The sequence below is a fragment of the Arthrobacter sp. ZGTC212 genome (assembly GCF_002929255.1).
GTDB lineage: Bacteria > Actinomycetota > Actinomycetes > Actinomycetales > Micrococcaceae > Arthrobacter_B > Arthrobacter_B sunyaminii.
This window is the reverse complement of record NZ_PJIJ01000003.1, coordinates 250,042-480,727: the sequence shown is the minus strand read 5'-3', so window position 1 is coordinate 480,727 and position 230,686 is coordinate 250,042. Positions and strand designations below refer to the sequence as shown.

Genomic DNA, 230,686 nt, shown 5'->3' with positions numbered 1-230,686 from the left:
GCAGCTGCTGGATCTCGCCGACCAGCTCGGCCCGGCGTCCTGCCGCGAGTTTGTCGGCAACTACGTGGCCATGTGGGAAGGCCGCTTCGACCGGCTGCGTACGGCCGTCATCGCCGCGGACGACGCCGCCGCCATGGACGTGGTGCTGAGCATCAAAATCGCCAGCGAAATGGCCGGCGCCCAGCGTCTGGCAGCTCTGGCCCGCTGCGCCCAGGAGCGCCTGAAGCAGGTCGGGGCGGCGGACCTGGCTTCCATGCTGGGCGTCATCGCCGTCTGCGGCCAGGAAACCATGCCCTGCCTGCTCGCGTCTCTGGACTAAGCCTCACGCAGCGGGCGAAACCCCACGTCGGAGCCGGGTACGCTGGAAGCCAAGCAGTTCGCTTACCAGGGGGAGAGTTCATCACCATGTCACGGCTCTCCGCACGCATGCTCTCCGCCTTGAGCGCCAACCGCGATTTCCACGAGATGACGCTGTCCCAGCGGGTCCGGATCAGCCACGCCCCGCTGGTCATCACCGTCACCCTGCTCTGCATCATCTTCGCCACACTGCTGCCGGACATCCTGACCCGGCCGCTGTTCCAGACCGGGCTGGCGGTGCTCGCGGCAACCACGGTGCTCACCGCCGTCGTTCCCTGGGACCGGCTCTGGTATCCCTTCTACTGGATCCTGCCGATCCTGGACTTCATCGCCATCGGCTACCTGTACGCCGGCAGCCACGGTTTGGCCATTGGCATCTACCTGCTGGCCATCTTTCCCGTCTTTTGGCTGTCCTGGTCCCGCGTTTCGACCCTCGGCGCCCGCATCCTGAGTTTCCTCGGCCCGCTGGCCATCGTCTGGAATCCGGTGTTCGCCTCCGCGGAACCCATCACCGGGCAGCGGCTCGCCGCACCCATCCTCGGACCGCTGGTCACCCTGGCCGTGGCGGTCACAGTCACCGTGATGCGCAAGGACATGGCCGCCCAGCAGGCTGCACTGCAGGCCAAGGACCAGCAGCTGGAAAACGCCCTGAACCTGAGCACCGAGCGCTCCGAGCTGCTGGACGTTGTGCTGAACGCTATCGACGTCGGCGTACTGGTGGTCAATGCCAACGGCACCGCCGTGCACAAGAACAACTCCATGGAAGCCCTGGACGGCCGGATCCGGCCTGACGGCATGAAGCACACCCAGGAACCGGACCTGCTGTTTTTCGGACTCGACCGCACCACCGCCCTGCCCGCCGACCAGCGTCCCGTGGCCCGCGCCATTAGGGGCGAATCCTTCGAGGACGTGCTTTTGTACGCCGGTCCGCCGGAGGACCAGCTGGCCCTGTCCTGTTCCGCGCGCGTCCTGCGCAACGAGCAGGGATTCAACGGCGCCGTCATCGCCTTCCACAACATCACCCCGCTGGTTGACGCGCTGCGGGCCAAGGATGATTTCGTCTCCAGCGTCTCCCATGAGCTGCGCACTCCCCTGACCTCCATCATGGGCTACCTGGACCTGGCCCAGGAGGAGGCCGAGGACACCGGGCTGACCGGCGCCATTCCGCACGCGGTCTCCGTGGCCCAGCGCAACAGCGAGCGGCTGCTGCGCCTGGTCTCGGACCTGCTCGCCACTGCGTCGGGCAGCGTGTCGGTGGATCCCCGGCCGGTGCCGGTGGCCGAGCTGATCTCCACCTGCCTGCGCGCGGCAGCCCCGCGGGCCGCCGCCGCCGGAGTGGAGCTGGCCGCCAGCTGCGCACCCGCTTTGGCGGTGCAGGCGGACCCGGTGCGGCTGGCCCAGGTGCTGGACAACCTGCTCTCCAATGCCATCAAATACTCGCCCGACGGCGGCACCGTGACGTTGAGTGCCTGGGCCGACGATACCTGCACCTGCTTGGAGGTCCGGGACACCGGCATGGGCATGAGCGAGGAGGACCAGAAGGAGCTGTTCACCAAGTTCTTCCGCACCGGCGCTGTCCGTCAGGCGGGGATTCCCGGCGCCGGGCTCGGCCTGGCCATCTCCAAGAACATTGTGGAGGCCCACGGCGGCACCATTACCCTGGTCAGCCGCCCCGGCGTGGGATCCGCGTTTACGGTGTCCCTGCCGCATTCCTCGTCGCTGGCGGTCAGCGCGCCGTAGAACGCTTCGGTTTTGCCTTTGGGCCTAGTCCTTGGAAGCCTGAGCGTCAGCGGCCGCCCGCACTGTGTCCTGTACCGCGGCCGGGTTTCCGCGCCACGGAGCGCCGTGCCCGGGGAGCACCCAGGCAGCGTTAATGCCGGCCAGCCGGCCGAGGGATTCCAGCGCCTGCGACGGTTCGTCGGTGAAGGGCGAGGGCTGCAGGCCGATGGTTCCGGTGAGCACGCTGCGGGTGGTGAGAGCATCACCCACAAACACGGCATGAGCTGCGGGCACGTGCACGGTGATGCTGCCGGGCGAGTGGCCCGGCATTGAGATGACTCTCGGGGCGCCGGGCAGCGGGAGCGTTTCGCCGTCGGCCACCTCTGTCACCTCGGTGAGATAGCTGGTGCGCCAGGCGCGCTTGCCCAGGGAGTACAGCAGGAACCCGGCCACGGGGCGCAGCCGTGAGGGGCCCATGCTGAGTTTGGGCTTCGTTCCGCCGCGGGCCCGCTCGGCGTCGGCGGCGTGCACGTAGACGGGGACCCCGTGCTCGCGCCGGAGCCGCTCTGCGAAGCCGAGGTGGTCGCTGTCTCCGTGGGTCAGCACCACGCCGCGGATGTCCGCCAGGCTGCGGCCCATGGCGTCCAGCTCCGCCAGCAGTTCCTTCCAGTGTCCGGGCAGCCCGGCGTCGATGACGGTGACTCCTTCGTTGGTCTCCACCAGGTAGGCGGCCACAATGTCATTGCCGATGCGGTGCAGGTGCGGGCCGAGTTTCATGGGAGGACCCCTTCAGGAATCTGGATGTGATAGGAATAGCTACGGTACTTAGCCATCATGGCTAATGTCAATAGCCATTAGAAACGGAGTACATAATGCCGACGCCCGAGCGGACATCGCTGGCCGAGATTGTAGCCGCGGGATCGGAGCTTCTCGAGAGTGAGGGACTCCCCCGTGTCACCATGCAGGCCGTGGCGCAGCGGGTGGGCGTGCGTGCGCCGTCGCTCTACAAGCGGGTGCGGGACCGCAGCGCGCTGATCGATCTGGTGGCGGATGCCGCTGTGGAGGAGCTGGTGCGGCGGCTCGCGGCCACGGACGGAACGCTGCCGGCCATGGCGCGCGCCTACCGGGCCTTTGCGCAGCAGCGGCCGGAGGGATTCCGGCTGCTGCTCTCCGCCGCGGGTGATCCGTCGGCTCCGCAGCGGGTGAGCGCCCCGCTGCTGCGCGCCGCCGAGGAGCTGGTGGGGCCCGAGCAGGCGCTCGACGCCGCGCGCCTTGTCACTGCCTGGGTCACCGGATTCATCAGCATGGAGCTCGCCGGCGCGTTCCGCCTGGAGGGAGACTTGGAGAGGGCCTTTGATTATGGCCTGGAACGCCTGATGGCGGCATTGTCACCGACCGGGTAGCGTCCCGCGAACGCGTTGCAGGGTCAGTCGGGCGCGAGTCCGGTTCCGTGCCGGTGCAGGCCCCGGGCGTCCGCTAGCGGGACGGGGCCAGCCGGTAGCCGACGCCGCGGACCGTTTCCAGCCAGCGCGGGGACCGGGAGTCGTCACCGAGCTTGCGGCGGACGTTGCCCACGTGGACTTCGACGGTGCGTTCGTCGGCTTCGCTGATGAACCCGCCGGCGTCGTATTCATCCCCGCGCAGCCGGCGCACCAGGTCAGTCTTGGTGCGGACCCGCCGCCCACTTTCCAGCACGGCGTGCAGCAGTTCGAACTCGGTGCGTGTCAGTTCCACGGGCTTGCCGTCTATTTCGGTGGTGCGCGTGCAAAAGTCCAGGCTCAGGCCGTTGTGCCGGAAGCGTCCTTCTTCTGTTGCCTCGGCGTCTGAGGTCTGTGTGCCGGTCGGTGTCACGCCGGCCGACGGCGATGCCGCCGCGGGTGCCGATACTTCCGGCCCGAGATCGGAGGCAGCCGGGTCCGACGCCGTGCCTTCGGTGGCGTGGCTGTCCTCGCTGGCGCGGGGGCGGCGCAGCATCGCGGAGATGCGGGCGCGCAGTTCACGCGGGCGGAAGGGCTTGGTGATGTAGTCATCCGCCCCGGCTTCCAGACCCATGAGGGTGTCGAGTTCCTCGGCGCGCGCGGTGAGCATGACGATGTAGGCGTCGGAAAACAGGCGCAGCTGGCGGATGACTTCAAAGCCGTCAATGTCCGGCAGACCCAGGTCCAGGGTGACCACCGTGGGATTGTGCGCGCGGACGGCTTCCACACCCTCGGTGCCGTTGGGAGCGGTGAAAACCTTGAAACCCGACTGCTGCAATACCGCGTTTAAGAGGTCGCGGATATCTTTGTCGTCCTCAATGATGACTGCAACGCGCTGTGTTTCCATATGTGGTGATTTTCCGTCCTGCGAGACCTTCTGATAACCCGCTCCCCTTACTCGAGATACTACAGGCTCCCCCTATAATCGCAGCTATAGCTGTCAAGGATCAGGGGTTCGCTTTTATATGTCCAGTTTCGAGCGCCGGGCCCTGACCCTGCTGGGAATCCGCACTCATTTCCATGAATTCTCGCTTCGCTTAAAGGTGGCCATCACCCAGCTTCCACTGGTGATCTCGGTGTTTATTGCACTGCCCCTCGTAGCTGCAGTGAGTCCGGAAACGTTCGGGGAACCGGCGTTCCGCTTTGGCTTGGGGCTGCTGGCCGTGGCCACTGCCGCCTCCGTTGCCATTCCCTGGGACCGGCTCTTGCGCCGGCGTACTGGCTGATCCCGCTGCTGGATTTCGGGGTGATCTGCCTGTTGTACACGGGTGGCCGGGACTCCGTGACGGGCCTGAGCCTGCTGTGCGTGCTGCCGGTCTTCTGGCTGGCGTGGTCCGGTGCCGCGCGCCGGCTGGCCGGGCTGCTGAGCTTTGCCGGGACCGTTCTGGTGGTGTGGACGCCGTTGATACTTGCCGGCCAGACCGAGTTGCGGGACCTGGCCGCCCCCATGCTGATTCCCTTCATCATGCTGGCGATCTTCGGCACCGTGGCCATTGTGGAGCGGGACACCCTGGAGCAGCAGAAGGAGCTCCGTGCCGCCAAGGTGGAACTGCAGGAGAGCCTGCTGGAGAGCCGGCGCAGTTCCACGCTGCTCAGCGCCGTGCTGGACACCGTGGATGTGGGCGTCCTCGCACTGGACCGGCACGGCGAAATCATCCTGATGAACAACCGGCAGGTGATCAACCACGAGCTCACGCTGCCGGTGGGGACCACCAGCTTTGTGGAGGAGACGCTGGAGATTTTCGGTCTGGACCGAAGGACGCAGCTGCCACCGCACGCCCGTCCGGCCCAGCGGGCCATGCGGGGTGATTCCTTCTCCGACTACGTGGTGTGGGTGGGATCCGGTGAGCGCCAGCGCGCCCTGGCTGTGGCCGCCCGCCCGGTGACCGACGACGACGGCGCCTTCAACGGCTCAGTGCTCGCGCTCTCCGATGTCACGGACATGGTCAATGCACTGCAGAGCAAGGATGACTTTGTAGCCAATGTGTCCCACGAGCTTCGCACTCCCCTGACCTCCATCCTCGGGTATCTGGACCTGACTCCGACTCCCTCCAGCTCATGCTGTCCGAGGAGAAGCTGGGCGAACTGATCGAGATTGCCTTGGACTCCGCTGGCCCGCGTGCCCAGGCAGCCGCGGTGCAGCTGCACCGCGAACTGGCCGGGGACCTGATCCTGCAGGTGGACGCCGGGCGGATGCTCCAGGTGCTGGACAACCTGCTCTCCAACGCCATCAAGTACTCCCCCGACGGCGGCGTGGTGACCGTCCGTGCCTGGGCCAAGGAAGAGTCAGTGATCATGGAAGTGGCGGATACCGGAATGGGCATGAGCGTGCTGGACCAGCTGGAGGTGTTCACCAAGTTCTTCCGCACCGGCTCCGTCCGGAAGGCGGCCATTCCCGGCGTGGGCCTTGGCCTGGTGATCACCAAGTCCATTGTGGTGGCCCACGGCGGACGGATTTCGCTGGAGTCGGAGCTGGGGGTGGGGACTACTTTTCGAGTGGAGTTGCCCTGCGCGGCCAACCGGACTGACACGGTAGCGGCCAGCTAAGCGCTACTCGGCTATGCAGAAGGGCTAGATGACTGGCACAGGTGCCGGCCCGAGTTCGGGTTAAGGCGGTGGTATCAGCGGCCAACGGCGCGTCGCAACCCGCCCCGTCCTAATAATGCTTATTCCGGAGCTTATCCCGTAATGCATAATCGACTACACCCGCCACCTTGCGTTTAGCATAACTCTTAACTCCACCGTATTTTCTGCCTTTCCACGTTCCAGAAATGCCATCCACAACGGGCTGCCCTTCAAATCGAACGAGAGGGATACCCTCCCCCACTGCGCGGCAGACCCTTCTCGCCAAGACATGCTCTACCCGAAAATCATCTTTCTCGTCCACCTCATCACCCATCCCCGTAAACACCTCGCGCCAAGCTCCAGCGGATGCGCCATACAGGCGCGCATCGACATGGTTAAGATCGAGCGCAATTCTAGCCATGACAAGATTCGCAGGTCGTTCCTCGGGCAGGATGTCGGAAAGATTTCTCACGAAAAGTCTTCCCGTAGACTTTATCCAAAGAGTATCGTCTGGATCATTGGTAAATTCCCGCGCGAACAGGTCGAGCATCATCGATTCAGAGGCTCCCTTGCCTCGCTCAATAGCATATTGAGGGGGACGCGGCGCAGATATCACGTCTAAGTGAGACGGCTTATCCCCTATGTGCTGACGAATAAGTTCCTCAACGTCCGCACCGCTATTCTCCACGAATGCGATTCTTGCGTCAGCCACACCATCTGCCCAAGCACACCATTTTCTAAGCGCAGTGCCATACTGTCTAGCCCGCTCATCGGGGTCAGTCAAAAAAAGACGATAATTACTCTGCGGATTAATGGCGGCGGTTAAAACTACTCTAATCACTTATATACTCCATGTCGTTGAACACTCGGCGCCCAAATAGCTCTGCATGATGTGCGCCGCATACCGCTTTAGGACTAACTCGGACGTAACCCGTATCCAACGTCCGATTTCGCCTCCGATTTCGAAAATGCTCCACGCTCTTTCAGGAGCTGAAGTAATAGCCTCGCTGACTCATCAGTCTTCACCAAGCCAATTTTTGCAGCGACGCCGTCTCTCAACTCCTTACCTCGCACGGAGGCGTTAGCAATGTCACGGATAAACTCGCCGATTCCGTCCTCGGTCAATAGGTCCGCGCCAGGCAACCAATTCAAGATGTCTGGCGGATAGACGCCCCGGCCGCGCTCGTAACTCTCTCGATCCGGCAGCATGAAACCCATGGGCTTATCCAAGGTCAAATAGTCTGTCCATACGCTCGAATAATCTGTCACTAAGCCGGATGAGGCACCTAGCAGACTGTAAAGGTCCGTACCTGAGTCCAGCAGGGATTGGTCATCAATACTGATCACACCGGGCAAAGACCTACTTTCCGCATCCAGCGGATGAGGCTTCACAACAAACTGAATGGAAACTTCATTGAGTTTCTCCAGCAAAGAAGCCGCTGCCGTCTGAAAACCCCTTGGATCTGGTGTCTCTACATCACTCCAAGCCTTTGTCGAGCCCACCGACTTGGATTGCCTGAATGTCGGCATCCAAACTACGAACGGACGATCCGTAGAAATGCCAAGCGCCTGCAGCTGAGTTGAACTCACGGGATTCCGCATTAAATCGATACGCGGGTTACCTGCATAAAGGACCGAGTTCGAGGTCATTTTGAAGTCGCGGGCCTTTCGTTGCCCCATCAACTGCGTCCCCGCCACTACGTAAGTTGCTGGCACATGGGGTCGCACGCCTTCCCCTGCCCATGGCTTAACTTTTATTCCATCACCATGCCATAAATTGACTATTACGCTGCGTTTGTTCGGCAATGGATCCCCATATAATCCGTGGGTGAAAAAGATAACCTCAGCGGTCGTATATGCCCAAATTGCCCTAAGCGAGAATCTAGGGACACCGACTAAGCGTTCCTGGTCCGCGAACCTCCCCAAGATTCTTGGTTCAGCATCCAACCAAAAGATGACACCATTATAAGATTGAACCAATTCATTCACTAGCGCAACAACATTTCCCTCTGTCGAAGGATACCCATAGATAACGACGTGGTTCCGCTTCGGCATGAGCCGCGATGTCATTTCAATCACGCGCGCGAATACTGCCCGGAGATTCTTCATAATAGTGTTACTCCTCAAGCAACAGGCGGCCCGCCACTAAGTGATCTACAGGCATAGTTATCTTCAAATTATTCAAGTCTCCCACGACCGTGCGGATACGAATAGAGGGGTTAAAGAAGCGTACAAGCTCATAGACAGTAGTGAACGGGCCGCTACCTCCAAAAGTCTTCTTCTCTTCCGCAAAGGCGGCTCGCAGATCACTCAGCCAAAAGCCTTGAGGAGACTGGCCACGATAAAACGCCGATCTGTCAACAAAACCGACGACCTCGTTTGATACAACTTCAACAATGGGGTCGACCGACGGGATTACCGGGAGAACACATCCCGGACCCCGCATTGCCTGGGCAACATTAGAAATCAGTTCAGGCGACACCAGTGGTCTCACCCCGTCATGAACCAGAATCTTCGCTTCAACGACATCAGACAGTATCTCTACAGCAGCCCGAACGGACGCGTTCCGGTCTCCTCCGCCCCTCACGAACTTATATACTTTATTACGGATGGTCTGTTCGCAAACCTCGACAATCTCGGGCTCCCATTCAGGGTTTCCGGCTACAACTATCTGCGATATATCTAGATCCGGGGAGCAAAATTTTCTGAGCGTGTGCGCCAGGATTGGCTGTCCGGCCAGTGAGACAAGCTGCTTAGGACTCGAGCCTCCAAACCTCGAGCCATTACCGCCTGCTAGAACAACCGCGACTGTTTCCCTCAAGTTCACTTCTTACTCACGCTGCTCTATGCGTATGCGTGGATTGACGGGCCAAAATTGACGCTAAAAATTTCTCGACTTCAGGAACTATCTCGACCACGTCATACCGACTGGCAGTTCTTTTACCGTTCGCAGCAAGTCTGGTGCGTAAACCGGGCGACAAAGATGCAGTTAACATTGCGTCTGCAAGTGCCTGAACATCTCCCGCGGGATAGAGAAGTCCATCAAAGTTATGAGTCAATATTTCAGAGGGACCACCAGCGTCCGCGGCAATTACGGGAACTTGAGCCGCTAATCCCTCAGTTATTACTTGACCGAACGGTTCAGGAACGGTACTCGTATGGAGTAGCACATCGTAATTCCTAAGCTTGGAAGGCGCATTATTCACATGCCCTCGAACATTCACCCAATCGCTCAGTCCATGTTTCGATATGAGCGCTTCTAGATCATTTTGGTAATCCACTTCACCGAATAATGCGCCACCCATAAGGTCTAGTGTGCTCCCATTAGGTATCCGGTCCCTGATCCGGGAAAAGGCTTCAATCGCTAGATGCTGTCCTTTCCACGGCGATATACGGCCGGATACCACAAACCTTACATATTCTTTTTCTGTTGCAACCCGGACCGGGATATCCTCTTCAAGCGCACACGGAATGACAACCACCGGCACGGCAACGGACGTTTGAAGAGTCTGAGCGGTGGATTTCGAATTTGCAATAATTCCGGAGACGAGGAATTTCATAGCGATATTGATTGCCAACATATTAAATTTGGACATCAGGTCGTCCGAAATGCGGTCATGGAGGTGCGCTACGACGGGCCGCCGCATTATTCGACCGGCAATGCCCCCATAAATGTGAGCCTTTGCCGAATTAGTATAGAGCAAGTCGGGTTTATCACGATAGAGTCGGATTCCGAGTCTTAAACCGTGCGCTGCAAGACTAAGTGGTGCCAGAATTTTATTTGTACTGAACCGTGCGCCGGAGGATCTCCACTGCGCTGCCGCCCTAGACAAGGGCACCACAAATACTTTGATGCCTCTATTCCGGAGCGCGCCTACCAGAGGTCCGTCCTCTCCGACGATTACGGTCACGTCGAATTCTTTAAATTTAGCTACAGATCGGAGCAAATTTAGCTCAGCGCCGGAAAGAGCAGCAGAATGTCCGAAGACATAAAGTCGCGGTTTACTAGACGAGAAGTTCGACAGACTCATCGGGCTATTAGGTCCGCACCTGTGGTATGAAAACTCACCCATTTATTGATCTCCGTCACAAACTCTCTCTCCGAAAACATTTGAGCCCGACGACGAGATTCAAATGCCTGGCATGCCATCGCTTTTCCTGCGTTCTTGACTGTCTCTGACATGTCTTCAAATGAGGTCAATGAACCTGTTACCGACTCGAGTACAGATTCGGAGGCGCCCCCAACTCGATTTGCAAGCACCGGCGCACCTGCTGCCATGGCTTCGACGGGCACGATACCAAAGTCCTCCACGGGAGGAAAAACGAAAAGCTGGGTTCGCTCATACAGTGTATACAGGAGGGGGTTGCTGACTCGGCCCAAGAAATAAACAGGAACCTTTGCTTTATCCGCTAAGGCTTGCAGTCGAGATCTTTCCGGACCTTCTCCCACAATGACTACAGGAAGTTTTATTGCGTCTCCAACATTTATGACGTCATCCATTTTCTTGTACGGCACAAGTCGAGATGCTCCCAAGATGAAATCTGAGGGAAGCTGGTGCAGGATTTCAAACTCTTCTTGGGTAAGATTCTGCGACCAGTCGTCTACCGATTGGATCGCTTCTACGTCGACGGGTGGGTAAATTACTTGGGCTTCTCGTTCCCAAGTATTACGTATTCGATTCGCAATAAACTTGCTGTTGGCAGCCACAGACGTCGCTTCTTTAATTCGCGAACGGTCAACCTTTTTTAGGACCGGACTGGCAATCCGAGCGGCAATTGAGTTTCCTCTCCCGTCGAGTTCCGGATTCCAGATGTACCGCGCTGGCGTATGCGCATATACCAACTTAGGGGTGTGTTTCGATGCCCGTGGAAAACTCACATGGTGTGCAAAAAGATGGGAGCTCACCAAGACCCATTCTGGGTCTATGCCGGCACTAGCTCGCCTCCATGTAAAAGGCATGAACGGGAGCGCCGCAGCTTTACTCCGCCGCAAGGCTGTCCTGGCAAGCCAACTCTGTTGAACACGTCCGGGAGCGTAGCGCTCCTGTGCATCGGACCAGAGGCAGAAAATTGGTGCGTCTGGAAAGATCTTACCGAACGAGTCGAGCACTTTCTCAGCGCCACCGGATTCTTCGATCCACTCGTGGACTATAACGCCTGGCAAGGATTCCTCCACTCATTGGAGCCATCGCTCCCGTACGTACGTGCCACTTCCACATCTCTGATATCTAGGATCTGGAGTCTCCCGCGTTCTGGGTTCTGAAACATGGCCAAGTCTTTATACCTAAATATTGGAACCCTGCATATCACCGTTACTGGAAAATACTCAAATTATCACCGGTGAGGTAGCCCGGTTACTCTGTTTCGGCCAGCTCAATCATGGATATCGAGTGTTTTACCGGGTGAGGTCCCTAGCTATACTAAGTCACGTTTCACTTCCATCCGTTAACGAGCCGCTTGGGCGCCAACGAGCCGCTTGGGCGCCCCGGCCGCGCAAAGCGGCCGGCAACACGCAAGTGTGGGCGTGTGGTCGTCTCAGGATTGTTGCCAAGCGCAGTCCCCGACACTGATTTCTTAGACAGCGTGCAGCTCACGGTAGCTCGTGCTAGAAACCTTCTCCTGACTTCAAATGGATTCATCCGATCGGTGTCGCTCTACCGTCCGCTCAGTATGCATCTACACAGACAATGGTCACGTGCCGGCAGAATAGCTGTGGCCGCGTCGATGCTTTTCTCGGGCCTAAGTATCGGTCAGGTGCCCTGTATGCCTCGCTTCATCCAGCGGGCGTAGAGGTACTCAGTGCAGCCTTTCTGAATCAGCAACCGCAAGTGGGACGCGCATCCACTAGCTCGTAGGTCCCAGGACACCGGTACAGCGCATTCTGCGACGACATGTGATCTTTCACATATAACTGCGTGGCAGAAACACTGGCTTGGCGGGCACTGTGCTGGCTTCTATTGGAATCAGAACCGCGCGCGCGGTGCGGACGGGAAGAAGGTCTCAGAGGTAGGCTGCTTCGTTCCGGCTTCATCCTGCGTGAAGATGACCCCAAGGATTCTCGCTCTGAGGACCAGAACATCGGCCAGGTGGACCGATACCAAATCCGGTGGACGGGGTGAACCACGATCAATCTTCGCGATGGATTAGCATGTCAAACCCTGGATGCGCTCAGACCGGACTGGTGCAGGGATCGAACCTTAGCTATATGATCGTATAGAGTAATTCGTGTGCGCCGCCCCGAACACACCAAACCATCTAGCAAGCACGTGCTTCTGACGACCGTAATTGCTTCACTTTCGATGGCGTACATTCCGCTTGAACTGGTTCCTGGACCCGTTGGAACTGCCGATGCATTGGTGGTTGCCATTCTGTACCTGGGCGTCAGATACCGGGTGTTTAACTCAAAGTTCACAGCCATAGAACTGATGGGCTCCGCATTTATCGCCTGGCTCATTGCACGAATGAGCCTGTTGGCAATTCTTGAAGGACATTCATTCGACATCTCCTTCCTCCGCGATGGTGCGGCAGTATTCTCTGCATTGATACTGTTCCGGATTTCGAAAATCGCAGAACTACGAAAGCCGATATTAAATGGATTATTGGCATCTCTGCTCCTAGCAATCATCCTCGAGACCTATCAACTTGTCGTTGGGCATGATGTTCTGAGAGGCATGGGATACCAACCGCCGGATTTCAATTATGACACTTCAGCAGGAACTTACAGGCCGTTTGGAGGGTTCTACACTCCTGTTGTTTTCGGCGCTTACCTAGCACTCATCTTGAGCTTTGCGTCGTTTGCTTTTAAGAGCACAGCTGCCCGCTGCCTAGCTGGAGCCGGAGCTGTGGGGCTAATATTGACTTACACCAGAGGGGCATGGATAGGTTTAATCATTGCCCTCCTGGCTGGTGTTCTACTGCTCTCGCCACGTATACGTTCCCGCTTAGCAGTTTGGCTGATTACGGCTTCTTTCTTCCTCACCTCTACGCTATTGATGTTTCCGGAAATTGTAGCGGCCCCCGTTCAACGGCTCTTGACGATCACCGACGCCGGCTTCAGCTCCAACGCTATTCGTCTCGAACTTTGGGTTGGAACTTTAAAGAAAGTTTCAGAGTCCCCACTTATCGGCTTCGGGCCGAGCGCGTTCAGCGACGTAATGGCCGAGGAAATCGGCGTGTTGGCGCAATTTGGCCATCCCCACAACACCTTCCTATTAGTGTTCTACCGGTACGGCACAGTCGGATTAATCCTTTTACTCTCACTCTTGTTTACGATATGCGCCATGCTAGTTAGAGATAAACGCGCGAAATCGTACGATAAATCGTCGGGTGTAGCAATCCTGATAGCTTTTCTCATATGCTCATTTGTTGAAACCACCTGGGGAAGCACCCACATAATCGCACTTTTGTTTACTGGACTCGGGCTCTCCCTTTCATCCGGGACAGATCCTCAGGTCCAAGTACGAATTACCAGGCCTGCCGCGCCGCGAGCCACCGTAGAAAGACCCACTACGGGTAGTTTATCCCCAAATATTTCGACTGAGCATCTAAGGGGATCGGCTTAGGAAGACTATTTTCTAACATGCAATTGTCCTAAAACCGTCTACCAAAAAAATTAGCTGCTTTGTCCAACCGTCCCATCAACCACCACGTCAGCTATGAGGTGAGCGATGAATCGGAGCACTTCTGCGCTCGCAATTTTTGTTCAACCCTTGACGCCGTTGTCTTTCGGCTATGCCCAAGAGAATACATAGATAGTGTTATCATGGTTCAATGTATTCTGCACAGCAGCTCCATCTTGTTTTGCCATCGAGTGAGCTCTCGGAGAGAAATGGATCCGCCATCCTTCGTGTGGCATCGGAGTTGTCTGCCGCTGCTGAGCGCCGAGGCACAGTTACCACAATAGGTTGTGGCATAAACAAGCTTCGCGACCCTCATCTCGGTGTTGCGATGATAACGCCTCCACCAACTTGGACAAAGACCATCCCTGGCGTATTTCTCGATGCACTCTGGAAGCTAGTCGCCGGACATACCGCGTTCGCACCCAAATACGATGCCACCAAATTGTCGGGAGTTACCGACGTTTTTGTTCACAATCAGCCTTGGCTGGGCAACCATGTTAGACGAGCTTTTCCACACGCTCGAATCCACCTTTATGTGCATAACCGTGTAATGACTAAAGCTAGGCCCTGGGCGATTCGCAACCGTCTAGGTGAATTCGACTCGGTGGTGTGTGTCAGCCAGTTCCTTTTGAACGATCTCTATCGTCGAAGTCGAATCAAGAATCCCGTCGAACGAACAAATCTAAAGCTTGTGCAGAATGGAATCGATGTTGACAAGTTCCGTTCGTTATCTTCTGATAAGAATGAATTTGATATTGTCTATGTTGGCCGCATAGTCCGAGAAAAGGGTGTTCACGTCCTGGCGGATGCGGTACGAAAGATCGCGAGTACTCGCCCTGTCTCAATAAGGCTAGTCGGTGGTAAGGGTTTTCTGCCCACTGACAGTGTGTCTAAATACGAACAAAAGGTCATCTCTGCGCTGACCGGTCCTAATATTCGGCTCGACGTTACGGGCCCCGTACCACCTGGCGAAGTACCCCATCTTGTCAACGGCTGCCGCACGTGGGTGGTTCCTTCAATCTGGCAGGAACCATTCGGTTTAGTTTTGCTGGAGGCCATGGCCAGCCATACTGCGCCCATTGCAACCAGAGTCGGTGGCATGACCGAAGTCGGAACTAGTTCTGGGGTGACGTTTGTAGAGCCAAGCGACTCTCAAGAACTTGCCGACGCAATCCTTGGCTTGTTGGACGATTCCGCCCGCGCAGATACTTCCGTAATAAGCAGCCGCCTGAAGGCTGAACAGCATACGTGGGCTCATGCTTATGGTGAATTAGAAAAGGTTATCAATTGGTCCAGCCGGCTGTAGTTACACCACGCAAACGACGCCTACCTTGGTCCACATTCCGGAGCTGGATAGCTTACGGCGCGGGTCCGCTTGTTGGACTCATAACTGCTCCGATTCTTGCAAGGGCGCTGGGGCCCGAAGGCCGTGGAGCACTCGCCGCAGTACTTCAGCCCCTATCCGTCGCTGACGCCTTCGCTGCTATAGGGATCCCAGCTGCGATTACTTATTTCGTTTCCAGAGGCGTACCATTCCGTGATTTGCGCCGAGTCATCACCGGTGCATTGTCGGTTTCCTGCGCACTTGTAATGATCATCTTGGTCTTATATTCGGGAAAGATCTCTGACGTCACCGGCCTATCTAGAATAGGAATCATCGCTCTCTGGTGCGCCGTAATTGTAGGAACAGTCATTGCCACCAGGCGGGCCTTCTGGCAAGCTCATCAGTCCTATTTGCGCTTAGACATCGAACGTGTGATGGCACCGGTTATACGATGCACGTTCGTAATACTACTTTTCGTGCTGGCTGCATCCTCCCCCCTGCACTATGGCGCGGCATTTTTGCTCGCGGGTATCACTGCATCACTAATTCTGTTTCTCGGTGCGAGACCTCGCGGAGTGATTACAGACCGGCCAGTAAGCGCTGTGAGCAACAAGCAGTTTTTGAGCTACGCCGCGTTGGCCAGCTTTGGAACTATATCTGTAACCCTCAACAACAGACTCGACCAAGCCATATTGCCTGCTGTAATCCCCGCGCACGACTTGGGATTCTATGCGGTGGCCGTAACCGTTTCAGAAATCCCACTGTTCGTATCCGTAGTAATGGTCAGAAATCTTCTGGCGGAGACTAGCGCCGGACAGAGTATTCGGGGCATTCTCAAAACTGCATCCGTAGGTTTAGTAGGGGTGTGCATGGGGTGCTTGTTGTTGGCCGTGGTGAGCCCTTGGTTGATACCATTTGCTTTCGGAGAAGACTTCTCTAGTGCTGTTCCCTTGGCACAAGTTCTGTTACTCGGTAGTTGCATCGCAGCCTTTACAAGCTGCTTTTCCGTTATTCTCACAGGTCGCGGAAGACCTGGATTGGGATCACTTGGTCCGGCGGTGGGGGCCGTAGCAACTATTTTCCTTCTGGCCTTCTTCTGGTCATCTATGACGGTCACCCTGGCAGCGTTCCTTGCAGTGATCGCTCAATCCATTGCTGCTATAACCTCGGGTATCATTCTCGCTACGGTTGCTCGATCACGATCCGGCTCCGTCCGCCCAAAACGATTGTTTACGAATGATTAAGTATTATTGCGGTGCAAATTAGGGGTTTGATTGCGACAGACGGACCGCCCGCTGTTTCAATTCGAAGGCTTCTAGCGAACTGACTATCACACGCCGGCAGTTATCTGAGATGCCCGGATCTCCGAACCCCGCCACAGGCTTTCGGAGCCACTTGGAGTGGATGAAGTACGGATGGGTGAGGTTGAACGGTTGCACCAGCTATAGTTGTCTAGGCTGCCAGTCGAGTAGTTATTGAGCTTTTGCCTTCTGTATGGATAACGACGCAATCTGAAGGCAATGGAAGGACAAACTTGGATCTCAAAGATTTTGGGAGAGCACTTCGCAGGTACTGGCTGACAGTCGTCGTATGCGCTCTTCTTGGATTGGTTGCTGCTTCCTCAGCTTCCTTGCTCGTACGGCCGACCTATAACGGTCAAACGCAGTTATTTGTAGCTATTCAAAGCACAGGCAGCGTTGCAGAACTTCAGCAGGGAAACACCTTTACGCAAGCGAGGGTCCAGTCCTATGTGCAAACTGCTAAAACACCAATCGTGCTTCAGCCTGTTATAGATAGCTTGGGACTAGACATGACACCAGCCAGCTTGGCGGGGAAGGTCAGTGCCAAAGCTGATCCGAGCACCGTTCTAGTGACCATAACCGCGACCGATCCCTCGCCAATGCGGGCAGCAGCTATAGCTCAGGCCATCGCTGACAGTCTGATCAACGTGGTTGATGACCTGGAAAGTCCGGCTTCCGGAGCTGCATCTCCCATCAAGCTCTCAGTTGTCACGCCGGCTACTGCACCCAGCGAGCCTTCGTCTACAGACATCAAATTGAGTCTGGCCATTGGTCTGATAGGCGGTCTCGGAATCGGAATCGTGGTGACTTTGGCGCGCTCAGCCCTCGATACAAAGGTCCGGAGCCGTGAGGATCTCTCCAAAGTGTCGAACACACCACTGCTCGGGGGGATATCGTTCGACTCAGATGCAGTAAAGAAACCACTACTAACTCAGGCAGCGCACCAGAGTCCAAGGGCTGAGTCATTCCGTCAGATACGGACCAACCTGCAGTTCGCCAACGTAAATAACAAGTCGAAAACCATGTTGGTCACTTCCTCTCTGCCTGGAGAAGGCAAGAGCACAACAGCAATTAACCTTGCAATCGCAATGTCTCAAGCAGGGCAGCGTGTGGTTCTGGTGGATGCTGACCTACGGAGGCCAACGGCAGCAAACTATCTTGGACTCGAGAGCAGTGCGGGGCTCACGACGGCCCTGCTTGGAACGGCTAGCGTTGAGGATCTGCTCCAGTCTTGGGGGGATGACCAACTGTATGTACTAGCCTCGGGACAAATCCCTCCGAACCCAAGTGAACTGCTCGGATCAGCACCTATGTCCCGGTTACTGGGCAAGCTAGAAGATGAGTTTGATGTCGTGATAATCGATGCCCCTCCACTCATCCCCGTGACCGATGCCTCTGTTTTAGCGCAGCTTGCCGGCGGGGTTGTCATGGTAGTTGGATCCGGCAAACTGAAGTCACAAGATCTAAAGAAGTCTATGGAATTGCTGGAGCTTGTGGACGCGAAGTTGCTCGGAGTGGTGCTTAATCTGCTTCCGACGCACGGACCCGACGCGTACGCCCAGAGCTATTACTCTTATATTTCGAATACGGAGCAAGGGAGCGGAGAGCAGTCCCTGCTCAAGACGCGGACCATGAATGCCAGCCACATGAAGGTTGGGCGACGCCCACGGTCTCGGTCGGCTTCGGTTCAAAGCCACGTTGCGCCTCGTGGATGACATATAAATGCCGCAATTGGGGGATGCAAACCAAGTGACAACTGACTGGCGGGCTAGATACAAACAGATTTTAGCCCTGGTGGATGCGGCAGTCGTATTGTGGGCTATGGCTGGTGCTCTGATACTTCGATTTGGCGCCACTAACAGCGGTGAACTGACCGTTACAGAGGGTCAGCCGTATATCGCTGTAGCATTGCTTCTCACGGTAGTTTGGTGGGCAATACTGGGGCTTTCAGGTAGTCGTGAGCCAACTGTTTTGGGCTATGGAGTCGAGGAATACAAGCGAATATTCAGTGGTTCATTTTGGCTTTTTGGACTTATCGCGACAGTTTCTTACGTTTTCCAGTTAGATACCGCCCGCGGTTATATTGCATTGGCACTCCCGGTCGGAGTTGCTTCTTTGTTGATTGCTCGGATGCTCATTCGCAGCCTGTTACGAAGCCAGCGACAGGCAGGCCGAAGTAGCTCAAGTGTTTTGCTCATTGGCGGTATCCACGGCGTTGCACATCTTACCCATGCCCTGCAAAGCCAACCGATGGCCGGCTACCGCCCTGTAGCGGCCTATTTGCCTGGTATTAGCTTTGATACAGCAATTGAGCCCGACCTTGATTTGCCCATACTCGGGCGCGATCCGTCCGTTGCCTCCATTGTGCATGCGGTTCACACTGCACGACCAGACGCGGTAGCTTTATCCAGCGGCGTTCCGTTGCCTCCGCGGGTTGTGCGGGAACTCGGCTGGGCACTGGCGGATATGCAGGTCAAAATGATTATGGCGCCAGCTTTGACTGACGTTGCGGGCCCCCGTATTCATACTCAGCCCGTGGCCGGGCTACCCCTGATCCATGTCTCAACGCCAAATCTTGGCAGCGGGCAGCGTATTTTCAAGCGGTTATTTGACATTGTGGGAGCGTCAGCGCTCATCGCCCTGCTCTCCCCTGTTTTGCTGATAGTCGCCGTCGTAGTCCGGCTTGACTCACCAGGACCGGTGTTTTTCAGACAGGAGCGTGTGGGTGCACGCGGTCGGTGCTTCCGTATGTACAAGTTTCGGTCAATGGTGGTCGACGCAGAGGCTCGCCTGGAGTCACTCCGATTGCGGAGCGAAGGTAATGGCGTGATGTTCAAACTCAAAGTGGATCCGCGAATAACCCGTGTTGGAGGATTCCTACGACGCTACAGCCTCGATGAACTACCACAACTCTTTAACGTGCTCAACGGTTCTATGAGCCTTGTCGGCCCACGTCCCCCATTAGCGTCAGAGGTACAGCAGTACCAGAGCCACGTTCATCGTCGACTCATGGTCCGTCCTGGGCTCACAGGTCTGTGGCAGGTCAGCGGCCGCTCCCTGCTTTCATGGGATGACACCGTACGCCTCGACCTCTATTACGTCGAGAATTGGTCAATTGCCGGAGATATCGCCATTCTGCTCAAGACATTCCGTGCCGTCCTCGCCCGACAGGGTGCGTTCTAACCCTTAAGGACCGTGCTTTTCCGCTCGTGAAGGCTGAATCATGACCGCTATGAAAGATGACCGTTCGTCACTTGACCGTCTTATCCCAGAGACACGACGCGTTAGGCGTCGGAACCCACGACAAGGACGCCGTAGATTCCTAGTCCACATCGTTTTGGCATCCGCGACGCTCGTCCTGACCCTTGCCGTATTCTGCGGGTTGATGGCCCATCAAGTTGCGTTTGTCCGGAGTCAGCTGATGCAAACCATGAGCCTAGTCCCGCACCTCCGGTCTGAATTAGACGCTGGGGATCAACAAAAAGTACTTGAGATTTTCGAATCCATGCAGGTAAAGGCAGCTGCTGCAAGGGACACCGCAACAGGCCCGTTGTGGACGGCAGCCACCATAATTCCAGTAGTGGGACCCAATTTAAGGGCGGTAACGGAGGTTGCAGTCTCAGCTGACGATGTAGTTTCACAGGCCGTAGGTCCGTTGCTCGACAAGTATGATTTTCTGAGCGGGGAATCGTATCTGTCCGCAGAGGGGCGCTTTGACCTCGCTCCGCTCCGAGAAGCAGCGCCTAGCATTTCGGCTGCCGAAAACACCGCGAGGCTCTCGTATGAGCGTCTCCAATCGCTTGATTTACGCGCCGTTGTGCCGCAAGTGGCTGATCCTATTCGTTCCGCAACTAAGCAGCTGGAAGTCCTGAGTGATGTGTTGGGTACCGCTTCCTCTGCGGCGCAACTCTTACCGTCCATGCTTGGTGCGGATGGTCCCCGGAACTATTTGGTTCTCGTCCAGAACAGTGCAGAAACCAGGGCAACCGGCGGCATTCCGGGAGCCTTAGCTGTTCTCACCGCTGCTGATGGGAAGCTAACACTAGAAGAGCAGAGTAGCGCCAGCGCGCTCGGAACGTTTAGACCTGCGGTGCCGGTCGAACTTGAGCAGACAGCCCTATATACAGCGCGCTTGGGGACTCAAATGCAAAATGTAAACCTCACACCAGACTTCCCCACAGCCGCTGCTACGGCCAAGAGTATGTGGGAGGTGCGGCATGGTGACCAGACGTTGGATGGGGTCCTCGCACTCGACGCTGTAGTGTTGAGAAACCTGATTGGTGCCACAGGACCCGTGGATGTGACGGATCCCCAAACGCTCAATCTTATTGAGACGACTTCCCTTCCAAACACGCTCACTGAAGACAATGTTGTCTCTACACTGCTCTCGGACGTCTACAGGGAGATACAGGACCCGGCGGTGCAGGACGCATATTTCTCTTCGGTCGCAGGGCAGGTCTTCGCGTCTTTTACCGAGGGCAACGGTGACCACGCCGGGCTGATACGAGCCTTAAGTGCTAGCGCACAGGAGGACCGTCTCTACGTATGGTCTAGCCGTTCGAGTGAGCAGTCGATTATTGCAGCCACTAATCTGGCTGGCTCCGTTCTGGGTATGGCCGGTGATGGAGCATCGTTTGGCGTGTATTTCAACGATGGTACGGGCGCAAAGATGGACTACTACGCCTCACGGACTGCCCAGCTACTTCAGACGTGTCAAGCTGACGGATACAGCCGTTACACGGTTCGAATGACAGTTACCAACAACGCGCCAGCTGATGCTGCGACGTCGCTTCCTACGTATGTGACAGGGCGCGGAGTTTATGGCGTCAAGCCCGGAAGTATCAGGACCAACTACGTGTATTACGGCCCCGCACAAGCCTTTGCAGAAAGGGCGACTGTGAATGGACAACCTGTTCCCATTGGATCGGGAAAACACGGCCAGAGGCCTGTGGGAACGGTCACTCTGGAATTGGCGCCGGGCGAAACAGCGGAGCTGGATGTCGTGTTCTCCCACGTCGTCCAAGACTCAGATCCCAAGCTCAAAGTTACCCCAGGTCTGGAACCGATTGAAAAAGTCATTCTTCCTGCAGAGAGAGCCTCCTGCCGATGAGTTTGTAAACAGCAGATTACGTACCATATCCCGCTTGGAACTCCCCCATAGACCTGTTACCGTAAAAGAGCGTTTCCACTAGATAGAAGTAGTTGGAAAAGCCGGCGTGCGGGGCTGGGGAGGGTTCCGGACGGGCTATAGGTTTCGAAGTTCGAACGGATTCCCGGTTTCAATGCACTGGTGAATCCATACTCAGACAGTCTTTTATCAATTGCATGGGGAGTCTCATATGAAAAAAACCACATCCGCACTCATTTTAGCTGGATCACTGGCGTTCTTAGGCGCTGGCGCCGCTAACGCCGTCGACAGCTACCCCGCACCCGCAACCGGCGGCGTCAACGACACCACAGTGGCGCCGGGGGCCACTGTGACCTTCAGCGGTGCCGGTTTTGCTCCGGGCGAATCAATCCGCGTTGATGTCGACTACTCGAACACACCGGTCACCATACCAGGAACCGGTGTAAACGGCCCGATCATCATGGCGCAGATCGTGAACAGCTTTGAGACCAAGGCTGATGCCAATGGAAGCTTCAGTACGAACGTGACGCTGGGCGAAGCCGGTACGTACACACTCACCGCCACAGGGCTCGAATCCGGGCATGTTGTTACTGCCGAAGTGTTCGTTGATCCGGCCTTCGCGGAGGATGGCGCAGGAAGCACTGGTTCCGGTGAAGGCGACCTTGCCGACACGGGTGCTGATTCCGGACTGCTGCTGTGGGGCGCCGCAGGCGTCCTGGCACTCGGTGCTGGCGTTGGGTCTGTTGCATTGGCGCGCCGGAAGAATGCCTAGTCTGATCAGGTAGTTGTTTTGTCGGAGTGACGAGATGAGGAGGGTTGGAGCCAAAAGGTCTCAACCCTCCTCACATATTTCACCCTTTTCGGCCGTGCCAACACCGCTCCGACTACGTCGGCAGACAGACATCAGCAAGATGAGAAACCGCCTACTGCATTCCGAGTGTTGGTGCCCACCACCCTGCTACGATCGTTTTCGAAGAGCACCCTGTAAACGGGTGTGATTTCGCAACTATTTCACCGTCAAAATTCCTGGGGGAATTTCTTGCTTTCAGCAGTATCATTTTCTGCAATTGCCGCGAGTGCCGGCATGATCATTTGGGCCTCCGTCGGGCTGTTGGGCTTCATCGGCGGGATGGTGTCGGTGGGGGTGGCTCGTCGACACAACCACCCGGCGGAGACGGCCACCGAGACACGACAGTGCTGCACAGTCGTCGCCCCGGTTACAAAGAATGCCCCGGCTGCGGAGGAAACCCCGCTTTCAGCGGACAGCCTCACCCAAGCAGCCTAGCTGCACAGGAGCACCGCTTCACTGGGGTCCTTCTCCGCTACCTACAGTGAGGCCTGGTAGCCGTACACGAGTTCCGGACTTCAAAAGCAACGCCCAGAATGATCTCCGAACGCGTCCACTGCTTGAGGTCGGCTGCGAGCCTTTTTTCAGAGGAGCCGCCAGGAAACTACCGATCCATGGTATGGCTGGGCCCCCTATCCGCATAGTGCCCCTCACTGTAGTCCGTTGTTGACCACAAGGCCCCGGAGGTCCTGAAGTTGGTCGATGACCATTTCCGCTGCCTCCTCGCCTGCACACCTATCGGCTTGGTACGGGCGCCGCGGCAACCGAAGTCTGCTTCGCTGCTGTACAGTTCACGACTTCACCCCTCCACCTTGACGCATAAGGTACTGGTCTAACCGCACGGCTCTCCGGCAATCGTGGACACACCTGCTTCGATTCGCTTCCTCACCCCCGAAGATCACCCAGAAAAGACCCAGTCCTTCCCGTCCTGGACAAACTCAACAGCCATTCCTATAGCTTTTTCACGTTCACAACCATGAACGCGCGCGCCGCGCCCTTGAAGATAAACCCCAGTGCAGGCTTACCAGGCATCACAGGCAGGCGAGCACGGGTACGCGTAGATAGTGTCGATGTCTCCGGAAGGGCCTCTTGCTGCGTTGCCACCCGAAGACTAGGGCGAATAGTGCTGGAAAGCCTACATTGGAAGACCCGTCCTCAGGATCATCACGAACGGGGCGTGATCATCGCGAAGACAACAACAGGAGAAATCCTGTGCGAACTAACGCTGAGCACCTCACCTGACCAGCAACCCATATAAATAAAACACCCCGGTCCGAAGACCGGGGTGTTATCGCTATGTCGAGTTTGCCCGTGAACATGTCCGCCTCATCCGCGCTGAGGGCGGATGGACCTTCAACCCACGGCCACGGATATGGTCCAGAGTGTCCGCTCCGGTCCACGCGGACCCCGCGCAACTCAGCGTGCTCCGCTTGGGGGGGGAACCATTGGCGACTACGCCCGGCCCCAGCACGAGTCCACCTTGTTCTAAAGATTTTGTAATGCATAAAGGATGACTTGGCGGTGCTGTATCTACGATTACCTGCCAATGTAACGCCGTCCCCACTCTCAGCTCTGGGCGGCCGCTCTAAGGCTGGTCTTGACCAAGCAACGCTGGGCCAATGATCGGTGCTAGCTTGACCGAGTATTCCGGCGTGAGATGCCCACCCTCCGCAAAAATCGGCGTGTTGCCGGCAAAGGAAGGGCATTGCGAACTGATCCCACAGAACCATTGCGCCGTTGACACAAAGCGAACCCCTTCAACCCGCGTTGCCGCATCCTGCTCAACGGCAACCGTCTTGAGGAAAGTGTCGCCGTTCGACATGCAATCGCTTGGTTTACTCACCCTTGTAGCGCACTCTTGGAGGTTGTGTCCGCGGGACGCAACTGATAATAAGACTACATCTCCGTCTGTATACCCTTTCAATTCTTCCAATTTGCTCACCGTCGCGTCTCGCCAGCTGCTCATAATGTCCGATTCGCTTTCTGCACTGACCATTCGATCTCGGGTGCCTAAGGCGCTGGAAACAATCACCATATCTGGTCTCATTTGGGCCACTTTCTCTGCCGCCCAACGCTGATGAGCCAAGCACTCTTCCGTGAAACCTGCCTCGTTGTCGTATTGCCTGACTGGTACCTCTATGGCAGGACACTGTTCCCGAGTCAGCAATTGAAGCTTCCACCCCTGCTTGCCCAGGGATTCGCGCAGGCCTGGCATCCAACTGATGGACACTGAATCTCCAAGGACCACCGCGGTCTTCGTCGCAGAAACATCGCCATACGCGCATCTTGCGAAGTTTTCGGCGTCGACGTTGAGGCATTTGTCTTCGATCCACTCCGGAACCAGCTTTAGTTGGTCGACAGAGGGAGTCAGATTCGGCCAAGATGGGGCGGAAATTGCCGTCCCCAGCTCGGCAGCGAGCTTGTCTTGTGCTGTTCTAGGTTCAACAGGAGCGGCTGCCGCCTCGCCGGAGAGGGAAATAGGTGCCGGTTTATAGGAAGCTGCTTCCTCCGCCGACGTCGGTATTGTCAGAGCAAGGATTACCAGCAAAGTGGTGACCATGACGAGTACACCCATTCCTGCTCTGGCGGAGGTGGCACCGAACAGCGATGTTTTGTCTCGCCTAGCTTTGCGGTTCGCCGACTCCAGCCACGAGGACTTTCTAATGGGATCCTCGATGAAATGATAAGACGCAACAGAGAGGGCGATCATTCCGAGAATCATGACCGTCCATGCAATAACGTCCTCTCTGGTGAAGAGCGATCCCATGAGAACTATCACCGGGAAGTGCCACAGGTAGAGCGAATAGGAAATGTTACCGATGTAACCGCTAAGTGGGTTCGTCAGGGGGTACAGGTAACGCTGTTCGCCACCCGTCCCAGCAGCTATGACGAGAGCCGTAGCAATAACGGGCGCAGCAGCCCACGGTCCTGGGAACGACATTTCCGGCGTCACAAACCAAAGGCTCCACGCGATTCCAGCTAAACCAATGTAGCCGAGAATTGTCCGCGCCATGGGTGCGAGGCGAGAAAAGCTGCTTCCAGTAACCGCGAGCAGAGCACCAACTGCCAGTTCCCAAGTGCGCGATATCGTTGAAAAGTATGCCACCGTTGGGCGCGTACTCGTTTCCCACATCGCATAAGCGAAGGTGGTAAGAATGACCAGACCAAAGACACCCGCCAAAACACGGTGCGCCACAGCAGGTTTCGTTGAGGGACGGTGCGCCAGTGCCGCAAAAACCAGAACGATTAGCCAGGGCCACACGACGTAGAATTGCTCTTCTACAGCCAACGACCAGAAATGTTGTAGAGGCGAAACTGGGCCTTCGGCCTGCATATAGTCCGTGCCGATGGCTGCCAGTTGCCAGTTGGCCCCAAAGACAAGGGCGAACAAGCCATCCCAGGTGATGCTCTTCGCTCGGCCAGTCGAGAACAAGGCCCATGACGAAACCACAGTCGTCAGAAGTACGATCCCCGCGACGGGGACGATCCGACGGACTCTGCGCCGATAGAAATCTGCGAAGGAGATGGAGCCCTTCTTTTCCTGCTCTCGCAACAATAGGCCGGTTATGAGGAATCCCGAGATAACGAAGAAGATGTCTACACCCACGAATCCCCCGACTGGGGATCCAGTTAGATGATCCGCGACCACGGCCAGCACGGCGATTGCCCGGAGTCCTTGGATGTCCGTGCGTAAGGATTTCTTCGGTGCTTGTGGAGGTAGGCTTCCACCCTGAATGGACCGTGCGCGCGTGATAGTGCTCTGTGACAATGAATTTCCCGACTTTAGACGTGCGAAAATCTTATCCGCATGCCTGCATCCTGCATAAACGGAGGCCATCTTTCCCTTGGGCTCCATGCGAATTCTCGGCCAGTGGTAATGAGGGTCTGGCTTCCGTCACTGAAGCGACATTTCTGCCTCTCGAACATGGGCGGACGGTTTACTACGGCGGAGCCATCAACGACCTACAGCCTCATGTCGGGGCACCAACGTAACCCGCCGCTCCGTCATCCAAGCAAGAATCTAGTGGCAGCTCGGTTCCCTGAGCAGCGTCGCCGGCAAGAGCACGCTGACGCTGTTGGGACATACGCCACAACGAGTCGAAATAACGACAGACCTGGCCATAAAGGGCATATCCCCCTATAGTCGCAAACCACGTATTAGCGTCTGCACGCGTCTTCGCGCGCTGACTCGAAGACGAGGGACCGCGCTCTTCAGGTCAGGACAAAGGACATGTGCCTTCGGCCACCAACTTGTGGATTTGTGGATTTGCCTGCTGGATGCTGGGCCACCCAGACCTGCCCCGTACTCATCGTTATCTGCTAAATGCCGCAGCCACCGCCACTGCTGCAACAATCATTAGCAATGCCAGTCCGGCATAAGTGATCCAGTCCCTGCGGCTCCGGCGGTAGCGTTTCCGGCGCCATTCCCTCGTGGGAGCAGGTTGGTCCGTACGCTCGCTCACGCGATCCCCCCATAGCCGCGCAGGACGCGGGTGTTGTTTCGGAACCAGTCGACGGTTTCGGCAATACCCTTTTCGAGGGGAATGGATGCGGTCCACCCGGAACGGGTCAGCTTGCTGACGTCCAGGAGCTTCTGCGGGGTTCCATCCGGTTTGGAAGTGTCCCAGGACATGTCCCCTTCGTACCCCACTGCCCCGGCCACCAGTTCGGCGAGCTCGCGAATGGATACGTCGGTTCCGGTGCCGACGTTCACCTGGTCCGGACCGTCATAGTTCTCCAGCAGGTGAAGGCAGGCATCGGCCATGTCGTCCACGTGCAGGAACTCGCGGCGGGGATTTCCTGTCCCCCAGTTGGTGACCGCCGGTGCCCCTGCCGCGGCGGCTTCGTCATACCTGCGGATCATGGCCGGCAACACGTGGGAGCCTTCCGGCGAGAAGTTGTCGCCGGGGCCGTACAGGTTGGTGGGCATGGCCGAGATCCACGGAAGTCCGTACTGCCTGCGAACGGCCTGGACCTGCATGATCCCGGCAATCTTCGCAATGGCGTAGGCATCATTGGTTGGCTCAAGGTGCCCGGTCAGCAGGGAGCTTTCCCTGATGGGCTGCTCCGCGGCCTTGGGATAAATGCAGGATGAGCCGAGGAACAGCAGTCTCTCCACGTTGTGCGCCAGCGCGGCATCCAGAACGTTGACCTGGATCTGAAGATTGTCGCTCAGGAAGTCCACCGGGTAGGTGTTGTTGGCCAGGATGCCGCCAACTTTTGCCGCTGCGAGCACCACGTACTGCGGTTGCTGTTCTTCGAAAAAGGCGAAAACTGCTTGGCGGTCCTTCAGGTCCAGCTCCGCCGACGTCCGCCCCAAGGTGTTCGTAAACCCGGCGCTTTCGAGACGCCGCATGATGGCAGACCCCACCAGTCCGCGGTGGCCTGCTACATAGAATTTGGCGTGCCGGTCCAGTTCATGGGGCGTAAATTCAACATTGTCACCGGCGCTGACTTCACTGGGATTTAGTACGTCCTTCAATTGTCCCAGACCCCCACGCTGACTTTGTCAATCCAATTTGTTCCGCTGCATCCCAAGGCTTCTATGTCCGCATCAACCATAATGCGGGCCAGCTCCGGCGCCTGCACTCTTGCTTTCCACCCAAGGTCAGTGAGAGCTTTCGATGCGTCACCGATGAGGGAATCCACCTCGGTGGGCCGCAGATAGCGGTCATCGAATTGAACGTGGTTTTCCCAATTCAGGCCCGCATGGTCGAAGGCAACCTCAAGGAAGTCGCGGACGGAATAGCCCACACCGGTTGCGAGCACATAGTCGCTCGGGCCCTCGACCAGCCGGCGGCGCGGGCAGGTACTCGACCGTCTCCATGGTCACCTTGGTGATCACGGAGCCGCCGGTCAAAAACGGCGGCTCGCCGGGATCATCGGGCAAACGCCGCCACGACCACCACAGTGGTGGCCATTACAATCAATGCCAGTCCGGCGAGGGTGAGCCAATCTCGGCTCGTGCGCCGGTAGCGCTTCCGGCGCCATTCCCTGGTGGGCTCAAGTGTGTCCATGCGTTCGAACATATGACCCCGCCCTGAACTCCGAAACGGTGGTTGCTACTCGCTTTGACGCCCCGCCCTACGTACACAACAGCCAAGAAGCCGTGTGCGCTGTTCCGGGGCTCCACCCGCCACGGTAGGCTCCTGCCAATCCCCATTCGACGCTGCCCACCGCAGCGCGTGCCGGCAGAAGGGCTGGGCTCCCCATGCGGAATCACGTTCGGATCAGCGTTTGTCTGGCTGCTTACAACGGCTCCGCCTACATCGAGGAGCAGCTCTGCTCCATCCTGCCTGAACTCGGGGACACGGATGAAGTCCTAGTGGTGGACGACTGCTCATCCGACGGCACGGCCACCGTGGTGGCGGCAGTGGCTGATCCTCGTATCCGGTTGCTGCGGAACGAGCAGAATCTCGGTCAGGTGAAGACCTTTGAGCGGGCACTGCGCGAGGCCACCGGCGACTTCCTGTTCCTCTCCGACCAGGACGATATCTGGCTCCCAGGCCGGGTGGACAGAATGCTCAAGGCGCTGCAGGAGGACATGGTGGTGGTGTCCAACTGCCGGCATTTCGGCGCCCCGCCGGGACGGTTTCACCAGATACGACTCCGGGCGTCGGATTCCTCCCGCCATGCGGCCAACGTGCTGGGCATTGTGGTGGGCTACCGGCTGCACTGGGGCTGCGCCATGGCACTGCGGGCCGAGTTCCTGAACCAGGCGCTGCCGTTCCCCGGCTACCTGCGCGAGTCCCACGACCAGTGGCTGGCCATGGCCGGAAACCTTGCCGGCAGCATTCGGTATCTGGAGGAGGACACCGTGCTGCACCGGCTGCACGGCGACAACCTGACCCCGGACAAGGTCCGCGGCCTGCCCGCCATTCTGAAGGCGCGTATAGCTTTCCTGACCAACCTGATGATTCTTCTCGGCCGCACCCGGCTCCGGCGTTCCTAGCTGCGCAGCAAAGCGGCGTTCTGACGGTGCCACTCACTGTCCATGCTTCGACCCTGACTCGGATGCCGGGTTGTGCAGCCGGGTGGGAGGGATGCCGCGGACCCGACGCGCCTCGGCGCTAGTTCGCGGCGAGCAGCGCTTCCTCCAGCGCCACCCAGGCGAGCATGGCGCACTTGACCCGCGCCGGATAGCGGGAGACGCCGGAGAACGCGGCGGCGTCGCCGAGCACCTCTTCATCCGCCTCCACGGTGCCGCGGGAGCGCATGACCTCGCGGAAGTTCTCCACCAGGTCCATCACTTCGTCCCGGGACATGCCGGCGGCCAGATCGGTCAGGACCGAGGCCGACGCCATGGAAATGGAGCACCCCTGCCCTTCCCAGCTGATGCCCTGAACTGCGGAGCCGCCGTCGTTCTCCGCTGCAGCGGCACCCATCACCGCGCGCAGCGTGATCTCATCACCGCAGGTGGGATTGAGCTGGTGGCTCTCCCCCGATTTCAGCCCCGCCGGCACCTCCGCCAGCCCGGCGCCGTGACGAGCCTTGGCATGGTCCAGGATGATCTGCTGGTACAGCTGCTGCAGCTCGGCGCTCATTTACTTCACTCCAAAAAACGGACGCACGCCGGCCACCGCGTTCAGGAACGCGTCGACGTCGTCGGTGGTGTTGTACAGGTAGGTGCTGGCGCGGGTGGTGGAGATCAGGCCCAGCCGGCGGTGCAGCGGCTGCGCGCAGTGGTGGCCCACGCGCACGGCAATGCCCTTGTCGTCCAGGAACTGGCCCACGTCGTGGGAGTGGACGCCGTCGACGTCGAACGCCGCCAGCCCGATCCGCTCCACACCGGCGCGGGGACCGAGCACGCGGATGCCCTCGATGGCTTCCAGGCCGGACACCAGCCGCTGGCCCAGCAAGGCCTCCCATGCGTGGATGCGGTCCATGCCGGTTTCGCGCAGGTAATCCACCGCGGTGCCCAGCGCCATGGCCTGGGAAATGCGCTGCGTGCCGGCCTCGAAACGCTGCGGTGCGGGCAGGTACTCGGCGCGTTCCATGGTCACGGTGGTGATCATGGAGCCGCCGGTCAGGAACGGCGGCATGGCGTTGAGCAGCTCGGCTTTGCCGTAGAGCACGCCGATGCCGGTGGGGCCGAGCATCTTGTGCCCGGAGAACGCGGCGAAATCCACGTCCAGGGCCTTCACGTCCACCGGCAGGTGGGGCACGGACTGGCAGGCGTCGAGGACGACGAGCGCTCCCGCGCTGTGCGCCAGGCTCACCAGGGTTTCCACCGGGTTGATGGTGCCGAGCACGTTGGAGGCGTGCGTGAACGCCACGATTTTGGTGCGCCCGGTGATCAGCCGCTCGGCTTCCTCCAGCCGCAGCGCGCCGTCGTCGTCCACCGGAATGAACTTCAGGGTGGCGCCGGTGCGGGCGGCCAGCTCCTGCCAGGGAATCAGGTTGGCGTGGTGCTCCATTTCGGTGACCACAATGTCGTCGCCCTCGCCCAGCGCGAAGCGGCGGGCGGCCTCTCCCCCGCGGCCGGCGGCGGCGTTGGAGAACGCGTAGGCCACCAGGTTCAGCGCCTCGGTGGCGTTGGAGGTCCAGACAATCTCATTGGGCCGGGCGTTGATGAACGCGGCCACCTTGGCGCGGGCGTCCTCGTACACGTCCGTGGCGGCGACAGCGAGGGTGTGCGCGCCGCGGTGCACGGCGGAGTTGCGCTGTTCGTAGAACTCCTGTTCGGCCTCGATCACGCTGAGCGGGTTCTGCGAGGTGGCGCCGGAGTCCAGGTAGACCAGCGGATGGCCGTTGACCTGCTGGTCCAGGATGGGGAAGTCGTTGCGGATGCGCAGGACCTCGGCGTTGTCCATCAGCTCCGGTGCGGGCTGAAGCGTAGCGGGGGTGGAAACCACAGGCACGGGAAAAACTCCTTGGCTGGCCGTCGGTGTGCGCGGGTAATCTGCATTACGCCACATAAGTCTGTGCTAATCATCCCACTGCACGCCCGCGAGCGCACGTGAGCTGGGCCTTAGTTGGCGGACGGGTGGAGGGCTGAGTGGAGTCCAGCGGAAGACAAGTAACCCCTACTCATGCTCTCCCCCGGGCGCACCAGCTAAAACTTCCTTAGCGGGCGCTCTCTGCATCCGCAGGTGCCGCTGGGGCACACACATGGTGCTGGGGGCACCCAGGCGGGAGATCATGATGCGCAAGAAGATTACAGCTGTTCTGGCCGGCATTCTGCTCGCGGCAGCCTCACTGATTGGTCTGGCCCCGCCGTCGGCCGCCCTGTCACCGGGAGTGGCCTTCTCCGCCACCAACCTGCCCACCTGGCAGACCAACGGCATTGTCTGGGCCATGGCCGAATCCAACGGCGTGGTCTACGTGGGCGGCACCTTCACCGCCATTCGTCCGCCCGGGGTAGCCGCCGGGGGCGCCGGAACCCGAAGCGCGGTGAACTTTGCCGCCTTTGACGCCTACACCGGCAACCCGATCAACTGTTCCCTGTCCGTGACCGGCGGCAGCGCCACGGTGCGGGCCATGGATGTCTCCCCCGACGGCCGCACCCTCTACATCGGCGGGAACTTCAGCACTGTCAACGGCGTCGGCACCAGCCGCATCGCAGCCATCAACCTGCCCGGCTGCACCGTGAACACCAACTTCCGGCCGCCGGGCTTGTCCGCCACCGTCCGGGCCATCGAAGCCACGTCGAGCGCCGTTTACCTGGGCGGCGATTTCAAGACGGCGGGCAGCGCAACGCGCAGCATGCTCGCGGCAGTATCCTCCACCGGAACACTGCTGCCGTGGGCTCCGGCCGCGGACCAGCCGGTGCGGGCGCTGCACGCTCCGGCGGGCCGGGGCACCGTGCTGGCCGGCGGTGATTTCCTCACCATGAACGGCGCCGATTCCAAGGCCCTGGCAGTGCTGGACGGCACCTCCGGCGCCAACGTGCGCACCTACCCCAATTTCTTCATTCCGCGCACTTCCAGCGTCAAGTCCATCGACTCCGACGCCACCAGCTTCTACATCGGCAACGAGGGCACCGGCGGCGGCGTGTTTGACGGCCGCGCCCGGCTGGACCTGACCACCTACAACCAGGTCTGGCGGGACACCTGCCTCGGCGCCACGCAGGCGGTCTCCGTCTACGGGACGACCCTCTATGCAGCGCACCACGCACACGACTGCTCCAGCATGAACTCCTTTCCCGACGGACCGCGGGTGCACCTCAGCGCACAGAGCATCAATAACCCTTCGCCCATGCTGCAGTGGAACCCCGTCACCAATGACGGCCAAGGTGAAGGCATCGGGCCGCGCACTCTGACCCACACCACCGCCGGCAACGGCACGGACATCCTGTGGACCGGAGGAGAATTCACCACCGTCAACGGTGCCGCGCAGCAGAGCCTGACCCGGTTCGGTCCCGGCCCCGGCACCGCCGGCCCCGGAACGCCGCGGTTTGTCAGCGCCGAGTCCCGTGCCTCCGGCCAGAACACCATCCGGTGGCAGTCCACCTCTGACCCCGACGATTCCGAGCTCACCTACCGTATCTACCGCAACGGTTCCGCCACCCCGCTGGCCACTGTGAACTCGTCGTCGCGCTGGTGGGACCTGCCCCAGGCCTCCTTCACCGACACCACAGCGGTGCCGGGCACCACCTACACCTACCGGGTGCAGGCCAGCGATCCCAGCGGCCGCACCGGCCCCCTGTCCGCTCAGGCACAGATCACCACCGCTAGTACGGCTGCCCCCTATCCGGCCATGGTGCGGGCCGACGGCGCCACCACCTACTGGCGGCTGGGCGACTCCCAGGCCGCGGCCGCCGACTCCTCCAACGGAAACAAGATGGGCCTGCCCAACCTCGGTGCCGCCATTGGGGGAACCACCTCGGCGCTGCGCAGCGACAGCAACCGCGCGGCCACCTTTGACGGCGTTGACGACATGATTTACGGCCAGCAGCGCGTCAACGCTCCGACCGTTTTCAGCGCCGAAGCCTGGTTCAAAACCGACACCACCACCGGCGGGAAGATCCTGGGCTTCGGCAACGCACAGCCCCGCCGCAACGGAAACCTCCTTGGCTACAGCAGCGTCTATGACCGCCACGTGTACATGAGCGACACCGGCAAGCTCGTCTTCGGCGTCTGGACCGGCACCCGGGTGGTAGTGACCTCCCCCGCCAGCTACAACGACAACGCGTGGCACCATGTGGTGGCCACCCAGGGTCCGGGCGGCATGGTGCTCTACGTTGACGGCGTGCGGGTTGCCTCCAACACACTCTCGGCGAACACCGTCAGTCTTGGATCCTGGCGGATCGGCGGAGATTCGATTCCGTCCACCTGGCCCAGCGCTCCGACCAGCCGGCACTTCAAGGGCGCCATTGACGAATTCGCGATCTATCCCACCGCTCTGACCCCGGCTCAGGTTGCCAACCACAACCAGCAGGGACGCCGGTAGTTGCCGCCTGAGTCCTGTGCCGGGCACCACTATGGGTAACGGGCACCCCGGCTGGCGCCGCAACGCTCTCCTCGCGGCCGCCGCCGTTGTCCTGGCCGGGATGGGGGCTGTGCTGCTGTGGCCTGCGCCGGTCGACAGAGAGTTATACGGCACCATTCTGCGGCTGATCCGCCGCCTGCAGGGCCACGGACTCCCCGTCTGGGTGGACTATCAGGCAGTGGAATCCTTGGCGAATGTGCTGCTCTACATCCCGCTGGGCATGCTGGCGGCAGCGCTCCTGCCGGTGCGGCGTTGGTGGCTGGCGGTGCTTTTGTGCGCCGCGCTCACTGCCGGGGTGGAGGGGTTCCAGGATCTGTTTCTGCCCGGGAGGCAGGGGGATCCCCGGGACGTGCTGCTGAACTCCTGCGGTGCGTTGCTGGGCGCGACAGCCGCGGCGGCGGCGAGGTGGCTCACCGCCGTCCGGCGCCGACGTCGTGGTGCCTTCACTGCCCGACGGCGGACACGAAGCGTTTCCGGCTGACCCCTGCTGTCCCGGGATGGTTCTAGATGACCTTGATGCCGCGGAACTCCACGGGAGCGTCCTCGGGGTAGTTGCGGCAGAGGCTGAAGTAGCCGCCCCGGTACTTGCGGTCCGATGCAATGCCCGCCCAGCCTGCGCCGTCCAGACGTGAATATCGGACACTGTCCGGAGCAATGTCAATTTTGAAGGACATCCAACTGCCGGCCTGCACCGGGTCCGTCTTCTGGGAGCTGAGGCGCAGGCCACCGGGCTCGCCGGGGCTGCGCAGCAGCAGCGACATTTCGCCGGTGGGCCGGATTACCAGGTGATAGCCGCCCACTTCGCTGGGAATCAGCACCCGGTAGGGGCGGTCATCTTCCTGCCCAAACGCAATTCCGGCATGCAGGGTGGTGTCTGCCGGAAGGTCCGTGGGCCAGCGCATTTCGAAATGGATGCTGTAGACCTCACGCTGAACCGGACTCATGGACCCCATGCGGTAGCTGCTGTTGGCCTGGGCAGCCATCAGCAGCGTTCCTGTGGAAGCGCTCAGCTGCGGCTGCACGTCCCAGCCTGCGCCCACCAGATAGGGCAGGTCTCCGGCTGCGCGCACTCCGTCCGCGAAACTGTCCGCGGTCGCCGCCGGCACATCCGAGGCGAGATACGGAAGGTTGGCTGCCATTTGGCCTGCCACACCAAGTTTTACCAAGCGGTCGCGCAGAACCCGGGTGTGGACTTCCCAGCAGATAACGGGTTTGCCGGTAGCCACTACTGCGGCCACCTCCTCGTCGGAAGCTGAATGGTGCACCCCCAGGAGCGTGAACTGGCCGGCGAGGTCTGGTATGAGCTCCAACTGCTCCGTGGTGAAATATCCCCAGCTCACATAGCCACGCTTGGTAACGGCAGCAATCTGCGCGGCTTCGGCCGACTGCTTCCAGATGAGACGGCTGCGTGACTCCGGATACGAGTCCATGAGGTCCAGCAACGCCCGGGCATTGGTGCCCTGTTTGTCTTCGATGAACAGCACGTGTGTGCCGGCGAACGCATCCAGTACTTCCTTGAGCAGAGGGATCTTCTCCGGCTCTGCCTGCGGTCCCAGCCATGCACGGGCATCCACTCTCAGCTCGGACAGCTGGGCATACGTGGAATCCTTGATGACCAGTTTGGTGCCGGTGGTGCGCTCTGTGTTCAGGTCATGGTGGCAAATGAGCTGGCCGTCCTTCGTGGCACTGACGGAAATCTCCAGGGCCACTGCTCCGGCGTTGACCGATTCCCGGTAGGCCGTCATGGTGTGCTCGGGCCAGTTGTCCCAGGAACCGCGGTGCGCCACCAGGAACGGGGCCGAAGCCAGCATGGATTCGATGGTGTGAACCGGTGCGGGGGCCTCGGCGGGCTGGGTGTCCTGGTCCGCTTCCGCTTCGATGCTACAACCGGCGAGGACCACTCCGGCTGCTCCCAGGGCAAGCAGGTTCCGCCGCGACAATCCGGAAAGGGTTCGAGACGCCATCGGCTCGAAAGGCGGAAGACGCTTCATGCCTTGAGCGCGGTGTCCGGGGCACGCCCGCCGTCAAGCAGGGTCAGGGCACGGCGAAGGACTGTTGACGACGTGCTCACGGTATACGGGAAGTAGACCACTTCCACTCCTATCCGGGCCATATCCTGTTCCAGGCGCTCGCCCTTCTCGGTGCCTTTCCAGTCATCGCCCTTGAAGAAGATGTTGAACCCGACTTCCTGCCAGGTGTCCGCCTTGTTCACATGGGTGTCCACCACCACTGCGTCCACATAGCGCACGCTGCGGACTATCTCCAGCCGCTCCGCGAGCGGAATGACGGGCGTGGTGCCCTTCAGGCGCTGCGTCATCTCAGTGGAAGCCACGCCTGCAATGAGGTAGTCGCACTGACTCCGGGCATGTTTGAGCAGGTTCAGGTGGCCGATATGGAAGAGGTCATAGGCACCCGAGGCATAACCAATCCGTACCGCCATGTTTTTTCAACTCCTGCTTGTCGACCATTCAAATACTTGTCCATCGTGGGTGCAGTCCCGGAGCCAGTAAAGCGATTTGGGCCTATTCAAGTAGCTGCCGGCAGAACATGAGTAGAGAGAAGATACTGGCGGGTAACCGACCGGGGAACTCGAGTAAAGGCCACCGTGGGACGCGCAGCCGGGCGGCGATACGCTTCCATTCAGTTTCGGGCCGCGGGCCTGTCCCCAGTTAATAGGTGGTTTTAGCCGTGCATAAAAAAATTGCGGCGATGTGTTCGGCTGCGGGTCTCGCCGCAGCTGCCCTGATTGCCCTCGCCGCTCCTGCTTCGGCACTGTCGCCGGGCGTAGCCTTTTCCGCCGTTGCGCTTCCCACTTGGCAGACCAACGGCATCGCCTGGGCCATGGCGGAAGCCAACGGCGTCATGTACGTCGGCGGCACCTTCACGCAGGTCCGTCCGCCCGGAACCACCGCAGGCAGCAGCCAATCGCAGGCAGCGGTGAACTTTGCCGCCTTTGACGCCTACACCGGCTCCCCCACCTCCTGCGCCCTGTCCTTCACCGGCGGAACCGGCGCCACCGTGCGTGCCATGGATGTTTCTCCTGACGGCAGCAAGCTGTACGTGGGCGGCAACTTCACCTCGGTGAACGGTGTCACCGCCAACCGCCTGGCCGCCATCAACCTTCCCGGCTGCACGGTGGACACCACCTTCCGCCCCGGCACGGTCAGCAGCACGGTCCGCGCCATCGCCGCCACCGCCGACGCGGTCTACTTCGGCGGTGACTTCAACACTGTCAACGGCACGTCCCGCAGCCGGTTCGCCGCCGTGAACACCGCCGGAACCCTCCTGCCCTGGGCACCGGCGGCCGACGGTGTAGGCCGGGCACTGGACGTGCCGGACGGCCGCAGCGAGGTCCTGCTGGCAGGCGACTTCAGCACGGTCAACGGCACCGAATCACGGGCCATGGCCGTGGTGGACAAAAGTTCCGGCGCCACGATGCGCGCCTACCCCGCCGCCGATTACATCCCCACCTCGGCCGTGGTCAAGGACATCACCAGCGACGGCACCAGCTTCTACGTGGCCGGCGAAGGCATGGGTGGGCGGTCCTTCGACGGCCGGGCCCGGCTGTCCCTGAGCGGCAATTACGAACAGATCTGGAAAGACAGCTGCCAAGGAGCCACCCAGGCGGTGCTGCCATACAAGGATGTGCTCTACTCCGGCCACCACGTGCACGATTGCTCCGGAATGAACGGCTTTGCCGACGGCACCCGCAAGCACCTCTCCGCACAAGACATCGACAATCCCTATCCGTTCCTCGGCTGGAGCCCGGACACCAATGACGGCACCGGCGAGGGTCTGGGCCCGCGCGCCCTGGCCGTCACCGACAAGGGCACCGGCGACGTGCTGTGGGTTGCCGGCGAGTTCACCACCACCAACGGCACTGCGCAGCAGGGGCTGACCCGCTTCGGTCCCGGCCCCGCCTCGGCAGCCCCCGGGACACCGGCAAACGTGAGCGCCGTGAGCCTGGCCGCGGGCCAGAACCAGATCCGCTGGACGCAGGGCGTGGACAATGACGACTCGGGTCTGACCTACAGTGTGTACCGCAACGGCAGCTCCACCGCCCTGGGCACCGTCTCCGGGAACTCCACCTGGTTCGACACCCCCCAGCTCTCCTTCACTGACCGCACAGCATCCCCGGGCACCGCGTACAGCTACCGGGTGCAGGCAAGCGACGGAACCAACACCAGCGCGCTTTCCGGCCAGGTCCACCTCACTACGGCCACCACCACGCAGGCCTATCCGAAGGCCGTCCTCGACGACGGCGCCAGCACCTACTGGCGCCTGGATGACAGCAGGGCCACCGCTCCGGCAGACAGCTCACCGGGCAACAACCGGGGCGTGGCCTTCGGCGGCCCCCTGCTCGCCGGCGCCCCCGGTGCAGTGCAGGGAAGCACCGCGGGCCTGTTTGACGGCGTTGACGACCAGGTTTCCGGACAGCAGCGCTATCCGGCGCCCACCACCTTCAGTGCCGAGGTCTGGTTCAAGACCGACACCGTGAAGGGCGGCCAGATTATGGGCTTCGCTTCCGGCCAGCCCGACCGCAAAGGCACCCGAAACAGCACGGGCACCGTGGACCGCCATTTGTACATGACGACAACGGGCGCCCTCGTCTACGCCGTCCTTGATGACGCCAATGAGCGGGTTGCCGTGACCACCGCCGGGACCTTCAACAACAATGCCTGGCATCACGCCGTCGTAACCCAAACACCGGCAGGGGCCACCCTGTACGTGGACGGCAAGGCTGTGGGGTCCAGCCGGACGGCTGCGGCGCAAACCTATATCGGCTCGTGGCGGGTAGGCGGAGACAGTCTCCCAGCTGTCGCGGCGAACCCGACGATTCCCGGTTTTCCGGCCCGGACCGTCCCCAACTATTTTGCCGGCGCCATAGACGAGTTCTCCGCGTACCCCACGGCCCTCAGCGCCGGACAGGTGGAGCAGCACTTCACGGCCGGCGGCGGAATTCCCGCGCCGGTACCCGTGCCGGACACAGCGGCTCCGGACAAGGTCACCGGTGCGGCGGCTGCTGTCAGCGGGGCAACAACCACGTTGAGCTGGAACGCCTCCGCGGACAACGTTGCCGTGACCGGCTACCGCGTGTACCGGTCCGCTGCTGAAGGCTTCACGCCGTCGGACGCCACCTTGCTGACCACCACCGCTGCTTCCGTCCTCTCCCACAGCGACGCCGATCTGGCGGCGGGCACCTATTACTACCGGGTGGTGGCGATCGATGCTGCAGGCAACGCCGGCACCGCCTCGGACCAGGTGACCGCAACCGTGGCCGGCGCGCCGCCGGCCGAGCCGGTGACGTTGTCCCTGACACCGGATGCTGACACCTACGTAAACCAGGGCGCTCCCAACAGCACTCACGGAAGCGCCGTCTCCATGGCCTCCCGCGGAAGCCTGGCCTACACCTCCTACCTGCGGTTCACCCCGGGCACCGAGGTGCCGGCCGGCATGCGCCTGCTCTCGGCCACTCTGCGCCTGTACACCACCTCGGAGTCCTACGGCGGGTCGGCGGACCAGCACACCGTTCAGGGAGTGACCGGCAGCTGGGCGGAAGCCGGAACCACCTACAACACCCGGCCCGCCCTGGGTTCCGGGGCGCTGGGCACCCTCTCCCCGGTTGCGGCGAACAGTCCGTACACCGTTGACCTGGATCCCGCCGCCGTGTCCGCCATGCTGTCCCAGTCCGTTGACCTGGGCATCACCAGTGTGGGCTCGGACAACGCGTGGTTCTACACCAAAGAAGCCTCCTCCACCCGCCGCCCGGTGCTGACCCTCGTCTTCGGTCCCTAGGCCGGGGCGGGCTGCACCGGCAACACAGCAAAGTTGCACCGCCAACCGTGAATCGCCTGAAGGAGGGGCGCAGTCAATCTCTGAATGTTCCAACGCACAGAAAGCACACGTCATGAAATCTGGTCTCAAAAGAGCGACCCTGGGAATACTGTTGTTGCCGCTGCTGGGTGCGGCAACAAGCTGCAGCTCCCCGGATGCTTCTTCCCCAGCGGCCCCGGACGCCGCGTCACAGTCATCATCCGCCGCAAAACCGTCAACACCGTCCTCCTCGTCATCCGCAGCGGACGGGAACACCGGCTCCGCTTCGGCCCCCTCCGCTGCCGCGCCTGGCCCGGAAGAAAGCCTGCCGGCAGATCCCGGGGCCGTGGTTCAGTCACCGCAGCCCGCCCCGGAACCCACCTTCGACGCCCCCCAGGAACAGTTCCTGGCAGGCAAGGTTCCCGAGGGCACCGATCCCAACGCCGTACTGCAGGTGGGGCAGGAACGCTGTGACCAGCTGACCAGCGCCAACGCCGTGGATGCAGACTCCGTGATCAGTGAACTGATCATGAACCCTGCCCCGGACACCGCCGATGCCATTGCGGCACTGTGCCCCGAGCTCCTGCCTGCTCTCGAGGCGGCCGGCCGGGGCTTCCCGGATGGTGTGTTTTCGGTTGGCGCAGCGGCTCCGCACAGCGACGAGCCCTCAGTGGAACCGGGAACCTACCGGGCTTACGGCGCACCTGCGGACTGCACCATATCGGTGTACGCCGGCGGTGGTGAGCTGATCGGCTCCTACGACGGTTCAGCTCCGGTGGTTATCGACGCGGTGGCGGCCCGAGTGGAATCGGACCAGTGCTACTCGTGGTTCAGGGCATGACGTCCACGCCCGCAAATTCAGTTTTGTACTTCATTTCATTGCACATTCATCTGCCTATCCAAGGGAAGGGGTAACCAATGGATATGCGCGAGCAAATACTCATCCTTCGCCGTAATTGGATGCTCATAGTCTCATTTGCACTCATCGGCGTCATCACCGCGGGCGTTGTGTCCGTTCTGATGCAAAAAACCTATACCGCAACCAGCAGCCTGTTTGTTTCCACGCAGAATGTGGAAACTTCGGCAGAACTCCAGCAGGGCAGCGTTTTTGCCCTCGCCCGGGTGCAGTCCTATGTGGATCTGGTGAGCAAACCGCAGGTCCTGGACCCTGTCATTGAGGCCCTGGACCTGGACATGTCCGCCCAGGAACTCGCCACCAAGGTCAAGGCTTCGACCTCCCGGAACACCGTCATCATTGATATCGAAGCGGTCGATTCCTCGCCCGAGCGGGCGGCTGAGATTGCCAACGGAGTGGTGGCCAACCTTATTTCTTCGGTAGCGGATTTGGAGCGGCCCACTAACGGGCTGCCGTCCCCGGTCCGGCTCAGTTCCGTGGACACGGCGCAGCCCCCCGCGGTACCGTCCAGCCCGCAAACCTCGCTGAACCTGATGCTGGGCCTGCTGTACGGGCTGGCACTTGGTTTGGTCGTGGCCATCCTGCGCCATGTGCTGGACCGGCACGTGCGCAGCGAAGCTGATGTCCGCAAGTCCACGGCGCTGCCGCTGCTGGGCGGGATCGCCGAATCCCAGGGACAGCGGAACACGTCCCGGCCTGTCGTTCTGGGCGGCTCGGGAACGGATGCCTTCCGCCAGCTGCGGACCAATCTTGAGTTTGCCGCCGTCAGCCAGCAGATGAAGTCCCTGGTGGTGACTTCATCGCAGGCCGGCGAAGGCAAGAGCACTGTCGCCCTGAACCTGGCCCTGAGCATTGCGCAGAGCGGGCAGAAGGTGATTCTCGTGGATGCGGACCTGCGGCTTCCCACGGTGGCCTCCGCCACCGGACTTGAGGGCAACGTGGGGTTGACCACCGTCCTGATCGGCCGGTCCACCCTGGCGGATGCCACACAGCACTGGGGATCCGGCAGACTGTCCGTCCTGACTTCCGGGCCGCTGCCGCCCAATCCCACAGAACTGCTCGGCTCACAGGCCATGCAGGATTTGATCACGGCGCTGGAAGGCGAGTACGACACCATCATTTTGGATGCTCCTCCCGTCCTTCCGGTCGCCGACGCCACCATCCTGACGCGCAACACTGACGGCATCCTGTTGGTGGTGGGCGCCACCCGCGTCAGTCAGCACAACCTCTCCAAGGCCGTGGAACAACTGAGCCTGGTAAACGCCAACGTGGTGGGTGTGGTCCTCAACCGCATCCCCCGCACCGGGCCGGACGCCAACTCGGCATATCTGGCGGATTACGGCGTCACTCCCCTGCCCGTCCCGGCGGACATGGACGCCGGGCCGGCATCCCCGGTGGCAGAGGCGGAAGCGGCCATCATCCGGGACAGCGAGGGCACTCGCTGGAACAAGGGACAGCCGATTCGCAGCGGGGCCCACTACAACTAGGACATCGGTTTACGCGAAAACCCTTCGGGAGATGTGCAGCATGACGCACATTCCCCGAAGGGTTTTTCGTGTGCTCAATCCACCGATGCCAGCGCGGCGTCCGCCCTCCGCCCGGAGCGGATGCGGCCCGCCCGGACGGCGAGGAGCCCGCAGACAGCAGCCACAGCCACCGCTGCGGCAAATCCCCAGGCCGAAGCCACCGCAGAACCGGTGAGTGCCAGCCCCAGGGGCAGGGCCAGCGTCAGGGCAGCAAGAATACCGCGCATCAGGGTCGAAAGCCGGTTGGCCTGGGCGGCCCGGAAATACGCCAGCAGAACGGTGTACGGAACCATCGCCAGATACTGCAGGGCATAGGGCCAGCGCAGTTCGGCGGCGTTCCGCCAGGTGTCTCCGAGGACAAACTCACCGGCTGAGGCCGGCAGGAGCAGCACGGCTGTCCCCCAGCTCAGAGACAGCGCCAGCACAATGCCCAGCGTCTCCAACAGCCGCTTTCGGAAGGCTGCAGTCCCGCGGGTGCGGACGAGCTCCGGGATGACGGCGGTCTTGATGGCACTGAACACGGTGTTCAGCGGTGAAAAGAGCAGCTGGGCGGCCCGAAGTGCTCCGACTCCGGCCGCCCCCAGCGGAAACACCAACAGATACAGCACCGCAAAGGTGGAGGCATTCAAGGTGAGAAACTCCGCCAGATAGCGGAAGGCGAAGTCCCGGTTCAGCCATAGCCAGCGTGCCCCCGGAACGACGCCGGGAACGGTCCGTGCCAAGACCAGTCCAAGGAAGAGGGCAACAGCTGCGCCGGCGCCCCACCAGATCAGGACGAGCATTAAATCCCCGCCCGCCCGGGCGGTCAGTATCATCGCGGTGATGGAACCAATCGCCCAGATACTGTCAATCAGCAGGGCCCTGGCCGGGCGTGCCTGGCAAATGAACAGGTAACGGATACTGTCCTGCAGCAGCACAAAAGGTGAAACAGCTGCCATGACCAGCCACAGACCGGCGTCCTCCGGCCCTGCGAGCAGTGCCGCACCCAGCAACAGCAGGGCCGCGGGCACGGCAACCAGGACCGTGGCCCCCAAGCCGGCACCGGCAGTCCGGCGGGTCAGCTCCCCCGTACGCGAGTAGCGAACCAGGAGCGTTTCACCCACCAGCGCCCGCTGCCCGCCCAGGAACAGCAGCAGTCCCGCGTACGCCAGGGAGAATTGGCCGAAGTCATGGGCGGTTGCCACGTTTGCGGCAACCGCCACGGCCACAAAGTTGGAGATGCTCGAGACGCCCTGGTCAGTGAAGGTAACGAGCCGGCGGAAACCGCTCACCTAGCCCAGCGCCAGGAGTTCGGAACGCCACTTGGGCAGGAAGGCCAGACACATCAGTACATGGGCCACAGCCAGGACGGCGTAGGCGGTCAAAAACAGGCCGGGCCAGGGCAGCAGCAGGAACGACAAACAGGTCACCCCGTAGTCCACGGGCAGGGTTACAACGGACCGCCGCAGCATGCGGCGGTTATTGGCCCGATCAGCCGCCTCGGAATCCCCGGACGCCGTCGTCGTTGGTGTTGGTGTTGGTGTGCCGGACGGATCTGGACGGACATTGCGGCGCAGCTGGTCCACCAGCGCTCCGCCGAAGAAGATGGTGGAGCTGGCCAGCAGGAAAATTCCACAGCCCGCCGCGAGGAGTACCGGGTCATAGTCCGTGGTCCGGGAAAGGTAACAGAAGACCGCTACGTGCATCACCGTTATGCGCCCGTTGTCGAGGGCATGGTCCAGCCATTCTCCGAACGCTGAGCTGGAGCCCTGAAGACGGGAAAGCTGCCCGTCGGCTGAATCCAGTACGTAGCCCAGGGCCAGCAGGAGACCCACAAGCGCGGACACCAGGTTTGGCTGGGCAGCGAAAGCCAGCCACAGCAGCGCTCCGTAGGTGAAGACCGCCCCCGTCATCGTGACGTGGTTTGGCGTCAGTCGGGTGTTGCGCAGTGCTGCGGCCACGGCGCGTCCTGCAGGCCTGTTCACGTACAACAGGTACAGGGGAACCCCCTTGCGGGTCTTCTGTGCTTGTTTGAGCTGGTTGAAAGACTCCTGGAAGGTAGCCTGGGAGGACGGCTGAGGCAGGGTCCGACTCATCGTTCCAGCCTTTCTTGACGGTTGGTGACAGCGGTGAGGATAAGGATGGACAGCACTAGGATCATCAGCCGTCCCATGGACTGCAGCAGCGATCCCCGCAGGATGATAAACAGGTAGCCGGCGAAGATGGAGATCCCCAGATACCCTACGGAGCCCTTGCTCAGGATTTCTGCCCGGAACCCCGCGTCCAGCCTGCGGGCCAGCAGGCCCAGAGCCGCAAAGACGAGGATGAGGCCCAGCAGCCCGAAGTTAATCCATGCCTCGGCCCAGAGCGGGGCTGACAGGTTGAGGTTAGTGCTGTTCATCCACATCCCCACTTCAACTCCGGTGTCCAGCGGTTTCTCCGGCCAGGCGACGCGAGGCACCCAGAACAGCAGCGGGCCCAGAGCCTGCATACCCCAGGAAAGGCCGTGATCCATCGTGTAACCCAGGGTGTTGGACAGCATGGTGAACTGGTCATAATCCTTGGTGGCGATGGTGACCCAAATGGAATCTGACCGCACAGGCACGCCGGCACCGGCAGCACGGCGGGTGATGTCGGAGAGCGGGAAGATGACCACGGACGCGATCACTCCACCGGCTACGGCGGCGTTGAACAAAGCCTTTCGGCCGCGGATCAGCGGCAGCAGTACCCCGAAGACGACCGCCAGCGTCCAGTAGCGCGAATTGGAAACCGGGTTGTTGACGATCACGTTCATGATCACCAGGGCGGCGATCAGGAATCCGTCAACGGCCGCCAGCTTTCGGTCTCGGGTGCGCCAGACGTGAATATAGAAAATCAGTGCCGTGAGACAGGCAACCGATCCTGCGGCAGAGACAATGGCGCGCAGTGCCTGTCCGCTGTCCGGGCTGATTGCGTCCAGCGCCTCGCTGGTTTCCTGGCGGCTGAGGAAGAACACGGCCGGCCCGCCCACCTGGACGATATACACCAACGCCGCCACCACTGCACCAACCGAAAAAATACGCAGCACGTCCAAGCTGCGGAGCGTCCTGAACCGCAGCCGCGGACGGATGAGGCCCCGACGCCGCAGCCGCACGTGATAGGCAAGGTCAAAGCACACGCAGCCGACCAGCGTGAGCAGGCTTGCCATGGTCAGCAGGTCCTCCGTCACTTGAATCGCCAAGGCTGTGGACCGGCCGGTAGCGAGCTGGGCCAGCGGAGCCAGACCCATGCCGGTGTAGACAAAGATCCAGAACACGCCCGCCACCGGGCGGATGTCCGTCTGCCACAGCAAAGTGGCCAGCTTGATTGCGGCATACAGCGCCACGGCATATCGGATGAGGAAATTGGTGTCGGTGTAAAAGACGGAGCCTGCACCGCGGATCTGCAGCGGCAGGACCAGGGCGAAGACTAGGAGGGCAACCAGCGCGACGGCGGTGCGGGGACCGGACCGCCGCGAATCTGCGGCTTTCTCAGCACCTGCAGGGCCGGGCCCGCCGGGGGTGATCCTGTGCGGCACGAGTTCAGCGTTCACGGGATGCCTCCAGATAGTGCGCGGTAAGGTTTTCGGCAAGCCGCTCCGTGGACCAGAGCTCTTGGTGCAGCCGGCGCGCATTCGCACCCAAATCTGCCCGGCGCTGGGGATCCGCCGCCAGCTTGAGCATGGCTTCACACAGGGCGCCGGCGGTTGGCTCCGTCAGCACTGCGGCATCCGCTGCACCAAGGGCTCCGGCCAGTCCGCACTCTTCTGTGACGATCAGCGGAGTTCCCGCCGCCGCGGCCTCCAGGACGGACATGGGGTAAGGCTCATTGCGTGCCGGCAGGACGTATGCCGTGCAGTCTGCCATGGCCGCCTGCACCTGCCGGGGGGTCAACTCCCCGGGCAGGTGGAACCGGCCGGAGTGCGCAGAGGCTGCTATTAGATCCCGAACTCGGCTGCCCTCCCCCTGATCGGGACCGGCGAGGACAAACCGGGCGTCCAGCCCGGCGTCGAGCGCAGCAAGGGCTGCCTCAACAAAGACGGCGGGCTGCTTCCGGGCGGAGAGCCGGGCGGCAAACAGAAACACCTGCTGCTCCGGATCAGACCAGGCAAGAGCGGAATCTGCGCTGGCGTTGACCACCCGGCGCATGCGGGCACGGTCCACCCCCAGCTCCCGGAGGCCGCGTTCCTCGTCTTCGGTGAGGGTCAGCCAGAGCCTGGGTATGCGCACCAGCCATCGGGTGATCACGGCGTCGAACAGGCGCACGGACAACGCGGCGGATGGAACCAGCATGCCGTGGGACTGTGCCACCACGGGGGTTTTGGCCCGCCGAAGCATGGCCGTGGAGACGGTGGTGATGAAATCGCGGGAAAGATGAATCTGTACCACGTCCGCGGAAGCGGCGCGCATGGCCACGTAGCGCGGCAGGCTCAGGCTTACCAAGCCGCGGAGCTTGGCTCCGGGAAGCGGCCGCCGCACGCGGAACAGGCGGGCCTGTTCCTGCGCCTCGCTGTCCGCGCATCCGGCCGCTGTGTCAGGGTCTGAGGACACAGCACCGGGAGCACCGGAAGGCAGCGCGCCCAGCCATCCGCCCAGGAGTTCCACCGCCGCACCGCTGCGCCGCAGCGCGGCGCTCTGCATGCCCGCCACGGCCCAGACACCGCCGGCGGCCGCGCCGGGACCGGCCAAACCACCCACTTGGAGGACCTTCAAGCTGCCCGGCTGCCCGGTGTCGCGGGGGCGCGGCACTGAGACCGGTTTCGGAGCCCTAGCCACGGTCTTCGCCCGCTGCCCCGCTGATCTGCACCCGTTGCAGTTCCCTGCTCTTCAGGCCGATCTGCCAGTAGTACGCAGACAGCGCCAGCGCGTAGTCAAAGCCCGCCCTCCCGTCCAGGAACCCTCTGCGCAGCACATAGCTGTAGAGGAAGAACACCAGCGGTTTCAGCGGGACGGCATCGAAGCGCCTGCCCTGACTGCTCTTGGACTCCCGGACGCTGCCGCGGGTTTCCGGATGCGTCCGGATGTACGCCTCCCAATCGGAGTAGCGGTTATGGCGGTCGAACCAGGTCCGCACCGGGTCCATGTCATTGTGAACCAAGAGTGCCGATGTTCGTCCCACGGGACCGGACGGTTCAGGCTGGTAATGTGCCTCCACCTCGCCCATGCCGGGCAGATGGAGCAGGTCGATGTTGCGGAAGGCGTTGCGCCCGCGGCGCAGGAACGAGCGCTTGACCACCCGGTGCCCGTACCTGAGGCCGGTTCCGGCGAAGTGATAGGCCACTGGAAGGTCGAAGGCCACCCGTTCCTCTGCGGAATCCTCCGCAATGCTCCTGAGTTCCCGAACCAACTCCGGAGTGGGAAACTCATCGGCGTCAAGCATGAGCAGCCACTCGTTGCGGGTCTGCACCTGTTCAAGCTGCCATTGCTTCTTCTGCGGGAACTTGCCGTTCCAGGTGAAGTTGATGACCGTGGCACCGGCTTCCCTTGCGAGTTCCGCTGTGCGGTCTGTGCTATTGGAATCAACAACAATTACCTCGTCAAATTCCGTCAAAGCAGCCAGACAGCTGGTAATTCCTTTTTCCTCGTTCTTTGTTTGAATCAACACGGAAACAGGTATTTTGTTCACGTACTTTCCCCCCTGAAGCAGGTAATCTTATTGTTTTGGCAGAGCATTCAATTTGAGACCGCTCGGTTATCCTTTGTTAATGCCCACACATCGCCGCGAAGTTCGCCGCACCTCCCGTTCCCGCCGCAGGTGGCCCACAGTACTGGGTTTTCTTGCCCTGCTTGCCGCAGCCGGCCTGCTCACGGTCTACGCGCTCTCCCAGTCCGCTGAAGCGAACGGATCTCAACGGCCGACCGACACGAACTCGACGGGCGCCACCCTCACCGCAAAGGTTCCGCAGATCGACATCGTGGGAGACTCCTACGTTGCCGGTTCGGCCCAAGGCGGCAAAGGGGCGACCAACTGGACCAAGCTGATTGGCAGCCGTTTCAACGCCCGCGGACAGCAGGTGGACATGAATGTCATGGCCCTCCCGGGCTCGGGCTATCTGGCCCGTGGTTCCACGGATCTGGTCTTCCGTGAAACGGCAACCCTCCGCCTGCGCCCCACGGCTGACGTGGTGGTGGTCTTCGGCAGCCGCAACGACGGTCGGCAGACTGAGGCGGCCATGTACCAGGCTGCCAAGTCGCTGTACTCCGACATCCATAACATCGCCCCGCAGGCTCAGGTAGTGGTGATTGGACCGGTATGGGTGGATGCAGATGTTCCGGATTTCATCGCGGCTAACAACGTGATCATGGCCCGGGCCGCGGAGGAAGAAAACGTGCAGTACATCGACGCCCTTGAGGAAGGCTGGTTTGCCGGACCGGAAGAAGGATTGATCGGCGCTGACGGCATCCATCCGACCGACGCCGGGCACGCGTACCTTGCCGCCAAGCTGCTTCCCATGCTGGATGAGAAGATCAAGGGCCTCACCCCAGCGGGGTAGGCCGGGGCACGGCACCGGATTCATCCCTGCGGCCCGGACCCGTCAGCGCCGGTGCCACCCGTTTCTTCAGTGAACCGCTCCCCCAGCTCCCCGGGCTGCACCGGGTTTCCATACACGCGGTTAGGTTCGATGGTGCCCTTAACAACGGTCATCGGCTGCACCACGGCAGACTCTCCGATCTGCGATCCTCCCAGCACCATGCACCGGGAGGTGAGCCATGCCCCGTCGCCAATCCGGATGGGACTGGTAATCAGGCCCATGTCCGTCCGCACCCGGTGGCTGCCCGTTGTCAGGAAGGTTTCCTGCGAGATCACGACGTCCGCTCCCACATAGACATGGTCCTGGTTGTGGAACCAGACGCCCTCGCCTATCCAGGTGCGCTCACCGATGTGCAGCTTCCACGGCGACTTCACCCGGGTCCGCGGCCGAAAGATGACGCCCTCGGCGATCTCAGCACCGAAGGCACGGAGCACGGACACCCGCAGCCGCGAACTGATCTGCCACGGGTTGGTGACGAACAGGAGTTCGCAGGCTGACCACAGATACACCACGGCGCGCGGCCTGCCCCACGCTTCCCCGGCACCCGGGGCGCGTGACAAGTCGATCACCGGAGGACGACGCCGGCGGGTTGGCTGCGGAACGTCCCCCGGTGAATTGCCGATCTGCTGCTTCCCCGTTCGCGGCGCCGTACTCCGATCGTGCTGCAGCATTAGGAAGCCTTTCCCGGGAAAACGCGGAAGCCGGCAGCGGCGTGCGCCGGCCGTACCCTGGACAGCGCCGAAGGTCCGGGAACCACTTTGCGGAGAACGGTTTCGAAGCGGTCCGCAATGGGTCCGATGCCGAAACGGCTTTCCGCCAGCTTCCGTCCCTGCATTCCCGCAGCCCGTGCGGCTGCAGGGTCGGCATGAAGACGGCGAAGCCAGCCCACCGCTGCCGCTACTCCGAAGTCCGTGGGCGGGCCAACAAACCCTGCAGCAGCCAAGATGTCAGCTGCCGCCGGGTTGTCCTCAGGCATTAGCCCCAGCACCGGACGACCGGCGGCCAGGGAGGAGAGCACCTTGCTGGGGATGGAGAATCGGGAGGCTTCCGGTTCCAAAATGGTCACGAGAACATCAGCCGATCCCAGCATGTCCGGCAGGTCTGCCGCAGCCTGGAACGGCAGCAGAGTGACGGGAAGCTCCGGTTCCCGGGCAAGGTCCTCCCTCAGCATGTCAATGCCCTCGCCCTCGGACGCCACAATGAGCCGTGCCGGCAAGCCTGCTGCAAGCGCTTCCCGCAGGAGCGCGGCCAAGAGCAGCGGATTGTGCTTCCGGCCCAGGGTGCCCGCGTACAGGAGGCGCAGCTCCTCACCGGCCGGCAGGTGCAGGCCTGCCCACTCGTTGTCCCGGGCCCGGGGCGTGATTTCGTCGATGGGAGCCCAGTTGGGAATCACCGTGACGTGATCAGTGGTTAGCCCCCACTCCCGGTAGGCCTGACGGAACTCCTCCCCAATTGCCACGACCTGTCTGGCCCCGATAACGACGCCGGCCTCAATCCTGCGCACGGCGGCACGCCCGACCAGCGCAGCCGGTGCGGGGAGCCTGCGGCCAAGCTCCTCGGAGATGGCGTTGCTGAACAGATCCTGGTGCCAGAGCAGCCAGGGCTGCTTTCGGCGGGCAGCTGCGCGCTTGAAAGCGGCCAAAGCGAAGAGCGGCACGTTGCAGGCGACCACACAATCCGGGGCCGTCTGTTCAGTGTGTTCCAGCCAGGTTGCCGCATAAGCCCGTTCAAAACGGATGCGGCCCGCCGCACTGTACTTTTGGAACGGCCGTCTTGTCGTGAGAGGTGAAAAACCCAGCTGTTCTGGATCCGCCGCCGTACGTTCCAGCAGGCCTTTCCCGCTGCCGTACTGGGTGGAGTACACGTGGTCTACGTTGTGTCCGCGCGCAGCCAGCTCCCGGGAGAGCTCCGCCTGGAACGGATGACCGGAGAAGTCATGAACCTGGATCCGCATGGCTTATGCCCTTTGTGCTTTGACTTGATCCTGAATCCACTCGTAGGTCCGTTCCAGCCCTTCATGCAGGGAAATGGACGGCTCCCATCCGTAGATGGAGTGGAACAGGGTGTTGTCACTGTTGCGGCCGCGGACTCCCTGCGGTGCATCCAGTTTGTACCGGCGGTCAACGACGGTCCCGGAGATCTGTTCCAGCAGGTCCGCCATCTGGTTAATGGAAACCAGTTCCGCCGATCCCAGGTTTACCGGTTCCGACGAGTCGCCATTCATGATTTCTAGGATTCCGCGCACGCAGTCGTCGATGTACATGAAGCTGCGTGTCTGCTCGCCGTCACCCCAAATCTCCAGATCCAAATCACCGGTGAGCGAGGCCATTGCGAACTTCCGGCACAGCGCGGCCGGGGCCTTTTCCCGTCCGCCTTCCCAGGTGCCCTCAGGGCCGTAAACATTGTGGAAGCGAGCCACCCGGGTCTGGAGGCCGTAGTCCTCCTGGAAGTGACGGCACATACGCTCGGTGAAGAGCTTCTCCCAGCCGTAGCCGTCTTCCGGCTGCGCCGGATAGGCGTCTTCTTCCTTGAGCGCCACGACGTCGGCACTTGTCTGGTGGTCCGCTGCGTAGACGCACGCCGAGCTGCTGTAGAAGAAACGTTCCGCCCCGGCATCACGGGCGGCCATCAGCATGTGGGTGCTGGTCAGCACAGTGAGCATGCACAGTGCCTTGTTGTTCTCGATGAACCCCATTCCACCCATGTCTGCTGCCAGGTTGTAGACGTGCTGCATTCCACTCGCTACTTCTCGGGCTGTCTCAAGCAGCGAACAGTCCCCCTGAATGTTCTCGGCACCCTCATGAATCTGGTACCACTCATTCAGCGGCTTGCAGTCGACAGCACGCACCTCGTGACCATCGCTAATCAGTTTGGCTACGAGATGACCGCCAATAAACCCGCCGGCGCCTGTGACTAGAGATTTCATGATTACCGCTTTCTTTAGAGATGAGACCAGCCGAAGCCGGATCGGATTGGATCGGGCTAATATGCGCCCACTGGGCGGCGGAGCATTTGCACCGTGCGCCAGAGAATGATGAGGTCGCCGGCAAGCGACCAGTTTTCGACGTAGTACAGGTCCAGCCGCACTCCGTCCTTCCAGTCGAGTTCCGACCGTCCGTTGATCTGCCACATGCCGGTCAGGCCGGGCTTGATGTAGAGCCGCCGGCGGACGGCGCCGTCGTACTGGGCCACTTCACGCGGGAGCGGCGGCCGGGGACCGACCAGGGACATGTGTCCCAGGAAGACGTTCCACAGCTGCGGCAGCTCATCGAGGGAGTACTTCCTCATCCACCGCCCAACGTTGGTGACTCGTGGATCGTGCTGCATTTTGAAGAGCAGGCCGGCGCCTTCGTTGCGGTCCAGGAGTCCGGCCAGGTCATCCTCGGCTGTCTGCACCATGGACCGGAACTTGAGCATTTCGAACGGTTCGCCGCCGCGGCCCACCCGCTCCTGCCGAAAAATCACGGGCCCGGGGCTGTCCCTGTGGATGAGCAGGGCCAACACCGCGAAGACCGGAATCAGCACCAGCAGCGCGGCACCGGAAAGCAGCATGTCCAGTCCGCGCTTGAGGACATGCTTTCCGCCGGCGTACTGCGGCAGTTCCACATGCATCAGGGGGAGGCCTTCAACGGGGCGGGTATGGATTCGCGGACCCGCCACGTTGGTCAGGCCGGTAGTGAGAATCAGCTGGGTGGCCGATTCCTCCAGCTGCCAGCCCAGTTCCTGCACGTAGGCGCTGTGGCCCTTCATACGGCCTGCCACAATGACGGCGTCCGCCCGCAGGCGCCGCACGGCGTCCACTACGGTGTTCCGGTCGGCGATCACGGGGATCTGGTTGCCGCTGCCTCCCACCTCGCAGTGCCCGGGACTGGTTAGCGCTGCACCGATGACCCGGTATCCCGATCCTTTCTGGCGTTGAATCTGTGCTGCCACATATCTGACGTCCTTGGGCCGTCCCAGAATGATGACTGTGGACAGGTACCGGCCTTTGGCCCGCTGGTCTGCCAGCCACAGCCGGAGGATGAATCGACAAAGGATCAGGCCGCCCAAACCAATAGGAAAGGCGAGCGCGAAGTACCCGCGGGAGATGTCCACCTGGAACACGAGGCAGAACACCGCAATCAGCCCCATCAGGATGACCGTGGAGTTGATGACACGCTTGTACTCGTCCACCCCGGTTCCGAGTATCCGCGGGTCACGGGTCCGGTAGACCGCCAGGGCCAGCAGCCAGGCCGCCCAGATGCCGGCGGACACGGCGACGTAGGAGATGTTGACGCTGGGGCCGCCGCCGGACATGAATTCCGGTGCCACCCCGAACCGCGCCAGGTGGGCCACTGCCACGGCCAGCGTTACAGCCGCCAGGTCAAAGGCCAAGAGGATTCTGCGGTACCTGCTAACCCAGCGGGCTCTGTCACCGGTGGCCAGGGCCGTGGCGCCGGAGCTCTTGTAACTGGGGAAGGTGAAGGGTGCAGGCGGGGCCTGGATCGGTCTCGGCCCAGCAACTTTGACATCTGTCATCCGAGACTCTCCTAGACGCTGCGAAATCTTCCGAAAGGGCCGACGGCGGCTGGGGGGAAGCCTTGGTCTCAAGAGGCTTCGACGCCGTCGGCCCCGCTCGGGGGCCGGCGCCTGGGGCGCCGGATGATTGGTTCAAGACGGGCCTGGAGGTGGGCAGTATCCGCTGGGAATATCCGCACTACCTGCGCTGAGAGAGGCGCAGCCGGTAACAACAACCAATCAACAAAACCAAGACTAGGAGCGGCTCAAAAGGCGGGCACGAGTAATGCCTACTCGAGTCCGCAGCGCGACTTCGCCCTCTGCGGGAGCTTTACCTAGCACTACTTGGAGGGACGCCCGGGGATGGTTCCGGGGACGCAGAAAACCGGCCCCGGTAGTGCGAATCCGGGGCCGGCAGGATGTCCGTCTGTCTGCGACTGCAGCTATTCGTGTGCCGCCGAACTCGTTCCCGGCTCCAGTGCACGGTAGGCGGCTTCAAGATCTGCGCGGCGGCTGATACCCAGCTTCACGTAGATGCGGTACACATGGCCTTCGACCGTTCGCTGCGAGAGAGTGAAGTGTGCCGCCACGTCCCGGGTGCTGGCCCCGGCGAGCAGCAAATCGACAATTTCATGCTCGCGGCGGGTCAGCCGGACCAGGTGCAGGGACGGGCTCAGGTAGGACACGGTCACGCCCGCCAGCTCCCCGCGCCGCCTTCTCAGTTGCTGGATCAGGGCCCGTTGCCGGCGCAGGTTGCCGTGCGTGCCGTAGAACCTGATGGCGTGCCCGATGCTCTCCACGGCAAGGAGGTATTTGCGGTGGCGCACTGCTTCATCCGCTGCCGCAACCATGAGATCCGGGTTGCCGGAAGCCACCGCACCGGCATAGGCGTTCAATGCCTGCGCCTCACCGCCTTCAAAGGCCGCACTGACCTCCTGCAGCCGGGATGCCTGGGACAGGTCCCCCACGGCGAGGCACAGTGCCAGGATGTCCTTTTCCGCCGCCAGCAGACCCTCAGTCCGGGCCTGTTCAGCGATTTCCGCCAGTGTTGCCGGAACGCGGGCATCCGGTTCGGATGACGCCAAGGCCGCAGCCGCATATGCCTGGCTCACCAGCCACAGCGGCCGGGACCCGGTGCTGGCAAGGCTGCTAAGTTCCTTGGCATACCGGGCTGTCTGGTCCTGGTCCCCCACCACGGTGGAGGCATAGCCCGCAAGCCCCAGGGCATAGGGCAGGAGTTTTTCCGGGTCGGAAATCCGCAGGGCTTCCACTGCCGGATGCAGGCTTTGAAGCCCTTCCCGCAACCGGCCCTGGTGGATCTCCAACGCTCCCTCAAAGACGCCCAGGGTGCCGCCGTGAGCGATCAGGTGCTTGGTGGTGCCCTCCAGCTTGGCCGCCAGAACGCGTTCGAGTTCACTGAAGCGTCCTCCGTGCAGCAGTGCCTGGGCGTGACGCACCAGCATGGCACCGCAGTATGCCTGCAGCAGACCACCCAGGCGTTTGATCAGATCCAGCGCCGTGCCCGAGTGCACCAGCGCGCTGCTGATCCGCCCTTCCGACACCAGGAGTTCCGCCAGCAGCCCGTGGGAGACCGCGGCCACCAGTGCCGGCAGCCCGGAGGCCTGAGGCTGCGGAGCTTTCGTTAGTTCGGTGAGCCGGTCCCGTGCCTCGGGATAGTTCCCCGCCGCCATGAGCGCCAGAACGCGAAGCACCTCAGCCCCGGCCTCAACCGAAGCCGGCGGCTTCCCGGTACCGCCGAGCCTGGCTGACAATTCGCCGGCGGCCGCAACCCAGGTGGAAGCAAGAGCCACCAGCTCCCCTTCATTCAGCCCGGACCGGTTGTCCAGACGGACGGTGGCCAGCACCGCACGGGTGAGGGTTTCTTCATCCTGGGCCAGGGTTGGTTGTCCCGGTTCCAGCATGCCTTCCAGCAGGTCACCGGCCCGGGCGAAGCCCCCGGTTTCCATCAACGCAGCTGCGGTTTCCACCCGTGCCGCCGCGAGGCAGGAGCCGTCGCGGACGGCGGAGCCGAAGCGGACCGCCAAAGGCCACTGGCCGTCGTCGTTCGCTGCCCGTGCCGCCTGCAGCAGCTCCGCGTCGGGGATCCCCTCACCGCAGTCAAGTGCCCATTCCAGCCGGCGCAGCCAGGCCGTCTTTACGGACGGATCACCGGCTTCTGCCCCCTCGCGGTCCGGCAGGCAGTCCAGCACCTTGGTACGAATTGCCGCACTGCGCACAGCCGGCACCAGGGACCGGATCACGTCAGCGTGAAGGGGCTGGGCCAGCCGGAGCATTTCAGCCGGCCCCTGCACGGCGCACAGAATCCCGTCAGCCAGCAGGGCGTGGACCGGGGCCGGGCCGCAGACTGCCGCCAGCACCGAACGCTGCAGGGGCTGGGCCAGGGCAAGGGTCTCCAGGGTGTCGCGCTCTTCAGGACTCCGGGTAAGCAGCTGGCTCTTCACCCGGTCAATCACGGCGGAGTCCAGTCCGTCCGGTTCGCGGCGCAGGAACCATGCGCCGTTGCCTTCGGCGAGATGGCCGAGCCGGCGTGACTGGGCGAGCAACGCCTTGAGATAGAGGGGATTACCGCCGGATAACGTTGCCAGCACGGCGCTGGAGGCCCGGAGCACGGGTCCGTCAAGGACACCTTCACAGACTTCGTGGACCGCGTCCCGGGACAGTGCCCCCAGGTCAATGCGCGCCAGCAGCCCGTCCCGGGCCAGGGACAGCAGTTCATGGATGTGTCGGGCACGCGGCTGCGCAAGGATCAGGAGCCTCAGCTCCCCGGACATGGCCAGCTGCGTCACCACGTGGGCGCTGGCTTCATCGAGGAACTGGGCGTCGTCGATGACCAGCAGCGGCTGCCCGCTTCCCACCTCGCTGAGCTTGCGGAAATGGCGGCGGATGGTCCGAAGCACTGCAAGCGGTGACTCCATATCCTCCGGTCCGGCGGTTTCGAGATACGCGGAGAGCACCCCGTAGGGCAACCGGGACAAAACGGGGCTGCCGTGGATGAAGGACGGCGTGACGATTCCGTTCAACCGTTCCAGGACCTGATCTGCCAGTGCAGACTTTCCCATTCCCCCTTCTCCAATAACCACGGCGCCGCGCAGCCCCGGCTCGAGCAGCCGGGAAGTGATTTCCGCAAGCTCGCGGTCCCTGCCGAACAGCGCCGGTGCCCGCCCTGGTCCGGGAATCGCTCCGGGGATCATGGCCGTACCGCCGATTTTTCAGCGATGACTTTGGCCAGTTCACGCCTGCTGCCGACGTGGAGCTTGGAATAGACCTGGTACAAGTGACCCTCCACGGTTCGCACCGAGATGTTCAAATCAGCGGCAATGGCTTTATTGCTCGTTCCCGCGGCGGCCATCCGGGCGATCGACCGTTCCCTGAAGGTCAGGGCGCTGAGGTACTCGTCGGCGGAGTCGGAACCTTCAAAGGCGGCGACGTCGGGCCCGCGGCGGCTGCGGTGAATCAGCCTCACCGTTGCACGGTCTCCCGCTCCCGACGCCACGGCGAGCGCACGTTCCGACGCCTCGGAGGCGAAGAGCACATGCCCGGCGGCCTTCCCCAGCTCACTGGCCTGGATCAGCAGCTGAGCGTCGAAACTACCCACGCCTTTGGCATAGACCTCGCACATCCGGGGAAACGAACCCTGCTGATGTGCGGCAACGGTCAGAATCCGGTCAAGGTTCTCCAGATCCCCCAGCCGGGCGGCGTTGAGCAGCGACAGCAGCTCGTATGAGTACGCTCCCCTTCGATGGTCGTGGCCGGCCAGCTCAAGGAACCGGCCGGCAGCCTGCGGGGAGCCAAGCGCACCGTTGGCGAGGGCAGCGAAATGACGTGCGGCGCGGCGCAAGCTCCAGGGACCGCCGTCGCCCGCCTTGGCTCGGAGCTGCAGGTAGGCCTCGGCATTCTCGCGGTCCTTTTGCAGGGCAAGGCAATAGGCGGCTGCGGACGTGGCCAGCGGCAGCAGGGATGCCGGTCCGCTCAGCCGCAGCTGCGCGACGGCGGGGACCAGACAGCGCAGCGCGGGCGCCGGCTCTCCGGCATAGGCGTGCAGTATGCCCTCGGAAATTTCGCCGAGCAGCCCCGGGAACAGCTCTGCCTGGCCGTTCGCGGACGGCTGCTGCAGCAGGCGGCGGGCGCTGTCCAACGCTCCAATGGCCAGGTGGACGTGGACAATCCGGGCGAAGGCACGGGTACGGTGGGCCATGCTGATTCCGGAATCGCCCAGCAGCCGCTCCACCTCCCGGGAGACTTCGGCTGCCTCATCCTGCCGGTTTGTCATCCCCAGCGCCTCGCAGAGCCAGGAGCCTGTGAGGACGCGGTAGGTCTTGTCCTGGGAAGCTGCCTCAGCCTGCAGCGGTGCGAGGAAGGCGGCGTTTTCGAGGAACCGCCCGTGTGTGGAGTTGCACTCGGCCCGGGCCAGGACCAGCCTGCGCTTCAGCTCTGCGGCCTCGCTGCGGCTGACGGTTCCGGCACTGCTGATCGCGGCCACCCGCTGTTCGGCTTTGGCCAGCAGTTCTTCGTGTTTCTTGGCAGCCCCGGAAGGAAGCACTGCTGCGGACACCGTGGCGGACAACGCGCCGGTGGCAGCCATGCAGAGTACCCTGTTCTCCGCAATCAGCAGCAGCACCTCTTCCCGCGGTGCCGCGCCGCCGCTGCGGGCCCGGCAGGCACCCAATACTGCGACCGCCGCAGCGTAGTCTTCCAGTGCCATGTGGGCAGACACCAGCTCAAGGACGGCTCCCGGGCTGTTCGCGTAATTCTCACAGGTGGTGATGATGCGGATGGCGCCCCGGAAGTCCCCCGCGGCGTTGGCACTTTGTGCCGCCTCCACAGCGGACTCCAGGTCGGGGGACTCTCCGGCGTCGAGCCGCCACGATGCCAGCCGTGCAGGGTCCAGAACCGCCGCCAGCGGGTCCGTACCGGCGGCCGGGGTTTCGCCGGCCGGCACCGCAGCCGCGGCAACGTCCCGCAACTGATGCAGCAGTTTCGCCCGTGTGGCTGTGTCCGCTGAAGAGCGCAGGGCGGAGACCAGTACCTTGTCGGAGATCATGATCCGCGGGATGCTCCCCTGTTCGAGGGCAAGAATTCCCCGTTCCTGCAGGGTGTCCACTTCATCGGACGCGACGCTGTGCAGTGCTGCTGCCAGGGGCAGGGACCCTGCCAGCGCGACCGTTTGCACCAGTGCCAGCTGGCTGTCCGTCAGCGTGCCCAGCTGGTTGAGCACTGTTTCAGCCACACGGCCCGCGGGTGCCGCCTTGGCGCGGTCAAGAACCCAGACGCTTCCGCTGAGGCGGAGCTTGCCCGAGTCACGGTAGTCCTCGCAGCCCAGCTGGAGCAGATGGGGGTTGCCGCCGGTGGAACGGTGCAGGTGGGCGACGGCGGAACCCGAGACGGGGCCGTCCAGTGCAGCCGACATCAGTTCCGCCGTCTCCGCCAAATTCAGGGGGTCCAGATCGACCCGTGACAGGATGCCCTCGCGCCAGAGCCCGGCGAATTCGGCCGGTGCCCGGCTGAAGTCGCGGAAACAGGCCAGGAGTCCTGCCGTGCGGCTAAGGACCATTTGGCTAAGTGCCATGGCGGAGAACTCATCCAGGTCTTCCCCGTTGTCCACGGCCAGCAGGACGGCACGTCCCTGAGCACGTTCCTGGATCAACCGGGTGAGTCCGCGAAGGATCAGTACCGGGTGCGTGGCAATCTCCGGTTCCAGGTCCGAGAGGAGGAAGGTGAGGGCGCCGAAGGGGGTCCGGCCGGAGAAGGCCGATCCGCGGACATGGACCACATACGTGTCTGGGCTGCACTGGCGCAGTACGTGGTGGATCAGTGCGGTCTTGCCGCTTCCTGCTTCCCCCACCAAGATGCATCCTGCTCCTCCGCCGGATGCCAGGCGGCCGAGAATGGTGCGGGTGACGTTGCTGCGGCCCACAAAGTAGGATGGCGTCCGCTCTTCAGGGCCAGCGGTATCCGGCCTGGGAGCGCTGGCGAGGGATGCGACAGGACTCAGGGAGTTCGGCCCGGGAGCTGACTGGGGACGCACATAGGACTGGGAGAGACTGTTTTGCACGGTGAGACCCGATTCTTCCGATTGCCTGCACCCGACGGCGTTCGAGGGACACAGGCTGCGTTCTATACCTGCGGCCAGACTAGAAGCCGGAGAAAGTACAAACACGAGTACCGTTCACCAGTCACGCGCGCCAACTACTCAGGTTCGTCCCGCATCCGGCCCGGACACCACTTGGTTTGAGGGTAAGTTGCGGCGTGTGTCTACGTAGTTTTCCCGCTGAGAGCCGCTCGAAGGTCGCTTCTCCCCGAGACACTCAACCGGGCGAAAATGCGGCCCAGATGCCAGTCAACAGTCCGGGCTGAGAGATGGAACCGTTCCCCAAGCCGGGCGCTGGTCTCCCCTGCGGCGGCAAGCAGGGCAAGCTCCCGCTCAAAGTGTCCCAGCCGGGACAGGCCGTGCTCAATACTGTTGGCCGGCGACAGTTCACGGAAGGTCACGTGCTCCAGCTGCCGGGCCCGCCGCGACAAGGCGCGGCCGCCGCCGTCGGCCGCGAAACTGCGGGCAGCACCGGCAGCTTCATAGGCCAGCAGGGTGTTTGACTGCCCCAGAGCCGTTTCCCCGGCCCGGATCAGCGTTGCCGCGTCCTTCTCCAGGAGTCCGTCAGCCAGATTGCGGTAAAGGAGCCCGGGGATGCCGTTGGCCGATGACGCCGCAGCGGAAAGGTCCGCTGCCGCCGCCCGGCTGCCCCGCAGCGCTGCCGCACCGTAGCAGAGGAGGGCATCCGGAAGGTTTCCCTCAGCGCGGGCATGTCCGGCACGGGTATGAAGCTGCTCCGCCGTACGGCCGGTGCCGGCAGGGGTACTCAGGATCCGAAAGTACCGCACCGCTGTTTCAAGATATGGATCCGTGCGGTACCCGGATTCGGCGTATGCTTCCCGGTCCGGCTGCCGTCCGGGTTCCGGACCGAGGAAGTCCGAGTAGGCAGCTGCCGCGGATGCCAGCGGCAGCATGTTGTCCGGGTCGCGCGATTCCAGCTGTGCCAGGGCTGGATTCAGGAAATCCATGGCGGTGTCGCCGCGGCCGGCATACGCATGGACCAGGCCGGCGGGCAATTCGGTCCCTGCGGCGGCCCGCAGCCCTGTTCCATTTCCCGGGCGGGCAACCAGTTCGGTCATTGCCAGCGCCTGGCCCAGCTCGCCGCAGCGGATCAATAGGAAGAACAGATGGTGGAAGAGCTGTTCCCGGGTGCGGACGTCTGCCGAGATGCCTCCTGCCAGACGGGACCGAATCAGCGCCACAAGTTCCAGTGCTTCGTCAAAACGGCCGGCAGCTGCATCCTGTTGTCCCCGGCGGATACCGGCCATCAGCCTAAGGTCGGACGGAGCAGCGGGGTCGGCAAAGTCGTCCCCCAGGGACGCCGGCAAGTCCCCGAGCCTGCCGTCCAGCGAAAGGATCTCCGCCCGTGCCAGTGTTAGCCTCAGGCCGGGCCCGGGATTGGCGCCTTCGTCTTTGGGGAGCAGCCGTTCGGCCTGCTGCAGCAGGGCCGGCGGATCATCAGTTGAGTCCAGGATCCGGGCCGCTGCCAGCGCACGCTGGGTCAGGAGGCTGATGTGCCGGTCATGCGATGCCTCGCTGCCGGTTTGTGCCGCTGCAAGACACCGGTGCGCCTGCGCATGGTTTCCGATGGACCGCAGTGCGGCCGCTTCTTCCAGCACCAGAGGCAGCGGCCGCGGGGACGGAACCGCACGGGAATACCGCAGGGCGGCGTCAACGTCCCCGGTTTCGTTGGACCAGCGTGCGGCTGCCAGAGCTTCATCCGGGTCGAGGGAAACGCCCACCGAGAGGGACCAGGCGGCCATGCCGGCAGCAGCGTCTCCGCTCAACAGTTGCGGATTCACGACCCGGGTTACTTCGGTCCAGAGATCCCGGCTGCGGCCGAAGGGGATTCTCGCTGCAATGGTTGCCGGCTGCAGGTTCCAGGCCAGGCGCACCGGCTGGCCCGGTCCGCCGCCAATGGTCACCAGCGATCCCTCCTCCAGTGCGTCCACGGTGTGGGCCGGCATCAGCTGCAGGAGAGTCTCCAGCGGCAGCCCGCCGCAGAGCGCAAGAATTTCCACGGCGTGCCGTTCACCGGGGGTGAAGCGGCGCAGTACTGTTTCCACGCGGTCCGGAAGCTCACCGGAATGAACCAGCGGACCGGTCCACGTCCAGTAGCCGCGTCGAAGCACCAGCGCCTTGGCCGCTTTGTGGTCCCTGCACAACAGGGCCGCCAGAAGCGGATTCCCCCTGCTTTGCTGCCACAGCTTCTCCTGCGCCAGCGTGGTCAGCGGGCCTCCGGCGGCGGTGGCGAGCAGTTCCGCGGTTTCCGGCAGGTCCATCGGTGCCAGGTCAATCCGTTTCAGGGTTCCGTCAGTCCACAGCCGCACGTAGTCCTGGTGGCAGCCGAGCAGGTCACCGCAGATGAGCAGCAGTGCCACGGTCCCCCGGCGGCACAGTTCCGACGTCACGAGGACGCCCAGATCATCAATTCCCTCGGCGTTGTCGATCACCAGGATAATTCTCCGGCCGCCGGCCAGCCGGATCAGCAGTGATTCCAACGCCCGCAGGACCTGAACCGGATTGACGAGATCCTGTGGGGGCAAATCGCTGAGCAGCCAGGCCATGGCTCCGTAGGGGGTCTGTGCTGACAGGGGGCTGCCGCGAAGGTGCACCCGAAACCCGTCCTCGCAGAGGTCCACCGCCTCCCGTGCCAGCGTGGTTTTTCCGATGCCCGGGGGGCCCAGGATAACTGCACCGGATCCATCCAAGGCGTCCCGCACAGCCATGCGGGCGCTCCCCCGGGCGTCGGCGGATCGAGACGGGACGGGTGTGCGGTGGTACGGGGTACCGGCCGGGGACAGGGATCCAGGCACCCGGCCGTCCGGGGTCGCGGGGTCGCCGGGCGGACCGGACTGCAGGAGCGTGCTCATCAGGGACCTCTAAACAAGTGCGGAGTGCGGCTGGTGGGGGACCGCCGAATTTTCCGGGGGCCTCATTGCCCCCGGACAACAATTGCTCACCAAGGATCACGGCCAGATTAAGTCACGGGGCTGAACCCTGCACGGGTAAGGCATACCCGAATAGCGGTCCCTGACCGCTTGGATTTACTGCCAGGCCACATACGGAGTACTGGGTCAGGCCGAGCCGTCCCGGGCCAGAAGCTCCTGTTTCAACTCTTCCCGCTTGCTGATTCCGAGTTTTTCGAAGGTCCGGTAGATGTGTCCTTCAACTGTTCGCACGGAAAGGAAAAGCCGCTCGGCTATTTCCGCGTTACGGTAGCCCTGCATCACCAGCGCTGCGACGTCGCGTTCCCGGCGGGTCAGCAGTGGAATCCCGGCCTTGGTCCTTGACCCCGTCCCCCCACGCTGCTTGCTGAGGACCCGCTGGACGCGCTGGAGCAGAGCGTGGTCTCCTCTGGCCTTGGCAATCCGGTGCGCTGCGGCGGTGCATTGACCGGCCAGACGCTCCCAGCCCGGTTCCACGGGATCGGATCCCATCAAGAGCAGCTCATCGGCGTCGTCGTCCAGGATTGCCCGGGCGAAACGGCCCAGGACCGATGCCTGCGGTCCCTCAAAATCCTCTGCGATTTTCTGCAAACGGTTGAGCCCCTCCATGTCGCCGAGGGACAGGGACAGGAACCGCAGTTCCAGCTCAACGGAAACAAACCCGGCGTTCTCCGCCTCATCGGCGAGCTCGCTGAGCGTCTTCGCCGCCTGCCGCTCCGGCGACAGGATCGAGCGGGCTGCCGTCTCGTAGCCCTTCGCCAGTAAACGGTACGTTGCGGCTCCCCGGGGTTTACGGGAATCAGCGTCGGCAAGCAGTTCTTCAGCGAGGATCGGCTGCGCGCTCGAGGCTGCGACGAAGGCGCCAAGCCCCAGGGCGAGAGTCAGCAGTCCTTCCGAATCGCTGGTGCGCAGCCCCTCGACGGCGGCGGAGAGACGAACCATCGCCTCCTTAGTGTCGTTTGTCCGCAGGTGCGTGACGGCTTTGGTCAAATCCACGACACCGGCAACGTGGACCAGCGCGCCGAAGACCCCTGAGACGCCGATTTGGATGGTGGAGTGGATTTCATCCCACTTCCCCAGCCAGAGGAGCACCGTCAAATGGCGGTACAGGACAAACTGGTAGTAGGCCATGAAGCGGTGCCCGCCCAGGTCCAGCATCGTGACCGCATCCTGCGAAAGACTGTAGGCGGCCTGAAGCCGGCCGGTTTCGGTCAGGATCTCGGCAAGGAGGGTCTTTGCGATGAGGACCGCTTCGTCGTCGTGCGCCCGCAGCCCTGCAGCGAGGATGGTGCGGAGCTCCTCCTCGGCGGATCCGAACCTGCCCTCGAGTATCCTTCCCGTCAGATCCAGCAGCCGTCCGCCGCGGCGTGATGACAGGATGTCCGCCGCCAGCTCGCTGCCCGCGTTTTCTCCCGCGGACTCTTCGATCCGATCCACGCCGGCAAGCCAATCCGCAGCTATGGCGGACAGCCCGCCGTCGTCCGTCTGCTGCAACCGAAAAAGTTCCACCCGGATCAGTATTGCCATCTTGAGCGTGGTGAGGTCCGCAGCGGCGGCACTCACTCCGTCAATCAGTTCACGGGCCGCCTCCGGTTTACCGTCCTGGAAACGGGCGCGGGCGGCCTGAACCCGCGCGGCCATGGCATACGCCGGATCCTTGACGGCGGAAGCCAGCCGAAACGCTGACGAACTGTCGAAGAGGTTGTTGGCACGGTACGCGGCTGCAACCAGACTCGAATCCGGCACATCCGCTCCACAGTCAAGGGACCATGACACCCACCGCAGCAGGTTCTCTCCCGCGTCAGCCCCGGGATCGGAGACAGTGAGCAGCCGCCGGCGCAGGCGCGCACTGCGGGCGGCGGGGACGAGCCGGCGAACAACGTCACCGTACAGCGGATGTTTCAGCTGCAGAAGCCGAACCGGATCCCCGGAAAGGACCACAAGCTTGGCTTCGGTCAGCGAATCCACCGCGCGGTGCAGGCCCAGGCTGAACGCTGCGGCGGCCGGCAGCGGCTCCGCCAGCGCGATGATCTCCAGCGCGTCCCGTTCCTCGGTGGACAATCCTGACATCTGTGCCCGGAGCAGGTCACCCAGCCGCCCCTCCGGCGGAAGCATCTGTTCATGCAGCAGCCAGACGCCGTGCCGGAACACCAGGCTTTCGGCCCTCACAGTCTCGGCGAGAAGCGCCAGGACCAGCATGGGATTACCGCCGCTAACCCGGGCGAGGTCGGTGCTGGTGCTGGTCAGAACCGGTCCGTCAAGGACCTGGACGCAGAGCTCATGAACCTGGGCCTCGGTCAGCGGGGGCAGGTCGTGCCGGGACAGTACACCCTCCCACACCAAGTTGGACAGCCCGGCGGGAAGACCGGCGATCCGCCGGGTGAGCAGCAGGACACGTATGCGGCCGGAGGCCACCAGCTGCATCACGAGGTCCCCGGACGCCTCATCCAGCGAGTCGGCATCATCCACGATCAGCAGGGGTGCGGTGGCAGGTTCGTAGCGGGCATCCGGGAACAACCGGCCCATTAGCGACCGCATCACAGCGAGCGGAGAATCGGTCTCGCGTGGATCCAAATCGGAAATGAGCGGTGCCAGTGCACCGTAGGGAACGGTGGAAAGGGAAGAACTCGTGTGGATGCGATGCACCTCCACCCGGCCCTTCAGTTTTCCGGCAACGGCCGTTGCCAGCGAACTCTTGCCTGTGCCCGCGTCAGCCACCACCACCGCTCCGTGCCCGCCCGGCCGGCGGAGACTCTCCATCACAGCCTCAAGGACCGCATCCCGGCCCACCGGCGGCCGCACGTTAAAGCCCTGTCGCACCAGTCACCCCCTGACTTCCGTACCTGTTCAGCGCTGCCCCAGAACCTCGCCAAGTTCCGAGCGCCCCGAAACGTGCAGCTTGTCGAAGATCTTACCCAGGTGCCAGTCAATGGTGCGCGGTGACAGTTTCAACGCGCCGCTAATCTCCGCCCGCGTGGCCTCTCCTGCCGCACGAAGGGCAATTTCAGCTTCAAACGGCGTCAGGGTCTTCATCCGTTCCGTGATGGTGTTGGATGCGCGGAGTTCGCGGAAGCTCAGATGTTCGAGCCTGAGCGCGTCCCGGGCATGGACCCGGTCTGCGGAGTCCGAACGGCCGTCCAGAAGCCGGAGTGCAGCACGCGCCGCTGTGTTGGCCAGAAGGACGTTGCCCAGTTCAAGGGCGGTCTCCGCCGCTTCCACCAGGAGGGCGGGGTCATTGCCGTCCATGCCGGCACCAAAGCAGTACAACGCCCGGGCCCAGCGGCCGCTGGCTTGGGCAGCAGCCTCGGCCAACTCGATTGCTGCTTTTGCATCCCCGTACCGCGTTGCCGCGGCCAGGCATTCCAGGGCCGGTGCCACCATTGCCTGGTCCAGGCAACGGCGCGCCATGGAACGCAGTTCGACGCAAAGCCGCTGCGGTTCACCGGCCAGCACCACCTGTACCCGCAGCAGCTGTGCCACTGATTCCAGCTGGGCAGTAGGCCGCCACCGATATCCGGCACTGTTTTCGGACAGACGCGCGGCCTCATCCGTGTTTTCCAGCAGAAGGTGTGCGTAGGCAGCCAGTGACTGCGCCGTCGGCAGCAGATCGATGGAATCACGCAGCTGCAGTTGGCTCATGGCCGAAGCCAGCGACCTGAGCGCCTTGTCAGCTCTTCCCGAGAGGGCATGCACCATCCCGGAAGCGATTTCACCCGAGTTGCAGCAGAAAGCACGCGGGCTCCTGCCGTCCACCAGTTCATTTGTCAGCGCCGCGGCACGCGCATACTCGCCGGCCGCGGTGAGGGCCTGAAAAACCCGGACATGCACAGTGTCCAGGATGCTTGGAATGGACACGCCGCGGACATCCTCCATCACGGCATCGAGCAGTGTCATCGCCTGGCCGGCCCGGCCGGAGAGCGCCAGGAACTGTGCCTGCAGGGCACCCGCACCGGCACGGACTACGGGCGGGAGCGCCGGATCCGACCTGATGCCCGCGAGCTCCGGCGGCACATCGGCCAGGCACCCGGAGTCAATGGCCAGGGCGCCGCGCACCATCAGCAGCAGGGCCTCTCTCTTCCGGCGAACAGGTTCCGGTTCATCCGGCAGGACCGCCGCCCGGGCCTTCTCCAGCACTTCCACCGGGTTTCCGCGTCCGAGGAGTCTCAGCAGGAGGACCTGATGGCGGAGAAGATCCGCCCACAAGTCCACGTCCGCGGGGCCTTCCGCCCCAACCAACCTCTGAAGTGACTCCAGTGCATCGCTGTACTCGCCCTGCGCCGTGAGCGCGCGCACCTCCTCCACCACCATGGCCTGGGTACGCTGCCCGGCCTCAACGGACTGGACAAATTGCAGGGCCTGGCCAAAATTCCCCGACGCCGTGGCCAGGCTGGCTGCACGCTGTGCGCTTTGAGGGTCCAAGGTGCCGTCGCATGCCAGGGTCCAGCGGCAAAAACCCGGAAGCGCCGAAGACGGCAGCAGCGCCGGATCCAGGATGGCGGACACTTCCTCCCAGAGCTCGCGGCTTCTTCCCGGGGGTATGCTTGCGGCGATTGCCTCCGCGGAGGTCTCCGGTCCAAGACAGATGGTCCCGGAGGCGGTCACTTCCAGCAGCCGCTCCTCTTCCAGCGTATCCACGGTTTCCGCGGGAACCAGCTGCAGGACAACGGACAACGGCAGCTCACCGGAGAGGGCAAGCAGTTGAATGACGGAGCGCTCCGCCGGGGGACGCCGTTTCAGCCGAACGGTCATCACTTCGGCAACCTGACCCGAAGACACCAGCGGTTCGGCCAGCACCCACACACCGTTCTGCTCCTTCAGGACTCCTTCGTCCGTCTGTTCCCTGGTGAGGAGCGTGATTAGGTGGGGGTTCCCGCCGGTATGCCGCTGTAAGGCACGGGCCGCGGCCGAGGACACCGGCCCCCGCAGGATAGCCTGCATGAGTTCACGGGTGTCGTCCAGGTCAAAGGGAGCCAGGTCCACTCGGAGAAGCAGCCCTTCAGTCCAGAGTGCCTGAAACTCGGCAGCTGACCGAAACAGGCTTTCGGCCGTGGCCAGCACAGTGACAACGGAGCGCCGTACCAGTTGGGAGACCACCATGGCGGTCAGTTCGTCCAGGTGCTCCACGCCGTCCAGCAGCAGCAGAATGCGTTTTCCTGCAGCCCGTTTCAGCAACAGCTGTTCAAGTTCCTGCAGCAGGTGGGCGGGACGGGATCCCAGCCCGTCGGGAAGGTCCGAGATCAGCCAGGCCAGAGCGCCGAAAGGCGTCTTGCCGGATTCGCGGCTGCCGCGGATGGTAACCGAATAAAAAGCCGGATCGGCCGCCGCGGCATGAACCAGGACAGTCTTGCCAATGCCCACCGGCCCCACCACAACGGCACCGCCGTGGCCGGCCTGCAGCGCCTCAGCCAGCACTTCAAGCTCTCTTGCCCTGCCAATTAGCGCGCAGTGCGCTACGCCAGTATCCTCAAGCAACATATTATTGTCCACGCCCCCGCGGCCCCCCACGACTATTGCAACCGCACACACCGAGTCCGGCGGCAACTAGACTGCCGGCGCCTGAATTTTCAGATCGCTGCGGAAAAAGCGGCGGTTACTGGAGCGACAGTACGCGACATGCCCTGGTTTCGTCTACATACAAAGGCATGAGTTTTGGGCGTGGCGGTTTTATTGGATCGAGACAATCTGCAAAACGGCGGACAACCCTTAAACGCAAAAACCCGGGCGCCCGGCAGAAAAACTGCCGAACACCCGGATATTCTGTCAAAGGGACCGGCGCCGGGATGGGGGTGGCCCAGTCTCGGAGGCCTCCCGACGCCGGCCCCAGCTAATAGTGCCCGAAGGCATGATTCGATTCTAGGCCCGGGGTATGCCCCCAACAATGGGTGCCGGCCTGTTTGCCCTGACGGGATCAGTACCCGTTTTTGCTGGCCAACTACCTGCTTGGCCGCCCCGCACGTGCGAACATGTGCAAAGAAGACCGAACGCCCGCCGGGATCAGGCCGCTGAGTGGAATTTCTGCTGCGCCGCCGTAAGGCCCTCCGTCAGCAGCAGCTCCACGGCATCCGCCGCGTCGCCAATGAGGAACGGCAGTTCCTTGGCTTCGACTGAGGGAAAATCCTTGAGGACGTAATCCGCGGTGTCCATGCGTCCGGGCGGCCGCCCCACACCTACGCGGACCCGGTAGTAGTCCTTTGTGCCCAGGGCGCGGCTCATGTCGCGGAGCCCGTTGTGGCCGCCTTCGCCGCCGCCGGACTTCAGTTTGATGGTGTTGAAGGGGATGTCGATCTCGTCGTGCACGGCCACTACGTGGTCTGCCGGAATATCGAAGAACTTGGCCAGCGCCGATACGGGGCCGCCGGAGAGGTTCATGTAGGTCTGGGGTTTTGCCAGGATGACGCGCGGTCCCCCAATGCCCAGCCGGCCCTCCAGGATCTGCGCCCGGGATTTGTGGGACTTGAAGTTCCCGCCCACGCGGGAGGCCAGGTCATCCAGGACCATCTGGCCAATATTGTGCCGGTTGCGGCTGTAGCCGGGCCCGGGGTTCCCGAGCCCGACTACAAGCCAGGTGTTGCTGTTCACTGCGGGTACTGCTCCTTCGACAAGAACCGGACGGCTCCGTTGCGGGGAGCGGACCCCGGAGATGAATTAGACCTCTGCGTCAACTTCGGCAGCTGCAACGGCGATCTGCTCATCCGACGGCGCGCCCAGGTCCTGGACGACGGCTTCGGAGATGTTGATGATCATGGTTTCGGGATCCAGCAGCAGCTCAACGCCGGCCGGCAGTTCCAGATCCTTGGCGTAGATGTGCTCGCCGGCGACGCGGCCTTCGATGCTGACCACGATGGTTTCCGGCAGGTTGGTGGCGTCGGCCGAAACCAGAACCGTGTTGGCTTCCTGGTTGTAGACGTCGGTGCCCGGAGCCAGTTCGCCGTCAACGTGGACGCTGACCTCAACCTCAACCTTTTCGCCCTTGCGGACGGTCAGCAGGTCGATGTGCTCGATGATCTGCTTGATCGGGTCGCGCTGGATGTCCTTGGCCAGGGCCAGGTGGGATTCGCCGTCGACGTCGATTTCCAGCAGGGCGTTGGCCGTGCGGACTGCCAGGGTGGTTGCCTTGGCGGGCAGCAGGATGTGCATGACATCTTCGCCGTGGCCGTAGATGACGGCGGGGATCTGGTTGGCAACGCGTGCCTTGCGGGCCGCGCCCTTGCCGAATTCGGTGCGGACGGTTCCTGCGAGCTTCTGCTCAGACATTTCAAACTCCTGATAATGGATGTTCCGTGGTTGCCGGGACGAAGGCGCCGGTATGGGAACAGCGCTGCATCCCGCGGATCAAACGTCCGCGGATGCAGTCAGAAGTTGCCAGCCACCGTCGATAACGGAGTATTGCCCGAATGTATCCGGGCCTCTCCCTCGCCTAGGCATCGCAGACCATCCTACCAGCAGCACGCTGCCCGTCCGAACCGCGGCCCCAAGGGAGCCGAAGGTTGAACGGGCAGCGCGGATGTTGCAGTGATTAATTTATGAAGCCGCTGTCGCGGAAGGAACTAGGCCTTGCCGTCGAAGAGGCTGGTGACGGAGCCGTCTTCGAAAACTTCCTTGATCGCCCGGGCAATCAGCGGAGCGATCGAGAGGACGGTCAGCTGGTCGAAGCGCTTGGCGGCCGGAATCGGAAGCGTGTTGGTGACCACCACTTCGCGGGCACCGGACTCGGCCAGCGTGCGGGCCGCCGGGTCGGAGAACACGGCGTGCGTCGCAGCGATGATGACGTCCTTTGCACCGGCTTCCTTCAGCACACGCACGGCGCCTGCGATGGTTCCGCCGGTGTCGATCATGTCATCGATGAGCACGCAGGTGCGGCCTTCAACCTGGCCCACAACCTGCTTGGACACAGCCTGGTTGGGCACTGTGAGGTCACGGCTCTTGTGCACGAACGCCAGCGGGGAGCCGCCCAGACGTTCGGCCCACTGTTCGGCGACGCGGACGCGGCCTGTGTCCGGAGACACCACGGTGACGTTGGAAACATCCACTCGGGTGCGGATGTAATCGGCAAGCAGCGGAATGGCCATCAGGTGGTCCACGGGGCCGTCAAAGAAGCCCTGGATCTGCGAGGTGTGCAGATCAACGCTCATGATGCGGTCCGCGCCGGCGGTCTTGTACAGATCAGCCACCAGGCGTGCCGAAATCGGTTCGCGGCCGCGGCCCTTCTTGTCCTGGCGGGCGTACGGGTAGAACGGGGACACGACGGTGATGCGCTTGGCGGAGGCGCGCTTCAGGGCGTCAACCGTGATCAGCTGTTCCATCAGCCAGTTGTTCATGGGCGCCGGGTGGGCCTGGATGACGAAGGCATCAGTGCCGCGGACGCTTTCGCCGGGACGGACATAGATCTCGCCGTTGGCGAAGTCATAGGAAGCCAGCGGCAGCAGGTCCGTGTCGAGACAGCGTGCGATTTCCTCGGCCAGTTCCGGGTGTGCACGGCCGGTGGCAAGGACAAGCTTCTTTTCACCTTGGGCGGTGATCTCGCTGCTCATTAATGATCGCTTTCTCGCGTGGGGGAATCAGTTGTTGAGGAAGAGGCTGTGGAAGCGGTGTCTGCAGCGGCGGCTGCCGCATTGGCTGCGGCGGTGCCCGGACGGTTGGTCAGCACCCAGCCGTCGAGGTTGCGCTGAGGCGCCACATTGATGGCCAGGGAGCCGGCCGGAACGTCCTTGCGGACCACGGTTCCAGCTCCACTGTACGCGCCGTCGCCCACCGTGACGGGGGCCACATACATATTGTCGCTGCCCATCCGCACGTGTGAACCGATGGTCGTGTGGTGCTTGTTGACGCCGTCGTAGTTCACGAAAACCGAGGCGGCGCCGATGTTGGACTGCTCACCGATGGTGGCGTCCCCCACATAGGAAAGGTGGGGAACCTTGGACCCGGCACCGATGTCCGCGTTCTTGGTTTCCACGAAGGTGCCGATCTTGCCCTTGGCGCCCAGGACGGTGCCCGGTCGCAGGTAGGCGAAGGGTCCGACGTCGGCACCGGCTCCCAGGCGGGCCTCGGAACCGTGGGTGCGGACCACCTTGGCACCCTCCCCCACCACCACGTTGGTGAGGGTGGTGTCCGGGCCGACGACGGCGTCGCGCTCCACCACGGTGGAGCCGTGCAGCTGGGTGCCGGGCAGGATGGTGACGTCCTCGGCGAGCGTGACGCCGGCGTCGATCCACGTGGTGGCGGGGTCAACGACGGTGACGCCGGCCCGCATCCAGCGAACGAGGTTGCGGCGGTTGTGCTCGGCGTTCAGAGCTGCCAGCTGGACGCGGTCATTGGCGCCCTCCACCTGCCAGAAGTCATCGGTGACGACGGCGGCAACGCGGCCGCCGTTCGCCCGGGCCAGGCCGAGTACGTCAGTGAGGTACATCTCACCCTGGGAGTTGTCCGAGGTGACCTCGGCCAGGGCGCTGCGCAGGACGGCGGCGTCGAACGCGTAGATGCCGGAGTTGATTTCGGTGATGGCGCGCTGGGCGTCGTCGGCGTCCTTGTGCTCCACGATGGCGGTGACGGTGCCGTCTTCAGCGCGCAGGATCCGGCCGTAGCCGGTGGGATCATCGAGCCGGGCGGTGAGCACGGTGACGGCGTTGGCGTCGATTTGGTGCACGGCCACCAGTTGCCGCAGCGTATCCGCTTCCAGCAGCGGCACGTCTCCGTAGGTCACGACGACGGTGCCCTCCAGCGGTGCGAAGGTGTCCAGTGCGTCCAGCGCCACCTGCACGGCGCGTCCGGTGCCGGGAATGTCATCCTGATCCACGATCACGGCCTGCGGGGCGGCGGCGGCAACGTGCTCTGCCACCCGGTCCCGCTCATGCCGGACCACCACGGCCAGGGCGCGGGGCGCCAGTGCCTGTGCGGCCGCCAGGGCATGGCCCACCATGGACGTTCCGCCAACGGGATGCAGGATTTTGGGTGTCCGGGACTTCATCCGGGTGCCGGCTCCGGCAGCGAGAACGATGACAGCCGCGGGTCCGCCGGTCTCGGCGCTTTCGGTGGATTTTGCATCCTGCATGGTCACGAAGTAGCGCTCCTGGGGGTGGTACGGCCTCGGGGTTTGGAGGGGCGGGCCACCGGACTTGGCCGGTGCTCCTACCGTTCCGCCCATAGGATTCGAACCTATACTCCACGGCTCCAAAGGCCGGGGTGCTGCCATTACACCAGGGCGGAAAATGTACAGGTTGCCCCGCACACAAGAGTTTAGTTTGCCATGTCTGCCGATGTCGGCGCGACTTGGGGCGGCGGAGTGTCACGCAGCGCCGCTTCCGGACACATCCGAACGCGGCCCGGAGACAAGGCTTAGACTGTGGTGGTGGCAAGAAATCCGGCTGGCGGCGCCCGCCTGCGCATGACCGGCGTGCAGCGGCGCGCACAGCTTATTGAGGTGGCCCGGGGGCTGTTTGCCCTGCGGGGGCTCGACGGAGCAACCATCGAGGACATTGCCGCTGCGGCCGGTGTCTCCAAACCGGTGGTGTATGAACACTTCGGGTCCAAAGAGGCGCTCTACACCGAGGTGGTTGAAGCAGAGTTCAACCGGCTGCTCGCCGTTATCACCGAAGCACTGGGCGCCGACGCCGGTCCGCGGATCCTGATTGAACGCGTTGCCTATGCGCTGCTGGACTATATCGAAAATCACACCGACGGTTTCCGCATCCTGGTCCGGGACGCCCCGCCGTCGCAGCCCGAAGGCACCTTTGCCACCCTGCTCTCCCGGGTCACCAGCCACGTGGAGCACATCCTCTCCAAGGAGTTCAGCAACCGCGGCCTCAGCGCCGAGGTGGGCGGCATGTACGCGCAGATGCTGGTGGGCATGGTGGCCATGACCGGCCAGTGGTGGCTGGATGCCCGCACCCCGGACAAGGCAACGGTGGCGGCGCATCTGGTCAACCTGTCCTGGAACGGCCTGACCGGGCTGCAGAAGGATCCCGAACTCCGCCACATGCGCACGGACGACCCGGTGGTCCTCACCCTCTCCGCCGTCCTCGTCCGCGACGCCGCCGGACGGATCCTGCTGGTCCGCAAGCGCGGAACCAGCAAGTTCATGCAGCCCGGCGGCAAGCTGGAGCCCGGCGAATCATTCAGCGCTGCGGCGGCCCGGGAGATGCAGGAGGAACTGGGCCTCTCTGTCGCGGAATCCGAGCTGGAAGTCCTGGGCGACTGGTACGGCCCCGCCGCGAACGAGGAAAACACCTTCATTGATGCCGGGCTGTTCGCGTACACGCTGCCGGCGTCCAACGGTGATCCCTCCCGGGAACCCGCAGCCGCTGCCGAAATCGAGGAACTGCTGTGGATGGATCCGGCGCAGGCGCTGGAACGCGAGGACATTTCCCCGCTGCTGCGAGAGCACATCCTGCCGCACATGCTTGCCGGCGCCTGACCGCCGTTTTGAGCATTCCCCTCCGTTTTGGGAACTTACTGCTGGTACGCCCCGGCAGCAGATTCCCAAAACGGTTGCCTTTTTAGCCCTTTTGTCGCCCTGAAGGCTAGTCGAGCTTTTCCGACGCCTCGAGCCACTGCATTTCCAGGTCCTCCTGGTCCGCTGCCAGTGACTGCAGCTTCTTGTTCAGCTCGGCCAGCTGTTCAAAGTCCGCTCCGCCGGATTTCTCCGTGGCGGCCGTCATCTGCGCGTTGACCTTTTCCACCTGCTGCTTCAGCTTGGTCATCTGCCGGTCGATGCGGGTCAGGTCTTTCTTGGCGATCCGCTTCTCCGCCTCGGATGAACCGGAGGCCACCGCCGTCGCAACTCCGCCGCCGGAACCGGGCCGGGTGGACCCGGCCGCTGCGGCACGCGCCGCCTGCGAGGATCCGCGGGCCGCCGTCGACGCCGAAGAGTTCGCCACCAGAGCCGCGTTGCGCAGCTCAAGGTACTGGTCCACCCCGCCGGGCAGTCCGCGCAGCTTGCCGTCGCCCAGCAGTGCCATCTGGTGGTCGGTGACGCGCTCCAGCAGGTACCGGTCGTGTGAGACCACCACGAGCGTGCCGGGCCAGCCGTCAAGGACGTCTTCCACGGCAGCCAGGGTGTCGGTGTCCAGATCGTTGGTGGGCTCATCGAGCATCAGCACGTTCGGTTCTCCCACCAGCAGGCGCAGCAGCTGCAACCGGCGGCGCTCACCACCCGACAGTTCCTTCACCGGAGTCCACTGGCGCTGGGCGTTGAAGCCCAGCTGCTCCACCAGCTGGCCGGCGGAGAGTTCGCGGCCGCCCACGCTGAAGACCCGCTTCTCGTTTTCAATAACCTCGATGACGCGCATGTCCGCCACCTCGTCGAGTTCCTTGACTTCCTGCGTCAGCACGGCCGTCTGCACTGTGGTGCCGCGCTTCAGCCGGCCCTTCGTCGGTTCGATTTCGCCGTTGAGCAAACGCAGCAGCGTGGTCTTGCCGGCGCCGTTGACGCCCACCAGGCCGAGCCGCTCCCCCGGGGCCAGGCGCAGGGTGACGTTCTTGAACAATTCAGTGTCACCCAGGGTCAGCGACACGTCCTCAAGGTCCAGCACGTCCTTGCCCAGACGGGCGGTGGCCATCTTATTCAGGGACAGGGTGTCGCGGGGTTCGGGCACATCGGCAATGAGGTTGTTGGCCGCCTCGATGCGGAACTTGGGCTTGGCGGTGCGGGCCGGCGCGCCGCGGCGCAGCCAGGCCAGTTCCTTCTTGACCAGCTGCTGGCGCTTGCCCTCCACCACGTTGGCCATGCGGTCACGCTCGGCGCGGGCCAGCACATAGGCTGCGTAACCGCCGTCGAACGGATCAATGACGGCGTCGTGCACTTCCCAGGTGCGGGTGCAGATTTCGTCCAGGAACCACCGGTCGTGGGTGACCACCAGCAGGCCGCCGGCATCGGTGCGCCAGCGGTTCTTCAGGTGCTGGGCCAGCCACGCCACGCCTTCCACATCCAGGTGGTTGGTGGGCTCGTCCAGCATGACGACGTCGTCGTCCCCGGTCAGCAGCTTGGCCAGCGCCACGCGGCGCTTTTGCCCGCCGGACAGCGAGGAGACGGAGGCGTTCCAATCCACTTCCTGGATCAGGCCGCTCATGACGTCGCGGATGCGGGCGTTGGAGGCCCACTCGTAGTCAGCGGCGTCACCCACGATGGCCTGGCCAACGGTGAGGTCGCCGTCGAGCACGTCGGACTGGTCCAGATAGCCCACGGTGACGTCGCGGCGGCGGGTGACGCGGCCTTCGTCGGGGGTCTGCCGCTCGGCCAGCAGGCGCATCAGGGTGGACTTGCCGTCACCGTTGCGCCCGACGACGCCAATGCGGTCCCCCTCTTCCAGGCCCAGGGAAACCCCGTCCAGGATGGTGCGGGTGCCAAAGGAAATGCTGAGGTTCTCAGCACCAAGCAGGTGTGCCAATCGGTACTACTTTCTTCTGATGTTCAAAAATCTGATGTTCAAAAATGGTTCGAAGATGGAAAAGTCAGCCGGCGGCGGCGGACGCCAGCCGGGCTCCGTGGACCGGCCCCTCGACCGCGAGGGCACGGTGCCCTTCGGCGCGCAGGGCCGCCGCAAGCTCCGCAGCCGCGGGCGCGTTCTGAGCCAAAAAGGCTACGGTGGGCCCGGAGCCGGAAACCATGCCGGCCAGTGCGCCCAGCCGCTCGCCGGCGCTCAGGACGTCCGCCAGGCCCGGCGCCAGCCGCAGCGCGGCCGCCTGCAGGTCATTGGACATAACGGATGCCAGGTCCTGAGCATTCCCGGAGCGCATGGCGGCAAGGATTGCCGGGTCAACTTCCTCCGGTTCCTGGGCCTGCAGCTGGCCCTCCTCGCGGAGGGAATCCAGGGCACCGTAGACGCCCGGGGTGGACAGCCCGAAGTCGGAGGCGACGAGCACCCAGTGCAGGGGCGTCTTGGATATGGCCGGGGTCAGCCGGTCCCCCACTCCCAGGCCGACGGCGGTGCCGCCGAGCAGCGAAAAGGGAACGTCAGCGCCGAGCCCGGCAGCGATGCCGGCCAGCTCTTCACGGGAAAGATGCGTGTTCCACAGGGCGTCACAGGCGACCAGCGCCGCCGCGGCATCGGCTGAGCCTCCGCCCATGCCGCCGGCAACCGGCACCCGCTTAGTGATGTGCAGGTGCACCCCGGTGGGGTTCTCCGCGAAGGCCGCCAGTGCCTGGGCCGCGCGGACCGCGAGGTTATCCGGCCCGAGGGGAATGTCCTTCACGGGGACCTGCAGGGCACCGTCGCTGTCCACGGTGACGGTGATTCCGGGTCCCTCGGTAACCGTGGCCCGGACTTCTTCGAACAGCGAAACGGCCAGATACACGCTGGCGACGCTGTGGTAGCCGTCGGGCCGGAGCGGGCCGACGCGCAGGGATACGTTGATCTTCCCGGGGGCGCGGACGCACACGGACGCCGGGGCTGCCGTGGGGGGCTGTGCGGGTGAAAACTTCGCTGCGCTCATATCTTCCAACTTAGAGGAAGGGCGGGCCGCGCCGTTAATGCGCCCGCCGGAGCCAGCGTTAGGACGCTTCGCCGTCGGGCAGTGCTTCGGTCTCCGGTCCGGACGGATCCCCGGCGTTCGCCGGCGCCTGCGCACCCTTGGCCTCCGCAATCCGGGCAAAGGCGGCAATGTCGATGACTTCGCCCCGGGCGCGCGGGTCCACCCCGGCCGCAACAAGCGCGTTTTCGGCCTGGGCCGGGCTCCCTGCCCAACCGGACAGAGCAGCGCGCAGCGTCTTGCGGCGCTGGGCAAAGGCGGCGTCGATGACGGCGAAGACCTCTTCACGGGTGGCAGTGGTGGGCAGCGGATCGTGGCGGGTGAAGCCCACCAGCCCGGAAGCGATCTTGGGCGCGGGCCAGAACACGTTCATGCCGATCACGCCGGCCTTGCGCATGGTGGTGTACCAGGCGGCCTTCACTGACGGCACGCCGTAAACCTTGGATCCGGGGACCGCAGCCAGCCGGTCCGCAACTTCGTCCTGAACCATGACCAGACCGTGCTGCAGGGACGGGAAGCGCTCCAGCAGATGCAGCACCACGGGAACGGCCACGTTGTACGGAAGATTGGCCACCAGTGCCGTGGGCTCAACGGGAAGCTCGGTGATCCGCATGGCATCGCCGAGGACCACGTGCAGCTGGTCCGCCTTCTCGGGCCGCCATGCCTTCACCGTTGCGGGCAGCCGTCCGGCAAGCACAGGATCAATTTCGACGGCGACCACGGCCTTCGCTGCATCCAGCAGTCCCAGCGTGAGGGATCCCAGGCCGGGCCCCACCTCCAGCACGGTTTCTTCCGGTCCGACGCCGGCGGCGGCGACGATGCGCCGGATGGTGTTGCCGTCAATGACGAAGTTCTGGCCCAGGGTCTTGGTGGGGCGCACGCCCAGCTCGTCGGCCAGGGCGCGGATGTCAGTGGCACCCAGCAGCGGTTTGACCGGAGGACGGGAAGCGGAGGCGGATTCAGTCACCTAGCAATACTAGCCGAGCACCGTGTTCCTACCGATGGGGCGCTAGTCAGGCCAGTTACCCACCGCGGCGCCTGCCCGCAGGCGGAATTCATTCCTCTTCATCGTGTTTCCTTCCAGAATGGGGCACCACCCTGCCCCCGCCAAAAATCGGTCGGTAGCATTCCAGCCGAGGCACTCTTCCAGTGTCCCCCAGCCCCGGAACGGCGGTAATGACATATGGGCAAAACCTTCGGAAACCGACTTCAATTGGCGCGCACGGAACGCCTGCTGACCCAGGAAGAGTTGAGCGGCGACGTGTTCCTGGCACGCGATGTGTCGATGCTTGAAAAGGGCCGGCGGGAGCCGTCCGGCGGGGCCATCCGGTTTCTGGCGGAACGGTTGACCGCGGTGCCGGGCTATCCGCACCCGAGGGCAGGCGGCGACAGCCGCCTCTTCCTGGAGTTCTCTGCAGCACAGGCGTGGGATGAGCGGAATTACCAGGCCGCACGAAGGTTGTCCCAACTGGCGGCGGATGCGGCGCTGGTGGAGCAGGACCCTACCGGATGGTGGGAACTGTCCTTTATGGCGGCTGCGTGCCTGCGCCGGCTGCACGACTACCCGGCCTGCATCGCAGAGGCGGAACGGCTGGCACAACACCCCCTGGCAGCGGAGGGGCAACCGCTGCGCCCGCAGGCTGAGGCCTTGCTGGCAACGGCCTGCCAGGGAGCCGGACGGCTGCCCGAGGCTGTCAGCCATGCCAGACGCGCACTGGACATTGGCGTGCTGCTGCGGTTGAACGCTGATCAGCTCATCGAGGTATATCAGGCACTCATCGCTGCCCTTTCCGAAAGCGGTCTGCAGGAGGAAGCGTGGGGCCACTGCCAGGCATTGCTGCTTCCGCTGCTGGAAGCAGCGTCGGATGCCCAGACGGCGGGAAAGGGATTTTGGGCGGTGGGCAACGTCGCGTTCCGCCGGGGCGATACAGCCGCCGGCCTCCGTTACCATGCCAGAGCCGGTTTCCTCCTCAATCCCGACACGGATCTGGAAGCCTGGGCAGCATTTAACCGCTCTTCGGCAGCCATGCGTCTTGCCGAGGGACTGCACGACGCCGCTACCAGCCGGCTCATGGACCATGCCGAGACTGCCCTCTCAGTGCTGGGCGGCACCGAGGAAGACCTTCTGGAGAACCTGCACAGCAGGGGCCGGTGGCATCAGCTCTCCGGCAACCATCAATCAGCCGTGCAGATCCTTACCGATGTGTACGCCCGGCGGGCGGCGCTCTCCCCCCAGGGTGCCGCCGAGGTGGCCCTGCACCTGGGCTTGAGCCGGGCTGCCCTCGGAGAAACGAGCACCGCGGTGCAAATGCTGGAGGACAGCGCGAAGGCCTTTTTCAACGCCGGAGCCCTGGACCGGGCGGACCATGCAGCCCGGTTGGCGAGCCAGGCGCGGGCCGGAGCCCCTGTCGGGTTAACCGCGAGGACCGGAACCTGATAACAGGTTCCGGTCCTCGGGGAACTGGTAGCGCTCTGCGCCCTTAGCCCGGGCGGGCGCAACAGACGGGGTAACTCCCGCCCGGTTAGAGCAGGCCCAGCTTCGCGGCACAGGACGGCCAGTGGCCCCAGCCGCCGTTGGCGCGAAGCTTTTCTGCTACGGCAATCTGCTGATCCGGGGTGGCCCCGGCGGCGATGGGCGCGTACTGGCCGCCACCGGCACCAAGCCAGCTGGAGACACTGAACTGCAGGCCGCCGGAATAACCGTTGCCGGTGTTGATGTGCCAGTCTCCGCCGGATTCACACTGGGCCAGAGCCGCCCAGGTTCCGCCGGAGGGAGCGGCGCCGCCCGGAGAGGCAGCCGGGGCCGGTGCCTCGGCCGCGGGTGCCGGTGCGGGCGGGGCTTCCTTCTTCTTGGTACCGACGGCGATCTTCGCGTCAACCGGCTGCACGGAGACGGTTTCACTCACCAGGGTCCGGCTGACCTCACGGCCGTCAACGAGTTTGATCGCGAAAACTGCGGCCTTCTCGCCCGGCGTTCCCTTGACCGTCACCTTTTCTTCGCCCTCGTAAAGGTTGGGGTCCGGCACTTCAGCGGTTTCAAACGGCAGGGCTTCGGTGACTGTGACCTTTTCGCCGGCCGTGACGCGGGTAATCTTCAACGCCATGCCGTCCACCAGTGCGGCGGACTCAGGAGCCGAGAGGCGGTCCGTTGCCGCGAGTTCAATGCCCGCTTCGTCCAGCAGCTCCTCCACCGTCTCCGCCGTGGTGGGGCGGTTGTAGGACTTGCCGTCCATCACCATGGTGACTGTCTTCGGAGTGGAGATCGACAGCGGATCCTGAAGCCCGGAGAGGGCCGTGTCCAGGGAGGCGGACACTGCAGAGTTGGAAGCTACCCGAAGTTCCGACACCAGATCCGCAACGGTCTGGCCGGTGGTGCTTACTGTGTGGCCCTGGCCGTCCAGGGTTACATCCACGGACTTGGCCTTGGAGACTTCGATCCGGGTTCCGTCGCTGACCTCGCTGGCCAGGTCGGGGCTCACCCGGTCTGCCTCGGTGACCTGGACATCTGCTTTTTGGAGAACTTCAGCGACGGTGCCGCCGAACGTCTTGACGTCGCTGGTCTGGCCGTCGACGCTTAGTACCACTGACTTGTTGGTGCCTACAAAGGCCACCAGTCCCAGAATGAGGGCGACCATAACAACGGCCTGCCCGGTTAGTTTTACCCCACGCCTCACGAGTGCATGTGCCACGGAATCCCAAACGTTCATAGTTTCCGGGCACGGGGATCAGGGCGCGTGGCAGCCGATGTCCCCGGGTCTCACGGGGCGACTCTGTGCGCAGGCAAGGAACCTCTGCCGCAACCAGGCACAGATGTGGCGCGGCGCTTCGGCTGAAGTGTGCGCACACCTGGTCACAGGACGGTGTGTGGTTCGATATCAGTTCCGGCGCCTTCCCCGACCCCGGCTAATAGGTCCCCACCGTAACCGAACCGTGACCTGAGGGCAAACCGAAGTTTTGGCCGGTCCAAGTGATACCTGTGCCGTACGTGGAAACTTCCCTACCGGGGCTAGGCCCATGAACCGTAGGTACGGACCGTGTTTTCCACCAGCTGCGTTCCCAGCTCAGCCAGGTCCGCTCCGAGTTCTGCGGCCATGAAACGGACGGTGTAGGGCACCATGTAGCTGGCATTGGGCCGGCCGCGGAAGGGGTGCGGCGTCAGGAAGGGGGAATCGGTTTCCACGAGCAGCAGCCTCCGGTCGGCCACGGCGAGCGCCTCCCGGAGATTCCCCGCGTTCTTAAAGGTGACTGTGCCGGCAAAGGACATGCTCCAGCCATGCTCATTGCAGGTCCTGGCCAGATCCGCATCACCGGAAAAGCAGTGGAAGACCACCTTCTCCGGGGCTCCCTCTTCCAACAGCACACGGACAACGTCCGCGTGTGCGTCGCGGTCATGGATCTGCAGGGCCAGCCCCAACCGCTTGGCAATGTCGATGTGCCGGCGGAAGGAATACTGCTGCCGCTCAACGCCGTCCGGGCCGGTGCGGAAGTAATCCAGTCCGGTTTCGCCGATGCCCCGGACCCGGGGATGGCCGGCCAGTGCTTCAATTTCCTCGAGCGCCGCGTCCAGGGTCCCCTCCCCCGCCAGTACGGGGGCATCGTTGGGGTGAATGGCCACCGCTCCCAGCAGCCGCGGTTCCTCATCCAGGATCCGGACAGTGAACCGCGAAGATTCCAGATCCGTGCCTACCTGAACAGCACCCCGGACTCCCGCCGCGGCGGCGGCGTCCATGGCCGCCCCCACTTCCGCGGTGCCGGCCCCGCCGGGGGCAAAGTCCAAATGGGTATGGTTGTCAATCACGGGCACCGGCAGGGGCTCCGGCCCGGGAGGATAAGGTTTCCCGGTGCCGGACGCGAAGTCCAGATAGGCCGCAGGGATTTCGCCCGGAACATAACCACTGTCATTGCACATGTCTTTAACCCTAAGTGAGCTTGTAACCTGTATTCACATGAGGCCGCTGCCGAACCGGCGGAGGGCCTGTAGCGTCGCACACCGGATCCCCTAGTCAGGGCACCGGAGTGCGATTTCCCGAGGCTTGGAAGGTATCCATGGACGCTCGAACTCCAGCTGCAGCCGCCGCTCCCTTTGCCGGTGATTCACCGGGAACGGAGGTTCCCGGGCCTATGGCTGGATGGAACCGGGCCGCAGGAGCGGGATACAGTGCCGACGCATTTCACACCGCGGCGTCCAACATCCTCGCCGCAGTCAATACTGTCATTGACGGCAAGAAGGAAGCAGCCTCACTGGTCCTGACCGTGCTGCTGGCCCAGGGCCATGTCCTGCTGGAGGACGTGCCCGGCGTCGGAAAAACGCTCCTGGCCAAGACGCTCGCCCGGACCATTGACTGTTCGGTGACGCGGATCCAGTTCACCCCGGACCTGCTGCCGTCCGACGTCACCGGCGTGTCCATCTACAACCAGGACGCCCACCGGTTCGAGTTCCGCCAGGGCCCCATCTTCGCCAACATCGTGATCGGAGACGAGATCAACCGCGCTTCCGCGAAGACCCAGTCCGCGCTGCTGGAGTGCATGGAGGAGCGGCAGGTGACCGTCGACGGCGGGACCTACCGGCTGGCCGAGCCCTTCATGGTGGTGGCCACCCAGAACCCGATCGAAATGGAAGGGACCTATCCCCTGCCCGAAGCCCAGCGGGACCGGTTCATGGCCCGCATTTCCATGGGTTACCCGGACACCCGGTCCGAAATTGAGATGCTCGAAAGCCACCAGTCCACCTCTCCCCTGGACGCTGTTTCCGCCGTCGTCGACGTCGGTGAAATTGCGGCCATGACGGCCCGGGTGCGGGACATCTTTGTCTCCTCCGCCGTAAAGGAGTACACGGTTGCCATTGGCCAGGCGACCCGGGAGCATCCCCATCTGCGCCTCGGTGCCAGTCCCCGCGCCCTGCTGCAGCTGCTGCGCGCCGCCAAGGCCCACGCCGCGCTGGCGGGGCGTGACTTTGTCCTGCCCGATGACATTTCCCGCCTCGCTGATCCCGTGCTGGCCCACCGCATCATCCTGGACCGCAAAGCCACCAGTTCCGGCGATACGCCGTCGGGCCTGCTCTCACACCTGCTCGCACGCGTTCCCGTTCCGCGCAGTCCCGCCGGCGAGCGCCTGAGGCGGTAGGGGCGCGGCGGGACGGCTGAGGCAGCACCACCGGTACACCACCAGCGGGAAGGCTCCATGGACTTTGCAAGCGCAGCACGGCTGCTGACGGCGCGCGGCTGGGGTCTTGTCGCGGCCGGGGCCGCCGCCCTCCTGACCGCCCACATTATGGGCCGCCGGGACGCACTCATCCTGGGCCTGTTCCTGCTCGCCCTGCCGCTGCTTTCGGCGCTGGCGCTGCGGCTGGTCAAGCCGGTGTTCCTGGTTGAACGCACCTTCAGTCCGGCCACCGTGGAGACCGGTGTCCCCGCCCGGGTGATGCTCTCGCTGCGCACTCCCCGCCCGGTCCGGCAGAGCGCCTCCATGCGCGAAGGCCTCCCGCTGCGCTTCGGACAGAGTCCGGTGTTCCGTTTTCCGGCCCGTTTTCCGGATGCCGACGGCGCCAGCACCTACGAGTACCAGCTGCGCTCCGCCCGGCGCGGCATGTTTCCGATCGGACCGGTGACGGCGGAGTTCACCGACCTATTTGGCCTCTCCCGGAGGCTGCACACCCTCGGTGCCACAGATCCGCTGGTGGTGTCCCCGGCGCCTCAGGAGCTGCCGGCCGCGTCGCTGGGCGGCCCCCGGGGGACGGAGGGATCCGTTTCCAATCCCCGCCGCGGCAGCCCCAGCGAAGATGACGTCTCCACCCGCGAATACCGCGCGGGCGATCCCATGCGGCGGGTCCACTGGGCGGCGACTGCCCGTCACGGCGAACTGATGGTCCGGCAGGAGGAACCCGTCACCTCCCCCAGCGCCACGCTGCTTCTCGATTCGCGGCAGTCCTGCTTTGCGGGCGGCCTTGGAACGCCGCTGTGGACGGACCCCGCCACCGGAAACGGGCTGTCCACCTCCGAGTCCTTTGAATGGGCGGTCACAGCATCCGTTTCAGCTGCCGCTTTCCTGCTCGACAACGGCTACTCGCTGCATCTGCTGGATGCGTACGCGCGGCCCGGTCTCGGCCGTTCCCCTTCCACCCCCGATCCCCTGCAGTGCGATTTCAGCGGCGCCGCAGGGCTGCAGGACATCGCAGAGGGCCTGGCGGCGCTGGAACTTGAGGCGCGGCCGTTTGAACGGCAGGCGGACACGGGTAAGGCGGCGGTCCCCGGGCCCGTGCCTGCAGCCCGGTTCCGGGGAATTCGCGCGGTCCGCGGCGCCCACAGCGCCGGCACGGCCAGCCCAAAGGGAGCGGACCCGTCACCGGCCGAAAACCGCCGCGCCTTCGGTTCCGGACTGGCGGACACTTTGGCCCAGCGCCGACGCGGCCCCCTCGTTGCGGTTCTGGGCAGGCTCACGGCCGACGACGCCGCCCGGCTGGCTCCGGCGGCAGACTATGCCACCCTGGCCTGCGCCATCCTGGTCACGGACCGGCTCCAGGAGGCGGGGCCGGCACTGGCCGTCCTGCACGCCGCCGGCTGGCAAGCCGTTGCTGCTACCCCCGAATCCGATCTCGCGCGCTGCTGGGCGGCCTTCGCTTCCGCCGCCCAGCCGGTAACTTCATCCCCCGGTCGGGAGGACCGCCCATGACTGATGTGCTGTCCCGCCCCGCGGCCAACGCCCCGGCCGGGCCTCCCCCGCCGCCGCGGGCCAAGATCCGGCCGCCGTGGGAGTGGACCGCCGCCGGAGCAAGCGCCGCAGCCGTCCTGCTCTGCAGCCTCAGTCTGCAGGGAGTCCTGGACGGCTGGAGCTGGTTGCCGCCGCTGACCCTCACCACGGCCGCGGTGATCGCCGCCATGGCTGCGGCACGCAGGTTCCGGTTTCCCACCGCACTGGTGCCGGCGGCAGGTCTGGCAGCGCTCGCCGTCGTCCTGACCTGGTTGTTTGCCGCCTCGACGGCGCTGCTCGGGCTGCTGCCCACCGGGGCGACGCTGGGGCGGGGCAGACAGCTGCTCACCGAAGCCCAAGCGACCATCATGAACCAGGTTCCGCCGGTGCTCGCCGACTCCGGGATCGTTTTCATTGCCTGTTTGGGCACCGGACTGATTGCGCTGCTGGTGGACACACTGGCCACTACCCTGCGCATGCCTGCAGCCAGCGGCCTGGGGCTGCTGTCCCTGCTGATCGTGCCGGCCGTCCTGAAGCCGGAGAGCATCGGCGCGCTCCCCTTCATCCTTGCCGCAGCCGGATACCTGCTCATCCTGGCCACCGGGGCCTGGCAGGAGCGGCCGCACCGGCCGGGGGACGCCATGCGGCGCCCGCCGCGCAGCCAGGTGGGCACGGCGGCCGGCATCGGCGCCGGTGCCATGATCCTCGCCCTGTGCCTGCCCGCAGCGCTTCCGGGCTTTAACCAGGGCACGTTTCCGCAGGGCTCACGACTGAACATCTGGACCGGCCAATCCGGCCTCAACCCGGTGGTGGCGCTGGGCAATGACCTGCGACAGCCCTCAGCCTCCGGCCGGATCCGGTATGCCACGGATTCTCCTACTTCGCTCTATCTGCGATCTACCACTTTGGAGGACTTCTCGGGCCGGCGCTGGGCACCGGATCTTCGGGAGGACACCCGACGGCGGGGCCTGCAGGACATGTCACCGGCCGAGGTGAACGATCGGGCGCCCAGCATGTCAGTGGTGACCACACGGGTCAGGTCCGAGACATATGTCAGTCCCTGGCTGCTCGCCCCCTACGCTCCCCAGCGCGTGTCCGGAGCCCTCGGACCGTTCAGCTGGGATCCCAAAACCATGACCGTCATCTCCGGGGACAACACGGGGCGCGGGAAGTTGGACTATGAGGTCCAAAGCTTGGCGCCCAACTTGTCCCAGGCTGACCTGCAGGGCCTGGCTCCGGCATCCAAAGACGCCGTGGACCCCGTTTTCACCTCGCTGCCCGAGGACCTGCCCGCAAGTATCCGGGACGCCGCGGCGGCTGCCACGGAGGGAACCTCCGGACCCTATGAACAGGCCATGGCCATCCAGGCCTACCTCCGCGGGCCGGCGTTCAGCTATTCGCTCGATGCTCCGGTTGAGGGCGGATACGACGGGAACGGTATTGATGTCCTTGACCGGTTCCTGCAGGAAAAATCCGGCTACTGCACTCATTTTGCCGCTGCCATGGCCGTCATGGCCAGAGAGGCCGGCATTCCCAGCCGCATGGCGCTGGGCTTCGCTCCGGGGCGGTCCACCGGTAATTCCTTCCCGGGCAACGACGGCCAGGAGCTTCGGGAGTTCGAAGTGGATTCCCGCGATGCGCACGCGTGGCCGGAACTGTATTTCGAAGGGCTGGGCTGGGTGCGGTTTGAGCCGACCCCGTCCCGGGGATCAGTGCCTGCCTACGCGGTGGAGCCCCGCTCGAACCCCACCCAGGTCCGCGACGACGAGCGGGACCTGGAGGCGGGAAACCCGGTGCTTCCCGAGCCCCTTCCCGAAACCTCAACCAGTGAGGCCGCCCCTGAGGCTGCCGCCCCGCCGCAGCCGGAAGAGACCCATGCCGGGAGGTTCGCCGGAGTTGGATTTGGCCTGGCGGCAGCCGCCGGTGCACTGCTGAGCCCCTGGCTGCTGCGCCGGCGCAGGCGCAGCATCCGCCGGCGCCTCCTCGGACCCGGACAACCGGCACGCGGCCGCGCGGGTGCTTCCGGAGCCGGCGGGGCGGGGCACGGGCACAGCCTCACCGGGCCCGCAACCCTGGCCTGGGAAGAAGCGGCGGACACCGGAGTGGACTACGGCCATGTCCCGCAGAAGGCCGAATCTCCCCGCGCCTACGCCCTGCGGCTGGCGCACGAGGCCGGACTGGCGGACAACTCCGCGGCAGCGCTGGAGCGGCTTCGGGCCGCTTATGAACACGAAGTGTATGCCGCACCGGCTACACGGCCGCAGGGCGCGTCCGGAGCAGCCCGAGACCTGCCGCCGGACCCCGGAGCAGGGCTTTGGTCCGATGTCACCGCTGTCCGGCAGGGGCTTCAGGAATCCGCCACTTGGGGCGCAAAACTGCGGGCCCGCTTCTTCCCGGCCTCCCTGGCCTCCCGGTTCCAGCGCTGACGGACAGGCTGCACTGACCGGCAGTACGGTACGGGAGACCGGGAGCCCGGACAGTCCGGGCTAGACCGCGGTGGGGTCAGCGATGCCGATGTACTGCGTGTACAGGTACTCTTCGATGCCCTCGGCGCCGCCTTCACGGCCGAGCCCGGACTGCTTTACCCCGCCAAAGGGAGCGGCGGCGTTGGAGACCACGCCCGCGTTGAGTCCGAGCATCCCGGTTTCCAGCTTCTCCCCGATCCGCAGCCCGCGGTTCAGATCCTCGGTGAAGACGTAGGCCACCAGGCCGTACTCCGTGTTGTTGGCGAGTGCCACGGCTTCATCCTCAGTGGAGAAGGTGACGATGGGGGCCACCGGACCGAAGATTTCTTCCCGCAGGATGCGCGCATCAGGAGCCACGTTCTTCAGCACGGTCGGCTGGTAGAAGTAACCCGGGCCGTCCACCGGTGCGCCGCCCACTACGGCGGAGGCGCCGCCGTCGACCGCGTCCGACACCAGGGCGTGGACCTTGTCGCGGGACTTGGCATCAATCAGCGGGCCGACCTTGGACTCGTCCTCGGTACCGCGGGCAGTAGTCATGGCGCCCACCTTCGCCGCGAACTTCTCCGCGAACTCGTCGGCAACGGACTCGTGCACAATGAAGCGGTTCGCCGCTGTGCAGGCCTCGCCCATGTTGCGCAGCTTGGCAGCCATGGCGCCGGCCACGGCCTTCTCCATGTCCGCATCCTCGAAGACCACAAACGGGGCGTTGCCGCCGAGCTCCATGGAGGTCCGCAGCACCCGGTCCGCGGCGTCGCGGATCAGGCCCTGGCCCACGGGGGTGGAGCCGGTGAAGGAGACCTTGCGCAGCCGCTCGTCCTTCATGATCGGGCCGGTGACGTCGCCTGCGGACGTAGTGGAGACCACGTTGAGGACGCCGGCCGGCAGCCCTGCCTCCATCATCACCGCGGCAAAGAGCTGGGAGGTCAGCGGGGTGAGCTTGGCGGGCTTGAGCACCATGGTGCAGCCTGCGGCAACGGCGGGGGCGATCTTGCGGGTGGCCATGGCCAGCGGGAAGTTCCACGGGGTGATCAGCAGGCACGGTCCCACGGGTTTCTTGTTCACCATCAGGCGGGACTTGCCGTCCGGGGAGGTCCCGTAGCGGCCCGAGATGCGGACGGCTTCCTCGGAGAACCAGCGCAGGAACTCGGCGCCGTAGGTGACCTCCCCCCGGGCTTCGGCCAGCGGCTTGCCCATTTCCAGAGTCATCAGCAGGGCAAAGTCCTCAGCCCGCTCGGTTACCAGTTCAAAGGCGCGGCGCAGGATTTCCCCGCGTTCCCGCGGTGCGGTTTTGGCCCAGGAGTCCTGCGCGGCAGCGGCGGCGTCCATGGCGAGGGCGCCGTCCCCGGCACTGGCGTCGGCGATGCTCAGCAGCACCTTCCCGGTGGCCGGATCCTCGACATCGAAGGTCCTGCCGCCCTCGGCATCCCTCCACTCGCCGTTGATCAACAGGCCGGTGGGGACCTGAGCCAGCAGTTCGGCTTCGCGGTCAGCAGTAATACCCATGGAATGCCTCCAAGATTCGACGTCGTTGCCCGGGCCGGAAGACCCGTCATCTGTGTTCACCGTATGCGGGTGCCGTTGCGGCTGTAAATGCGGAAGTGCACCATGGAGTTACCGTGACGCTGTGCACTTGGCCAAAGACCGGACGGCTGCAGTCCTAGCCGCGGGCGGCCAGCACCGCCGAGTACAGCTCCCGCTTGCTGATCCGGGCGTCCTCCGCGACGGTGGCCACGGCGTCCTTCAGGCGTGCGCCCTGGGCCACCAGGCCGTTGACCGCCGCAACGTGGTCTTCGGGCAGCTCCGGGGCAGCCTCGCCGGCTCCGGCGACGACGACGGCGATCTCCCCGCGCACCTCGGAGGCCTCAGCCCATTCCAGCAGTTCACGCAGCGGGGCACGGAGCACCTGCTCGTGCAGTTTGGTCAGCTCGCGGGCGACGGCGGCCCGCCGGTCTCCACCGAACGCTGCGTCCAGCGCGCGGAGCATCGGTTCCAGACGGTGCGGCGCCTCAAAGAACACCATGGTGCGCCGTTCTCCTGCCAGCTCGGCCAGCCGTGCACTGCGTTCGCCGGCCTTGCGGGGCAGGAACCCTTCGAAACAGAACCGGTCGGTCGGCAGGCCGGAAAGCGCCAGGGCGGTCAGGACCGCGGACGGACCGGGAGCTGCGGTGACGGTGAGGCCCTCGCGGGCTGCGGCCTCCACCAGCCGGAACCCCGGATCGGAGACCGCGGGCATGCCGGCGTCGGTCACCATCAGCAGGGTGGCGCCGCCTCGCACCATCTCCAGCAGGTCCGCCGTGCGGGTGGCCTCGTTGTGCTCGTGGTAGCTGATGATCCGGCCGCTGGTGGTGATCTTCAGGGCGGACACCAGCCGGTGCAGGCGGCGGGTGTCTTCCGCGGCGATGACATCGGCGGTCTCCAGCAGCCCGATGAGCCGGTTCGTGGCGTCTCCCATATTGCCGATGGGAGTGGCGGCCAAAACAATCTGCCCGCCGCCGGTGCGGGCGGCAGCGGCGGCCGAACCGCCGTCGTTCTGCGTGTTTTGGGAGGTGCCGGGGCCGGTGGTCTGCTTGCTGGAATTCACCATCTAACCCTACGCGAGTTGGGAACATTGGACGCCCCCTGCACCTATAGAGTGGTGCGGGTGAGCCCGACCGTGATCGAGACCCCAGCCCCCGGAGCAGCACCGCTGGTGCAGGATCCCCGCCGCGCGTACAGCGGTACCCAGCTGCGGAACCGGCTGCTGGGCTGGGCGCCGGGCACCTCCTTCACCCTGGGCGTCTGGGGCTGGATCCTGCCCCTGGTGTCCACGGTGATCGGGGCGGTGCTGCGTTTTGTCCGGCTGGACGAACCGCATTCGCTGGTATTCGACGAGACCTATTACGTCAAAGACGCTTATTCGTACCTGATCTCGGGTTATGAACGGCAGTGGCCCGAAGACGCGAACGCGTCCTTCAACGCGGGCATCCCAGGCGTGCTGCTCGCCGACCCGGAATACGTGGTGCATCCGCCCGTGGGGAAATGGATGATCGCTGCCGGGATGGCGCTTTTCGGTGCGGACAACAGTTTTGGCTGGCGTTTCGGCGCCGCGCTGACCGGCACGCTCACCGTGCTGCTGGTGGGACTCATTGCCGTCCGGCTGTTCCGCTCCCCGCTGCTGGGCGGCATCGCGGGGCTGCTGCTGGCCGTTGACGGTCACCACTTGGTGATGTCCCGCACCTCGCTGCTGGATGTTTTCCTGACGTTCTGGGTGGTGGCGGCTTTCGGCGCCCTGCTGCTGGACCGCGACGACGGGCGGCGGCGCCTGGCCCGCCGGCTGTCGGCGGCGGCCGGCGGCAGTGCACCCCCGGCATCCGCCCTGCTGTACGGCCCGTGGCTGCTGTGGCGGCCCTGGCGACTGGCCGCCGGCGTCTGCCTCGGGTTGGCGGTGGGCACCAAGTGGTCTGCGCTGGCCTTTGTCGCCGTTTTTGGCCTGATGACCGTGCTGTGGGATGTCAACGCGCGCCGCGTCGCCGGCATCCGTGCCTGGCCAGCGGCGGGACTGCTCAAGGACGGCGTGCCGGCGTTCTTCACCGTCATCCCGGCGGCGGCCCTCACCTATCTGGCCTCATGGACGGGCTGGCTGCGCTCGGCGAATGCCTACGACCGCAACTGGGCGCAGGACAACCCCTCCGAAACGTGGGGCTGGCTGCCGGACTGGCTGCGGTCGCTGGCGGAATACCACCGCAGCGCATACGCCTTCCATAACAATCTCAGCTCGGAACATGCGTACGAATCCAGTGCCTGGACCTGGCTGTTCATGGGCCGGCCCACATCCTTTTTCTACGAATCATCAACCCTGGGAGCCGGCGGCTGCACCGCGGACAGCTGCTCCACGGCCATCTCCTCCGTCGGCAACCCGGTGATCTGGTGGTCCGCTGCACTGTCCCTGCTGGTCCTGCTCTTTTGCTGGCTCGGCCGCCGGGATTGGCGCGCCGGCGCCATCCTGGCCGGAGTTGCCGCGGGCTATCTGCCCTGGTTCGCCTATCCGGAGCGCACCACGTTCTTCTTCTATTCGGTGTCCTTTGAGCCGTTCCTGATCCTGGCGCTGACCTACGTGCTGGGCCTGGCCCTGGGCCGGAGTGCTGATCCGCCGGCGCGCAGGAGGACAGCCGGTTTGGCGGTGGCCGTGTTCCTTCTCGCCGCGGTTCTGGTCTCCGCGTTCTTCCTGCCGGTCTGGACGGCCGAAACTATCCCGTATTCTGACTGGCGGCTGCGTATGTGGATGCCCAGCTGGATTTAGTCTCATTTACCCATGTGCGCAGCACAGAAAGAGAGGCCAACGGTGCGCGAATCCGCCACTGATTTACTGGTCCATCTCCCCGAGAAGTCGAACATCACCGACATCCTGGTGGGACTCCATGCGAAGACCCCCAACCACCCCTTGTTTTCGCTGAAGAACGGCACCGGCTGGAAGAACGTCACTGCCGACGAATTCCTGACGCAGGTCAGTGAACTGGCCAAGGGGCTGATCGGCCTCGGTGTGCGCCCCGGCGACAGCGTGGCCGTCATGTCCAAGACCTGCTACGAGTGGACCCTGGTTGACCTCGCTGTGTGGTTTGCCGGCGCGGTCACGGTGCCCATTTACGAAACGTCCTCCCCCTCCCAGGTGGAGTGGATCATCCAGGATTCCGGCGCCGCACACGTCTTCGTCGAAGATGCGCGGAAAGCGGCGGTGGTATCCGCCGCAGTGGCCTCGGGAGACCTCGACATTGCGCTGTGGCAGATGAAGGCCGACGGCGGCGAGGGAACGTTTGAGGAGCTCATCGCCGCGGGCGCTTCGGTGGACGATGACCGGCTGGAAACCGCCCGGACCACCGCAAACCTGGAATCCGTGGCCTCCATGGTTTACACCTCCGGCACCACCGGCCGTCCCAAGGGCTGCGAAATCACGCACGGCAACTTTGCGCTGTTCGGCGTCAACATTGTGGAGTTCCTGCCGGAAATGCTCAAGCACAAGGACGTCAGCACGCTGATGTTCCTGCCGCTGGCCCATGTACTGGCACGTGCCGTGCAGGTGGGGTGCCTTGCCGCCGGGGTGCGCGTAGGCCACTCCGGCAGCGCCGCGGACCTTATGGGCGACCTGAAGTCCTTCCAGCCGACCTTCCTGCTCGCCGTGCCCCGGATCTTCGAAAAGATCTATGCCGGAGCGCAGCAGTCCGCGGAGGCCGCCGGCAAGGGCAAGCTGTTCACCGCCGCGGCGGACACCGCCGTCGCCTATTCCACCGCACTGGATGCCGCAGCCCGCGGCGGCAAGGGACCCTCCCTTGCGCTGAAGGCACGCCACAAGTTCTTCGACAAGACCCTCTACCCGAAGGTCCGCAACGTCTTTGGCGGCAAGCTGACCCACGCCATCAGCGGTGCGTCCGCGCTGAGCCCGCAGCTGGCTCACTTCTTCCGCGGTGCCGGGGTCATGGTCCTCGAGGGCTACGGCCTGACGGAAACGACGGCTCCGGCCACCGTGAACACCGTCCCGCTGGCCCGGGTCGGTTCGGTGGGCCTGGCGCTGCCGGGCAGCAGGATCCGGATTGCGGACGACGGCGAGGTCCTGATCGCCGGGGCCGGCGTCTTCAAGGGCTACCACAACAACCCCGAGGCCAACGCTGCCGCCTTCAGCGGCGAATGGTTCCATTCCGGGGACACGGGTTCCCTGGACGACGACGGTTTCCTGACCATCACCGGCCGGAAAAAGGACATCCTCGTAACCGCCGGCGGCAAGAACATTGCCCCCGGACCGATGGAGGAGAAAATCCGTGAGCACCGTTTGGTGTCACAGGCAATCGTGGTGGGCGAAGGCCGGCCGTTTGTGTCAGCGCTGCTGACCCTGGACGACGAGGCACTGGCGGCCTGGGGCCGCGAGAACGGCGTGTCGGCGGTTGCCGCTACGGCTGCCGATGACCCCCGGGTCCGCGCCTCGCTGCAGGAAGCCGTGGATGCGGCCAACGCAACGGTTTCCCAGGCCGAGCAGATCCGCAAGTTCACCGTTTTGCCGCAGGACTTCTCGCTTGAGTCCGGTCACCTGACCGCAACCCTGAAACTGCGGCGCAATGCCGTGATTGCGGATTACTCTGCCGAGGTGGAGAAGCTTTACCAGAAGTAAGCCTGCACGCCGCTCACCAAAAAAGCTGCACGCCTCCGGAAGGAGACGTGCAGCTTTTTTATTCGGTGTCCGAAGTACCGCCGGTCCGCTAAACCGCTTCCAGCGACTCGAGGTAGCGGCGGCGGGCCTCTTCCTGCTTGCGGCGGGAGCGTTCCCGGCGGGCCTTGGTGGGCCAGGCCGCGATCAGCACCACGATGCAGGTCAGCAGCACCAGTCCGGCAATGGCGATGCCGGCGTCCATCCAGAACTGGGCGGGGAAGAGGCGGATCAGGGTGTCATCCATGCGGAACGTCCAGTTGCCGTTGGCAAAGAAGATGGTGTGCACCTGGGTGAAGAAGCTTTCCCAGCCCAGCACGGCCGTCACAATCAGCGCGCCGACCAGGACCAGCGTCACCACTGAACCGGAGAACAGTGCACGCCGGATTCCGCCGGGGCTGCGCTTCGCCAGGTAGATGCAGGCCAGAAGACTCAGCACCGCCATGGCGAGGGCGGTCACGAAGGCAACGGTCAACACGGTTTTGACGTCCGCCATATGGCTGACTTCGCTTTCCAGATACAGCGGTTCGCCGCTGGCCATCACCAGGTCACCCAGATAGCGGGCGCCGGAGAAGTTCAGCAGATAGTCCACGGCATAGGAGCCGTATGTCATGCGGTCATCCGTGGAGAAACCGTAGCTGTCGGCGGGGAACCCCGGCCGGTGGTACTCGACCCAGAGGAACAGCGGGGTGGCCACCGCCCGGATGGCTGCCGCCAGCAGCATCACCGGGAAGAACACCGCAATCATGACCTGCAGGATGCGGGCCAGCACGGGCTTGGCCGCTCCGGCACGTTCGCGTTCCTCGGCCCGGCGCCGGATTTCCTCTTCGGAGATCTCGTCTTCGACCGGACGGTCCGCCTGTGCGGCAGTGTTGTTGCTGTCAGCACTGTTGCTTTCCCCGCTGCCGGTCCCGGCAGCGGCAGCTCCCGCAACAGGAATGGCGGCTGTGGCAGTGGTAAAGGCGGTGCTTCCCGACGCAGTCTCCTGATCCGGCGCAGTATCCGAAACCGGTTCTGTCGCCGATTCCTTTGCTGCGGCGCTGTCATCGAGGTGCGGGGCCGAAGCACCGGTGCTGACGGGGGTGGTCTCCGGCGACTCGTCCGGGTCCGTGTCACTGGCCGGAGCGTGGGAGCTGTCCTGCGCCGTGTTGTTCCCGGCGGAGGGCACCTCGGCGTCGATGCGGCCCGCCTGTTCCCGCTCCTCATCGCTGAGGTCCCCGTAGCCGCTGACGTTGGGCATGGTGCTTGCCCGCCGCATCGGCAGGGTGCTGCGCTGGGCGAGGGAAGGATGGCCGCCCGGGACAACGTTGGCGCTGGAAGTTCCTGCCGCCTCGGCAAAGGCAGCTTCCCAGTCATCATGATCGAGTCCGGCATCGTGCTGTTCCGGTTCGGAATCCCGGGATGCGGGAGAACCTGCGGCGTCAGCGGCACCCGTTGCACCGCCGTCGGCCGCAGCGTCTGCATCCGTACCGGCCGCGTGGTCGCCGCTCACGATGGTCTCGCTGGCGTCACTGAGCCGGCTGCTCTCCTCGGCGGCCTGATCAGTGTGGTGCTTCTCGGGTTCGGCGGAGCCTCCGGGCGTGGGGTGTTGCTGGGGGGTATCGTCCTGGCTTGCCACTACTTCCTCTTTCACTTCCCTGGCCTGTTGGTTCTGGCCTGTTTGCGGATACCGATGGACTTTTGCGGTTCCATTCTTCTTCGACCCTACCGGGCAGGCACGGCAGGAACGGCGCCGCCACCCCGGGTTCAGGGAGACTCAATCCGACTGTTACCTTCGGACCGCCGGAGCGCAGGACCCGGTCAGGCGGTCCGTAGTACGTCACCGCTGTCGCGCCGGGACAAATCGCCGCGGTGACCCGCTCGGTAGGCCCGGCCGCCCAATACCAGCGTGTACGCCCAGTAGGCGCAGAACAGGACAGCTCCGATACCGATCCGCAGCCAGGCGGGCAGCGGCGACGCCGTCACGAAGCCCTCGACCAAACCGGAAAGGAACAACACGATGACCAGGCCCAGGGCCACGGTGAACAGCGAGCGCCCTTCCGCCGCCACGGACACCGCGCGGGTGCGCCGTCCCGGAGCAACCCAGGCCCAGAAAATCCTCAGTCCCGCGGCCACCGCGATGAAAACGGCCGTCAGCTCCATGAGTCCGTGGGGCAGGATGTAGCTGAAAAAGACGTCCAGTTTCCCGTACGCGGCCATAGTCCCTGCGGCTATGCCCACGTTCAGGGCATTTTGGTACAGGATGAACGGTCCCCAAATGCCGGTGATGCCGAACGCGACCGACTGCAGGGCAATCCAGGCGTTGTTGGTCCAGACCTGTCCCGCGAAGGAGGCAGCCGGGTTCTCCGAGTAGTATCCGGCGAAGTCCTCTTCAACGTAGCGCCGAACTTCCGCATCAGAGCCCAGGGCCGCGGCAATGACTCCGGGGGTGTTCGCTGCCCAGATTCCAAAAAGCCAGGACACTGCAATGAACGCCGCTCCCACGGCAACGGTCAGCCAGCGGACACGGTAAAAGCCGGCCGGCAGGGCAACCACGAAAAAGTACGCCAGGTCCTCGGCAACGTTGGACCGTGCGCCGGTGAAACGGGTTCGTGCCCGGGACAGGCGCATGGACAGCGCAGCAGAGAGCGCGCCTTCCGGAGCCACCGAGCGGACCATGGACAGGTGTGCCGAGGCCCGCTGGTAGAGGCGCAGCAGCTCATCGGCTTCCTCCCCGCTGAGCCGGCGCCGGGCGGCAAGCTCATCCAGCCGCAACCAGTCAGGGGCATGCACTGCGCTGAAAGCTTCCATATCCACGGTTACACCCTAGCGCTGGGTACAGTGGAGTACCCAGCACCAGTATTCGGACGAGAGGACCGCCCGTGAGCTCCATCGTCACCGGAGAGGCCGTTGTCCTGGAACTGCGTCCGGCATCCTTCGCGGCACGAGCCCTGAGCTCCATCATCGATGTGACGGCCCAGTTCGTTGTCCTTCTCGGGCTGCTGCTGCTCTTCGGCCAAACCCTGGGCGAGTCCGTTGATCCCGCTCTGGGACAGGCACTGATCCTGGCGATCGTGGTCCTGGTCCTGATCGGCGTGCCCGTGACGGTGGAAACACTGACCCGCGGCAAGTCGCTGGGACGCCTGGCCATGGGACTGCGCATAGTGCGCGACGACGGCGGGGCGGTGCGCTTCCGCCACTGCTTCATCCGCGGCATGGCTGCGGTCCTGGAAATCTACATGTCCGCGGGATCGGTGGCGTTCATCGCGGCCATGTTCAACGAGAGGTCCAAACGGCTCGGGGACATGATGGCCGGAACGTACGCGATGAGGGAACGTGTCACCGCTCCCCCGCCAGCTCAGGTTCAGATGCCGCCGTGGCTGCGCGGCTGGGCGCATCTGGCGGACATGGGACGTTTTCCCGACGCCCTGTCGCGCAGGGTGTCCCGCTTCTTGTCCCAGGCCTCCCGGCTCTCAGCCCCGGCACGCGCCGCCCGCGCCGCAGAACTGGCCGACGAGGTCTCGGCCTTCGTTTCCCCCCAGCCCCCGCCCGGCACCCGGGCCGAGGACTTCCTCAGCGCCGTGACGGCTGAGCGCCGGGACCGCGATTATGCCCGGATGTCCAGGCAGCGCGAACAGACCGAACGGGTGGCCCGGCGGCTGCACCGGCTGCCGTTCGAGCAGTAGGATTCTTCCGGCATCCTGCCGGCAGAGTGCTCCGCCGGGCAGGTTGGGTTACTGCTTGGGCTGGCTGACCCACTCGGCCCACGGCAGGTTCCAGTCCCCAAACCCGTCCCACACGAACATGGGTCCGTAGCCGGTGTTCAGCACCTGGACCACGTCACCGGCGTCGAAATTGTCGTAGATGTATTTGGCGCCCTCGGGACTCATGCCGATGCAGCCGTGCGAAACATTGGACACGCCCAGCACCGGCTGGGCGGACGGCAGGGCTTCGTGGATGAAAGCGCCGCCGTTGGAGATGCGGGAGGCGTTGTGGGCGGTGACCGGCTCGTAATAGTGCTCGTCGCCGGGCTTCAAACCAATGGATTCCGCGCGGAACGGGATGGACTCATGCTGGTCCATGATCACGTGGTAGCCGATAGTGGATGGCCAGTCCTCGGTGCCCAGCGTAACCGGGAAGGTCCTGGTGAGCTGCCCGTCGATGTACACACGCATCATCTTGTCCGCGTTGTCCACCACGGCCAGCCGGTTGTTGTGGGTGCTGAAGCTGGCGGTCTCATTGAAGTTGCCGATCATGCCGTTGCCGAAATCCACGCCGAGCAGCTTCATGTCCACGGTGATGGTGCTCTGCGGCGCCCAAAATTCTTCGGCCCGGTAACGGACTTTGGTGTCGCTGATCCAGTAGAAGGCCCCTACCTGGCCCGAGGTGGAGGTGACCGTGATGGCCTTTTCCACGGCCTGCTTGTTCAGGACCGGTTCGCTGAAGCTGAGCTCCAGCGGCTGGCCGGTGCCCACCACTGATCCGGACTGCGGGTACATGACCGCGTTGGCCTCATTGGCGGTGGAGACGGTGGTGAACTTCCGGGTTTGGGTACTGGTGTCGCCGTTGGCATCGGCGAGGGTGAAGGTCAGGGCATAGGGCGTGTTGAAGGCCAGGGTCCCCGTGGCAGTCCACGTGGTTCCGTCGGCGCTGAGTTCGCCGGGGACGGGTTCGCCGCCGGAAACCGGAGCCAGCTTTGCTGATTCCACGGTCCCCTGCTCCACGGTAATGGCCGGCACGGAGATCGGGTTCACTTCCACCGCGTCCGCCTCCGGAGTGACAACGGCCACCGGCTCGGGAACGGCAGGCTTGGATTCCGCGGCCTTTGAGGCCTGCCCGGATGCTCCCGACCCGCTGCTTTGGATGTCTTCAGCGACGAACGAACACGACGTGAGCGCACCGCCTCCGCCCAGAAGGAGCGTCCCTGCGAGCAAGGGACCGATGATCCAGCTCCTGCGCTTTGTTGTGCCCTGTGCCATAACTGCTAACCAATGCTTCCCGGTGCTCTTGACAGATGTTGGAGCGACCATAGCTCCCCCTGCGTCATTTTACGGTAAGGGTGGCGTTAACGGTGCCACATCGTTGCCTGTCCTGACCCGGCGCGGCACCGGAGCCTAGTAGCGGTAATGGTCGGACTTAAACGGTCCCGCTACATCCACGCCCAGGTATTCCGCCTGGCTCTTGCTCAATTCAGTGAGTTCGACGCCGAGAGCATCCAGATGCAGGCGCGCAACCTTTTCGTCCAGCACCTTGGGCAGCACGTACACCTGGTTGGCGTAGCCGCCGTCCCGGGGTGACTTGCCGTGCTTGGTGAACAACTCGATCTGCGCGATGGTCTGGTTGGCGAAGGAATTGCTCATAACAAAGGAGGGGTGGCCGGTGGCATTGCCCAGATTCAGCAGGCGGCCCTCGGAAAGCACAATGATGCTGCGCTGCTCGTCGGTGCCCCCGTCAAACACCCATTCGTGCACCTGAGGCTTGATTTCCACCTTGCGGATCCCGGGGGTCCTGGCCAGGCCTGCCATGTCAATCTCATTGTCGAAGTGGCCCACGTTGCCCACGATCGCCTGGTGCTTCATCTTGGCCATGTGGGAGGCCATGATGATGTCCTTGTTGCCCGTGGCGGTGATGAAGATATCGCCCTGGTCCAGGACGGATTCCAGCTTCGCCACCTGGTAGCCGTCCATAGCGGCCTGCAGCGCGCAGATCGGGTCGATCTCCGTCACGATCACGCGCGCGCCCTGCCCGCGCAGGGCCTCGGCGGCACCCTTGCCGACGTCGCCGTAGCCGCAGATCACGGCCGCCTTCCCGCCGATCAGGGTGTCGGTGGCGCGGTTCAGTCCGTCCGGCAGCGAGTGCCGGATGCCGTACTTGTTGTCGAACTTGGATTTGGTGACCGAGTCATTGACGTTGATGGCCGGGAACAACAGCTTGTCTTCAGCGGCCAGCTGGTACAGGCGCAGGACGCCGGTGGTGGTTTCCTCCGTCACGCCGCGGATACCCTTGGCGATTTCGGTCCATTTGCCCGGATCCTCGGCCAGGGAGCGGCGGAGCACGTCAAGGATGACCGTGTACTCATAGGAGTAGTCGGCGTCGCCCTCCCGGGGGCTCTCCGGCACCGCACCGGCGGCCTCGAACTCCACGCCCTTATGCAGCAGCAGCGTGGCATCGCCGCCGTCGTCCAGGATCATGTTGGGTCCGCCGGAACCCTCCGGCCAGGTGAGGATCTGCTGCGCGGTCCACCAGTACTCTTCCAGGGACTCGTTCTTCCACGCGAAAACGGGAACACCTGCCGGGTCCTGGGGGGTGCCGTTTCCCACCACGACTGCCGCGGCCGCTTCATCCTGGGTGGAGAAAATGTTGCAGGAAGCCCAGCGGACCTCCGCGCCCAGCGCGGTGAGCGTTTCGATCAGTACTGCTGTCTGCACCGTCATGTGCAGGGAACCGGCAATGCGGGCGCCTGCCAGCGGCTGGCTGGGGCCGTATTCACGGCGCAGGGCCATCAGTCCGGGCATTTCGTGTTCGGCCAGGCGAATCTGGTGGCGGCCGGCTTCAGCGAGGGACAGGTCGGCGACTCTAAACTCGATGCTCACGCGGTGGAATCCTCACTCTGAAGTGTCGGAAGCTTAGCCGTCCCGCACTGCCGAGGGGGCCAGTAATACGGGGATGCCTTCCTCCAGGACGTAATGGACGAGATTACCGCTGGCATCCGGGGCAGTCGAGACCAGTCCCGTGTCATCCTGCTCCAGTGCGGAGCCGGTCACGGGACAGCGCAAAACCGCCATCAGATCGGCAGTGAGTTTAACCATGGATTGCAGCACTTCCTTGGGATACGTCGATGCCGTGCCTGAGAGTAAGAACGCGGCGCTGGCCCCCAGACTATCCCTTTAGGATGCGGCAGTGCAGATGTCAGACCTCTTCGCGCAGGACCCGCAGGTGGGAGCGCCGGGCGCCGGGGGTCTCTGCCGGGGGTTCCAGGGCGTGCTTGCCGGCGCGCTTGGGTGCCTCCGCTGCAGGCTTTTCGGCGGCTTCCCGCACGGCATCCACGAGTGCGGACAGATCGTCGCGGCTGGGAGTGCGCGGCTGTCCGGCGAGATCCAGGCGGACCACTTCCCATCCCAGCGGCACCGTCAGCCGGGCGGCGTGAGCGTTGCACAAATCGTAACAATGGGGTTCGGCGTACGTTGCCAGCGGTCCCAGCACCGCGGTGGAATCGGCGTACACATACGTCAGGGTGGCAACAGCTGCCTCTCGGCACGCTGATCTTGAGCACAGTCGTAAGGATTCCACGGAGGATCACTTTACCTGCCGGAGGCACCCGCAGCGGGCAGGCTCGCCGGGAAGACGAGGTCCCATTAACAGTGCCTCCCGGCGGGTACAGCCGTTACAGTACTTGTATGTCCACCGGACCAACTCTCAGGGTGTATCTCGGCCCCGGCGAAGAGCCGTCCGGAAACGGGCCGGCTGATGCCGTTTCCTCCGGGGCGGCTAACCCGCGCCCATTTCGGAGCCGACGCCGAAACCGGCATGGACGCGGCCTGCGCGGTGAGCTTATTCCGGCGCATTTGGCCGGTTTCCGCTCCCGTTCGGAGCGCTTCGACACCTGGGTTCTGGAGTCCGCGCAGCGCCTGGAACGGCTGTGGGGCGAGAGCATCCAGTCCTATCAGTTTGTGGTGCAGGACATCCCCCCGGGACTCGAAGAACTGGCAGCTACCCGCGGGAACATCCCGTTCGGTGCAGGCACGCCCGCAGCGGGACCAAAGCCGGCTGTCATCACGGTCTACCGGCATCCGATCGAATCCGCCGCCCGGGGCCTGGTGCCGGTCAGCGAACTGATCCACGACGTCGTGGTGGAACAGCTGGCCACACTCATTGGCATGGATCCCGAAACCGTGGACCCCACCTACGGCCGTTTCCGTCCGCTGTAGCCGGCACCGGGCGCCCGCAGGGCACCGGCCAGGCTTAGTAGCCCAGGCTCACCGGAACCGAGGTGCCGCCGATGTTCCCCTTGGGCAGCGGCAGCACCGAAACGCCGTCGTCCTTACCCGTGAGGACCTGGGCACCGTACACCGGCTCGCCGGTGGTGCTGATCAGCACTGCCGCAAGACCTGACCCGACGCTCTGCGCCGGGATGGTGACCGTGGACCCCTCCGGCACCGAGACAATCTGCTCCTCGGTGAGGCTGCCGTCCCTCGCGACGCCGGTCAGCCGCACTTCCGCCGCACCGGCCGGGGCAGCAAAACTCAGCACGGATGTGATGTCCGCGGGCAGTACCGCCAAATGTTCATTGCCCAGGCGCTCTCCCGACGGCGCGACGGCCAGGTCCACCGGTGCGTCGGGCTTGCTGCCCCGGCTGGACACGGTGCCGGCAACCACCGACACATCGGCTGTGACCTCCACCGAGTATGTCCCTTCGGGCAGCGAGTCCAGGGGAAGCTGCCCCACGCTGCCGGCAGGAACGGTGAAGACTCCCCCGCCCGGCAGGGAAACGTCTCCGTCCTTGCCCAGGATCCGCACCGACACCACGCCGTTGGTGCTGCCGGGAACGGCCACCTGGAGCACCGGGGCCGCTGATTCATACCCGCGCTTGGCGGTCAGCGCCTTGGTGGCTGCGGGGCTCTGGATGCGGACGCCGCTGATGACCTGCTGCGGCGACGCCGCGGCTGACGGCTGGATGAGTTCCACGCCTCCGGGTGTCAGTCCCCGCAGGAGGCTCTGCTGCACCATTGCCGTGACCGGTCCGCCGGAGCTGCGCACCCGGACCGCCAATCCGGGGTCATTCGCCGCCAGGCCGGCCAGGACAATTGCTTTGGTTGCGCCGGGCGGCACCAGGATCCCGCGCGTGCCGGTCCCTTCCACCCGCCCCTTGGAACCGTAAAGCTCCAGGTCCACCGTGGCTGCGCTTTCCGACGGATTGGTGAGGCGCAGCACCGCTGTGGCACCCACCGTGGTTCGTGCTCCCAGAATCCACATGTCGTTGCCCGGAGCCTGGCAGTTTGCCGCGGCGAGACCGGCAAGGTCACCGTCCTCGGCGGAGAAGCCCACCACGGCATTGGCCGTGGCCTGCAGGGTGCCCGAGGGCTCGGCGCTGAGGACCGTGGCCTCAGTGACGTTCTCGTTGGTTAGCACGCCCGCGCTCCTCACGCCGGCCAGTGGCTGCTCTTTCGGAGCACCGTCTGCAATGGCTTTCAGCACGCTCATCCCGTCAGCCTTCAGCAGCGACGACGCCGGAACGGGGTTCCCCGCCCCGCTCAGCACCACCGCGCTGAGGTTGGTCGTGGCGGATTCGGATACCGGGCTGAACTGGGGATCGGTTCCCGCAACGGCACCGGACAGCAGCCGCAGCGGCTCCGGGCAGACAGCGGTAAGCGGTCCTGCCGGTACGTCAGCCGCGGCAATCTCCACGGATCTTCCCGCATTGCCGGATTCAACGGCCTCGGAACCTGCCACCACGGCCGTTGCCGCAGCAAGGATCAGCACGGCAGACCCCGCCGTGACAGCCTGGCGGCGGCGCCGCTGCCGCCGCACCCGGACCTCGGCCCGGCCAGCCGGAAGCGGGCCGGACTTTGACGGCTCCGCACCGGCAGCAACCGGCGAACCAGCCTCGGCGCCAGCATCCCCGGCTGCCCGCTTCCGCGCCCGGCGGTCCGGGGATTCCTTCTTGCCGCTCATCAGCGCTGCCCTTCCGTTGCGCCGGATTTCCCCGAGGCATTGAGTTCCTCTGTCCGCACCGGCGCACCGGCGCCGACCGTTGCGGTCCTGGACGGTTCCGCCGGCACCGCAGCGGCACCGGAATCTGCAGTTGCGCTGCCTCCGGCAGTACTGCCCCCGTCCGCCGGATCAGCCGGTCCGCTACGCCGCGGAAGCTGCCGGCCGGGCAGCCGGACCGCGCCCCTGCGGGAGCGCGTGGGCAGGGCCAGCAGCACCGTCAGCGCAATAACCAGGACTTGAGCTGCCCCAAGCCAGGGTTCCCACACCGTGTCATACCGGATTTCCAGGTCCCCGCCGTCGGCAGGGAGCGTCCAGGCCTGTGCCCAGCTGTCCGCTGTTGCTGCCAGCGGCACACCGTTCAGGGTTGCCTGCCAGCCCGGGTCCGAGCGTTCAGCCAGGACAAGAGTGCGGCCTTGCGCTCCTGCGGGGATGGCGGTACGAACGTCTGTCGCCCCGGACTGAACCACGGATTCCACGGAGCCGTCGCCGGCCAGGATGCGGACCCGGGCGGTGTCCTCGGAAAGCTCCTCGGTCCCCTGCTCATCAAGCTGGCCGACAACCCGCCACAGCCAGCCCGAACCGGTCTGCCCCACCGCCGCGAGTCCCGGAACGGAATCCATCTTCCCCGCCAGCAGCTCCGCGGACGTGTCAGATTGTTGAAGGACCACGTAGCCAACCCCAAGCCGGGCCAGCTCCGCACGCGGATCCACTCCGGTCCCGACGGTAATGATGGCCACGGCACGGCGCACGTCTGCCGCGGCGTCGTCGTCGGCCGCAAGTTCCTCGGCATTGACCGCACCCGTGATCGTGCGGGCTGCGTAAATGGCGGACATGCCGTCCATGGTGGTGCCGCCGTGGCGCATTAGTGCCGCGGTGACGTCGTCGTTGGCGTCTGTGCGCAGCACCAGGGTGCGGGTGCGCTCGTCGCTGCTGCCCTTGTCCGCTGCGGTGGCGGGCAGCGTGCGTTCTGCTGCCGGGGCTACCAGGGGCTGCGCTCCGTGCACGCCGTTGGCGCCTTCGGCGGTGGTGGAGCCCGTGGCCAGGGGAATGCTCCACAGGGCCAGGCCCGCCGCAGGCCCCAGGGCAAGGAGGATTCCCAGCAGGACGGCTACCGGACGGCCGGTCTGCCGGGGACGTCCGCCCGCGGCATGGTCCGGGGTTGCCCGGCGGTTGAGCAGGGTGTTTCCCGCCAGCAGCGCCGCACACAGCTGCAGGAAGACTGCGGCTGAAACCAGTGGACCGGGGAACGGCGTCACGAGTCCGCCCGGAGCTGCACCCGTGGCGACGAATGCCGAGAGCCAGCTAAGGACAAGCGCGGCGAGGCTCAGGATCCAGGCCAGACGGGCCAGCGCGGTGCGGGGACCGGCGAAAAGAGCGGCAACGGACAGCAGCAGCACCGGGCCGCCAATAACCAGGGCCAACACCAGCGGCCAGGGACCGGCCGGCAGGAAGTCCAGCAGGGGAAGTCCCCCGTTGACGTCAAAAGTGAGGGGGAATCCGAGCAGCTGCTGCCACAGTGCGGCCGGATCGAAGCCCAGCGGAACCCCGGGGTCCGCGGCAAGCGCGCGCGGACGGTCCAGGGTGGAGACCACCACCGGCAGGAGCAGCGCAGCCGCCGGGATCAGGGACCACCACAGCGTGCGGGCACGGCGGCCCACCCGCAGGGAGACCAGCAGCACCGCAAACGCGGCCAGCACAAACAGCGTGGGCGCGGACGCCGTGACAACGGCCAGCAGCAGCCCGGCGGCACCGGCAGCGGCCCAGCTGGATTCCTTGCCGGTCCATTGCACCGGCGTGCCCTGAAGAATCAGCCGGTCGTTGACGTTGCGCGGCGCCGTTCCCACGGCCCGCAGCATGGCCAGCACCAGCAGCGGCAGCAGGATGTGCGCAATCAGCGCTCCGAGCCGGCCCTCACCCAGCGCCACCTGGAGCGCGGGTGTGCTGCCCCAGAATAGTGCGGCCCAAAAACGCAGGCCCCGGTGACGGGTCAGTGCACCGGCGGCGAACCAGGCACTGAGCCCGGCGAGCGGCATGGCCGTCAGCACCAGGGTGACGACGGCGATGTTGGTGTTTCCGAGTCCGGCGGCACCGAGCAGCCAGAGGACATAGTCGAAGGGGTCGCCGTGGCCCGGGTAACCGGAGCCCAGATCGATCCACCAGGACGAAGCATTGGACCAAATCTCACCCAGGCTTCCGGAGAGCGGCAGCAGGGACCCGCCGGCCAGCGCGGACGCTCCGATGAAGCGGTGAAGCCCGGCCAGTGAAGCGACGAGCAGCAGCAGCGCTGCCGCGACGGCTCCCGCCCCCACCCAGGCACGGGACGGGGCAGCGAGGGCGGCGAAGTCATGGTTGGAATCACCGCTGGGTTCCAGGGAGCCGGCTTCCTGCGCCGTTCCGGCCAGTGCCGCCGACCCGTGTGTCTGGGTTCCGTGCGTCTGGGTTCCGTGAATAGGCGCGTCGTCGACGAAGAGCGCCGGTTCCGCCTCAAAGAGTGACCTGCGGTGTTCGCGTACTTCCCGCCGTCGGGTGCGCAGGGCACGGACCGCGCTGCGCGGCCGGGTCCGGGTGGCTGCGGCGGCGCGGCGGGACCGGTACAGGTCCACCGGACGCAGGACAGCGCCGATGCTGGCCGCGAGCGAGCTAAAAGCATAGCCGGGGTCTTTCGCAAGCATCCCCAGGATCAGCCGGCCGAAACCGCCCAGGACTGCACCAACGGCCAGGAACGGAACCTGCCACAGCGGCGCGTGTTTGAGCCGCAGGTAGATTTCGGCCCGGCGGGAGGCCGCGGCGGTGGCTGCGGTGTTGGGCCGGCGTCCCGCGTGGCGCATCTTGGCTGCGGGGACAACGACGACGCGGTGGCCGGCCAGGCGGTTGCGCCAGCACAGGTCAACGTCGTCACCGGTGCCCGGCAGTGCCGGGTCGAAGCCGCCCAGGGCTTCCCAGACATCGCGCCGCACCAGCATGCCGGCGGAGTTCACGGCAAAAAAGTCGCTTCGCGCGTTGTACTGGCCCTGGTCCAGCTCATCGGCGTCGATCAGCGTGAGGCGTTCCGCCCACCGGCTGATCGAGACGCCAACATCCACCAGCAGCCGCTGGTTGTACCAGTCGACCTGTTTGGCGCCGGCAATAGTGACCGAGGGCGCCCGTTCAACGGCCAAAAGAAGTTCTTCAAGGGCTTCCGGGGCAGGCGCCGAATCATCATGGAGCAGCCACAGCCAGTCCACGGTTTCGCCGGGAGAAACAGGTGCTGAGAGTGCGCTCAACCCCGCCTGCACGGCAGCACCGAAACCGGATTTGGCCGGAGCCTCGGCAATGGTGGCTCCGGCCGGGAGGCCGCTGCGCAAAAGAGAAAGGGAATTATCGGTGGATCCGGTGTCAACGCCGACGAATTGGTCAGCCGGCCGGGTTTGCCCGGTCAGCGCGGTAAGTGTTTCGGGGAGGTACTGTGCGCCGTTGTGGGAAACAACAACGGCACAAACGCGAACGTGCGAAGGAATTAGACTGCCTGCTTCCGGAGCCGGCGGCGTTCGCGCTCGGACAGGCCGCCCCAGATGCCGAACCTCTCATCGTTGGCCAGTGCGTATTCCAGGCACTGGGACCTTACGTTGCAGGCAGCGCAGACTTTCTTGGCGTCCCGCGTGGAACCGCCTTTTTCCGGAAAGAAGGCTTCCGGGTCCGTCTGTGCGCAGAGGGCGTCGGACTGCCAGCCGAGTTCGCTGTCGTCGTAGTCGCCAAGGCCGGGCAGGCCAATCCAGACCGGCCGGGTGTCTTTCTCCGCGGGGGGAGAAAACAACGCGACGGGCGGGTCCAGGAGCTCTGTTTCCTCAGTGTCCGGGGCGAGGGCTTCGTGGGCGGCCAGGAAGGCCGTTGCCTGGTCCTCCAGGCCTGCGGTGTCCTGGCGGTAGCGCTCAGCTGCTCCCGGGTCCGCAGGGTCCACGTACCAGTCCACGGGTACGCCCCGAGCGCCGTAGCTAGCTGATGCCTGCGCGGCAATGGACTGGTCGTGCGTGTATTCTGCCTGCCCCATGGAGGTCCTCCCGGTGTTATTGTCCCTGCAACGGATCTTTGAGCCCTGCGTGGCACAATCAGCCTGCTTGGAATGCATCTTGGTGGTGGATTGCTGGAACAAATCCGATACCTAATTACACGCGTGTAATACGAAGACGTCAAGCTGTTTCGGCATCCTATAGAGTCAACTCCTCAGAACCCGTGCACGCCACGCCCGGATTTTCGGCCTCATCGTCGGCGCGTCGCAGTTGCGCTGTCCCGCCTGGAATCATCTTCCATCCACCTTCGGGCGGAGAACTGCCCGGGGCAGGCGCACGCTGTCCCCGTACTCCACAGAAAAGAGCTCCCCATGCCCGACCAGATCTCCGTTCCCGCCATACTGTCCACGCTGCGCACGCGTCAGGCGACCTCCCCCGCACTGACCTGGTACGGCCCGGACTCGGAACGGATTGAACTTTCCGGCAAAGTGCTGGACAACTGGGTCGCTAAAACCTCCAACCTGCTGGTGGACGAACTCGACGCCGAACCCGGGATCCGTCTTCTGCTGGACCTTCCGGTGCACTGGAAAACCCTGGTGTGGGCACTGGCAGCGTGGCAGACCGGATGCACGGTGATTTTGGGCAATAACCCGTCCAATTCCGCGGCTGCGCCGGATATTACGGTCACCGCGTCGCAGGAGTCGCTGGACACGGTGGAAGGAACAGTCGTGGCGGTGGACCTGGGAGCGTTGGCGCTGCGTTTCTCGGGTACCCTCCCCGCTGCCGCGGTGGACTACGCGGCGGAAGTCCGCAGCTACGCGGACACGTACATGGCGGGCGATGAAGCCGGCGAGGATTTCACGGCACTGCACAGTTCACTGGGAGCCGGGCTGACGCTGACTTACGGGCAGCTCGCGGAAGCAGCCGACGGCGGCTCCGCGCAGACACTGCTGATTCCGGCGTCGGCGGATCTTCCGTCCGTCCTGGCGGCCTCACTCCGCACATGGGCCGCCGGCGGCAGCGTGGTCCTTGCTGCTGCGGAAGTGGAGATCACCGAGCGGCTGCTCGCTGCCGAGAAAATTACGGGGCGGCTGGAGGCGTAGGCTCCGCGGCCAGGCGCGAGTTGCCTGCCTCATTGCCGGGCTTGTTGGCGGGCACACCGGAGGCGGGGGCGGGCTTCTTGGTGCCGTCGTCGAGCAGCTCATGGTCGTCTTGGAACCCGGGCTCTTCGTCCAGGGCCGCGTTGAAGACCCAGAACCGGTAGGCGAAGAACCGGAGAATGGTGGCTACGCCAATGCCGACGATTCCGGCAAAGCCAAGCCACTTGGCATCCGTGATGCCCATCGGATACTGGGCAACCCAGGTGAAACCGCTGGAGATGACAATGCCCACGCCGTTGATGATGAGGAACAGAACCAGCTCGCGGGTCACATTGTTCTGGCGGCGGCGCCGAAAGGTCCAGAACCGGTTGGCCACCCAGGAGAACAGGGTTGCCGCAGAGGCACTGATGAGCCTTGCCTTGGTGGCGCTTCCCTCCAGGACACCGTGGTAGAGCAACCACCACAGGCCGTTGTCCACAACAAAGGCGAATGCGCCCACAGTGCCGAACTTCGCTACTTCCCGCCAGAACAACGAGGCCAGGCCTCTGATGCGCGCAGACAGTGATGAAAACATGTTCCTCCGAGGCCGTTGGTGCGCCGCCGGCCGGGATTGCCGAAGCTGGACACAGTAACCCGCCGCACGTGGAAAGGCAGACGGTAAGACACAATATTACCCCCGTAGTGTGGGAGTTCCCTGAGGGCGCAGCCGCTGGACCGTCCTGCGAAAAGGATTTGCGGTCTCTTTTCGGTAACCTAATGTCGTGAGCTTTCCTATAATTGGCGTTGTCGGCGGTGGCCAGCTGGCCCGGATGATGGCCCCCGCAGCAGTGGCCCTTGGTTTCGAACTCCGCGTTCTGGCTGAAGGGCCCGATGTTTCCGCCGTACCCGCCGTTGTCCGTTCAACGGTCGGGGACTACACCGATCTGGAAACGCTGAGCGTGTTCGCCTCCGGGGTGGACGTACTGACCTTTGACCATGAACACGTCCCCGGAGAGCACCTGCACGCCCTTGCCGCCGCGGGCGTCAACGTGCAGCCCTCCCCCGAAGCCCTCATCCATGCCCAGGACAAGCTGGTGATGCGGGCGGCCATTGACCGGCTGGGCCTGCCCAACCCGCGCTGGGCGCCCGTGTCCGGCGTCGCGGATCTGGTGGATTTCGGAAAGGCCGCAGGCTGGCCCGTGGTCCTGAAGACCCCGCGCGGAGGTTATGACGGCAAGGGCGTACGGATCATCAATGATGCCGAAGAGGCGGCCGCAGCTGCAGACTGGTTCACCGGCGAACCGCTGCTGGCCGAGGAGAAGGTCCCCTTCAGCCGCGAACTTTCCGCCCTGGTGGCCCGGACCCCGCAGGGCAGGTCCCTGCCCTGGCCCGTGGTGCACTCCATCCAGGTGGACGGCGTCTGCGACGAAGTCATTGCCCCGGCCCAGGACCTGGACCCCCGGGTCGCAGCGGCCGCACAGGAGGCCGCGCTGCGGATCGCCGATGAACTGGGCGTCACCGGCGTGATGGCCGTGGAGCTGTTCGAAACACCCGGACACGGCGCCGGCTTCCTCATCAACGAACTGGCAATGCGCCCCCACAATTCCGGGCACTGGACCATGGACGGCTCCGTCACCGGACAGTTCGAGCAGCACTTGCGGGCCGTCCTGGACCTCCCGCTGGGCGCCACGGATGTCCTGGGCGGCGTCGTCGTCATGAAGAACTACCTTGGCGGTGCCAACCTGGATCTGTTCAGCAGCTATGCTCAGGCACTGGCTGCCGAACCGGCGGCCAAAATCCACAACTACGGCAAGTCGGTCCGGCCGGGCCGCAAGATCGGGCATGTCAACGTAGTGGGCCGCAGGGCTGCGGACCTGCCCCAGGTGCGCCGCAGCGCTGAACATGCTGCGGCCATCCTCCGTGACGGCACCGATTCCTTGAAGGAGAACTAAATGAGCAGCCGCGACACCCCCCTGGTAGGACTCGTCATGGGCTCTGACTCCGACTGGCCCGTCATGGACGCAGCAGCGGCAGCCCTCGCCGAGTTCGGAATTCCGTATGAGGCCGACGTCGTATCCGCCCACCGGATGCCCACGGAAATGATCGAGTACGGCCAGCAGGCACACCGCCGCGGGCTGCGGGTCATTATCGCCGGAGCCGGCGGCGCAGCCCACCTGCCGGGCATGCTCGCTGCCGTTACCCCCCTTCCGGTCATCGGTGTTCCGGTTCCGCTGAAATACCTCGACGGCATGGATTCCCTGCTGTCCATCGTGCAGATGCCCGCCGGTGTGCCGGTGGCAACCGTGTCCATCGGCGGAGCCCGGAACGCCGGACTGCTGGCTGTGCGGATGCTGGCGGCCGGCACGGATCCCCTGGCAGCCAAGCTGCAGCAGCAGCTGCTGGAGTTCGCGTCCGGACTGCGCCAGACCGCCCTGGCCAAGGGCGCCAATCTGCGCACCTCAGTCACCGGCAGCGACTAGGACCCGCGCATGGATCCGAGGAACAGAGAGAATGACGGCGCCGGCCTGCTGACGGATCCCGTGCGGAATCCGCAGTCGGCACCGCCGCACACCCGCACCAAACGGGCGTTCATCCTGCTGCTGCTCACGCTGGTGCTGCCCGGATCCGCCCAGGTTGTGGCCGGAAACCGCCGGCTGGGCAGGCGGGCCCTGCAGGTGACGTTCACGGTCTGGGCCCTGGTCATCGCCGCACTGGTGCTGGCGATGACCAACCGGATCATGCTGGTGAACCTTGTCACCAACGGCTGGACGTCTTTTGCCCTGATGGTGCTCCTGGGCCTGCTGGCCGTGGGCTGGGCCCTGCTGTTCCTGAACACGCTGCGCATCATCCGTCCGCCCCTGCTGGAGAGGCGGATGCGTCCTGTGATTGCCGGACTGCTGGCCCTCCTGGTGGTCGGCACCAGCGGCGGGCTGGCTTACAGTGCCTACATGCTCAACGTCGGCCGCCACGCTGTGGGCAGCATCTTCGCCTCCGGCCCGTCGCTGGATCCGGTGGACGGCCGCTACAACTTCATGCTGATGGGCGGCGACGCCGGTGAGGACCGGACGGGCCTGCGCCCGGACAGCATGTCCGTGATCAGCGTGGATGCCAAGACCGGCAAGTCCATCACTTTCAGTCTTCCCCGCAACTTCCAGAACGCGCCGTTCCCGGCTGATTCGCCGCTGGCCGAGGTGTATCCGGACGGCTACAACTGCGGTGACGAGTGCATCCTCAACAGCCTCTACCAGACGGTCATGGAAAACTATCCGGACCTCTATCCGGGCTCTGCCGACCCGGGTGCCGAAGCCATGATGGATGCAGCTTCCGGCATCCTGGACCTGGAGGTCCAGGCCTACGTCATCGTGGATATGGAAGGCTTCTCCAAGCTCATTGACGCCATGGGTGGCATCACCATCGACGTCGGAGGCTGGGTTCCGATCACCGCCGGGGAAATCCCCGGCACCAACCGGCACTATCCCCCCGACGGCTGGATTGCTCCGGGCACCCAGAAAATGGACGGCTACACGGCGCTTTGGTACGCCCGGTCGCGGGAATTTGTCACCGACTACCACCGGATTGCCCGGCAGCAGTGCGTACAGCAGGCCATGGTGGCCCAACTGGACCCCGCCACGCTTCTGACCCGCTTCCAGGCCATCGCCTCCGCCGGAGAGCAGATCGTGAAGACGGACCTTCCGCAGGATCAGCTCGGCAGTTTCCTTGACCTGGCCCTCAAGGCCAAGGGCCAGCCGATGGAGCGTCTCACCATCGGCCCGCCCGACTTCGGCACCGCTGCGGACAACTTTGTCACCTACCCGGACTTTGACCAGATCCATGCCCGTGTGGCCGGGATGATCTCCGGCCAGGCTGCGGAGCCGGAACCGGCTGCACCCGCCGAGGCTCCTGCGGAGGAAGCACCTGCTGAGGAAGCACCCGCCGATGACAGCGGTGCCCCCGCACCGGAGACCGGCACAGACACCGGTGCCGATATTGGCACGGAAACCGGTGAGCTGGCGGATCCGGGGGCCGGTGCAGCCGAGCAGCCCGAAATCACCCAGGAGTATCTGCAGTACCTGGCTGAAATCCAGGATGATGCCACTCTGGGAACCCTGCTCAGCAACAATGGGAACTGCAGCCCGGGATAGCACTGCCACACCTGATGACCGCCGAAAAGAGAGCCATGTATCTGCTGAACAACACCCTCCGGCCCTACGCCTGGGGATCGGTAACCGCCATGGCGGAACTTTTTGGCCGGGAGCCCTCCGGCGAGCCGGAAGCTGAACTGTGGATCGGCGCCCACCCGGGTGCGCCGTCGGCCCTGGTGCCGCCGGTGCCGGACGCACAGACCCTGGACGAGCTGATCGCGGCGGATCCGCAGCAGATGCTCGGCCGGGAAACGGCGGCCGCCTTCGGCGGAGTCCTGCCCTTCCTTGCCAAGGTCCTGGCCGCGGGATCGCCGCTGTCCCTGCAGGTTCACCCCACCCGGGAGCAGGCGCAGGCCGGTTTTGCCGCCGAGGAGGCCGCGGGTCTGGACCGCGGTGCCTCGGACCGCAACTATAAGGACGAGAACCACAAGCCGGAAATGATCTTCGCGCTGACGCCGTTCGAAGCACTCTGCGGCTTCCGCGAGCCGGATGAGGCGGCGGAGATCTTCCGGACCGTGGTCCGCGCAGTTTCCACGCAGAACAGCGGGGTTCCGGAGCTGCTGACCTGGGCGGTAAATGAGCTTTCCAGCGGCCATCCCGCACCGGACCGTCTGCAGCGTGTCTTCCGTGCCCTGATCGAAGGCGGCGAAGAGGTGCGGGAAGCTGTCCGTTTGGCCGCCGCCGCCCTCGATGCCGCCGGCACCGGTGACAGTGCAGCCGCCTCCGCCGCCGCCGCCGACGGAGAGCCCGCGCCGTATGCGAAGGAACTGGCCACAGCCGTGGAGCTGAACGCCTACTACCCCGGCGATCCCGGGGTGCTGCTGTCCCTGCTGCTGAACCGCGCGTCCCTGCAGCCCGGCGAGGCCGTCTATCTGCCAGCGGGCAACGTCCACGCCTACCTCAGCGGCCTGGGCATTGAGGTGATGGCATCCTCGGACAATGTGCTGCGCGGCGGACTGACCCCCAAGCACGTGGACGTCCCGGAACTGCTCAAAACGGTGGATTTCCGGCCTCTGGGCATCCCCGCGCTGAAACCGGTGTTCACCCAGATGGGACAGGAGCTCTACCGTCCCCCGTTCGCGGAGTTCATGCTGCAGCGGATCGAACTGGAACAACGGGCACAGGACACTGGCGAGGGATACTCCCCCGCGGCGTCCATGTCCGGCTCCGATGTGTCGGTGCTGCAAAACGGGCCAACCGTGGTGATCGTGGTGCGGGGCACCGTGGTCCTGGATTCCCCCAAGGGCGACCTCGTGCTGGAGACCGGCCAAAGCGCGTTCATCCCGGCCGCCGAAGCGCCGGTCATCGCCAAGCTGTCAGCACATTCGGCCCAGCATGACGACGGCGCCCTCGCCTTCGCCGTGACTGTGGGCTCCACGGACGCGGACCTGCCCGACCCCGCGGCCCCGCGCCTGGACATCTAGCTCGGCTCCGTCCCGCGCAAAGAGCACATGCTAGACACCCGACGGGCGAGGAAACCCTACCGGCGGATCTTGGCCTTGGCTGCTCCGGCCAGTCCGCGCAGCTTCCGCAACCCGTTCTTGGCCAGCGGCAGGGCCGTGGTGAAGACCGGGTACAGCGGAGAGAGCGGCTTGTCCCAGGTCCCGGCCAGCTGGTTCTCGTGCTTGGCCCAGCCCATCTTGAACTTGGACACGCCGTCATTGAGCAGTCCGTTGAAGTCGTAGCGGATAATGCCGCGTTCCTTCATGTCCCGGATAGCGTGCCACTTCAGCGCATAGTTGGCGCGCAGATGCTCGCCCTCTTCGGTCATACCGCCGTAAAGCTCAAACGAGGTGTAATCGCTGGTGGACAGCCACAGGAAGGCGACGACGTCGTTCCCGCTGAACGCCGCGTACACCGGCGAATCCTCGCCCAGGTTGTCGAAGATGTCCAGGTAGTAGCCGTCTTCGTGGATGCCGAACCCGGCGCGCTCGGCCGTCTGCTTGTACACGGCCAGGCACTTGGAAATCTCGTCCCGCGTCACGCGGCGGTACTCCAGCGCCTCGCGCCCGGACTTGCGGATGTACTGGCGGTGTTTCTTGGACATGTCCGCAAGCAGTTCGTCCTCGGTCCGGGAAAGATCCAGGATCAGGGTGCGGCCAATCAGGATGGTATTGGGGGAAGCCTTGAACCCGGCGCCGGGCAGACCGGCGGCGATCTCGCCGTCGGCGTCCCAGTCAGGCTCAATGCTCAGCGCCACCGGACCGTGGGCTTTCTTGACATAGTCGCTGACCGAACCGAGGACCTCGAGCTCACGGCCGGGAACTGACTGCGGGCCGCGCGGGATGTAGGCGAGCGCCTTGAACGGGAACGGCAGCCGGCGCAGCAGCACCTGCGCGGCGCCCACCACCTTGCCGCCGTCGTCCTCGATCAGCAGCCGGTCCACGCTCCAGTTGTGTTCAGCCTTGGTCTTGCCCCAGCCCCACAACTGCTGCGGATGTCCGTTGAAGCTGTTGACGGCTTCGTTCCAGCGGGCGGAATCGGAACAGGGTGTAACGCGCAGTGTCATGCTTTCCAGCCTACCGGGGGTTGCCGAAGCTCCCGGCGCGCCTCCCCTGTGGTCCCGGCCACTTGTTACGCTCGACTATGACTACTTCAACCCCAGGCACCCGTTCCCCGGCCTCGCGAGGAAATGATCTTGCCCGGCAGCTAACGGTCACGGTCTGCTACGTCATCTGCATAGTCGGTTCCGTCATCGGCGTGGGCGTGTTTGGCGGCACGCCCATCGCCGAGGCGGCCGGCGGCGCACTGAACGCTGACGCCACCTATCTGGCCCCGGCCAGCGGTGCCTTCTCCATTTGGTCCGTGATTTACACCGGCCTGGGCGTGTACACAATCTGGCAGTGGCTGCCGTCCCAGCGGTCCTCCGAACGCCAGCGTTCCCTGGGCTGGCTGGTCGCCGCTTCGCTGGTCCTGAACGCCGCGTGGATCCTGACGGTCCAGGCCGGCTGGGTGGCCGTGAGCGTGCTGGTCATCGTGGCCCTGCTCGCGGTCCTCGCGGTCTGCTTCGCCCGCTACTCCCGGACGCCGGCGGCCAACTGGATTGAGGCCATTGCCGTGGACGGAACCCTGGGCCTGTATCTGGGCTGGGTGGCGGTGGCCACCTGCGCCAACACTGCCGCAGCCCTGACCGACGCCGGTTTCGACGGCTTTGGTCTCGCCCCGGAAGTCTGGTCCGTCGGTATCCTGGCCGTCGTCGCGGCCATTGGCGTGGCCCTGGCAGCCTTCGGCCGCGGACGGCTGGCCCCTGCAGCTGCGCTGTCCTGGGGCCTGTCGTGGATTGCCGTGTCCCGCCTCAACGGCGAACTGCTCTCCACCGGAACAGCCATTGCCGCGATTGCCGCGGCCGCCGTCGTCGCCCTTGCCGCTATTGTGTACCGGGTCATTGGCCGCAACCGGATTCCCGCCGCCGCCGCGGTATCCGCCGCACACCGGTAACCTCCCGCCGGGCAGCAAAAAGCCCCGGAATAGATTCCGGGGCTTCGTCTCGCTGGTGGGCTGCTGCCTACTTCAGGCGGGCGTAGGACTCCCACTTGTGTGACTGGTGCTCGCCGTCCACCACTCGGATGGTTCCGGACTTGGAACGCATCACGATGGACTGCGTGAGCACACGGTCCTTGCTGTAGCGCACGCCGCGGACCAGATCGCCGTCGGTGATGCCGGTGGCCGCGAAGTAGCAGTTGTCGCTGGTGACCAGGTCATTGGTGGTCATGACGCGGTCCAGGTCGTGGCCGGCGTCGATCGCCTTCTGCTTCTCCTCATCCGAGGTGGGCCACAGCCGGCCCTGGATGACGCCGCCGAGGGTCTTGATGGCGCAGGCCGTGATGATGCCTTCGGGGGTGCCGCCGATACCCATCAGGGCATCGACGTCGGTGCCCTCACGGGCCGCTGCGATGCCGCCGGCAACGTCGCCGTCCATCAGCATCCGGGTGCGGGCACCGGCGTCGCGGATTTCCTGCACCAGGGGCTTGTGCCGGTCCCGGTCCAGGATCATCACGTTCAACTGGTTGATCTTCTTGCCCTTGGCCTTGGCGATCAGGTGCAGGTTCTGCTTGACCGGCAGGCGCAGGTCCACCATGTCGGCGGCTTCGGGGCCGGTGATCAGTTTTTCCATGTAGAACACGGCGGAGGGGTCAAACATGGTGCCGCGCTCGGCCACGGCCAGCACGGCCACGGCGTTGTTGAGGCCCAGCGCCGTCAGGCGGGTACCGTCGATCGGGTCCACGGCGACATCGCACAGGGCGCCGGTGCCGTCACCCACGTGTTCGCCGTTGTACAGCATGGGGGCTTCGTCTTTTTCGCCTTCACCAATCACCACAACACCGTTGAAGTGCACGGTGGAAATCAGGGAACGCATGGCGTCGACGGCAGCGCCGTCCGCCGCGTTCTTGTCGCCGAAGCCCACCCAGTGGCCGCCGGCGATGGCGGCTGCCTCGGTGACCCGGACCAGTTCCAGGGCCAGGTTCCGGTCCGGCTCGTCGTCGCCTACTGCCAGGGCGGGGGAAAGTGTGGAGTACTGAGCGCCTTTGGACACGTCTAACCTCATCTTCGAAATTTCGATGCGAACCGCTTGGCGATTAACCAAAAACGGATGATCCTTGCTCCGATCATAGTCGGTGTGGCCTGCACCACCGCCAACCGCGCCACATTTGGCCTGTTGCGTTGACCGGCCCGACTAGGAGTTGCAGGCCCGGATAAGCGATCATGGAAAGGTGAGTGAGCAGCAGCAGGACCAAGAGACGCCCGTAACCCCGGTACTGACCCAGAAGCAGGCCAAGCGTGCCAATGCCACGGTGATCGGCATGTTGATCGCGACCGGCATTACGGTGCTGCTGGTCCTGATTCCGGTGCTGCTGAACCCCGCCCCCAAGATGCAGGTCCGCAGTGTCGACGTGAAGGCAACCGCGTCGCAGGCGGCCGGAGATGCCGGGTACGCCCCCCTTGCGCCGGATCTGCCCGAGGGCTGGAGCGCCAATTACGCCCGCTGGGAAGCGACCGGCAGTGCCGGCGTTCCCGTTTGGGAAGTGGGTTACGTCACCCCGGGCATGGAATTTATCCGCCTTTCCGAGACCGGTGCCGGCAACCCCACCTGGATTGCCCAGACCTCCGGCGATGCGAAGGTTGCCGGAGAGCGCACTGCCGGCGGACAGACCTGGGAGCTGCGGGACTCAGCGGACGGCAAGGCCAGCATGGTGCTGGAGTTGAACGGCTTGACCGTGGTCCTCACGGGCGAAGCAGATCTTGCCGAGTTTGATGTCCTCGCAGAAGCGGTAGTCAGCGACCTTAGTAACGATTAACTGCCCGGTGCGGTGCCGGGGTTACGCTAAGACCTGTGAATGAACCCACCGCTTCAGCAATAACACCCGCCCAGGCCTGGCAGACGCTGCGGGAAGGCAATGCCCGCTTTGTCGCCGGTCAGTCCTCACATCCGAACCAGGACGCCAGCAGGCGCAGCTCCCTCGTCCACGAACAAAACCCCTTTGCCGTCATCTTCGGCTGTTCCGACTCCCGACTCGCCGCCGAGATCATCTTCGACCTTGGCCTCGGCGACGCCTTCGTGATCCGCACCGCCGGTCAGGTGATCGACGACGCCGTCCTCGGCTCCCTGGAGTACAGCGTCGCCAAGCTCGGCGTGCCGCTCATTCTGGTGCTGGGCCATGACAGCTGCGGCGCGGTGACCGAAGCCAAGCGCACGGTGGACACGGGCGAGATGCCCGGCGGGCACCTGCGCAACCTCGTGGAACGGATCACACCCTCCGTCCTCGCTGCCCAGCGCAACGGACTCACCGAGGTCAACGACATGGTGGTGGAGCACACCAAGCAGACCGCCGCCCGTCTGGTCGAAAGTTCCTCCATCATTTCCGCAGCCGTCGAGGAAGGCCGGACCGCAGTCATCGGTGTCTCCTACCGGCTGGCCGAAGGCGCAGCAGACCTGGTCTCCGGGTACGGCGCCCTCACCCACCCCGCCGTCGTGCGTTCCCCCGCTTCCTGACCCGAGCAACCCCCGACCGTGGCGCCGGGGACGGAACATGAGCGGCGTCACCGGACGACCGCGCGTTTCTGCCCCGGTGCCCTCGGATACTAGGCTTGGGACCATGACTTCTGACACTCCTGAATACCGCATCGAACATGACACCATGGGCGAGGTCCGGGTCCCGGTCAACGCCCTGTACCGCGCACAGACCCAGCGCGCCGTCGAGAACTTCCCCATCTCGGGCAAGCCGCTGGACGACGCACACATCGAGGCACTGGCCCGCATCAAGAAGGCGGCCGCCACCGCCAACGCCGAACTGGGAGTGCTCGACGACGAGCGCGCCAAGGCAATTGCCGCTGCTGCCGATGAGGTTGCCGCAGGCCAGCACTATGCCCAGTTCCCGATCGACGTGTTCCAGACCGGTTCCGGCACGTCCTCGAACATGAACACCAACGAGGTCCTCGCCGAACTCGCCAGCCGCGCGCTCAAGGCCGCCGGCAGCGAGACCACGGTTCACCCGAACGACCACGTCAACGCCTCGCAGTCCTCCAACGACGTCTTCCCCACCTCCGTACACGTGGCCGCCACCTCGGCCCTGATCAACAACCTGATCCCGGCCCTGGAACACCTGGCCGCTTCCCTGGAGCGCAAGGCTGAAGAGTTCAAGGACGTCGTCAAGTCCGGCCGCACCCACCTCATGGACGCCACCCCGGTGACCCTGGGCCAGGAATTCGGCGGTTACGCCGCCCAGGTCCGCTACGGCATCGAGCGCGTTCAGGCCTCCCTCCCCCGCGTTGCCGAAGTTCCGCTGGGCGGCACCGCCGTCGGCACCGGCATCAACACCCCGGCCGGTTTCCCGCAGCGCGTGATCGAACTGCTGGCTGCCGACACCGGCCTGCCGCTGACCGAAGCCCGGGACCACTTTGAGTCCCAGGCCAACCGCGACGCCCTCGTGGAGGTCTCCGGCATGCTGCGCACCATCGCAGTGTCCTTCTCCAAGATCGCCAACGACCTGCGCTGGATGGGCTCCGGCCCCAACACCGGCCTGGGCGAAATCGCCATCCCCGACCTGCAGCCGGGCTCCTCGATCATGCCGGGCAAGGTCAACCCCGTCATTTCCGAGGCCGTCATGCAGGTGGCCGCACAGGTGGTGGGCAACGACGCCGCCATCGCCTGGGCAGGCACCTTCGGCTACTTCGAGCTCAACGTCGGCATCCCCGTCATCGCCTCGAACCTGCTGGAATCCATCCGCCTGCTGGCCAACTCCTCTGTCATCATGGCGGACAAGATGATCGACGGCATCGAAGCCAACGTGGAGCGCGCCCGCTACCTGGCCGAGGCGTCCCCGTCCATCGTGACGCCGCTGAACAAGTACATCGGCTACGAGAACGCTGCCAAGATCGCCAAGTTCGCGGTCAAGGAAGGCAAGACCATCCGCCAGTCCGTTGTCGAACTCGGTTTCGTCGAGCGCGGCGAGGTCACCGAGGAACAGCTTGACGCCGCCCTTGACGTCCTCTCCATGACGAAGCCGCCGCAGGCCTAGTCCGGCAGCTTTCCCCCAGTAACACCGCAGGTCCGCCGCCCTCAAGCGGCCGACGGCGACAGCAGGGCATCCGGCCGGTTGGCCGGGTGCCCTGCTGTGTACCGGCGTCATCCATTTTGTGAGGCCCTGCTTTTGAATTGCACTCTGCGCCATAGGGTGCAAAACTTTACTTTGTGACTGATAGTGCATTGACTGGTGCATCCCCCGACGGCGGCGGCCTCCGCGAACGCAAACGCATCGCGACCAAGCTCGCCATCATTACCGCGGCCCGCATCCTGACGGCAGAGCGCGGCTTTTCGGGGTACACGGTGGAGGAACTCTGCGAGGAAGTCGGCATTTCCCGGCGTACGTTCTTCAATTACTTCCCGGCCAAGGAAGATGCCGTCCTCGGCTCACCGGCAGACGAGATTCCCGCTGACCTGGCCGAGGAGTTTATTGCCCGGGGAGCCGGTTCCAATCCGGGAGCGGTATCTTCCTCGCTGCTGGCCGACTTCGTGGACTTTGCCGCGGCGGTGATGGACCGGATGGTTATGTCCCGGGACCAGATGGCCTCGCTCAAGCTGGCCGTCGCCGCCGAGCCGCGGCTCCTGGAACGAGTCCTGTACGGATCCCGGGAAGCCGAGGCCGCCTTCGCGGTCATCCTCTCCGCACGTGAAGGCCTGGCAGTCGCCGACCCGAGGATCCAAGCCGCCCTGGCGGTTTTCACCGCTTTGACGCAGCGCGCCGGAGCGGCGTTTTTCGATCCCGGAAACACCCGCCCCTACCGTTCCATCCTCACCGAGGCCGTCAACGCCGTGCACGAAGTGGTTGCCTCTTCCACTCCCCTGACCGATCCCTCTTCCAAGGACCCTTCATGACCGCCACCGACACGCAGGGCTCCGCGCCGCTGCTGTTGACCCAGAAACGCATCTGGATCATTTTCTCCGCCCTGATCGCAGGCATGCTGCTTTCCAGCCTCGACCAGACCATCGTGTCCACCGCCATGCCCACCATCGTGGGTGAGCTGGGCGGCGTCGAGCACCAGACCTGGATCACCACCGCCTATCTGCTGGCGACCACCATCGTGATGCCGATCTACGGCAAATTCGGTGACGTGCTGGGGCGGCGCAATCTCTTCCTTTTCGCCATTGCCCTGTTTACGCTGGCGTCCGTCGGCTGTGCCTTTGCCACTGATTTCTGGGGCTTCGTGATCTTCCGCGCCATCCAGGGCCTGGGCGGCGGCGGTTTGATGATCCTGTCCCAGGCCATCATCGCGGACATTGTGCCGGCCAACGAGCGCGGCAAGTACCTCGGCCCGCTCGGCGGCATCTTTGGCCTCTCCGCCGTCGCCGGTCCCCTGCTCGGCGGGTTCTTCGTGGACCACATGACCTGGGAATGGGCGTTCTACATCAACATCCCCATTGGCATCATCGCCTTCCTGGTTGCCTTCTTCACCCTCACCCTGCCGAACAAAAAGGCCACCAAGCGCATCGACATCGGCGGCGTCGTGTTCCTGTCCATCGCCACCACGTGCCTGATCTTCTTCACTGATTTCGGCGGCCGCGACGATCACGGCTGGACGGATCCGCTGACCGTCGCCTTCGGCGCCGGCATGCTGGCCGCTGCATTCATCTTCGTGATGATTGAGCGCCGGGTCGAGGATCCGATCATTCCGCTGAGCCTGTTCAAGAACCCGATCTTCGTGAACGCCACTGCCATTGGTTTCACCCTGGGCATGGGCATGTTTGCCGCCCTGGCCTTCGTGCCGACGTTCCTGCAAATGTCCACCGGTACCTCCGCCGCAGTATCCGGCCTGCTGATGCTTCCCATGATGGTGGGCCTGATGGGCACCTCCATCTACTCGGGGCTGGCCATCACCAAGACCGGCACATACAAGAAGTACCCCATCATGGGCGCCGCGCTCGTGATCGCTGCAATGCTGTGGATGACCTCGTTGTCCGCAGACACCCCGGTCTGGGTCATTTGTGCACAGCTGTTCGTTTTTGGTGCCGGCCTGGGCTACATCATGCAGGTGGTGGTCCTGGTGGTGCAGAACTCCGTGCCCGTGGACCAGATCGGTACGGCAACCTCCAGCAACAACTACTTCCGCGAGGTCGGCGCCTCACTGGGTGTGGCAATCTTCGGCGCCATGTTCACCTCCCGGCTGGCGGAGAACCTGCATGAGGTCTTCACCGCTGCCGGACTGGACCCAAGTGCGGCAGGAGAAGCCACAGCCACCCTGCAGCCTGCGGTGCTCGAGACACTGCCCGAACCGCTGCGCGAGGGCATTGTCACCGCCTACGCCGATTCTCTGGCACCGGTGTTCTGGTACCTCATTCCGTTCCTGGTGATCGCCCTGGTCCTGGCACTGTTCCTGAAGCAGATTCCGCTCTCCGACGTGGCCGGCATGGTGGCCCGCGGTGAAGCCGTGGGCGGGGCCGACGCAGACCGCCTCGAAGCCGAGCGATTGGCCGCCCTGCAGGGCGGAAAGCCCGGAACCGGGAAGGCATCCGCTGCTACTGACACCGGTTCAGGGCTCCCGTCCGATTCCGGCGCCGCCTCCACTTCCGGCTCCACCCCAGGCTCCGGTCGCCCTGACGCGGACTAGTGCCGCATTCGGCCGTTTCAGGGCCGGAGGCTGCCCCGGGCAAAAGCGGCCGGTTTGGGCTAAAGCAACCGGTTTGGGAATGTGCTGCCGCGGCGCACCGGCAGCGCATTCCCAAAACGGTCGCGGAATCCCAGAGTGGGTATGAAAATCCCGGCACCGACGGCGTCTAAGCCCCCGTCTTGACCTGTCGAAGCGGCGCTCAGCGCTCAAACGCGGGGACGCCGTCGGCCTCCAACGCCAGGTCCAGCAGCATCAGGTGCCGCTCACTGAGCTCGGGCAGGTTATCCAGGTCAAACCAGCCGACGTCGGTGGATTCGTCATCATTCACCCTTGCCTGGCCGCTCACATAGCGGCAGCGGAACCCCACGTTCAGGAAGGTGCACTGATCTCCGTTGGGAAACGTAATGGGACCGTGCGAGCCAACGTGGATGAGGTGCTCGATTTCCGCTGTGACGCCTGTTTCCTCGTGGACTTCCCGGAGGGTGCCGGCCGCAGGTTCCTCCCCCGGCTCCAGCATTCCGGTGACCAGGGTCCAGCGGCCGTTGTCGGTCCGGCGGACCAGCAGCACCTGGCGGTCCTCGTTCAGGACAACACCGGTGATCCCGGGCAGCCACAGGAGTTCGTGGCCGATTTTTTCGCGCAGGGACAGGACAAAATCTGGCGTAGGCATTGTTCTACTGTAGGCCAGGCAGTGCCATGGCGAGCGCGGCGCCGGCCAGCATGAACGGCCCGAAAGCGATGGAGGTTTTCGCCGTTCCCCGCTTGGACAGGATCAGCCACATCCCCCACAGCCCGCCCAGGAGGAAGGCGGCGAAGGTGCCCGCCAGCACGTGCCCCCAGCTGAAAAAGCCCAGCCAGAGCCCCAGGACACCGGCCAGCTTCACATCCCCGAAGCCCAGCCCGGAGGGACTGGCGAACCGCAGCAGGAAGTAGGCGCTCCACAGCACGGCGCCGGCAAGCACCATCCCGGGGATGCGGGATGCTTCGCCGGCGGCCAGGGCAGCTGCACCCAGCAGGACCGCTGACACGGGATAGGCCGGCAGCACGATCCGGTTGGGCAGCCGGTGGGTGGCTGCATCCACCGCGGCAAGCCGCACCGCCAGCACCACAAAGTACACAGCCGCTGCGCACAGCACCCAGAAGGCAGCTCCGCCCATGGACCGGTATTCCCCCATAATCCCCACCATGGGCTCACGGTACGCCATCACCGCCGCCTCCGGCCGGGGCGGTCCCGTCCTGTGGACAAGACCGCGGCGGGTCAGCCGATCTGCCCCTCCTCCAGCAGTTCCGTCACCAGCGCGGCAATCGGGGAGCGCTCGGAGCGCGTCAGAGTGATGTGCCCAAACAGCGGATGGCCCTTCAGCGTCTCAACGACGGCGGCCACCCCGTCATGGCGCCCCACCCGCAGGTTGTCGCGCTGCGCGACGTCGTGGGTGAGGACCACGCGGGAGTTCTGGCCGATCCGGGACAGCACGGTCAGGAGCACATTCTTTTCCAGTGACTGTGCCTCATCCACGATGACAAAGGAATCGTGCAGGGACCGGCCCCGGATATGGGTCAGTGGAAGGACCTCCAGCATGTCCCGGTCCAGGACCTCCTCCAGCACCTCCTTGGACACCAGCGCCTCGAGTGTGTCGAACACAGCCTGTCCCCACGGCCCCATTTTGTCGGCCTCCGTGCCGGGCAGGTAGCCCAGCTCCTGTCCGCCGACGGCGTACAGCGGGCGGAAGACCACCACCTTGCGGTGTTCCCGGCGCTCCAGCACGGCTTCCAGCCCGGCGCACAGTGCCAAGGCAGACTTGCCGGTGCCTGCGCGGCCGCCGAGGGACACAATTCCCACCTCCGAGTCCATCAGCAGGTCGATCGCCAGCCGCTGCTCCGCCGAACGGCCGTGCAGGCCAAACACATCACGGTCCCCACGGACCAGCCGCACCTGCTTATCAGCGCCCACCCGTCCCAGTGCGGAGCCCCTGCCGGAGAGCAGCACCACCCCGGTGTTCACCGGCAGTTCGGCCGCTGCCGGAATGAACACGGGACGGTGTTCATACAGGCCGTCCACGTCGGCTTCGGCAACATCCAATTCAACGACGCCGGTCCAGCCCGTGTCACGGACAAGATCGCTGCGGTACTCGTCGGTTTTCAGTCCCACGGCGGAGGCCTTGACCCGCATGGGCAGGTCCTTGGAGACGACTGTGATGTTGCGTCCCTCGTCGGCCAGGTTCCGGGCCACGGCGAGGATGCGGCTGTCATTGTCGGTTCCGCGGATGCCTGCCGGAAGGACATCCACCGACACATGGTTCAGTTCCACGCGCAGGGTGCCCCCGGAATCGCCCAGCGGGATGGGCTCGCTCAGCCCCCCGTGCTCAATCCGCAGGTCATCCAACAGGCGCAGGGCAGCCCGGGCAAAATAGCCCAATTCGGGATCATGGCGCTTTTTCTCCAATTCAGTAATGACGACCAGCGGAACAATCACTTCATGTTCGGCGAAACGCAGGATGGCCCTGGGGTCCGAGAGCAGGACCGAGGTGTCCAGCACATAGCCGGCCTGGTCGACGTCGGGAGCGGTTCGCGGGGAAGAAGAAAGGGCCACGGAGACTCCAGTCAGGGGCAAGCGCCCCGGATAGCTGGGCGGGGAGGTCCGCAGACCGGGAAAGGCCGGGCTGGGGCCTTTCTGCAACACTCTGCTGAGCATCCGGCCTCCGGTTCCATCAGCGGGTCGCTGATCAATAGCACCAAGGTACGCCGCAGGTGCCCCGGGCCGCAGCAGGACACGGCCCGGTTTTTATCTGCCTGCCCGGAGTTAATCTGCCGTTCACACGGCGGCGGTCCGGAGGTCCGCAACCGGGAAAGGGTCCTTAAGAACCGAAGCGGCGCTGCCGGTTGGCGTAGTCACGCAGGGCACGCAGGAAATCCACCCGGCGGAAGTCCGGCCACAGTGCTTCACAAAAATAGAACTCGCTGTACGCGCTTTGCCACATCAGGAACCCGGAGAGCCGCTGCTCGCCCGAGGTGCGGATGACCAGTTCCGGGTCCGGCTGGCCGCGTGTGTAGAGATACTCCGAAATCTGCGTATCGCACAGTTCCCCGGTGATCTCCTCGATCGACTTACCGTGGGCGGCGGCGTCATGCAGCAGTTCTTTGACCGCGTCCACAATCTCCCGGCGGCCGCCGTAACCAATAGCGACATTGACGTGCAGCCCGTCGGCACCGCTCGTGCTGGCGCCCAGTGCGTTGAGCTTTTCGGCGAGGTTGGCGGGCAGAATGTCCAGGGCTCCGACGGCGTTGACCCGCAGGTCGCCCTTCTCCCCCAGCCGGTCCAGGGTGTTGCCAATGATGTCCAGGAGCGGATCGAGTTCATCCGGGTTCCGGTTCAGGTTATCGGTGGAGAGCATATACAGCGTCACCCGGCGCACACCGAGTTCCTGGCACCAGCCCAGGAACTCCAGGATCTTGTCCGCGCCGGCCTGATGGCCGTCCGCCGTGGGGGCACCTGCCAGTTTCGCCCAGCGCCGGTTGCCGTCCACCATGACGCCAATATGCTCGGGAATGCGGTCCGGGCTGAGACTTCGGCGCAGCTTGCGTTCATAGAAGGCATACACAACGCCCGGGAACCTCATGCGGAGCTGCACCTGCCTGTCCTGTCCTGCGGGAAGAAAAACGTCTCCGCGGATGTGGGAGGCGCACTAAAAAGTGTATTCCTAAAAAACCGCGAACAGTTTCGGCGGCTCGTCCGGACCGGCAGATTCCCCGCTCCCACCGGTCCGGCGAGCGGTCCGCGCTCCTCCCGGGAGGTGCCCGATGAACCTCCCGCCAACCCGTAACCTACCGGATCGTAGGCTAGGATTTTCTCCATGACATCTTCATCGTCGTCCGCTCCGCCGGAGCACAATCCCAGCTCGCGAAAGGCTCCCGGTCCGGTTGAATCCGCCGTGGAACGAGCCGCGGACATCTTGGAGATCAAACCAAAGCTCCGGGGCTGGCTTCATGCCGGAGCCACACCATTTGTCCTGGCCGCCGGCATCATCCTGATCTGCCTGGCACCCACCAACGGAACCCGGATCGCCTCCGCGGTGTACGCGCTGACCGGGGTGCTGCTGTTTGGCGTTTCCGCCGTGTACCACCGCGGCAACTGGTCGCCCAGGGTCAAAATCATTCTCAAGCGGCTGGACCACACCAACATCATGCTGGTCATCGCCGGGTCCTACACGCCCCTTGCCTGGTCCCTGCTCCCGCCGGAAAAGGCCAAGGTCCTGCTGTGGTTCATCTGGTGCGGAGCTTTGGCGGGGGTATTGTTCCGGCTGCTCTGGCTGCACGCGCCGCGCTGGGTTTACACCCCGGCCTACATTGTCCTGGGTCTGGCGGCACTGATCTACATTCCGGATTTCTTCAGGATCAATCCCGCAGCAGCCGTACTGGTGCTGGTGGGCGGGGCCATGTACATTGCCGGCGCCGTCATTTACGCCCTGAAGAAACCCAACCCCTCACTGGACTGGTTCGGTTTCCACGAAATTTTCCATGCCTTCACACTGGTGGGGTTCGCGTGCCACTACGCCGCCATTCTGATGGCAGTGCTCTCAGTCGGCGCTTCGGGCTGATCCGCCTAGTCCCCGGTTATTCCCCCGTGATCAGTGCCTGCAGTTCGGCGGCTGAGCTGACCGGCCGGCGGCAGACCATCCCCCGGCACAGGTAAGCCACCGCAGGCGCGCCGCCCGGGTCCCGTCCCTCAAGCAGCGGCACCCGGGTTTCAAACACAGCACCCGCAGACCCGGGCGCCGCAATCCGTGAGGCGATCACCAGACCCTGCCCGCCGGCGTCGCGCGCTGCCCGCAGCAGTTCCGCAACGGCCGCAGCATCCGTACCGGCGACCGCCAGTTCCCGGGGACCGTCCAGCAGGAACTGCAGCACCGACATGGCCCAGCCGGCTGCCTGCGGCGCCTGGGCACCCACCACTTCAACGTGCTTCAGGAGCGACTGCGCGAGCGCCCGGTGACGCAGCGATCCCGAATACGCGGAGTACGTGAGCAGGACCCCCGCGAAGAGCGCAGCACCGCTGGGCGTGGGTCCGTCCAGCGGATCGGCGGCGGCCTGCGTTCCCTGGGCATTGACCAGCTCGTTGGGCCGGACCGCGGTGTCCTGCAGCCCGCCCGCCGTGAGGAAACGGTTTTCCGCGGCCAGCACCAGGGACTCCGCCTCGGTGTACCAGTGCTCATCACCGGTGGCGGCGTAGAGCGTGAACAGCCCCTCGGCCACTCCGGCGTAGTCCTCCAGCAGCCCCTCAATGCCCTGTGCGCGCCCGTCGTGGGAGACCCTCCGCAGCGTGGGGCCGGTTCGGTGCACGCGCAGCAGGTAGGACGCAGCGTCCCCGGCGGCACGGAGGATACGCCCGGCTTCCCCGGCCTCCCCTGCATCAGAAAGGACGACGGCGGCGGAGGCCAGCGCTGCAACGGCCAGCCCGTTCCACCCGGCCACCACTTTGTCATCGCGTTCCGGCTGCGGACGGAGGTTCCGCGCGGCCGCCAGGGACGGCCGGTGCCGAAGCCACAGCTCCTCGTCGGCAGCGCTCAGCACCCGGCCGAAATGCAGGGTGCTGCCGGTGCCGCCATGGGCTGCCATGTTCCCGGATTCCAGGTCCAGCAGGCCCAACACGGCGTCCGCATGCTCCGGATCCAGGACCTCCCTCATCTGCTCCGGCGTCCATACGTAGGTGCCGCCCTCTACACGGTGTCCCTGGATAAGGGTGTCCGCGTCCAGGGAGGAAGCAAAGCCGCCTTCCTCCACACGCAGCCGGCGGATCATCCAGTCAGCAGTTTCGCGTGTCACCCGCAGTGCCAGCCGGCGGTCCCCGGCACCGAGGGCTGTCCGGGCCCACTGCGCATACAGCGAAAGAAGCTGCACATTGTCGTAGAGCATTTTTTCGAAGTGCGGCACCGCCCAGCGGCGATCCACCGTGTAGCGGGCGAATCCGCCCTCCAGCTGGTCATACAGTGCGCTCCGGGCCATCGCTCCCAGAGTCCGGTCCGCGAGTGCACCGGCTTCGGCTGCCGTGGAGCCTCCGGCAGCGGCGTGAGCCAGCAGGAAGCGCAAAACGGTGGAGGGCGGAAATTTGGGCGCTCCGCCAAAGCCGCCGAACTGCCGGTCCTCAAGACCTGCCAGCGTCTCTACGGCGGCGGACAGAACGTGCTGCGCCGCCGTCGCGTCCGCTGCAGCGTCTCCTGGGTCCAGATCCGTGTCCAGGCCGGTATCCAGGACCGGGCCGAGCAGCCGCCGGTTCCCCTGCTGGGCCGAGGCCAGGTGTGCCGCCAGCTGGGCAGCGCTTTCCCGGACCTCGCCGGGACGGTCCTTCCACGCGGAGGCTACGGCTTCCAGGACGTCCCGGAAGGACGGCATTCCCTGGACGGGCCGGGGCGGGAAGTAGGTTCCGGCATAAAAGGTCCGGCCGTCGGGAAGGGTGAAGACGCTCATGGGCCATCCGCCCTGGCCGGTCATGGCCTGGGTGGCTGCCATGTAGACGGCGTCCACATCGGGGCGCTCCTCGCGGTCCACCTTGATGGAAACGAAGTTCTCATTCAGGTAGGCGGCGGTAACGGGATCCTCGAAGGATTCATGTGCCATCACATGGCACCAGTGGCAGGCGGCGTACCCCACCGAGATGAAGACAGGCACGTTCCGGCGCCGTGCCTCGGAAAAGGCTTCGTCCCCGAACGGCCACCAATCCACGGGGTTGCCGGCATGCTGGCGCAAATAGGCCGAAGCCTCTCCCTGCAGTCTGCCGGCCATGGGTTGCTCCTAGCCGCGCTTGTAGTAACCCGGGGTGGTGTCTGACCCGTCGGCTGCGGTGGTTGAAGCGGACACTCCGCCGGATTCGGCGGCCTTGCCGGCCTCGGCAGCCTTCACATCTTCGGTGCTGGGAATGAAAACGTCGGTGCCAACACCGGTAAGGGCCTGCTCGCGGTAGCGGACCCGGCGGATGCGCTTCACCATGTCACGGATGAGGAACACCACTGCCAGCACCAGGAAGAGGGTCGCCAGGAAGCCGAGCAGGCCGGGGGTAACATCGGCAATGCTCAGTCCGGTTTTCAGCTCGCCGTCCTCGGGGCCGGGGGGAACGGTCAGGGGCAGGCTGTACAGGAAGTTCACGGTGATTCTCTCTCTTGGCAGCGGACGGCTGTGCGCCGTCCCTGCCCTCTATCGTAGGCCAGCGAACAGATCCGTTTCAGGAAGTTTGGTGTCCACTCTGGACATGATCAGCGAATAATCTTCCCAGGGCCAGATCTTGCGCTGGGTTTCGGCGTCAACGGCGAAGAAGAATCCGTTGGGGTCCACCTGGGTGCGGTGGCTCTTAAGTGCCCGGTCCCGGGTTTCAAAATAGTCTCCGCACGGGATCTGCGTGGTGGTCGGGTGGGTTGGGGCCGGCAGCCGGTGGCCCTCGGCGTCGGCTTCCTGCCAGGCGGCAATGCGCTCGGCGTAGGGAGAGTCCACGCCTGCTTCCACGAGGGCATTATGCAGAGCGGTGAACCGCTCCGGATTGAAGGCGCGGTCGTAGTACAGCTTCAGCGGCTCCCAGGGCGAGCCCGTGCCCGGGTACCGCTTCGGATCCCCGGCAGCGTTGAAGGCCTCCACGGCCACCTTGTGCGCCATGATGTGGTCCGGGTGCGGGTAGCCGCCGTTCTCGTCGTAGCTGATGATGACGTGCGGGCGGAACTCCCGCACCAGCTTGACCAGGGGTGCCGCGGCCCGCTCGAGCGGCTCCAGCGCGAAGCATCCAAAGGGCAGGTCAGGCAGCGGATCCCCTTCCGGAAGGCCGGAGTCCATGAATCCCAGCCAGCGGTGCTGCACGTTCAGCTCACGCTGCGCATTGGCCATTTCGGTTCGGCGAAGACCGGCCAGGTCCCGCTTCGCTGCAGCGTTGTCCTCGAGTGCGGGATTCAGCACACTGCCGCGCTCACCGCCGGTGCAGGTGGCGACCATAACGTCCACGCCCCGGGCGGCGTAGAAAGCCATCATGGCCGCGCCTTTGCTGGCTTCGTCGTCGGGATGAGCATGCACGGCCAGCAGCCGCAGCGGTTCCTGGCGGCTGGAATTATCAAGCGGGGCGGTCGGCACGAAGCAGCTCCTGAGAAGGTTGGCGAAAATCGGACGGGCAAACTCGGATAAAATGAAGCAGTGAGCACTGAGGAAGGTCCTGTTAAGCAGCCCGCCCCCGAGCAGACCCCGGATGATTTTCCGTCCGCATCAAGATTAGCCAATCGTTACGGCGCACCCAAGCCGGGCTGGTCCCGGCGGGCCAAGACCATTGCCGGCAGCGCTGCCGTCCTGCTGGCCTGCGGAGCGGCCGCTCTCATGGCGATGCCTTCCCCGCGCGGCGAAGTGAGTTTCAAGGATGTGGGCTTCAGCATTGCCGATGCCACACATGCCAGCGTGGACTTCCAAGTCACCAAAGATCCTGAAGACAGCGCGTCCTGCGCCGTTCAGGTCCTCAGCTCGAGCTACGCCGTGGTGGGGTGGAAGCAGGTCACCATCGGCCCGTCTGAGGAAGCAACCACCGGGCACCGGCTGGACATCCGTACCGATTCCCTGGGCGTTACCGGCGGAGTGAACGCCTGCTGGCTCCTTGACGACTAGCGCTGAAAACACGCTCTAGGCTTAACTTCACGGGCGTGTTCTTCCGGTTCAGCGGCGCGGCCGGGGTGCAGGATTGGCCCGTTCCGTCAAATCCGGCGGGTTCTTGGGTAATTCGCTTTGGCTGACTAGTATGGAGCCTACGTTATGCCCCGCCAGGTGATCATCCCAGTGAACGGTCACCGCCCGGCGGGGTCTTTGCTTGTCAGGCCGTTCCGGCCCCGAAGCAATTTCAGCCTGCCGAACCAGATTCAGTGGTTTGGTCGTCACTTAAAAGGAGAGACCCGTGTCTACCAACAGCGCACCTGCCGCTTGGCTCACTCAGGAGTCTTATGACCGCCTGAAGGCGGAATTGGATCACCTGTCCGGCCCCGGCCGCACGGAAATCGTTGCCCGCATTGAGCAGGCACGTTCCGAGGGCGATTTGAAGGAAAACGGCGGGTACCACGCAGCTAAGGAAGAGCAGGGCAAGGCTGAGGCCCGCATCCGCCAGCTGACGCAGCTCCTGGAAACCGCCCACGTGGGCGAAGCTCCGGCAGATGACGGCGTCGTTGAACCCGGCATGCTGGTGGAAGCCAAGGTTGCCGGCGACGTGGAGACCTTCCTGCTGGGAAGCCGTGAAATCGCCGGCGACTCGGACATCGACGTGTACAGCGAAAAGTCTCCTCTGGGCGCCGCAATCCAGGGCATGAAGGCAGGAGACAGCGTCACTTACAAGGCACCGAACGGCAAGGAGATCTCGGTGGAGATCATCTCGGCCAAGCCTTACGCCGGCTAGTTTTCCGCACTGCCTGATTTTGTGCGCTAGAGCGGGTCTTCCCAACGGGAGGGCCCGCTTTTGCTTGTGCGCCTGTTCTGCCGGTTGCGGCTCAGCAGCACCGCGGCCAGCACACCGCCGGCGGCACCGAAGAGGTGCGCCTGCCAGGACACGCCGATGTTCACCGGCAGTACGCCCCACAGCAGTGACCCGTAGATGAGGAAAAGCACTCCGGCCAGCAGCAGCTGCAGGATGTCCCGGTTGTAGATTCCGCGGACCATCAGGTACGCAAACAATCCGAAGACAACCCCTGATATCCCCACGGTCAGCCCGCCGCCGAAGAGCCAGACACCGAGTCCGGACGCCAGCCAGGACGAGGCGATCACCACGGCATACCGCCGCACCCCTTCCAGCAACGTCAGGAAGGAAAAGACCACCAGCGGCAGGGTGTTTCCGAGCAGGTGGTTGATGCCGGCGTGCAGCAGCGGGCCAAACAGGATCCCGTCCAGCCCTTCGAGCCGCCGGGGCAGAACTCCGAACTCCCGCAGGGATGACGGGCCTATGAGCAGGGCAACGAAATAGCACGCCCAAATGAGTGCGGCCAGGCCGAGGGATATGTACAGGGCCGTCCTGGCCCGCTTGGCGAGCATCGCCTACCCGTGCAGCACTATGGGTTGGAAGCCGGAGGCGCGGAGGTTGTTCAACACCAGTTCGCAGTGCTCGTGCCCCTTGGTTTCCATGTTGATGGTGATGGCCACATCCCCCATGCTGATGGAGCCGCCCACCCGGGTGTGGTCGACGCCGGTGACGTTGGCATCGGATTCGGCGATGATCCGGGAAATGGTGGCCAGCGAACCGGGACGGTCATCGAGCAGGATCCGCACCACCAGGTACCGGCCAGCGGCGGCCAGACCGCGCTGGATCACTTTGAGCATCAGCATCGGGTCAATGTTGCCGCCGGAGAGAATCACCGCGGTGTTCCCCGGGTTTTCAATCTTGCCGTCCATGAGCGCAGCCACGCCCACAGCTCCGGCCGGTTCCACCACCATCTTGGCGCGTTCCAGCAGGAAAATCAGTGCCCGTGCCAGCGAGTCCTCGCTGACGGTCACCACGTCATCCACCAGTTCCCTGATGATGGAGAAGGGCAGCTGGCCCGGGCGCCCGACGGCGATGCCGTCGGCGATCGTGGACACCTTGGTCAGCGGGACGAGGGCATCGGCGGCAAGTGAGGGCGGATAAGCAGCAGCGTTCTCGGCCTGGACACCGATGATGCGCACCTCCCGGCCCAGTTCCTTTGCCCTCGCCTTGATGGCCACCGCGACGCCGGCCAGCAGCCCGCCGCCGCCCACACCCATCAAGACGGTGTCCAGGTCAGGGATCTGGTCGAGCAGCTCCAGACCGATGGTCCCCTGCCCGGCCACTACGTCCACGTTGTCGAACGGGTGCACAAACACGGCACCGGTCTCGTCCGAATACCGCTTGGCTTCCGCCAGCGCTTCATCCACGTTGTGGCCGTGCAGCACTACCTCGGCGCCGTGGCTCTGCGTGGCTGCCAGCTTCGGCAGTGCCACGCCCAGCGGCATGAAGATCCGGGCTTTGATGCCCAGCCGCGCAGCCGCAACCGCCACGCCCTGCGCGTGGTTTCCGGCGGAGGCCGCCACCACGCCCCGGTCCCGGTCGGACGGTGAAAGCTTGGCCATCCGGACATAGGCCCCGCGGACCTTGAATGACCCGGCCCGCTGCAGGTTTTCACACTTGAAGTAGACATTGGAACCGGTTTGGCGGCCCAGTGCCCGGGAAACCTCAATGGGGGTACGGGCAACCACACCGTCCAGCAGTTTGGCGGCCGCCTCGATGTCGTCCAGTGTCACGGGCAGGTCGGACAGATCGGTCACGGTTGTTTCTCTTCTTCTGCGTTGTCATCCAACGCCTCAATGGATTCATTTGTCCTCGGCACCGGTCCGCCCGCAGCTCCAAAGACGGGGTCTGCGTCCAGCGCCGGGTCCTGTTCCCATCCCCGGGAGGCGATGTAACGCACCACGGTATTCAGGATGGCCAGCAGCGGTACGGAGAACAGGGCTCCGGGGATTCCGGCGGCCAGGGTGCCGCCGGTGACGGCAAGGATTACGGCCAGGGGATGCAGGGCGACGGCGCGGCCCATGATCAGCGGTTGCAGGATGTGGGACTCGAGCTGCTGGACGAGCAGCACAATGCCCAGCATGATCAGCGCATTGACCCAGCCGTTGGCGACGAGGGCAAGCAGCACAGCTACGAATCCGGTGACGAAGGCGCCCAGCAGCGGCACGAAGGAGCCCAGGAACACCAGGACCGAAAGCGGCAGCGCCAGCGGCACTCCGATGATGGCGGCGCCGGCTCCAATTCCGACGGCGTCAATGAACGCTACGAGCAGCTGCACCCGGACGTAGTTGACCATGGATTCCCAGCCGTGGAGTCCGGCTCCGTAACCAGCCGGGCGGGCGCGCCGCGGCAGGAGCCCTGTCACGAAGCGCCAGATGCGCCGGCCGTCCAGCAGGAAGAAGACCAGGGCGAAAAGTGTCAGCAGCACGCCCGCGGCGAAGTGCCCGGCTCCGGTACCCACCGACAACGCCCCGGAAACGATGTTTGCAGAGTTCGACTGGATCGCGTTGGTGGCTCCGCCCAGCAGGGAATCCATCTGGGTTGTGGTGATCTTCAGCGGCCCGTCTGCCAGCCATTCCTGAACCTGGTCCACGCCGGCAAGGGTCTCATCCCAGAGGTCACGGAACCCCAGCGCCAGCTGCCGGCCCACCAGAGTCAGGGCGGCCACGATCAAGCCCAGGAAGGTGACAATGGTGACGGCCACGGCCAGACCGCCGGGCACCTTGTTGCGCCGCAGCCACTCGGTCACCGGAGAGAGCAGGCCGGCCAGCAGTCCGGCGATCATCAGGGGAATGAGCAGCAGGGAGAAATCACGCAGGACCCAGATGAGCCCGGCCGCGACAATCAGCACCACACCCAGGCGCCAGGCCCAGGCTGCGCTGACGCGCAGAGCATACGGGACGTCGTCGTTGCCCCGGCTGGAGCGGACAGCCGCAGCCTGCACCGCTTTGGGCGCGGCAATGCTGCGTGCGTGAGGTCTCATGGGGTCATCTTTCCACACTCGATGGCTGTTGTTCCCACCTTTACGTCCGCCTCTCAGCCGTCCAGGCCAGGCCGGATCCCCCACTCTGCTGCGAAGGAGTTTCCCGGGTCCAGCCAGCGCAGTCCCTCACCGGAATTCAGGGCATTGGCCGGAGCAGTCATGGGTTCCAGGGCAACGGCCCGGCTCCGTCCGGGAAGCTGGTCTGTGAGGAAAACATGGACGTAACCAAACTCGGGAGCGCTCCACAGCGTGACGCTTCTGCCGTCCGGTGCGGCCAGGCGGTGCCGGTGCTGTCCTTCCGCCAGCTCCAGTCCGGTGAAGGCGCTGTCCAGCGCCTGGTCTCCGATCCGGCGGCCGGCCCGAAAGTCATAGTCCCCGGCAACCGGCTCCCGCCCTACGGGGATCAGACGCTCGTCAGCCGTTATCCGGGTTTCCGCGGCCACGGTAAGCGTCAGGTCTTCCACCGGTACCGAACCGATCCGCAGGAACGGATGCGCGCCGAGGGCAAACGGCGCCCGGTCCTCCCCCACGTTGGTGAGGCTTTGGCGCACCCGCAAGCCGGCGTCGTCGTCCAGGCTGTAAGTGACCTGGTGGATGAGGTGGAACGGATAGCCGTGCTGGGGGAAGATTTCGGCCTGCAGGGTCAGGCTGTCCTGCCCTGCCGTGTCGCCGGCGGGCCGGTAGCCGGTGTTGCGAAGGAGCCCGTGGCTGGCGTTCCCCCGGGAAGGTTCGGTGATATCCAGCTGCTGGACCTTGCCGTCCAGGGTCCATTGGCCGCCGGCCACGCGGTTTGGCCAGGGTGCCAGCAGGATGCCGCAGGCCGACGGCGGCAGCGAGGTGTCCGGGTAGGTCTCGACGTACCCGGTGCCGGCCACGCTGTAGCTGCGCAGCCCTCCCGCAAGCGCCGCAATTCGGGCTTCGGCCCGGCCGCCGGGAGTCTGGCGTGTGATCTGGTACTGGGTGCCGGTGGCAGGACTTGGAACTGCGCCCGAGGCTGGGAAGCTCATCGTTCCAGCGTACCAACCGCTTACTCTTCGAAGTGGGTGCTCACCCGGTCTGAAACCACCGCGACGACACCGGCCGCGATGTCCCGGACCTTGACGTTGCGGCTGTTGGACACGCTGCGCAGAATGTCCACGGCGCTCTGCTGGCTGCAGTTGTTCTGGGCCATGATGATGCCGGCGGCGAGATCCACCACCGTCCTGGACTCCAGCGCCGCCTGCAGGTTCTCCGCGCGGTGTGTCTGGGCGTCCAGGCGCAGAGCCAGCGCCACTGCGGTTGCCGCCTCCGCGGCGGCACGCTCGACTGCCTGCACGGCCTCCGGCCCGAAAGCCCCCGGATGCTCCGAATACACGGTGAGCACCGCTCCCCCGGCCCCGGCGAGGGGAACCGGCAATCCTGTCGTTAGGACGCCGGACGCGGGATCTGCAGCGGACTGTCCATGGGCCGAAACTCCGGGACCGCTGCCCGCGTGGACCGTCTGCCGCCGGGGCCGCACAACGGTGATGGCGGCGTCGGACACGTCCCATTCCGCCAGATGGCCGGCAAGGTCACAGGCCAGCGCGGTCAGGAAACCGTCGAGTGCAGGATGCTCCAGCAGCAGTTCCTGAAGACGCACCGGAGACAGTTCGGTTGTGGCGGGCTCTGGCACGGCGGCCCCTCCCCTCAGCACCTGGATCTCGAGACGTGCCAGAGCCTACGGTCCCGGGAGAGTGGTGCACAGGGTGATGGCCGACTTTTCTCCGGGAACGGCGGATTCACTACTCCCGGGCTTAAACGGCAGAGGCCGGCAGGTCAATGCCTGCCGGCCTCTGTCGTCTACCCGCATACCTCCGGACCAGCCGGAGAGCAGCGTTAGTCGTCGCCGCGGAGAATGGCGAGGATACGGATGATTTCCACGTACAGCCAGACCAGCGTGACGGTCAGGCCAAACGCTGCGGTCCAGGAATAACGCACCGGAGCGCCGGCCTGCACACCCTGCTCGATGGAGGTGAAGTCCATGATGAGGGAGAACGCGGCCAGGCCAACGGCGAACAGGCCGATGATGATGCCCAGCGGGATGCCGGCGATAGTGAAACCGCGCACGCCCCACGGGTCATCCACGGCACCGAAGATCATCAGGCCAACGTTGACCAGAGAGAACACTGCGTAGCCGATCATGGCGATCATGAAGAAGCGCATGGCCTTGGGGGTGGCGCGGACCTTGCCGCTCTTGAACAGCACCAGGGTCACGGCGAAGACGGAGAGCGTACCGAGGACGGCCTGCAGGCCGATGCCCGGGAACATGTTGTCCAGCACCAGGGTCAGGCCACCAAGGAACAGACCCTCAAGCGCTGCATACGCCAGGATCAGCGCCGGAGCGGGTTCCCGCTTGAAGGAGTTCACCAGACCCAGGACGAAGCCGCCCAGGGCGCCCACGATCATGAGCGGTGCAGCCGCACCGGGGAGCACCAGCATCGGAATGGCAGCGCCCACCAGCACCACGGCCAGGCAGGCGAGAGTCTTCATGATCACGTCGTCGTAGGTCATCCGGCCCGTCTGGGCGGGACCTGCGGAGGGAGCGGTGTAGAGCTCCTGCAACTGCTGCGGTGTCATCTGTCCATGGGGCTGGGTGGCCAGGGAACCCTGGTTCATCCTGCCGCCGCGAACCTGGGAATTGAAATTCTTTCCGTTAAAAACCGGATTACCGCCAAGTGCCATGAAATGTCCTCCATCTGGGGGGCTGTTTACCTAGAGCCTACCAATGTCAACGGGTGCGGGGCACTGAAGATTCCCCGCGGCAGGTGAGCCGGGATAACAGTTCCGCATACCCGGCCACTTCCGAAGCCCCGGCACTGGCGTTCCACGGCTTCACGATAAGTCGTTACCCGATCGCGACATTCGAGCCGGGCCAAACGTCACTGCCTGAAACATTTCGTGGGTAGCATGTTCCCCAGTCCGTGACAGACGTCACAAACAGATCCGCCTAAGTGCCGATTTCCTCGGTGCGCACGGCCTTGGCGTGGAGGTTTTCGAATTTGCTAAGAACATCGGCGCTGACCAGGTATCTGGGGATGCTGGCGGCGGTGGCGGCGATGTTCGCCGCCCTGCTGTTCTCCGCTCCTGCCGTCCACGCAACAACAGCCACCCCGGCGCCGTCGCCGTCGGAGAGCACATCCGCAACTGCTGAAGGCCAAGATCCTGATGCTCCAACGGACGGTTCTGAATACAGCGACCGAATCAGCGGAGTGCTCCGCAACGCGGGCGTTCCCCTCGAGGGAGTAAAGATCACCGCCACCGGCAACGGCTATGAAGGCGAAACACTGACCGCAGCGAACGGTTCCTGGTCCATCGGCGTTCCCGAACAGGGTGCGTTTGAAGTGGAACTGGACGAATCAACGCTTCCGGAGGATGTGGCGCTGGCGGAGAACCAGCAGAACCCGCGCACCGTCACCTTTGCCGGCACCTCCAACATCACCACGCTGTTTCTGCTCGGCGAGGGCATTGTCCTGCAGCAGGACAGCTTCCTTTCCACTCTGACTGAGCGTGCCGTGGCCGGTTTGAGCTTCGGAATGCTGCTGGCGCTGAGCGCAGTGGGTCTCTCCCTGATCTTCGGCACCACCGGCCTGACCAACTTTTCGCACGGCGAGATGGTCACCCTGGGCGCAGTCCTGGCCTTCGGGTTCTCAGCTCTGGGCCTTTCCGCCTGGTTGGCACTGCCGCTCGCCGTCCTTGGCGGGGCGGCGTTCGGGTATCTGCAGGACGGGGTGCTGTGGAAACCGCTGCGGCGGCGCGGCACCGGCCTGGTGCCGATGATGATCGTCAGCATTGGTTTGGCGGTGGCCGTCCGCTACACCGTCCTCTTCTTCTTCGGCGGTGCCATGCAGCAGCTGCCCGGAGCGCAGAGCCCCACCCTCGAACTCGGGCCCGTATCCATACCCCGGAACACCCTGATTTCCCTGTTTGTCTCGCTCGCGGTCATCCTGGTCATCGCCGTTCTCCTGCTGCGCACCCGGATCGGCAAGGCCACCCGGGCGGTCGCGGACAACCCGTCCCTGGCCGCGGCCTCCGGCATCGATGTGGACCGCGTGATCCGTCTGGTCTGGGTAACCGGCGGCGCCCTGGCAGCCATGGGCGGCATCCTGTGGGCCTATTACCGGCCCGGAGTTTCCTTCAACATGGGTCAGCAGATTTTGCTGCTGATTTTTGCCGGCGTGACGCTCGGCGGACTCGGCACGGTCTTCGGAGCGTTGATCGGCTCCATCATTGTTGGGCTCTTCGTGGAGATCTCCACTATCTGGCTGGACGCGGACCTCAAATATGTGGGTGCCCTGGTCATCATGATTCTTGTCCTCCTCGTCCGGCCGCAGGGAATCCTCGGCCGCCGCGAGCGCATAGGTTAGGGGCTTAGCAGCGATGGACTTTGCAAATATCTTTCTGGGGGCTCTCAACGAGATCATCAGCCCCACGACGGCCGCCTACGCACTGGCAGCCCTCGGCCTCGCGGTGCATTTCGGCTACACGGGGCTGCTGAACTTCGGGCAGGCCGGCTTCATGGCCGTCGGGGCCTACGGTTTCGCCGTTCCCATCCTCTCTTTCAACGCCCCGCTGCCGGTTGCGGTGCTGATCGCGCTGGCGGCATCCGCCGTCTTTGCCGTCATCCTGGGCATACCCACCCTGCGCCTGCGGGCCGATTATCTGGCCATCGTGACGATCGCCGCCGCGGAAATCATCCGTTACATCGTCACCACCAACAGCATGACGGCAGTCACCGGGTCAGCCAACGGACTGTCCGCCTTCACCGGAGACTTCTATGCGCTGAACCCCATTCCCCCGGGAAGCTACAACCTGGGACCGTTCGGCATGAATGAACGCGATGTGTGGGTTCGCATCGTCGCCTGGACCCTGGTCATCATTGCCTGCCTGCTGGTGTGGATGCTGATCCGCAGCCCGTGGGGCCGGGTGGTGAAAGGCATCCGCGAGGATGAGAACGCCGTCCGGGCCCTGGGCAAGAACGTCTATGCCTACAAGATGCAGGCCCTGATCCTCGGCGGCCTGCTGGGCTCCATCGCTGGCATCGTCTTCACCCTCCCCCGCGATGCGGTACAACCGGCAAACTACGGCACCGAGCTGACCTTCTACCTCTATACCGCTCTGTTGCTGGGCGGCATGTCCACAGTGCTGGGCCCCGTGATCGGCGCCATGCTCTTCTGGGTCCTGCTGTCGCTGACCCAGGGTCTCCTCTACGGAGCCATTGAAGCCGGCTACATCACGTTCATTGACACTTCCCAGGCAGGGCAGGTTCGCTACATCCTTGTGGGTGTGGCACTGATGCTGCTGATGATCTTCAGGCCCCAGGGCATCCTGGGCAATAAGAAGGAGCTGGCGTTCGCATGAGTTCCCAGGCAAACGAACCGCAGCGCGCAGGGCGTCCCCGCGGCGCGCACGCTGCTGAACCGGCAGAGGTTTCCCGCGTCGGGGTCAGTGATGCCGGCGCCCCTGAGGTGCCAGCAGACCCGCTGGCGGACAACGAGTACATGGCGGACAGCCGTCCCATCGCCGAGGGCGCCGTGGAACCGGGGTGCCGCAAGCGCGATCCCATCCTGGTGGCACGCAACGTCACGCGGACCTACGGCGGAATCAATGCCGTGGACGTGGCGCATGTGGAGATTCCGCGGCACAAGATCACCGCCCTGATCGGTCCCAATGGTGCGGGAAAGACGACGCTGTTCAACCTGCTCACCGGGTTCGATACTCCGCAGTCCGGCGACTGGCAGTTCGAGGGCCGGGACCTGGCCGGAGTCTCCGCCTATAAGGTGGCACGGCTGGGGATGGTCCGCACCTTCCAGCTGACCAAGGTCATGGGCAAGCTCACCGTTATTGAGAACATGCGCCTGGGCGCCGCATCCCAGCCGGGCGAGTCGCTCTGGCGGGCGTTCCTGCCGCCGTTGTGGCGCGGCCGTGAACGGGAGATCACCCAGCAGGCCGATGTCCTGCTGGCCAAGTTCAAGCTGGACGCCAAGCGCAGCGACTATGCCGCCTCCCTCTCCGGCGGCCAGCGGAAACTGCTGGAAATGGCCCGGGCCCTGATGGTCAAACCAAAACTGGTCATGCTGGACGAGCCCATGGCCGGCGTGAACCCCGCGCTCACGCAGTCTCTGCTGGACCACATCAAGAACCTCAAGGCCGAGGGCATGACCGTTCTCTTCGTGGAACATGACATGCATATGGTGCGCCATATTGCCGACTGGGTCATCGTCATGGCTGAAGGAAAAGTGGTTGCCGAGGGTCCGCCGGATGTGGTCATGAAGGACCAGGCCGTTATCGACGCTTATCTGGGGGCACACCATGACGTGGACCTGGGTGATTCCGAGGGCTTTGAAAAGCTGGAAGCCGAACTGGAGCATGACCCCGAATCTTCAGTGGGAACCGAGCCTGACGGCGTTGTCGGCAGGCGTATTGATGAACGGAAGGGACAGGCATGAGCGCCGATGAATTCGACGGCGATTCCGTCGTCAAGGTAACCGATCTGGTGGCCGGCTACATCCCGGGCGTGAATATCCTGAACGGATGCAGCATCGAGGCCCGCCGCGGCGAGCTGATCGGCATCATCGGGCCCAACGGTGCCGGCAAGTCAACCCTGCTCAAGGCCATGTTCGGCCTGGTCAAGGTGCACTCGGGAACGGTTGTGGTCCGCGGTCAGGACATCACCGGGCTGAAGGCCAACAAGCTGGTCAGCCGGGGCGTGGGCTTCGTGCCGCAGAACAACAACGTCTTCCCGTCCCTGACCATTGAAGAGAATCTGCAGATGGGCCTGTACCAGGCACCGAAACGCTTCGCAGAGCGGTTTGATTTTGTCTCGACGCTGTTCCCGGAACTGCGTCAGCGGCGGGCGCAGCGCGCGGGCTCGCTCTCCGGCGGTGAACGCCAGATGGTGGCCATGGGCCGGGCGCTGATGATGGAGCCGGCCGTGCTGCTGCTGGATGAACCCTCCGCGGGTTTGTCCCCCGTCAAGCAGGACGAAGCGTTTTTGCGGGTTCATGAAATCAACCGCGCCGGCGTTTCGGTGATCATGGTGGAACAGAACGCACGCCGGTGCCTGCAGATCTGCGACCGCGCCTACGTCCTGGACCAGGGCAAGGACGCCTACACGGGGACCGGCCGGGAGCTCATGAAGGATCCCAAGGTCATCCAGCTTTACCTCGGAACCCTCGCCGACACCGCCTGAGCTCGGCGCCACCCCGCCGCCTCCCCGGCGCTTCCCCCGCCAAACAAAAGCAACCCCCGCCGGTACCGACCGGCGGGGGTTGCTTTGTGCGGTGCTGAAGAGGTTCTTAGAGCTTGCCCTCTTCTGAACGGCTCGGCACCGGCTTGTTGTCGGCGTCGAACTGGTAGATACCGATGAACGCTTCGGTCGGGTCACCATTCTCATCGAAGGTCACCGGTCCGGAGTAGCCGTCGTAGTCGATGTCGCCGCCGCCCCGCAGGATGGTGACGCAACCGGCGTAGTCGAAGCACTTCTCGCCTTCGGCGGAGACGCCCTGCAGCTCGGCTGCAATGGCAGCGCCGTCGGTGCTGCCCGCAGCTTCTGCGGCCAGTGCCGTCATGGTGACGGCGTCGTAGCTCTCGCCGGCGTAGGACCAGTCCTTCAGGCTCGGATCAATCGCCAGCAGGGATTCCTTGAAGTTGTCCGAGGCGAACGGCCCCGGAATGGTTCCCTGGGCGCCTTCGAGGGTTCCCGCATCGAGGTCATCGCTGAAGTCCGAGGTGTTGCCGTCCACGAAAAACAGCTGCGTGGGGTCAACGCCCTTGGCCGTCAGGAGGGGAACGATGCTCGTTGCCTGCTGGAAGCTGATGACCACGATGGCGTCCGGATCAGAGGCAGCGACGGCGTCAACCTGGCTGCTGAACTGAGAGTCACCTTCGTTGAACATCTCTTCGGCGATGATCTGGCCACCCGCGGACTCCACCGAGCTGCGGATGTTGCTGGCCAGCCCGGTGCCGTACGCATCATTGAGGACAATCATGCCCACCGTCTGCGCACCGCAGCTCATGATGTAGTTGCCGAGGGTGCGCCCCTGCAGGACGTCCGAGGGCGCGGTGCGCCAGTACAGGCCGTTGTCATCCCAGGTCGTGAAATCAGGGGACGTATTGGCCGGCGAGAACTGAATGACGCCGGCGCCGGTGATCTGGCCGATGACGGTCTTGGACACCCCGGAGGACGCAGCACCGATGATCGCGCTGACGCCCTGGCTGAGCAGGTTGGTCACGGACTGGGTCGCAATGTCGGTCTGGGTGTCGCCGGAGTCGCGGTGAATGATTTCCACCGGCTTGCCGAGGACGCCTCCTGCCGCATTGATCTCCTCGACGGCAAGGTTGGTGCCCGCTATCTCGGGCGGACCGAGGAACGCAAGCTCACCGGTGGTGGGCAGCAGGGTGCCGATTTTCAGCGGGACGTCGGTGGTGCCGGTGCTGGCCGGAACCGCGGTGGGATCGCCCTTCTCCCCCGGATCCGTGCCCTTGCCGCCTTCGTTTTCCGGGCAGGTCACGGCTCCTGCCGCCGCGGCGTCAGCGGAAGAGGACGACGGCGCTGCCGATTCATTCGACTCGGTCCCCGAGTCTCCCCCGCTGCAGCCGGAAGCGAACAGCGCAAAACCGAGCCCCAGCGCCGCGATCTTGGCCGCCCGGCTGTAACCTTCCAGGCCGGGGCGGCCCGTGGTGCGTAGTGCAGTCATAGATAATCTCCCAGATCGAAAGGCGGAGGCCTTTGATGCCCTTGTCAGGTGTTCCTGATCTAGGAGAAAAGCTAGTTGAATAATGAGTCAAAAATAAGAGTTTAGGGTTACGTCCTTGTAACACTCGTCACAGGGAGCGCTCCAACCACTTGCTTCACGGGGGTCACCCGGCTAGAACGTGACCCCGCTGCGCAGCATGACGTTGGCGAAGGCAGGACCGCCACCACCAGGATCCCGGTTTTTTCATGGAACGAATCAGCCGCGTTCCCGGTGTTCACGGTGATGACCGGAACCCATCCCTACACCGGGCGGCTCCGAATAACCTGCATGATCGAGCAGCGCGGCAGCAGCCACAGGGATCCCCCGCTCCGGGAATGGTCCGGCACCTACGGCGGGTTCTACCTGCTTCCCGACGATGCGTGGGGCGTCTCGGTGGCAGAGGACGGCTCCCCGCACGCGCGGTGCTGTTCCTGCAGCTGGGAATATGACGTGGACACGGAGGAAGAGGCAGTCCGCAAGATCACGGCACACCTGCGGGTGGCACATCCGGACGAGACGGGGGTGGTGGATCCGGGCGGCCGCACGGGGCCGACGTCGTAGGCCCTGCAGTACCCCAGGTCGGACTCGAACCGACAACACGCAGATTTTAAGTCTGTTGCCTCTGCCATTGGGCTACTGGGGCTGAAGCAAAAGCTTCTGCTCAAGCCTACTGGATGGACGCTGCACCCCGGAAACAACGACGGCGGCCCCTCCGCCAAGGAGGAACCGCCGTCGTACGCGTTGCTGGAGGCTCAGGCCTACTTGCCGGCCATTTCCTTCTTCTTCGGCGGCGTAGCGGCAGCCTTGAAGGTGGAACGCGGGTTCTTCAGATTGCGCAGATCGGTGAGGTCGCGGCGGAACGCTACATTCAGCACCCAACCGGAGATGACGCGGAACTTGCGCTCGAACATGGGCATGGCCATGCCGTGGTAGCCGCGGTGTGCCAGCCAGGCCGGGAAGCCCTTCATGCCGAAGCCCATGATGTTGGCGACGCCCTTGTACTGGCCCAGGCCTGCAACGGCGCCGAGGCTCTTGTGGTTGTACTCTTCGATGCTGCCCTCGCCGTAGCGTGCGGCCACGATGTTCTTGGCAAGCAGCTTGGCCTGACGCACCGCGTGCTGGGCGTTCGGAACGCAGAAGCCGCCCACGCCGCCGCCGGAGAGGTCCGGAACAGCGGAGACGTCGCCGGCAGCCCAGGCACCTTCAAGGGGGCCGTCGTCGCCGGTGATGCGCAGTTCAGCGTTGGCACGGACGCGGCCGCGCTCGTCGATCGGGAAGTCGGTGGCGCGGACCATCGGGTTGGCCTGCACGCCGGCGGTCCAGATCAGGGTGTCGGTACCGAATTCACCGGCCGGGGACTTGTCCGCCATGTTGATGAGCTTCAGGACGCCGTCCTCGGCGGAGGCCAGCGAGGTGTTCAGCAGCACCTCGATGCCGCGCTCGCGCATGCTGGAGACAACCCACTCAGCCTGGTCGGGCTTGACCTCGGGCATGACGCGGCCCATGGCTTCGATCAGCACAAAGCGGAGGTCTTCACGCTTCAGCCGGTCATTGAGCCGTGCGGCGTCGCGGGCCATGTCCTCAAGTTCGGTGAGGGTTTCGATGCCGGCAAAGCCGCCGCCGACGACGACGAACGTCAGGGCGCGCTCGCGCTCCGGTCCGGCGGGCATCAGGGAAGCGGTTTCGATCCGCTCCAGCACATGGTTGCGGGTGGCGACGGCTTCTTCAATGCTCTTCATGCCGATGCCGGCCTCGGCGAGGCCCGGAATCGGGAAGGTGCGGGTGATCGAGCCTGCGGCCAGGACAACGTCCTGGTAGGGAAGCTCGAACGGCTCTCCGCCGTCAGCCGGCTCAACCATGGCCGTGCGGGCGGCGTGGTTGATGGAAATAACCTTGCCGGTGATCAGTTCGGTGTTCTTCAGGTGCATGCGGTGGGATACAACAGCGTCGCGGGCCTCAATGGTGCCAGCTGCAACCTCGGGGAGGAACGGCTGGTACGTCATGTACGGCAGCGGGTCCACAACGGTGACGATGCCACCCTCAGCCTTGACCTTATTCTGGAGGTTCTTGGCTACATAGAGACCTACGTAGCCACCGCCTACCACCAGGACGCGCGGACGGTCTGAAAACTGTGTTGTAGATGCCATATCCTCATGGTACCCGAGTTTGTGAAAACCTTCACGAGAGTTTGGAAGACTCCAGCTCCCCGGTGTCCATGTCCTCCGAAGCGGGGCATTCCGCCTCCCGGCGACGTGCCCGGACAACGGCCACCGTGCCCGCCGCCGCCACGGCCAGCGTTAGTCCAGCGAAGCCCAGGACAAGGGTTCCGGGCAGTAAATCGGTCTTCGTTCCGGGCGCCAGAGCTTCCGGCACGGTGGGTTCGGGCAGGTTCGGTGCCGTCGGTTCCACGGCAACCGGAGCGTCCACTGCCGGAGCCGTGGAAGCGTCCCGGCGATGAATGCGGATCCAGTCAGCGATGTTGCCCAGCGGGTTGGCGGTGACGGACGGAACATCGGAGGTCAGCGCCGCCCCTGCATCCAGGATGCCGTAGCCGTACAGGGTGTCCTGTCCCGGGGCCCCGGCGTCACGTGCTGTGCTGATGATGCGGTTGATGACCTCTGCCGCACTCAGTTCGGGGTACGCGGAACGGATCAGCGCCGCGGTGCCCGCCACGAGAGGCGCCGCACCGGAGGTTCCGCTCCAGCCCGCATACCGGGCAGGACCGCCCGGCAGGCCGCCCACCAGGTTCTCCGCCGGAGCCGCAACCCCGATGCTGATCCCCTCGGAGGACGAATCCCAGCTTGCCTCACCGTTGCGGTCCACCCCGGCCACTGTCAGCACACCGGGGATGGTGGCGGGAGCGCCCACCTGGACTATGCCCACACCGCGGTTGCCGGCGGCGACAACCACCACCACGTCCTGCTGCTCGGCGTAGAGGAAGGCGTCGTCCCAGCTTTCCGGCCAGGAGGTGGAGCTGCTGCCCAGGGACATGTTGATGACTTTTGCGCCGTTGTCCACGGACCACCGGATGGCGGCCGGAATCTGGTCCTCAATAGGAATTCCGGCCGGATTGTCCGGTCCGATCCAGGCCGATACCGCCAGCAGCTCAGCCTTGGGCGCCACGCCGATGATGCCTTCGGAGTTCTTCTTCTCCTTGGCGGGCGCCGGCTCCTTCTTCTCGTCCTTGTCCCCGTCCTTCTTCGGTGCGGAGGTTGCCGGCGGCTCGTCGGGAGCATGGCCCCGTCCGGCCAGCAGTGTTGCCACCAGCGTCCCGTGCGAGGGATTGTCGCCCAGCCCGCTGCTTCCTGACGGATCTCCGGCACCGGAAACGTCGGTTCCCCCGGTAACTGCACCAATAAGGTCCGGGTGGGTGGGATCAATTCCGGTGTCGATGACCGCCACCTTCACGCCCTCGCCCTGGCTCACGGCCCAGGCGTCGTCGAAGCCATAGTCCGCCAGCCAGTACTGTTTGTCCCGCCATTCGTCAGCAGAGGCCGGGGCAGCCGGAACGAGGGTCAGCGCCAGCAGCGCCGCCACCAGGATTCCACCCCGCCCCTTCCGCTGCCGCAGTCCCAAAACCGCCGACGCTGTGGTCACCGCGCGGCGCTCAGGGCTATGCCGTCAAGGATGTCGTGCTCGCTGGTGATCGCCGAGGAGACCTTTCCGTCCGTCAGTTCCGACACGCGGTCCACAATGGTCTGCCAGATCAGTGCACCGGCACCGATCACGTCCACCCGGCCCGGGTGCATGTACGGCAGCGCCGCCCGTGCTTCCCGGTCCATGTGCAGCAGCTCCCGGGCAGCCTGGTCGATGCGGGAAATGTCCAGTTCGGTGCCGTGAATCGCCTCGGCGGAGTATTCCGGCAGGCGGAGGGCGTGCGCTGTCACCGTGGTGATGGTGCCGGCAACACCCACCAGCCGGTCGGCCTCGGCCAGCGGAACAGTGGAGAGCACCTGGGCAATCATGTCCAGGACGTCTCCGCGCGCCAGCGCAATCTGGGCGTCGGTGGGCGGATTGGAGGTGAGATGGCGTTCGGTGAACCGCACGCATCCCATGTCGGTGCTCTTAGCCGCCAGCACACGGTCCGAGGTGCCGAGGACAAATTCGGTGCTGCCGCCGCCGAGGTCCACCACCAGCGTTTTGGCACCATTGCCGGCGCCCAGGACACTGGTGGCCCCGGCGAAGGAAAGTGCGGCCTCTTCGTCTCCGCTGATGACCTCGGGCTCCACACCCAGCCGTTCGCGGATTCCCGCCACGAATTCCTCGCGGTTCTCTGCGTCGCGGCTGGCGGAGGTGGCCACGAACCTGACCCGTTCGGCACCGTGCTCGCGGATGAGGGCAGCGTATTCATCCGCTGCCTCGAAGGTGCGCTGCAGTGCATCAGGCGCCAGCCGTCCGGTGGCGTCCACGCCCTGTCCCAGGCGGTTGACCCGCATCAGGCGGACGACGTCGGTCAGCTTGGTTGCGCCTTCGTCCTGAGTCACGTCGGCGATCAGCAGGCGGATGGAGTTTGTTCCGCAGTCAACGGCGGCAACCCTCACGGCCGGCCGCACGGTGTCCGCTGCGCCGGCTTCGGTGTCCGGCTGCTGTGGTGCGCTGCTTTGTTCCTGCACGGCATCCCCCTGATGTTCGGCGTTGGCTGCGGCCTCGACGGCCTCGCGTCGGGCGGCACGCTTAGCATCCAGCTCCTGAGGGGACAGCCCCTGGGTTTTGGTGTGCCGGCTCAGGTCACGGCTGGGCGCCGCACCCGTGGTGTCCCACGCGCCCTCACAATAGCAGCGATCCGCGGTCCACCATTCAGAGATGCGCTCCAGCGCTTCGTCGCCCAGCGGGTTCACCCCGGGGCCTGCGGCCAGCGAGTGGCCCACCAGCACATGCAGGCATTTAACCCGGGTGGGCATGCCGCCGGCGGAGACGCCGTCGATCTCGGGAACGGGACCAACGCCGGTGCGGGCACCAATTTCGTTGCGCACCTGAAGATACGCCTCATGCGCCTTCCGGTAGCGGGCTGCGAGCTCCGGATCCTGTTCCAGCCGCTCGGTCATTTCGGTCATGAGACCGGAGGCTTCAAGCCGGGAAACGGCTGCCGTGATGACCGGGTGCGCCAAGTAGTAGGTAGTGGGGAAAGGAATGCCGTTGCTCAGGCGCGGAGCCGTGGTGGCAACGAGGGGATTCCCGCAGACACAGCGGGCACCGATTTCGACGACGTCGCGTGCCGGCCTGCCGAGCTGCCGGCTCAGGGTCTCCAAGTCTTCGGAGGTGGGGGTGAGCTGCTCCTGGGTCATGCCGGAGGTTCCTTCCTGAGGGCCTGGACGAGGCCCGGGCTATTGATAACTGCGCTTCTAAGATTACTGTGCGCAGAAAGCCGCGGCGTCCGGACCGCCGGAACGGCCGGAGCGGCGGCATGCTTAGGGCGCGTTGGCTGCTCTCTTGACGGAGTCCCACAGTGCATCAACCCACCGCAGGTCCTCAACTTGTTCCTGGGCTTCCTGCTCCACGTCCTCCACGCCCTGCTCGCCCTTGACCAGATACCGGGTCTCCCCCGGCATGACCAGGAAAATCCGTTCCCGGGCCTGCTGCTTGATGTAGCTGGGGTCCTCCCAGCGCTGTAGCTGGGCTTGAAGGGCGCCGGAGGTTTCCTTCTGCTCGGCGATCTCGGCTTCCAGGGCTGCGATGTCCGAACGCTGGTGCAGGTAGGTGTTCACCGACGGCGCCAGCAGGACCGTGACCACCAGCGTGACCATGGCCAGGACCAGCAGCCGGCCGGAGAAGGCCTTCGCCGGAACCGGACGCAGCTCATCCGAGGACTCCGCCGGGGCTCCTGTGGTGCCGCTGTCTTCGGACAGGATCCGGGAACGCCGCCGCAGCCTGCCGGCAGCGGCAGCCGCTTTGCCGGGCGCCGCTGCATCGTCGACGGAACGCGCAGTTCCCGGACCGGTTGGCTGCTTGGCGGTTCCACCCCGGGATTTGGTGTTTTTCGGAGCTGAGATTTTAGCGGACGCGGCTTTGGCGGACGGGGCTTTGGCGGACGCTTTGGATGACGGCGCTGATTCCGCCCGAGACCGGGACACCCCTATGCCGGCGTCCGAGGCACCCTCCACCGGTTTTGTGGCGCTGATGATGTCCGGATCCGCAGCGGCGTTCCGCTTACGGGCTGGCTTTTGTGCACTTCGGCTGGTGCGCCCCCCGGTGCTGGAGCCGTCCCCGCCGGATGCCTTGGGGACTTTCGGACGTCGGGTGGGCATGGAACTCCTTGATAATGCGGACTGGCCTGAAGCGCAGCTATTTCGATAACACAGGGCTTAAACACAACTGGCGGGCACCCTCGTTAACGAGGGTACCCACCAGCAGCAGGCTTACTCTGCCGTGAAACGCGGGAACGCGCTGCGTCCTGCGTAACGGGCGGCGTCGTCGAGCTCTTCTTCGATGCGCAGCAGCTGGTTGTACTTGGCTACGCGCTCGGAACGGGCGGGGGCGCCCGTCTTGATCTGGCCTGCGTTGGTGGCCACGCAGATGTCAGCGATGGTGGTGTCCTCGGTTTCGCCGGAGCGGTGCGAGGTGATGGTGGTGTAACCGGCACGCTGGGCCATGGTGATGGCGTCCAGGGTTTCGGTGAGGGTACCGATCTGGTTGACCTTGACCAGCAGGGAGTTGGCGGCGTTCATCTTGATGCCGGTCTCCAGGCGGGTGGGGTTGGTGACGAAGAGGTCGTCGCCAACCAGCTGCACCTTGTCGCCCAGGCGCGCGGTCAGGGCAACCCAGCCATCCCAGTCGTTTTCGTCCAGCGGATCTTCGATGGAAACCAGCGGGTAGTCGCGGACCAGTTCCTCGTAGTACGCGGACATTTCCTCGGCGCTGCGGTTCTGTCCCTCGAAGAGGTACGCGCCGTCCTTGAAGAACTCCGAGGAGGCAACATCCAGGGCCAGGGCGATGTCCGTGCCCGGCGTGTAGCCGGCGCGGGTGATGGCCTCGAGGATCAGATCCAGGGCTGCACGGTTGGAGGGCAGGTTCGGAGCGAAGCCGCCTTCGTCACCCAGACCGGTGGAAAGGTTCTTTTCCTTCAGCACGGACTTGAGGTTGTGGTAGACCTCAACACCCCAGCGCAGGCCCTCGGAGTAGGTCTGGGCGCCCAGGGGAACAATCATGAATTCCTGGATGTCGACGTCGGAGTCCGCGTGCGAGCCGCCGTTGAGGATGTTCATCAGCGGCACGGGCAGGATGTGCGCGTTGGGTCCGCCGAGGTAGCGGTACAGGGGCAGGGCGGCGGATTCGGCTGCGGCACGGGCCACGGCCAGGGAAACGCCGAGGATGGCGTTGGCGCCCAGGCCGGACTTGTTCTCGGTGCCGTCCAGGTCAATCATGGCCTGGTCGATGGCGCGCTGGTCGGCGGCGTCGAAGCCCAGCAGTGCGGGCTGGATCTGCTCGATGACCGCTTCAACGGCCTGCAGGACACCCTTGCCCTGGTAACGGGTCTTTTCGCCGTCGCGGCGCTCATTGGCTTCGAAGGCTCCGGTGGAAGCTCCGGAGGGAACCGCTGCGCGGCCAAACGTGTCATCATCCAGCAGAACCTCTACCTCAACGGTGGGGTTTCCGCGGGAATCCAGGATTTCGCGGGCGTGAATGGCATCAATGATTGCCATGGGAATGCTCCTGTTCGTTGGAACCTAGGGGTAACTTGAGCCCGGCCTATGAAACGGGCCACGCTGTCTGCTTCCAGCCTAGTTGAAACCAGCGCCGTAGTAAGGCCCTTGGGCGCCAATCCGACTTATACCCGGTTGCACTCAAACGCTGAGCCGCCTATTGCCCGGCCGTAAAGCGGCGCACTGCGGCGCGCAGAGCGGCTTCCGCGTCCAGGCCCTGCGCCTGTGCCTGGCGCACGACGTCGAACAGGTGGTCTCCCAGCTCCTCCGAACCCCGCCAGATACGCTTCGGGGCTGGGTCGGGGGCGGCAGGCAGGGCATCCTGCCCGGCACGCCGGGCCCGGTCCAGGGTTTTGGCGGCCAGCAGGAGTGCCGGGAGTCCTGCCGGAATGCCGTCGAACGGCGAGGTCCGGCCGGGTTTCTCCTGTTTTTTGACCTCGTCCCAGGCTCGTTCGATTTCCCCGGGATCGTCCGTGGTTTCCGTTCGGACGGAACCGTCGGGGGCAAACACGTGCGGATTGCGGCGGATCATTTTGGCGGTCAGCGAATCCACCACGTCCCCGATCCCAAAATGGCCGGATTCTTCCTGCAGGCGGGCGTGCAGCAGTACCTGGAACAGGACATCGCCCAGCTCTCCGGCGAGCTCACCGGCATCCTGCGGACCTGTGTGGCCTGCTTCCACTGCCTCGACAACCTCGTAGGCTTCTTCGACGAGGTACTCCAGCAGGGACTCGTGCGTCAACGCGGCCGTCCACGGGCAGCGTTCCCGCAGGACAGCGATGATCCCGGCCAGGCGGGTGAACCGCCGGCCCAGGTCATCGCCGTCGCTGTTTGGCGCTGAATCAGCCACGGGCCTGATTGAAGCCTTCCGTCACGTAGGCGGCCAGCGCGTCGCGTTCTTCCAGCGGAAGGAACGCGGCATCCACGGCATTCATGGTGAGTTCCAGGATGTCGTCCAGGTCATAGTCGAAGGCCTCGGCCAGCAGCTCGAACTCGCCGGTCAGCGTGACACCGCTCATCAGCCGGTTGTCGGTGTTCACCGTGACCTGGAAACCCGTCTGGTACAGCAGGTCGATCGGGTGGGATTCGATGTCCTCACCGAAGGAGGCAATGGCACCGGTCTGCAGATTTGAGGAGGGGCAGATTTCCAGCGGAATGCCGCGGTCCCGCACCCAGCCGGCCACCTGTCCAATGGTCACCATGCCCACCGCAGTGTCGTCTCCGAGGCCGTCTGCCGCGCTTCCGGCGTCTTCGGCGTCGTCGTCGAAGTCAACCTCGATGTCCTCGGCGATCCGCACACCGTGCCCCAGGCGCAGCGCGCGCCCGTGCACCAGGGCGTCCTTGATGCTCTGGACCCCGGCAGCCTCGCCGGCATGAACGGTAACGGGGAACTGGTTCTCCGCGAGGTACGTGAAAGCATCCGCGAAGCGGGAGGCCGGAAATCCGTCCTCGGCTCCCGCGATATCAAAGCCCACGGTTCCGTTGTGGCGGTGCCGGACGGCCAGTTCGGCAATCTCCATGCCGCGGTCGCCATGGCGCATGGCGGTGAGGAGCTGGCCCACCTGGATCAGGCGCCCCTGCGCTTCCACTGCTTCCACTCCCGCGTCCAGCCCATCCTGGACCGCTTCCACAACCTCGTCCAGGCTCAGTCCGCCCTTGAGGTGCTGCTCCGGTGCCCAGCGGATTTCGGCGTAGATCACGCCGTCGTCGGCGAGGTCCTCAACGAATTCACGGGCCACCCGCCCCAGGCCCTCACGGGTCTGCATGACGGCAATCGTGTGGTCAAACGTTTCCAGATACCGGACCAGGGAGCCCGAGTCCGCAGACTCGCGGAACCACTCCCCCAGCGCCACGGGATCGGTGGAGGGCAGTTCGTGTCCGGCCTGTGCAGCCAGCTCGATGATCGTTGCGGGACGCAGCCCGCCGTCAAGATGGTCGTGCAGCGAAACCTTGGGCAGGTTGAGGATGTCGAGGGTCGGGTCAGAGGCGGGAAGAAGAATAGGCTCAGTCACGGTTCCAACTCTACGTGAGCTGCGGCACTGTTCCGGGCGGGCCGGTTCAGGGTGTTTCGGCCCGGTTTTCAATGTCCTGCCTGGTGTCATCGGCATGCCTGGCACCGTCGGTGCCGCCGTCGGTGCCGCCGTCGGTGTCGCCGTCGGTCCGGCGGGCACTGGAAGACTGGGATGCGCTTGCCGACTGGGCTGCCCGCGCCGCTTCGACACGCAACCGGGCCGCGTCCCGGGTGGTCTGCAGGGGTGTGGGGCCGCGGAGCTTGGTGATGACCCGGTCGATGATGAGGCCCAGGACCATGGCCACTGCAATGGCCACCACTACGCCCAGCAGGTGGTTGTCCTTGAACCAGGTGCCGGCCACTGCTCCAACGGCAACACTGTATGCCGCCCACAACACTGCGGACATCGCGGTCAGGCCCACAAAGAGCCGCCGCGGGAAACCGGTCGCTCCGGCGGTGAGGTTGACGACCACACGACCGATGGGAATGAAGCGGGCCACCAGGATCAGGGAGACAGCACGCTTGTCCAGCTCCTTGCGGGCCCAGACGAATCCGCGCTGCATCCGGGGTCCGCGCATCCACCGGAACCGGTCAATGCCGATCCCCCGCCCCATCAGGTACGCCAGGTTGTCCCCCAGGAATGCGCCGCCCGCCGCAGCGGCCATCAGCAGCCAGGGATTGGGGCCGGCACCGGTGGCCACCAGCGCGGCCAGCCCCACCACAATGGATTCGCTCGGCACGGGGGGAAAGAACCCGTCGATCAGACAGAAGGTAAACAGAACCAGGTAGACCCACCAAGCGTCAGCGGAGGTCAGGATGAAGTTGTTAATACTGTCCATTGCGGCGCTCAGCACGGGCAGGCTGCTCTCCTCGGAATCGGTCTCTGGTACCTACAACGATGCCATCAGTGCATTGGTGCCCGCCAACCCCGGAGCCCGGCGGACAGTGCGGGGATGGCGGGCGGATAGCCGGAGTCAGCTGATGCGGTCGATGATCAGCTTCTGCGCGGGGCGGGATCCTTCGGGACCAATGACAACGGCGTCGGCCAGGGCTTCTTTGGCACGCTCAAATTTCTCCGGCGTATCCGTCAACAGCGTCATGAGCGGCTGGCCTGCCCGGATTTGGGCGCCGGGCTTGGCGTGCATGCGGACACCGGCACCAGCCTGGACTGCGTCTTCCTTCCGCGCCCGTCCTGCTCCGAGCCGCCATGCAGCGACACCAACGGACAGGGCATCCAGTTCCAGCAGCACACCGTCAGCAGGTGCGTAGATGGTCTCCGATTCGCGTGCCTGCGGCAGCGCGGCGTCTGGGTCGCCGCCCTGCGCGGAGATCATGCGCTTCCACACATCCATGGCACGGCCGTCCTTCAGCGCTGCTGCCGGGTCGGCGTCGGGCAGGCCGGCGGCGGCCAACATTTCTTCGGCCAGCCGCACGGTCAGTTCCACCACGTCCTCGGGGCCGCCGCCGGCCAGGACGTCGACGGATTCCTGCACCTCAATGGCGTTTCCGGCGGTGAGGCCCAGCGGCGTGGCCATGTTGGTCAGCAGTGCCACTGTGTTGACGCCGGCGTCCTTGCCCAGCGCCACCATGGTTTCGGCCAGCTCGCGGGCGTTCGCTTCGTCCTTCATGAACGCTCCGGAGCCCACCTTCACGTCCAGGATGAGTGAGCCGGTGCCCTCGGCGATCTTCTTGCTCATGATCGAGGAGGCGATCAGCGGGATGGCTTCCACTGTTCCGGTGACGTCGCGCAGGGCATAGAGCTTCTTGTCCGCCGGAGCCAGGCCTGCGCCGGCGGCGCAGATGACAGCGCCGACGTCGGCCAGCTGCTTCATCAAATCCTCATTGGACAGATCGGCACGCCAGCCGGGAATGGCTTCGAGCTTGTCCAGGGTTCCGCCGGTGTGCCCCAGGCCGCGGCCGGAGAGCTGCGGAACGGCGACGCCGAACACGGCAACCAGGGGTGCCAGCGGCAGGGTGATCTTGTCCCCCACGCCGCCGGTGGAATGCTTGTCGGTGGTCGGCTTGCCCAGGGAGGAGAAGTCCATCCGCTCCCCGGAGGCAATCATGGCTGCGGTCCACCGGGAGATCTCGGAGCGGGTCATGCCGTTGAGCAGGATGGCCATGTTCAGTGCGGCCATCTGTTCATCGGCGATGGCCCCGCGGGTGTAGGCATCGATGGTCCAGTCAATTTGTTCCGGTGACAAAACGCCCCGGTCCCGCTTGATTCCAATAATGTCCACGGCGTCAAACTTCTCAGCACTCATGGTGGTTATCCTTCCAGATGTTGGGGGCCGAAGGCGTCAGGCAGGACCTGATCCATGGTCTTGATGCCGCTGACGGTCAGCAGCTGCATGCCCGGTGCCCGGAATTCGTACAGCAGCTGCCGGCACCGGCCGCAGGGCATCAGGATTTCCCCGGCCCCGTCCACGCAGACAAACGCCGCCAGGCGACCTCCCCCGGTCATGTGCAGGGAGCTGACCAGCGCGCATTCGGCGCAGAGGGTCAGCCCGTAGGAGGCGTTTTCCACGTTGCAGCCGGAGATGATCCGGCCGTCATCCGTCAGGGCCGCTGCGCCTACCGGGTACTTCGAATACGGGACGTAGGCGTGTGCCAGCGCCGCACGGGCCGTGTCCGTGAGGGCGGCCCAGTCAACGGGTGCGGGAGTTTCGGTGTTCTCAGTCATTGTTTCCTCGCTTCAAGCAGTTTTGCCGGTTCAGGCCGGCGGCCTGTGGTTGTGCGGATTAACCGAAGGCGCCCCTCCCGGCAGCAATAGCCGGAAAGGGCGCCTTCGCGCCGCTAGCCCTTGATGTACGGTATGCCGCCCGCGGCGGGGCCGCGCGACTTCCCCACCACGCCGGCGACGGCGAAGATGGTCACCACATAAGGCAGCATGGCCAGGAACTGGTTCGGAACCGGGGTGCCGAGCAGGCTCAGCACCGACTGCAGGTTGGAGGCAAAGCCGAAGAGCAGCGCTGCGAACAGCGCCCCGATCGGGTTCCACCGCCCGAGGATGAGCGCCGCCAGGGCAATGTACCCCTGGCCGGAGGTCATGTCCCGGTTGAAGGAGGAGACAGCCACCAGGGTGAAGAACGCGCCTCCCACGCCGGCGACGGCACCGGCGAGCAGAACGTTCATGAACCGGGTGCGGTTGACGTTCACGCCGAGGGTGTCAGCTGCCTTGGGGTGCTCGCCGACGGCGCGCGTGCGCAGGCCCCATTTGGTGTGGAACAGGCCAAAGTAGATGGCTGCCACGGCAACGTACATCAGGTACCCGATCACGGACTGGTTGAACAGGATCGGGCCGATGATGGGGATATCCGCCAGCAGCGGGATCCGGATGGACGGCAGGCGCGGCGGGGAATTCCACTTGGCCGCGTCCGTAGCCAGGACCGTGGAGAACAGGAAGCCCGTGAGGCCGGAGACCAGCACGTTCAGGACGACGCCGACAATCACCTGGTTCACGATGTACTTGATGCTGAAGACGGCCAGCACCAGGGACACCAGCACACCGGCAACGGCTGCGGCGAAGAGTCCCACAAAGGCATTGCCGGACAGCGAACCTGCCACGGCGGCAGCAAAAGCTCCGAAGAGCAGCTGTCCCTCAATGGCAATGTTCACCACGCCGGAGCGTTCGCAGAGCACCCCGGAGAGTGAACCGAAGATCAGCGGGAAGGCCAGGGTGAAGGACCCCGCCAGCAACCCGTAAAGGGCAACGCTGGGGCTGCGGGCGCTGCCAATGGACCAGGTCAGGAAGGCTGCGATGAAGAACACCGCAAACACGGCAATGAGCCAGGCGGGAATGCGCTGGTACCGGCTGACCAAAATGGCTGCGTAAGCCGCCGAGGCCAGCAGAACCACCGAGGCGATCCAGCCCAGGACGGGCGCCGAGACCACGATGTTGGGCAGCTGGATGGCTGCGTTGTCCTCGGTAAGCCGGAAAGTGACGTCGGAAGACGGTGCTTCCAGCCCGAAGAGGATGAAGCCGAGGATTGCCAGGACGCCCAGAATAATGGGTGTCTTCCAGCTGCGGATCGCCTCGGATGCGGCCGGACGGCCGGTGGAGGCGGGTGCGGTTGCGGTGCTCATGCTGCTCCTCCGGCTGCGTTGACTTTCTTGGTGCTGCGTTTGCCGGCCGTCTTGAAGGCACCGGGCGGCGGAATCCGGAAGATGGAACGGACCAGCGGCGGTGCAGCAATGAACAGGACGATCAGCGACTGGACCACCAGCACAATGTCGATGTTGGTACCGGTGCTGGTCTGCATGGTGACACCGCCGGCGCGGAAGGCGCCGAACAGCAGGCCTGCGGCGAACGTTCCCCACGGGGAGGAGCGGCCGAGCAGCGCCACGGTGATGGCATCGAAGCCGAAGCTTGCGGCCACCCCGGAGGTCAGCACCTTTTCGGTGCCGGAGACCTGCGCGACGCCGGCGAGACCGGCCAGTGCACCGGCAATGAGCATGACGATGACGTAGCCCTTGGTGGTGCTGATGCCGGCGTTCCGCGCAGCCGCAGGGTTGGCGCCCACTGCGCGCAGTTCAAAGCCAACGGTTGATCGGTTCAACAGCCACCAGATGAAGACGGTGGCTGCGATAGCCATGATGAAACCCCAGTGCAGGCGGAAGCCGCTGCCCAGCAGCGGCGGGAACATGGCGGTGTCGTCAAGCTGCGGGCTGATCGGGTTGGTGGATCCCGGGCGCTGGAAACCCGGAGTGGTCAGCAGGAAGAGCACCAGCTGGATCGCGATGTAGTTGAGCATGATGGTCACGATGACCTCGTGCGCGCCGGTGCGTGCCTTGAGCAGGCCGGCAATGCCGCCCCAGACTGCGCCGCCGATGGCTCCGGCGAGGATGACCACAATCAGGTGCAGGCCAACCGGCAGGTGCCAGCTGAAGCCAACCCATGCGGCCAGAGTGGCGCCAATGATGATCTGGCCCTGCGCACCGATGTTGAACAGACCGGCCCGGAAGGCCAGGGCCACGCCGAGTCCGGCACAGATCAGCGGTGTTGCAACCGTCAGGGTCTGGGTCAGCGGATAGATCATCCGGGAGAAGGAATCGGCTTTAAAGTTGAAGATTGATCCCTGGAACAGGGCGGCATAGGCGCCGGAGGCAGCCGACCAGGCAGCACCCAGCAGGTCCCCCGGCCGTGAGAAGAAGTACCCCGCTGATTCGGCAACGTCCTCGTCAGTGAGCGCGATGAGCAGCCCGCCGACGATCAGCGCCATCACCACTGCCAGCACTGAAACCAGTGCGTCGCCCGTGACGATGCGGTGCAGGACCGATGCCTGCTTCTCTTCCGGATGCAACTCTGTTTCGGGGACCGGAACGGGCGGCGGCGGCAGCGCCCCGCCTGCGGTTTCGGCAGCGGTCAGCAGCCGCATTTCTTCTGCCTCTGCTTCCTCTTTCCGGTGGGCTGGTTCGCCCGGCTGCCTGTTTTTCTCCTCCGGGCTCACTGCGCCCCTCCCTTAGTCTCGCGTTCGTGCGAAAGTGCTTCGTCAGCGCGCATCCCGGCCATCATGAGGCCCAGGACATCGCGTGAAGTGTTGCCCGGGACAATTCCCATGACTTTTCCGCCGTACAGCACGGCGATGCGGTCGGCCAGTTCCAGAACCTCGTCAAGCTCGGTGGACACGATCAGAACCGGGGTCCCGCCGTCGCGCTCCGCCACGATCCGCTTGTGCAGGAACTCGATGGACCCGACGTCGACGCCGCGGGTCGGCTGGGAGGCAATGAACAGCGACAGCGGACGCGAGAGCTCACGCGCCATGACCACCTTTTGCTGGTTGCCGCCCGAGAGTGTTCCCGCCGCAGCCTCGGCGGACTGGGTCCGGATATCGAACTCCTCGATCTTTTCGCCGGCGTTGGCTGCCACAACCGCCGGCCGCATGGACAGCCCGCGTGCAAACGGGGCCTTGTTGTAGCGGTTGAGGATCAGGTTCTCAGCGACGGTGAAGGTGCCAACGAGCCCGTCAACGCTGCGGTCTTCGGGCACAAAGCCCACGCCGGCGTCGATAACCTGCTCAACCCGGCGTCCCACCAGTTCATTGCCGTCCAGCAGAATGGAGCCGGTGACGTGGTTCTGCAGGCCCATAATGGCTTCGGTCAGTTCAGTCTGCCCGTTGCCCTGGACACCGGCGACGGCGAGGATCTCGCCCTTGGCAATGTCAAAGCTCACGTGGTCGACGACGGCCTGTCCGGTGTCGGAGCGCACCACCAGATCACGGATGGAGAAGGTATTGGCGCCGGGATCCGCAGGGGCCTTATTGAGGTTCAGGCTGACGGAGCGGCCCACCATCATCGAGGCCAGCTCGGTGGTCGAAGCGCTGGGCGGCGCATCACCCACCACCTTGCCGCGCCGGATCACGGTAATGACGTCGGAAACCGCCTTGACCTCACGCAGCTTGTGCGAGATGAAGACCACCGATTTTCCGTCGTCGCACAGCTGCCGCATGATGGCCAGCAGTTCATCGGTTTCACGCGGAGTGAGCACTGCAGTGGGCTCGTCGAGGATCAGGACTTCGGCGTCACGAATTAGCGCCTTGATGATCTCCACGCGCTGCTGCACGCCCACCGGCAGGTCCTCCACCACGGCATCGGGATCGACGTCGAACCCGTACTGGTCAGAAATCTGCCGGATACGTGTGCGGGTGGCTTCAAGATTCAGCGTGCCGGCAAACTTGGTGCTTTCATGTCCCAGCGCCACGTTTTCCGCGACGGTGAAGACCGGCACCAGCATGAAGTGCTGATGGACCATGCCGATTCCGGCCGCCATGGCGTCCCCGGGACCGGAGAAGACAACGGGTTTGCCGTTGATCAGGATCTGGCCTTCGGTGGGTTCGTAAAGGCCGTAGAGGACATTCATGAGCGTGGATTTGCCCGCGCCGTTCTCCCCGAGGAGGCTGTGGACCTGACCCGGTTCGATGACCAGGTCTATGTGGTCGTTGGCAACCAGGGTGCCGAAGCGCTTGGTGATGCCCTTGAGTTCGAGTTTCACAACCCCAACCAATCTGTTTGTGTCTGAGTGTGTGGGCTTCTCTCTATGGAGAGTACCCGGAACAGAATGAACCGCCGTCCCCCCGCTGCAACGCAGCCGGACGAACGGCGGTTCAGGTGCCGCTTACCCCTGCTTACTGGGGGCTGGCGGCAGATTCCACGGTGATCTCACCGGAGATGATCTTGGCCTTGATCTCGTCCACAGCTGACTTGACGTCGGCCGGAACGGCATCTTCCTGGTCGTGGTACGGGGCCAGGGCCACGCCGCCGTTTTCCAGGGTGCCGATGTACGGAGCGGCGTCGAAGCTGCCCTCGACGTCGGTGGAGATGACCTCTTCAACGGCTTCGCCCATGAGCTTCATGACCGAGGTCAGGATGTACTCGGTGCCCTTGTCGTTGGTCAGGAAACCGTCGGAGTCGACCCAGATAACCTTGTTGCTGCCGCCATTTGCGTTGGCTTCGACAACGGCGTCCAGCGTGCCGTCGCCAACCGGGCCGGCAACCGGCATGATGATGTCGGCGCCTTCGTTGAGGAAGCTCTGAGTGGTGGTCTTGCCGGCCACTGTGTCCGTGAAGTTACCCACGAAGGATCCGGTCTGGTCGGCCTTGTTCCATCCGAGCAGCGCTACATCGGCGTCATTCTGTTCGTTGTAGTACTCCACGCCGTCCGCAAAACCGTCCATGAAGATGGTCACGGTGGGGATGTTGATGCCGCCGTAGGTGGCCACCTTGCCGGTTTCGGAGGTGCCTGCCGCTACGTAGCCTGCCAGGAAGGCTGCCTCGGCCGTGTCGTAGATGATCGGCTTGACGTTGTCCAGATCGATGCTGTTGTCATCGACGATGGCGAAGTTGCGGTCCGGGTTGGCCTCTGCCACGGACTTGGTGGCGTCTGCCAGCAGGTAGCCGACCGTCACCGTGAGGTTGCAGCCTTCGCTGATCATGGAGTCCAGGTTCGGAAGGAAGTCAGTCTCGGACTGGGACTGGGCTTCGCGGACCGTGACGCCCAGATCCTTCTCTGCAGCTTTCAGACCCTCATAGCTGGACTGGTTGAACGAGCGGTCATCGAAGCCGCCCTCATCGGAAACGATGCAGGCGGTGAAGTCGCTGTTCGCGCTGCCCGCGGCCTCGGAGGAGCTGTCCTCTTCTTCGGGGGCGGCGCCGCAGCCGGAGAGCAGGAGCGCCGAAACGCCCAGCATGGCGGCGGAAACGCCGGCGTTGCGCTTGAAGCTGCGCGGGAAGTTCTTCAATGTTCCTCCAGGAAAGAAAATGGGGTCCACACGCAGAGTCACTCTGTTCCTGCCCGCTCCGGAGAGAAGCGGGGCATCGCGTGGCGCAGCGCTCCGTCCATCGGTGGATCGCGGCAAGGCCATCCTATGTCCTGCAACACACACCGTGATGCAAATAACGCTCAGGGGATGAATTTGTTTACATGTTGTTATTATTTGCAAGCAAATGACGCGATACGTCTGCCGGTGAGGTGCAACAAGGGGGGGCAGGCCTTGGGGCTAGTGCCGCAATCTCCGCGCGGCCCGGACCGCGGCCGCTGCCATCACGCTGACGCCGGTGCTGATTGCCAGCTCATCAGGGTCATAGTCGCCGCGGTGCAGGTCATAGGTTTCGCCGCCGGGCGTGCGCGTCCCCAGCCGCATCAGAGCACCGGGCACGGCCTGCGTCATCCAGGCGAAGTCCTCGCCGCCCATGGACTGCGGAGCCAGGACGATGGAGTCCTCCCCCAATTCGGCGCGTGCTGCGACCTCGATCAGGCTCGTCTCCGCGTCAGTATTAATGACCGGCGGAACGCCCCGGGTGTGTTCCAGCGTGACATCCACACCGAAGGGCGCAGCTATCTGGCGGACGACGTCGTCCAGCAGTTCCCCGGCTGCGTACCAGGCTTCAGCGTCCAGGCAGCGCATGGTTCCTGCCATAAAGCCGTGCGCGGGAATTGCGTTGGGTGCGGAACCGGCGTGCATTTGGCCCCAAACAACCGACACGCCGCTGCGCACGTCGATGCGGCGGGACAGTACGGCAGGGACGCTGACGGCGATCTCCGCCAGCGCAAAGACGAGGTCCTCGGTGAGATGCGGCCGGGAGGTGTGGCCGCCGCGGCCGGTCAGTTCAATGCGGATGGTGTCCGATGCCGAGGTAATGGCCCCAATCCGGGTGCCCACCTGCCCAACGTCGATCCGCGGATCGCAGTGCAGCGCGAGAATCCTCGGCATGCCTTCCAGGACACCCTGGTTGATGACGCCCAGCGCACCGCCGGGCATGACCTCTTCAGCGGGCTGAAAAACAATCCGGACCCGTCCGCCGAGGGCGCCGGCAGCATTGAGCTTGGCGAGGATCGATGCCACGCCCACCATGACCGTTGTGTGAATGTCGTGGCCGCAGGCGTGGGTGATGCCGGTGTTCACGGAGGCATACGGCAGTCCGGTTTCCTCGAGCACCGGCAGCGCATCGATGTCGGCGCGCAGGCCAATCATCAGCGGACCGTCCCCGATGTCAACGTAGGCGCCCGTGCCCTCCAGCCGGACCGGGTGCAGGCCTGCCGCTTCCAGGGCCTCAACGATGCGGTCCGTAGTGCGAAATTCCTTCGTCGACAGTTCCGGGTGCTGGTGGAGGTCCCTGCGGAACGTGATTAGCTCGCCCAGAATCGGTGCGACGCTCCCCCGCATAGACGGAACCGATGAACTGTGCAATGGAATGGTAGACACATTTTCTAGGGTAGTCACTGAGGCTCCCGTTACGGGAACCGTGTGACGATGTTCTGTGTTACGCGTCCAAATGAAGCCCGTTACAGGACGTCGGTGTCCCCGCTGGCCTTCAGGTGTTCCACCGCCTTTTTCACTTCCTGGGCGTGCTCCTTCGTGGTCACGAGCAGTGCATCCAGGGTGTCGACGATGACAACGTCCTCAATGCCGATCAGGGCGATCACCCGCTTGGTGTCGGAGACCACAATCCCGGATGCGTTTTCCGAGTACACGCGCGCACCCTCACCCATCACCTTGAGGTCACTGTTCTCTGCAGCGGGATTGAGCCGTCCGATGGCAGCGAAGTCCCCGACGTCGTCCCAGTTGAAGATGCCCGGGATCATGGCTACGTCCCCGGCCGCCGCTGCCGGTTCCGCCACGGCATAGTCAATTGCCGTCTTGGGCAGGGTGGGCCACACCCGGCGCACCACTTCGCGCCGCTTCGGTGTATCCCAGGCCTCCGCGATCTCCGTCAGACCGGCATACAGTTCCGGCTCGTTCGCTTCCAGATGCTTGAGCATGAGGTCCACCGGAGCCACGAACATTCCGGCGTTCCAGCTGTAATGCCCGTTTTTCAGGTAGGTGCGGGCTACCTCTTCCGAGGGCTTTTCCACGAATTCGACGACGGCGTGCGCGCTCGGGGCACCGGCAATCTCCAGCGGATCTCCCGCACGGATGTACCCGAAACCGGTGGCGGCATGGGTGGGGTGGATACCGATGGTGACGATGTATCCCTGTGCTGCCGTGTGGATCGCTTCCCGCACCGCGTCCTGGAAGACGTCCACCGGGGCAATAACCTGGTCCGCGGCAAAGGAACCCATGATGATGTGCGGATCCCTTTTAAAGAGGATCGCTGCCGCGAGCCCGATGGCAGCAGCGGAGTCCTTGGGTTCCAGCTCCAGCACCAGGTTCTCACTGGAGATTTCAGGCAGCTGCTTGCGCACGGCCTGGCGGTGCAGCGTACCGGTCACCACCATGACGCGGTCACCGCTGAGCGGACGCAGCCGGTCATAGGTGGCCCGGATCAGCGTGGAGCCTGACCCGGTCAGGTCATGGAGGAACTTGGGGGCTGCGGCCCGGGACAGCGGCCACAGGCGCGTACCTACGCCGCCGGCGGGAATCACGCCGTAAAAGCGGTCGAAGTCCGCGGCGGAAGTGTCAGGGTCAGTCGGTTCTGTATTCATCAGAGCCAAGATTAGCCGACGGCGGCCGCCGCAGCCCGGAGGAACACTGGATTGATCAGCCACGCGTTGCACAGCCGCGTCACGCAGTGTAACGAGGGTCACATGATAGGGCCACCTAAATTGAAAGCGCTCAGCCGGGGACCTAGATTATGCTTGAGCTTATATTGCTGTCGCACCGGCGTCATCACTGCGTGGAAGACACGCCAGCGCCGCTGCGTTGCAGGGAGGAAAATTCAGTGTCGAAGTTACCAGCAGGCACTCTCTACCGCGGCCGTGAAGGCCAGTGGTCGTGGGTTGCCCACCGCATTACCGGCGTGGTGATTTTCTTCTTCCTGTTGGTCCACGTTTTGGATACCTCACTGGTGCGCGTTTCACCTGAGGCCTACAACGTCGTGATCGGCGCGTACAAGAACCCCGTCATGGGCCTCGGCGAGCTCGGGCTCGTCGGCGCCATTGTGTTCCACGCCTTCAACGGCGTGCGCGTGATCCTGATCGATTTTTGGAAGAAGGGCCCCAAGTACCAGCGCCAGATGCTGTGGAGCGTCGTCGGCCTTTGGGTGATTACCATGATCGGTTTCTCCATTCGCCACCTTCCCATCGTTTTCGGGGGTCACTAAGCCATGAGTACATCAACCAACGAGGCCGTCTCCGTCGAGGCTCCGCGCTCCGGCCGCATCTCCCCCAAGTACGCCCGCACCGCAGGCGGCAAAGGCAACTTCGAGATGCTCGCGTGGCTATTCATGCGCGTCTCCGGTGCCATCCTGATCGTGCTGATCTTCACCCACCTGTTCGTCAACCTCATGGTGGGCGACGGAATCCATGCCGTTGACTTCGGTTTTGTGGCCGGCAAGTGGGCCAGCCCCCTGTGGCAGGTCTGGGACCTGGTCATGCTCTGGCTGGCTATGCTGCACGGCACCAACGGTGTCCGCGTCATCATCAACGACTACGCCGACAAGAACACCACCCGGATGACGCTGAAGAGCATTCTCTACATTGCCTCCGTGGTCATCATCGTTCTTGGCACCCTGGTGATCTTCACCTTTGATCCGTGCCCGGCCGGTGCCCCCGCAGACATGATCGCGGACTTCTGCAAGGCATAGCCGCAGGGTCCGCGCCCTGCGGGCCACCCCACAGTTTTTCAAGTTTCAACAGAAAGAGCATCTGGTATGCAGGTCCATAAGTACGACGTCGTAATTGTCGGCGCCGGCGGCGCCGGTATGCGTGCCGCCATCGAATCCGGCCAGCGCGCACGTACGGCGGTACTGACCAAGCTGTACCCCACGCGTTCGCACACCGGTGCGGCACAGGGCGGCATGTGCGCAGCACTGGCCAACGTCGAAGAAGACAACTGGGAATGGCACACCTTTGACACCGTCAAGGGCGGCGACTACCTGGTGGACCAGGACGCAGCGGAGGTCATGGCCAAGGAAGCCATCGACGCCGTGCTCGACCTGGAAAAGATGGGCCTGCCGTTCAACCGCACGCCCGAAGGCCGTATTGACCAGCGCCGTTTCGGCGGTCACACCCGCGACCACGGCAAGGCCCCGGTCCGCCGTGCCTGCTATGCCGCTGACCGCACCGGCCACATGATCCTCCAGACGCTCTACCAAAACTGCGTCAAGCACAACGTGGAGTTCTACAACGAGTACTACGTCCTGGACCTGCTGACGGTCGAGGACAGCTTCGGCCAGAAGCGCGTTGCCGGCGTCGTGTCCTACGACCTGGCCAGCGGCGAACTGCACGTCTTCCAGGCCAAGTCCGTGGTGTTCGCCTCCGGCGGCGCGGGCAAGGTTTTCAAGACCACGTCCAATGCACACACCCTGACCGGTGACGGCATGGGCATCGCGTTCCGCCGCGGCATCCCCCTGGAAGACATGGAGTTCTTCCAGTTCCATCCGACAGGCCTTGCCGGCCTGGGCATCCTGCTTTCCGAAGCAGCACGCGGCGAAGGCGCCATCCTGCGCAACTCGGAGGGTGAGCGCTTCATGGAGCGTTACGCTCCCACCATCAAGGACCTTGCTCCCCGTGACATCGTGGCCCGTTCCATGGCCAACGAGGTCCGTGAAGGCCGCGGCTGCGGCCCGAACAAGGACTACGTCCTGCTGGACCTGACGCACCTGGAGCCGGCGCACATTGACGCCAAGCTCCCGGACATCACGGAGTTCGCCCGCACCTACCTCGGCGTGGAGCCGTACACGGAGCCGGTGCCGGTCTTCCCGACCGCGCACTACGCGATGGGCGGCATCCCGACCAACATCAAGGCCGAAGTCCTCCAGGACAACGACACCGTGATCCCGGGCCTGTACGCAGCCGGTGAAGTGGCTTGTGTCTCCGTGCACGGCTCCAACCGCTTGGGCACCAACTCCCTGCTGGACATCAACGTTTTCGGCAAGCGCGCCGGCATTTACGCCGCCGAGTATGCCCTGAGCGCTGATTTCGTGGACCTGCCGGAAAACCCGGAAGCCACCACGATCGAGCTGCTGGACATGGTCCGCAACTCCGAGGGAACCGAGCGGGTTGCGGAAATCCGCCGGGACCTGCAGAACACCATGGATGCCAACATGCAGGTGTTCCGCACCGCAGACACGCTGAACCAGGTGCTGACCGACATTGCCTCGCTCGAAGAGCGGTACAAGAAGATCAGCGTCCAGGACAAGGGCAAGCGCTTCAATCTGGACCTGCTGGAAGCCGTGGAACTGGGCTTCCTGCTGGAACTCGCCAAGGTCATGACCGTGGCGGCGCTGCACCGCGAGGAATCACGCGGCGGACACTTCCGTGAGGACTTCCCCGAGCGTGACGACGAGAATTTCATGAAGCATTCGATGGCGTACAAGGTTGATGAAGCCGCCAATGACGAGCACACCGCCGGCATTCGGCTGGACACCAAGCCGGTCGTCTTCACGCGCTACGAGCCGATGGTGAGGAAGTACTAATGACAACGGAAATCGCGGAGCCTGCCTCCAAGATCGAACTCCCGGAATCTGTGGGCGGGGACATCCCCTCGTTCGAGATCACGCTCAAGGTCCGCCGCTACAACCCCGAGGTATCTGACGAAGGATACTGGGATGAGTGGAAGCTGACCATGTACGGCACGGACCGCGTGCTGGACGCCCTGCACAAGGTCAAGTGGGAGCATGACGGCTCGGTCTCGTTCCGCCGCTCCTGCGCCCACGGCGTGTGCGGCTCCGATGCCATGCGCATCAACGGCCGCAACCGGCTGGCCTGCAAGACCCTGCTGAAGGACCTGGACACATCCAAGCCCATCCTCGTGGAGCCCATCAAGGGCCTCCCCGTGGAGAAGGACCTGATTGTGGACATGGAACCGTTCTTCCAGTCCTACCGCGAGATCATGCCGTTCCTGGTCACCAAGGGTCACGAGCCCACGAAGGAACGCCTGCAGTCCGCAGAGGACCGCGAACGGTTCGACGACACCACCAAGTGCATCCTGTGTGCTGCGTGCACGTCCTCCTGCCCGGTGTTCTGGACCGACGGCCAGTACTTCGGCCCGGCCGCCATTGTGAATGCCCACCGCTTCATCTTCGACTCGCGCGACGACGCCGGAGACATGCGCCTGGAAATCCTCAATGACAAGGAAGGCGTGTGGCGCTGCCGCACCACCTTCAACTGCTCCGAAGCTTGCCCCCGCGGCATTCAGGTGACCAAGGCAATTGCCGAGGTCAAGCAGGCTATCCTGAGCCGCTCCGTCTAGCAGTTCCGTTTCGCCGCCGGAGGCGGCGTCTGGCAGCCCGAAAGGGCAGCCGGACGCCGCCTCCGGCCATTTCATGTATAGGTTGTTTCCATGCCCGTCTTCGAGTCCGTGTCTTTCCCCGGCGTCAACAACACCACCCTTGCCGGCACCATTGATGTGCCCGACGGCGATGTCAGGGCCTGGGCGGTGTTCTGCCACGGCTTCACGCTGGGCAAGAACAGCGCGGCTGCCTCCCGCATCTCCAAGGCCCTGGCCGGACACGGCATCGGGGTCCTGCGCTACGACGCGGCCGGGTTGGGCGGATCCAGCGGTGCGTGGGAGGACGGCACATTCAGCACCAAGGTGGCCGACGTCCGCAGCGCCGTTGAGTTCATGCGCGGGCAGGGGCATGAAGTGTCACTGCTGATCGGCCATTCCCTTGGCGGAGCAGCCGTCCTGGCGGCGGCGGGGAGCCTTCCGGACATCGACGCCGTGGTCACGATCGCCGCTCCGTTCCGGCCGTCCCATGTGGTTCATCTGTTCGAGGATGAGAGGGACACCATCCTGCAGGAAGGTTCGGCGAAGGTGGACCTGGGCGGACGCAAAATGGAGATCAGGGAAGAGCTGATGAGCGACCTTGAATCCCATGACCTCACCGGGTGCATCAGGGAACTGCACCGTCCCCTGCTCGTCATGCACTCCCCCACCGACAACACCGTGGGCATCGACAATGCCAGCGAGATTTTCTCCACGGCGCGCCATCCGCGAAACTTCATTTCCCTGGAGGGCAGCGATCATTTGATGGTGGACCGTGCCCAAACCAGCCGGGCTGCGGACATCATCGCCGCTTGGTCCGCCGTGTATCTGTCTTCGGGAGCGGACAAGGCCGCCGCCGGGAGCTAGCCCCGGAGCTCAACCTCTTCGCGCATCTTCCACAGTCCGCTCACATCATGCTCGTACAGGCCGACGGTACGGACAGTGAACCGCGCCTCGTAGTTCCGCAGCGAGTGCATGGCCCGGTCCATGCCGGCGTCGCTGACGTCGTGTGCCACGGTGACGTGGGGATGGTAGGGAAAGGGCAGATCCCGTGCCAGCGGCCCGCTCTGCATTTCCTTGTGCAGGGCTGTGCACTCTTCGTAGCCTTCGTCCAGCTGGACGTAGACCACCGGGGACACCGGACGGAACGTGGCAGTCCCCCGCAGGGTCACATCAAAAGCTTCATGACCTTGGGCCACCCTGCGCACGTGCGCTGCCATCGTCTCCCAGTCATCGGTTTCCGTGGTGGTGACCAGCGTGATGTGGGCCGGAATGACAGCGGCCATGGGGTCCCCGAATGATGCCCTGGCCCGCCGCAGTTCCGTGGCCATGGGCTCCGGCACCCCGATGACAATCCCGACGCCGGTGCACTCAGGCACGTCCATTACCCCGCCGTCACCAGGGACGGCGGCTTCTTGGATCATCGGATTCCGGATTCTCATCGGTCAGACCGCGGAAGAGCCTAGGGGCAGGAAACCCACTTTGCTGTACACATCGGCCAGTGTAGCTGACGCGGTTTCCCGTGCCTTTGCGGCGCCGACGGCGAGGAGCCGGTCCAATTCGGCCGGATCTTCCAGCAGGTACAGTGCCCTCTCCCGGATGGGACGGACGTGTTCAGTGACTACCTCGGCCAGATCCACCTTGAGGTGTCCGTACATCTTGCCCTCATATTCCTTCACCAGCGTGTCGACACTGCGGCCGGAAATCAGCGAGTAAATGGACAACAGGTTGGAGACGCCGGGCTTGGCCTCCCGGTCAAAGCGGATTTCCGTGCCGTCGTCCGTCACTGCGGACTTGATGCGCTTTGCGATGACCTTGTCCGGGTCCAGCAGATTGATCAGTCCGGCGGGGGAGGCTGCCGACTTGGACATTTTGGCGGTGGGGTTCTGCAGATCGTAGATCTTCGCCGCTTCCTTCTGCACAAAGACCTCGGGAATGACGAAGGTCTCGCCGAAGCGTGAGTTGAACCGCTTGGCCAGATCCCGGCTGAGCTCCACATGCTGGCGCTGGTCCTCCCCCACCGGAACGCCGTGCGGGTTGTAGAGGAGGATATCCGCGACCTGCAGGATCGGATAGGTGAAGAGTCCCACGGAGGCGGCGTCCGCACCGAACCGCTGCTGCTTGTCCTTAAACTGCGTCATGCGGGAAGCCTCGCCGAAGCCGGTCAGGCAGTTCAGGACCCAGGCCAGCTGTGCGTGCTCGGGGACCTGCGACTGGACAAACAGCGTTGCCTTATCCACGTCCACACCGCCGGCAATGTACTGCGCTGCGGTGACCCGGGTGCGCTGGCGCAGGTCAGCGGGATCCTGCGGCACGGTGATGGCGTGCAGATCAGGGATGAAGAAGTAGGCGTCGTACTGGTCCTGCAGCCGGACCCAGTTCACAAGCGCGCCAAGATAGTTGCCCAGGTGCAGGGAATCCGCGGAGGGCTGCATCCCGGAAAGGATGCGCTGGCGGCCGGAGGGAGTGGAGGTACTCATGGTTTTCAACCCTTAGAACTGGTAGTCGACCACTACGGGAGCGTGGTCTGAGAAGCGGCTGTCATAGGTGGGCGCGCGGTCGACGACGGCGGTAACGGCGCGTTCGGCCAGCTCGGGAGTGGCCAGGTGGTAGTCAATGCGCCAACCGCTGTCATTGTCGAAGGCCTGGCCGCGCCAGGACCACCAGGTGTACGGGCCCGGCACGTCGCCGGCCAGCTTGCGGGCCACGTCGGTGTAGCCGATCTCATCGCTGAAGAAGCGGTCAAAGTAGGCGCGCTCGTCCGGCAGGAATCCTGCCCGCTTGACGTTGCCCTTCCAGTTCTTGATGTCCAGGGTCGTGTGGCCCACGTTGAGGTCACCCACCACCAGGACAAAGTCGCTCTGCTGCTTCAAAGCGGGCAGGCGTTCGGTCATCACGTCCAGGAAACGGTACTTGTCAGCCTGCTTGGGGGTGTCCACTTCACCGGAATGAACGTAGGCACTGACCACCGTGAGCAGCTTCTCCGCACCGTCTTCGGTCACCTTGAAGTCCGCTTCCACCCAGCGGCCGGACAACGCAAAGTAGTCATCGCCGATGTGCTCACGCGTGGCAACCGGCTCAAGCCGGGACGCGATGGCCACGCCGGCCCGGCCCTTGGCTTCCGCTTCGGCGTGCAGGATGTGCCATTCCTCACCGAGGAGTTCACGGACCACCGCATCGGGCGCTCGAACTTCCTGCAGGCAGAGGATGTCAACGTCCCGTTCCGCCAGCCACTGCGCCATTCCGCGCTTGTAGGCGGCACGGATGCCGTTCACGTTCACTGTCGCAATGCGCAGCGCCTTTGCCGAAACGGCTGATTCTCCTGCTGATGCCAAACTCACGCGAATAACCATACTCCTCAGTAGCATGCGGTTCATCTTGGAGCGCGGGGCGCGTTGCGTCCGCGCAGCGGTTCCGGTTCCCCGGGCCCGGGGCGTCAGTCCACCAGGGTGCCTTCCACCGGACCGCTGTCGTCCTTCTTGATCATGGAACGGGCGTTGTGGGAGGTGATTTCGATGGTCTCCAGGGCGCGGCTCACCTGGTCCTCATCTTTGCCCAGGTTCTCGCGGATGACGCGGGCCTGCACCTGGACAATCTTGAAGCTGTGGTCCAGTTTCTGGTCCCGGACGGTGGTGGCCTCGTCAATGACCTGCACACTCGGCGTTCCGCCGGCGGCCCGGTTGAGCGTGTCCTGTGCCTCGGCCAGCTTCGCGCCGGCCTTGCGGGCGGCTCCGCGGACGCTGAAGACCACAACCGTGAACAGGCACAGCCAGAACAGCGAGATGATGGCCACAATCCAGCCAACGACGTCGTTCTCATTGGCCGCAAACAAGACGGCAACCAGGAAGACGAACAGCATCAGGGTCATGCCGTAGGATGCCATTTTCTGGCTCACCCCGCGGCGGGGCTTGGACGAGGGCTGCGGCTTGTTGCCGTGAGGGAGCGACTGCATGGCTTCATTGTCTCAAACTCGGGACCGAAGCCGTTAAACCGTCCTCCTCCGGCGAAACCGGCAGCGGACCCGGTTACCAGGCCACGAGGCAGAACGGATGACCGGCGGGGTCGAGAAACACCCGGAAGGATGCGCTCCCGCTGTCCATGCTGGTTGCCCCCAGCGCCAGGACCTGGGCTTCGGCGAGATCCAGGTCAGGCACCCGGACGTCCAGGTGCAGCTGCTGGGGATTGTCCTGCCCCGGCCACTGCGGCGGGGTATAACCGGAGACCTGCTGGAAGGCGAGCGCCGGGCGGTCCGGGGCATCCCCGATGGTCACCCATGAGCCGTCATCTTCATGTTCTACGCGGATCATGCCCAGAAGGGATTCGTAAAAGGAGGCCAGCGAATCAGGGTTGGGGCAGTCAATCACCGTCGCGTGCCATGAACCGATCATTGCGTTCCTTCCTATTGGGTGGTGTACGCGCCGTCCACGGCGTACTGGGCGCCCGTCACAAAGGCTGCCTTGTCTGAGAGCAGGAAAAGGACCACCTGCGCCACCTCCTCGGCAGTGCCGAGCCTGCCCGCCGGATGCAGCCCCACCAGCGAGGCGTAGACCTCCTCAGGCAGGTTTGCCAGGAGCGGAGTGTCAATGTAGCCCGGATGCACCGAGTTCACCCGGATGCCCTGGTTGGCGTATCCCAGGGCTGCCGCCCGGGTCATGCCGGTCACGCCGTGCTTAGCCGTCACATAGGGAACGGCGGTGGCTGAACCAACCACACCCAGGATGGAGGACATGTTCACGATGGCGCCTCCCCCGGCCTTTTGCATTTCCGGGATTTGGTAATACATCCCGTAGAACACGGAGTTGAGGTTCACATCGATGACCCGGCGGTAGCCCTCCAGGTCAATATCGGTCAGCAGTCCCAGCGGCCCGCTGATACCGGCGTTGTTGAAGGCCAGGTGCAAGCCGCCGAACTCGCTGACCGCAGTTTCCACGGCGCCCTTGACGTCTTCGGCGGATCCAACATCGCCAACCGAGGGGACGGCGGTGCCGCCGGTTTCCAGAATCGAGTTCACCACGTCCTGCGCCGCTTCCAGGTCCAGGTCATTGACGACGACGTTGGCGCCTTCCGCCGCGAGCGCCACGGCCGCTGCCCGCCCGATTCCCGAACCCGCCCCTGTCACCAGGGCCGTCCTTCCCTCAAACTGATCAGCCATTGGAACTCCTCCCGTTGTTCCCGGCGCCGCCGGGCCTCACGCTGGTGTGGATCCGGTTGCCCCTGATCCCGATCCGTCCTTCGGTTCCATGATCCTGTCCCGCCTGCCGATGCGGAAGGTCCCGGAGGGGGCAGAGCATCTGTTCCCGGCGAACTGGCGGGAGGGCGGGCGCAGTGCCAGACTGACCGCATGCAGATCACTATCTCCACCGGAGACATCACGGACAGCACGGCAGACGCCATCGTGAATGCGGCCAATTCCTCCCTGCTGGGCGGCGGGGGCGTGGACGGCGCCATCCACCGTGCTGCGGGACCGGGCCTGCTGGCGGCCTGCCGGGAGCTGCGGTCCGAGGCCTATGCGCAGGGGCTTCCCGCCGGAGACGCCGTGGCCACCCCCGGCTTTGATCTGCCGTCCCGCTGGGTCATCCATACCGTGGGACCTAATGCCCGTGCGGGACAGACCGACCCCGCGCTGCTGGCATCCTGCTTCCGGCGCTCCCTCGAAGTCGCCGAGGAACTCGGGGCTGAAACCGTGGCCTTTCCCGCGGTCAGCGCCGGAGTGTACGGCTGGGATGCTGCCGTCGTAGCGGACATCGGCCTCCGAACCGTCCGGGACTTTCCGGCCAGGTCCGTGCAGGCGGTGGAATTTGTGCTCTTTGACCGCAGCACCGAACGGATCTTCCGGTCCGCGTGGCAGGATCTGGAGAGGTCTCCCGGTGGAGCTACTTCAGGAACAGGGCCCGAAGACGCCCGGTAGTCACCACCAGTCCCAGCGCGATCATCACGATGAAGTACAGCAGGTGGCCCGCGGTGGCCCAGGTCAGCATGCCAACGCTGATCTGCCGCATCATTTCCACTCCGTGCCATAGCGGCATCGCCTGGATGACCCACTGGAGGCCCTGCGGGTACACGCTCAGCGGATAAAACGTTGCGGAGAACAGGAACATGGGCAGCATGACAAAGTTCACCCACTCCAGCTGCTGGAAGGTCTTCATGCAGCTGGTGATCGCCATGCCGAAGGAGGCAAAGCCGAAGGCCACCACCACTGCGGCGGGAATCATGAGCAGCGCCCAGGGAGAGGTCACCAGCCCCATGGCCGCCATCACCGCCGTGAAGCCGGTGGCATACATGGCTCCGCGCAGCAGCGCCAGCAGGATTTCTCCCAGTGCCACGTCCAGCGGACCCAGCGAGGTGGCCAGCATGCCTTCGTAGAGCTTGGCGTAGTTCAGCTTGAAGAACACGTTCATGGTGGAGTCGTACACCGCGCCGTTCATGGCGGAGACGGCCAGCAGCGCCGGGGCAATGTAATTGGCATAACCAATCTGTTCGCCGCCGGGTCCGGCCACGGTGCCAATCAGGGAGCCGAGTCCGATGCCCATCGCCACCAGGTAGAGCACCGGTTCCACGAATCCGCTGATCATGATGGCCCAGTTGCTGCCCCACGTGGCTTTCAGCCCGCGGGCGAACACTGAACGGATATTGCGGGCATAGAGGGACCCCAGGAAACGGCCCTTCGGGGCCAGCTGGGCGGGTGCCAGGCGCGGTGGCGCCGTCGTGTGTTCTACGGTCATTTTCCCAGCCTCCGGGTGAAGTTCCGGCGTGCCAGGACCCAGCCGACAAAGCCGAGAAGCAGCAGATACGCCACATGGACCGCGGTGAGTGCCGGGGCCTCGGCGTAGCCGTAGCTGAGGATCCGGCCCAGCTCGGTGGAGTGCCACAGCGGAGAAATCCAGCCGATCCATCGGATGGCCCCGGGCAGGGAATCCAGGGGAAAGAAGGTGCCGGAGAACAGGAACAGCGGCATCACAATGAAGCGCTGCACCATGGCGAACTGCCCCTTGTCTTCCTCCAGCGAAGCACTGTAGGCCAACAGCGGCAGGCCGAAGGCCACGCCGCCAAGAACCGCGGTGAAAATCATTAGCCAGGCAGTGCCCGGCTGCTCCACTGCGCCAAAGAGCAGCAGGAAGACAAAGTACGGGGCGGTGGTGATCAGCATCCGGACCGAAAACCCGATCAGGTGCCCGTCCACCAGCTGGCTGCTGGAAAGCGGCGACGCGTTGGGACCGTAGTACGTGCGCTGCCATTTGAAGCCGCCCATCACCATGTAGGTGTTTTCTTCGGTCGCCACCATGATGGCTGCGGTGGCCAACAGAGCCGGAGCCACGAAGACGAGGTAGGAGACCGTGGTCCCGTTGCCGGCGTCGAAGCTGGCGTCGCCGGTGTCCACCAGCGACGCCAGCCCCACGCCCATACCGAAGAGATACACCAGCGGGGTGCCCACCGCCGTCATGAGCACGGTCCACCGGTAGCCTCGCATGCGCCGGATCCAGTGCTCGGCGTAGTAGATGGCGCCGAAGCGCCGTGCCCGGGATGCGGTCTGCTCCGGTGTCAGCGGAGAGCGCAGCCCCAGCACAGCATGCTGGTCCGCTCCCGCTTTCCCCACCGGTGCCCCTGATAGCTGCTGATCAGTCAATGAGGCTCCTGCCGGTAAGCCGGAGGAACACGTCTTCCAGCGAAGAGCGGCGCACCAGCGAAGTGATGGGTTGCAGCCCGCGGGCGCTGACCGCTTCCAGAGCGGCCTCGCCGTCGTCGGCGTAAATCAGGACGCGGTCCGGGAGGGTTTCGATCCGGCTGCCGATTCCCTGCAGTTCTCCTGCCACCGTGGTGTTGCGTTCGGAGCCAAAGCGCAGTTCCAGTACTTCCCTCGTGGAGTGCTCTCGGATCAGGGCAGCAGGAGATCCTTCCGCCATGATTTTCCCCTTGTCCACCACCACCAGGCGGTCGCAGAGCTGTTCCGCTTCGTCCATGTAGTGAGTGGTCAGGATCAGCGTGACCCCTGCTTCCTTGAGTCGGAACAGCCGGTCCCAGAGGATATGGCGCGCCTGCGGGTCAAGCCCGGTGGTGGGCTCATCCAGCAGGAGGATCTTGGGGTCATTGATCAGGGACCGGGCGATGGTCAGCCGCCGCTTCATTCCACCGGAGAGGGATTCCACCCGGCCCTTGGCCTTGTCCGTCAACTGGGCGAATTCCAGCAGTTCGTCCGCCTTGGGCCCCAGATAGCTCTTGGGCAGGCCGAAATAGCGGCCGTAGGCCAGGAGGTTTTCCCGCACGCGCAGGTCTTCGTCGAGGTTGTCCTGCTGCGGCACCACCCCCAGGTGGGCGCGCACTTCGGGTCCGAACCGGTCCGGGTCCAGCCCCATGACGGTGAGGTCCCCGGAGGTGCGCGATGACACCCCGCCGATCATTTTCATGGTGGTGGACTTGCCGGCGCCGTTGGGGCCAAGAAGTCCAAAGGACTCCCCCGCCGGGACGTCAAAGCTAATGCCGTCCACGGCATTGAAATCGCCGTAGGTCTTACGTAGGTTCCGGGCCGAAATGACGGTGGCGGAGGCGGTCTTGGGGACGGTCGGGACTGATGTGATCTGCGGCACTGCAACAGCCTAGTGCACCAGCCCCGACCTGAGGAACAGTTAGGCGAGAATGCCTGCTGCGCGCTCCGCCGCCTCCACCACGTTGGACAGCAGCATCGCGCGGGTCATCGGCCCCACGCCCCCGGGATTCGGAGAAATCCAGGATGCGACGTCGGCGGCCGCCTTCTCCACGTCACCGGTGAGGGTGGTCTTGCCGGTGTCCGGGTCGGTGACCCGGGTGACCCCAACGTCCAGCACAATGGCGCCGGGCTTAAGGTCCTCGGCCTTGATCATTTCCGGGAACCCGGCGGCTGCCACCACCACGTCGGCCTCGCGCAGGTGCTCGAACAGATCCAATGTTCCGGTGTGCGCCAGGGTTACCGTGGCGTTGATCGGGCGGCGCGTGAGCAGCAGCCCCAGCGGGCGGCCCACGGTGACGCCGCGGCCCACGACCAGGACCTTCTTGCCGGTCAGGGAAATTCCGTTGCGCACCAGCAGCTGCACAATTCCGTGCGGAGTGCAGGGCAGCGGCGACGTCATCGGTTCGCTCACGTTCAGGACCAGCCGGCCGAGGTTCACCGGGTGCAAGCCGTCAGCGTCCTTTTCCGGACTGATGCGTTCCAGGATGGCGTTCGTGTCGATGTGTGCCGGCAGCGGCAGCTGCACGATGTAGCCGGTGGTGGCCGGGTCCTCGTTCAGTTCGTCGATGACCTTTTCCAGGTCCGCCTGGCTGATGTCGGCGGGCAGGTCGCGGCGGATGGAGTTGATGCCCACCTGGGCACAGTCCTTGTGCTTGCCGCCCACATAGGAGTGGCTCGCCGGGTCATCGCCCACCAGCACAGTTCCGAGCCCGGGGGTGATCCCGTGCTCATCCTTGAGTACCTGCACGCGCTGCGCGAGTTCGTCCTTGATCTCCCGGGCGGCTTTGCGCCCGTCGAGGATCTTGGCGGCCACCGGGGTGCCGAATTCGGTTCGCTCCTTCTTCTCCCATCCCAGGTTGACGCTGTCATTCTCGGGGGTTTCCGTGACGGAACCTTCCATGTTGTTACCCTTCTCCATGTTCGTTACCACTCTTCCTGTCCGGGATACAGCGGGAAATTTTCGGCGAGCGCGGTAACCCGTGCCCGCAGCGCTTCGACCTCCGGGGCCGGTTTCAGTGCAGCGGCAATAATTTCTCCCACCTCAGTGAACTCCTTGGCGCCAAAGCCGCGGGTGGCCAGCGCCGGCGTGCCGATCCGCAGGCCGGAGGTGACCATGGGCGGGCGGGGATCGAACGGCACGGAGTTGCGGTTCACTGTGATGCCCACCGAGTGCAGGAGGTCCTCCGCCTGCTTGCCGTCCAGCGCCGAGTGGCGCAGATCCACCAGAATCAAATGCACATCGGTGCCGCCGGTGAGCACCGAGACTCCGTGCTCCGCGACGTCGGGTGCGTTCAGCCGCTCGGCAATGATCCGGGCTCCTTCCAGCACGCGCTCCTGGCGTTCGCGGAATTCCTCGGAACCGGCGATCCGAAACGCCACGGCCTTGGCGGCGATGACGTGCATCAGCGGTCCGCCCTGCTGGCCCGGGAACACACTGGAGTTCAGCTTCTTGCCGTACTGCTCCTTGGCCAGGATCATCCCCGAGCGCGGGCCGGCGAGGGTCTTGTGCACAGTGGAGGTCACGACGTCGGACGCCGGCACCGGATTCGGGTGCAGGCCCGCGGCCACCAGGCCGGCGAAGTGCGCCATATCGGTCCACAGGTAGGCGCCCACTTCATCGGCAATGGAGCGGAAGGCATCGAAGTCCAGCTGGCGCGGGTACGCAGACCAACCGGCAATAAGGACCTGCGGCCGTTCGGCCAGAGCCTGTTCACGGACCTTGTCCATGTCCACCCGGTAGGTTTGTTCATCCACTCCGTATGCTGCCACTTCATAGAGCTTGCCCGAGAAGTTCAGTTTCATGCCGTGGGTCAGGTGTCCGCCGTGGGCCAGGTTCAGGCCCATGAGCTTGTCACCTGGCTGAAGGAGCGCAGCAAGCGCCGCAGCGTTGGCCTGCGCACCGGAATGCGGCTGGACGTTGGCGAACTCGGCACCGAACAGGGTCTTTACCCGCTCGATGGCCAGGTTTTCCGCCACGTCCACATGTTCACACCCGCCGTAGTAACGGCGGCCGGGGTATCCCTCGGCGTACTTGTTGGTCAGGACAGACCCCTGGGCCTCGAGGACGGACCGCGGAGCAAAGTTCTCCGAGGCGATCATTTCCAGGGTGTTGCGCTGACGTGCCAGTTCATCGTTGAGGACGGCGGCGATTTCCGGATCGACGTCGGACAGTTTGGCGTCCGTGACGGGCTGGGTGGATAGTCTCACAAGGATCTCCTGGGGAAGGGGTTCTATGGGTCAGGCTATCTGCCGGGCACCCCCGGCCTCTGTTCGGAAAAACAGTTCGGGCATGACAACAGATGAAGGCTTGACCTTCGGCCCAGGCGTGCGATCCGTGGTCTGTGCTGCTGTGCCGCTCCCTGGTGGTGACCCACCTAACGCCAGTTGCGACCTAACCATCGTAGCGGACCCTGCTCCTGCGCGGCCGAATGTTTCCTCGGTATCGGCGGCGGCTCGGCGGCTGAGGAATAGCACCGGCAAGGAAGCGGTTGGAGGTAGAAACATGCAGGGTTTTCCCTTCAGGAGGGGATGTGATGGTGGCGGACCGCGAAGTTGACGTGGCGGTGATCGGTGCCGGGCAGGCTGGCCTGAGCGCAGCGTATTACCTTGCACGCCGGGGCCTTATCCCGGAATCCGGCTTTGTGGTGCTGGACGCCAATGAAGGACCCGGCGGCGCATGGCGGCACCGCTGGGATTCGCTCACACTGGGTTCCGCCCACGGCATCCATGACCTGCCGAACTTTCCCCTGGGCGCCCCCGATCCCCGGGAGCCGGCGTCGTCCGTGGTAAGCCGGTATTACGGCGCCTACGAAACCGAATTTGGGCTCCGCGTGCAGCGGCCGGTGCGGGTCCGGAAGATTTCCCGTACGGCCGGGAACCGGCTGAGGATAACCACGGACAGCGGCGTGTGGCTGGCCCGGTTTGTCATCAACGCCACCGGAACCTGGGACAAACCGTATTGGCCCGCCTATCCCGGGCAGCAGGACTTCCGCGGGATTCAGCTGCACACCCGCGACTTTCGCAGCGCAGCGGACTTCGCCGGCCGGCGCGTCCTGGTGGTCGGCGGCGGCACCTCTGCCCTGCAGTTCCTTCTCCAGCTCCATGAGGCCGGCGCCCAAACGGCATGGTCCACGCGCCGGCCGCCCGAATTCACGCGCCGCCCCTTCGACGCCGAGTGGGGACGCGGCGTCGAGCGTGCCGTCAGCGAGCGCACCCGCGCCGGGCTGCCCCCGCTCAGCGTGGTGGCCGCAACCGGGCTGCCGCTCACGGCCCAGTACCAAAAGGGAATTGACGACGGAGTCCTGATCTCACGGGGCCCCCTGGCCCGGCTCACCCCGGCGGGCGCCGTATTTGAGGACGGCAGCACCGCGGCTGCGGATGTGATCCTCTGGGCCACCGGGTTCCGCGCGTCCCTGGGCCATCTGGCGTCCCTGCATCTGCGCGAACCGGGCGGCGGCATCCGCATGGATGGTCCCCGAGTGGTGCTACTCCCCCAGTTGTTCCTGGTCGGTTACGGGGAGTCTGCCTCGACGCTCGGTGCCACCCGGGCCGGGCGGGCAGCGGCGCTCGCTGCGCTGGCCGCCCTTCAGGGCTGGTCCACGTCCTCCCAGACGAACTCCGTCATGGTTCCCCGCTCCCAGTCACGGCGCAGCACCGCATAGGTGACGGAAGCGACCCACTGCCCGTCATCCAGCGGCCAGTCCTCCCGGTAGTGGGCTTCCTTAAGGAACCCGGAGCGGAGGAAGGTCTTGCGCATGGCTATATTGTCTTCGCGCGTCCGCCCCGCAAAACGGTGGGAGCCGGGCCTGTCCGTAAAAACCAGATCAGTCAGGGCCTGCAGCACGGGAACGCCGCTGCCCTGTCCCCGGGCTTCTTCCACCAGGCGAAGGTCGAAGGTGGGACACTGGCTTTCCAGCCGCTCCAGAATGACCAGTCCGAGGCGCTGGTTGTCTCCAAATACCCAATAGGTGCAGACGCCGTCGGCATCGAACCGACCCTCCAGGATCAGCTGCCGGACCAGTTCCTCGGATGGTGCAGTAATGCGGTGATAGGGAAAGCTGTTGGTGGTCAGGAATTTGACCAGCTCCTCAGCGTCCTTGTCGGAGAGCGGCATGAAGGTTACGTCCATTTCCTTAGCCTAAGCGAGCCCTCCCCGGACGGGTAACCTTGATTCCGTGACTGATTCTTCCGCCGCCCCCGCCGCTGACATGATTCCCGGCGCGTCCGCGTTTACCCTCACCCTGTCCTGCCCCGACCAGCCAGGCATTGTCCATGCCGTCTCCGGCGGCCTGGTGGCTGCCGGCGGAAACATTACGGAATCCCAGCAGTACGGCAGCCCGGAAACAGGCTCTTTCTTCATGCGAGTGGACTTCACGGCCCCCGGAACCGAGGCGCAGGTTCAGGAAGCACTTGCCCCGGTGGCCGCCGCGTTTGGGATGGACTGGCAGCTGCATCCCGCCGGCGCACCTGTACGTACGCTCATCATGGTGTCCAAGTCCGGCCATTGCCTCAACGACCTCCTCTTCCGGCAGCGCGCCGGCACGCTGAACATCGACGTCCCGGCCATTGTCTCCAACCACAGGGACCTGGCGGAGCTCGCAGCGTTCTACGGCATCCCCTTCCACCACATTCCGGTAACGCCGGACACCAAGGAGGACGCGGAGCACCAGCTGCGTACGCTGATACAGGATCTCGACATTGAACTGGTGGTACTTGCCCGTTACATGCAGATCCTCAGCAATGAGCTGTGCCGTGACCTGTCCGGACGCGCCATCAACATCCACCATTCCTTCCTCCCCTCCTTCAAGGGCGCCCGGCCCTATCACCAGGCCCACGCCCGCGGCGTGAAGCTCATCGGAGCAACGGCCCACTACGTCACGTCCGACCTCGATGAAGGCCCCATCATCGAACAGGAAGTCATCCGCGTGGACCATTCCCGGTCCGCTCCGCAGCTGGCCGCACTGGGCAGCGACGTCGAAGGCAGGACCCTTTCCAAGGCTGTGCAGTGGCATGCCGAGCACCGGGTGCTGCTGGACGGAAAGCGCACGATCGTCTTCAACTGAGGACTTTCCCCGGCTCCGCCGCCGCGACCGGTCGTTTGAGTACGGCTAGGCTGGCCCAATGGCACACGTAATCACATTCCGGGGCAAGACCCCGCAGGCAGATCCGTCCGTTTTCCTCGCCCCCACGGCCTCGCTCATCGGCGACGTTGTCATGGAGCCGGAGTCCAGCGCTTTCTACGGCGTGTGTGTCCGTGGGGATTCCAACGCCATCCGGGTAGGCGCCGGGACCAACCTGCAGGACAACGTGGTGCTGCACGCGGATCCGGGGTTCCCCACCACCGTGGGTCAGCGTGTCAGCGTTGGCCACAGTGCCGTAGTTCACGGCTGCACCATCGAGGACGACTGTCTGATCGGCATGAGCGCCACGATCATGAACGGTGCCGTAGTAGGCGCCGGGTCGCTGGTGGCGGCCGGCGCGGTGGTTCTGGAAGGAACCCTCATTCCGCCCCGGTCCCTGGTGGCCGGCGTCCCGGCCAAAGTCCGCAGGCAGCTGAACGATGAGGAGTACGACGGCGTCCGCCAAAATGCGGCTCGTTATGTGGAGACAGCAGCCGCGCACCGCGAGGCAGTGCACTCCGGCTGACCGCAGCTGGAAGCGGAGCGGCCGGTCCTCGCCGGCCGCTCTTTTTCCCTCGAGACGGCTGCATGGCAGCTGTCCCCTAGATTGATGCACTGTCTGTGATTACAGTGGGTGATCTTCGGAAAAGAGGACCATGGATTCCCCGTACATTCCCACGCCGCCGTGTGTTTTCCAGGGGGCTCCCAGCCCGGTTCAGAAAACCGGCCGCGTGCTCCGATGGGGCGTGGTTGCCACAGGAAACATCTCTGCGAAGGTCACTGAAGACATCGCGAGGCTTGAAGATGCGGTGCTGCACGCCGTAAGTTCACGCAACCCGGACTCCGCGGAGGAGTTTGCCGACCGTTTCGGATTCACCCGCTCCTACTTCGACGATGACCGGGGCAGGGGTTACCACCACCTGATCGATGATCCGGAGGTCGATGTCGTTTATGTTGCGGCCCCGCACGCCCAGCACTACGAGATCTCCCGCGCCGCGCTGCTCGGCGGAAAGCATGTGCTCTGCGAAAAGTCCCTCACCATCAATGCGCGCGAAGCCGAAGACCTCATAGCGTTGGCTTCCTCCCGTGGACTGTTCCTGATGGAGGCGGTCTGGACGCGGTTTCTGCCGTGCGTCAACCGCATCTGGGAGGTCCTGGTCAGCGGCGAGCTGGGGGAAGTGCGCTGGGTGCAGGCGGATCTGGGGTTCCCCTCGCCGCCTGACCCGGCAAGCCGGCTTTGGAACCCCGAGTCCGGCGGCGGAGCTCTGCTGGACCTGAGCGTGTATCCCCTGACGCTGGCAGTGGGAGCGCTGGGCTATCCGGATGGTGTTACGGCCGTCGGCGCCGTAAACGGTGACGGCATTGATACTCAGAACGCCCTGCTCCTGAACTATCGGTCAGGAGCCTCGGCCCAGTTGATGTCTTCCCTGGTGGCCGCGCACACCCGCACCGGCACCATCGCGGGGAGCAAAGGCTGGCTGCGGACGGGCGCACCGCTGCACAACCCGGTGGAACTGACCATCCAGCCCCATCTGGGTGAGCGCAGGGTGGAAAGATTCCGCCAAGTGGGCAACGGGTACACCTACGAATTGCGGGAAGTCACCCGCTGCATCCAGTCCGGCCTGCTGGAATCCCCGACCATGAGCTGGGAGCATTCGCTGGCTTCCATGCGCCTGTTCGACGAAGCCCGGAGCCAGATGGGTGTGCGCTACGCGAACGATTTTCCGGCCAGGACCCTCTAGCCGGTCACAGGAAAACGCCCGCACAGAACAGCGGCCCCGCAAATATGCGGGGCCGCTGTGTGCGTCTGCTTCAGTCCAGTGCACTGCGCACCGGTTGAGGGATTAGGCGCCGCGAACGTTGTCCTTCGCATCCGCTGCCTTGTTTTTTACGTCGCCGGCAGCACTCTGGCCCTCTTGCTGCACGTTCTGCGCCGCTTCGGTGGCCGTTGCCTTCACGTTTTCCATGGCTTCCTGCGCCGGCTCCTTGAGTCCCTGGGCAACGTTCTTGGCCGCGTCGGCAACCTGGTTGGTCAGGGGCTCCGCCGCTGTCTTCAGGTTGTCCGCAGCGACGCGTTCCTTCTCGCTGGCAGGAATAAGGGAGGCTGCCAGCAGTCCGGCGCCGAAGGCAATGAGCCCTGCCGCCATCGGGTTGCCCTGGGCTTTGCCTGCAAGCTTGTGCGGGGCATCGCCCACTGCGGAGCCTGCGCGGCTCATGCCGTCCGATGCCGTACCTGTACCGGACTGTACTTTGTCAGTCATCTGATCTGCTGCTCCCATCACTTTGTCCTTCACACCGAACACCGCGTCCTTCACCTTGTCAGTCTGTCGCTGGACAATGTGGGACGGGGTCACCTTATCGGCCACGGCATCCACGTTGCTTCCGAGCCGGCGGCGGGTTTCTTCAATGTCTGCGCGTATTGCGTCGGGATTTTCGCTCATCGTGCGTCCTCATTCGGTTTCAGGGTTCCGGGAATTTCCTGCAGCGTCTCCGAGGTCTGCGGCATGCCTTTGATCTTCCGCATTTCCGTGCGGCCGCGCATGGCCAGAATGGCTGCGACGATTGCCCAGATCACGGCAACGACGAGCGCCGACCAGCCAAGGCCGATCAGGTCGCCGAGCGCCTGCCAGAGGGTGATCGACAGAAACAGCAGGACGAAATATCCGGCGAGTGCGGCGCCGGCGAACATGCCTGCTCCCTTGCCTGCCTTGGTGGCTGACTGCTTCAGTTCAACCTTGGCCAGCTCAACTTCCTGGCGCATGAGGGTCGACATATCAGCGGTCACCTGGCCAAGGAGGTCACCCAGGGAGGTGGTTTCGGCTTTGGTGGGGGGCGGTTCGGGGATTTCGGTACTCATCAGTGCCGACCACCGCTAAACGGATCATTGGCCTGGGTTCCGCGGGTTCCGGCACCGGGCAGCTGATCATCGGATACCGGGGGCAATCCTGCCGGAACGGTGGGTTCCGTGGTGAAAGGATCATCGACAACACCGCCGGGATTTACGTCGCCGGTGCCTGCCGCGTAAGTGGGCTGCACGGGGGGCTCGGGCGGGTAGATCGTTTCCGGGGTACTGACGGTTCCGGCGGGACGGGTCCCTGCAGCCGGGTGTGCTGCGGCTGAATCCGGCACTCCGGCACTCAGTCCCTTGTTTATGCGGCCCGCAAGGAAACCGGCGCCCGCGGCAAGGGCAAGGAAGGCAACCGGACGCTGCCGCGCGAAGCCCTTGACCTCGTCAACCAGCGAGCCGGGAGTGCGGTTGTCCAGCCAGGAGGCGACTGATGATGAACGGTCCGCCGCCTGACGGACCAGATCAGTGGCCACGCCGGACTGGTCGGAGTTGTCTGCCATGGACTGCAATTCGCCCGCCATGGTGCGCAGACCTTCGGCTACCTTCTGCTGCTGGGCGCCGGCCTGCTCCGTGAGGTCGCTGCGCGCCTGATTCAGAAGGTCCTTGGCGCTTGCTGCTGCTTCAGAAGCAACTCCGGCAGCTTCCGACTTAGCGGTTTCTGCTACATGCTGAGCGCTGCCGGCAGCATCCCGGGCAACTCCGGCAGCCTCGTCTTTGGCCGCTCCCGCTTTCGCGGACTTGGTGTCAGCCGATCCGCCCTGCATGGGGCTGGCGGCGTGGCTTCCTTCTTTGGGCCATACGTTGTCTGTCATCGTCACTCTTTCTCCTGAATCGCTATGGATGAAGAATCAGAATCCTGTAGAAGAGGATCTTCTCTACTGGCTGCCCCAATCATAAGCACACTTAGTATGGGCAAGTAAAGTGGAACTAAGCCGCCTTAGTACCGTTTGATGCGGTTGCCCTTGTGCTTGTTCATGACTGCATGATTCGCTGGCCGGACGGCTGCCGCCCGCCCAACCCCTGGGCGGCAACTGCTTCGAGCCGACAGGTTCGACCGTGCGAAATCCGACATCAAAGGGAGATTCCAGTGGCAGGAAATTTGTTTGCCCGGTCCGTGCATGACCTCACGGCAGGCGCCTGGTTCGGCGGTTCGCTGATGGGGGCAGTCGGCCTCAACGGCGCCGCAGCAGAAGCCAAGGACCCCGCGGAGCGCACCCGGCTTTCCAGCCTGGGATGGAAAAAATGGGCTCCGCTGCAGTCGGCCGCCATCATTGGCCACTTTTTGGCTGGGTTGGCCATCATCGGAGAGAACAAGGGCCGCGTTGCCAAGCAGGACGGCGTGGGTGCCCTCACCGTTTATAAGACCGCCGTGACCGTTGTCGGGGCACTGGCAACCTTCTACGCCGGGTTGCTGGGGCGGAAGGTTGACAAGTACTCCGAAGAAGGCGCTGCCGGTGCCACCGAGCCAAACCCCGGCACCTCCAAGGAACTGCAGTCAGCCCAGCGGCAGCTGAAAGTAGTCCAGTGGTGCATTCCCGTCTTTTCGGGAGCTGTCATTGTGATGGGCGCTCAGCACGGCGAAATGCAGCGTACCTCCAACGTCCTGAAGGGCCTGCTGCAGTCCTGACCCCAAGGGGATGCCGTTTGGCGGGCCGCGCCAATTCGTCTCATCTCTCGGCCCACGCTATACATCCTTCGGCGCCCATGGTTATCTTCAGACGATGGGCGCCGAAGTCAACAATAAAACGTACAGCAGGGAGCAGCGGACGAGGTACCGCCAGCGGCTCCTTGAAAACCTCGACCGATTTGCCGGATACCTCTCAACGGCGTCGTTCGCTGATACCGCCAGCATCGGTCTCGAGCTGGAGTTGAACCTGACAAACCAGGATTTCTCCCCCGCGCTGCGCAATGCAGCCGTGCTGGAACAGATTGCCGATCCCGCGTTCCAGACCGAAATCGGTGCCTTCAACATCGAAATGAACCATCCGGCGCTGGCCGTTGGCGGTTCCGGCCTGAGGGAGCTTGAGGACAGCCTGCGGATGCAGCTCAACCGGGCTGATGCCAGGGCGGCGGAGGTCAAAACCGAAATCCTCATGACCGGCATTCTGCCGACGCTGCGCCCCAATCTGCTGGAGAACAAGGAATGGCTAAGCGCCGGCAAGCGCTACGCCGCGCTGAACACTTCGGTGCTTCAGGCCCGCGGTGAAGACGTGCATATTGATCTCCGCGGGGAGGAATCGCTGGCCTTCTACGCCAAGAACATTGCTCCTGAAGCAGCGTGCACCTCGGTGCAGCTGCATCTGGAAGTGAGCCCGGAGGACTTCGCCCCCGCTTGGAACGCCGCCCAGATCATTGCTGCACCGCAAATTGCCCTTGCGGCCAACTCCCCCATCTTTATGGAACACATCCTGTGGCATGAGACCCGCGTGGAACTCTTCAAGCAGGCCATCGATACCCGCCCGCCGGAGATGCGCAATCAGGGCGTCCGCCCCCGGGTTTGGTTTGGGGAACGGTGGATCACCTCAATCTTTGATCTCTTCGAAGAGAACGTGCGGTATTTTCCCGCACTGCTTCCGGAACTCTCACGCAGCAGCGGAGGCTCCACCCCGGCCGGCGCGCCGCTTCTCCCGGAGCTTCGCCTGCACAACGGCACGGTCTACAGGTGGAACCGGCCGATTTATGACCCCGGCGAGCACACGCCCAATCTCCGCTTGGAAAACCGGGTCCTCCCCGCCGGTCCCACGGTCCTTGATGTGGTGGCCAACGCCGCCTTCTTTTACGGCATGGTCCAGCATCTGCGCACGGCCGAACGGCCGTTGTGGACCAGGCTCGCCTTCAAGAGCGCCGCAGACAACTTTTTGTCCTGCGCCCGCAATGGTTTGGAAGCAACGGTCTATTGGCCCGGCATCGGCGAAATTCCCGTCGCTGAACTGGTCATCAGGCATCTGGTTCCTCAGGCTGCCCTGGGACTCCGCGAACTGGGGGTGGATCAGGACCTGATCGAGCGCTATCTGGATGTTATCCGCGAACGCGCCCGCACCGAGCAGAACGGGGCCTCCTGGCAGATCTCGTATCTTCGCCGGCTGGAGAGCGAGGGACTGGAACGCAGGGCCGCGCTGGCTGAGCTCACCCGGAAATACTGGGAGAACATGCATTCCAATGCTCCTGTCCACGAATGGCCGGTCGATTAACGGGCCGCACAGGCCTCCATCACCAATTCCGGGCCGCTCGCGACATTTTTCGTGTTTGGTTCTGGCACTCATTAAGGGTGAGTGCTAACCTAATTTCATCCTTGAGTCGAGGTGACTCAAGTTATCGACCCTTCTGAAGTTCCGAAAAATGATTCGCCTGCCCAGCAGGTGGGCGTAAAAGGAGTTGATGATAATGGCCATGAAGTTCGATCCGTTTCGCGAGCTTGACCGGATGGCAGGAGCCCTGCTGGATCCCCGGCAGCGGCTGCGGCTGATGCCCATCGATCTTTACCGCGAGGGCGACCACTACATCCTGAATGCCGATCTTCCGGGCATCGATCCGGGCTCGGTTGACGTGGATGTGGATGGCCAGCTGCTGACCATCCGGGCAGAGCGCACCATCCAGGCTCCCGACACCGTCACCTGGCTGACCCGGGAACGGGAATCCGGCACCTTCCTGCGCCAGCTCAACCTTGGGCAGGGAATCGATATTGACGGCATCTCCGCCAAGTACGAGAACGGTGTGCTCAGCGTCCTGATTCCGGTCAGCGAGCGGGCCAAACCGCGCAAGATTGAGGTGTCCTCCTCCTACAAGGACGCGAACACCATCAGCGGCCAGTCCAGCTCTGAGTCGGTGACCTCGTCAACCTCGAGCAGCTCCGGGTCCGTGGGCTCGGGATCGTCCGGCGGCTCCATGGGCTCCGGCTCCATGGGCTCCGGTTCCTCGGGCTCCGGCTCCTCGGGCGACCAGGGCTCCGGCATTTAGCGAAGCCCTGACCTGAACGACGACGGCGCCCCACCTGCGAAAGGTGGGGCGCCGTCGTCGTTCTGCGCTGAAAATGCTGAGTATTAGCCCAGGCGGGTCTTCAGGTTGGCATCCAGCTCAGCGAGGAATTCCTCGGTGGTCAGGTATGCCTGGTCCGGGCCAACCAGTGCAGCCAGGTCCTTGGTCATCTTGCCGGACTCGACCGTCTTGATGACAACGTCTTCAAGGGTCTCGGCGAAGTTGATGACCTCGGGGGTGTTGTCCAGCTTGCCGCGGTGCATCAGGCCACGGGTCCACGCGAAGATCGAGGCGATCGGGTTCGTGGAGGTGGGCTTGCCCTGCTGGTGCTGGCGGTAGTGACGGGTCACCGTGCCGTGTGCAGCTTCGGCCTCAACGGTCTTGCCGTCCGGGGTCATCAGCACGGAGGTCATCAGGCCCAGCGAGCCGAAGCCCTGTGCAACGGTGTCGGACTGGACGTCGCCGTCGTAGTTCTTGCAGGCCCAGACGTAGCCGCCTTCCCACTTCATCGCGGAGGCAACCATGTCATCGATCAGGCGGTGCTCGTAGGTGAGGCCGGCTGCTTCGAACTGGTCCTTGAACTCGGCGTCGAAGACTTCCTGGAACAGGTCCTTGAACTGGCCGTCGTAGGCCTTCAGGATGGTGTTCTTCGTGGAGAGGTACACCGGGTAGTTGCGCTGCAGGCCGTAGGCGAAGGAAGCGCGGGCGAAGTCCTTGATGGAATCGTTGAAGTTGTACATACCCATGGCGACGCCGCCATCTTCGTTGTACGTAACAACCTGCTGCTTGATTTCTTCGCTGCCGTCGGCCGGCGTGTAGGTCAGCGTCAGGGTACCGGCACCGGGAACCTTGAAGTTCGTGGCCTTGTACTGGTCGCCGTGGGCGTGGCGGCCGATGATGATCGGCTTGTTCCAGCCCGGGACCAGGCGCGGGATGTTGGAGATGATGATCGGTTCGCGGAAGACCACGCCGCCCAGGATGTTGCGGATGGTTCCGTTCGGGGAGACCCACATCTTCTTCAGGCCGAATTCCTCGACGCGTGCTTCGTCGGGGGTGATGGTGGCGCACTTGACGCCTACGCCGTGTTCCTTGATGGCGTTGGCAGCGTCAATGGTGACCTGGTCATCGGTTGCATCGCGGTTCTGAATGGAGAGGTCGTAGTACTTCAGGTCTACGTCCAGGTACGGGTTGATCAGGCGATCCTTGATGAACTGCCAGATGATGCGGGTCATCTCGTCGCCGTCGAGTTCTACTACAGAACCCACAACCTTGATTTTCTCAGCCACACGGTCTCCTTGTGTGTTGGTGGGCGCCGGACATGTCTTGTGGCATGACGGAACCCGTCTTTTTGGCTTGTATTTGAGTCCCACTATGCCACAGCGCACTATCTGCGCCCTAAACTGCGGGACGGCGCATTACCTGCACCGTCCCGCGTTTCAGCGCCCGCTAATGGCAGTGCCGGCGCAGTGCTTAATGGAAGAAGTGGCGTGCCCCGGTGAAGTACATGGTGACGCCGGCAGCGTTTGCTGCTTCGATGACCTCGTTGTCGCGGATGGATCCGCCGGGCTGGACCACGGCGCGGACGCCGGCGTCAATCAGGATCTGCAGGCCGTCGGCGAACGGGAAGAACGCATCCGAGGCCGCCACGGAACCGCGGGCCCGCTCCTCCCCGGGTCCACCCAGGGTGTTGGCCCGCTCCACGGCGAGCCGGCAGGAATCCACCCGGTTGACCTGGCCCATGCCCACTCCCACTGAGGCACCGTTGTCCGCCAGCAGGATGGCGTTGGACTTCGCGGCACGCACGGCAGTCCAGGCAAAGGCAAGGTCTGCCAGCGTGGCATCATCGGCAGCCGGGCCTGAAACCAGCGTCCAGTTCTCCGGGCTGTCCCCTTCTGCCTGCATCTTGTCCGACTTCTGGATCAGCATGCCGCCGGAGACCTGCCGGAATTCGGCAGCACTGCGGCCGTAACCGTCCGGCAGGGTCAGCAGGCGGATGTTCTTCTTGGCGGAGAGGATCTCCACGGCTTCAGCGTCGAAGTCCGGTGCGATGACCACCTCGGTGAAGATGTCCTTGACCGTGTTGGCCATGCCGGCGGTGACGGTGCGGTTGGCCGCGATCACGCCGCCGAAGGCCGAAACCGGGTCGCAGGCATGTGCCTTGGCATGGGCATCGGCAATGGGGTCGGCGGCGTCCCCCGAGGCCACTGCCACGCCGCAAGGGTTCGCATGCTTGACGACGGCGACGGCTGGCTCGTCAAAGTCGAACGCGGCGCGCAGTGCGGCATCGGCGTCGACGTAATTGTTGTAGGACATGGCCTTGCCGTGCAGCTGGTCCGCCTGGGCCACGCCCGGCTGTGCACTCTTGTCCGCGTAGAGGGCAGCGGCCTGGTGCGGATTTTCGCCGTAGCGCAGCACCTCGGACCGCTCCAGTGCCAGACCCGTGTAGGCGGGCCAGGTGGCGCCTTCCTCGGTTCCGTCACCAAACTGCTCGGCGGTCCAGGCCGCCACGGCGGTGTCATAGGCGGCGGTGGAGGCGAAGGCTTCCGCTGCAAGGCGGCGGCGCTGGTCCAGGTCAAAGCCGCCTTCGGCAGCCGCGGTGACCACGTCGCTGTACTTGGCCGGGTCCACGACGACGGCTACGGACGGGTGGTTTTTGGCGGCGGCACGGACCATGGACGGTCCTCCGATGTCGATCTGTTCCACAACCTCATCCTGGCTGGCGCCGGACTTCACGGTCTCCACGAAGGGGTAGAGGTTCACCACCACCAGGTCGAAGGGTTCAATTTCCATTTCCTCGAGCTGCGCCACGTGGTCCTCCCGGCGGCGGTCAGCCAGGATGCCGGCGTGGACGCGGGGATGCAGTGTCTTGACCCGCCCGTCCAGGCATTCTGCAAAGCCGGTGACCTCGGAGACTTCAGTGACGGGAACGCCCGCAGCAGCAATCTGCTTGGCAGTTGAACCGGTGGACACAATGGCCACCCCGGCGGCGGAAAGGCCCTGAGCCAATTCCGTCAAGCCGGTCTTGTCATAGACCGAGATCAGGGCCCGGCGGATTGGTACACGGTTCAGCGGCTGAGAGCTCACGCAATATCTCCAAAGTAAGAGTGTGTCGGTGGCTACAGTTTAGGTCACGGCGTCCTGCCGGGCAGAGTGTGAAGCCAAGACTGGCTTAACACGGCTGGGGTCTGCCGGATCATGACACTGCACCTGTCGTGCCGGGAAGCGGCGGTGCGGTGGATCGGTACATGTGGCCCGTTGGCGTGGCGATCGTGACGCTGTGCCGGCCCGTCCCGTTGTTGTCGGCGAGCGCTCCGGGTGCTCCGGGTGCTCCGTGCGCTCCTTCGCACCGGGCTGTCCAACCTGGTGCTTCTTTGGCCTGGTTGCAGGCCTCGCATAGCCCCTGAATGTTTTCTGCGCTGGTGGGACCTCCCTCGCGGAAGGGTTTGATGTGGTCATAATGCCGGATCGGCGCCCCGCACCACGGCGTCCGGCAGATCTGATCGCGTGCAGCGATCAGCCGCGCCAAACCGTCCGGAACCAGCCGGGCACGGGAGTCCATGGCAGTGAGGCGGCCGGTGTCCGGTGCCGCGTAGAGCCGGCGAAGCCACACCTCCGTGCGTGGTGCTCTTCGGCTAGGCCGGAGCCGTTGCGGGGCTGCACTGCTGCCGTCCCTTCGGATCAGATCCCGCGCCCACTGTGCGGGGACAATTCCGTACCCGGTCAGCACGGCAGGTTCCGCACCGTCAGGAACGAAGGACTGAGCCGATCCACCCGGCCGGCCACGGACTGTCCTGGGTGAATCACCGGAATGATCGGCATCGCTGTCTCCGGTACCACTGTGACGGGAGACGACGGGCGGAAGGACGCCATGCAGCAGAGTCCTGTCCGTCATGATCAGCTGCACTTCCACCCGCAGATCCTCAGCCCGTTCCTGGCCGGTCAGCAGTTCGACGAAGGTGTCGGCCATAACCTGACCCTTTGAGCGGGGATCTCCGGCGGCACGGGCCCGATCGGCCGTGCGCATCAACGCGGCCATCACTCCCACACCCTGGGCTACCGGCAGCAGCGCGGTCACGTACGCCATGGTGTCCGGTGCCGGGCGGCATGAAACAAACCGATCCGAAGCAGCCTTTGCGGCACGGTTGACCACGCTGTGCGGATCCAATCCGTAGGACACGGACTTGATCGCGGCAATCAGTTTGCGGTCTCCAAGCTGCGCCAGCCGCTCCTGGTCCCCGGCGACCAGCTCGTCCACCTTCTGCCGATCAACCAGTCTCAGGCACGCGGTCTCCCGCACCAGAATGGTGGCCCGCCATTCGCTGATGGCACCGCGGCTCAACGCACGCAGGGTATGCGGCATCTCCGTGCTGAGGATTCGCGCCAGCCCAAGCAACCGGGCGCCCTTGTTCGGGGATTCGCGCCGGGCCAGCGCAACCTGCGCCGCGACACCCCGGCCAAGTTGATCCCTTTTCACTCCCGCACGAGACTGGCTGCGCCTGGATGATTCGTCAAAAACGGCGGCCGCACGAGCCTGCGCAGCACAGATACTCCCCTTAAGTTCCTCCAACGCCCGGATGTGATCGATCAGCTGCACTCTGAGCGCAGATTCAGCCGCGTCCACTTCAGCCACGTCCACTGCGGCGGCCTCCAGCCCGGCCGCGTCCACTTCCCCAGTCTCCGGGTCCAGCTCAGCGGCCGAGCCCAATGTGTCTGACGGACCGCAGCGTTTACCGACCGCCACGGAGGCTAAACCCGGATTGGTGCTGCCCCGATCGGGAGCGGATAAGTAGTACATGTCTTCTAGTTTAGTGATTCATGTCACTTAATGGGGCGCTTCGGATACGGGAGAATAAACAAGAAACACTCGAATGTGTTGGCCCAATTACCTGCCCCGAAGCGGATTTCACCGGAAGCCGCTGGGCCCGGAAATTAGCTGCCCTGTGATCTCCGCTGTTGCACCCCGCAAGCCGGCAGCTGGGTTCACTTGCGGTTTCCCACATCGTCCAGCCCGCGATGTACAGTTCTTTCGGACCTGCCGCGAGGCCCGGCCACTCCCCGCATCCGCCGCCTGGAAGGCCATTCCCATGACAACAACGAACACCCTGCCCACGGGTGACCAGGTGGTTCAGGATCTGCCCTGGAAATGGAAGGTCCAGGGACGGATCTTCATTATCGGTGGCCTGGGCTTCATGTTCGATGCCTGGGACGTGACGCTGAACGGCGTCCTGATTCCTCTTCTGTCCAGCCACTGGGATCTCGAACCGGCGCAGGCAGCCTGGATCGGCACTGCCAATCTGCTGGGCATGGCCATCGGCGCATTTGTGTGGGGTTCCATCGCCGACGCCATTGGACGCAAAAAGGCCTTCACCGCCACTCTGCTCGTCTTTTCCCTCTTTACCGTCCTGGGCGCGTTCTCTCCGGACATCATCTGGTTCTGCATCTTCCGGTTCATGGCGGGCTTTGGCCTGGGCGGCTGCGTTCCCGTGGATTACGCGCTGGTGGGCGAGTTCACACCGCGCAAACAACGCGGCAGGGTGCTGACGGCGATGGACGGCTGGTGGCCGGTAGGGGCTGCGCTCTGCGGGGCCACCTCAGCACTGATTATGGCCACGCTGGCCGACTGGCGCTTCACTATGCTCATCATGGTGCTGCCGGCTCTGCTGGTCTTCTGGGTCCGGCGCTCCGTTCCGGAATCCCCGTTGTTCCTGGTCCGCAAGGGACGCACCGCGGAAGCGGAAACCGTCATCAACGAGCTCATTCAGAGCACCGGTTCCACCGTGACCAACTGGCGGCTTCCGGAACCCGAGGAGCCGGCCAAACTGTCGCTGCACGCCGTCGGAACCCAGCTGAGCGATCTCTGGCGGTACAGCTGGAAGATCACGGTGTCCGCCTGGTCGCTGTTCTTCACCATCCTCCTGGTGTACTACCTGGCGCTGACCTGGATGCCAAAAATCCTCGTGGATTCCGGCTTCAAGGAGTATGCGGCGTTCCTAACCACCTCGGGAATGGCCGCCGTCGGGCTCCTGGGAGTCATCGCGGCCGCGCTGCTCGTGGAACGGGTGGGACGCAAATGGATCCTGGCGGTCACCGGTCCGCTGTCAGCGCTGATCCTGATCATTGTTGCCCTGGTACTGGACGTGCCGGCGGCCGCCACCGGCTGGCTGCTGGCCTACGGGTTTGTGGTGCAGGTGGCCATTCCGGTGCTCTATGCGTACGTGTCCGAGCTGTACCCCACGGAACTGCGCGGCAGCGGATTTGGGTGGGCCTCCACCGTGAGCCGGGTTGGTGCCGGTTTCGGGCCGCTGATCTTCGTTTCCATCGCGTGGCCGTATCTGGGCCTGCCCCTGTCCTTCGGGCTGGCCGGAGTCCTGGTGGTGCTGGCAATCGCGTGGATGATGCGGTTCGCGCCGGAAACCCGGGGCGCTGCCCTGGACTAGGCCTAGAGCGCAGGCAGCCCGTGTGCGCTGATCCGGGCAAGGGTTTCGATCAGCAGCCGGCGTTCCTGGACCTTGATCCGCTCGTGCAGGCTTTCCTCGGTGTCGTCGTCCAGTACTTCCACGGCGGCTTGTGCGAGGATCGGCCCGGTGTCCACGCCGGCGTCGGCGATGTGGACGGTGCAGCCGGTGACCTTTACCCCGTAGGCCAGCGCGTCCCGCACGCCGTGCGCCCCAGGGAACGAGGGCAGCAGTGCCGGGTGCGTGTTGAGGTAGCGCCCCTCGAAGGTATTAATGAAGTGCTCATCCACGATCCGCATGAAACCGGAGGACAGCACGATGTCCGGGGAATAGGACGCCACCTTCTCCGTCAGGGCCGCGTTCCACTCGGAGCGGACGGCATAGTCGCGGAAGTTCACCACAAAGGTGGGATACCCCGCATCGGCCGCCCGCTGGACCCCCTGGGTGCCGGGACGGTCCGCGCCGACGGCGGCGATTTCGACGTCGAGCTTCCCTTCCGCCACTGCGTCCAGGACGGCCTGAAGATTGGATCCGGTGCCGGACACGAGAACAACGATGCGCATGCGTCAACCTTAGGCTTCACCGTCGCCTAGGGTTAAACCATGAACAACGACGGCAGTGCCCCTCATCAGACTCCCCCGCCGTTGCAGCAGTCACCCGAAAAGACCGCTGCCACCGACGAGCAGAAGCGAAGCGTCCGCGGATATCTGCGGATTTTCGTGGCTTTGGTTGCTGCCGTGCTGCTTACCTCGGGGCTTGCGCTGCCGTGGAAGCTGGTGCCGTTGGCGCTGGGAGTTGCCGCCATCGCCGTCGGCATTGTGACGCTGGTGAAGGTGGTGCGCTACAACACCGGGCCAGCGCAGGTGTTTGTGACCTCCCTGGGCCTGGTCGCATCCGTGGTGATGACTCTGGGTCTGGGACTGGCAGTTGCCACTTGGGACAGCACGGAGAAACTTGAAAGCTGCCTAGCCAACGCGCTGACCATTTCGGCTCAGGACGAGTGCCGGGACCAGTTCACCACCGGGCTGCTGCCGCGCTGAAAAGGCGCCCCGGGCTCATTCCGCTGATCGGGAAGCCGGCCGCAGCCTGCATCCTGGTCACGCTGGTGGGGCTGGCGGCCGGACCTCACATATCTGCCGGCCGGCAGCGCACCCGGATCATTTCCGGTCACTCACCGGCTGGCCGGTTTCACCTCCGGCCCGGACGGGTCACAGCAGCTGGTACTTCACGGCGATGCCAATTCGCTGGCCGATCCTGCCGTTCCCGCCTCCGCCCTGCAGGGGCGGGTGGCAGCAACGATCCCCTACCTGGGCTATCCGGACCTGCTGTCGCAACGCTGGCAGCAGGGCTGGATCCGACCGCTGCTCGGCACTGCATTGTTCGGTTATGCCGCGCTGCTGTTCTTCCAGCACTTCCGTCAGGCGCGTTCCTCGCGCTCCAGCCAGGGCCCGACGGCGTAACCCACCACCACGCCCACGGCCACTTCGGCCGCAATCCAAAGACCCGTCCACAGCGGATCCGCTCCCACTTCCACGAACCGGCCGATGCCTGCTGATCCACTCGAGATCAGGACCGCGGCGGCCGCCAGGATTCCGGACACCAGGCCCACAAAAACGCCCAGCAGCACGGTGGAGACCGGGGCCGTGAACCAGCGGGCACGGATCTTCAGGGACAACCACTCGTCGAAATGGTTCTCTCCTTCGCGCAGGAACCACCAGCCCGCCAGGAACCCGGCGGCCACAGGCAGCGCGAGGGCGGCTACGGCGTACTCGGAGCCGCCGGCCGGCAGTGCAGCAAACACGGGAACAGCGGGCAGCGGGCCCACCGTGGTTTCCAACGGACTGATCAAGCTGCCCGTTCCGAGGGAAAAACCCGCCCCCGAGGTCCAGCCCAGTGCCCAGCCCATAAAGTTGGGCATCATCCCCAGCTCGACGACGGTCAGCACCACGCCTCCGATAATTCCGGCATCCAGATGCTGGTAAACGGCCACAATCTCAGCCCAGCTCATGGCCAGGGCCGCGGTCACCAGCAGGGCCGAGAAGCCCAGCGCCGCGGTAATACCCACCACCCCGGCCCGGATCACGGCCCAGACGTAGGATCCGGCCCAGCGGGAGTGCTGGCTGGTGCGGGAAATCCAGTCCGTTAAATCCACGCCGATCAGCCGCACCCAGGACCCCGCCTCGCGCCGGGCACCGATAAAGAGTCCCAGGCCCGCCGAGATCAGCGGAATCAACGCGCCTGCGGTCACGGAAATGGAAACGTCTTCATTTCCGGAGAAATGGGCGGCGGCCGCGCCGAGAAGGGCGTAGGTTCCCAGCGCCCCCAGCAGCGCCTGCCACAGCTGGTCCGTGTAGGAAGCCTTGGCCAGCCTGCGCCCGGCGCGCCAGGACAGGAAGAACGGGATGAGCGTCAGACCCAGTGGAAACAGGGACAGAAGCCCGGACGTAGCGCCGCTGGCCAGCGTTCCGGCGGGGAAGGTCAGGGTCAGCGGGACACCGTGGATCAGGAGCCACCCCTGCCCGCCCAGCCGGGCCAGCGACGCGAAGTTTCGGTCGGTGAAGCCGTCGGCGAACCAGACGCCAATGAGGGGCAGGAATACCAGCAGGGCGGAAAGGACTGCAGCCTGGCCGAGTTCGACCACTCCCTGCAGCCACAGGGGCATCGGTAGGACGCCCGGGGTTTTGGGGCGGGTAAAGAGTTTCATCGCTTCTATCGTCCCATCCGGTGCGCGGCGGACGGTTCAGGAGGTGCCGTGAGTCGGATGCGGCGGTTGGTGCGGACGGGTGGTTCCTGCTGATGGCAGGGACTGGTGGTGCGGGCGGGCGGCTCAGGCTGCGAGGTCGAAAATGCCCTTCGCCAGCGCAGCCGCGGCACCGAAAAAGGCTATGACTACTACGGCTGCACGGGCCTGCTCATCGCGGATGAAGCGCTGCAGCTTCTCGCCGGTGTAAATACCGCCAATGATCATCAGCGCAATGAGCGCCCATGCCCACGGCTGGAACGGCGGCATCTGCCCCGGGTCCAGGGACAGCTTGGCGGTCAGGGTGACGATGGCAATGGTGACGAAGAACGGCTGAAGGGTCGCGGCGAAGGGCCGCTGCGGCCAGCGTGCCATCAGCGCGTAGGCGCTGACCGACGGTCCACCCACGCCGGCCACCGCGTTGGTCACCCCGGAGAGGAAACCCGCGACCACCTTGGGCCCGTTGCCGGTCACGGTCACCGCCGTACGCTGCATGACCAGCGACGCGGTCAGGGCCACCAGAACGACGGCGCCCACCACCACCGCCATGGGAGCCGCGGGCAGGTATACGGCCGCAACCGATGCGGGGATGCTGCCGCAGACGGCCGGGACGGCCAGCCAGCGGTACATGCTCCAGTCAATGTCTTTCCGGACCCGCGTCATGATCAGCGCCGAGGACACCAGGCCGCAGACGTTCACCATCAGCACTCCCCCGTGGGAACCCAGCAGGATCACCAGGAACGGAGAAATGAGCAGGGCAAAACCGAGGCCGGCAATCCGTTGCGCGATGGCGCCGATAAAGATTGCCACGAGTACAACGATGAGCAGTCCGGTAGTCACTCGAACACACTACGCTGAACAAATGATCTCCCCCGTCACGGTCCTGCAGACAGCGGATTGGCGCCAGCGCGTCTTCGGGCTCTACGCCCAAGTGCGCCTTACCGCCCAGGAGGTGTCGCCGTCGTACGCCCACGATCTGTGGCGTGCGGAGCGGGACCGGCTCTTCGCCGAGCATCCCGCGTCGCCGTTGAAGCCCCGCGCCCGGGAACGCTTCCGCGGACTGGACGTGGCCGCCTACAACCCTGAGCTGCGCTGCGACGCACTGATCGAAGACGACGGCGCCGGCCAGCGGATGGACGTGCCCACCGGCACGGACGGTGTGGTTCCGTTTGTGCGGCTGGGCACCGTGGCGGCCGACGGCGTGGGCCGGCTGGCGGTGTGGCGGCTGGCGTCCTACGGGGGCGGGATCTTCCTGCCCGTGCGGGACGCGCTGTCCGGAGCCGACAGCGGAAGCTACGGCGGCGGCCGGTATCTGCTGGACACGATCAAGGGGGCGGACTTCGGGCAGGGTGCGGCTCCGGGCAGCCTGGTCCTGGACTTCAATTTTCTGTACAACCCGTCGTGCGCCTACGACGAGGCGTGGGCCTGCCCGCTGCCCGGGCCGGATAACCGGACGGATGCGGCTCTGCGGGTGGGGGAAATGTACGCGGAGTACTGACTCCGGGATCCTTTTGTCGCCAGCGCATGAGGAGCTGCCGGGCATCCTTCGTGCACATACCGGGCCCAAACCCGCATCCATCCAATCCTTCGTGCACATACCGGGCCCAAACTCGCCAAAAAAGTCCATTTAAGCCCGTGATGTGCACGAAGGATATTCGCAAAGCCCAAGATCTGCACGAAGGACTGCGCTTTCTCGTGCCTAAGCTGGATTCGTGACCGTTTCCGTTACTTCAGCAGCTCCCGCCCACGCCCCGGAGCTGGCAGCTCTCGCTGCACTGACCTTCCCCCTCGCCTGTCCGCCGCAGGTGACCGCAGCCGACAGCGCAGCGTTCGTTGCCGAGCACCTGTCCGAAGATGCTTTCGCGCAGTATCTTGCCGACGACTCGAAACAGATCCTGGCCGCCAGACAGGACGGCAACCTGATTGGCTACGCGCTGCTGGTGTTCTCTTCACCCAGTGACCCGGAGGTTGCCGAAGCCCTGCGGCATCTGCCCGCTCCGGCTGCGGAGCTGTCCAAGTGCTACGTTCATCCCGCCGCCCACGGCACCGGGGCTGCTGCCGCGCTGATGCAGGCAGCCGTGGACACCGCCGTCGTGTCCGGGTGCCGGGTCTTGTGGCTGGGTGTGAATGACCTCAACCTGCGTGCCCAGGCGTTTTACCGCAAATCGGGGTTCAGCGAGGTTGGCCGACGGAACTTTACGGTCGGCGGACACGTGTTCCGCGACTTCATCCTTGCCCTGCCCCTCTCCCCCAACGACGGATGACACACTGAGTCCGTGCAGACGTTTCTTCCCTATGACAGCTTCAGCCGCAGCGCCGCGGTCCTTGACCAGGCGCGCCTGGGCAAACAGCGCGTGGAAACTCTGCAGGTCCTGCGCGCCCTCGTCATTCCGGACTACGGCTGGCAGAGTCATCCGGCCATGCGGATGTGGATGGGCCACATACCGGCGCTGACCGCCTATGGGCTGGCGATGACCAAGGAGTGGACGTCGCGGGGGCATGCCGACACTGTCTACCCGCAGCTGCTGGAGTTCGCGCCGGAAGCTGCGGATGAGGACGTCGTGCTTCCTCCCTGGTTTGGGGACGCCGCCCTGCACGAGAGCCACCGCTCCAACCTGATTACGAAATCTCCCGACTTCTACGCACCGGTCTTCCCTGAAACGCAGGGAGGGCTGCCCTACGTCTGGCCCGAGCCCGAGCACCCTGCGCTTCCGTCCGAACCTGCCGGCGACGCTGTGTGGGTTGCCCGACCCTCAGTGGACAAGGCGAGTGGAGATCCGGTGATCGAGCTGCCGATGCTGAATGGAAAAGGCGCACCAATCACGGGAAAACGAGGGCGCGAGCTGGTTCGGTTTCTGGAGGACATGGACGACGGCGACGACGTTGTCCTGCTCGGTGCCGACCGTGCTGTCCTGAGTGTCGGCACGGTAGAGCCGGTGTCCCTGACCAACGACACCGCGAAGCGGACCGTTTCGCTTGCCGGGACCATTCCCCGTGCAGCTTTTGCCTACCCGGCGCTGCTGCAGGATCCTCGAACGTTATTCAGGGTTCCTCGCCCTGCTGCTCTTGGCTAGCCGGTGTTCCCCAGAACAGGAGCCTCGGAGCCGGCAGCCTTAAACCAAACCACATCCTGGGCAGTCCATTTGCCGTCAGCGTAGGACGCTTCGAGCATATGTGTGTCTGTCCACCCCTCTTCTATTTCGTATAGATGGTTGTCCGGTCCGCGATATTGGATGTGAAACTGACTAACAATGGCCAGAACCTGGTAGACATCTTTGCTGGTTATTACATATGCAGTCTGTTTCGAACCCACCGTGAAGTTACCGCCAACAATCCAATCCTGGTCCTCATAACCCAGCTCAACCATCTCGTAAAGTCGGGAACAGATTGCGCAGTCCGGACCGCTCACTTCCTGCAGCGGCGAAAGGTCACCTGTTTCGAATGCATAGGTCGCCAAGGCATACCAGTATTCGGTAAACGCCAGCAGGCCTTCCTTTGACTGCTGTTCGGCTAGTTCCGGTAGTACCGGCAGAGGAACGTTCTCGGATGGCCGTGCCGATGTGGCGGCTCCTGAGATCGCGGGAGTTGGGGTGGGGGATGATTCAGCCGTGCTCCAGTTGCTCGCACTCGCGCTACTGCTCGGTGCGCCGAGGCTTGAGTCAGAGCCTGAACAGCCGCTAACGAAAAGGAGAACAACCAGGCCGAATGCTGCTAATCGGGCGGGTGACACAGACAAGTGCAGTTTGGTGAGAAACATACGATTACCCTCAGAGGATTCTTTCGCAGGGAAGAAATGGTGCCGGGCTGGACGTGATGCCCACAGTACGTGGCTCACCCACAGCGTAGGGACTTATCCACAACACATTTGCGCAAATCAAAGCTACTATCGGGCTTTCCATCACTCAGGTCGCTTCAGGGTCACAGCATCGTTTGCAAACCATTCACCTTCGGCATAAGTGGCTTCTATCATCTGTACAGTGCCGGACTTCAAACCCTCTTCAGCTAGGTACCGGTGCATGTTGGGTCTCCTAAACTCATAAGCGTCCTGCCTGATGTTGATAAGGACTTGATAGAAGCCTCCCCTTGGTACGGAATATTCGGAATGTGCCTGCACAACCTCCACTTTTCCGCCAACGATCCAATCTTGATCTGCATAACCATTCCCCAAAATGCTGTTCACCTTTGCGCAGACGACGCAATTTGTTCCACTAATCGCGCGCCCATCTACCTGCTGTTGGACAGAGGCTAGCAGCCGAAACCGGCGGGATTTACGAGGCAATCGTCAGCAACGTTCTGTGACTCAGATTTCCAAACACGCAGCGTTTGAGAATTACTCTCCACCTCAGCCCGTCCATCTATTGGAATCATGGGACCACCGTTGATGGAATAGGTCCCCGAATAGTAAACGATTACACTAATTTGGTAGTCTCCTGGATCTGAATAAGCATGGCTCGTGGCCGTCGGTTCGCCTAGCCTCTCTGGCGGGAGAGGGGTACCGCTGAATGAGACCGGACCATATGAGGTGCCATCGCCATATCGCCATTCGAATTCAGTAGGCGTGGCAACTATACGAATATCTTGCTCCAGAAGCGTCATATCGAAGGTCTGCTCCTCAGCATTGAGATACATGTTGTTTTCCATGCCGACTAAGCTGTGAGGGTTTGGCTGAGTTTCAAACACGCTCGAAGCAATGGGTCGCTCCTGAAATTCAGTTGCAATCCTTCCCTCGATTTCTTCTATGACGTATGGATTAACAGAATATACACACCATGGCCCGCCATCCAGACGTTGCCAATCGGTCATTGGCGTTCCAAGAAGTCCTGAATACCACCAAACCGAGCGCCCATCTGGACCGAGAGTACATTTGCCCTCCAGACCCGGGAGGCAGTCGATATATCCGATGCCCTCATCAAAACATTCCAGCTCAAAATAGTACCCATTTATGTCCGCAGCAAGCCCGACCTCTGCCGACGTCCAAACACCACTATCCTCATGCTTGGTCCAGGTACCTGTAACTCCTCCTTTTCCCATGTTTCCCTTGCCGGATTCAGCCAAGGTTGGAGAGCTCCAACAAATGAGAAAAACGAAACAAAGCACCGCAATACATGCACGTCTGAGCATGCTAGATAGTGAGTTCATTTCAAATGTTTTCGACTCGCACAGCACGCCAAGATGTACCGTCATATGATGCTTCAATCAGTTGCGCTATAGGCGATTGGAGACCATCCATCGGTCCATAATCAACCCCGTTAGGTCCGTAATACTCTAGGTCCTTTTGAGTTATTTGTATTAGAACTTGATAGTAACCCTCGGGTGTCAGGATAAAATCTGAATGGACATCTCTTACCTTGACCAAGGAGCCCGCCATCCAATCTTGGTTTTTGAACCCTAGATCCACGGTCTCGTAGTACACATCGCAGACCGAACAAGGAGATGAACTTATTGCTCGTACCGGCTCGGCGTCACCGGTTTCGTAACCGTAATTAATCAGTGAGTACCAGTACTCGGCGAAAGCCTCAAGGCCTTCCTTGGACTTCTCCTTCGCCAACTCCGGCATCACGGGCAACGGCACATTCTCCGCAGGTCCCTCAGCGGTCGCTGGCTTGTAAGCGGCAGTAGGCGTTGGTGTCGGCGTCGCCGTCTGAGTGGCGGTCTCGCTCGCACTGGCGCTCCCGCTCGGCGAAGCGCTGGAAGAGCGATTCTCCGCAGCTTCAGCCTCAGGCTCCCCGGAACCGGAACAGCCGCCCAACACCAGGACAGCTGCCACCGCGGCAGCACTCATACGGGCAGAAATGGGTATGGCAGAAAGCGCGCGAGTGCGGAACATCGAAAATACCCCCAGGGCAGAAATGGTGCGGGACTGGACGTGACGCCAAGAGTACGTGGCTGCGCCACAGCATACGGAGTTATCCACAGCACGCCAGAGAAAACCGAAAACCGCCTATTCCAGTCCCGGTCGGCCGAAGATCAGTCCTTGTCCCGCAACGACACCAGCATCCGCTTCACATCACGGAATTCAGCACTGTCTTCATAGGCGGCCGCACCGTCCAAATAAGACTGGCCGGGCACCGTATCCTCCCCCGAATATCTGCCGGCAAAACGGCCGCCGCTGGATTCCGTAAAGGTAAAGAAATCGAAAAGCCCGCACTGGCCGCGGTCACCGAGTTCGCTGATTACCGCATAGGTCGCCACCGGCTCACCCCGCTCCGGAGTGGAGAAGGCCACCGAGCGATAAACAAACCGCTGATCGGTGCCCTGAGCCGAATCCAGCTCGGGCATCGGCTCGGAGTCATATTCCACGTACTGCGCGGCCTCATCGGGATCGTCGCACACCAAACCGGTGATAATCCCGGTGTCCAGCTGGGCGATAAGGTCTCCCCCGGCGTCGTTCACTTGGACCGAAACGCCGCCGGCCGGATCATTGGCCAGCGACTGAACTTCTTCCACCGTCCAGTCGGGGCGGTGCTCAAAGGAGAGCGACCCGTCCGGCAGGGTGTAAGAGGGCCAGGTGCCCGCGGCGCCCGAAGGCTCCCCGGTGTCCGTGGAAGGGGCACAGGATGACATACTGAGCACAAGCAGCGTTGCCGCCGCCAGCGTGGTGTTACGGTATCTCACATCAGCTCCCGAGATGTCCGCGCTAGCACTCAATGCTACTCAGCAGCGGCACCCGCGCCCAGAGCATCAGGCCTATTCGGGACGCGTCCGGCTTATCCGGTGCGCGCCCGCAAGCCAGCAGTACACCTAAGTGCAGAGCCGCACGAGCCGCGCCCGCACATTCGCCGCGGCCTCCGACCCCGCACTCGAAACTTATTGGAGGTTCCGATTACAGACATAGCAGCAGAACACGATGTGTATTTCGGCACCCCCGAACCCGAGCATGAGAGCGAGGATCTCCAAACCGCGTCCCTCGCTGTTGTTCAGCGGGTGGAACATCGGACCGACGTCGCCGAGGTCAAGGGCCGCCTCACCCTGATGGACACCGGGCTGACACCCAATCAGGCCATGGTTGAGGACCTGTTGTTTGTCCGCAAGGTCCTGGAGAACGCCGGCATCGCGTACCTGCTGGTGCGCGGGAACGACGAGCGCCCGGTCATTGCCGTGGATCTGGCTCACCGGGATCAGCTGCGCCGCGCCATGGTGGAAGCCTGCCGGGAAGAACCCTTCTATTCCCGCAGCGTGGACACCAAAAAGACCCGCACCCTGCTGATTGCCGACGGCGAGCTCTCACCTTCGGACAAGTCCCGGATTATCCGGGTCTACCGGCCCCGGGCCGTCAGCGGCACCAACCTTACCTTTGGCCCCTCGGCCGGCGTGCAGCTGGAACTTTGGGACCTCACCGGTCCGGAAATCACGCTCCCGGTGGAAAATTCCCTGACCCGCCGCACTCTCCCGGCCAATGAGGTGGTCCGCGGCACGGTGGAAAAGCACGGATTGACCTGGCCGACCATCGAGAACATGTTTGCGGACCACGCCACGGACATCGATTTCGATGTGGATCTTGTTTTCTCCTGGGTGGACGGCAGCTCCCCCGAATATCAGGCTGCCCGTGCCGCCCGGATGAAGGACGCCGTGGTCGGCGAAGGCGATGACCATGAGGCCCGTTTCCGCCAGATCAACGAACTCAAGTACGCTCTGCGTTCGGTCTACATGTTCGCCCCGTGGATCCGCCGCATCTTTATCGCCACGGACTCGGAACGGCCGGATTGGCTGGCCGACCATCCGTCGGTGACCTTTGTCCGCGCAGAGGAGCACTTCAAGGATCCCTCCGTCCTGCCGACCCACAACTCGCAGGCGGTTGAATCCCAGCTCCAGCACATTCCCGGTCTGGCCGAGCACTTCCTGTATTCCAACGACGACATGTTCTTCGGCCGCCCGGTGGGACCTGACCTGTTCTTCTCCCCCGGCGGCATCACCAAGTTCATCGAGGCCAGCACCCGCATTGGCCTGGGCGCCAATGACCCCGAGCGCAGCGGCTTTGAGAACGCGGCCCGGGTTAACCGACGGCTGCTCTGGGAGCGGTTTGGCCGGATCACCACCCGGCACCTGGAACACACCGCCGCACCCCTGCGCAAGAGCGTGCTGCTGGAGATGGAAGCTGAATTCCCGAACGAGTTCGCGGCCACGGCGGCGAGCACGTTCCGGGCGAAGGACAACATTTCGGTCACCAACTCGCTGTACCACTATTACGCTCTGCTCACCGGGCGGGCCGTCACGCAGGAAACCGCCAAGGTGAAGTACGTGGACACCACGTCCTACGCGGGCCTGAAAATAATGGACAAGCTGCTGGCGAAGCGGAACATGGATTTGTTCTGTCTCAATGACGGCAGCTTCCCGGAGGTTCCGGCGCAGGAGCGCACGGAACGGGTCACGGACTTCCTCGAGAAGTTCTTCCCGATCAAGGCGCCCTGGGAAAAGTAGGCGTCACAACAAACAACGACGGCGGACCCCGCCTGAGGTGGGTTCCGCCGTCGTCGTTTTGTTTTAGGCTGTGCAGCGCGAACTGTTAGCGGCTGACGACCACGTGCTCATTGGGCACGCAGTGGGTCATGGTGAGGCCTTCCACGTTGCGGGGGCCGTTGTGGCCCAGATTCTTCATCCGGTTGGTTTCTTCCTCGTTGAGGGTCTGGGTGGCCAGCGGGCCGAGATCCTTGACCTCGTCCAGGCTGATGCCAAGTCCCTCGCCGACCCGTGCGCCCAGCTCGTCATCGCACATGTAGAAGTGCCAGAGCATGCGCTCCTGCACCGGGCGGATCGCTTCGCCGATGTTGGCCACGAAGTTGGCCACCAGGTCATCCTTCTCCCACTGCTCCATCAGCTGGTAGCGCTGCCCGGCCTGCATGTAGTCATTGGTGCGCGGCAGGCGGGCGCGGATCAGACGGCCTTCAAGCTCCGGACCCAGCTCGGACGGCGCGGTCTTCGGTGCTTCCTGCAGCCCGCCGGTGATGTTCGGCTCGTAGTTCACGTGCGGGTTCTGGCCCGGCGCGAGGTCGGTACCGAAGGACATCTGGCCGCCGCGCTGGTTGGTGGCAACCGGTGCGTTCTTCGCGGAGTTCACCGGAAGCTGCAGATAGTTCGGGCCCACGCGGTAGCGCTGGGTGTCCGAGTAGCTGAAGGTACGGCCCACCAGCATCTTGTCGTCGGAGAACTCCAGGCCGTCCACCAGCACGCCGGTGCCGAAGGCGATCTGCTCGTTTTCGTTGTGGTGGTCGGTGACGTTGCGGTTCAGGGTCATGGTGCCCACGTACTTGGGCTCAAAGTCCTGCTCCGGCCAGGTCTTGGTGTCATCCAGCGGGTCGAAGTCCAGCTCCGGATGGTCATTGTCATCCATCAGCTGCACATACAGATCCCACTTGGGGTAGTCCCCGCGTTCAATGGCCTCGTACAGGTCCTTGGACGCGTGGCCCAGATCGTTGGCCTGGATGTTCGCGGCGTCTTCCTCAGTCAGGGACTTCACGCCCTGCTGCGGCAGCCAGTGGTACTTGACCAGCTTGGACTCGCCCTGCGCGTTGACCCAGCGGTAGGTGTTCACGCCGAATCCCTGCATGTGGCGGTAGTCCGCGGGGATGCCGCGCGGGCTGAAGAGGTTCACCAGCATGTGCATGGACTCCGGTGTCTGCGACATAAAGTCGAAGATCCGGGCCGGTTCCTGACGGAAGGTGACGGGGTCCGGCTTGAGGGAGTGGATCACGTCCGGGAACTTGATGGCGTCGCGGATGAAGAAGACGCCCAGGTTGTTGCCGACCAGGTCCCAGTTGCCGTCTTCGGTGTAGAACTTGATCGCAAAGCCGCGCGGGTCGCGTGCAGCCTCGGAGGAGTCACGGCCGCCGATCACCGAGGAGAACCGGATGGCGACGTCGGTCTTCTTGCCCGGCTCGGAGAAAAGCTTGGCGCGGGTGTACTTGGCAATGGGCTCGTCGCCCCATTTGCCCGACGCCTCGAATTCACCGTAGGCCACGAAACCGCGGGCGTGCACCACGCGTTCGGGGATCCGCTCACGGTCAAAGTGGCTGATCTTTTCCAGGAGCTGGTAGTTCTCCAGCGTGGCCGGACCGCGGGCGCCCACGGTGCGGGTGTTCTGGTTGTCGTAGACCGGATGTCCCTGGCGGGTGGTCAGGTGCTGCTGCACGGCGTCGCTGCCTTTGCTGCCGGCGGGAGTGGGGTTCGCTGCGTCTGTCATCACGTTCTCTCTGTGTGGAGGTCTGTGGGTCGAGGTCAGATCCTGCATGACCAGGGTAAATGGTTCCCACCTCCACTCTTATTGTGTGCCGCTTCACGCGTCAAGCTCGGTTCGGAGGCGACGCAGTGGCGGCAACGGGCCTCCCCTTGGCAGACTGGGGCCATGACTAGCGAAGAACGGCCCCCCATTGTCGAGTTGAGTCCCGAGCAGTGCTGGAAATATCTGGAGAAAACCTTCCACGGACGCCTGGCGGTGAGTGTGGCCAACCGGCCCAGCATCTATCCGCTGAACTACTACGCTCACGACGGCGTCATCCTGTTCCGTACCAGCCCCGGCACCAAGCTGGCCGAGCTGGCCGTGAACGACCATGTGGCGTTCGAGGCCGACGGGATCCTCAGCGACCAGGCCTGGTCCGTGGTGGTCCAGGGCACCACGCGCCTTCTCGAGACGCAGAGCGAGATTGAAGCAGCGGACAATCTTCCGCTGCAGCCGTGGGTGCGGACCCTGAAGTACCGCTACGTGGAAATTCAGCCGGAAACCATTACGGGCAGGTTCTTCAACCTGGGTCCGGAACCGGAACGGTACCCCGAGGAAATGTGACGTCCCGCCGGAAGTCTTAGGCGGAAGTCAGCTGCTGGGCGTCCAGGATCCGGACGCCCGCGGCTGTCAGGCGGCGGCGGGTTTCGGCCTCGTCCACACGCTCACCCACGGTGCGGTCCTCGTCCAGCGGGACCACTGAATGCACCACGGAGTCCTCATAGACATGCACCATGTTGTACGCCTGTCCGGCGTCCTGGCCCCGCGTTCCAGGCGTGGTCAGGTCCTGGGTGTAACAGGTTGCCGAGGCCACGGAGACCGGGATGCCGGCAAAGGTGGCGAAGGTTGAATAATGCAGGTGTCCGGCGATGATGGACCGGACATCGGTCCCGGCCAGCGCCGCCGCGAAGTCCCGTTGATGGCGAAGCTCCACCAGCACGGTCAGGTCCTGGACGCTGGGAACCGGCGGATGATGCAGGGCCAGAATCGTGCCGTCCGGGGCGGGAGTTTTCAGCACGTTCCGCAGCCAGTCCAGCTGGGTGCCGGTCAACTCGCCGTAATGGTGGCCCGGCACGGTGGAGTCCAGGGTGATGATCCGCAGTCCGTTGACCATGTAGACACGGTCCACCGGCGCCATGTCCGGCGCTTCGTCCAGCAATGCGGTTTTCAGGTTTTCGCGGTTGTCGTGATTCCCCATCGCCCAGATGAGCCGGGCTCCCATCCGCTCGGCAACGGGTGCCACGATGCCGCGGAGTTTTGCGTACGCTTGCGGTTCGCCCTTGTCTGCCAGGTCACCGGTAAAGACAATGGCCTCCGGTTTTTGTCCGGACGCCTCCAGCCTGGCGAAAAGTTCTGCCAGCCTGGCTTGGCTGTCCACGGCCCCGTACAGCGGGCCGGGGCCGGCAACCAGGTGCGTGTCGCTGAGATGAAGAATGAAATGTCGCGGCCGGGGGTGTTCGGCCGGGAGGAAATCCATGAGGACCTTCTTTGTCGACAGCAGTTACTGCGTTCCTTCCTTTCCATCAAACCAGAGTTTCCGGTTGAGGGTGAACCTTCCGCGGCGTGTTCCCCGCTTACACGGTGCAGGTAACCGGCGGCCGCCGGCAGGTCACCCGGCAGGCCTGTTCCGCGGCAGGAGTTGGTTTGCCTGCTCTGGCGCACTGCCGCCGGCGCCCGTAGGCTCGGGGATGTCAGCGACTTCACGGGAGGACCCCTCATGAGAATCAGCCACATTCCGTTGCGCCTAACCACGGGCGCGTACATCCTGAACTCCGGCCTGGGCAAGCGCAACCTGGACGAGGAAAGCGCAGCAGGCCTGCAGCAGATGGCCGCCAACGCGTTTCCGCAGGTCATGGATCTTGACGCGGCCAGGTTCGGCAAACTGCTGAGCGCAGCGGAGATCGCCGTGGGCCTGACCCTGCTGACACCGTTTGTTCCCAGCAGGCTGGCCGGTCTGGTCCTCGGAGCCTTCTCCGGCGGCATGGTGACCATGTACCTGAAGACCCCCGGCTTGACGGAAGAAGACGGGATCCGCCCCACCGCACAGGGCACGCCGCTGGCCAAGGATGTTTGGATGGCGGGAATTGCCGCGTCCCTGCTGCTGGACCGCAAAAACCGGACCAAGATCAAGGAAGTCACCAAGGTCAAGGAAGTGAAGGTTCCGGCTCCGGTCAAAGCAGGGGCGGCTGCCGTGGCCGTCAAAGCAGCCAAAGACATCAAGCACCATAAGGATAAGGACCACAAGGGCAGCAAGAAGTCGAAGTAGTGCCGTTGTGCCCGGCCCGTCATCCAGTTACCGGTGTGCCGGGCACAACCTGCAGGTAATACGTAATACGCAACACAGCGGAAACATGGCGGTGGCACACTCGGCACATGTTTCTCACTCCCTCGGATACGGAAAAGCTCCTGCTGAGCGTTGCCGGCATGGTGGCGCGTGACCGCCGTTCGCGCGGTGTCCTCCTCAACTATCCCGAAGCCGTCGCCCTGATCTCCTGCTGGGTGATGGAACGTGCACGCGAGGGCGGGCTCGTGGCTGACCTGATGAGCGAGGGACGCAGCGTCCTGACGCGCGGGGACGTGATGGAGGGTGTGCCGGAGATGATTCCGGACCTGCAGATCGAAGCCACCTTTCCCGACGGCCGCAAGCTCGTCACCATCACGGATCCCATTTCATGAGCGGCCTGATACCCGGTGAGGTGCGCACCGCCGCGGGCGGTCATGAACTCAACGCAGGCCGTGAGACGCGTGTCCTCGTCGTCACCAACGACGGCGACCGTCCCGTCCAGATTGGCTCCCACTTCCACTTCGCGGAAGTGAACAGTGCGCTGACCTTTGACCGGACGGCGGCTGCCGGCTTCCGGCTGGGTGTACCCGCCGGCACCGCCGTACGCTTTGAACCGGGTGCTTCCCGCGAAGTGACGCTGGTTCGGCTGGCCGGCAGCGGCACCGTGCCCGGCCTTCAAATCCGCGACGGCGGCTCCCCCTCCGCGCCTGTCTCCGGATCGGAGTCCTGAAGATGCAGATCAGCCGGCACGACTATGCACACCTGTACGGGCCAACCGTGGGAGACTCCGTCCGGCTCGGTGACACCGATCTGTGGATCAGCCCGGAAAGGGACTACACCTTCGGCGGCGATGAATCGGTGTTCGGCGGGGGGAAGAACATCCGCGAATCGATGGCCCAGTCCACCCGCACCTCCGCTGAGGGCGCCCCGGACCTGATCATTACCAACGTGCTCATCGTGGACCACTGGGGCATTGTCCGGGCCGACGTCGGCGTTAAGGACGGACGCATTGCCGGCATCGGCAAGGCCGGCAACCCGGACATCATGGACAACATCGATCCGGTACTGGTGATCGGTCCCGGCACCGAGGTCATCGCCGGCGAGGGAAAGATCCTGACCGCCGGCGGAATCGACACGCATGTGCACCTGCTTGGCACTGACGCTCTACGGGAAGCGCTGGCCGCCGGCATCACCACCGTGGGCGGCGGCGGCACCGGACCCGCCGAGGGTTCCAAGGCCACCACCGTCACCCCCGGAGCCTGGAACCTGCAGGTGATGCACCGCGCGCTGGACACCCTGCCGATGAATTTCCTGCTCTACGGCAAGGGCAACACGGTCAGCCAGGCCGGCCTGGCGGAACAGGCCCTCGCCGGCGCGGCCGGCTACAAGGTCCACGAAGACTGGGGCTCCACCCCGGCGGCCATTGATGCGGCGCTGACCGCGGCGGACCGTTGGGGTGTGCAGGTGGCGCTGCATGCCGACTCGTTGAACGAGGCCGGCTACGTGCAGGACACCCTGGCCGCCATCAAGGGCCGCGGCATCCATATCTTCCACGCCGAGGGAGCCGGCGGCGGACACGCCCCGGACATCATCACCGTGGCTTCCGCCGCCAACGTGCTGCCGGCGTCGACCAATCCCACGCTGCCGTTTACGGTCAACACCGTAGCCGAGCACCTGGACATGCTGATGGTCTGCCATCACCTGAATCCGCGCATCCCCGAGGACCTGGCCTTCGCCGAGTCACGGATCCGCGCCAACACCATGATGGCCGAGGACGTGCTGCAGGATCTGGGTGCCATGTCCATCACGTCCTCCGACGCGCAGGCAATGGGCCGGATCGGCGAGACCATCACCCGCACCTGGCAGGTGGCACACGTGATGAAGGACTACATGGGGGCCTCGGAATCTGCCCTGCCGGCGGATAACGAACGCGTTCGCCGGTACATCGCCAAATACACCATCTGCCCGGCGGTGGCCCACGGCATTGATCATGAAGTCGGCTCCATTGAGCCGGGCAAGATGGCGGACCTTGTGCTGTGGAACCCCGCATTCTTTGGCGTCCGGCCGTCCCTGGTGATCAAGGGCGGTGCCATTGTGGCGGGCCAGATGGGTGATCCCAACGCCTCGCTGCCCACGCCTCAGCCGGTCTGGATGCGGGAAGCGCTGGCCGGCAGGGCTTCGTCCGCTCCGCATCTGTCCACCTCCTTTGTGGCGCAGGCTGCACTGGATGACGGGCTGGCGGACCGGCTGGGCCTGGTGCGGAAGCTGACCGCCATCCGCTCCACCCGGGACGTGACCAAAGCTTCGCTGCCCAACAACACCGCGCTTCCGGACATCCGGGTGAACCCCGAAACGTTCATGGTCAGCATCGACGGACAGGTCATTGAACCCGCGCCGGTTGCCGATCTGCCGCTGACCCAGCGCTACACGCTCTTTTGAGGCGGGAAGCATGACATCTTCCCTGCCTCACGGCGGAAGTACCGGCGAATCCGCTGTCGCCGCGTTCCTGCTGGCCGACTCGCGTCTGCCGTCGGGCGCGTACTCGCATTCCGCTGGTCTTGAACCTGCGGTGATGGCCGGGCTGCAGGTGGAGGGCGTCTACCCCTATCTGATCTCCCGGCTGCAGACCGTGGGCCGGATGGAAACCGTTGCAGCTGTGCTGGCGCACCGCCGGGCGCTGGAACTCTGCACGGCGGCCGGTGGAGGGGACGACGGCGGTACCCCCGATTTTGCCGCCCTGGAGGCGGCGCTTGACGCCCGGACGCCGTCGGCCGCCCAGCGGGATGCTTCCCGCCGGCTCGGCCGCGGGATGCTGCGGCTGGCGGCCACGCTCAAACCCGGGGATCCCGCCGTCGCCGCCCTGAAACGGGAAGCGCCGCGCCCAACCCGCCCGGTTGCCCTTGGCGTGGCCGCCCGTGCCTTGGGCGTAGGCGAAGCGGCGCTCGCCCGGCTGTGCTGCTATGACGATGCGCAGTCCGTGGTTGCCGCTGCTTTGAAACTGCTGCCCATCGATCCCATGACCGCCACCGCGTGGATTTTGGCCGCCGAGCCGCAGATCAACGCCGTCGCTGATGACGCCCTGCAGGCCCGGGACCTTGACGACCTACCCGCGCTCAGCGCTCCCCTGATGGAGCACTGGGCCGAAGACCATACCGAAAGAACAAGGAGACTGTTCGTTGCCTGAGAACACCGCATTCACCGATAAAGCCACCGCGTCACCCCTGTCCGATCCGAACCGTTCGCTGCGCCTGGGCGTTGCCGGGCCCGTGGGGACCGGAAAGAGCTCGCTGATCGCGACCATCTGCCGTGCCATGTCCGAGGAGCTGTCCATCGGCGTCATCACCAATGACATCTACACGGATGAGGACGCCCGGTTCCTGCGTTCGGCCGGGGTGCTGCCCGCCGAGCGCATCCGCGCCGTGGAAACCGGAGCCTGCCCGCACACCGCCATCCGTGACGACGTCACCACCAACCTGCTGGCCGTGGAGGACCTGGAAGCTGACTTCGCCCCGCTGGATCTGGTCCTGGTGGAAAGCGGCGGCGACAACCTCACCGCCACCTTCTCCCCCGCCCTGGTGGACGCGCAGATCTTTGTCCTGGACGTGGCAGGCGGCGGGGATGTGGCCCGCAAGGGCGGCCCCGGCATCGCCCGGGCGGACCTGCTGGTTATCAACAAGATCGACCTGGCTCCGCATGTGGACGTGGATGTGGACCTGATGGTCGCCGACGCCACCGCAGCCCGCGAGGGCGGGCCGGTGTTGGCCCTGTCCCGCAAGCAGCAGCACACCATTGATGAACTCAGCGCGTGGGTGCGCTCCATGGTGGCCCTGCACCGCGCAGGCTCCCACACTCCGCAGGACCCCGGGCCCATGGCACCGCACTTCCACGCAGACGAAGACGGCGACGGCGGCTTCTTCCACACCCATGACGAGGAGCCGGACGCTGTCCCCCACCGCCACTAACTCCGTTACCGGGTACCCCGCTGCCGCGGCAGCTCCACGGCCTCGGCCCACCCGCATTTCCGTGGAGCGCGCCGGGGACCGGGCACGGTTTTCGGTGCTGGATCAGGGGTTGTACCTGGCACCCCGGCCCGTGAACGGCACCGCGGATCCGCTGCACCTGCGGGTGGCCCTGATTGGCATCCACATGATGCTGCTGGGCGGCGACGACGTGCGGATTGAGGTTTCCGTGGACCCCGGAGTGACTCTGGAAGTGGTGGAGCCCGCGGGCATGGTGGCGTACGACGCCGATTTGGTCCCGTCCCGCTGGTCCCTGGACGCGGAGCTGGGCGAGGACGCTGCACTGATTTGGGACGGCGCGTCCTTCGTGGCAGCCGCCGGGTCCAATGTCCGCCGGCAAACCCGGCTGCAGCTGGCTTCCGGGGCGCGGGCGCTGGTCCGGGAGACGCTGGTGCTGGGACGCAGCGGCGAGCACGGCGGCCGCTTGCGCAGCATCACCCGTGCCGCCGGACCCGGCGGGGATTTGCTCTACGAGGATCTGGACCTCACCGGGCCGCGGCACCGCGCCGTCGGAATCCTGGGAGATGCCAAAGTCGTGGCCACCGCGACGGCGGTTGGCTGGCGTCCGGGTGCCCTGCCCGAACCCGCTGCAGGCGCCGCACCCGATGGCGCCCGTGAACCGGGCCGGACACGGCGGTTCGACCTGGCGGCTCCCGGCGCAGTGGCCCGCAGCCTCAGCGTTCAGGCGCACACTGCGGACCGGGAAGCGGGAGCCGTGTTTGAGGCCTGGCGGGCGGAGCTGACAACCTGAACCCGTCCCGCCGCGCGGGGTTGGCGGAAGAAGGCACGGGGTGGTTGGCTGGTGCAAGCTCCGCACCCGCGTGCCTGCACGAGAGGAAAGCACCATGACTGAAGGCCTGCCCGGCTTTGCCCGTTTTGAACAATTTGCCGTGGAGGTCAACGGCATCACCGTTACCGGACGCGTCTCACGCGCCGATGCGGCGGGCACCGGAGGCGGCAGTTCCAAGCCGGCGCTGCTCCTGCTGCACGGGCATCCGGAAACGCATGTGATGTGGCACAAGGTGGCCGACGCACTGGCGGAGCACTTCACCGTGGTGGCACCGGACCTGCGCGGCTACGGCGGCTCTTCAAAGCCGGCCGGAGAGCCCGACCACTCCACGTACAGCAAACGGGAAATGGCAAAGGATGCCGTCGCGGTCATGGAGCATTTTGGCGCCGTTCGGGGCTTTGACCGGTTTGCCCTGTGTGCCCATGACCGCGGAGCCCGCGTGGGGCACCGGATGCTGGCCGATTTTCCGGAGCGTGTCACGCGGGCCATGTTCCTGGACATTGCTCCCACCCTCGACATGTACGCGGCTACGGACCGGGCCTTCGCCGAGGCCTACTTTCACTGGTTCTTCCTGATCCAGCCGGCGCCGCTGCCCGAGGCCCTGATCGAAGCCAATCCGCGGGCCTACGTGGAGAACATCATGGGCAGCCGCTATGCCGGACTGGAGCCGTTTCCCGCACCGGTGCTTGAAGCCTACGTGGCAGCGCTCTCCTCCCCCGGCGCGGTTCACGCCATGTGCGAGGATTACCGCGCCTCAGCCACCATCGACCTGGAACACGACCGGGCGGACCGCGAGGCCGGGCTCACCCCCGAGGTGCCGCTGCGCGTGCTGTGGGGAGCCCACGGGGTCATCGAGTCGCAGTTCGAACCGCTGGCGCTCTGGGGCAAAGCAGTGCCCGGCGCCACCGGCAAAGCGGTGGACGCCGGGCACTATCTTCCCGAGGAAGCCCCGGCGGAAGTTCTCGCCGAGATTCTCGCCTTCTTCGTCTAGTACACGATCCCGAACACCCAGACGGCCAGGGTGAACGTCACCAGGGTGGTCAGCACCAGCGCGATGAGGTTCAGCCAGATCCCGGCTTTCACCATGTCTGCGATCTGGACGTGACCGGAGGAGAACGCGATGGCGTTGGGCGGGGTGGCCACCGGCAGCATAAACGCGCAGGTTGCCGCAATGGCCACCGGAATGACCAGCAGCATCGGATCGATGCCGAGGCCAATTGCCACCCCGCCGATCAGCGGCAGGAACGTCGCCGCCGTCGCTGTATTGCTGGTGAGTTCCGTCAGGCCCAGGACCAGGGCCGCGACCGCCACAACGATCAGGATCAGCGGCAGTGTTTCCAGCGCGGATACCTGCGTGCCGATCCATTCGCTGAGGCCGCTGGCGGTGAAGCGGGCGGACAGGGCGAGTCCGCCGCCGAAGAGGATCAGGATGTCCCAGGGCAGCTCCTTGGCACTGGACCAGTCCAGCAGCGGCACGCCTTTCTTGATGCTGGCCGGGATGACAAAGAGCAGGACGGCCACGCCCATGGCGATCACGGCGTCCGCGATGTTGGAATCCGGCCAAACCAGCGGCACCGTGATCCATGATGCGGCTGCCAGGACAAAGATGGCCAGCACCTGCTTTTCGCCCAGGGACATTCGGCCGAGCCGCTTGTACTCACGCTGGATCATTTCCTTGCCGCCCGGAATCTCCGTTATTTCCGGTTTGAAGATCACGCAGGTCAGCAGGTACCAGGCGAGCGCCATGAAGATGACGGCCAGCGGGACTCCGACCAGCATCCACTGGCCAAAGCCGATGTTCACGTCATGGGCTTCCGCCATGTATCCAACCATCAGGGCGTTGGGCGGTGTGCCGATGATGGTGCCCAGAGACCCGATCGACGCCGAGTAGGCGATGCCAAGCATAAGCGCGATGCTGAAGTTCCGGGGAGCCTTCTTCTCTTCATTCAGGTTGGCCACCAGGGTCAGCACGGAGATGCCGATGGGCAGCATCATTACCGCTGTTGCCGTGTTGGACACCCACATGCTCAGGAAGCCCGTGGCCACCATGAAACCGGCAATCAACTGCTTGGGTTTGGTCCCCACCAGAAGCACGGTGGCCAGTGCTATGCGGCGGTGAAGGTTCCAGCGCTGCAGCGCCAGGGCGAGGAAAAAGCCGCCCATGAACAGGAAAATGATGGGATCAGCGTAGGGCGGTGCCGTTTCCTTGATGGTGGATACGCCCAGCGCCGGAAACAGCAGGAGCGGAAGAAGCGCCGTCGCGGCGAGCGGAATTGCCTCCGTCATCCACCACACCGCCATCAGGACGGCAACGGCTGCAGTTGCGCGGGCGGGCTGCGCGAGGTCCTGCGGCATGATCAGGTAGACCACCGCACCAAACACAACACCGAACAACAATCCAAGGCGCTTGCGCAGCAGCACCCGTTTGTCTTCGGCAGGGGCAAGCATCCCCGGCGCGGTCTGTTTGTCAGTCTCTGTACTTGGTGCGGTACTGGGCAGTGTCACAGTGCAGTCCTCCAGATGAGTGGGCGGGCGTCCCCTCATCCAACCCCAGCTCTGCCGTTGAACGCAAAGAAAGCCAGGTCACAAAACCGCACCGAAACTGCGCTACTGCGCGGGACTTACCAATCCCTCCGCCACCATCCAGTCATAGGCCACCTGCTCCGGTTCCTCGCCCTGGACATCCACTTTGCGGTTCAATGACCGCATGGTTTCGTCGTTCAGCTTCGCGGCCACCTGTTCCAAAACCGCTTCCAGTTCCGGATACTCCTGCAGGGTCTTGGTGTAGATCACCGGTGCGGCGTTGTAGGCCGGAAAGAAGCTGCGGTCATCTTCCAGCACCACCAGGTCCAGGGCGTCAATCCGTCCGTCCGTCGCGAAGACTTCCCCAACCGTGCACTCCCCCTGGTCCACCGCTCCGTAGATCGCGCCGGTGTCATACAGGCCCACGTTCCCTTCCGGAACCACGCTGCCGCGGTCCAATCCGTAGAGCTGAAGCATCGGGGTGAACCCATCCTGCCGGGAGTTGAATTCTGCCTCCACGCAAAAGGTCAGATCCTGCACCGGCAGTGCCGCCAGGTCGGAGATGCTGCTGACGCCCAGCGCTTCGGCCCGCTCCCGGCTCATCGCCAGCGCGTACGTGTTGTTCAACTCCGCGGGGGCTCCCCACGTCAGCCCGTTGGCGATATCGGCGTCGTACACCGCCTGCCACTGCTCCTGCTGGTCGGGGATCCCCTGCTCCTCGCCCAGATACGTAAGCCACGCAGTTCCCGTATATTCCCACATGATGTCCGCCTGCCCGCTGCGCAGCAGTTCCCGGGCAGGGGTGCTGCCCGGCACGTTGCTCAGGTCCGTGACTTCGAACCCGGCAGCTTTGGCGGCCAGGACGCTCATCTTGCCCAGAATGAGCTGTTCCGTGAAGTTCTTCGAGGTCACGGTGACGGACGCCCCCTCGGGCAGGCCTTCAATCGGTTCAATGCTCCCCGGCTCCACCGGCGGGACGTAGGAACCGGCCGGCTGCAGCCCGCAGCCTGACAGCAACAGGGCGACGACGGCGAGCGCTGCTGCGAGCGCTGCAGCAGTCCGGGTACGCGGTGCCCGGCGTGTCTGCGGTGCCGTACTCATTCAAAGACCTTTCGGGCGGGCAACGTACTCCACCACACGGCCGATCCAGTCCACCATCAGGGCCAGCAGGGCTACCATGACGGCACCGCTGATCAGCACCCTGGGCAGGTTCAGGTTCACGCCGGTGGTAATCAGGACGCCCAGCCCGCCTCCGTTGATGAACGTGGCGAGCGCTCCGGTTCCCACCAGCAGCACCAGGGCGGTGCGGATCCCGGCCAGCATGAGCGGGACGGCCAGGGGCAGCTCCACCCGGAACAGCACCCGTGCGGCGCTCATGCCCATCCCGCGCCCGGCTTCCACCAGCCGGGAATCTACGTTGTCCAGACCCAGCATGGTGTTGCGCAGCACGGGCAGCAGGGCATAAAGCACCAGAGACACGACCGCCGTCCGGAAACCGAACCCCAGCCAGAAAGCCAGCAGAACCACCAGCCCGATGGCCGGTGCCGCCTGGCCGATGTTAACCACGGCCAGCACCGGCCCGGTCAAAAAGCGCAGCGGCCTGCGGGTGAGGAGCACCCCCAGCGGAAGAGCGATGAGCAGCACGATGACGGCTGAAAGCGCCGTCAACCTCAGGTGTTCCAGCGTGTAGACCCAAAGGGTGGCCGGATCCAGGGTGGTCAGTTCGGTCTGGCTCAGGTCTGCTGTCGAGAGCCAGAACAGCAGAATCCCGAGGACCGCAATGATCCCCGCCAGCTGCCAGATGAGCCCCCGCGGGGAGTTTCCCCGGAGTTCTGAAGCGGCTTCGGCATCGGTGAGCCGCTGTTCCCGTTCCGCCGGTTTCGGTACGGCGACAACTCCTGCCGCACTGTTGGTGCTCATGGCTGCCCCGCTTCCGTGGAACCCGCCGCTGCCGGGCGTCCCCTGGGAGCCCGCTTCCGCTCCCGTTCCTGTCGGGCGTTGGATACCCACTGCCGCGTGCGCACTGTCTGCAGAATGAGCGGAGCGTCAATCACGCCCTGGAGATGTCCCTGCGCATCCGTGACGAGCACCCCGTCACGACTGGACACCAGCACCAGGCTCAAGGCGTCGGCAAGGTTGTCGCCGGGGCCCACCACGGGAAGTTGCGGCTGCCGGTCTGCGGGCAGCACCTGCATCTGCTCCAGTTCCGCCACGGAGAACCAGGCAACGGGGCTGCCGGTTTCGTCAACAACCACCGCTGATTGCTGGCCCGCTGCCAGGGCACGGGCCAGGAGTTTCTGCGGTCCTTCTCCGGCGGTTCCGCTGACCACAGGAAGGGCGGGGACACTGCTGATCCGGGCCAGGGCCAACTGTTTGAGGCCGGCTTCGGCGCCGGTGAACTGCCGCACAAAGTCATTGGCCGGTTCCGCCAGGATCCTCTCCGGGGAGTCGTACTGGACCAGGTGCCCGCCTTCGGCGAAAACAGCGATGCGGTCCCCCAGCTTGAGGGCCTCATCAAAATCATGGGTCACGAACACCACGGTTTTCTCCAGATCCGCGTGGATGCGCAGCAATTCGTCCTGCAGCCGTTCCCGGGTGATCGGATCCACTGCGCCAAACGGTTCATCCATGAGCAGCACCGGCGGGTCCGCGGCCAGTGCCCGCGCCACTCCCACCCGCTGCTGCTGTCCGCCGGAGAGCTCCTTGGGGTACCGGTTCCGGTAGCGCGCCGGGTCCAGAGAAACGAGGTCCAGCAGTTCATCGACCCGGCGGGCGGTGCGTGCCTTGTCCCACCCCAGCATGGCGGGAACGACGCCGATGTTCGCCGCCACTGTCATGTGCGGGAAGAGACCCCCGGCCTGGATCACGTAGCCGATGCCGCGGCGCAGCTGATCTCCATCGGCGGCGGAGATGTCCTGGCCGCCCAACAGGATCTGCCCGGAGGACGGTTCAATGAGGCGGTTGATCATTTTCAGCGTGGTGGTCTTTCCGCAGCCTGAAGGTCCCACCAGCATGACCATGTCTCCGGAGGAGATCTCCATGTTCAGGTTGTCCACGGCCGCGCGGTCCTGGCCGGGGAACCGTTTGGACACGTCCCGGAGCAGGATTCCGGCAGACGACCGGGCAGAAGGAGAATTCGTTTCAGACACGGATGCCTCTCGGTATGGTCAGCCGGCCGAGGCCCACCAGCAGAAGGTCCAGGATGAGTGCCAGCAGCACCACCCCCACGACGCCGGTCACCACGGATTCCAGGGAATTGGCACCGCCCAGCCGGGACAGGCCTGAAAAGATGAAGCCGCCCAAGCCCGGGCCAAGGGCGTAGGCTGCAACCGCCGCTATCCCCATCACCATTTGGCCGGAGACCCGGATGCCGGAGAGGATGACCGGCCACGCCAGCGGAAGTTCGATCCGGAAGAACAGCCGCAGCCGTCCCATCCCCAGTCCCCGGGCGGCTTCCACCGTGTTCCGGGGCACACCGGACAGGCCAACAATGCCATTGCGAAGGATGGGCAGCAGGGCGTAAAAGCCCACCACGATGACGGCCGGAAGCACGCCGAATCCCAGCGGGGCAATAAGGAGGCCGATGAGGGCAAAGGACGGAATGGTCAAACCCACGGCACTGATGCTGTCCGCCGCAGACCGCAGGGACGACCGCCGATAAGCCAAAGCCGCGATCAGCACGCCCACGACTGCGGCGACAATGAGGCACTGCACCACCAGCGAAAAATGCTGCCAGCTGGAAAAGAGGATGTCATTCCAGCGCTGCGCAATGAAGTCTGTCACGCCAAACCCACTTTGTCGGTTGGGTGGGATCTGCTTTCATTCCAGCGTAAACCGGCCCTGTGCCGGTGTGCAGTGGCTAGGGCGTCAACAGCCACGCAGACGTATTAGTTGCCAGTGCATTCCGGATGCCGGGCTCACTGGCCCCGTGTGCGGGCGCCGTCGTTATTTCTTCTCCCTTAGGGGATCAGCACCAGACGGATGGGATTGCCCTCTTTGGTGTCCAGCGCCTTCACCGCCTGCGCGGCTTCGCTCAGCGGAATGCGGCCGCTGACGGATTTTGCGAAGTCCAGCCGGCCCAGCCTGGTGAGGTTCACCAGCTGCGGCACGTGGTGGGCTTCGGACCCGTAGTGACCCAGGATCTGCTTGCGCGCAAAGGAGAATCCGGTGCTGTCAGCGATGGTGATGGGGGTGCCGCTCAGGCCCACCAGGACCAGCCGCCCGTGCCGGCCCAGGCATTTGATGGCCTGCGCACGCACGGCGTCCACGCCGGCAAAGTCCAGCGCCACGTCCAGCCCCTTGCCCGCGGTGGCAGCTTTCATGGCGTCCGGGAAGTCTTCGGCCATCGGATCCAGCGCATAATCCGCACCGAATTCCAGGGCGCGTTCTCGGGCCTCGGCAATCGGGTCCACGGCAATGATGGGGGCGGCGCCAATCAGGCGCAGCAGCTGGACGCCGTGCGCGCCCAGTCCGCCAATACCCCAGACGCCCACGGCTTCCCCGGCACGCACATCGGCGGTGGAGGAAATGGCGCCCCAGGGAGTGGAGACGGCATCCGGAATAATTGAGGCCTGATCAAAGGGAATGTCGTCTCCCAGCGGCACCAGGACACCGGCCGGCACGACGACGTACTCGGCCCAGCCGCCGTCGTAGTCCACGCCCATCGTGAGGGTGGCGCCGTTGTACTCGTAGCCGGCCTGGATGACCACGCGGTCCCCCGGCTTCGCCGAGGTCACGCCCGGGCCGGGCAGGTCCACGGTGCCCGCGACCTCATGACCGAGGGTCACTTCGTTGCCCTGAAGGAACTGGGGACGCAGCAGGCCCTGAATCAAATGAACATCGGAGAGGCAGACGCCGGCCGCTCCCACTTTGACGCGGACAAAGCCCGGCCCGGGCTCCGGAATGGGAACTTCCTGAAGCGCAAATTCCTTCGTCTCAACGTTGAGACGTCCTGCAAGCATGGTGCCGGCTGACATGGCAAACCCTTCTCTCGAAAACCGCGGCAGCTATAAAAAGCGCCGCCCCCATTATCTTCCTCCGCCGGGCGGGCAGCAAAAAGCCGCAGGCCGCCGGGGAACGGCGGCCTGCGGCCTGGTGGGATCTGTTTAGGCCTGCAGGATCACTTTCAGTGCGTCCGTTTCCGCCGCACGGGAAAAGGTGTCATAGGCGGTGAGGATGTCATCGAGCGGATAGCGGTGGCTGATGAACTCCTCGGCCGGGAGCTTTCCCTCGGCAACCAGTTTCAGGAGCATGGGCAGGGTATTGGTGTTCACGAGCCCCATGCTGATGTTGATGTTCTCGATCCAGAGGCGGTCCAGTTCAAGGCTCACAGGCTTGCCGTGCACCCCCACGTTGGCAACGTTCCCGCCGGGGCGGACAATGTTCGTGCACATCTCGAAGGTGGCCGGTATGCCCACCGCCTCCACGGCAACGTCCACTCCCCATCCGTCCGTCTGGGCCATGATCTGCTCGCGCCAGTCCGCATCGCCGGAATTCACCCCGTGCGTGGCACCGAACTTGTGTGCCTGCTCCACCCGGTTCGCGTCCAAATCCACGGCGATGACTTTCGCCGCCCCGTAAAGCTTCGCTGTGGCGATGACGGCCAGGCCAACCGGTCCGGCACCAATCACGGCCACGACGTCACCGGGCTTCGTCTGCCCGTACTGCACTCCCATTTCAAAGCCCGTGGGGAAGATGTCGCTGAGCAGCACACCGTGTTCAGGGGAGACCTCCTCCGGCAGGTGGTACAGCGACGTGTCGGCATACGGAGCCCGCACGTATTCGGCCTGGGTGCCGTCGATCAGGTGGCCGAATATCCAGCCGATGCCGGAGCTGCCCTCCTCGCCGACGCAGTGCGAGTACAGGCCGTCGCGGCAGAAGGTGCAGGAACCGTCGGCGGACACGCAGGACAGGATGACTTTGTCTCCCACCTTAAAGTTGCTTACGCCGCTGCCGACTTCGGTGATGGTGCCCACCCCTTCGTGACCCAGGATCCGGCCCGGCGTCACCGCCGGGACGTCGCCCTTGAGGATGTGCAGATCTGTGCCGCAGATGGTGGTGGCGTCTATCTTGACGATGGCGTCGCGCGATTCCTGAATTTGCGGGTTCGGAACGTCCTTCCACGATTTTTGTCCTGGACCCTCATAGACAAGTGCTTTCATGGTGTCCTCGTCTGCTCGGACCGATCGTTGACAGGCCGCTACAGCAACCTGGTCCGGCGGTTTCCGGAACACGGGGCGGCAGGCGCCGCCTGGTCGGTCTGTTCCAGCCTAGGAGCCGGGCGCGAGGTAGTGGAAGACCTGCGGGCTATTCACCGTCCACATAGAGCCAGACTCCGTTGGCGCGGACAAAGCGGCTGGTTTCCTCCTGGATCCCGCGGGCGGCTCCGTCCCGGTAATGGGCCCTGAACCGGACCACCCCGTGATCGTCGAGCGGACCTCCGGCGGACGTTTCCACAATATCCAGCCGCCGCCACTGCAGTCCGCGGTCGAGTTCCAGAACGGCCGGGCGGGTGGACGGGTGCCAGGTCTTCAACAGATAGGGCTGGTCGCCGACGGCGAAGGCAGAGTACCGCGAACGCATCAGTGCCTCGGCGGTGGGAGCGTCTTGTGCACCGGAATGGTACTTCCCGCAGCAGCCGGCGTAGGTTTCCCCGCTGAGGCAGGGGCACCGGTCATCCGCGGCGGGAGAGGCGGGTGCGCTGCCGGAGTCGGCTGCGGAGACAGAATGGGAGGCACGCTCGGCTGAAGTCATGAACCCATTATCTCCGGTGCCGTCCTCCGTTCGGGCAGGTCATTTCTGCAGGGCGATCTCCGCTTCCAGGCTCAGTCGCACGGCGTCGATGGCCGCGCTGATCCGTTCCTCACGGGTCTGGGACACGTCCCCCTCTTCGGCAGCAGTCTCCAGCCGCTCGGCCAGGTTGTCCAGATCCCGGAGTGCCTCCTGATACCGGCCGGAATGTGCTGCCTCCGTTACGGAAGCCACCTCCTTCCGGAGTTCCTCCGCAGCGCCCGGCTCAAGTGCGGCAAACCCGCAGCCGCTCAATGCAGTGCCGGCCAGCAGAACTCCTGCCACGGAAAGCGTTCTCCGGCGCCTCACGGCGCGACGCTTTCCTGCAGCTGGCGAAGGCTCTCCCCCAGCTGGCCGGGAACTGCCGGATACCCCTGGTCCTGGGGAAAGATGCCCAACCGGTCGGCCACCATCATCACGGCCATGGCCAGGACCGCCACGGCCACGAATCCCAGCAGGGTCCGTCCCGCCAGCGCCAGCTTTGTCGGCCGTACCGGGACCGCCTGCAGCGCTGCCCCCGCGGATGCCGGCTGCCTCTTGCCGGAACCGATCCGAGGCGGCTTCCGCGGCGGAGCGGGCGTTGAGGAACCTGTGACGCTTGCGGTCGCCGGCGCCGGCAGCACGCCCCGTTCCGACGGTGCAGGCTCGGTTTCCGGCACCGTTTCATCTTCCCGGCCGGACCCGCCTCCCGGTCCCTGCTCCTGTTGGCTTCCCTCGCCGGCGGTTTGGATCACGACGTCGGCGGTGGGAGGCCCGCCGTCGTCCGCTTCCCATTCGGTCTCCCGGTTGCGCGGCTCCGCCACCGGCTCGGCGTGCCCGGACCACCGGTACTCGAGCAGCGCGGCCGATACTTCCGCTGCGGTTGGCCGCTGGTCGGGGTCTCGGGAGGTCATGGACCTGAGCAGCGAACACCAATAGCTTCCCAGTGCATCCGGCACCTCGGGATTACGGCTCAGCCGGGCAATGGCTGCCTCCACCGCGCTGCCGCCGAACTCGATGCGGCCCGTTACCGCTTCGAGAAGCACCAGACCCAGAGAATAGATGTCGCTGGAGAATCCCACGTCACGGGAGCTGGCCTGCTCCGGGCTCAGATAGTTGGCGGTGCCGAGCGTGGCATTCGCGGCCGTGATCCGGGCGCCGTCCAACATGCGTGCTATGCCGAAATCGGTGAGTTTGGCCCGCGGGAGGGTCCCCGAAATGGCCGGGGGAAGCAGAATGTTGGCCGGCTTTACATCCCGGTGGATCACCCCCCGCCCGTGGATGTACGCCAGCGCTCCGGCAAGTTCCGCCCCAATGTAAGCGACGTCCGGCGGGCTCAGAGGCTCGGCGTCGCGGAGCCGCTTGCGCAGGTCCGGGCCGTCCACAAGCTCCATGACAAGGAAGGCCCGCGGTTCGCCGGCCTCGCCGTCGTCGCGTCCGGCATCGTCCTTGCCGGCGTCGAATAGGGTTACCAGGCCCGGATGGGAGAGGGACGCCAGTAACCGCATTTCGGTTTCCTGGCGGCCAACGTCGTCTGGGGCGACGGCGCTGGCCCGGAAGAGCTTCACGGCGATGTCTCGGCCGAGAGCCTCGTCCTGTCCACGATAGACGGTGGCCATGCCACCGTGGCCTATGGGTTCGATGAGTCGGTATCGCCCTGAAATGAGCCTGTGGGGGCCATCTGCTGCGAAACTTTCCATGCTGCAACCTCTTCTCGCCTTTCCAGCGTAGCCGAGGGAAATCATGGCGTGGATGGCCCGGGACGAGTTTTTTTACCCTCTGCGGGGGCCCTCGCAGAAGTGTCTGCGTTGCGCTAAACTGCCCTGCCGCGAAAGCCGCGGCAGGGCAGTTTTGCACTGAGGTTTCAGCTGTCTGAAAAAGGTCAGAACGCCTTGACGATGGCGTCGATCACCTGCTGTACGCCGAGCGCGATGAACAGCAGGGCGGTGATGCCCAGAGCAATGTTGGTGTGCAGCTTGTTGGCCCAGGCCTTCGGCACGCGGTGGCCGTTGAGCAGCCCCAGCAGCGTAACCGCGAGGAAGGGCATGAACAGTGAACCCAGGACACCGTAGGCCAGGATCAGACCGATCGGCTTGCCCAGGATGAACAGCAGCATCGGCGGGAAGGTCAGCCAGAGCAGGTAGAACTTGAAGTACTTTCCGCCCACCCGGGTGTCTTCGTGGCCGGATTCCTTGCCGCGCATGTTGCCCCAGAAGTCAGCGAACATCAGCGAGACGCCGTTCCAGACACCGATGATCGAGGAGAAGGATGCGGCCCAGAACCCCACCAGGAAGCCGGTGCCCACAAAATCGCCGTACTCGGCCTTGAGCACGTCGTACAGGTCCAGCAGGCCTTCGTCGCCTGAGCTAAGGGAGATCCCTGCGGCCCGGACAACTTCCGCACCGACGATCAGCATGGCGACCACAAAGATGCCGGTCATCACGTACGCCATGGAGTTGTCGATCCGCATGACGCGCATCCACTTGGGCGTGTACCAGCCCTTTTCCCGCAGCCAGTAACCGTAGGCCGCCAGGGTGATGGTTCCGCCCACGCCGCCGGCAAGTGCCAGCGTGTACACGACGCCGCCTTCGGGAATCATGGGTACAAGTCCGGACATCATTTCCGGAATGTTGGGCGCGGCAATAACGGCCAGCCCCACCACGGTGACGAACATAATGCCCACCAGTGCCGCAGTGATCTTTTCGAAGGTCGCATACCGCCCGAACCACACCATGGCGAAACCGGCCAGGCCCATGAGGATGGCAAAGACCCACAGATCAACCGCGGGGAACAGCGCCGCCAGCGGAAGCGCGGCGGAGGACATAGCCGTGGCCCCGTAGACGAAGCCCCAGATCATAATGTAGGGACCGAAGTACCAGGTGGTCCATTTGCCGAGTGAGCGCCACCCTTCAAAAATGGTCTTTCCCGTGGCCAGGGTGTAACGGCCGGCACCTTCAACCAGAATGATCTTCAGGATGACACCAAGGATGACCGCCCAGAGCAGACCGTACCCGTAGCGGGATCCGGCGACGAGCGTAGCCACCATGTCCGCAGCGCCAACGCCGGTGGCCGCCACCACGAGTCCGGGACCGACAACCTTCCATTTGGCAGGGGCACCGCCGTCATCATCTATCCGGTCCGCGTGCGCGACCCGCGACGGGGGAACAGTGCTTTCATCGGCCATGGCCAGCACTCCTAACTCTAGTTTTTGGGCAGCCGAAAGCAGGTGTGCTGACGGTCACTGGGATGTATGTATTCTCCCACAACCCTTGACTATTCCCTGAATGAGGACTATGCGGTTACACCGGTTCCTGCGTCGGTACCCTCACCCTGGGGCGGATGCGCAGGCGGCACCGGTGCAGGGTGCCACGGGTCAACTGCGGCGGCTCCCAACCGGCGGAAATCCTCCGGCCGGTCGGTCACCACTGTCAGGTCATGGTGCAGGGCGGTCGCAGCCACCACCACGGTGAGAGTGCCGGTGTCGTGGTCCAGTCCTGTGGACGCCAGTGCCACCCCGGGGTCCACCGGCAGAATATGGCAGCCGAAGCGGCCGGTGAGCTCCTGCAGCCAGGCGCGGTCCGGCTTCGGCAGGTCGCCCAGGGTCAGCGCCGAGATGAAGATCCGCAGGCTGCTGCGGCACCGCAGAAAATCCCGCAGAGCCGCGCTGGGATCAGGGCTTCGGATGTCAGCCAGAACGGCGGTGTCCAGCAGGAGCCCGGACTGCCCGTTCATGCCGGATGCTCGGCACGGGCCAGCAGGAAGTCCAGAAACTCCTGGCGGGCCGCCGTGATAACCCGGTAATCCGAAAGGGAAACTCCCCGGGGTTCTGCTGCGCGGCGGGGATCAGCGGTGCCAGCAGGCCTGCCTGCGGCAGGGCGGTCAGCGGCATAAACGGAATTGTCCATGAGAATACGGCGACGTGCGCCGGTCCTTTCGGCGTGCTCTTGCCCGCACCGGTTGCCCGAGGGCGAGTGCAGGCCACTTCTTCATCCGAACCACCCAACGAGCGTGGGGTTGGTATGCGGCCAAGTCGGAGCTTGGCGGCCGCAGTTCTTGAAGCTGCTTGGAAGTATAGCCAGTTTTGCCGCTGTGCCGGCCGTATTGCCTTCTGTGTCTTGTGCCCGACGTGTGGAGTTTCGTGCCCGAGGTGTGGACTAGGTCCGCGCCGGAGAGCCGGCATGCAGGGACAGCGACGAGGCCACGAGCCGTTGAGTGTACTCGTGCTCCGGAGCGGCATAAACCTGTCCGGTTGGACCGGACTCCACGATCCGCCCCTGATGCATGACGGCCACCGTGTCGCACAGGTGTTTCACGACGCCCAGGTCGTGGGAAACGAACACGAGCGTGAGCCGATATTTGTCCACCAAATCAGAGAGCAGGTTCAACACCTGCGCCCGCACTGAAACGTCCAGGGCGCTGACCGGCTCATCGGCAACCAGGATGCGGGGCTCGCAGATCAGGGCACGCGCTATGGCGATCCGCTGGCGCTGACCGCCGGAGAACTGGTGCGGAAAACGCTCCGCGGCATCCGAAGGCAGGCCCACCGCGTTCAACATTTCCGCTACCTTGCCGGCATGGTGCCGGGCAGCCACCGGCTCGCCGGGCAGCAGCAGCGGTTCAGCAACCAGATCCCGCACGCGCATGCGGGGATTGAGGGATCCCATCGGATCCTGGAAGACAATCTGCAGCTGCCGGCGCAGTTCCAGCAGCTGGTTCTCTTTCGCACCGCCCACTTCATTGCCGGCCACCTGCACGGAGCCCGACGTCGGCTGGTCCAGACCTGCGAGGATCCGCAGCAGGGTGGACTTGCCGGACCCGGACTCCCCTACGATGCCAAAGCGCTGACCGGCGGCAACCTGGAAGGACACGTCCCGCAGGGCGGCCACCTCCGCAGGAGCGCGGAACAGGGAACTGCGCCCGCGGCGGTAGGTGCGGTTGAGCCCGTTCACCCGGATCAACGGCTCTGCGCCCTCAGAGTCCGAGGGCGCTGTGACCGCCGGCGCTGCAGGTGCCTGCTCCCGCGCAGCCCCCGGAACGTACCCGGCCGCAGATGAAACCGTGAACAACCGTCCGGAACTGTCCGTGGCCTCCAGATCCGAAGCTGCCAGCAACCCGCGGGTGTATTCGTGCTGCGGCCGGACAAACACGTCCGCAGTGGGTCCCTGTTCCACCAGCACGCCGTCGCGCATCACCAGAATGCGGTCACAGATGCTGGCCGCCACGGCCAGGTCATGGGTGATGAACAGCAGCCCGCTCCCGCGCCGGGCGACACCCTCTGAGATCAGCTGCAGCATTTGGCGCTGCACGCTTACGTCCAGCGCGGTGGTCGGTTCATCACAGATCAGCAGGTCCGGGTCATTGGCCAGCGCCATGGCCAGCATGACGCGCTGGCGCTGCCCGCCCGAAAGCTGGTGCGGATAGGCGCGGGCAGCCTCGGCCGGATCCGGCAACTGTACGGACGCCAGCAGCTCAACACTGCGCGCCACGGCGGCCTGGCCGCGGAGGGTTCCGTGCCGGGTCAGCGCCTCAGCCACCTGACGGCCCACCCGCATCAGCGGGTTCAGGGCACTCAGCGGCTCCTGAAACACCATTCCCGTCCGCCGGCCGCGGATGCGGCTCATCTGGCGGTCGGAAGCTCCCACCAGATTGTGTGGAACGCCGTCCAGCCGGACCGATCCGCTGGTCCGGAGCTCGTCCGGTAACAGTCCCATGAGAGCGGCCGCTGTCACGGATTTTCCCGACCCGGACTCTCCAATCAGGCCCACGCGTTCACCGCGGGACAGGGAAAGGGCAAAATCCTTCACCAGCACCCGGCTTCCGGCGCTGACCAACAGGCCTGCGACCTCCAACAGGGGCACAGATGCCGCATGCGGTGCTGACATCAGCGTTCTCCGTTCAGTTTGGGATCAAACCGGTCCCGCAGGCCGTCGCCCAGCAGATTGAAGCCCAGCACCGCCACGGCAATGGCCGCTCCGGGCCAGATCGCCAGCGACGGATAGGTGCCCAGAAACTGCTGGGACTCCTGCAGCATCCGGCCCCAGGACGGCACCGGCGGCGGCGTTCCCAGGCCCAGGAAGGACAGCGCAGCCTCTGCCAGGACGGCCAGGCCAAAGGTGACGGAGCACTGCACCACCACCATCCCGGCAATATTGGGCAGGACGTGCCGGCGGGCGATGCGCAGCGCCGGCTGGCTGGCTGCCCGGGCCGCCAGCACGTATTCGGTGCTCATGACCTGCAGGGTGCCGGACCGGGCAACGCGGGCGAAGCCGGGAATGGAGCCAATCCCGATAGCGACCATCGCCGTCGTCGTTCCCCCGCCGAACACCGCGCCGAACATGATCGCCAGCAACAGGGCGGGGAAGGCCAGCAGGATGTCCGCGCCGCGCATCGCCACTTCGTCCACCGCGCCCCGGCGCATGCCGGCCAGGATACCGATGGGGGTGCCGATGAGGGCGGCGATGCCCACGGCGACCAGCCCCACCGACAGCGTGATGCGGGCTCCATAGAGGATGCCGGAGAAAACGTCCCGCCCGTAGCGGTCCGTGCCCATCAGGTGATCGGGGGTGGAGCCCTGCAGCCGGTCGGCGGGAAATGCACGGACCGGATCGTAGGGCGTCCAGAAAAAGGACACCAGTGCCGCCAGCAGCACCACCGTGACCAGCACGGCTCCGACCAGCAGCGTGGGAGAGATCCTGCGGGCGGTCCTCATGAGCGTTTCCTCAGCCGGGGATCGATGATCGTATACAGGACGTCAACGGCCAGGTTGATGATCAGGGTGAGGGCCACCAGGACCATCACCACCGACTGGAC

The 230,686-nt window shown here is 64.2% G+C and carries 202 protein-coding genes, 2 tRNA genes, 5 pseudogenes and 1 riboswitch (2 of these 210 running past the window's edge); of the genes and pseudogenes, 79 read left to right on the top strand and 130 right to left on the bottom strand.

The annotated features are described in order from the left end of the window. Together CXQ89_RS18410 and CXQ89_RS14400 are read left to right on the top strand one after the other, a co-directional pair. Positions 1–319, top strand: partial view of a hypothetical protein gene (locus CXQ89_RS18410; protein WP_181032369.1) — the 3' portion only. It extends 44 nt beyond the left edge of the window; the window shows 319 of its 363 coding nt (coding positions 45–363); the start codon falls outside the window, past its left edge; it ends in the stop codon at positions 317–319. 86 nt (positions 320–405) lie between these two features. After that, complete coding sequence (locus tag CXQ89_RS14400; protein ID WP_181032368.1) at positions 406–2,097, top strand: cell wall metabolism sensor histidine kinase WalK; 1,692 nt, start codon at positions 406–408, stop codon at positions 2,095–2,097. A gap of 24 nt (positions 2,098–2,121) precedes the next feature. On the opposite strand, the gene CXQ89_RS14395 is transcribed toward CXQ89_RS14400, so the two are convergent. Further along, positions 2,122–2,853 carry an MBL fold metallo-hydrolase gene (locus CXQ89_RS14395; RefSeq protein ID WP_104161741.1) on the bottom strand — a complete coding sequence of 244 codons (732 nt, stop codon included), beginning with the start codon at positions 2,851–2,853 and terminating at the stop codon, positions 2,122–2,124. A gap of 95 nt (positions 2,854–2,948) precedes the next feature. Between CXQ89_RS14395 and CXQ89_RS14390 the strand changes: the two genes are divergently transcribed. Then, positions 2,949–3,479, top strand: coding sequence for a TetR/AcrR family transcriptional regulator (locus CXQ89_RS14390; RefSeq protein WP_104161740.1), 531 nt, complete (start codon positions 2,949–2,951; stop codon positions 3,477–3,479). Positions 3,480–3,552: 73 nt separating this feature from the next. Here CXQ89_RS14390 and CXQ89_RS14385 read toward each other — a convergent pair whose 3' ends face one another. Continuing rightward, a complete protein-coding gene (locus CXQ89_RS14385) occupies positions 3,553–4,401 on the bottom strand; it encodes a response regulator transcription factor (RefSeq protein WP_104161739.1) in 849 nt (282 codons plus the stop codon). A 118-nt stretch (positions 4,402–4,519) separates the two neighbouring features. On the opposite strand from CXQ89_RS14385, the gene CXQ89_RS14380 reads away from it, so the two are divergent. From CXQ89_RS14380 to CXQ89_RS14370, 3 genes are read left to right on the top strand one after another with little or no spacing between them, the layout of a single operon-like run. Beyond that, positions 4,520–4,780: a hypothetical protein gene (locus CXQ89_RS14380; RefSeq protein WP_104161738.1), complete on the top strand. Its 261-nt coding sequence runs from the start codon at positions 4,520–4,522 to the stop codon at positions 4,778–4,780. Between the two features lie 20 nt (positions 4,781–4,800). Next, positions 4,801–5,643: a histidine kinase dimerization/phospho-acceptor domain-containing protein gene (locus CXQ89_RS14375; RefSeq protein WP_104161737.1), complete on the top strand. Its 843-nt coding sequence runs from the start codon at positions 4,801–4,803 to the stop codon at positions 5,641–5,643. Beyond that, positions 5,613–6,101 carry a cell wall metabolism sensor histidine kinase WalK gene (locus CXQ89_RS14370; protein WP_104161736.1) on the top strand — a complete coding sequence of 163 codons (489 nt, stop codon included), beginning with the start codon at positions 5,613–5,615 and terminating at the stop codon, positions 6,099–6,101. Before CXQ89_RS14375 ends, CXQ89_RS14370 begins: the two co-directional genes overlap by 31 nt. A gap of 109 nt (positions 6,102–6,210) precedes the next feature. Here CXQ89_RS14370 and CXQ89_RS18215 read toward each other — a convergent pair whose 3' ends face one another. The 5 genes from CXQ89_RS18215 to CXQ89_RS18405 form a co-directional block, all read right to left on the bottom strand. Further along, positions 6,211–6,960, bottom strand: coding sequence for a hypothetical protein (locus CXQ89_RS18215; protein ID WP_146067272.1), 750 nt, complete (start codon positions 6,958–6,960; stop codon positions 6,211–6,213). A 74-nt stretch (positions 6,961–7,034) separates the two neighbouring features. Then, complete coding sequence (locus CXQ89_RS14360; protein ID WP_258060148.1) at positions 7,035–8,189, bottom strand: CDP-glycerol glycerophosphotransferase family protein; 1,155 nt, start codon at positions 8,187–8,189, stop codon at positions 7,035–7,037. A gap of 46 nt (positions 8,190–8,235) precedes the next feature. Then, positions 8,236–8,940 carry a 2-C-methyl-D-erythritol 4-phosphate cytidylyltransferase gene (locus CXQ89_RS14355; protein ID WP_181032366.1) on the bottom strand — a complete coding sequence of 235 codons (705 nt, stop codon included), beginning with the start codon at positions 8,938–8,940 and terminating at the stop codon, positions 8,236–8,238. A gap of 13 nt (positions 8,941–8,953) precedes the next feature. Then, positions 8,954–10,150 (bottom strand): glycosyltransferase, encoded by a 1,197-nt coding sequence (locus CXQ89_RS14350; protein WP_258060109.1) that lies wholly within the window; start codon positions 10,148–10,150, stop codon positions 8,954–8,956. After that, on the bottom strand, positions 10,147–10,827 hold the full coding sequence (locus CXQ89_RS18405) for a glycosyltransferase (RefSeq protein ID WP_181032364.1): 681 nt from the start codon (positions 10,825–10,827) through the stop codon (positions 10,147–10,149). The genes CXQ89_RS14350 and CXQ89_RS18405 overlap by 4 nt, the downstream gene beginning before the upstream one ends. A gap of 1,558 nt (positions 10,828–12,385) precedes the next feature. Here CXQ89_RS18405 and CXQ89_RS14340 point away from each other — a divergent pair. The 8 genes from CXQ89_RS14340 (at position 12,386) to CXQ89_RS18210 (ending at position 22,776) form a co-directional block, all read left to right on the top strand. Continuing rightward, a complete protein-coding gene (locus CXQ89_RS14340; protein WP_104161730.1) occupies positions 12,386–13,681 on the top strand; it encodes an O-antigen ligase in 1,296 nt (431 codons plus the stop codon). A 208-nt stretch (positions 13,682–13,889) separates the two neighbouring features. Beyond that, positions 13,890–15,044 (top strand): glycosyltransferase family 4 protein, encoded by a 1,155-nt coding sequence (locus CXQ89_RS14335; protein ID WP_104161729.1) that lies wholly within the window; start codon positions 13,890–13,892, stop codon positions 15,042–15,044. After that, entirely contained in the window at positions 15,026–16,306 is a 1,281-nt protein-coding gene (locus tag CXQ89_RS14330) for an oligosaccharide flippase family protein (protein ID WP_181032363.1), read from the top strand. The genes CXQ89_RS14335 and CXQ89_RS14330 overlap by 19 nt, the downstream gene beginning before the upstream one ends. 290 nt (positions 16,307–16,596) lie before the next feature. After that, positions 16,597–18,078: a polysaccharide biosynthesis tyrosine autokinase gene (locus tag CXQ89_RS14325; protein WP_104161727.1), complete on the top strand. Its 1,482-nt coding sequence runs from the start codon at positions 16,597–16,599 to the stop codon at positions 18,076–18,078. Positions 18,079–18,112: 34 nt separating this feature from the next. Next, the gene (locus CXQ89_RS14320) at positions 18,113–19,546 is read left to right on the top strand and encodes a sugar transferase (RefSeq protein ID WP_258060108.1); all 1,434 of its coding nucleotides are present in this window, start codon (positions 18,113–18,115) and stop codon (positions 19,544–19,546) included. Positions 19,547–19,793: 247 nt separating this feature from the next. After that, positions 19,794–21,473, top strand: a complete 1,680-nt coding sequence (locus CXQ89_RS14315) for a DUF4012 domain-containing protein (protein ID WP_258060107.1) — start codon at positions 19,794–19,796, stop codon at positions 21,471–21,473. Positions 21,474–21,702: 229 nt separating this feature from the next. Then, the gene (locus CXQ89_RS14310; protein ID WP_104161725.1) at positions 21,703–22,263 is read left to right on the top strand and encodes a peptidase; all 561 of its coding nucleotides are present in this window, start codon (positions 21,703–21,705) and stop codon (positions 22,261–22,263) included. A 312-nt stretch (positions 22,264–22,575) separates the two neighbouring features. Next, complete coding sequence (locus CXQ89_RS18210) at positions 22,576–22,776, top strand: hypothetical protein (protein ID WP_146067270.1); 201 nt, start codon at positions 22,576–22,578, stop codon at positions 22,774–22,776. 1,147 nt (positions 22,777–23,923) lie between these two features. On the opposite strand, the gene CXQ89_RS14305 is transcribed toward CXQ89_RS18210, so the two are convergent. From CXQ89_RS14305 to CXQ89_RS18400, 4 genes are all read right to left on the bottom strand, one after another. After that, positions 23,924–26,176: an acyltransferase family protein gene (locus CXQ89_RS14305; protein WP_258060147.1), complete on the bottom strand. Its 2,253-nt coding sequence runs from the start codon at positions 26,174–26,176 to the stop codon at positions 23,924–23,926. A gap of 621 nt (positions 26,177–26,797) precedes the next feature. After that, positions 26,798–27,820 carry a GDP-L-fucose synthase gene (locus CXQ89_RS14300; RefSeq protein WP_104161723.1) on the bottom strand — a complete coding sequence of 341 codons (1,023 nt, stop codon included), beginning with the start codon at positions 27,818–27,820 and terminating at the stop codon, positions 26,798–26,800. Continuing rightward, a complete protein-coding gene (locus CXQ89_RS14295; RefSeq protein ID WP_219815623.1) occupies positions 27,817–28,131 on the bottom strand; it encodes a GDP-mannose 4,6-dehydratase in 315 nt (104 codons plus the stop codon). Before CXQ89_RS14295 ends, CXQ89_RS14300 begins: the two co-directional genes overlap by 4 nt. 86 nt (positions 28,132–28,217) lie before the next feature. Beyond that, positions 28,218–28,355 (bottom strand): hypothetical protein, encoded by a 138-nt coding sequence (locus CXQ89_RS18400; protein ID WP_181032361.1) that lies wholly within the window; start codon positions 28,353–28,355, stop codon positions 28,218–28,220. Between the two features lie 194 nt (positions 28,356–28,549). Between CXQ89_RS18400 and CXQ89_RS14290 the strand changes: the two genes are divergently transcribed. After that, positions 28,550–29,290: a glycosyltransferase gene (locus CXQ89_RS14290; RefSeq protein ID WP_104161722.1), complete on the top strand. Its 741-nt coding sequence runs from the start codon at positions 28,550–28,552 to the stop codon at positions 29,288–29,290. Between the two features lie 118 nt (positions 29,291–29,408). Here the strand turns inward: CXQ89_RS14290 and sufU are convergent, their stop codons facing one another. After that, positions 29,409–29,882: a Fe-S cluster assembly sulfur transfer protein SufU gene (gene sufU, locus CXQ89_RS14285; RefSeq protein ID WP_104161721.1), complete on the bottom strand. Its 474-nt coding sequence runs from the start codon at positions 29,880–29,882 to the stop codon at positions 29,409–29,411. Continuing rightward, entirely contained in the window at positions 29,883–31,199 is a 1,317-nt protein-coding gene (locus CXQ89_RS14280; protein WP_104161720.1) for a cysteine desulfurase, read from the bottom strand. 283 nt (positions 31,200–31,482) lie between these two features. On the opposite strand from CXQ89_RS14280, the gene CXQ89_RS14275 reads away from it, so the two are divergent. Further along, on the top strand, positions 31,483–33,729 hold the full coding sequence (locus tag CXQ89_RS14275) for a LamG-like jellyroll fold domain-containing protein (RefSeq protein WP_104161922.1): 2,247 nt from the start codon (positions 31,483–31,485) through the stop codon (positions 33,727–33,729). A gap of 16 nt (positions 33,730–33,745) precedes the next feature. Then, complete coding sequence (locus CXQ89_RS14270; RefSeq protein ID WP_146067269.1) at positions 33,746–34,249, top strand: VanZ family protein; 504 nt, start codon at positions 33,746–33,748, stop codon at positions 34,247–34,249. A gap of 22 nt (positions 34,250–34,271) precedes the next feature. Here the strand turns inward: CXQ89_RS14270 and CXQ89_RS14265 are convergent, their stop codons facing one another. Together CXQ89_RS14265 and CXQ89_RS14260 are read right to left on the bottom strand one after the other, a co-directional pair. After that, positions 34,272–35,732: a glycerophosphodiester phosphodiesterase gene (locus CXQ89_RS14265; RefSeq protein ID WP_181032360.1), complete on the bottom strand. Its 1,461-nt coding sequence runs from the start codon at positions 35,730–35,732 to the stop codon at positions 34,272–34,274. Positions 35,733–35,755: 23 nt separating this feature from the next. Then, positions 35,756–36,208, bottom strand: coding sequence for an adenylyltransferase/cytidyltransferase family protein (locus CXQ89_RS14260; protein WP_104055234.1), 453 nt, complete (start codon positions 36,206–36,208; stop codon positions 35,756–35,758). A gap of 248 nt (positions 36,209–36,456) precedes the next feature. Between CXQ89_RS14260 and CXQ89_RS14255 the strand changes: the two genes are divergently transcribed. The 3 genes from CXQ89_RS14255 to CXQ89_RS14245 all read left to right on the top strand — a co-directional run bounded on the left by CXQ89_RS14255 (position 36,457) and on the right by CXQ89_RS14245 (position 41,985). Then, a complete protein-coding gene (locus tag CXQ89_RS14255; RefSeq protein WP_146067268.1) occupies positions 36,457–39,564 on the top strand; it encodes a DNRLRE domain-containing protein in 3,108 nt (1,035 codons plus the stop codon). Between the two features lie 364 nt (positions 39,565–39,928). Further along, positions 39,929–40,423, top strand: coding sequence for a hypothetical protein (locus tag CXQ89_RS14250; RefSeq protein ID WP_104161716.1), 495 nt, complete (start codon positions 39,929–39,931; stop codon positions 40,421–40,423). Positions 40,424–40,506: 83 nt separating this feature from the next. Then, complete coding sequence (locus tag CXQ89_RS14245) at positions 40,507–41,985, top strand: polysaccharide biosynthesis tyrosine autokinase (RefSeq protein ID WP_181032359.1); 1,479 nt, start codon at positions 40,507–40,509, stop codon at positions 41,983–41,985. Positions 41,986–42,059: 74 nt separating this feature from the next. Here CXQ89_RS14245 and CXQ89_RS14240 read toward each other — a convergent pair whose 3' ends face one another. From CXQ89_RS14240 to CXQ89_RS14220, 5 genes are all read right to left on the bottom strand, one after another. Next, positions 42,060–43,295 carry a hypothetical protein gene (locus CXQ89_RS14240; RefSeq protein WP_104161715.1) on the bottom strand — a complete coding sequence of 412 codons (1,236 nt, stop codon included), beginning with the start codon at positions 43,293–43,295 and terminating at the stop codon, positions 42,060–42,062. Next, positions 43,296–44,099, bottom strand: a complete 804-nt coding sequence (locus tag CXQ89_RS14235) for a CDP-alcohol phosphatidyltransferase family protein (RefSeq protein WP_104161714.1) — start codon at positions 44,097–44,099, stop codon at positions 43,296–43,298. It lies immediately after the preceding gene. Further along, positions 44,096–45,574 carry an O-antigen polymerase gene (locus CXQ89_RS14230; RefSeq protein WP_104161713.1) on the bottom strand — a complete coding sequence of 493 codons (1,479 nt, stop codon included), beginning with the start codon at positions 45,572–45,574 and terminating at the stop codon, positions 44,096–44,098. Before CXQ89_RS14230 ends, CXQ89_RS14235 begins: the two co-directional genes overlap by 4 nt. Further along, positions 45,564–46,718, bottom strand: coding sequence for a glycosyltransferase (locus CXQ89_RS14225; protein WP_104161712.1), 1,155 nt, complete (start codon positions 46,716–46,718; stop codon positions 45,564–45,566). The genes CXQ89_RS14230 and CXQ89_RS14225 overlap by 11 nt, the downstream gene beginning before the upstream one ends. Before the next feature lie 70 nt (positions 46,719–46,788). Then, positions 46,789–47,625, bottom strand: a complete 837-nt coding sequence (locus tag CXQ89_RS14220) for a glycosyltransferase family 2 protein (protein WP_258060106.1) — start codon at positions 47,623–47,625, stop codon at positions 46,789–46,791. A gap of 100 nt (positions 47,626–47,725) precedes the next feature. Here CXQ89_RS14220 and CXQ89_RS14215 point away from each other — a divergent pair, with 100 nt between their 5' ends. After that, on the top strand, positions 47,726–48,514 hold the full coding sequence (locus CXQ89_RS14215; RefSeq protein WP_104055226.1) for an SGNH/GDSL hydrolase family protein: 789 nt from the start codon (positions 47,726–47,728) through the stop codon (positions 48,512–48,514). A gap of 20 nt (positions 48,515–48,534) precedes the next feature. Here the strand turns inward: CXQ89_RS14215 and CXQ89_RS14210 are convergent, their stop codons facing one another. The 14 genes from CXQ89_RS14210 to CXQ89_RS14145 all read right to left on the bottom strand — a co-directional run bounded on the left by CXQ89_RS14210 (position 48,535) and on the right by CXQ89_RS14145 (position 72,310). After that, entirely contained in the window at positions 48,535–49,224 is a 690-nt protein-coding gene (locus tag CXQ89_RS14210) for an acetyltransferase (protein WP_237686988.1), read from the bottom strand. Then, on the bottom strand, positions 49,224–50,507 hold the full coding sequence (locus CXQ89_RS14205; RefSeq protein ID WP_104161711.1) for a glycosyltransferase: 1,284 nt from the start codon (positions 50,505–50,507) through the stop codon (positions 49,224–49,226). The genes CXQ89_RS14210 and CXQ89_RS14205 overlap by 1 nt, the downstream gene beginning before the upstream one ends. Positions 50,508–50,510: 3 nt before the next feature. Continuing rightward, complete coding sequence (locus tag CXQ89_RS14200; protein ID WP_104161710.1) at positions 50,511–51,479, bottom strand: NAD-dependent epimerase/dehydratase family protein; 969 nt, start codon at positions 51,477–51,479, stop codon at positions 50,511–50,513. A 56-nt stretch (positions 51,480–51,535) separates the two neighbouring features. Further along, positions 51,536–53,071 (bottom strand): sugar transferase, encoded by a 1,536-nt coding sequence (locus CXQ89_RS14195; protein WP_104161709.1) that lies wholly within the window; start codon positions 53,069–53,071, stop codon positions 51,536–51,538. Positions 53,072–53,493: 422 nt separating this feature from the next. Beyond that, positions 53,494–56,262: a LuxR family transcriptional regulator gene (locus tag CXQ89_RS14190; protein WP_104161708.1), complete on the bottom strand. Its 2,769-nt coding sequence runs from the start codon at positions 56,260–56,262 to the stop codon at positions 53,494–53,496. Continuing rightward, positions 56,259–58,985: a LuxR family transcriptional regulator gene (locus tag CXQ89_RS14185; protein WP_104161707.1), complete on the bottom strand. Its 2,727-nt coding sequence runs from the start codon at positions 58,983–58,985 to the stop codon at positions 56,259–56,261. Before CXQ89_RS14185 ends, CXQ89_RS14190 begins: the two co-directional genes overlap by 4 nt. A 338-nt stretch (positions 58,986–59,323) precedes the next feature. Then, positions 59,324–62,032, bottom strand: a complete 2,709-nt coding sequence (locus tag CXQ89_RS14180) for a LuxR family transcriptional regulator (RefSeq protein WP_146067265.1) — start codon at positions 62,030–62,032, stop codon at positions 59,324–59,326. Positions 62,033–62,236: 204 nt separating this feature from the next. Continuing rightward, complete coding sequence (locus CXQ89_RS14175; RefSeq protein ID WP_146067264.1) at positions 62,237–64,927, bottom strand: LuxR family transcriptional regulator; 2,691 nt, start codon at positions 64,925–64,927, stop codon at positions 62,237–62,239. Between the two features lie 27 nt (positions 64,928–64,954). Then, a complete protein-coding gene (locus tag CXQ89_RS14170; RefSeq protein ID WP_146067263.1) occupies positions 64,955–67,582 on the bottom strand; it encodes a helix-turn-helix transcriptional regulator in 2,628 nt (875 codons plus the stop codon). 519 nt (positions 67,583–68,101) lie between these two features. After that, positions 68,102–68,686: an aminoacyl-tRNA hydrolase gene (gene pth, locus CXQ89_RS14165; RefSeq protein ID WP_104055217.1), complete on the bottom strand. Its 585-nt coding sequence runs from the start codon at positions 68,684–68,686 to the stop codon at positions 68,102–68,104. Positions 68,687–68,752: 66 nt separating this feature from the next. Next, complete coding sequence (locus tag CXQ89_RS14160) at positions 68,753–69,361, bottom strand: 50S ribosomal protein L25/general stress protein Ctc (RefSeq protein ID WP_104055216.1); 609 nt, start codon at positions 69,359–69,361, stop codon at positions 68,753–68,755. 293 nt (positions 69,362–69,654) lie between these two features. After that, a complete protein-coding gene (locus tag CXQ89_RS14155; protein ID WP_104055215.1) occupies positions 69,655–70,638 on the bottom strand; it encodes a ribose-phosphate diphosphokinase in 984 nt (327 codons plus the stop codon). Further along, positions 70,638–72,155, bottom strand: coding sequence for a bifunctional UDP-N-acetylglucosamine diphosphorylase/glucosamine-1-phosphate N-acetyltransferase GlmU (gene glmU / locus CXQ89_RS14150; RefSeq protein WP_104161920.1), 1,518 nt, complete (start codon positions 72,153–72,155; stop codon positions 70,638–70,640). Before glmU ends, CXQ89_RS14155 begins: the two co-directional genes overlap by 1 nt. 83 nt (positions 72,156–72,238) lie before the next feature. Further along, positions 72,239–72,310: transfer RNA gene (locus CXQ89_RS14145), tRNA-Gln, on the bottom strand. Positions 72,311–72,488: 178 nt separating this feature from the next. On the opposite strand from CXQ89_RS14145, the pseudogene CXQ89_RS19140 reads away from it, so the two are divergent. Both CXQ89_RS19140 and CXQ89_RS19135 read left to right on the top strand, forming a co-directional pair. Then, positions 72,489–73,076, top strand: a pseudogene (locus tag CXQ89_RS19140) (TetR/AcrR family transcriptional regulator); the annotation flags it as partial. Between the two features lie 3 nt (positions 73,077–73,079). Further along, positions 73,080–73,517: an NUDIX domain-containing protein gene (locus CXQ89_RS19135; protein WP_258060145.1), complete on the top strand. Its 438-nt coding sequence runs from the start codon at positions 73,080–73,082 to the stop codon at positions 73,515–73,517. A gap of 106 nt (positions 73,518–73,623) precedes the next feature. Here the strand turns inward: CXQ89_RS19135 and CXQ89_RS14135 are convergent, their stop codons facing one another. The 3 genes from CXQ89_RS14135 to rsmA form a co-directional block, all read right to left on the bottom strand. Further along, on the bottom strand, positions 73,624–75,489 hold the full coding sequence (locus CXQ89_RS14135; RefSeq protein ID WP_104161702.1) for an ABC-F family ATP-binding cassette domain-containing protein: 1,866 nt from the start codon (positions 75,487–75,489) through the stop codon (positions 73,624–73,626). Positions 75,490–75,553: 64 nt separating this feature from the next. Beyond that, complete coding sequence (locus tag CXQ89_RS14130) at positions 75,554–76,534, bottom strand: 4-(cytidine 5'-diphospho)-2-C-methyl-D-erythritol kinase (protein ID WP_104161701.1); 981 nt, start codon at positions 76,532–76,534, stop codon at positions 75,554–75,556. 58 nt (positions 76,535–76,592) lie between these two features. Continuing rightward, entirely contained in the window at positions 76,593–77,537 is a 945-nt protein-coding gene (gene rsmA, locus CXQ89_RS14125; RefSeq protein WP_104161700.1) for a 16S rRNA (adenine(1518)-N(6)/adenine(1519)-N(6))-dimethyltransferase RsmA, read from the bottom strand. Positions 77,538–77,783: 246 nt separating this feature from the next. Here rsmA and CXQ89_RS14120 point away from each other — a divergent pair, with 246 nt between their 5' ends. Continuing rightward, positions 77,784–79,007: a helix-turn-helix transcriptional regulator gene (locus CXQ89_RS14120; RefSeq protein ID WP_146067261.1), complete on the top strand. Its 1,224-nt coding sequence runs from the start codon at positions 77,784–77,786 to the stop codon at positions 79,005–79,007. Between the two features lie 85 nt (positions 79,008–79,092). Here CXQ89_RS14120 and CXQ89_RS14115 read toward each other — a convergent pair whose 3' ends face one another. Continuing rightward, positions 79,093–80,205 (bottom strand): resuscitation-promoting factor, encoded by a 1,113-nt coding sequence (locus CXQ89_RS14115; RefSeq protein ID WP_181032357.1) that lies wholly within the window; start codon positions 80,203–80,205, stop codon positions 79,093–79,095. Between the two features lie 371 nt (positions 80,206–80,576). Beyond that, on the bottom strand, positions 80,577–81,479 hold the full coding sequence (locus tag CXQ89_RS14110; RefSeq protein ID WP_104055208.1) for a TatD family hydrolase: 903 nt from the start codon (positions 81,477–81,479) through the stop codon (positions 80,577–80,579). A gap of 212 nt (positions 81,480–81,691) precedes the next feature. Between CXQ89_RS14110 and CXQ89_RS14105 the strand changes: the two genes are divergently transcribed. Genes CXQ89_RS14105 through CXQ89_RS14095 form a run of 3 tightly spaced genes read left to right on the top strand, consistent with a single transcriptional unit; the run spans position 81,692 to position 86,682 of the window. Then, entirely contained in the window at positions 81,692–82,693 is a 1,002-nt protein-coding gene (locus CXQ89_RS14105) for a MoxR family ATPase (RefSeq protein WP_219815617.1), read from the top strand. A 57-nt stretch (positions 82,694–82,750) separates the two neighbouring features. Next, complete coding sequence (locus tag CXQ89_RS14100) at positions 82,751–84,238, top strand: DUF58 domain-containing protein (RefSeq protein ID WP_104161697.1); 1,488 nt, start codon at positions 82,751–82,753, stop codon at positions 84,236–84,238. After that, complete coding sequence (locus CXQ89_RS14095) at positions 84,235–86,682, top strand: DUF3488 and transglutaminase-like domain-containing protein (RefSeq protein ID WP_104161696.1); 2,448 nt, start codon at positions 84,235–84,237, stop codon at positions 86,680–86,682. The genes CXQ89_RS14100 and CXQ89_RS14095 overlap by 4 nt, the downstream gene beginning before the upstream one ends. Positions 86,683–86,742: 60 nt before the next feature. Here the strand turns inward: CXQ89_RS14095 and CXQ89_RS14090 are convergent, their stop codons facing one another. Further along, positions 86,743–88,224 (bottom strand): NAD-dependent succinate-semialdehyde dehydrogenase, encoded by a 1,482-nt coding sequence (locus CXQ89_RS14090; protein ID WP_104161695.1) that lies wholly within the window; start codon positions 88,222–88,224, stop codon positions 86,743–86,745. Positions 88,225–88,378: 154 nt separating this feature from the next. Continuing rightward, positions 88,379–89,203, bottom strand: a complete 825-nt coding sequence (gene rsmI, locus CXQ89_RS14085) for a 16S rRNA (cytidine(1402)-2'-O)-methyltransferase (protein ID WP_258060144.1) — start codon at positions 89,201–89,203, stop codon at positions 88,379–88,381. A gap of 159 nt (positions 89,204–89,362) precedes the next feature. Between rsmI and CXQ89_RS14080 the strand changes: the two genes are divergently transcribed. Both CXQ89_RS14080 and CXQ89_RS14075 read left to right on the top strand, forming a co-directional pair. After that, a complete protein-coding gene (locus CXQ89_RS14080; RefSeq protein ID WP_258060105.1) occupies positions 89,363–91,000 on the top strand; it encodes a dolichyl-phosphate-mannose--protein mannosyltransferase in 1,638 nt (545 codons plus the stop codon). Positions 91,001–91,012: 12 nt separating this feature from the next. Further along, a complete protein-coding gene (locus CXQ89_RS14075) occupies positions 91,013–92,857 on the top strand; it encodes a long-chain fatty acid--CoA ligase (protein WP_237685397.1) in 1,845 nt (614 codons plus the stop codon). A gap of 88 nt (positions 92,858–92,945) precedes the next feature. Here the strand turns inward: CXQ89_RS14075 and CXQ89_RS14070 are convergent, their stop codons facing one another. Together CXQ89_RS14070 and CXQ89_RS14065 are read right to left on the bottom strand one after the other, a co-directional pair. Further along, positions 92,946–94,511 carry a TIGR01906 family membrane protein gene (locus tag CXQ89_RS14070; RefSeq protein ID WP_308471687.1) on the bottom strand — a complete coding sequence of 522 codons (1,566 nt, stop codon included), beginning with the start codon at positions 94,509–94,511 and terminating at the stop codon, positions 92,946–92,948. Positions 94,512–94,693: 182 nt separating this feature from the next. Further along, positions 94,694–95,689 (bottom strand): stage II sporulation protein M, encoded by a 996-nt coding sequence (locus CXQ89_RS14065; RefSeq protein ID WP_181032356.1) that lies wholly within the window; start codon positions 95,687–95,689, stop codon positions 94,694–94,696. A 65-nt stretch (positions 95,690–95,754) separates the two neighbouring features. Between CXQ89_RS14065 and CXQ89_RS14060 the strand changes: the two genes are divergently transcribed. Next, the gene (locus tag CXQ89_RS14060) at positions 95,755–96,558 is read left to right on the top strand and encodes an RDD family protein (RefSeq protein ID WP_104161692.1); all 804 of its coding nucleotides are present in this window, start codon (positions 95,755–95,757) and stop codon (positions 96,556–96,558) included. A 48-nt stretch (positions 96,559–96,606) separates the two neighbouring features. On the opposite strand, the gene CXQ89_RS14055 is transcribed toward CXQ89_RS14060, so the two are convergent. The 4 genes from CXQ89_RS14055 to CXQ89_RS14040 all read right to left on the bottom strand — a co-directional run bounded on the left by CXQ89_RS14055 (position 96,607) and on the right by CXQ89_RS14040 (position 100,162). Then, a complete protein-coding gene (locus CXQ89_RS14055) occupies positions 96,607–97,851 on the bottom strand; it encodes an Ig-like domain-containing protein (RefSeq protein WP_181032355.1) in 1,245 nt (414 codons plus the stop codon). Between the two features lie 135 nt (positions 97,852–97,986). After that, complete coding sequence (ahcY, locus tag CXQ89_RS14050) at positions 97,987–99,465, bottom strand: adenosylhomocysteinase (protein WP_104161690.1); 1,479 nt, start codon at positions 99,463–99,465, stop codon at positions 97,987–97,989. Positions 99,466–99,498: 33 nt separating this feature from the next. Then, positions 99,499–99,681 (bottom strand): hypothetical protein, encoded by a 183-nt coding sequence (locus tag CXQ89_RS14045; protein WP_104055198.1) that lies wholly within the window; start codon positions 99,679–99,681, stop codon positions 99,499–99,501. Between the two features lie 100 nt (positions 99,682–99,781). Beyond that, positions 99,782–100,162 carry a DUF3499 domain-containing protein gene (locus tag CXQ89_RS14040; protein ID WP_104055197.1) on the bottom strand — a complete coding sequence of 127 codons (381 nt, stop codon included), beginning with the start codon at positions 100,160–100,162 and terminating at the stop codon, positions 99,782–99,784. A gap of 275 nt (positions 100,163–100,437) precedes the next feature. Here CXQ89_RS14040 and CXQ89_RS14035 point away from each other — a divergent pair, with 275 nt between their 5' ends. Beyond that, on the top strand, positions 100,438–100,800 hold the full coding sequence (locus CXQ89_RS14035; protein WP_258060104.1) for a metallopeptidase family protein: 363 nt from the start codon (positions 100,438–100,440) through the stop codon (positions 100,798–100,800). Positions 100,801–100,834: 34 nt separating this feature from the next. Here the strand turns inward: CXQ89_RS14035 and CXQ89_RS14030 are convergent, their stop codons facing one another. Genes CXQ89_RS14030 through CXQ89_RS18925 form a run of 3 tightly spaced genes read right to left on the bottom strand, consistent with a single transcriptional unit; the run spans position 100,835 to position 106,610 of the window. Continuing rightward, a complete protein-coding gene (locus tag CXQ89_RS14030) occupies positions 100,835–102,544 on the bottom strand; it encodes a DUF5719 family protein (RefSeq protein WP_104161688.1) in 1,710 nt (569 codons plus the stop codon). Further along, a complete protein-coding gene (locus CXQ89_RS14025; RefSeq protein ID WP_258060142.1) occupies positions 102,544–106,080 on the bottom strand; it encodes a glycosyltransferase family 2 protein in 3,537 nt (1,178 codons plus the stop codon). Before CXQ89_RS14025 ends, CXQ89_RS14030 begins: the two co-directional genes overlap by 1 nt. Next, entirely contained in the window at positions 106,080–106,610 is a 531-nt protein-coding gene (locus tag CXQ89_RS18925; RefSeq protein ID WP_104055193.1) for a WhiB family transcriptional regulator, read from the bottom strand. The genes CXQ89_RS14025 and CXQ89_RS18925 overlap by 1 nt, the downstream gene beginning before the upstream one ends. 330 nt (positions 106,611–106,940) lie before the next feature. Between CXQ89_RS18925 and CXQ89_RS14015 the strand changes: the two genes are divergently transcribed. Continuing rightward, positions 106,941–107,672: a TIGR03089 family protein gene (locus tag CXQ89_RS14015; protein ID WP_237685396.1), complete on the top strand. Its 732-nt coding sequence runs from the start codon at positions 106,941–106,943 to the stop codon at positions 107,670–107,672. Here CXQ89_RS14015 and CXQ89_RS14010 read toward each other — a convergent pair. Next, positions 107,650–108,243 (bottom strand): GtrA family protein, encoded by a 594-nt coding sequence (locus CXQ89_RS14010; RefSeq protein ID WP_104161686.1) that lies wholly within the window; start codon positions 108,241–108,243, stop codon positions 107,650–107,652. The two genes, CXQ89_RS14015 and CXQ89_RS14010, sit on opposite strands and share 23 nt — an antisense overlap. Before the next feature lie 187 nt (positions 108,244–108,430). Between CXQ89_RS14010 and CXQ89_RS14005 the strand changes: the two genes are divergently transcribed. Genes CXQ89_RS14005 through manA form a run of 4 tightly spaced genes read left to right on the top strand, consistent with a single transcriptional unit; the run spans position 108,431 to position 113,214 of the window. After that, entirely contained in the window at positions 108,431–109,600 is a 1,170-nt protein-coding gene (locus CXQ89_RS14005; protein ID WP_104161685.1) for a 5-(carboxyamino)imidazole ribonucleotide synthase, read from the top strand. Continuing rightward, positions 109,601–110,128 carry a 5-(carboxyamino)imidazole ribonucleotide mutase gene (gene purE, locus CXQ89_RS14000; RefSeq protein ID WP_104055190.1) on the top strand — a complete coding sequence of 176 codons (528 nt, stop codon included), beginning with the start codon at positions 109,601–109,603 and terminating at the stop codon, positions 110,126–110,128. It abuts the gene before it with no gap. 9 nt (positions 110,129–110,137) lie between these two features. Next, positions 110,138–111,790: an LCP family protein gene (locus CXQ89_RS13995; RefSeq protein ID WP_104161684.1), complete on the top strand. Its 1,653-nt coding sequence runs from the start codon at positions 110,138–110,140 to the stop codon at positions 111,788–111,790. Between the two features lie 35 nt (positions 111,791–111,825). Next, positions 111,826–113,214 (top strand): mannose-6-phosphate isomerase, class I, encoded by a 1,389-nt coding sequence (gene manA, locus CXQ89_RS13990; protein WP_104161916.1) that lies wholly within the window; start codon positions 111,826–111,828, stop codon positions 113,212–113,214. A gap of 56 nt (positions 113,215–113,270) precedes the next feature. Here the strand turns inward: manA and CXQ89_RS13985 are convergent, their stop codons facing one another. Further along, positions 113,271–114,299, bottom strand: a complete 1,029-nt coding sequence (locus CXQ89_RS13985; RefSeq protein WP_104161683.1) for a peptidoglycan bridge formation glycyltransferase FemA/FemB family protein — start codon at positions 114,297–114,299, stop codon at positions 113,271–113,273. Between the two features lie 77 nt (positions 114,300–114,376). On the opposite strand from CXQ89_RS13985, the gene CXQ89_RS13980 reads away from it, so the two are divergent. Continuing rightward, positions 114,377–115,228, top strand: coding sequence for a TspO/MBR family protein (locus CXQ89_RS13980; protein WP_104161682.1), 852 nt, complete (start codon positions 114,377–114,379; stop codon positions 115,226–115,228). 67 nt (positions 115,229–115,295) lie between these two features. On the opposite strand, the gene glpX is transcribed toward CXQ89_RS13980, so the two are convergent. Further along, on the bottom strand, positions 115,296–116,336 hold the full coding sequence (gene glpX, locus CXQ89_RS13975) for a class II fructose-bisphosphatase (protein ID WP_104055186.1): 1,041 nt from the start codon (positions 116,334–116,336) through the stop codon (positions 115,296–115,298). 166 nt (positions 116,337–116,502) lie between these two features. Here glpX and CXQ89_RS13970 point away from each other — a divergent pair, with 166 nt between their 5' ends. From CXQ89_RS13970 to CXQ89_RS13950, 5 genes are all read left to right on the top strand, one after another. Further along, on the top strand, positions 116,503–117,087 hold the full coding sequence (locus CXQ89_RS13970) for a DUF4245 domain-containing protein (protein ID WP_258060103.1): 585 nt from the start codon (positions 116,503–116,505) through the stop codon (positions 117,085–117,087). Between the two features lie 35 nt (positions 117,088–117,122). Continuing rightward, positions 117,123–117,782, top strand: a complete 660-nt coding sequence (locus tag CXQ89_RS13965) for a carbonic anhydrase (protein WP_104104406.1) — start codon at positions 117,123–117,125, stop codon at positions 117,780–117,782. Between the two features lie 103 nt (positions 117,783–117,885). Next, positions 117,886–119,307 (top strand): class II fumarate hydratase, encoded by a 1,422-nt coding sequence (locus tag CXQ89_RS13960; protein WP_104161681.1) that lies wholly within the window; start codon positions 117,886–117,888, stop codon positions 119,305–119,307. Between the two features lie 173 nt (positions 119,308–119,480). Further along, entirely contained in the window at positions 119,481–120,164 is a 684-nt protein-coding gene (locus CXQ89_RS13955) for a TetR/AcrR family transcriptional regulator (RefSeq protein WP_104161680.1), read from the top strand. Continuing rightward, positions 120,161–121,894, top strand: coding sequence for an MDR family MFS transporter (locus tag CXQ89_RS13950; RefSeq protein WP_104161679.1), 1,734 nt, complete (start codon positions 120,161–120,163; stop codon positions 121,892–121,894). Before CXQ89_RS13955 ends, CXQ89_RS13950 begins: the two co-directional genes overlap by 4 nt. Before the next feature lie 199 nt (positions 121,895–122,093). Here the strand turns inward: CXQ89_RS13950 and CXQ89_RS13945 are convergent, their stop codons facing one another. The 4 genes from CXQ89_RS13945 to CXQ89_RS13930 form a co-directional block, all read right to left on the bottom strand. Beyond that, a complete protein-coding gene (locus CXQ89_RS13945) occupies positions 122,094–122,564 on the bottom strand; it encodes an NUDIX domain-containing protein (protein WP_104161678.1) in 471 nt (156 codons plus the stop codon). A gap of 4 nt (positions 122,565–122,568) precedes the next feature. Beyond that, positions 122,569–123,081, bottom strand: a complete 513-nt coding sequence (locus tag CXQ89_RS13940) for an A24 family peptidase (protein WP_104055522.1) — start codon at positions 123,079–123,081, stop codon at positions 122,569–122,571. Positions 123,082–123,152: 71 nt separating this feature from the next. Further along, complete coding sequence (locus tag CXQ89_RS13935; protein WP_104161677.1) at positions 123,153–124,586, bottom strand: PhoH family protein; 1,434 nt, start codon at positions 124,584–124,586, stop codon at positions 123,153–123,155. Positions 124,587–124,749: 163 nt separating this feature from the next. Next, positions 124,750–125,511 carry an isoprenyl transferase gene (locus CXQ89_RS13930; RefSeq protein ID WP_104055519.1) on the bottom strand — a complete coding sequence of 254 codons (762 nt, stop codon included), beginning with the start codon at positions 125,509–125,511 and terminating at the stop codon, positions 124,750–124,752. Between the two features lie 234 nt (positions 125,512–125,745). Here CXQ89_RS13930 and CXQ89_RS13925 point away from each other — a divergent pair, with 234 nt between their 5' ends. Next, complete coding sequence (locus CXQ89_RS13925; RefSeq protein ID WP_104161676.1) at positions 125,746–126,489, top strand: hemolysin III family protein; 744 nt, start codon at positions 125,746–125,748, stop codon at positions 126,487–126,489. A gap of 16 nt (positions 126,490–126,505) precedes the next feature. Here CXQ89_RS13925 and CXQ89_RS13920 read toward each other — a convergent pair whose 3' ends face one another. From CXQ89_RS13920 to mca, 3 genes are read right to left on the bottom strand one after another with little or no spacing between them, the layout of a single operon-like run. Continuing rightward, complete coding sequence (locus CXQ89_RS13920) at positions 126,506–128,671, bottom strand: thioredoxin domain-containing protein (RefSeq protein ID WP_104161675.1); 2,166 nt, start codon at positions 128,669–128,671, stop codon at positions 126,506–126,508. Positions 128,672–128,680: 9 nt separating this feature from the next. Continuing rightward, positions 128,681–129,031, bottom strand: a complete 351-nt coding sequence (locus tag CXQ89_RS13915) for a hypothetical protein (RefSeq protein WP_104055177.1) — start codon at positions 129,029–129,031, stop codon at positions 128,681–128,683. Positions 129,032–129,079: 48 nt separating this feature from the next. Next, complete coding sequence (gene mca, locus CXQ89_RS13910; protein WP_104161674.1) at positions 129,080–129,997, bottom strand: mycothiol conjugate amidase Mca; 918 nt, start codon at positions 129,995–129,997, stop codon at positions 129,080–129,082. A gap of 60 nt (positions 129,998–130,057) precedes the next feature. On the opposite strand from mca, the gene CXQ89_RS13905 reads away from it, so the two are divergent. Together CXQ89_RS13905 and greA are read left to right on the top strand one after the other, a co-directional pair. Continuing rightward, positions 130,058–130,516: a DUF4307 domain-containing protein gene (locus CXQ89_RS13905; protein ID WP_237688667.1), complete on the top strand. Its 459-nt coding sequence runs from the start codon at positions 130,058–130,060 to the stop codon at positions 130,514–130,516. 283 nt (positions 130,517–130,799) lie between these two features. After that, on the top strand, positions 130,800–131,291 hold the full coding sequence (gene greA, locus CXQ89_RS13900) for a transcription elongation factor GreA (protein WP_104055175.1): 492 nt from the start codon (positions 130,800–130,802) through the stop codon (positions 131,289–131,291). A gap of 26 nt (positions 131,292–131,317) precedes the next feature. On the opposite strand, the gene CXQ89_RS13895 is transcribed toward greA, so the two are convergent. The 7 genes from CXQ89_RS13895 to CXQ89_RS18920 form a co-directional block, all read right to left on the bottom strand. Continuing rightward, complete coding sequence (locus CXQ89_RS13895; RefSeq protein WP_104055174.1) at positions 131,318–131,920, bottom strand: rhomboid family intramembrane serine protease; 603 nt, start codon at positions 131,918–131,920, stop codon at positions 131,318–131,320. 3 nt (positions 131,921–131,923) lie between these two features. Next, positions 131,924–133,165 carry a threonine ammonia-lyase gene (gene ilvA / locus CXQ89_RS13890; RefSeq protein WP_104055173.1) on the bottom strand — a complete coding sequence of 414 codons (1,242 nt, stop codon included), beginning with the start codon at positions 133,163–133,165 and terminating at the stop codon, positions 131,924–131,926. After that, positions 133,162–134,391, bottom strand: a complete 1,230-nt coding sequence (locus CXQ89_RS13885; protein ID WP_104055172.1) for an AI-2E family transporter — start codon at positions 134,389–134,391, stop codon at positions 133,162–133,164. The genes ilvA and CXQ89_RS13885 overlap by 4 nt, the downstream gene beginning before the upstream one ends. Before the next feature lie 53 nt (positions 134,392–134,444). Next, the gene (locus tag CXQ89_RS13880; protein ID WP_104161673.1) at positions 134,445–135,398 is read right to left on the bottom strand and encodes an aldose 1-epimerase family protein; all 954 of its coding nucleotides are present in this window, start codon (positions 135,396–135,398) and stop codon (positions 134,445–134,447) included. Positions 135,399–135,418: 20 nt separating this feature from the next. Next, complete coding sequence (locus CXQ89_RS13875) at positions 135,419–136,042, bottom strand: ANTAR domain-containing protein (RefSeq protein ID WP_181032354.1); 624 nt, start codon at positions 136,040–136,042, stop codon at positions 135,419–135,421. Between the two features lie 203 nt (positions 136,043–136,245). Further along, positions 136,246–137,091, bottom strand: a complete 846-nt coding sequence (locus CXQ89_RS13870; protein ID WP_104161671.1) for a Bax inhibitor-1/YccA family protein — start codon at positions 137,089–137,091, stop codon at positions 136,246–136,248. 265 nt (positions 137,092–137,356) lie between these two features. Continuing rightward, entirely contained in the window at positions 137,357–137,545 is a 189-nt protein-coding gene (locus CXQ89_RS18920) for a hypothetical protein (protein ID WP_237688729.1), read from the bottom strand. Here CXQ89_RS18920 and CXQ89_RS13865 point away from each other — a divergent pair. From CXQ89_RS13865 to CXQ89_RS13850, 4 genes are all read left to right on the top strand, one after another. After that, positions 137,466–138,773, top strand: a complete 1,308-nt coding sequence (locus CXQ89_RS13865; protein WP_237688706.1) for a branched-chain amino acid ABC transporter permease — start codon at positions 137,466–137,468, stop codon at positions 138,771–138,773. The genes CXQ89_RS18920 and CXQ89_RS13865 overlap by 80 nt on opposite strands. A 13-nt stretch (positions 138,774–138,786) precedes the next feature. Beyond that, complete coding sequence (locus tag CXQ89_RS13860; protein WP_104055167.1) at positions 138,787–139,767, top strand: branched-chain amino acid ABC transporter permease; 981 nt, start codon at positions 138,787–138,789, stop codon at positions 139,765–139,767. Between the two features lie 140 nt (positions 139,768–139,907). Then, a complete protein-coding gene (locus tag CXQ89_RS13855; protein WP_104055514.1) occupies positions 139,908–140,855 on the top strand; it encodes an ABC transporter ATP-binding protein in 948 nt (315 codons plus the stop codon). Then, entirely contained in the window at positions 140,852–141,598 is a 747-nt protein-coding gene (locus CXQ89_RS13850; protein WP_104161670.1) for an ABC transporter ATP-binding protein, read from the top strand. Before CXQ89_RS13855 ends, CXQ89_RS13850 begins: the two co-directional genes overlap by 4 nt. Before the next feature lie 106 nt (positions 141,599–141,704). Here CXQ89_RS13850 and CXQ89_RS13845 read toward each other — a convergent pair whose 3' ends face one another. Continuing rightward, entirely contained in the window at positions 141,705–143,105 is a 1,401-nt protein-coding gene (locus CXQ89_RS13845; RefSeq protein WP_104055165.1) for an ABC transporter substrate-binding protein, read from the bottom strand. A gap of 327 nt (positions 143,106–143,432) precedes the next feature. Here CXQ89_RS13845 and CXQ89_RS13840 point away from each other — a divergent pair, with 327 nt between their 5' ends. Continuing rightward, positions 143,433–143,705, top strand: coding sequence for a DUF1059 domain-containing protein (locus CXQ89_RS13840; RefSeq protein ID WP_146067260.1), 273 nt, complete (start codon positions 143,433–143,435; stop codon positions 143,703–143,705). Between the two features lie 9 nt (positions 143,706–143,714). On the opposite strand, the gene CXQ89_RS13835 is transcribed toward CXQ89_RS13840, so the two are convergent. The 18 genes and pseudogenes from CXQ89_RS13835 to CXQ89_RS13755 form a co-directional block, all read right to left on the bottom strand. Continuing rightward, a tRNA-Leu gene (locus CXQ89_RS13835) sits at positions 143,715–143,787 on the bottom strand. A 115-nt stretch (positions 143,788–143,902) separates the two neighbouring features. After that, positions 143,903–145,291, bottom strand: coding sequence for an NAD(P)/FAD-dependent oxidoreductase (locus CXQ89_RS13830; RefSeq protein WP_104161668.1), 1,389 nt, complete (start codon positions 145,289–145,291; stop codon positions 143,903–143,905). Between the two features lie 31 nt (positions 145,292–145,322). Further along, positions 145,323–146,741, bottom strand: coding sequence for a S8 family serine peptidase (locus CXQ89_RS13825; RefSeq protein WP_374952987.1), 1,419 nt, complete (start codon positions 146,739–146,741; stop codon positions 145,323–145,325). After that, positions 146,738–147,604, bottom strand: a pseudogene (locus CXQ89_RS18915) (exopolyphosphatase); the annotation flags it as partial. The pseudogene CXQ89_RS18915 and the gene CXQ89_RS13825, both read right to left, overlap by 4 nt. A 168-nt stretch (positions 147,605–147,772) precedes the next feature. Then, positions 147,773–148,429, bottom strand: a pseudogene (locus CXQ89_RS18910) (DUF501 domain-containing protein); the annotation flags it as partial. Positions 148,430–148,552: 123 nt separating this feature from the next. Further along, on the bottom strand, positions 148,553–149,389 hold the full coding sequence (locus CXQ89_RS18905) for a septum formation initiator family protein (RefSeq protein WP_258060101.1): 837 nt from the start codon (positions 149,387–149,389) through the stop codon (positions 148,553–148,555). Positions 149,390–149,500: 111 nt separating this feature from the next. After that, positions 149,501–150,784 carry a phosphopyruvate hydratase gene (eno, locus tag CXQ89_RS13810; protein WP_104055161.1) on the bottom strand — a complete coding sequence of 428 codons (1,284 nt, stop codon included), beginning with the start codon at positions 150,782–150,784 and terminating at the stop codon, positions 149,501–149,503. A gap of 157 nt (positions 150,785–150,941) precedes the next feature. Further along, positions 150,942–151,634 (bottom strand): MazG nucleotide pyrophosphohydrolase domain-containing protein, encoded by a 693-nt coding sequence (locus CXQ89_RS13805; RefSeq protein ID WP_258060100.1) that lies wholly within the window; start codon positions 151,632–151,634, stop codon positions 150,942–150,944. Next, positions 151,627–152,796, bottom strand: a complete 1,170-nt coding sequence (locus tag CXQ89_RS13800) for an adenosine deaminase (protein WP_258060099.1) — start codon at positions 152,794–152,796, stop codon at positions 151,627–151,629. The genes CXQ89_RS13805 and CXQ89_RS13800 overlap by 8 nt, the downstream gene beginning before the upstream one ends. Positions 152,797–153,034: 238 nt before the next feature. Beyond that, positions 153,035–153,634, bottom strand: a pseudogene (locus CXQ89_RS13795) (DedA family protein); the annotation flags it as partial. Positions 153,635–153,769: 135 nt separating this feature from the next. After that, positions 153,770–155,059 (bottom strand): thymidine phosphorylase, encoded by a 1,290-nt coding sequence (locus CXQ89_RS13790; protein WP_104161664.1) that lies wholly within the window; start codon positions 155,057–155,059, stop codon positions 153,770–153,772. A 5-nt stretch (positions 155,060–155,064) separates the two neighbouring features. Then, complete coding sequence (locus tag CXQ89_RS13785; RefSeq protein ID WP_104104376.1) at positions 155,065–155,478, bottom strand: cytidine deaminase; 414 nt, start codon at positions 155,476–155,478, stop codon at positions 155,065–155,067. Between the two features lie 113 nt (positions 155,479–155,591). Further along, entirely contained in the window at positions 155,592–156,881 is a 1,290-nt protein-coding gene (locus CXQ89_RS13780; RefSeq protein ID WP_104161663.1) for an ABC transporter permease, read from the bottom strand. Next, positions 156,878–158,173, bottom strand: coding sequence for an ABC transporter permease (locus CXQ89_RS13775; RefSeq protein ID WP_104161912.1), 1,296 nt, complete (start codon positions 158,171–158,173; stop codon positions 156,878–156,880). Before CXQ89_RS13775 ends, CXQ89_RS13780 begins: the two co-directional genes overlap by 4 nt. A gap of 68 nt (positions 158,174–158,241) precedes the next feature. Further along, entirely contained in the window at positions 158,242–159,786 is a 1,545-nt protein-coding gene (locus CXQ89_RS13770) for an ABC transporter ATP-binding protein (RefSeq protein ID WP_104055156.1), read from the bottom strand. Between the two features lie 133 nt (positions 159,787–159,919). Then, positions 159,920–161,032: a BMP family protein gene (locus CXQ89_RS13765; RefSeq protein ID WP_372434146.1), complete on the bottom strand. Its 1,113-nt coding sequence runs from the start codon at positions 161,030–161,032 to the stop codon at positions 159,920–159,922. A 258-nt stretch (positions 161,033–161,290) separates the two neighbouring features. Beyond that, positions 161,291–162,457, bottom strand: coding sequence for an amidohydrolase (locus CXQ89_RS13760; RefSeq protein ID WP_181032353.1), 1,167 nt, complete (start codon positions 162,455–162,457; stop codon positions 161,291–161,293). 119 nt (positions 162,458–162,576) lie between these two features. Further along, on the bottom strand, positions 162,577–163,716 hold the full coding sequence (locus CXQ89_RS13755) for a mannose-1-phosphate guanylyltransferase (RefSeq protein WP_104161661.1): 1,140 nt from the start codon (positions 163,714–163,716) through the stop codon (positions 162,577–162,579). Between the two features lie 236 nt (positions 163,717–163,952). On the opposite strand from CXQ89_RS13755, the gene sdhC reads away from it, so the two are divergent. The 5 genes from sdhC to CXQ89_RS13730 all read left to right on the top strand — a co-directional run bounded on the left by sdhC (position 163,953) and on the right by CXQ89_RS13730 (position 168,307). Beyond that, positions 163,953–164,333, top strand: coding sequence for a succinate dehydrogenase, cytochrome b556 subunit (sdhC, locus tag CXQ89_RS13750; protein WP_104055153.1), 381 nt, complete (start codon positions 163,953–163,955; stop codon positions 164,331–164,333). Between the two features lie 3 nt (positions 164,334–164,336). Further along, positions 164,337–164,816, top strand: coding sequence for a succinate dehydrogenase hydrophobic membrane anchor subunit (locus tag CXQ89_RS13745; RefSeq protein WP_104055152.1), 480 nt, complete (start codon positions 164,337–164,339; stop codon positions 164,814–164,816). A 66-nt stretch (positions 164,817–164,882) separates the two neighbouring features. Continuing rightward, positions 164,883–166,649, top strand: coding sequence for a succinate dehydrogenase flavoprotein subunit (gene sdhA / locus CXQ89_RS13740; protein WP_104055151.1), 1,767 nt, complete (start codon positions 164,883–164,885; stop codon positions 166,647–166,649). Continuing rightward, positions 166,649–167,425, top strand: coding sequence for a succinate dehydrogenase iron-sulfur subunit (locus CXQ89_RS13735; RefSeq protein WP_104055150.1), 777 nt, complete (start codon positions 166,649–166,651; stop codon positions 167,423–167,425). The genes sdhA and CXQ89_RS13735 overlap by 1 nt, the downstream gene beginning before the upstream one ends. Before the next feature lie 90 nt (positions 167,426–167,515). Then, positions 167,516–168,307: a S9 family peptidase gene (locus CXQ89_RS13730; protein ID WP_104161660.1), complete on the top strand. Its 792-nt coding sequence runs from the start codon at positions 167,516–167,518 to the stop codon at positions 168,305–168,307. On the opposite strand, the gene CXQ89_RS13725 is transcribed toward CXQ89_RS13730, so the two are convergent. The 6 genes from CXQ89_RS13725 to CXQ89_RS13700 form a co-directional block, all read right to left on the bottom strand. Next, complete coding sequence (locus tag CXQ89_RS13725; protein WP_104161659.1) at positions 168,304–168,864, bottom strand: 2'-5' RNA ligase family protein; 561 nt, start codon at positions 168,862–168,864, stop codon at positions 168,304–168,306. The two genes, CXQ89_RS13730 and CXQ89_RS13725, sit on opposite strands and share 4 nt — an antisense overlap. Before the next feature lie 21 nt (positions 168,865–168,885). Further along, on the bottom strand, positions 168,886–169,920 hold the full coding sequence (gene trpS, locus CXQ89_RS13720; RefSeq protein WP_104161658.1) for a tryptophan--tRNA ligase: 1,035 nt from the start codon (positions 169,918–169,920) through the stop codon (positions 168,886–168,888). A 12-nt stretch (positions 169,921–169,932) separates the two neighbouring features. Beyond that, positions 169,933–170,781, bottom strand: a complete 849-nt coding sequence (locus CXQ89_RS13715) for an exodeoxyribonuclease III (protein WP_258060098.1) — start codon at positions 170,779–170,781, stop codon at positions 169,933–169,935. Positions 170,782–170,876: 95 nt separating this feature from the next. Further along, positions 170,877–171,392 (bottom strand): hypothetical protein, encoded by a 516-nt coding sequence (locus tag CXQ89_RS13710; protein ID WP_104055145.1) that lies wholly within the window; start codon positions 171,390–171,392, stop codon positions 170,877–170,879. Between the two features lie 73 nt (positions 171,393–171,465). Further along, positions 171,466–171,828 carry a VOC family protein gene (locus CXQ89_RS13705; RefSeq protein ID WP_104055144.1) on the bottom strand — a complete coding sequence of 121 codons (363 nt, stop codon included), beginning with the start codon at positions 171,826–171,828 and terminating at the stop codon, positions 171,466–171,468. An 11-nt stretch (positions 171,829–171,839) separates the two neighbouring features. Beyond that, a complete protein-coding gene (locus CXQ89_RS13700; RefSeq protein WP_104055143.1) occupies positions 171,840–172,592 on the bottom strand; it encodes an SDR family NAD(P)-dependent oxidoreductase in 753 nt (250 codons plus the stop codon). A gap of 189 nt (positions 172,593–172,781) precedes the next feature. On the opposite strand from CXQ89_RS13700, the gene CXQ89_RS13695 reads away from it, so the two are divergent. Next, a complete protein-coding gene (locus CXQ89_RS13695; protein ID WP_104161656.1) occupies positions 172,782–173,348 on the top strand; it encodes an O-acetyl-ADP-ribose deacetylase in 567 nt (188 codons plus the stop codon). On the opposite strand, the gene CXQ89_RS13690 is transcribed toward CXQ89_RS13695, so the two are convergent. The 5 genes from CXQ89_RS13690 to glyA all read right to left on the bottom strand — a co-directional run bounded on the left by CXQ89_RS13690 (position 173,314) and on the right by glyA (position 178,349). Then, on the bottom strand, positions 173,314–174,162 hold the full coding sequence (locus tag CXQ89_RS13690) for an ABC transporter permease (protein WP_104161655.1): 849 nt from the start codon (positions 174,160–174,162) through the stop codon (positions 173,314–173,316). The genes CXQ89_RS13695 and CXQ89_RS13690 overlap by 35 nt on opposite strands. Then, positions 174,159–175,064: an ABC transporter permease gene (locus CXQ89_RS13685; RefSeq protein WP_104161654.1), complete on the bottom strand. Its 906-nt coding sequence runs from the start codon at positions 175,062–175,064 to the stop codon at positions 174,159–174,161. Before CXQ89_RS13685 ends, CXQ89_RS13690 begins: the two co-directional genes overlap by 4 nt. Next, positions 175,057–176,022, bottom strand: coding sequence for an ABC transporter ATP-binding protein (locus CXQ89_RS13680; RefSeq protein ID WP_104161653.1), 966 nt, complete (start codon positions 176,020–176,022; stop codon positions 175,057–175,059). Before CXQ89_RS13680 ends, CXQ89_RS13685 begins: the two co-directional genes overlap by 8 nt. Before the next feature lie 39 nt (positions 176,023–176,061). Beyond that, a complete protein-coding gene (locus CXQ89_RS13675; RefSeq protein ID WP_258060140.1) occupies positions 176,062–176,955 on the bottom strand; it encodes a bifunctional methylenetetrahydrofolate dehydrogenase/methenyltetrahydrofolate cyclohydrolase in 894 nt (297 codons plus the stop codon). Positions 176,956–177,065: 110 nt separating this feature from the next. After that, positions 177,066–178,349, bottom strand: coding sequence for a serine hydroxymethyltransferase (gene glyA / locus CXQ89_RS13670; protein WP_374952986.1), 1,284 nt, complete (start codon positions 178,347–178,349; stop codon positions 177,066–177,068). Positions 178,350–178,675: 326 nt separating this feature from the next. Between glyA and CXQ89_RS13665 the strand changes: the two genes are divergently transcribed. Further along, positions 178,676–179,803 carry an FAD-dependent oxidoreductase gene (locus tag CXQ89_RS13665; protein ID WP_104161651.1) on the top strand — a complete coding sequence of 376 codons (1,128 nt, stop codon included), beginning with the start codon at positions 178,676–178,678 and terminating at the stop codon, positions 179,801–179,803. On the opposite strand, the gene CXQ89_RS13660 is transcribed toward CXQ89_RS13665, so the two are convergent. Then, positions 179,728–180,270, bottom strand: a complete 543-nt coding sequence (locus tag CXQ89_RS13660) for a GNAT family N-acetyltransferase (protein WP_104104358.1) — start codon at positions 180,268–180,270, stop codon at positions 179,728–179,730. The two genes, CXQ89_RS13665 and CXQ89_RS13660, sit on opposite strands and share 76 nt — an antisense overlap. Positions 180,271–180,349: 79 nt before the next feature. Between CXQ89_RS13660 and purU the strand changes: the two genes are divergently transcribed. From purU to CXQ89_RS13645, 3 genes are all read left to right on the top strand, one after another. After that, positions 180,350–181,204 carry a formyltetrahydrofolate deformylase gene (gene purU / locus CXQ89_RS13655; protein ID WP_104055494.1) on the top strand — a complete coding sequence of 285 codons (855 nt, stop codon included), beginning with the start codon at positions 180,350–180,352 and terminating at the stop codon, positions 181,202–181,204. Between the two features lie 58 nt (positions 181,205–181,262). Further along, on the top strand, positions 181,263–181,787 hold the full coding sequence (locus CXQ89_RS13650) for a gamma carbonic anhydrase family protein (RefSeq protein ID WP_104161650.1): 525 nt from the start codon (positions 181,263–181,265) through the stop codon (positions 181,785–181,787). Positions 181,788–181,917: 130 nt separating this feature from the next. Beyond that, positions 181,918–183,003 (top strand): Gfo/Idh/MocA family protein, encoded by a 1,086-nt coding sequence (locus tag CXQ89_RS13645; protein ID WP_104161649.1) that lies wholly within the window; start codon positions 181,918–181,920, stop codon positions 183,001–183,003. A 102-nt stretch (positions 183,004–183,105) separates the two neighbouring features. On the opposite strand, the gene CXQ89_RS13640 is transcribed toward CXQ89_RS13645, so the two are convergent. From CXQ89_RS13640 to CXQ89_RS18390, 3 genes are read right to left on the bottom strand one after another with little or no spacing between them, the layout of a single operon-like run. Then, positions 183,106–183,702 (bottom strand): DUF3618 domain-containing protein, encoded by a 597-nt coding sequence (locus CXQ89_RS13640; protein ID WP_104055133.1) that lies wholly within the window; start codon positions 183,700–183,702, stop codon positions 183,106–183,108. Beyond that, positions 183,699–184,118, bottom strand: a complete 420-nt coding sequence (locus CXQ89_RS13635; RefSeq protein ID WP_104055132.1) for a phage holin family protein — start codon at positions 184,116–184,118, stop codon at positions 183,699–183,701. The genes CXQ89_RS13640 and CXQ89_RS13635 overlap by 4 nt, the downstream gene beginning before the upstream one ends. Then, the gene (locus tag CXQ89_RS18390; protein ID WP_181032352.1) at positions 184,118–184,921 is read right to left on the bottom strand and encodes a hypothetical protein; all 804 of its coding nucleotides are present in this window, start codon (positions 184,919–184,921) and stop codon (positions 184,118–184,120) included. Before CXQ89_RS18390 ends, CXQ89_RS13635 begins: the two co-directional genes overlap by 1 nt. Before the next feature lie 275 nt (positions 184,922–185,196). Here CXQ89_RS18390 and CXQ89_RS13625 point away from each other — a divergent pair, with 275 nt between their 5' ends. From CXQ89_RS13625 to CXQ89_RS13615, 3 genes and pseudogenes are all read left to right on the top strand, one after another. Then, positions 185,197–185,736 carry a hypothetical protein gene (locus CXQ89_RS13625; protein ID WP_104055131.1) on the top strand — a complete coding sequence of 180 codons (540 nt, stop codon included), beginning with the start codon at positions 185,197–185,199 and terminating at the stop codon, positions 185,734–185,736. Between the two features lie 94 nt (positions 185,737–185,830). Next, the gene (locus tag CXQ89_RS13620) at positions 185,831–187,300 is read left to right on the top strand and encodes a glutamate--cysteine ligase (RefSeq protein ID WP_104055130.1); all 1,470 of its coding nucleotides are present in this window, start codon (positions 185,831–185,833) and stop codon (positions 187,298–187,300) included. A gap of 193 nt (positions 187,301–187,493) precedes the next feature. Then, a pseudogene (locus tag CXQ89_RS13615) lies at positions 187,494–187,889 on the top strand (Hsp20/alpha crystallin family protein); the annotation flags it as partial. Positions 187,890–188,149: 260 nt separating this feature from the next. Here CXQ89_RS13615 and CXQ89_RS13610 read toward each other — a convergent pair. From CXQ89_RS13610 to CXQ89_RS18900, 3 genes are all read right to left on the bottom strand, one after another. Then, positions 188,150–189,370 (bottom strand): NADP-dependent isocitrate dehydrogenase, encoded by a 1,221-nt coding sequence (locus CXQ89_RS13610; protein WP_104055128.1) that lies wholly within the window; start codon positions 189,368–189,370, stop codon positions 188,150–188,152. A gap of 184 nt (positions 189,371–189,554) precedes the next feature. Beyond that, positions 189,555–191,168: a bifunctional phosphoribosylaminoimidazolecarboxamide formyltransferase/IMP cyclohydrolase gene (purH, locus tag CXQ89_RS13605; protein ID WP_104161647.1), complete on the bottom strand. Its 1,614-nt coding sequence runs from the start codon at positions 191,166–191,168 to the stop codon at positions 189,555–189,557. Positions 191,169–191,277: 109 nt separating this feature from the next. Continuing rightward, positions 191,278–192,879, bottom strand: a complete 1,602-nt coding sequence (locus CXQ89_RS18900) for a DUF222 domain-containing protein (RefSeq protein ID WP_104161646.1) — start codon at positions 192,877–192,879, stop codon at positions 191,278–191,280. 289 nt (positions 192,880–193,168) lie between these two features. On the opposite strand from CXQ89_RS18900, the gene CXQ89_RS13595 reads away from it, so the two are divergent. Next, complete coding sequence (locus tag CXQ89_RS13595; protein WP_104161645.1) at positions 193,169–194,521, top strand: MFS transporter; 1,353 nt, start codon at positions 193,169–193,171, stop codon at positions 194,519–194,521. Positions 194,522–194,523: 2 nt separating this feature from the next. Here CXQ89_RS13595 and purN read toward each other — a convergent pair whose 3' ends face one another. Next, positions 194,524–195,102 (bottom strand): phosphoribosylglycinamide formyltransferase, encoded by a 579-nt coding sequence (purN, locus tag CXQ89_RS13590; RefSeq protein WP_104161644.1) that lies wholly within the window; start codon positions 195,100–195,102, stop codon positions 194,524–194,526. Positions 195,103–195,141: 39 nt separating this feature from the next. Here purN and CXQ89_RS13585 point away from each other — a divergent pair, with 39 nt between their 5' ends. Both CXQ89_RS13585 and CXQ89_RS18380 read left to right on the top strand, forming a co-directional pair. Next, positions 195,142–195,579, top strand: coding sequence for a hypothetical protein (locus tag CXQ89_RS13585; RefSeq protein ID WP_104055124.1), 438 nt, complete (start codon positions 195,142–195,144; stop codon positions 195,577–195,579). 246 nt (positions 195,580–195,825) lie between these two features. Beyond that, positions 195,826–195,999 carry a hypothetical protein gene (locus tag CXQ89_RS18380; RefSeq protein WP_181032351.1) on the top strand — a complete coding sequence of 58 codons (174 nt, stop codon included), beginning with the start codon at positions 195,826–195,828 and terminating at the stop codon, positions 195,997–195,999. Here the strand turns inward: CXQ89_RS18380 and CXQ89_RS13575 are convergent. Both CXQ89_RS13575 and CXQ89_RS13570 read right to left on the bottom strand, forming a co-directional pair. Then, on the bottom strand, positions 195,957–197,243 hold the full coding sequence (locus tag CXQ89_RS13575) for a DUF6350 family protein (protein WP_104161641.1): 1,287 nt from the start codon (positions 197,241–197,243) through the stop codon (positions 195,957–195,959). The two genes, CXQ89_RS18380 and CXQ89_RS13575, sit on opposite strands and share 43 nt — an antisense overlap. A gap of 123 nt (positions 197,244–197,366) precedes the next feature. After that, complete coding sequence (locus CXQ89_RS13570) at positions 197,367–198,119, bottom strand: sulfite exporter TauE/SafE family protein (RefSeq protein ID WP_104055121.1); 753 nt, start codon at positions 198,117–198,119, stop codon at positions 197,367–197,369. 22 nt (positions 198,120–198,141) lie between these two features. On the opposite strand from CXQ89_RS13570, the gene CXQ89_RS13565 reads away from it, so the two are divergent. The 3 genes from CXQ89_RS13565 (at position 198,142) to CXQ89_RS13555 (ending at position 200,353) form a co-directional block, all read left to right on the top strand. Further along, positions 198,142–198,777, top strand: coding sequence for a DUF1684 domain-containing protein (locus CXQ89_RS13565; protein ID WP_258060097.1), 636 nt, complete (start codon positions 198,142–198,144; stop codon positions 198,775–198,777). 214 nt (positions 198,778–198,991) lie between these two features. Beyond that, complete coding sequence (locus CXQ89_RS13560; protein ID WP_104161640.1) at positions 198,992–199,543, top strand: GNAT family N-acetyltransferase; 552 nt, start codon at positions 198,992–198,994, stop codon at positions 199,541–199,543. 12 nt (positions 199,544–199,555) lie between these two features. Next, entirely contained in the window at positions 199,556–200,353 is a 798-nt protein-coding gene (locus tag CXQ89_RS13555; RefSeq protein ID WP_104161639.1) for an MSMEG_6728 family protein, read from the top strand. Here CXQ89_RS13555 and CXQ89_RS18205 read toward each other — a convergent pair. The 5 genes from CXQ89_RS18205 to CXQ89_RS13540 all read right to left on the bottom strand — a co-directional run bounded on the left by CXQ89_RS18205 (position 200,350) and on the right by CXQ89_RS13540 (position 203,894). Further along, positions 200,350–201,036, bottom strand: coding sequence for a DUF6318 family protein (locus tag CXQ89_RS18205; protein WP_146067259.1), 687 nt, complete (start codon positions 201,034–201,036; stop codon positions 200,350–200,352). The genes CXQ89_RS13555 and CXQ89_RS18205 overlap by 4 nt on opposite strands. 141 nt (positions 201,037–201,177) lie before the next feature. Further along, positions 201,178–201,558: a DUF6318 family protein gene (locus CXQ89_RS18645; protein WP_258060096.1), complete on the bottom strand. Its 381-nt coding sequence runs from the start codon at positions 201,556–201,558 to the stop codon at positions 201,178–201,180. Continuing rightward, positions 201,525–202,463, bottom strand: a complete 939-nt coding sequence (locus CXQ89_RS18200) for a hypothetical protein (RefSeq protein WP_146067258.1) — start codon at positions 202,461–202,463, stop codon at positions 201,525–201,527. Before CXQ89_RS18200 ends, CXQ89_RS18645 begins: the two co-directional genes overlap by 34 nt. Then, positions 202,420–202,836, bottom strand: a complete 417-nt coding sequence (locus CXQ89_RS19130; RefSeq protein ID WP_372434153.1) for a DUF6318 family protein — start codon at positions 202,834–202,836, stop codon at positions 202,420–202,422. Before CXQ89_RS19130 ends, CXQ89_RS18200 begins: the two co-directional genes overlap by 44 nt. A gap of 410 nt (positions 202,837–203,246) precedes the next feature. Further along, complete coding sequence (locus CXQ89_RS13540; protein ID WP_104161636.1) at positions 203,247–203,894, bottom strand: hypothetical protein; 648 nt, start codon at positions 203,892–203,894, stop codon at positions 203,247–203,249. A 357-nt stretch (positions 203,895–204,251) separates the two neighbouring features. Here CXQ89_RS13540 and CXQ89_RS13535 point away from each other — a divergent pair, with 357 nt between their 5' ends. Then, on the top strand, positions 204,252–205,697 hold the full coding sequence (locus CXQ89_RS13535) for a stealth family protein (RefSeq protein WP_104161909.1): 1,446 nt from the start codon (positions 204,252–204,254) through the stop codon (positions 205,695–205,697). A gap of 85 nt (positions 205,698–205,782) precedes the next feature. Here CXQ89_RS13535 and CXQ89_RS13530 read toward each other — a convergent pair whose 3' ends face one another. Further along, entirely contained in the window at positions 205,783–207,456 is a 1,674-nt protein-coding gene (locus tag CXQ89_RS13530) for a catalase (protein WP_104055115.1), read from the bottom strand. A gap of 162 nt (positions 207,457–207,618) precedes the next feature. Between CXQ89_RS13530 and CXQ89_RS13525 the strand changes: the two genes are divergently transcribed. Further along, entirely contained in the window at positions 207,619–208,056 is a 438-nt protein-coding gene (locus CXQ89_RS13525; RefSeq protein ID WP_104161635.1) for a pyridoxamine 5'-phosphate oxidase family protein, read from the top strand. Between the two features lie 16 nt (positions 208,057–208,072). On the opposite strand, the gene CXQ89_RS13520 is transcribed toward CXQ89_RS13525, so the two are convergent. After that, a complete protein-coding gene (locus CXQ89_RS13520; RefSeq protein ID WP_104055113.1) occupies positions 208,073–208,969 on the bottom strand; it encodes a phosphodiesterase in 897 nt (298 codons plus the stop codon). A gap of 240 nt (positions 208,970–209,209) precedes the next feature. On the opposite strand from CXQ89_RS13520, the gene CXQ89_RS13515 reads away from it, so the two are divergent. The 8 genes from CXQ89_RS13515 to CXQ89_RS13480 all read left to right on the top strand — a co-directional run bounded on the left by CXQ89_RS13515 (position 209,210) and on the right by CXQ89_RS13480 (position 215,576). After that, a complete protein-coding gene (locus CXQ89_RS13515) occupies positions 209,210–209,758 on the top strand; it encodes a hypothetical protein (protein ID WP_307859331.1) in 549 nt (182 codons plus the stop codon). A gap of 107 nt (positions 209,759–209,865) precedes the next feature. Beyond that, positions 209,866–210,168 (top strand): urease subunit gamma, encoded by a 303-nt coding sequence (locus tag CXQ89_RS13510; RefSeq protein ID WP_104104333.1) that lies wholly within the window; start codon positions 209,866–209,868, stop codon positions 210,166–210,168. A gap of 5 nt (positions 210,169–210,173) precedes the next feature. Beyond that, positions 210,174–210,506, top strand: a complete 333-nt coding sequence (locus CXQ89_RS13505) for an urease subunit beta (RefSeq protein ID WP_104055487.1) — start codon at positions 210,174–210,176, stop codon at positions 210,504–210,506. A gap of 2 nt (positions 210,507–210,508) precedes the next feature. Continuing rightward, a complete protein-coding gene (locus CXQ89_RS13500) occupies positions 210,509–212,215 on the top strand; it encodes an urease subunit alpha (protein ID WP_104161634.1) in 1,707 nt (568 codons plus the stop codon). Between the two features lie 10 nt (positions 212,216–212,225). After that, positions 212,226–212,960, top strand: coding sequence for an urease accessory protein UreF (locus tag CXQ89_RS13495; protein ID WP_104161633.1), 735 nt, complete (start codon positions 212,226–212,228; stop codon positions 212,958–212,960). Then, on the top strand, positions 212,953–213,738 hold the full coding sequence (ureG, locus tag CXQ89_RS13490) for an urease accessory protein UreG (RefSeq protein WP_181032350.1): 786 nt from the start codon (positions 212,953–212,955) through the stop codon (positions 213,736–213,738). The genes CXQ89_RS13495 and ureG overlap by 8 nt, the downstream gene beginning before the upstream one ends. Next, on the top strand, positions 213,701–214,546 hold the full coding sequence (locus tag CXQ89_RS13485; protein ID WP_104161632.1) for an urease accessory protein UreD: 846 nt from the start codon (positions 213,701–213,703) through the stop codon (positions 214,544–214,546). The genes ureG and CXQ89_RS13485 overlap by 38 nt, the downstream gene beginning before the upstream one ends. 94 nt (positions 214,547–214,640) lie before the next feature. Then, complete coding sequence (locus tag CXQ89_RS13480) at positions 214,641–215,576, top strand: alpha/beta fold hydrolase (protein WP_104161631.1); 936 nt, start codon at positions 214,641–214,643, stop codon at positions 215,574–215,576. On the opposite strand, the gene CXQ89_RS13475 is transcribed toward CXQ89_RS13480, so the two are convergent. The 16 genes from CXQ89_RS13475 to CXQ89_RS13405 all read right to left on the bottom strand — a co-directional run. Further along, a complete protein-coding gene (locus tag CXQ89_RS13475) occupies positions 215,573–217,129 on the bottom strand; it encodes a DASS family sodium-coupled anion symporter (protein ID WP_104161630.1) in 1,557 nt (518 codons plus the stop codon). The two genes, CXQ89_RS13480 and CXQ89_RS13475, sit on opposite strands and share 4 nt — an antisense overlap. A 63-nt stretch (positions 217,130–217,192) precedes the next feature. Then, positions 217,193–218,209 carry a glycine betaine ABC transporter substrate-binding protein gene (locus tag CXQ89_RS13470; RefSeq protein ID WP_104161629.1) on the bottom strand — a complete coding sequence of 339 codons (1,017 nt, stop codon included), beginning with the start codon at positions 218,207–218,209 and terminating at the stop codon, positions 217,193–217,195. Then, entirely contained in the window at positions 218,210–219,028 is an 819-nt protein-coding gene (locus CXQ89_RS13465) for an ABC transporter permease (protein WP_104055105.1), read from the bottom strand. Further along, entirely contained in the window at positions 219,025–220,257 is a 1,233-nt protein-coding gene (locus CXQ89_RS13460) for an ABC transporter ATP-binding protein (protein WP_258060095.1), read from the bottom strand. The genes CXQ89_RS13465 and CXQ89_RS13460 overlap by 4 nt, the downstream gene beginning before the upstream one ends. Then, positions 220,250–220,891 (bottom strand): ABC transporter permease, encoded by a 642-nt coding sequence (locus CXQ89_RS13455; protein ID WP_104161628.1) that lies wholly within the window; start codon positions 220,889–220,891, stop codon positions 220,250–220,252. Before CXQ89_RS13455 ends, CXQ89_RS13460 begins: the two co-directional genes overlap by 8 nt. A 176-nt stretch (positions 220,892–221,067) precedes the next feature. Further along, a complete protein-coding gene (locus CXQ89_RS13450) occupies positions 221,068–222,084 on the bottom strand; it encodes a zinc-binding dehydrogenase (protein WP_237685387.1) in 1,017 nt (338 codons plus the stop codon). A 129-nt stretch (positions 222,085–222,213) separates the two neighbouring features. Continuing rightward, entirely contained in the window at positions 222,214–223,269 is a 1,056-nt protein-coding gene (locus tag CXQ89_RS13445; RefSeq protein ID WP_104055103.1) for a zinc-dependent alcohol dehydrogenase family protein, read from the bottom strand. 145 nt (positions 223,270–223,414) lie between these two features. Beyond that, the gene (locus tag CXQ89_RS13440) at positions 223,415–223,861 is read right to left on the bottom strand and encodes a YchJ family protein (RefSeq protein ID WP_104161627.1); all 447 of its coding nucleotides are present in this window, start codon (positions 223,859–223,861) and stop codon (positions 223,415–223,417) included. 39 nt (positions 223,862–223,900) lie between these two features. After that, on the bottom strand, positions 223,901–224,182 hold the full coding sequence (locus CXQ89_RS13435; RefSeq protein WP_104055102.1) for a hypothetical protein: 282 nt from the start codon (positions 224,180–224,182) through the stop codon (positions 223,901–223,903). A 20-nt stretch (positions 224,183–224,202) separates the two neighbouring features. Then, positions 224,203–225,576, bottom strand: a complete 1,374-nt coding sequence (locus tag CXQ89_RS13430) for a serine/threonine-protein kinase (RefSeq protein WP_104161625.1) — start codon at positions 225,574–225,576, stop codon at positions 224,203–224,205. 182 nt (positions 225,577–225,758) lie between these two features. Next, a complete protein-coding gene (locus CXQ89_RS13425) occupies positions 225,759–227,060 on the bottom strand; it encodes an Nramp family divalent metal transporter (RefSeq protein ID WP_104055100.1) in 1,302 nt (433 codons plus the stop codon). A gap of 107 nt (positions 227,061–227,167) precedes the next feature. Then, positions 227,168–227,608 carry a hypothetical protein gene (locus CXQ89_RS13420; RefSeq protein ID WP_104161624.1) on the bottom strand — a complete coding sequence of 147 codons (441 nt, stop codon included), beginning with the start codon at positions 227,606–227,608 and terminating at the stop codon, positions 227,168–227,170. Beyond that, entirely contained in the window at positions 227,605–227,781 is a 177-nt protein-coding gene (locus CXQ89_RS18375; protein WP_181032349.1) for a hypothetical protein, read from the bottom strand. The genes CXQ89_RS13420 and CXQ89_RS18375 overlap by 4 nt, the downstream gene beginning before the upstream one ends. Positions 227,782–227,811: 30 nt before the next feature. Continuing rightward, positions 227,812–227,935: riboswitch (SAM riboswitch) on the bottom strand. A gap of 95 nt (positions 227,936–228,030) precedes the next feature. Then, the gene (locus tag CXQ89_RS13415; protein ID WP_104161623.1) at positions 228,031–229,758 is read right to left on the bottom strand and encodes an ABC transporter ATP-binding protein; all 1,728 of its coding nucleotides are present in this window, start codon (positions 229,756–229,758) and stop codon (positions 228,031–228,033) included. Then, positions 229,758–230,585 (bottom strand): ABC transporter permease, encoded by an 828-nt coding sequence (locus CXQ89_RS13410; protein WP_104055097.1) that lies wholly within the window; start codon positions 230,583–230,585, stop codon positions 229,758–229,760. The genes CXQ89_RS13415 and CXQ89_RS13410 overlap by 1 nt, the downstream gene beginning before the upstream one ends. Next, positions 230,582–230,686: the 3' portion of an ABC transporter permease gene (locus CXQ89_RS13405; RefSeq protein WP_104055096.1), read on the bottom strand. It continues 843 nt past the right edge of the window; the window shows 105 of its 948 coding nt (coding positions 844–948); the start codon falls outside the window, past its right edge; it ends in the stop codon at positions 230,582–230,584. The genes CXQ89_RS13410 and CXQ89_RS13405 overlap by 4 nt, the downstream gene beginning before the upstream one ends.

What these genes read in the sequence shown, in the direction of transcription:
- sufU (WP_104161721.1), bottom strand. Translation starts at nt 29,882, where the DNA reads ATGAGCGCCGAGCTGCAGCAGCTGTACCAGCAGATCATCCTGGACCAT.
- CXQ89_RS13535 (WP_104161909.1), top strand. Translation starts at nt 204,252, where the DNA reads ATGGACACCGGGCTGACACCCAATCAGGCCATGGTTGAGGACCTGTTG.
- CXQ89_RS14235 (WP_104161714.1), bottom strand. Translation starts at nt 44,099, where the DNA reads ATGAGTCGGACCCTGCCTCAGCCGTCCTCCCAGGCTACCTTCCAGGAG.
- CXQ89_RS13465 (WP_104055105.1), bottom strand. Translation starts at nt 219,028, where the DNA reads ATGAGCACCAACAGTGCGGCAGGAGTTGTCGCCGTACCGAAACCGGCG.
- CXQ89_RS14360 (WP_258060148.1), bottom strand. Translation starts at nt 8,189, where the DNA reads ATGACATCGCGGCTCATGCCGAAGCGGAACCACGTCGTTATCTATGGG.
- CXQ89_RS14110 (WP_104055208.1), bottom strand. Translation starts at nt 81,479, where the DNA reads ATGTGCAATGACAGTGGTTATGTTCCGGGCGAAATCCCTGCGGCCTAT.
- glpX (WP_104055186.1), bottom strand. Translation starts at nt 116,336, where the DNA reads ATGAGGTTAGACGTGTCCAAAGGCGCTCAGTACTCCACACTTTCCCCC.
- CXQ89_RS14385 (WP_104161739.1), bottom strand. Translation starts at nt 4,401, where the DNA reads ATGGAAACACAGCGCGTTGCAGTCATCATTGAGGACGACAAAGATATC.
- CXQ89_RS14115 (WP_181032357.1), bottom strand. Translation starts at nt 80,205, where the DNA reads ATGGTCGCCCTCATTCTGGGACTGGTGGCCTTTGTAGGCACCAACAAG.
- CXQ89_RS13635 (WP_104055132.1), bottom strand. Translation starts at nt 184,118, where the DNA reads ATGAGTACCGAAATCCCCGAACCGCCCCCCACCAAAGCCGAAACCACC.
- CXQ89_RS13510 (WP_104104333.1), top strand. Translation starts at nt 209,866, where the DNA reads ATGTTTCTCACTCCCTCGGATACGGAAAAGCTCCTGCTGAGCGTTGCC.
- CXQ89_RS13730 (WP_104161660.1), top strand. Translation starts at nt 167,516, where the DNA reads ATGCCCGTCTTCGAGTCCGTGTCTTTCCCCGGCGTCAACAACACCACC.
- CXQ89_RS13755 (WP_104161661.1), bottom strand. Translation starts at nt 163,716, where the DNA reads ATGAATACAGAACCGACTGACCCTGACACTTCCGCCGCGGACTTCGAC.
- CXQ89_RS13450 (WP_237685387.1), bottom strand. Translation starts at nt 222,084, where the DNA reads ATGTCAGCCGGCACCATGCTTGCAGGACGTCTCAACGTTGAGACGAAG.
- CXQ89_RS13855 (WP_104055514.1), top strand. Translation starts at nt 139,908, where the DNA reads ATGGCGGACAGCCGTCCCATCGCCGAGGGCGCCGTGGAACCGGGGTGC.
- CXQ89_RS18400 (WP_181032361.1), bottom strand. Translation starts at nt 28,355, where the DNA reads ATGGACACACTTGAGCCCACCAGGGAATGGCGCCGGAAGCGCTACCGG.
- CXQ89_RS14350 (WP_258060109.1), bottom strand. Translation starts at nt 10,150, where the DNA reads ATGAGTCTGTCGAACTTCTCGTCTAGTAAACCGCGACTTTATGTCTTC.
- manA (WP_104161916.1), top strand. Translation starts at nt 111,826, where the DNA reads ATGTATCTGCTGAACAACACCCTCCGGCCCTACGCCTGGGGATCGGTA.
- CXQ89_RS13440 (WP_104161627.1), bottom strand. Translation starts at nt 223,861, where the DNA reads ATGACTTCAGCCGAGCGTGCCTCCCATTCTGTCTCCGCAGCCGACTCC.
- CXQ89_RS13865 (WP_237688706.1), top strand. Translation starts at nt 137,466, where the DNA reads ATGTTCGCCGCCCTGCTGTTCTCCGCTCCTGCCGTCCACGCAACAACA.
- CXQ89_RS13500 (WP_104161634.1), top strand. Translation starts at nt 210,509, where the DNA reads ATGCAGATCAGCCGGCACGACTATGCACACCTGTACGGGCCAACCGTG.
- CXQ89_RS14260 (WP_104055234.1), bottom strand. Translation starts at nt 36,208, where the DNA reads ATGGCGGTACGGATTGGTTATGCCTCGGGTGCCTATGACCTCTTCCAT.
- CXQ89_RS14105 (WP_219815617.1), top strand. Translation starts at nt 81,692, where the DNA reads ATGGCTGGATGGAACCGGGCCGCAGGAGCGGGATACAGTGCCGACGCA.
- CXQ89_RS18925 (WP_104055193.1), bottom strand. Translation starts at nt 106,610, where the DNA reads ATGGGGCAGGCAGAATACACGCACGACCAGTCCATTGCCGCGCAGGCA.
- CXQ89_RS13620 (WP_104055130.1), top strand. Translation starts at nt 185,831, where the DNA reads ATGGGCGCCGAAGTCAACAATAAAACGTACAGCAGGGAGCAGCGGACG.
- CXQ89_RS13695 (WP_104161656.1), top strand. Translation starts at nt 172,782, where the DNA reads ATGCAGATCACTATCTCCACCGGAGACATCACGGACAGCACGGCAGAC.
- CXQ89_RS13935 (WP_104161677.1), bottom strand. Translation starts at nt 124,586, where the DNA reads ATGCTCAGCAGAGTGTTGCAGAAAGGCCCCAGCCCGGCCTTTCCCGGT.
- CXQ89_RS13920 (WP_104161675.1), bottom strand. Translation starts at nt 128,671, where the DNA reads ATGGCCGGCAGACTGCAGGGAGAGGCTTCGGCCTATTTGCGCCAGCAT.
- CXQ89_RS18905 (WP_258060101.1), bottom strand. Translation starts at nt 149,389, where the DNA reads ATGCCCACCCGACGTCCGAAAGTCCCCAAGGCATCCGGCGGGGACGGC.
- sdhA (WP_104055151.1), top strand. Translation starts at nt 164,883, where the DNA reads ATGCAGGTCCATAAGTACGACGTCGTAATTGTCGGCGCCGGCGGCGCC.
- CXQ89_RS13445 (WP_104055103.1), bottom strand. Translation starts at nt 223,269, where the DNA reads ATGAAAGCACTTGTCTATGAGGGTCCAGGACAAAAATCGTGGAAGGAC.
- CXQ89_RS14155 (WP_104055215.1), bottom strand. Translation starts at nt 70,638, where the DNA reads ATGAGCAGCGAGATCACCGCCCAAGGTGAAAAGAAGCTTGTCCTTGCC.
- CXQ89_RS14400 (WP_181032368.1), top strand. Translation starts at nt 406, where the DNA reads ATGTCACGGCTCTCCGCACGCATGCTCTCCGCCTTGAGCGCCAACCGC.
- CXQ89_RS13515 (WP_307859331.1), top strand. Translation starts at nt 209,210, where the DNA reads ATGAGAATCAGCCACATTCCGTTGCGCCTAACCACGGGCGCGTACATC.
- CXQ89_RS13830 (WP_104161668.1), bottom strand. Translation starts at nt 145,291, where the DNA reads ATGGCATCTACAACACAGTTTTCAGACCGTCCGCGCGTCCTGGTGGTA.
- CXQ89_RS13950 (WP_104161679.1), top strand. Translation starts at nt 120,161, where the DNA reads ATGACCGCCACCGACACGCAGGGCTCCGCGCCGCTGCTGTTGACCCAG.
- CXQ89_RS14390 (WP_104161740.1), top strand. Translation starts at nt 2,949, where the DNA reads ATGCCGACGCCCGAGCGGACATCGCTGGCCGAGATTGTAGCCGCGGGA.
- CXQ89_RS13980 (WP_104161682.1), top strand. Translation starts at nt 114,377, where the DNA reads ATGACTACTTCAACCCCAGGCACCCGTTCCCCGGCCTCGCGAGGAAAT.
- CXQ89_RS13930 (WP_104055519.1), bottom strand. Translation starts at nt 125,511, where the DNA reads ATGAGGTTCCCGGGCGTTGTGTATGCCTTCTATGAACGCAAGCTGCGC.
- CXQ89_RS14170 (WP_146067263.1), bottom strand. Translation starts at nt 67,582, where the DNA reads ATGTTGCTTGAGGATACTGGCGTAGCGCACTGCGCGCTAATTGGCAGG.
- CXQ89_RS13880 (WP_104161673.1), bottom strand. Translation starts at nt 135,398, where the DNA reads ATGAGCTTCCCAGCCTCGGGCGCAGTTCCAAGTCCTGCCACCGGCACC.
- CXQ89_RS14265 (WP_181032360.1), bottom strand. Translation starts at nt 35,732, where the DNA reads ATGGCGTCTCGAACCCTTTCCGGATTGTCGCGGCGGAACCTGCTTGCC.
- CXQ89_RS13485 (WP_104161632.1), top strand. Translation starts at nt 213,701, where the DNA reads ATGACGAGGAGCCGGACGCTGTCCCCCACCGCCACTAACTCCGTTACC.
- CXQ89_RS13410 (WP_104055097.1), bottom strand. Translation starts at nt 230,585, where the DNA reads ATGAGGACCGCCCGCAGGATCTCTCCCACGCTGCTGGTCGGAGCCGTG.
- CXQ89_RS13425 (WP_104055100.1), bottom strand. Translation starts at nt 227,060, where the DNA reads ATGGCCGATGAAAGCACTGTTCCCCCGTCGCGGGTCGCGCACGCGGAC.
- CXQ89_RS14335 (WP_104161729.1), top strand. Translation starts at nt 13,890, where the DNA reads ATGTATTCTGCACAGCAGCTCCATCTTGTTTTGCCATCGAGTGAGCTC.
- CXQ89_RS13470 (WP_104161629.1), bottom strand. Translation starts at nt 218,209, where the DNA reads ATGAGTACGGCACCGCAGACACGCCGGGCACCGCGTACCCGGACTGCT.
- CXQ89_RS14195 (WP_104161709.1), bottom strand. Translation starts at nt 53,071, where the DNA reads ATGACAGATGTCAAAGTTGCTGGGCCGAGACCGATCCAGGCCCCGCCT.
- CXQ89_RS13520 (WP_104055113.1), bottom strand. Translation starts at nt 208,969, where the DNA reads ATGGATTTCCTCCCGGCCGAACACCCCCGGCCGCGACATTTCATTCTT.
- CXQ89_RS13745 (WP_104055152.1), top strand. Translation starts at nt 164,337, where the DNA reads ATGAGTACATCAACCAACGAGGCCGTCTCCGTCGAGGCTCCGCGCTCC.
- CXQ89_RS14045 (WP_104055198.1), bottom strand. Translation starts at nt 99,681, where the DNA reads ATGGTTAAACTCACTGCCGATCTGATGGCGGTTTTGCGCTGTCCCGTG.
- CXQ89_RS13785 (WP_104104376.1), bottom strand. Translation starts at nt 155,478, where the DNA reads ATGACTGAGAACACCGAAACTCCCGCACCCGTTGACTGGGCCGCCCTC.
- CXQ89_RS13565 (WP_258060097.1), top strand. Translation starts at nt 198,142, where the DNA reads ATGATCTCCCCCGTCACGGTCCTGCAGACAGCGGATTGGCGCCAGCGC.
- CXQ89_RS14245 (WP_181032359.1), top strand. Translation starts at nt 40,507, where the DNA reads ATGCGCGAGCAAATACTCATCCTTCGCCGTAATTGGATGCTCATAGTC.
- glmU (WP_104161920.1), bottom strand. Translation starts at nt 72,155, where the DNA reads ATGCAGGATGCAAAATCCACCGAAAGCGCCGAGACCGGCGGACCCGCG.
- CXQ89_RS13710 (WP_104055145.1), bottom strand. Translation starts at nt 171,392, where the DNA reads ATGCAGTCGCTCCCTCACGGCAACAAGCCGCAGCCCTCGTCCAAGCCC.
- CXQ89_RS13940 (WP_104055522.1), bottom strand. Translation starts at nt 123,081, where the DNA reads ATGGTGGGGATTATGGGGGAATACCGGTCCATGGGCGGAGCTGCCTTC.
- CXQ89_RS14130 (WP_104161701.1), bottom strand. Translation starts at nt 76,534, where the DNA reads ATGAGCGCAGCGAAGTTTTCACCCGCACAGCCCCCCACGGCAGCCCCG.
- CXQ89_RS14180 (WP_146067265.1), bottom strand. Translation starts at nt 62,032, where the DNA reads ATGAGCACGCTCCTGCAGTCCGGTCCGCCCGGCGACCCCGCGACCCCG.
- CXQ89_RS13945 (WP_104161678.1), bottom strand. Translation starts at nt 122,564, where the DNA reads ATGCCTACGCCAGATTTTGTCCTGTCCCTGCGCGAAAAAATCGGCCAC.
- CXQ89_RS13700 (WP_104055143.1), bottom strand. Translation starts at nt 172,592, where the DNA reads ATGGCTGATCAGTTTGAGGGAAGGACGGCCCTGGTGACAGGGGCGGGT.
- purU (WP_104055494.1), top strand. Translation starts at nt 180,350, where the DNA reads ATGATTCCCGGCGCGTCCGCGTTTACCCTCACCCTGTCCTGCCCCGAC.
- CXQ89_RS18390 (WP_181032352.1), bottom strand. Translation starts at nt 184,921, where the DNA reads ATGACAGACAACGTATGGCCCAAAGAAGGAAGCCACGCCGCCAGCCCC.
- CXQ89_RS13925 (WP_104161676.1), top strand. Translation starts at nt 125,746, where the DNA reads ATGACATCTTCATCGTCGTCCGCTCCGCCGGAGCACAATCCCAGCTCG.
- CXQ89_RS14090 (WP_104161695.1), bottom strand. Translation starts at nt 88,224, where the DNA reads ATGGGTATTACTGCTGACCGCGAAGCCGAACTGCTGGCTCAGGTCCCC.
- CXQ89_RS14380 (WP_104161738.1), top strand. Translation starts at nt 4,520, where the DNA reads ATGTCCAGTTTCGAGCGCCGGGCCCTGACCCTGCTGGGAATCCGCACT.
- CXQ89_RS13895 (WP_104055174.1), bottom strand. Translation starts at nt 131,920, where the DNA reads ATGCTCGCCAAGCGGGCCAGGACGGCCCTGTACATATCCCTCGGCCTG.
- CXQ89_RS13840 (WP_146067260.1), top strand. Translation starts at nt 143,433, where the DNA reads ATGATCGAGCAGCGCGGCAGCAGCCACAGGGATCCCCCGCTCCGGGAA.
- CXQ89_RS19130 (WP_372434153.1), bottom strand. Translation starts at nt 202,836, where the DNA reads ATGCCGGAGTTGGCGAAGGAGAAGTCCAAGGAAGGCCTTGAGGCTTTC.
- CXQ89_RS13960 (WP_104161681.1), top strand. Translation starts at nt 117,886, where the DNA reads ATGACTTCTGACACTCCTGAATACCGCATCGAACATGACACCATGGGC.
- CXQ89_RS14200 (WP_104161710.1), bottom strand. Translation starts at nt 51,479, where the DNA reads ATGAAATCTCTAGTCACAGGCGCCGGCGGGTTTATTGGCGGTCATCTC.
- CXQ89_RS18205 (WP_146067259.1), bottom strand. Translation starts at nt 201,036, where the DNA reads ATGTTTCTCACCAAACTGCACTTGTCTGTGTCACCCGCCCGATTAGCA.
- CXQ89_RS13850 (WP_104161670.1), top strand. Translation starts at nt 140,852, where the DNA reads ATGAGCGCCGATGAATTCGACGGCGATTCCGTCGTCAAGGTAACCGAT.
- CXQ89_RS14305 (WP_258060147.1), bottom strand. Translation starts at nt 26,176, where the DNA reads ATGGCCTCCGTTTATGCAGGATGCAGGCATGCGGATAAGATTTTCGCA.
- CXQ89_RS13985 (WP_104161683.1), bottom strand. Translation starts at nt 114,299, where the DNA reads ATGACACTGCGCGTTACACCCTGTTCCGATTCCGCCCGCTGGAACGAA.
- CXQ89_RS14160 (WP_104055216.1), bottom strand. Translation starts at nt 69,361, where the DNA reads ATGTCTGAGCAGAAGCTCGCAGGAACCGTCCGCACCGAATTCGGCAAG.
- CXQ89_RS13530 (WP_104055115.1), bottom strand. Translation starts at nt 207,456, where the DNA reads ATGACAGACGCAGCGAACCCCACTCCCGCCGGCAGCAAAGGCAGCGAC.
- CXQ89_RS18900 (WP_104161646.1), bottom strand. Translation starts at nt 192,879, where the DNA reads ATGTACTACTTATCCGCTCCCGATCGGGGCAGCACCAATCCGGGTTTA.
- CXQ89_RS13420 (WP_104161624.1), bottom strand. Translation starts at nt 227,608, where the DNA reads ATGAACGGGCAGTCCGGGCTCCTGCTGGACACCGCCGTTCTGGCTGAC.
- CXQ89_RS13650 (WP_104161650.1), top strand. Translation starts at nt 181,263, where the DNA reads ATGGCACACGTAATCACATTCCGGGGCAAGACCCCGCAGGCAGATCCG.
- CXQ89_RS14205 (WP_104161711.1), bottom strand. Translation starts at nt 50,507, where the DNA reads ATGCGGATCCAGGTTCATGACTTCTCCGGTCATCCGTTCCAGGCGGAG.
- CXQ89_RS13415 (WP_104161623.1), bottom strand. Translation starts at nt 229,758, where the DNA reads ATGTCAGCACCGCATGCGGCATCTGTGCCCCTGTTGGAGGTCGCAGGC.
- CXQ89_RS14095 (WP_104161696.1), top strand. Translation starts at nt 84,235, where the DNA reads ATGACTGATGTGCTGTCCCGCCCCGCGGCCAACGCCCCGGCCGGGCCT.
- CXQ89_RS13775 (WP_104161912.1), bottom strand. Translation starts at nt 158,173, where the DNA reads ATGCGGCTGCTGACCGCTGCCGAAACCGCAGGCGGGGCGCTGCCGCCG.
- purE (WP_104055190.1), top strand. Translation starts at nt 109,601, where the DNA reads ATGAGCAGCCGCGACACCCCCCTGGTAGGACTCGTCATGGGCTCTGAC.
- CXQ89_RS14030 (WP_104161688.1), bottom strand. Translation starts at nt 102,544, where the DNA reads ATGAGCGGCAAGAAGGAATCCCCGGACCGCCGGGCGCGGAAGCGGGCA.
- purN (WP_104161644.1), bottom strand. Translation starts at nt 195,102, where the DNA reads ATGCGCATCGTTGTTCTCGTGTCCGGCACCGGATCCAATCTTCAGGCC.
- CXQ89_RS13480 (WP_104161631.1), top strand. Translation starts at nt 214,641, where the DNA reads ATGACTGAAGGCCTGCCCGGCTTTGCCCGTTTTGAACAATTTGCCGTG.
- CXQ89_RS14210 (WP_237686988.1), bottom strand. Translation starts at nt 49,224, where the DNA reads ATGCTGCAGCACGATCGGAGTACGGCGCCGCGAACGGGGAAGCAGCAG.
- CXQ89_RS14395 (WP_104161741.1), bottom strand. Translation starts at nt 2,853, where the DNA reads ATGAAACTCGGCCCGCACCTGCACCGCATCGGCAATGACATTGTGGCC.
- CXQ89_RS14215 (WP_104055226.1), top strand. Translation starts at nt 47,726, where the DNA reads ATGCCCACACATCGCCGCGAAGTTCGCCGCACCTCCCGTTCCCGCCGC.
- CXQ89_RS13725 (WP_104161659.1), bottom strand. Translation starts at nt 168,864, where the DNA reads ATGATCCAAGAAGCCGCCGTCCCTGGTGACGGCGGGGTAATGGACGTG.
- CXQ89_RS13575 (WP_104161641.1), bottom strand. Translation starts at nt 197,243, where the DNA reads ATGAAACTCTTTACCCGCCCCAAAACCCCGGGCGTCCTACCGATGCCC.
- CXQ89_RS18200 (WP_146067258.1), bottom strand. Translation starts at nt 202,463, where the DNA reads ATGACGGTACATCTTGGCGTGCTGTGCGAGTCGAAAACATTTGAAATG.
- CXQ89_RS13885 (WP_104055172.1), bottom strand. Translation starts at nt 134,391, where the DNA reads ATGAGACCTCACGCACGCAGCATTGCCGCGCCCAAAGCGGTGCAGGCT.
- CXQ89_RS14075 (WP_237685397.1), top strand. Translation starts at nt 91,013, where the DNA reads ATGTGCGCAGCACAGAAAGAGAGGCCAACGGTGCGCGAATCCGCCACT.
- CXQ89_RS13735 (WP_104055150.1), top strand. Translation starts at nt 166,649, where the DNA reads ATGACAACGGAAATCGCGGAGCCTGCCTCCAAGATCGAACTCCCGGAA.
- CXQ89_RS14315 (WP_258060107.1), top strand. Translation starts at nt 19,794, where the DNA reads ATGAGCCTAGTCCCGCACCTCCGGTCTGAATTAGACGCTGGGGATCAA.
- trpS (WP_104161658.1), bottom strand. Translation starts at nt 169,920, where the DNA reads ATGAGTACCTCCACTCCCTCCGGCCGCCAGCGCATCCTTTCCGGGATG.
- CXQ89_RS14290 (WP_104161722.1), top strand. Translation starts at nt 28,550, where the DNA reads ATGCGGAATCACGTTCGGATCAGCGTTTGTCTGGCTGCTTACAACGGC.
- CXQ89_RS13645 (WP_104161649.1), top strand. Translation starts at nt 181,918, where the DNA reads ATGGATTCCCCGTACATTCCCACGCCGCCGTGTGTTTTCCAGGGGGCT.
- CXQ89_RS13475 (WP_104161630.1), bottom strand. Translation starts at nt 217,129, where the DNA reads ATGAGGGGACGCCCGCCCACTCATCTGGAGGACTGCACTGTGACACTG.
- CXQ89_RS13640 (WP_104055133.1), bottom strand. Translation starts at nt 183,702, where the DNA reads ATGAGCGAAAATCCCGACGCAATACGCGCAGACATTGAAGAAACCCGC.
- CXQ89_RS18375 (WP_181032349.1), bottom strand. Translation starts at nt 227,781, where the DNA reads ATGGACAATTCCGTTTATGCCGCTGACCGCCCTGCCGCAGGCAGGCCT.
- CXQ89_RS18210 (WP_146067270.1), top strand. Translation starts at nt 22,576, where the DNA reads ATGATCATTTGGGCCTCCGTCGGGCTGTTGGGCTTCATCGGCGGGATG.
- CXQ89_RS13585 (WP_104055124.1), top strand. Translation starts at nt 195,142, where the DNA reads ATGAACAACGACGGCAGTGCCCCTCATCAGACTCCCCCGCCGTTGCAG.
- CXQ89_RS13495 (WP_104161633.1), top strand. Translation starts at nt 212,226, where the DNA reads ATGACATCTTCCCTGCCTCACGGCGGAAGTACCGGCGAATCCGCTGTC.
- CXQ89_RS13995 (WP_104161684.1), top strand. Translation starts at nt 110,138, where the DNA reads ATGGATCCGAGGAACAGAGAGAATGACGGCGCCGGCCTGCTGACGGAT.
- CXQ89_RS13870 (WP_104161671.1), bottom strand. Translation starts at nt 137,091, where the DNA reads ATGGCACTTGGCGGTAATCCGGTTTTTAACGGAAAGAATTTCAATTCC.
- CXQ89_RS14310 (WP_104161725.1), top strand. Translation starts at nt 21,703, where the DNA reads ATGAAAAAAACCACATCCGCACTCATTTTAGCTGGATCACTGGCGTTC.
- CXQ89_RS14275 (WP_104161922.1), top strand. Translation starts at nt 31,483, where the DNA reads ATGCGCAAGAAGATTACAGCTGTTCTGGCCGGCATTCTGCTCGCGGCA.
- CXQ89_RS13430 (WP_104161625.1), bottom strand. Translation starts at nt 225,576, where the DNA reads ATGGAAAGTTTCGCAGCAGATGGCCCCCACAGGCTCATTTCAGGGCGA.
- CXQ89_RS13790 (WP_104161664.1), bottom strand. Translation starts at nt 155,059, where the DNA reads ATGAGTGCTGAGAAGTTTGACGCCGTGGACATTATTGGAATCAAGCGG.
- CXQ89_RS14370 (WP_104161736.1), top strand. Translation starts at nt 5,613, where the DNA reads ATGCTGTCCGAGGAGAAGCTGGGCGAACTGATCGAGATTGCCTTGGAC.
- CXQ89_RS13780 (WP_104161663.1), bottom strand. Translation starts at nt 156,881, where the DNA reads ATGAGCACCGCAACCGCACCCGCCTCCACCGGCCGTCCGGCCGCATCC.
- CXQ89_RS14190 (WP_104161708.1), bottom strand. Translation starts at nt 56,262, where the DNA reads ATGATCCCCGGAGCGATTCCCGGACCAGGGCGGGCACCGGCGCTGTTC.
- CXQ89_RS19135 (WP_258060145.1), top strand. Translation starts at nt 73,080, where the DNA reads ATGCGCACGGACGACCCGGTGGTCCTCACCCTCTCCGCCGTCCTCGTC.
- CXQ89_RS14100 (WP_104161697.1), top strand. Translation starts at nt 82,751, where the DNA reads ATGGACTTTGCAAGCGCAGCACGGCTGCTGACGGCGCGCGGCTGGGGT.
- CXQ89_RS13660 (WP_104104358.1), bottom strand. Translation starts at nt 180,270, where the DNA reads ATGGACGTAACCTTCATGCCGCTCTCCGACAAGGACGCTGAGGAGCTG.
- CXQ89_RS13860 (WP_104055167.1), top strand. Translation starts at nt 138,787, where the DNA reads ATGGACTTTGCAAATATCTTTCTGGGGGCTCTCAACGAGATCATCAGC.
- CXQ89_RS13690 (WP_104161655.1), bottom strand. Translation starts at nt 174,162, where the DNA reads ATGACCGTAGAACACACGACGGCGCCACCGCGCCTGGCACCCGCCCAG.
- CXQ89_RS13665 (WP_104161651.1), top strand. Translation starts at nt 178,676, where the DNA reads ATGGTGGCGGACCGCGAAGTTGACGTGGCGGTGATCGGTGCCGGGCAG.
- CXQ89_RS14055 (WP_181032355.1), bottom strand. Translation starts at nt 97,851, where the DNA reads ATGGCACAGGGCACAACAAAGCGCAGGAGCTGGATCATCGGTCCCTTG.
- CXQ89_RS14015 (WP_237685396.1), top strand. Translation starts at nt 106,941, where the DNA reads ATGCCCGACCAGATCTCCGTTCCCGCCATACTGTCCACGCTGCGCACG.
- CXQ89_RS13595 (WP_104161645.1), top strand. Translation starts at nt 193,169, where the DNA reads ATGACAACAACGAACACCCTGCCCACGGGTGACCAGGTGGTTCAGGAT.
- CXQ89_RS13525 (WP_104161635.1), top strand. Translation starts at nt 207,619, where the DNA reads ATGACTAGCGAAGAACGGCCCCCCATTGTCGAGTTGAGTCCCGAGCAG.
- CXQ89_RS13705 (WP_104055144.1), bottom strand. Translation starts at nt 171,828, where the DNA reads ATGATCGGTTCATGGCACGCGACGGTGATTGACTGCCCCAACCCTGAT.
- CXQ89_RS13760 (WP_181032353.1), bottom strand. Translation starts at nt 162,457, where the DNA reads ATGCGGGGGAGCGTCGCACCGATTCTGGGCGAGCTAATCACGTTCCGC.
- CXQ89_RS14010 (WP_104161686.1), bottom strand. Translation starts at nt 108,243, where the DNA reads ATGTTTTCATCACTGTCTGCGCGCATCAGAGGCCTGGCCTCGTTGTTC.
- CXQ89_RS13845 (WP_104055165.1), bottom strand. Translation starts at nt 143,105, where the DNA reads ATGACTGCACTACGCACCACGGGCCGCCCCGGCCTGGAAGGTTACAGC.
- eno (WP_104055161.1), bottom strand. Translation starts at nt 150,784, where the DNA reads ATGGCAATCATTGATGCCATTCACGCCCGCGAAATCCTGGATTCCCGC.